We start from the raw sequence: 230,686 nt of genomic DNA on the forward strand, positions 1-230,686 counted from the left end.
CCGCCATAGCCACCGCCTCCGTCACGATCACGGTATCCACCACCGCCGCCGTAGCCGCCACCGCCGCGGTTTCCACCGCCGCCATAGCCACCACCGCCGTCACGATCGCGGAATCCACCGCCGCCGCCGTAGCCGCCATCGCGATCGCGGAATCCGCCGCCACCGCCTTCGCGGTTGCCGTAGCCACCACCGCCTTCACGGTTACCGTAGCCACCGCCGCCTTCGCGGTTGCCGCCGCCATAGCCGCCGCCACCATCGCGGTCGCGGAATCCACCGCCACCACCATAGCCGCCGCCACCATCGCGATCGCGGTAACCACCGCCGCCGCCGCTGTAGCCGCCACCGTCACGGCCGCCGCCGTAACCACCACCATTATTGTCGCGCGGACGATATCCGCCGCCGCCACCGTCCCGATCGCGTCCATAACCGCCGTCGCGGTCACGATCATTGTTGAAACGGTTTACATCTCTTTCGCCCCGGTTAAAACCGCGGTCACCATCCTTGTTAAAATCGGATTGACTGTTAAAGCCACCTTCCCGGTTTTGGTTGGGTTCTTGCTCTCTGTTGGAATCAGGAGAATACTTTCGGGGGCGTTCATTTCTCTCAAAGTTCATCTTACTTGATTAAAAACGTTTTGAAGCAATTTTTTCGACGATTTCATAAAAATGAAAGACATCTTCATAAGAGTTATACATAGGTGCCGGCGATACCCGTATGACACCGGGCTCTCTCCAGTCGACTACGATACCGGCCTCGGTCATCCGTTGATGGATCTCTTTTCCTTTTTCTTTAAAGAGCAAGGATAACTGGGCACCTCTTTCATTACAATTTTTAGGTGTAATTATTTCTAAGTCTATTCCTTTAATTTGTTCCAGGAGAAATTCGAGGTAGTTGGTTAACCTGATGCTCTTTTCCCGTAACCTGTTAATACCTGCTGCATTAAACAATTCCAGCGAAGCTTTTAACGCTACCATATTGAATACCTGGGCAGTGCTTTGCTGCCATCCTGAGGCTTCGGCTTTAGGGATAAATCCTTTTTCCATGCGGAAGCGAGTGCTTTCTTCTGTGCCCCACCAACCGCCAAACCGTGGATAGTTTTTGTCCGACGCGTGTTTTTCGTGTACAAAGGCGCCGCCAACGGCACCCGGACCTCCATTCAGATACTTATAAGAACACCATACAGCAAAGTCCACTTCCCATTCATGTAACTTTAGTGGAACATTACCAACTACGTGCGCCAGGTCAAAACCTGCTATTGCACCAACTTTATGTGCTGCAGTCGTAATCGACTGCATATCCATTAATTGACCGGTGTAATAATGTATTCCTCCCAGCAATATTAACGCAATACTAGTATTCTGTTCGTTAATAATTTGCAAAATATCCTCCGTTCTCAGGATACTTTCTCCCGTACGGGGCGAAATCTCGACAATTGTACTGTCCGGATTAAGGCCATGATGCCTCGCCTGGGTTTCCACCGCATACTGATCACTTGGGAAGGCCCCTTTTTCTACCAAGATCTTGTACCTTGTTTCGGTAGGCCTGTAGAAGCTGGTCATCATAAGGTGAAGGTTCACGGTAAGGGTATTCATAACTGATACCTCGGTTTCCTTCGCGCCTACTATATTTCCTAATGTCTTACTAAATTGTTGATGGTAGAATAACCAGGGATTTTTTGCTTTCCAATATCCCTCTACCGCTACTTGCCGCCAATCGGCCAGTTCCTGTTCTATAGCCGCCTGAACCCCTTTGGGTTGCAACCCCAGCGAATTTCCGCAAAAATAAATTGCGTCTTTTCCATTATACTGCGGGAAGAAGAACTCATTCCGAAACCCTCTCAACTCATCCTGCTCGTCTTGTTGCCTGGCGTATGCTATTGATGCTTCAAATGATTGCATATCTCTCTTAAAAATCATGTAACCGGTTTCCTATTGCCGGTGTACGCTCTTATCTTAAACTTATATGTGTGTATTATTACTCCTAACGTATTATATGGCAGGTTGGTTTTTCATCTTTTCGAATCAGGTTAACATTCGCCTGCTCCAATAAAGATAAGCTAATTATTCAATAATCAAAGCTAATTTTTATCAGTCCCCATCCAGCAGATTGCCCAGCCCGCCCAGTATGCTGCCCTCTTCTTTACGACCGCCCGGCGAACCATAAGCTAATACTCTGCTCGCCAAACGGCTGATCGGCAATGACTGTACCCATATCTTTCCGGGGCCTCTCAGCACGGCAAAGAACAACCCTTCGCCACCAAAAACCATATTCTTTACTCCTCTTACAAACTCTATGTCAAAATCGATGTTTTGTGTATAAGCCACCAAACAACCGGTATCCAACTTCAATACCTCGCCGGGGGCCAGTTCTCTTTCAACCACCATGCCACCTGCGTGCACAAAGGCCAGACCGTCACCCTCCAGCTTCTGCATAATGAAACCCTCGCCACCGAAAATACCGGTACCCAGCTTACGCTGAAACTCGATACCCACGGCCACTCCTTTAGCAGCGCAGAGAAACGCATCCTTCTGGCAAATTACCTTGTTCCCCAGCAGGGACAGGTCCATCGGAATGATTTTACCCGGATAAGGGGAAGCAAAGCTCACCTTCTTTTTGCCGTAGCCGGCATTAGTAAATGCAGTGATAAATAAACTTTCGCCCGTCAGCAGCCTTTTACCGGCGCTCATTAGCTTCCCGAAAAAGCCCTGGTTAGCCTGTGAACCGTCACCAAACATGGTTGTCATCTGGATTTCCTGGTCCATCATCATGAAACTACCACTCTCTGCGATCACGGTTTCCTGCGGATCTAATTCAATTTCAACGATTTGCATTTCTTCCCCGAAGATGCGATAATCAATTTCGTGGTTTTGCGGCATAAGGTCGGGTTTATAGATTTTTCAATTGCGAGGGGCAAGATACGTAAAAGGTAGATTTCCATTGTTACCTTTTATAAATAATAATATATGTTGTAACTGTGAGAAAGGGAAGCAATTGGTCACAAGCTACATCAACGCCCAACCTCTGGCAGTTGATGTAACTCTTAACGGGCTTGATTGAAGCCGGTTTTATGACTCTTACACCTCTGCCTGACCCACTGATGCCTCAAACCGATCAATAGCTTTAGTTAATGAAACATCTAATTTGTATATATCGTCTATTTTCCGAATCTCATGCTTCGTTTCTTTCTTATTCTCATCCATCAGACCAATATGTTTTTTACTACCGGATAGGTATAATCTGCAAATTGTCTTACGATTATTATCATCCAGCAGCACTGCGAAATAGGATTGGGCATCCCGGTAAACGATGCGCTCCCCATCAATTTTATGCCGGAGAATAGACTTAATGATATAAAACGCCTCAAGCTCCTCCGCTGTAGTCACAACCTTGGCGTCTTTAATCTCCGCAACCAGTTCACCATCACCCGTAGGGGCCGGACCCGGCGTCTCGGAGGTGAGCGCAGTTTTCAGGCGATCCGTGATAAGGTCATTAATATAATGTTGAACTGACTTCTTGGTAAGCTGGCTAAATTGATCCGTGACTTTAGCGGTGAGTACGCCGCCATAAATTTGGCGGGCAAAGTGCCGCACAAAGTTCTCCGAAGGGTTATTTAGCTCCGCGTGAATTAGTGCTCTTAATTCATTAGTGTACTTAAGCTCGCTTGCCGTGGTAACGATAGTTTCCAGATCATAATAGGCCTTGTGGAATTTTTTAAGTTCCTCTATCTGGTTGTCGCGGATATCGGTAATATTGAATGTGAAGAAAGGCTTTTCATCCATCTTATTTGGTTCTTGCAAATCTGTATAGAAACGATACTCGAAACCATTTGTCAACAAGCCGAACTTCGCATTGGTCGTATGAAAATATCTAAACAGTTGTGAGTTGAACACGTCCAGGGCATGGCGATGCCATTTGCATTCTATAAGCATAATCAGCTTCTGGTCTTTAAACACTGCGTAGTCAACCTTTTCACCTTGCTTAATTCCTAAATCGGCGACAAATTCAGGAGTAACTTCTGCAGGATTAAATACATCATACCCGAGGGCCTGAATAAAGGGCATGATGAATGCGTTTTTTGTGGCTTCTTCTGTAAGCACAGCGTCTTTGATTTTTAGCGCGCGCTCTCCTAATTGCCTAATAACATCTTTGAAGTCCATAACGGGATATTTTTACGGGATACAGGAATGGGATTAATTAATTTCTTAAAAGAAGAACAACCTACATATTTCCACTCAATTAGAAAACACAGGAAACGCTCAATTAACATCGTTTTAACATAAAAAAGCCGTCCTGAAGAATCAGGACGGCGATCTGTTAAACCTACAACTGTTACACTGTTTGCTTTATTAAAAAAAACAACTAGTTATTATACTCCACGTGCACGCCTTTGGCAGACTTTGCATGTGACTTATCTTCATTGTGCGCCTCTCCGTTAAAGAAATTGTACGGTTTCTCCGACTGATAGTTCGGATCGTGCAGTTTCTGGATGGTTGTTTTCTTGGAGAACAACTTCAGGATTAACGGGAGGAAGGGTACGTATTTCAGTCCGCGTGGCCAGCCGTACACGTCCAGGATGTCGATCACGCGTTTGTTCATATAATACATGCTCGGTACCAGGATCAGGGTAAGGAAGGTCGCGAAGATCAAACCGAACACCATGGTCCAGGCAAGCGGTCCCCAGAAGGCCACGTTATCACCCCCAAAGTAAATATGTGGGTTGCCGGTGGAGAACAGCTTGGCGAAGTCGATGTTCAAACCTACTGCCAGCGGGATCAAGCCAAGGATAGCAGCGATCGCGGTGAGTAACACCGGGGTCATACGGGTGCGGCCGGCTTCTACTACGGCTTCGTGTACCGGAGTGCCCTGCATTACGAGCAGATCGATGAACTCAACCAGTACGATACCGTTACGTACCACCAGACCAGCCAGTGCCATGATACCCACACCGGTCATTACGATGGAGATGTCCATACCAAAGGTGGAGAAACCGAGGAATACGCCGATGATACTAAAGAATACTTCCAGCAAAATCAGGAGCGCACGGCCCATTGAGTTAAACTGGATCACCATGATCATCATCATCAAACCTACTGCGCTTATAAGTGCCACCACCAGGAAGTTCATTGTTTCCATCTGGTCTTCCTGCTCACCGGTCATCTTAATGGCGATACCGTCTTGCTGACCAAATTCGTTGATGGCGGTTTGTATGTTTTGTACTACTTCGTTCGCATTGTAATCAGACAATACGTTCGAGTACAAAGTAATCACACGTTTCTGGTCGATGCGTTTGATGCCTGCGTAAGTATTGCTGTAACGAACATTCGCTACCGATGACAATGGCACCTGGCGGATCTGGCCGCCCATGTTCATATCGCGGTAAGTAATGTTCATGTTGAGCAGCATATTAATGTTGTTACGCTGATCTTCTTTGAAACGCACCATGATCGGGTAGTCATCTTCCGGATCGCGGAACTTCGACACTTCCAGGCCATACAGGGCGCTCCTTAATGCACCACCAATGGCGTAGGTAGATATGCCTTCACGGTTAGCACGCTCGCGGTCTATCTCCACGATTACTTCCGGTTTATTCGCCTGGAAGTCGCTGCGCAGTTCTTCCACACCACCAATGGCGAGCGAATCGAGGTAACGTTTTAGGCGATCGGCTGTACCCGTCAGCGTTTCAAACTCATCACCTGAAATTTCTATGTTGATCGGCTTACCTGTTGGAGGACCGCCCTGTTCTTGTTCCACGGTGATGTCTGCACCAGGAATACCTTTCACCGCTGCACGAATCTTATCTAAATATTCAACGGTAGATGCGCCGTTACGCTGGCCAAACTCTACGAATGCCACCGTTACTTTACCTTTATGCGGCTGCACGCTCTGATCCATCTGGCTGGGATCTCCCGCACCTACGGCTACGTTGGAGATGATGGATTTAACCAGTGGATTATCTTTACCCACTACCCCTACAATACGTTTTTCAACGATCCCGGTGATAGAGTCGGTGTATTGCTGATCGGTACCATTAGGCAACTCGAGGTAAGCATAAATAAAGTTCGGATCTGCCTGCGGGAAGAATACCACTTTTGGGCTACGCACCATCGTGAGTATGATACTGAACACGAGCAGGCCGAATGTCAGCAACAATATTTTCACCGGACGCCAGCCTACAAGACTCCTTTCCACCTGTCGTTTATACCAGTTTTGCACCCTTGGCCATGAATCGTGCTGGAACTTGCGGGCAACGCCGCCCAGCCAGAACCTTTCCAGCAATACGAGCAGGTACATCACCACGATAAAGTTACCTACGCCAAAGCCAATACCATAACCGATCAGCGCGGCTAACGCAAATGCGATGGAAACGATCGCGAACTTGCGGTCGAAACGCGGCTTGGGATGATTTTCACCTTCGTGGCGATCCATAAAGTCAACCGCAAATACCGGGTTGATAATATAGGCCACGACCAGCGATGCGATCAACGTCGTGATCAATGTGATCGGCAGGTATTTCATAAACTCACCGATTACGCCGGGCCAGAACAGGAGTGGCACGAATGGCGCCAATACGGTAAGCGTACCTGAGAATACCGGCAGGAATACCTCTCCGGCAGCCATCTTCGCCGCTTTCACGATACCCAGATCCTTACGCTCGTAGAAAATACGGTGTACGTTTTCAATTACCACAATCGCATCATCCACCACAATACCTAATGCCAGCAGGAACGAGAACAGCACCATCATGTTTAGCGTAATGCCCGCGATCTGCATCACGATAAACGCAATGAACATCGAGATCGGCACCGACAAGGCCACGAATATCGCGTTCACCGCACCCATGAAGAACATCAGGATCACTGTTACCAGGATAAAACCAATGATAATGGTATTGATCAGATCATGCAGGGTGATACGGGTAGAGTCTGACTGATCCGCAGTAATCGTTACTTCCAGGCCTTTGGGGAAGTAATTTTCCTCCATATCTTTTTTGATGGCCTGGATTTTATCCGATGCATCAATCAGGTTTTTACCGCTCTGTTTAATTACGTTAAGCGTGATTACGTTCTTACCATCGAGGCGTGCATAACTTTCCTGTTCTTTAAAACCATCCACCACATCTGCAATGTCCTTCAGGTATACTACAGCACCGGAAGAACCACGCACCACGATGTTCTGTATCTTGATCGGATCTTTATACTCTCCTTTTACACTAAGCGTACGTTTTTGTCCATCAAGCGTAACCTGGCCGCCTGACACAGTACGGTTCTCATTCGCAATGGCACCCGCCACGTCTTCAAAGCTGATCTTAGCCGCATCCATCTTGTATTTGTCCAGGTTAATCTGGATCTCACGATCGAGCGCACCAATGATATCTACACGGGTAATTTCGGTGAGCGCCTCTATGCGATCCTGCATTTCATCTGCATACTTTTTAAGTGATTGCAGGTCGAAGTCGCCGGACAGGTTCACGTTCATGATCGGGATCTGCGATACGTCCACCTTCATGATCTGTGGCTCCTGGTCCAGGTTGTTCGGCAAGTCGGTTTTGGCATCGTCCACCTTTTCCCGGACTTCCTGCCGGGCCGTTTCTATATCAACATCGGTGTTAAATTCGATCGTGATGATGGAGAAGTCCTGCATGGAGGTACTTTTGATCTCCTTCACGCCGGAAATGCCGCCCAGTTGTTTTTCAATGGGCTTGGTCACTAATGTTTCCATATCCTCCGGCGAAGTACCGAAGTAGGCGGTCTGGATGTAGAACTGCGGGAACACCACCTCCGGGAACTGCTCTTTCGGCAGCGCCTGGTAAGCGAAAATACCGGCCAGTGAGAGGATGATCGTGGCCACATAAATGCTGACCTTATTATCGACCGCCCAACTGGTGAGTTTAAACTCTTTATTTGAATCTTTCATAAAATCTGTTTAGAATGATGAGCTGCGCGGATGTGCTTACAGTTTGATCAGGTCGTTACTATTGAGCCCTTGGAAACCAGTGGTCACAATCTGTTCGCCGGCACTTAAACCGCTTTTGATTTCTGCTTTATCATTATAAGTCTGGCCCAGTTCCACATCTTTACGCTCGGCTACCAGTTTGCCATTGCTCTTTTTGGCAGTGATCACGTAAGGTTTACCCATGGAATACTGCAGCACGCCTACTGGCACCACTACGGCATTAGGCGCCACGTAGTCAACGATCTTCAACTGCGCGATCATGTTAGGACGAAGTGCGGCATCAGCAGCCAGTGGAATTTCTACCTTGATCGTACGGCTCAGTGGATCGATCACTTTGGAAGCGAAGCTGATTTTTGTACGGATTTCTTTATTGATATCCGGCAGCACGATTACAACAGGGTCACCTGTTTTTACTCTGCCAGCATAGCTTTCCGCTACATTGGCAACCACTTTCAGGTTGCTCGTATTCACCACGCGGAAAGAAGGAGCGCCTGGCGCCGCCTGGTCGCCCAGCTTTGCGATCACCGCGTCTACCGTACCAGAGATCGGCGATACAATGCGGTTTAGCGCCAACTGATCGTTCAGCGTAGATATCCTTTTTTCCAGGCTTTCCTTTTGGTTTTTAGCCGTGAGGTATTGCATTTCAGTACCGATCTTCTGATTCCAAAGGCGTTGCTGTTTTTCGAACGCGATGTTGGCCAGGTCGAGTTGTGTTTTTACTTCGGCAACGTTGGAACGCATCACCTGGTCGTCGATCTGTGCCAGGGTTTGACCTTTGCTTACGCGCTGGCCTTCTTTCACATAGATGTTGGTGATAACGCCGGGGCTTTTCGCACTTACATCTACGTTCTCACGTGCATCTACACTACCCTGTACGTCGATGTAATGTTCAAACAGTGTGTCCTGCACCGTGGCTACGGTTACCGTTTTCTGTTTGATGTTGGTGGTATCTTTAGTCTGTTTTTCGAGATCGGCGATTTGTTTGTCCAGGTCCGCTCTTTCTTTTTTCAGCTTTTGCAGCTTTTCTGCACTTTTATCTTCACCTCCGCCGCATGCAGCCAGTACAGCGGTAAACATCAGCAGAGAAAAATATCTTTTAATCATATCTATAGATTTTAAGGCGCGATTTTAATAGTGTTGTTCCGATTAAAGTTTTCCGTTGGCTTTGAGGTAAGCGATCTTAGCCCTGATGGCTTCGTACAATGCAGAGAAGTAATTGCTCTGCGCCGTCAGCAAATCGTTTTCCGCCGTAATCATTTCCAGGCTGGAACCAACTCCTTCCCGGTATTTGATGCGGGTACTTTCCAGTACTTCCTGCGCCAGCTGCATGTTTTTATCCTGTGCGTCCAGCGTGTACACATTGTTCTTAAAAGTGATAGCGGAAGTTTGTCTTTCGAGATCTATCGACTGGCGGATATTATCCAGGTCGGTCTCCGATTTTTTCAGGCGAAGAAAAGCCTGGTCAGTCTGGCTGCGGCGTTGGTTACCATTGAAGATCGGGACGTTTAAGTTCAGGCCCCAGGCTACATATCCATACCACATTTCACTCTTAAAATAATTAAACGTGTTCGACTGACGAGAGGCGCCGAAGTTGCCAAAAGCTGCCAGCGTGGGCAGATGCGCGAATTTATAACGTTTCAGATCGTATTCGTTGGTACGCTTTTGTGCATCCAGCAACTGATATTCGATGCGGTTCTGGTAAGAAAAGGAACCATCCTCCCCGATGTTTTTCACCTGGTTTACATCCAGTGTGTCGGTGAGCAATACCTGCTGGTTGAGCGGCATACCAATCTGGTATTTCAGCGTAGCGATCGTTACATCGATGGTATTGGCGAGTTTACGTTCTTCCGTACGGAGGTTCGTTACCTGTACGGTCAACCTGTCTACATCCAGCTTTTCCGCCAGACCGTTTTTATAGATTTCCTGTGTTTCGCCAAGCATTTTATCGAGGCGGCTGATGTTCTCTGACAGGAACTTGTGGGCTTTTTGAGCGGACAACACCTGGTAATAGCTTTGGTACACATCACTCTTCACATCTATTTCCGCCTTTACCACGCTTTTGTTAGCCAGTTCCTCGAGCGTTTTACGCGCCTGCAGGGCCACCATTACACTGGGATCGAACAGTACCTGTTGCACGTTCACTTGTCCCAACGCGTTATACTTCAAACCAAAGGCGAAAGGCACCAGTGTACCTTTTGGAATAGTGTCACTGAAGTTGGACGCGTCGATCAATTGCTTCTGGATAACCGGGTTATCCTGGAAAGTGCCGGTGGCCGAAATGTTCGGAAGCGCTAATCCGCTCACTTCCTTATTGCGGGCCAGGGCGATCAGTTCGTCCAGCTTTGCGGTTTTAATCGAGTTCCTGTTAGCGAGGGCGTAATCAATTGCCTGCTGGACGGACAGCGGTTGCACGTCTTTAGTTGCCGGCGGCTGTTGCTGCGCATAAACACCAGCCAGCGGCATCATAGCTCCCAGTAAACCGATGAGCTTCCGTTGTAGTTGCATATATCCTGTATTTATTAGGGTCTTTGTTTCCGATAAGTTTCAATCAATTCATATCCTTCTCTGGTAACCAATCCAAAAAGAAAATGTTCAAGCAACACCGTTTGCACTTTACTCATATCATACGTTTGCATAGGAAACACATCCGGTTGCACGCAAAACATCACACAGGCGGTACGGAACCGGCTAAGGATGTCGAGTTCAAGGTCCGGGCGATAAAATCCTTCGCGTATGCCACGTTGCAGGTTTTGATGGATCAGGTCGAGAATGTAAATATTACGATGGTCTTGAAAAAGTTTGAAGGCGCGCGCATGGAACTTCTGGAGGTCAAGCATGGCTACGGGGTTCATGTTCCTGAGTCGTTCGTCTATCATCTTCATCACTAAGAACAACTCTTCTACGGCGTTGGCAGCTTCCAGGCGGCCGGTATCGCATTGATCTTCCATCAATTTAAGATGGCGGCTCATTACATGCAGCACCAGGTCGTCTTTATCCGCAAAGTTCGCATACAGTGTTTTTTTCGAAATACCCATCCGGACGGAAATATCGTCCATAGTAACAGAGCGTGTGCCATACTGGCGGAACAGGTTAAAAGCAGTATCCAGGATTCTTTCTTGTACTTCCATGGGTAAGTTTTATACGCTTTGCGAACGCTGGACAAAACTATGGAAACTTTTTAAACCACAAAAGTTTCCATGGCATTTTTTTAGATTTATTTGATAACTGGAGAAGCTGGGGGAATTAATCTAATTTTGCAGCGCAAATAACGGCCGGGCACGCCGGATGAGAAAAAACCGTCGAATATCGCCAGGTTTGGCACAACACGCGAACATTTACAGCTAACTATACACAATATATTAATACCATGTCTGCTCAAACTAGCATGAAAAAGTTGTTTTCGCGCATCTTGCGCTATTTTTTCCAGGGCTTACTGATCCTGGCCCCTATCAGCATTACGGGCTTTATGTTGTATTGGGCTTTTGACAAGATAGATAATATTATACCCCGCGACCTGATCGACAGCAATTCCCCCCTGGCGTTCGTGAAATATAAAGGAGTAGGTTTTATATTGATACTGATACTCGTACTGGTAGTGGGCTACATCAGTTCCTCCTTCATTGTGGGCAGGTTAATCGATATGTTCGATCATATGATCGAGCGTACCCCCTTTATTAAATATATTTATACTTCTGTAAAAGACGTTTTTGATGCCTTCGTGGGTGAGAAGAAAAAATTTGATCATCCTGTGCTGGTGAACGTTTACGGCGAAGATGTGTGGGAAATGGGATTTATTACCCAGGAAGATATGAGCTACCTCGGGCTGGAGGGCTACCTGGCCGTATACGTGCCGCATGCCTATGCGATTACCGGTAAAGTATTTATGGTGCGAAAGGAAAAAGTACGCCCGCTGGAGAACATGTCGCCCGGCGATGCGATGAAGTTTGCCGTATCAGGTGGGGTGACGGCGATTACAGAACATGGTGGTCACGATTCACATAAAAATGCGGCGCACTAGCCGCTCCATCATTATCACTGATAGTATTTTGCCTATTTTTTAAACAAGTCGGTGTATATACAACCAACAAAAGTTTCATGTAAATTGATTTGGTTGACAGTGTACTAACGCATTAACTTAGCCTCAGGCCTTCCATTAACAGGCTATCAACAATGTTAACCCGTTTCCTTTACGCCATTGTATGCGTGTGCATACTACTGTTGACCAGTGCCTGGGGCTTTTTCGGACATGAAAAGATTAACCGGCATGCAGTATTCTCCCTTCCACCGGAGATGATCGTGTTTTACAAGCAGCATCTTACCTATCTGGTCACACATTCCACTGATCCGGACAAGCGTCGGTATATGTTGCCGGAGGAGGGGCCAAGGCATTATATTGACCTTGATCATTACGATCGCCGGTACTGGGACAGCCTGGCCGTGCCCTGGCCGAGGGCCGTGGAGCGGTTTGGGGAAGATAGCTTGTCGCGCCACGGCGTGCTGCCCTGGCATTTCGAGACCATGCTCCACCGCCTGACGGGCGCCTTTCTCGCGCGGGACCAGGCGCGGATACTTAAGCTATCGGCCGAACTGGGCCACTACGTAGCCGATGCGCATGTGCCCTTGCATACCAGCTCCAATCACAACGGCCAGTTTACCGGGCAGCATGGCATCCATGGCTTGTGGGAATCGCGCATTCCGGAACTGGTAGCGGAAACGGATTTTGACTTTTGGGTGGGACAGGCCACCTACATCCGCGAGCCCCGCGCCTTCATATGGCGCATCATCAGGGAAAGTGCCGCCGCCGTAGACACCGTGCTGGGCGAGGAAAAGCGGCTCAGCGAAGCCTGGCCGCGGGATGCCCGGTATGCCTACGAGAACCGGAAGGGCCTGTTGGTACGAAATTACGCGAGTGAATACACGAAAACATATAATAAAAAGATGGGCAACATGGTAGAACGGCGGATGCGGTCGTCTATGCTCGCGGTCGCCAGCTGCTGGTATACCGCATGGGCGAATGCGGGCCAGCCCCCTTTGCAAACCATTAACAGTAGCGGATCTTCAGAAAACGAGGAGAAAGAGGCGGCCTTGCTGGACCGGCTATTCCGCCAGGGCAAAATATTTGGGAGGGAGCACTAAGAATTATGAAAAGTTGCGCTATCTTTGTCACTCTATCTTTTTAACCTGTCCTCAGCCACCATCCTACCGGTAACCATACCGTTATTTATTTTACCAAATTCCTTCGAAAAACCATGAACGTGGAAAATACAAACAACGTATTCAATCTAGATCGCAACATGAAGGTGCACAACTTTAACGCTGGTCCTTCGGTATTACCTAATGAGGTTCTATACAAAGCCAGTAAAGCATTGATCGACTTTGAGGGGACAGGAATGTCTATCCTGGAGATCGGCCATCGAACGGAACATTTCACAGCTGTGATGGAGGAAGCCCGTTCCCTGGTAAGAAGCCTGATGCAACTGGAGGACGACTTCGAGGTATTGTTCCTGCATGGTGGCGCAAGCACCCAGTTCATGCAAGTTCCTATGAACCTGCTTGAAAGTGGCGAAACCGCTTCTTATGTAGATACCGGCGTGTGGTCTAACAAGGGCATCAAAGAAGCCAAACTTTTTGGTTACGTAGATGTTTCAGGCAGCTCGAAGGACAACAACTACAACTTTATCCCCAAACAGTTCACGGTTCCTCCCCAGGCCCGTTACCTCCACATTACGACCAACAATACCATATATGGCACGCAATGGTCCAGCATCCCGGAAACAGAAGTTCCCCTGGTTGCAGACATGAGCAGTGACATTCTGAGCCGCCAGATGGACTTCAACAAGTTCAGCCTGATTTATGCCGGTGTACAGAAAAACATGGGTGCCGCTGGCGCCACCATGGTGGCCGTACGCAAGAGCATACTTGGCAAGGTAACCCGTAAGATCCCGACCATCCTCGACTACCGGTTACATATCGAAAATGGTTCTATGCTGAATACCCCTCCGGTGTTCTCTGTATATATCTCTATGCTCACTTTACGCTGGTTGCGCGACCAGGGTGGCGTTGCTGCTATTGAAAAGATCAATAACAAAAAAGCAGCCCTCCTGTACGACGAAATCGATCACAACCCCTTGTTCCGTGCGAATGTACCAAACAAGGAAGATCGCAGTAAAATGAACGTAACGTTTACCATCGACAAAGCCGAGCTGGAAGAAGAGTTCCTGAAGTTCTGCAAGAAAGAAGACATCGTGGGCATTAAAGGCCATCGCCTGGCAGGCGGTTACCGTGCTTCGCTTTACAACGCTTTGCCATTGGAAAGCGTAGAAGTAATGGTAGAAGCGATGAAGTACTTCAGCCTGAAGAAAGCTTAAACCGCACTTGCAAGCAAGCTAAAGATACACCATCAGACACTTTGCACATAGTGCTCAACTTATTGGTAGTAAATAAAAATCCCCGGGGCCGCTGCTCCGGGGATTTTTGTTAGGTGGCAAGACATCATGTTTCATTCATAGAATCGGTATCAGTCAGCGAGGATCACTGCGCAATATTCATGACAGGTCAGGTATCCTCAGCGAACTTCATACGTCACTGCATAGTGTTCATTACAGGTTAGCCGCGCAAATGCATTTAATGCCAGCCCATCCTGCACTAAAGCGTCACGGCATCTTTCCCGATCACCGTCCAGTCATCACTACCGTGACCACGCGCAATCCACTTATCCATTTCAGCAGCGATGGATGGGATAACCGCCAGCGGTGCGCCGGCAGCTTGAGCCGCCTTGATGAACAAGCCTGTGTCCTTACGGGCCATATTGAGTTCCCAGGAAGGATCACTGTATGTACCCTTACTCATACGCTGCATACGGGCATGCAACATTGTGCCGGGGTTCCAGGAGTGGAATAGCGTGGAGAGATCGTCCAAAGGAACGTCCATGGCTTTAGCCAGGGAAAGCGTATCTGCCAGTCCGGCAGTGAGCGTTACCAGGAAGGCGTTCCCGAGCAGCTTCATCGCCGCGGCACGGCCTTCTTCCGGCCCAAAGTTCAATACCTTGCCGGTCATCGTTGCCAGCTGTGGCTCCAGGCGGGCAACTGTTTCCTGGTCGCCGGATACTAACATAAAGCCTGTGCTTTCAAGGGCATTAGCCGGCCCCATAAACACGGGTGCGTGCAGATAGGTAAAACCTTTTTCTTTCCAATATTTCGTTCTGGCCACTGCGCCATCCGCGGTGGTCGTCGTATGATCAATAATAACCGCGCCTGGCTCAAACCCTGCAGAAGCAGCCTCCAATACTTCCTCAACAGCTGCATCATCCTTAACTACCAGGTGCACCACATCCGCCCCGCGAACTGCATCTGCAACATCTGTAAATACCTTTGCGCCAAATGCCTCCAGTGCCGTGGCTCTGGCTGCGGTGCGGTTCCAGACCTGTACCATTTCGCCTTTTTTCAACATGGCCTTAACGAAGTTTGAGCCTAACAGGCCCATACCCAGAAATGCTTTCATCGATCATCAATTTTAGAGAATAAAGATAACCCTACTTAATCTTCCCGGATGATATATTTACGGCCAATAATGTCACATTTCTTGGTAACATTCCAGAACTTAAAGCCCGCACGGCCGGTAGCAATACTCCATATTACAGCGGTTCCGTCGTTCTTAAGCATCTTAAAATCCTGCTGGCGCCCCTCTGCTTTAACATGATGTTCACCCTCCTCGGAAGGTGACAAGTGCAGGTATCCGCTATGACTGTGAAAATCAGTGTAAGCCAGCGATTCAACAGCGGCATCGGCGATAAGCAGGAACCTTTCCGTCGTATTTACAACAAACCGATCTGCAGTGACCGTTAGCACGAACACGGGAATTTCCCTTACAGGTAACGCCATCAGGCTTATCAGCTGTTGTTGTACTTCCGCGGGAAGACCGGTAAATAAACCAAAGTTCTCGGGCTCCCTTCCCTCTGCTACATACTTGTGAAACCAGCGTTCGAGCAGCGCTGCAACTTGAGAAGGCGTTTTTTCAAATTTTTCCAAGGGGCAGGGTTTTAATGGTTAACACAATATAATAAATACCCGGCGAGTTTGAAACCATTCGCTTTTCGTAATTTACCCCCCATGTGGGAAGCCCTTTATCAGCACGTCAACAAACATGTTCACATCAGCCGCGAAGCCTTTGCGGACATAGCGTCCTATTTCGAACCGGTTGAGTTTAAGAAGAAAGCATATCTCGTGCAGGAAGGTCAGCATTGCCACCGGCAGTTTTTCGTTGTCAAAGGCTGCCTGCGCATGTATTTTTTAACAGATAACGGGAACGAACAAACTATACAATTCGCACTGGAAAACTGGTGGATGACGGATATAGATGCCTTCAACAAAGGGCGCATTGCCGCATTTTCGGTGCAGGCCCTCGAAAAAACGGAGGTAATGGCGATCGACAAGCCTTCTATGGAAGCGGTATTACTTGCCCACCCGGCCATGGAACGATATTTCAGACTGATTTACGAGCGCGCTTACACGGCTTCGCTGTTCAGGGTAAAGTACCTGGTTAATATGCCTAAAGAACAATTCTACCTCCATTTCGCCAATTCCTACCCGGAGTTCGCGCAACGCATCCCCCAAAAAATACTCGCATCTTTCCTGGGATTTACACCTGAGTACCTCAGCGAATTAAGAAAGAAACTGGCTAAAAACGGCGGCAAATCGCTTTCTTAAACCAGCTTAAGTTTTTTGGTGGCCATTAGTTTCATCTTTGTGTAGTCAATGATTAATAACAAATTCAAAAACATACACAAATGGAAAAGAGATTAAATATTCAGCATGCGCACCCTGCGGCTTACAAAGCCATGTTCGGACTGGAAGGCGCTTTGGCCAGCAGCGAGTTAACCAAAATTCAGAAAGAACTCATCAAAATAAGAGCCTCCCAGATCAATGGTTGCGCCTTTTGTATTGACATGCATACGAAAGATGCCCTGAAGTATGGCGAAACAACACAACGCATCTTCCTGCTGAATGCATGGCGGGAAACAGACTTGTTCACAGAGGAGGAGAAAGCACTGCTGGCGGTTACGGAAGAAGTTACCCTGATTCACCAACACGGCTTAACTACCGGCACTTATGAACTGGCAGGAAAGTTCTTTTCTGAAGAGGTGCTTGCACAGATCATCATGGCCATTGTAGCCATCAATGCCTGGAACAGGATCGCGATCAGCACGCAACTGCCCGTAGCAAAATAGCCACTCGTCCGGTATAGGCGCACCCATCGCCTGTACCGGATATTACCCCAAATTAAAATTCAATTAAAATCCGCCCGCAAAAAAGCCCCTGGAAATTAAAATCTGATTATATCTGCCATCGGCGCGCCTGCAAGCGCATCTACCGGTTTTAAAAGTTCCTATTTTTGGCCACGATGAAAGTAGTGATCTTTTTGATGTGCATGTGCTACCTCCTGCTTGGAGGGTATAACTACATTCATAAAGGTGACCACCCGAGCCGCTATGCCATCGCCGATAACATCGACAAATCGTTTCAACAAAAATTCAATACCCGGCAGGAACATAAGTCCACCTTAAGCGAAACCAGGCCAGCCCAAACTGACAATTACCTGGAAAACGAAAGCGTAGAGGATGAAGAAACCGGATCGAACCTTGCCCGTAAATATCGCCTGCTGGCCTGCATCTACCTGATGCTTGCTGGCTTGTTTGTGACCGCCAGTCCCCAACAACGACTTAAAGCCCACTGGCCCTTTTTCAGCCTCCTTTCTGATAAATACATCACGCAGCGCGTATTGCGCCTCTGATCCTGACGCGACTGCGCATCCCAATGCTATACCCTGCACCGTTTGCGTGCGGGCCATCCAACTGCTCAATATCCAATCACATCATGAATAGAATTGTCATGTTTACCGGCTTGCTGGCATTATTGACCCAGGTAAGCTGCGTATCAAAAAAAGAAACAAAAGAAGAAACCGGCAAATACGCCGTTACCAGCCCATTGCGGTTAGACACCTGCTTTACGAAAGAATATGTATCGCAGATCCGTTCCGTACGCAACATTGAAATACGCGCACAGGAAAAAGGCTTTCTCGAACACATTTACGTGGATGAAGGTCAGTACGTAAAGGCCGGACAATTGCTTTTCCGCATCATGCCCAAACTGTATGAAGCCGAATTGCAGAAAGCCCAGGCCGAAACAAACGCCGCGGAAATCGAATTACAAAACACCAAAGCGCTGGTAGACAAAAATGTAGTGTCGAAGAACGAACAGGCAATGGCACAGGCCAAGCTGGACCAGGCAAGAGCGGAAATGGCGCTCGCGAAACTGCATTTATCCTTTACCGAGATACGCGCCCCTTTTGATGGTACCATCGACCGCATTCCGCTGAAGCTGGGAAGCCTGATTGACGAAGGAGAGCTGCTCACCAGCCTTTCCGACAACAGCCAGATGTTTGCCTACTTCAACGTGTCTGAACCCGAATACCTCGATTATCAAACCAACATCAAAGATCGCGGTAACACGAAAGTAAACCTGCTGCTTGCCAACAATCACCCGCTTCCTTACAAAGGTGAAGTAGAAACAATTGAAAGCGAGTTTGACAGCGAGACCGGCAACATCGCCTTCCGCGCGCGTTTCCCGAACCCGGAGAAGTTATTGAGGCACGGCGAAACCGGTAAAGTACAAATGACCATGCCGTTAAAACATGCGATGATCATCCCGCAAAAAGCGACCTACGAAATCCAGGATAAGATCTACGTTTTCGTGATCGATAAAAACAATGTGGCCCGGTCGCGTAACATCACTATCACCGGCGAACTGCCGGACCTGTACGTGGTGCAGAGCGGCTTGCAGGACGGCGACAAAATATTACTCGAAGGCGTTCAAAAAGTGAAGGACGGCGATAAGATCGAGTACGAATACGAGAAACCGGAAGAAGTGATGGCGCATTTGCGACTGAAAGCGGAATAGTAGCTCAACTTTAACAGAGAAGATCCAATGTTTAATAAATTCATACAGCGGCCGGTCTTATCGATCGTGATCTCGCTCATCATCGTTTTCCTGGGGGTGCTGGCCATTATCCAGCTGCCCGTAACGCAATTCCCTTCCATCTCTCCACCGAAAGTGAACGTCACGGCCGCCTATCCCGGCGCCAACGGCGAGCTGATGGTAAAGTCGGTGCTCATTCCACTGGAACGTGCGCTCAACGGCGTACCCGGCATGAAATATATGCAGTCGGATGCCGGTAACGACGGCGAAGCCACTATACAGGTGGTGTTCAACCTTGGGACTGATCCCAACCAGGCAGCATTGAATGTGCAAAACAGGGTGGCATCCGTAGTAAACAAACTGCCACCACTGGTCGTACGCGAAGGTGTAAAAGTAAGCCGCGAGGAATCGAACATGCTCATGTACATTAACCTGTACAGCACCGATCCGAATGCGGACCAGAAGTTCCTGTTCAACTTTGCAGATATCAACATCCTGCCTGAATTAAAAAGGGTGGACGGCGTTGGTTATGCCGACATTCTCGGCAACCGCGAATATGCCATGCGCATCTGGCTGAAGCCTGACAGGATGCTCGCTTACAAGATTTCCGCAGAGGAAGTTATGGCAGCACTCAGCTCACAAAGCCTCGAAGCCTCTCCGGGTAAAACCGGCGAAAGCTCCGGTAAAAGGTCGCAGGCATTCGAATATGTACTGAAGTACACTGGCCGTTTTACCACTAAAGACGGATATGAGGACGTGATCCTGCGCTCCAGCCCGAACGGTGAGATTTTACGACTGAAGGACGTAGCAGAAGTCGAGTTCGGCAGTTCGATGTACGACATTTACTCTAACCTGAATGGCAAACCATCTGCAGCGATCGTGTTGAAACAGTCGTACGGCAGTAATGCCAGCCAGGTGATCGAGAATGTAAAGGCACGTATGAAAGAGATCAAGGGCACGTCCTTTCCTAAAGGGATGAATTACGAGATCAGTTATGACGTATCGAAGTTCCTGGATGCTTCTATCGAAAAGGTGTTACACACGCTGTTGGAAGCATTTATCCTCGTAGGGCTTGTCGTATTCCTGTTCCTCGGCGACTGGCGATCAACGCTCATCCCTGCGATGGCGGTACCTGTATCACTCGTTGGTACGTTCTTTTTCATGCAATACTTCGGCATCACTCTTAACCTTATTACGTTATTTGCGCTGGTACTGGCGATTGGGGTGGTCGTAGATGATGCGATCGTGGTGATAGAAGCCGTGCATGCCAAAATGGAAGAAGAACATCTATCTGTGCTAAAAGCCACGCAACGGGCCATGCACGAGATCAGCGGGGCCATTATTGCCATTACATTTCTGATGGCGGCTGTGTTTATTCCCGTGGCGTTCATGTCCGGACCGGTGGGCATGTTTTACAGGCAGTTCGCAATTACTATGGCCACAGCGATCATCCTGTCGGGCATTGTGGCATTAACGCTAACGCCTGCACTTTGCGCCATGATCCTGAAAAATAATCATGGTAAAAAGAAGAAGAAATCGCCGGTTGATAAGTTCCTCGACGCGTTTAACAACCTGTTTAACCGTACGGCTAATCGTTACGAAGGCTTACTCGGCAGGATCGTTAACCGCAGATTAGTGACCTTTCTGATATTGGTAGCGTTTTGCGCCGGCACCTGGTCCCTGCATGGCCAAGTGCCATCCGGTTTTATCCCGAATGAAGACCAGGGCATGTTTTACGCAATCATCCAAACACCTCCGGGTTCTTCACTTGAACGCACAAACGAAGTAGCAGAAAAGCTTCAGAAAATCGCGGAAAGTATTGACGGTATTCAGTCTGTTTCCGCACTGGCGGGTTACGAAATCCTTACAGAAGGTACCGGTGCGAATTCAGGCACCTGTCTCATCAACCTTAAAAACTGGAGCGATCGAAAACATTCGGTGCAGGAGATTATGGACGAACTCGAAGAAAAAGCGAAGGATATTACCGGCGCTACCATCGAGTACTTCCTGCCACCTGCTGTGCCAGGATACGGCGCTGCCGGTGGTTTTGAGCTGCGGCTGCTCGACAAAGCCGGTTCCGGCGACTATAAAAAAATGGAGACGGTGAGCAAAGAATTTGTAGCCGAGCTACGTAAACACAAAGAACTCACTTCGCTGTTCAGCTTCTACAGCGCCAGCTTTCCGCAATATATGCTGCGCGTGGACAATGACATCGCGCAACAGAAAGGCGTGAGCATTGAGAATGCGATGAACACGTTGTCTACGCTCGTAGGTAGTAACTATGAGATCAGTTTTATCAAATTCGACAGACAATATAAAGTGATCATACAAGCTGCAGCGCAGTACAGATCTTCTCCGGAGGATATACTTAAGCTGTATGTGAAAAACGACAAGGACGAAATGGTGCCCTTCTCCACTTTTATGAAGATGGACAAAGTGTATGGCCTGTCAGAAATCACGCGCTACAACATGTACAACGCATCTGAGATCAGCGGATCTGCCGCTCCCGGCTACAGCTCCGGCGAGGCGATCCGGGTGATCAACGAAGTGGCCGCAAAAACATTACCGAGAGGCTTCGGCATCGACTGGGCAGGTATTTCCAAGGATGAAGTGGCGCAGGGCAACCAGGCAATCTACATCTTCCTGATTTGTTTAGGTTTTGTTTACCTGATACTGGCTGCCCAATACGAAAGCTTCATTCTGCCGTTGGCCGTTATCTTGTCATTACCGACTGGTATTTTCGGCGCATTCCTTCTGTTGAAGCTGATGGGATTAGAGAATAACATTTATGCACAGGTAGCGATGGTGATGTTGATAGGCTTACTGGGTAAAAATGCAGTATTGATCGTGGAATTTGCCGTACAGAAGCACCGCGAAGGCTTCAGCGTATACCAGGCTGCCATGGCTGGATCGCGCGTAAGGTTTCGCCCCATCCTGATGACCTCCTTCGCATTTATCGCCGGTTTGATACCGTTGGTATTTGCAAGCGGTCCGGGTGCATTGGGCAACCGCACCATTGGCACGGCGGCTGCGGGCGGCATGTTATTCGGTACCGTGTTCGGCGTACTCATCATCCCCGGACTGTATTACATTTTCGGGAAAATCGCGGAGCGCCACCGGCTGACCAAAATAGAAGTAGAAGATCCCTTAACAGAAGAAATCGATCACCATGTTTAGATTGAAAACATATACCTGCGCCGGACTGCTCGGTATTTGCCTGGCAGCCACCAGCTGCAGGGTGCCGGCGGTGGATGCACGAACGGAAGACAAGTCTGCCCCGGACACGTTTGCGGGCAGCGGAGACACCAGCAACATCGCCAGTATCCAATGGCGCCAGTTCTTTACAGATAGAGATCTCGCCAACCTTATCGACACCGCACTGGTACATAACCAGGAGTTGCAGATCACCCTGCAGGAAATCGTAATATCGCGGAACGAAGTACGCTTAAAAAAGCCGCTATCCTGCCTGGCGTAGGCGTTAAAGTGGGTGCAGGCGTAGAAAAAGCAGGCCGGTACACCAGCCAGGGTGCAGGCGACGCCACTACCGAAATAAAACCCGGCAAAGAAATGCCTGACCCGTTGGGAGACTTTGCCGTAGCGGCTTACGCCAATTGGGAAGTAGATATCTGGAAGAAACTGCGCAACTCGAAAAAGGCAGCCATTACCCGCTACTTATCCACCGTAGAGGGCAGAAACTTCGTGCTCACCAACCTCGTAGCGGAGATTGCCAACTCATACTACGAGCTGCTCGCACTGGACAACCAACTCGCCATCGTAAAGCAGAACATTGCTTTGCAGAAGAACGCGCTGGAAGTAGTGAAAGTACAGAAAGAAGCCACCAGGGTTACGGAGCTGGCCGTACAGAAGTTCCAGGCGGAAGTGTTGAAATCACAAAGCCTGGAATACGACATCCTGCAGCAAATTAAAGAAACTGAAAATCGCATCAACCTGTTGATCGGCCGGTACCCGCAGCCTATTGTCCGCAGCACCGCCGCCTTCCTGGAAGTGCTGCCGTCTATGGTGCAGGCTGGCGTTCCTTCGCAACTGTTGGTAAATCGCCCTGATATTAAACAGGCCGAACTCGAACTGGCAGCAGCCAAACTGGACGTGAAGGTGGCCCGTGCAGAGTTTTATCCATCCTTCGGCATTTCGGCGGGCGTGGGCTTGCAGGCGTTTAATCCGACGTATTTGGTAAAACTTCCGGAGTCATTGTTGTATTCATTGGCAGCCGACCTTGCCGGTCCATTGATCAACCGCAACGCAATACAAGCTGAATTTGCGAGCGCTAATGCGAGACAGGTTCAATCGTTATACAACTACGAGCGCACCATCCTGAATGCCGTGCTGGAAGTATCCACGCAGCTGTCTAACATCGACAACCTGGCTCACAGTTATGAATTAAAATCGCAGCAGGTAGATGCATTGACAAAGTCGATCGACATCTCGAACGATTTGTTCAAAAACGCGCGGGCCGATTACTTAGAAGTATTAATGACCCAGCGGGATGCGCTGGAAGCAAAGCTGGAATTGATAGAAACGAAAAAAGCGCAGTTAAATGCGTTAGTGAATGTGTATAGAGATTTAGGCGGAGGTTGGAAGTAGATTGGATGAGGGGCTGATCAGAAATAAAATGAAGGCTTTGAGAATCGCTTAAACGATGACATGTCTCCATAAGGCACCCGAATAAATTAGGGCTGACCAATACTTTTTGGTCAGCCCCTTTGTTTATTTTGATTCCGATAATTCCTTCATAATCTTCAGCGCTTCATCCCACGGCCCCGAATGCCCGTCTATATATTTCTTCTGCAATGGCCCTGCTTCAATTGTGAGTTGATTTACGCCATCCGCTCCCTTCTCCAACGAGAATCGCTCCGAATAACCAAGATCAATCGCTTGCGGATCTTCCTCGATCATATCCACCTGCAGGTATTGTTGTACCCTATGCTCTTTCACCACACCCTTAGCCCCAATGCTGCCATCTACATCCGTCCAGGTGACGTTAGCACCAGGCTCCCATGTGGTTTCAGTAAAAGCACCACCTCCAAACGCCTTGCCCCATTGGTCATTCGGGTGAAGTACGATATCCCATATCACTTCCGGGTTTGCATTGATGGAAATGGATTTTCGAATCGTTTCTGCCTCCACGAACTTGAGAAGCGACTCACCGAGAATGTAATTCCAACCTTCCGTGAAACTTTCCACTGCGAAGTTAGGATGATCCTTCGGGAAGCTATCCAGCCCCTCGTGCCGCAATTGCACCCGCGTTTTGTCTGCGCCTTCTTCGAATAGCTCGAAAGTCACCACGGAATAGCCGTCATTATGTTCAGGGTAAGTCCAGCTATGACGCAACTTATTGGGCGCATTCACTTCGAGTACCTCACACTCATGCAGGTATTGCTCCTTTTCATCGCCGCCGGTAAAATGGAAGCGATGCCCTTTTTCCAGGTTGAAGTCTTCGATGTCGAAGTACCACGCTTTCATCTGATCCTTGTTGGTAAGCGCTTCCCATACGCGGTTGATGGGGGCTTTGTAGGTACGTTCTACGATCAATGGTGTTGAGGTCATATGGATTCTAGTGTTTTTATTGTGTCAAGATTGCTATAAGATCCTCAGCAGCAAAAATCCTACCCGTTTATCGAAATATAGAAGATTTTGCCTGCTGTGCTGTCTACACAAGTAATTATCCCGTAGTGGTGCTAGGATAAGCATATTAGAAAAAAACAGCCTCATTAAGTTCTGGATAACGCATCTGACGGTAATCGAGCATAATTTTTCTTGTATCCTCGGCGAAATCAGGGGTACTTTTGAGATATTTATTAAAAGGCAGCTTCAGATCTTCAGAGAAGAATTCGGCGATAGTGGAATATCGCAAGCGTAGAGGTTGGCTTAAATTTGCATACTCCATTGAAAACCACTTTTTGTTCTTCTTGATGAATTTCACAAGCTTCTCTTTGAAGCCAGTTGTCAGCGATCTTTTTTAAAGCTTAACAAAGTCTAAAAATATATACTTGGCCAAAACGCGAAAAAATACATACTTTTGGCTGAGTATAATTATAGTGCTATGTTAGTAGGGCGAATACAAGAGCAGGCTATTTTAGCTGAAAAGCTTAGTTCTGGTGAGGCAGAACTAATTGCTATATATGGAAGGCGAAGAGTAGGAAAAACCTTTCTTATTCGAACCTACTTTAAGGATAAAATCGCCTTCGAATTAACTGGTGTTCACGAGGCAGCCTTTCGGCACCAGTTATTAAATTTCGGTTTTGCACTACAGTCGGCAATGAAGGCCAAATTGCCAGTAGCAACACCAGAAAACTGGATACAAGCATTTCAGATGCTCAGCCAATTTCTTAATGAACTGCCTGTAAAGAAGCCCGCGGTAATATTTTTTGATGAATTCCCATGGCTTCATACCCAAAAATCAGGCTTCCTTCAAGCATTTGAGCATTGGTGGAACAGCTACGCATCAAAAAAAACAAATATCAAAGTCGTTATTTGTGGCTCTGCCGCATCGTGGATGATTGATCATGTAATTAATAATAAAGGAGGACTGCATAACCGGGTAACCCAAAAAATTCGCTTGCTCCCATTCTCTTTATCAGAAACAATGACCTACTTGTCAACTAGGGGTATTAAACTTAACCACTATTTGACGCTGCAACTGTACATGGCAATTGGAGGCATACCACAATATCTAAAGGGCATCCACAAAGGCGAGAGCGTGGCGCAAGCAATTGACAGATTGTGTTTCACTAAGGATGGCATGCTCAAAGGTGAATTTAAGAATCTTTACCAATCCTTATTTAAGAACTCGCATCATCACGAGCATATCATACGAGCGCTCGCTAAGAAAGGGAAAGGATTAACCCGGAACGAAATTATTACAGAATGTAACCTTAGCTCAGGAGGAACAGCGACAAAAATTTTAAAGGAACTGGAGGAGTCGGGGTTTATTTCGTCGTACATTCCTTTTAATAAAACTGAAAAAGAAAGCCTATTCAAATTGACAGACGAATACTCATTATTTTATCTGAAGTATATTGAGCATGCAAAGTCGAGCGGAGCGGGCACCTGGCTGCAGCAGTCAACGACGTCATCATACAGCACCTGGAGTGGACTTGCGTTCGAATCAATCTGTCAAAAACACGTTTTGCAGATTAAAAAGGCATTAGGCATTGAGAAAGTACTTACAAACGTTTCGAGCTGGCGTCATAGTCCCTCCGGTGGTGTGAAAGGAACGCAGATCGACTTATTAATAGATCGCCAAGACAAAGTGATTAACTTGTGTGAGGTAAAATTTTGCCAGACAGAATTTACTATCGATAAAAAGTATGCTGAAGAATTAACGAACAAGGTTCTTATATTTAAATCTGCTAATAAAATCAGAAGTTCGATCTTCCCAACAATGATTACCACATATGGTGTGAAAAACAATGACTATTATCGAAACATCGTTCAAAGCCAAATAATAATGGATGATTTATTTAGATAACAAATCTAAATATACTGTATACGATCTTCAACGCAATGCCTTTAACTAATCTAAATCACTGGCCACACTATCTAACCGTCACTACCAAAAAGACGCAGCCAATACAGTCCGTCCGAAAACGTGACAAATAATGTCTTAGAAGTCCCCCTGTGACTTGTTGTTATTTGCCTGCACCGAGTTAGTGGCAAATCATAAAAAAAACGGGAAAGGCATCCACCTTTCCCGCTTCGTAGCCCCGCCAAGAATCGAACTTGGATCTAAAGTTTAGGAAACTTCTATTCTATCCATTGAACTACGGGGCCAATATTATTGGGAGTGCAAATTTACACGTTTTCGTGGGAAAACCTAAATTAATTCAGGAATAGATCTGCTCGATCTCGTCGGCATACTTGTCGGAGATCACCCTGCGCTTCAATTTCAACGTGGGAGTCAGTTCGCCGCCGGCAACGGTCCATTCCTGTGGCAGCAGGCGGAATTTCTTTACCTGGTCAATGTGGTTGAAGAACTGGTTGTATTTGTCTACAGCCTGCTTGAACAGCTCTACCACGGGATGATATTTGATCACCTGCTCGTGACTGCCGAACTCCAGTCCCTGGCGGCGGCACCAGTCTTCGAGGTTCTTGAAGTTGGGAACGATGAGAGCGGCAGTAAACTTACGGTCAGCTCCTACGACCATGATCTGCTCGATGTAGGGACTTTCCTTGAATTTGTTCTCTACGGGTTGCGGGGCTACGAACTTGCCGCCGCTGGTTTTGAACATTTCTTTTTTGCGGTCGGTGATCTTCAGGAAACGCCCGTCCACCAACGTGCCAATGTCGCCGGTGTGGAACCAGCCATCGTGGATGGCTTCGGCGGTAAGGTCGGGACGGTTGTAATACCCGATGGTCACATTTGGGCCTTTACACAGGATTTCGCCATCAGGAGCGATTTGTACCTGTATATCGGTAATGAGCGGCCCAACGGTGCCGAACATCCTGTCCGCAGCTTCGAAGCGGTTCACGGCGATTACGGGTGATGTTTCGGTGAGACCGTAACCTTCCAGGATGGGCATGCCGGCAGCGGTAAATATCCTCAGGAGCCGTACCTGGCAGGCAGCGGCACCTGTTACAATACATTTAATATTGCCACCAAGGGCTTCGCGCCATTTGCTGAAGACAAGGCGGTTGGCAATGGCGAGTTGCAACCTGTACCAGAACGACAGCGGACGATTGAGTTCATACTCCTTGCCCAGGTTTACGGCCCAAAAGAACAGCGCACGTTTGATGCCACGAAGCTCCAGTCCTTTTGCCATGATTTTTTCATACACTTTTTCCAGCAGCCGCGGCACGGTGGTAAAGATGCCCGGCTTCACTTCGCGGAGGTTATCGGCGATGGTTTCCATACTTTCGGCGTAATAGATAGATACGCCGGCGGTGAGGTATACATATGACACCATCCGTTCGAAAATGTGATTAAGCGGCAAAAAACTCAGGGCACGGGCTTCCGGCGAAACGGGGAGGTAAGGAATACAGGCCAGTACATTGCTTAACACGTTGCGATGGGTGAGCATCACGCCCTTAGGCGTGCCCGTAGTGCCGGAAGTATAAATGATGGTCAATAGGTGATCGGGGGTAATGCCTTTACTGATAGCCTCCACGCTGGCCAGGGTTTCCGGTGTTGCCATAGCGGGAAGTTCCGACCAATGGCGGGCACCTTCTTCCCGATCGTAGGTGAATATTTCGCGCAGTTGCGGCAGTTCGCTGCGGATCAGCCGCACCTTTTCGAGCATATGACGGTCACTCACAAATACCGCCTGCGCACCGGAATCATGCAATACGAATTGAAGCTCGGATTCACTGATGGTCGGGTAGATCGGGGCGAGTACTGCGCCGGACTGCTGACAGGCAAGGTCGGTAAGCAGCCATTCGGGACGATTGGGCGAAAGCACCGCGATCTTCACCTGGTTATTTTCTCCGCCAAGGCCGAGGCTTAGCAATCCCGCCGCGAAATGGCGGGTGATGTCTACTACTTCCTGCGTACTGTAATGTTTCCAGGTACCGTCGTCTTTGCGGGCCAGCATATCTGTTTTAGGATAGCGGGCCAGTTGGTACGCCATAACGTCGAATAATCTCGAGGGCTGCTGCATTTGGTATATGATTGCGTGAAAGGGACTGCCCTAAGGCTAGTACCCACGCCGTTGCTGCTCTTCCTTCAGCTTTTCGTACTCATTTACGGCATCGCCGAAAGGATCGCGGTGGTAGGCGTTAAAATAGGCGAAGGCCAAACCAATTCCCCAACCGAGGCAAGGCCATATGGGCCACGGTGTACCGGATTTATCATTATCTGTAACGAACCATAACACCCACAAAAAACCATTGATCACGAGGTAGCTGATCAGATGTGATTTAAAGCCGGCCCGGTTGCGGGCAATACGCCAAAGGCGCTCGTCTTTTTGCTGCGTTGTTTCCATGAAATACAGGTTTAATTAAGTTTAAGAGGCTTAACTAAATATAAGGTATTTCTCACGGAAACGAAAGCCTATCTTTTTGCTTTGATATTCAGCCGGATGTTCACCATCGAATTGATCAGTTTATCCTGCAATGATTGGTCAGCACGATAGGTAATGCCCCATTGGGTGCGGTCGATGTTGAAGTTTGCTTCTGCATTTACTTCTGCAGCGCTCACCACGATCTTGGCCGGAAAGCTGATATTCTTAGTGCTGTCTTTCAAGGTGAGGTTACCCTTTACAAGATGGGTAGCGTCTTTCAGCAACACTTCCTTATCCTGCGCACCGGCGTGAAAACTGCTGATCTCTGTGATCACGAATTTCGCGGTGGGATATTTTTCCACATCAAAGAAGTTGGGGCCGTTGAGTTCTGCCTCCAGTTTTTTCTTCATGCCCGAATCCTTTACCAGGTCGAGGTTTTGAAGGGTTTTCATATCGATTTCGAGGCTGCCTGCAGTTACCGCGCTATCATTCGCATGCACGCTGCCGGCAGAGAACTTGAACACGCCTTTATGCTCGCCGGTAGGCTTGGTGCCTATCCAGGTAAGCAGGCTGGCGTCTTTATCTAATTGGTATTCGTGCCCCTGAGGTTCTGCCTGTACGGCCTGTGGCTCGGTCACCTGGGCCTTATCGGCCTTGGGTGCCTGCTGGCAGGATGCGGTGAACAGGGCGACAGTTGTAGTTAAAAGTGTAAGCTGTTTAAACATGGATACACGTTTATGGTGAAGAAATACAAGATCACAAAAGCGAAAAACAGGCCAAAAGCGAACCACCGCTGAAGAGTGCGACGCAACGGCGGCTGCTGGAAGTTGACGTCGATGGGCTCATGAAACTAATCATCGCCTGCGGCTGCCCTGCTGAAACGATGCAACGGCACTCACGAAACGAATCACTGGCTATGGCTTCCCATCTGACACGACGCAGCGGCACTCATGAAACCGATCACTGGCCCGTGCCCCAGCTGAAACGACGCAACGGCGACAATGCGACGGCGCTCCCATTGCGCCGCCGCCCAGATCAAATCACATTATGACACCTGCACCCGGTTGCCTACCCATACAAAACGCCTTAACACAAACTCGGGGTTCGTGAAACTCGCGTTGCCAGCGGGATTGCCGCCCGTTACATGAAAATCGGAGAACGCCGCGTGCTGGTTCACCCAAATAAACCCGGTAAAGTTGAACGATACGGGGGTGAACACGCTGTTCATCTCCTCCGCGATCTCCGCCTGCACGGCGGGATCTGTAGTGTAGGCCGCGCAAGTGATGGCGCCGTGTTTGCGGGCCATCTCCCGGGCAAGCCGAATGCTTTCCGCCGTATCTTTCGTACGCACCAGCAGGATGATCGGCCCGAACAGTTCGCGGCCGTAAACCTCCTGTGCATCGGCGGTAGTTTCGAGAATAGTCGGTGAGCAGGTGCGGGCTTTCGCAAACTCTTCATTTGTTACAGGCGCCCCACCCAGTAACACTTCCGCGCCCAGCGAACGTGCATCCAGCGCGCGATTGAAGGTAACGTCGCTTTGCAGCGCACCCAGGGTACCTGCACCCATCTTAGGATTGGAAACGAGGGCAGCAACTGCATCACGCACTTTGTTAGCTACTTCGTCGTATATGCGTTCAGGTATGAAAAAGTTTTGCGGCGCCGTACACATCTGGCCGGAGTAAAGGCTTACTGAGAAGGCCAGGTTTTGCGCCACGGCATCCATATCCTTCGCCGAATCGATGATCACGGAGTTAACGCCGGCCTTTTCGGTAAACACGGTTTTACCGGGCAGCTGCTCTACATAATTACCAAATGCAGAACCGCCGGTGTAATCGATCAGCGCCACGTCCGGATGCTCGCAAAGGGCCTTTGTATTCAAATGTTCGCTGGTATCGGCTGCCAGCTGGCACAACAGCGGATCCTGCCCATTCGCTTTCAATACTTGCTGAATGGCCGCCACCACGATCGCAATCGGCAGTACGGCCCTCGGATGCGGCTTTACCAGTACGGGATTGCCGGTAACGAGGTCGGCATAAATGCCGGGCAACGAGTTCCATACAGGGAAGGTGGAACAGCCAATCACAAGGCCCACGCCTTTCGGGATGGCCTTAAATTGTTTGTCCAGCACAATGCTCGACTTACCCATCGGCTTTTCCCAGGTAAGCTGCTCCGGGTAACGTTGCAGCTCGCGATATCCCATCGCAATGGCTTCCAGCGCGCGATCGTTTGCGTGCGGACCACTCGCCTGAAAGCTCATCATAAAGCTTTGGCCGGTCGTGTGCATAGTCGCATAGGCGATCTCGAAAAAATGTTGTTTGATGGCTTCGAGCGACTCCGTAAGGATAGCGGCACGTTCTGTAACAGGCAGCTTCGCCCAGGCCTTTGCGGCAGACTGCGCCGCCATTACCAGTGCATCCGGCGGAATGATCGGATAACTGATGGCCAGCGGCTCCATGGTGTAAGGCGACACTTCCTCACCCTGCCAGTTGTCAGTATCCTGCAACAGGCGGTCAAAGGGACGGCCTAACATGGCTTTAAAGGCCACTTCGCCCGACTGGGGCGCCTCTTCTCCGTAGGCCTTGGGATGCTCGGGGTATTGCGCGTAAAAGGTGCGGTCATGGCTGGCTTTTACCGCGTTGTCTAACATGTTTTGGTGTTTTGCAAAAAGCATATTCATTCGTGGATTTTATAGTAATGCGGGTATAACAACTAAGTTAGGCAATAAATGCAAGTAAAACACAACAGCCGGGTGTTACCCCGGCTGCTGCTATATCAAACATTCCCAGATCTTTATTTGCCCATTCCGAGCTTGCTGGCATCGGTATAAAATTCGTCGCCGCGCAGCTTTAACGGATTGTTACGTTGGTATTGCGCAAACGCGTCGTACTCTTGTTTATGGCTGCTGGTCCAGGCTTTGTAATCCGACTGGTTGCTTACCGGGCCGAATATCCATTGGTTATAGGCCTCAAACAGTCCTTCCCGCAGCAGTTTACGCTGGAAGTCGAACAGGGCGTACGGGTATTTCAGGCTGTAAAAGTTATACCAGTCCAGCAGAAAACGGGTACGTAACATTACCAGACCTTCCGGCTCAATGCCCGTCATCACCACACTTACGTGTTTGGCCATGGTTTTACGAAATGCCGTCGCAAAATCCAGGTCGCTTTTTTCGTCTTTTTTCTTGCTGGATTTAGACGGAACATCTTCCGGGATGTTGTTAAAGATCGCCGGATCGTCGAATAGTTTTTTATACGAATCCACCAACAGGTTACGCACTTCGGCGGTACGGGTGGTGTAACTTTCGAGGTTCACGAAGGTTTCGCCGTAAAGGATGGTCCAGGTAGGATCTTTAGCGTAGTAGAGGGAAGTGGCGGCGTGATAATAGTTACCGGGAAAGTTAGGGTCCATTTCAATTCCCTTTACCCAATGTTTAATCGCCATGTCCACATTCTTCAGGTTCATGAGCAGCTCGCCAAAATCGTTGTACAACTCGCCGCTTTTCGGAAACTTCTTCAATCCTTTCTTATAAATCTTTTCTGCCCCGCCAAAGTCGCCGCGCGCCTGGTAAATATTACCGGCGATCTGGTATACCTGTGCATCCGCATCTTTCTTATCCAATAAGGGATCCACTATGCCCTTGCCGCGATTAAAATCGTTGCGCAGGTAATAGGCGAAGGCCAGGTCTTTACGCAAAGCGTAGTTGTCCGGCTCCTGTTGAATGGCCTGGTTCAATACAAGTACCGCATTGGCGTAGTCGCCGCTGCGCATGAAATTCCTGGCGGTATTATGCAGTTCTGTCGCGTCCTGGGCGCTTGCCTGCGTAAAGGGAAGCGCGCCGGCGATGATCAATATCCATATTCTTACTGCCTTTTGCCACTGCATGTGCTAATAACGTTTTGGTAAAATTAACTAAAAAAATACAGGTGGGATAGGACGGTAACGGCGGAAAAGCAAACGCTTCCCCGCCGTTAAGATAGGAATTTATCTGTTTCAGATGGTATGTGTAAGCAGACCGTCTCTCAGTTTAGGTTCAAACCAGGTACTTTTAGGCGGCATTACGTTACCGCTGTCGGCGATATCGAACAGTTGCTGGATGGTTACCGGGTACAAGGCAAAGGCTGCCGCCATTTCGCCGCTGTCTACCCTTTTCACCAGTTCCTCCAACCCGCGGATGCCGCCTACGAAGTCAATCCGTTTGTCGGTGCGGGGGTCTTTGATGCCGAGCAGTTTATCCAGCACATTATTTTGAAGGATCGTCACATCCAGGATGCCGATCGGGTCGGTCGTATAGGTACCTTCCCGCGCTACCAGCCGGTACCAGGTTTTATCCAGGTACATGCTGAACTCGTGCAACATCGATGGCTTTTGGGGATGATGCCCCACTTCTTCCACTAGAAAATCATACTCCAGCTGCGAGATCAGTTGTTCTTTGCTGAGGCCATTCAGGTCTTTCACCAGGCGGTTGTAGTCTAATATCGCGAGCTGACTGGCCGGGAAGATGGTGGTCAGAAAATGATCGCCGATACCTTTTGCTTTATGCACCAACGCCGCTGATGCCGCCCGATGGTGACCGTCGGCGATGTAGGTATGGGGCACTTTCTCCGCGAAAAGGCGGGTAATATCGTTCACAGCAGTAGCGTCGTCCACCACCCAAATGGTGTGTGTGATGCCGTCTGCCGCGGTAAAGTCGTAAACGGGATCGTGCTGGTTTACCCAATGGTCTACCAGCGCATTCACCTCGGGCACGTCCTGGTACGCCAGGAACACGTTACCCGTCTGCGCGCGGGTAGCCGTGATGTGGTCAATGCGGTCCTTCTCCTTTTCGGGGCGGGTAAACTCGTGCTTTTTAATGATGCCGTTATCGTAATCCGCTATGGATGACACGCACACCAACCCTGTTTGGGCGCGGCCGTCCATTACAAGCCTGTAAATGTAGTAGCAGGGCGCCGGGTCCTGGAACAACGTACCATCGTTTTGCAGGCGCTGCAGGTTTTCGGCAGCCTTTTCATAAACCACCGGGCTGTGTACATCGGTGGCCTCCGGCAAATCGATTTCTGATTTAGAAACATGGTAAAACGAACGGGTATTGCCGGCCGCCTCATTTCCGGCCTCGCTTGAACTAAGCACGTCGTAGGGGCGCGACGCAACATCTTTTGCCAGTGACGGCTGGGGGCGCAAAGCGCGGAATGGTTTAATTACTGCCATATTTTGTCGTTTCTGGTGAAGTGCTATAAAAATAACATAAATGATGCCCGCTTGCTTTTAAAAAGTTGGGAACCAGCAACATTTCTCTCTTCAGCCCCCGTTGTGTCACTCTCTTGTACGGCAGTTTCGCTTATCGGCAGCAGCTTCCCCTTTCCGTCATGGCGAACAAAGTGAAGCCATCTTGGTGTGCGGTCTTCGTACAAGTAGTTCATGGCTGCCGACCTATTGCCGCGAAGACTAACGCGGAGGTTCGCTTCCTTTCAGTCGCGATGACGGTGGAGCGATAAGGTGAGGCCGGCCGTGCCGCCAGGCATCCGGGCATCATCCCCTAAAGAACCCTGTACTATCCTTCGAGGATAGTTCGTTCATCCTTCGTTCATCCTTCGTATATGGTTCGTATATGGTTCGTATAAATACGAACAATGAACGAAGGATAAGCGAAGGATATGCGAAGGACATACGAAGGATGCATAAAGGATCTCGCAACGATCTACGAAGGATGCATGTAAAAAACAAACCCTGTCCGCAGCCGAAGCCGCGGACAGGGTAATTTTATATGGATCAGGTGGTTATATCGCGCGCTCCCACTCGAGGTATTCCAGCTCGCCGGTCCAGAAGCTGCCATCGTCCATTGCGCGTTTGTCGGTTTTGCGTAACCAGGTTTTCAGCTTTTGCAGCTCGGCGTCGGTGTAGCGGCGGCCGCCGTTTTCGGCAGCCATAAAATCCTGGTAGTGCATAAGGCAGCGGGCGAAATGTAAGATGGAGGCGTTAATGAACACGCGCTCGAAGCTTTGATCGTGATCCAGGTAAACGATCTCGTTCTTTTTGGCCAGGTCGATGCACACCGGTGCACCCGAACCGTTGGTACCGATCATCAGGTAGTTGTCCAACTCCTTTTCACTGGTACCCAATACTTCATTTACGGTGGAAATGCGCTTGTCGACAAACTTTTCGAAGGCCAGGCAAGGCTGGCAATCCGCCGGCAAACCACAATCGGTAAGAAAGTGAACAGTCTCGGCCGACAAACCCGGACGGGCAAGCTCGGCGTCGCTGAAGGCATGGATGGTCTCTGTATAGGATTTCCAAAGGTTTTTGCTCAATTGCATAGGTACGGTCACATTAAACTTAACCTAAATATAATAATTAATTAACAACTAACATCATTATAGTCCGGCGAAGCAGAGCAATCCATTAAGAATCAATGAGAAAAATTTTAAGGCCCTATTCTACCCCTCTCGCTGTCATTTTTAGCGTATACAATGATTCACTGGCGGTTATCACCAAAATATCACGCTTTTTGCCACCGAAGCAAACGTTGCCCACCCAGCGGGAGGGCACGGGAATGTTCATCAGTTTTTGTCCGTCCCGGTTGAAAACGGTAACGCCATTGCCGGCGAGGTACAGGTTGCCTGCCTTGTCGAGCGTCATGCCGTCGGTGGAATTGCTGGCGAACAGGGTTTTATCCGCCAGTTTACCTTTGCCGGCAATGCGGTAGCGGTATATTTTACCGGCGCGAATGTCGGACACGTATAACCATTTACCGTCGGGAGTGCCTACCAGTCCGTTCGGCTGTTGCAGGGTATCGAGTGGGATGGCTTGTTTTTGGCCTTTGGGCAGGTAATACACCATTTGAGCGCCCAGCTCGGGCGACTTACGGGTCCAGTAGTCGCGCTGGTAGTAAGGATCGCTGAAGTAAATACCGCCGCTGGCATCTATCCACAAGTCGTTCGGGCCATTGTGTTTTTTTCCGGCGTAATCGCTCATCAGCACCGTCACTTTTTTGCCCGGGGTAATAGACCATAACTCATTATGTTCGTCGGAGCAGGATACAAGGTTTCCCTTCTTATCGAAATAGAGCCCGTTGGCGCGGCCGGTCTTTTCCATAAAGAGCGACAACTGCCCGTCCGTACCGTATTTCCAGATCTGATCGTTGGGCTGGTCTGTAAAAAACACTTCTCCTTTCCGGTTAACGGCCGGCCCTTCGGTGAATTTAAACCGGGAAGATACTTTTTGCAGCACTGCGCCCGGTGCTACGAGGGAAGTGGTGTCTTGTGCGGACAGGCGGCCCGTCCACCCCAATATCAACAACAAACAGCAAACGTGGAATTGGCTCATCGACATCATGGTAAGCATTTCCGGAAAGATAGTAAAAGAACATGTTTACTACAATGCCTGCACCATCTTCTGCCCCTGCTTGCGAAATACCGTAGGACTGGCGCCCGCCTGCTTACGGAAAAACTTGTTCAGGTGGCTTTCATCCGTAAAGCCAAGTTCGTCCGCTATTTCCACGATGCGCATGTCACTGTGTAAAAGCCTTGCCTGTATGAGCTTTACGCGATAGTTTGTAATGTATTGCTGCATCGTCTCGCTGGTATGTTTCTTAAAATACCTGCCGAGGTAATTGTCTGATATGCCGAAATGTTTGCTCACGGCTTCTGCACGAATCTTTTCAGGATAATAAATATTGTTCTGGATATAGTTCAGAATATCGAGCGCTTTTTCGTCGGTGTTGGCTGTCACCTGTCGCGGCATATAACGGGCAATGTTGCGGGCTACGATCACGATAAGTGTATTCACGAGTTGCCGTACGACTTCTTTATTGTAAAGGTCCGGCTGCTGCTGTTCGCGTGCAATAGCGGCTACGATGGCCTGCACCAGCAACTTGTCGGTTTGATGTTTTAGTATGCAACCCGGTTCATGATTGGCATTTTGCAAAATATACTCGAGGCGTTGAATGTCGTCCGCGCCGAATGCGCCGGACTTGAGATAGATATCGTTGAAGCGCAGGAAGAAGAATTCCGTCGTCATTTCCACATCAAAAGAGTGACAATCGTCGGGGATGAGCAGCATCATGTGCCCCGGCCGGTACGAAAACCTGTTCTTGTTCACACACTGCACACCCGTACCCGAAATCACGTACACCAGCTCAAAAAACAGGTGCTGATGGCCGCCTTTGGGGCATTCATCTACCGTTTTATACACCACCTCAAAAGGCTCATAAATACTTTCGCGCTTCATACACTAAATGTAATAAACTTATGCTTTGCTAAAATGACACTTTTTCAAATATCCGTTGCACCTGTCTTATTTCGTCAGCTGGCGTACGCCACCGGCGATAGGCCGTGCTTTGATACCGGTATTTCGTAATTTGCGGCCAGCTATGGAACAATACCGATTATCGAAACAAGGCATTCGTACACTTACCGGCAAAAGCCTGCGAAAGTCGCTGGTGATTACCCTGTTCGCTCTTTCCGCGTTGATCGTCATGGGGCCGCTGAACGTAACTACCGGTGCGCTTACGGTTACGCCTATGTGGTATGTGGTGCCTGTACTATTTGGTTTAATGCTGTACGGCATGTTGCGGAATGACAGGCGGCTGCGCGAAGTGCTGCAACAATACACGATTTCACTTACGGGACAGTCCATTACCCGTGAGCAGGGACGCATGCCCGCACTGGAAATACCGCTATCAGACATCACGGCCATTTACCAAAAGCCGGACGGGCTATTGATCGTGGCGGGCCGCACCACGGCAGATCTGATTGTGTTAATGCCGGAGCTGGAAAACTTTGGAGAACTGGAAGCGAAGATGAAGGCGATACGTTCTTTTTCCACCGTAGAGAAAGACAACCTGCTGCAGCGTTACCCAATACAAGTAGTGCTGGCAGCATTGACGGTTATCATTACTTTTTATCTTTCTCAAAACAAAGTGGTACAGTACGTTGCGGGAATCCCTTTGATAGCTGCTGCAGCCTGGGGGATCTGGCAGTTATTTAAAGCGCGTAATACACAACATGCCTTACGCCGCTCAGGCTGGGCATTAATGGTTATACTGCTTTGCCTGATTTTTTCTATACTACTGCGGCTGGTGCGATAATCTCGTCCGGCAGCACGCTCGCCTCAAAGCCATGGTCCTGTAACAGGGAGATCAGCGGCTGCGGAGGAATGTGTGCCGAGGCGCACTTCACACGCAGGATGCGATCGCAATCTTCCAGGTCGAAGTTGGCCGTGTAATGGGCATACCGGGCATGAATGCATCCCAGCAGCATGGCAGCCTGTACTTCATCGTGCACATTGGTTTTAAAAACTTCTACCATAATCATCAATTTGCTGGTTGCAGGTTATTCACGGGGTAACAGTGGTACAAACTTACGGTGAAGATCCGACATGTAAAATGGTCGTATACGACAATCAACGGGGGCAATTCTGACAGAGGGCTGTCTCAAAAGTAATACACCCGTTCTTATTCGGGTACCTGACGGAACGATTTTTCGTTTACGCGATTCATGACCATCCAACTACTTTTGATACAGCCCCTTGCGTTTAAACAGCTATCAATTCTTTGTTATACTTGTTACGATACGCGAGCGGCGACAACCCGGTTATCTTCCGGAAAGTGGTGCGAAACGCCTTTACGTCGGAATAGCCTACATCATACATAATCTCGTTAATATTCTTACGACTGGTTTCAAAGCTCTTTTTCGCAGCTTCTATCTTTACCCGCTGGATATATTCCGTTACCGTGTTACAGGTGGCCTTCTTAAACCGTCGCTCAAAACTGCGGCGGCCAATCGCAAGCATATCTGCCAGGTGATCTACCGTAATACGTTCTTCAAAGTTTTTCTCAATATATTCCTGCGCCTTTTTTACTTCCTCATCATCATGTGCCTTTTGTCCTTCAAACATGATAAACGGCGACTGACTGTTACGATCGATGTCTATCATGAAAGCTTTGGATGCCAGGATCGCCATTTCGCGGCCCGCATACTTTTCCACCAGGTACATCAGCAGGTTCAGGTATGAATAAGCGCCGCCGCTGGTGTATATACCATCTTCAGCTGTCATAATCTTATCATCTACCAATACTACATCCGGGAACATCGCACGAAACTCGTTGGCGAGCTTCCAGTGGGTAGCGCATTGTTTACCATTTACCAGTCCTGTGGAGGCCAGGAAGAAGGCCCCTACGCAAAAGCTGGCGATTTCCGCACCACCGCGGTACTGGTCGATTATCCAGGGAACAAATTCCTGGTTTTGCTCCAGCGCCTGTTGCAGCTCGCCGTGCATGGCGGGAATGACGACCAGGTCCGTTTTCTTGATGTCGCTGATGAGTACATCGGGGTGAATCACGTACAGCCCGTTACGTTGGCTTTCCTCGGGCGCCAGGCCCACCAGTTGTACCTTGAACAGGGGTTCTCTGCCCATTGCTTTCATAAAACCGTTTACTTCACCAAATATCTGGTGCGTTCCGTCGATGTTGGGGAGACTGCAATGGCCGCGTGGAATGATGATGGAGATATGTTTCATATCCTAAAAATAGAAAAAATATTTGTCGCAAACACCGCCTCTTATTGGCGCATACGCACCCCGGCCCGCAAGCCCTGCCAACGTACATTTGTATGGGATGTGAACTTAAAAAACGATGTATGAGAAGGATCATTTACCAGGCCACCGTGTCGCTGGACGGCTTTTTTGAGGGGCCCGGGCACGAGCTGGACTGGCATATTGTGGACGAGCAATTTAACAAGTGTGCGGTACAGTTGCTGAATAGCGTTGACACGCTCATTTTCGGCCGCGTGACCTACGAGCTGATGGCAGGCTACTGGCCTACCTGGCACTCACAGCACAGCGACGCTACGGTAGCGCACAAAATGAATAACCTGCAGAAGCTCGTGTTTTCGAACAGCCTGCAAAGCGTGGATTGGAAAAACGCAGTACTCGTGCGTGAGTCTGCGGCGGAGATATTACAGCGACTTAAAAGCCTGCCCGGTGGCGACATGGCTATACTTGGCAGCTCCCAACTGGCCGCCAGCCTTCTTTCCCATCACCTGATAGATGAATTTCGCCTGACCTTATCCCCGGTGGTGCTGGGTAAAGGCAACACTTTGTTCAATGGCCTCCTCGAACAGTACAAGCTCACGCTTACCCGGGCACGTATGTTCCGTTCTGGCAATGTCTTGCTTACTTACCGGCCGGCTGACAAACCCCACCAGTTAACGCTCAGGTATTCGGCGGCAGCACGCCGGAACGCCTAGTTCACCCGAACATCCGCCGGGTTATCCCGATCTTCCAGCGTGATGAGCAGGTCCTGCACCATTTGGGCGCCTAAATTTACCAGTTGCTTTCGGGCCCAGGGCTCCAGTTTACGCAGTGCACGTTCAACCGCAATACGGTTCTGCATCGTAGCAGCCATCTCCCCATCCCGCACCGCGTCAATGGATATGGTGTAGTGGTGCCTGCGGTCTTCCCGCTCCAGTACCCGGCGCAACAAACGCAGCTCGGTTAGCAGGGCATGAAAATAATTATCTTGTAACTGAAGGGTGATGGGATCCTTTGCGGCCAGATTGGACATGTTGATGCCCACTTTCGTATCTTCGAGGTTATGCATAAGCACTTGATAATAATCTGAGTAGATGGGCTAAATGGAGGCGATGCAATGATAAGATAATTTCCGCCAGGATCATTAAAAACGAGGGCAGTTAACAAACGCACAACACAGGAGGCGTTAACGCTACAGTATGCTTTGGCATACTATTCGTGTCATGGAATCTAAACGCTAATCTTATGAACAATTTCTGGAGAGCCCTTATTGCAGGTTATGGCGCTAAAAAATTAGGCGGCGGTTGCTTCGGCACCATCATCGTTTTTGTGATCATATACATGGCGCTTGGCCACTGCAACTGATCTACCCTACTTTTTCGAAAGGATAATGCCCCTTGATGTGCCTGTTAAGGAATCGACCCTTAGAGGTAGCCCTGCGCATGGACTCATAGACCCCGGGCGGCACATCGTGGTAATCGTACACCATTCCCGACACATAAACGACTCTAAGTGTAAGTGATGCGGGATCATATTTCATGGATGCAATGACTGTAGACGGCATGACCATATATTTTCCGGGATAGGTACCCGAAAAATAATGCCAGCTACTTCCTCGGCAATTGCGACAGCAGTGCAGCAGCAGCGCCGTCTACAGCCGATGCGCCATAACCTGTTACCAGTACGCCACGTTTACCGTCTTTGGTTTCCAGTGCGTACACGGCTGCTTCGTCGGAAGGGTCGCTGTTGCCCTCATAACGAAATACATCTACGATGGCGATGTCATTGATATCGATTTTGCTGTTGCCGTTCACAATACAGGCGTCCTCGATGTTAAAATCAATGGTAAAGCCCTGCTGCCGGAGGGCGTTGATAGCATTTACCACGGTATCATAATGTAACGGTTGTTCCATAAGACTTCATCTTTTTATTGCACGAAATTAACGCCGGCAGTGGCATAAATGTTTAAAATCTTTTGGATCAAACCACTATTCTGTTGGTGAAATGCTCACTGCCTGCAACAAAAAAGGCCGCCTGAACATGCAGTGTTGGCGCCCCTTTTACATTTATAAATCCTGATGAAAGTACTGCTGAAAACAGGTTGCGACGCTGACAAAACGATCGCAACCTGGTCCTTTTTTTATATGGAGTGGTTATAGTTTAATAGAGATGACTTACATTTGTTACTCAAAGTTACTAACGAGAGTAATAAAAAGTAACTATCAACCTAAAAAACTGGTAACCTGCTGGTAACTAATGGCTATGACAAACGACACCTTTAAAATGGATAAATGCCCGATGACCCGTACTATGGCCATCCTGGGCTCGAAATGGAAACCGGTTATCATTTACACCGTGAACAAAAAACACTTGCGTTTCGGCCAACTGGCTGCGCAAATGCCGCTCATCTCCCGAAAGGTACTTACTGACCAGCTGAAAGAGTTAGAAGAAGACGGCATCCTGCTGCGCGAAGCCTATAACGAACTGCCGCCGCGGGTAGAGTATTCGCTTACCGAGAAAGGACTCGCCCTGCTGCCCATCCTCCAGCAGATGTGTGAATGGAACAGGCAGTTTGAAAAACACGGAGAAGAATGTACGGCACGTTAAGGCTTATACGGGATCTTCACCAGTATTTCGATCGACCGCTCCTGCGCTGCGGTAATATCGAACGTACCGCCATGCAAACGGGCTACATAAGCCATCAGGTAACTAATGCCTTGCTCAGGCGATGAACTGGCCAGGGAAAACTTCTCCTGGTCGCCGGTTTTAATAGAAGAAGAAACGAAGTGATTGACGGATGCGGCGGTATACTCGCCTTTTATCTCGAAATAAGTATCCTCAAAATTGAATGTGAGTACCGGCTCCTGCCCGGACGCCGCATTTTTTTCCATGCGGAAAAGAATGTTTAACACCAGCTGTTTCAACAATGCTTCGTCCACCAGCATATCGGCCGGTTCGCGGTTTACATTAAACACAACATCTACGTTAAACAGCGCCTGGTAACGCTCATCGAGGAAAAGACCTTTCAGCAGGCGAACAATGCCTCCTGGTACCTTTCTCGGGTTCAGCGAATTATTGAGGATGTGCTGAATGATCTTTACGTTTTGCAACTGGTACTCCAGTTCCACCACCTGCATTTTGATAGCACCGGCCTGCCGGTTAATCTTCTCTGAAGCTGGCAAACGTTCCTTACCGGTATTGTCCGCATACAACTCGATCAGTTCAACGCTGGACAAAATACTACTCAGTATAGACCTTAATTCGTGGAATACATCTTCAATAAGTCGTTTGTTATTATCAGGAAGATGAAGCCCCCCCATGGTAGATTTCATTTATATGCCCCTTGTTTCTGTTAAACAAAATATGGTTAGGTCCCCGCCGTGCGGGATAGAATGCGCTTTAACACTAATCTAATCAAAATTGCGCATTTTATTTTTGACGTTCCTTACTCAAAACAGTATAATTCTAACCTAATTTGGGGGGATATCTACTTTTTGTTACTTATAACAGGTGGTTCTTCAGTCCACTGGCAGCCAACAGCGCCGACACAGCGGCATCCCGCGGAGAAGATAATACATCCACATGCCGCTGGTGATGAATATCAGTACCAACAAAAGTTACCAGCTTTTCCTCCAGCAATTGCGTAGCTACTTTCTGAATCGATCTGCCATAGTGGCCTTTCAGCGACAACAGGTTTACCTGCAGGTGAATGCCTGTCTCATGTAATTCGCGGTATACATCGAAGTCGTCATGCAGGTACCGGAAACGCTCCGGATGGGCCAGTATGGGCTCGTAGCCGGCCATCTTCAGGTTGAAAAATATCTCGCGGTAGTTGAATGGCATCGATACGAACGAGAATTCGGTCAGCAGGTATTTATTACTGATCTTCAACAGCGGTTCCCCGTCTGCCAGCAAGCCTTCGAAGTAATCGTCCAGCATGTATTCTGCAGCAGCTTCGAGTTCCACCTTTATACCCTCCTGCTCCAGCCGTGCGCGCAGTTTATCGAGCGCGGGCAGAATAGTATCTGCGTGATTATGATACAGGCCGGATATGATATGTGGGGTAGTAACGATTTTCGTATAGCCGGCATCGCTAAGCTGGCGAACGAGCGCCACGGCTTCGTCCAGGGTTTGCACCCCATCGTCCAGACCAGCCAGCAGATGAGAGTGCATATCGGTTTTAATCAGATCAGAAAGCATTTTTTTCGCCTTTAATAGTGTTGGCCACAGTGAGGAAAATAATTTTCAGGTCGAGATACACTGACCAGTTTTCCATGTACCAGATGTCATATTCTACGCGCCTGCGTAATTGTAAATTGTCGGTAATTTCCCCACGGTAGCCGTTTACCTGCGCCCAGCCGGTGATGCCAGGTTTCAGGAAGTGACGCACCATGTATTGTTGTATAATGGCAGAATATTCTTCGGTATGCCTTAACATGTGCGGGCGTGGACCAACGATAGACATATCACCCAGCAACACATTGATAAACTGCGGCATTTCATCGAGGTTCGTTTTACGCAGGATCCGGCCGATCTTCGTAAACCGGCTGTCATTGCGGGTCGCCTGTTTACTGTTTGCCTCGTTGTTTACCCGCATGCTTCGCAGTTTCAGGCATTTAAATTCCCGGTTGTTACGACCTGTACGGTTCTGCATGAAAAACACCGGTCCGCGGGACTCCAGCTTGATCAGCAACGCCAGGATCGGGATCAGCCAGCTGAGGATGAAGATGCATACGAACGAACTGAATACAATATCGAATAAACGCTTGCGAATACGGTTGGCGATGTCGTCCAGCGGCTCGGAGCGGAGCGATATAATCGGGATGTTGTTATAATAATCCACGTAAATCTGCCGGTTCACAAACATCTTAAAGTCAGGAACAAAACGGAAGTGGATAAAATGCTGCTCCGCTTCATATGCCAGCTGATACAAGTATGGAAACTGCTCGGGCGACAAAGTGGAATAGATCTCGCGGATGTTATTGTCCTTTGCGTAAGGCACACAGTCTTCCAAACCGCCTATCACTGGGTAATAAGAAAGTTCCTGTACGTTTCCTTCTTCCTCAAAATACCCCTCGAACTTGATATTACTTTTACCCTCAATCAGGTTATTGGCGAGACGTTTCGACATTTCATTGTACCCGAGTATCACCATCTTCTTCTCGACCCCTTTCCTGTTAATGATGTGATTCGTTACAAAAAAGAAGAGCAAACGATCTACAACAACCGCTACCATAAACAGTCCCAGGTACATCATCACAAAAAACCGGGAGTAGAGGTAGTGGGAGATAAAGATGAAGAACATGAGTACCATGAAGTACAGCACCAGGGCCTTCAGCGTTTTGCGCGCCATTTTTTCATACGAAAGCTGGGCATTAGTGGTGTATACACCTGTAGTAAACAAAGCAATGATCCAACCCGCATTCGATACGAGCAGGAAAGCTTCAGCACCTTCGTGCAAAGCGAGGTCGTATTGGCGCAGCCCGAAGCCAGCCATAAAAAAGATGGCATTCAGCCAAATGAAATCCAGCACAATGATCTGGATAATGGAGATTTTGAGATAACGGTCCAACATATACTTATTGTTGACAATTCACAACTGTTTCTTCGTATCGCGCCATTACACGGCGGATAGAAAGATGTTCCTCTGCGTACGCTCTTGCATTTTGCCTGATCTGCTCATGGCTTTCCCGCAGGGCGCGGCGTACACCTTCTGTAAGCGCCTGCGGGTTTTCGGCATCTACCAGCAGACCCATATCGTATTTCTTTACGAGGGTATGCAGGCCAGAGCCTTCGTTGGCGGTGATGAGGGACAGGCCGCCCACCGCCAGTATTGTCGTCAGTTTAGAAGGCATTACCAGGTCGCTGGCATTTGCCTTTTGTATCACCAGGTGCAGATCGGCCATGTTAAGAAACTGGTTAAACGTTTCAAATGGCTGAAGGGGGAAGAACAATACGTTAGTCAATCCTCTCTGCTGCACCATTTGCTGTAACTTCTCCTTGTAGGGTCCGGAACCGCACAGTACAAACTTTACTTCCTTTAATACAGCTGCCGTTTCCAGTATGCTTTCGAGCCCTTGCTTTTCGCCCATGGCGCCGGAATACAACACCACCTTATCCTCTGGCTGAAAACCGTATGCCCGTTTCAGTTCGCCTCTCTCTTCGATGGGATGGAACAGGTCGATGTCGGCCCAGTTAGGGAAGTACACCACGTCTTTATTCACCTTTTCAGCGATGCGGCTGATCATGCCATCGGAAATACTGCTCACATAATCTGCCTGCTTCAGGATGTATTTTTCTACACCCAGCAGGGTATTGATCATCTTTTTCGACTTGATCATATTCAGATCGCGGGCGGCCTCGATCTGCAAATCCTGGATGTGGTAGTGGAAGCGTGCGCGGCGCAGCTTCTTGTAAAGCACGCCCAGCAAACCCAGGTGGAAGGCGGGCACCACGGAAATTACCACATCGTATTTTTTACCCGGCAGCAACTGCATCAACTTAAAAAAAGCGGATACCGCAAAGGAAAAATCGAGCATCATACGCTTTTTGCCTGACGGTTGCCCGGGTACGTATTGCGGACAGCGATACACCTTAAGTCTGCCACCGTTACCTGAATCGTCCACATTTACCAGCTCTTTTTTGTACCAGGACTTACCACGATCATATGGCTCCTGCACCTTCCATTGCGGGTAGTACGGGTAGGAGGTGATTACTGTACAGTCATAGCCGCTGCGGGCCAGCCAGGTCATCATCTCCCCATTATATTTACCGATGCCCGTAGGCTCGGGTGAAAAGTTGCCTCCAATGAGCAATAGTCTCTTTTTCATCTGCTTCGTTTTAGCCTTTCATCGTACGTGTTCTTACAAAGGCTGCGGGGTTACCCGCGTAAATGCTCCATGGTTCTAAATCCTTGCTGGCAATAGATCCTACGGTGAGTATCGCATGTGAGCGAACCGTAACACCCGGGCACACCACCGATTTAGCTCCCACCCAGGCGCCGTCTTCCAGCGTAATTTTACCAAGGCGGTAAGGAAAGTCGAACTTCGTGTAGTCGTGGTTGCCTGTAAGCAACAATGCCTCCTGCGAAATGCATACGTTGTCGCCGATATACACATCTTCCAGGTTATCGATCCACACCGACTCGCCGATCCAGCAGTGTTTACCAATGACGAGCCGCCATGGGTTTTTAATACGGACTTTCGTTTTGATCACCAGGCCTTCGCCCACCTTAGCCCCGAAGAGCTTTAGCAGGAAGGATTTGAACTTGTAAGGCCATGGCAATGCGCTATTAAAAATGCCGTAGTTGATAAAATACCAGGCCAACACCTTCCATTTGGGGCCAGCTTTATAGGTCCCCGTATTGAAGGCGGAAAGATCTGTCGCAGCCGGGGTTGCCGGGCGCGCTATTTTATCGTATGTGGCAGTAGCTGTTTGCATATTTATCTCTTATAAAGCAATATTGTAATCCTGCTTCAGCAGTTCGACTACCTTTTCGCGACGTTTATCACCTGCCAGTTTCACTTCAAATTCTTTCACGTTCACGTCAACGAGCAAACGGTACCAATAGCCCTGCATAAAGTGGAACACAAAGCCGTGGTAGCCATCCAGGAAGCCGAATCGTAGTACGTAACGGTACATAAAGTACAGAAATGCGCGACCGCCCGGAGGGATAGTTGCGTACACCTTTTCCTTCAGAAAACGTTTCCGTTTTGCCTGCGAAGTTTCGCTCTGCAGCAGGCGCGAATCGTTTTCAATAAAGCGGTATTTCACGTTTAACAAGTCCACCATCTCGCGGATGGCGTAGTTGTTATGTTTGTTCACCCACCAGTGGATGGAGTTAAGGTTATAATCTACCAGGTGCTCGCGGAACATCATGGTATCACCGTCGGACAATACGATATGCTCATCCATCCAGCGCTGCTCTATAGCACCTTTACCATTGCGCCAGATGCGCAGCAGCGTGTGCGGATAAAAGCCGCCGTAACGAATCCACTTACCTTTGAACAGCACCTTACGGCGGATGTAAATGCCGGTGATATTGTCCGGTATGGTCGCTTCGTTAATTTCCCTGATCAGTTCCGGCTCCAGGTATTCGTCTGCATCCATGCGCATTACCCACGGTGCCGTGATACCACAATTATCCAACCCCCACTGGAACTGTTTTGCGTAGCTCACCCAGGGATTGTGAAACACTTTGGCACCGAACCGCTGCGCGATCTCCAGGGTATCGTCTTTGGAACCGGCATCCACGATGTAGATCTCGTCAGTGATCAGGCGCAGACTTTCCAGGCAGCGACCGATGTGCTTCGATTCATTAAGCGTAAGAATGATTACTGCCGGTTTCATACTGCTTGTTTATTGGTACTGTTACGGTACATATTGATATAATCTTCCGCCAGGCGCGCTTCGTCGAAATCATACCGGATAATACCGGCAGAAGCATCCGAAATACGGCGGCGTTCTGTATGATCGTTGTACACCTGCGTAAGGTTCTTTCTCACTTCCTCCACGTCGATGCTGGTTACCCAACCAAGTTTTTTCTCATTCACATACTTGGAAAGGCCTACGTTGTTGCTCACCAGCACGGGCGTTCCCACCGCCAGCGATTCGATCACCACGATGGCGAAATTTTCGTTGTGAGAGGTTAATGCGAACAGGTCGGACTCCGCGAGGAAAACGTATTTCTCTTCATTGTTCTTCCATCCTACCCACTCTACATTTGCTTCCATTTTATTTTGCTGGATAATCTGTTTGAGCGATTCAACATAATCATCCTCACCAGCCCCCGCAATGCGCAGCTTGTAAGGAAATTTTACGCCTGCCAGCGCGTGCAGCAAAATATCCAGCCCCTTTTTGGGATCAACCCGGGAAAGAAAACTGATGTTAAACACCTCGTTCTCGCGGCGGCTGTATTGCTTTTCAGGCAGTGCAACGAGGTTATGTATAAGGTCGGCCTTCCAGTCGCCATGTATGCGCAGGCTTTCCTCATGCTCCATGGGTGAGGAGATATGCAGGTGGGTTTTGCCCAGTAACTTCTTTCCTACGGACTGATGCAGCAGCCGTTTTTTGAGGCTGTTCTTGCTGGTAAATACCCAGTCGCACAGCATGCCATGTGGTGACAATACCGGCTTAATGCCACGCAGGTTACAGATCCAGGAGGCACCAAGAATCAAAAAGTTCCACCAGGAGTGGATGTGTACGGCATCGTATTGCGAAGCCGTGGCCCAGGTGTGCTTCCACAGGGCTGGCGACACGTGAGTATGATCTTTCGTGATACGTTTAAAGTAAACTACGCTTACACCATCTACATTCACCGGTTCACCCACAGGCACTTCCAGCTCCGTTTTGCCGTTGGCGGTAGTCGTGTAAACGGTCACCTCATGCCCGATCCGCACCAGTCGTTCCGCCAGGCGCGCAATCGTCACTACGGGACCACCGTAGATGTATGCAGGCTTGTAAGACGGAACTATGAATAATATCTTCATTTTTATCTGTTTAAAACTTCGTGCCTTTGTAAGTCATTTTTTTATAGATGCCACCTACATTCACCAGCTTTGCGTAAAACTCATACACCGGCCACAAGGCACCGGAGCGTTTCAGGTCCAACTCCTGCATCACACGACCATGCTCTACGATCATTTTGTCCGTTACAGACACAGAGAATGATGCACCGTGCAGGCGATACTCTCCCAACGGTTTCGGGATGTAAGCCTTTTTCACAGATGGGTTCAGGCAGATGGTGAGCAGGAACTTAGAATCAGCTACGTATTTCAGCGAACTGTCGAAACCACCTGTTTTCAGGTACATGTCACGGGTCCAGAAGGAGCTTTGCTGCGCGAAAGGCACCCGGCAAATCTCCTTGATCGCTTTGTGCCCAAAGTTTACGCCCTTATACATAAAAATCACATCACCTTGTTCATTGATGTAATTCACGTCACCAAATACGAGGTCACATTTCTCTGTTTCAAACTTCTGCACGACCATCTCCAGCGTATACGGCAGCAGGCGGTCGTCGGAGTTAATGTAACACATGTAATCGCCAGTCGCCTGTTCACAGCCTTTACGCAGAGCATCGTACATCCCTTTATCTTTTTCGGAGATGAGGATGTGCGGCTTCATTTTATGGGCCTTCACTACCTCCAGCGTATTGTCGGTAGACGCGCCGTCCACCACAATCAACTGGATGTTTTTATAACTCTGGTTATAGATACTGTCCAGCGTTTCGGCGATGTATAATGCGCCGTTGTATACCGGAACGATGATGGATACTGTTTTTGACATACTCACTGGTTTCTGAATTTTTTAATGACCGCCGGGTTTCCTGCTACGATCGCATATTCCGGAACGTCTTTTGTCACAACGGCGCCGGCTGCTAAAATGGAATGTGCGCCTACGTTGATGCCGGGCAGAATAATCACCCGCGTACCAATCCACACGTCATCACCAATCACAACTGGCTTACGCACTGTTGCGCCCTGTTCGCGCATCGGGATATCGGTACGCGCAAAGTTGTGCCCACCGGAAAGGATCGTTACTTCCGGACCGAACATTACGTCGTTACCAATTACGGTGTCGTTACCGATCCAGCAGTTTTCATTGATGCCTACATAATCGCCTACTTCTACCTTTGCGCCGCTGCCGAAACGTACGTTGCGGCTGATCTTCATCTCCTTTCCGCTGCGCAAAAAAATCTTACGCGCCAGGAAGCTGCGGAAGGGTTGTGCGATCACACCCAGGGGGCGTGGCGGGTCAGGCAGCCAGTTGGCGAGGCTGTAATAGAGATACAGGCAAACAGCCCGTCCCAGCGAAATTTTGCTGCGCTTCATGAAGAACAGCGGATTGTCGCGGTACACTTTAACACGACCGGTCTTGTCACGCTTTTCTTCAAACAGTGGTTCGGCGATCATAAACTTCTTTATTAAGTGATAATTTTACTTCTTCTGCTTTTTCATACATCCGGCTAAATACACGCTCAATAGTTTCATCGTCAGATAAACTATAATTGTGGATGCTTCCGAGTTGCTGCACCAGCTGGTCTCTTACCACCTTCTTTACCAGGAACTCCACGTTCACCATATCCGCAGTGAGGTTCTTTACCCAACTGTTTACTTTGGATTTTCGATACAGCTTGATGTGCGTCGTGTCTGTCTGCACCTGTCCGATCGAGTGCAGCCAGTCCATCCATTTAAATTCGGAAACACCGCTACCTTCTGTGTAAGGTGTGGTTAACACAAAGCGGCTCCAGGGTACACGCAGGATGTCGGCGATGATAGCGCCATGCATTGCTTCGGTAATAACAAACTCGGAAGCGGCAATTTCTTTCAACGTTTCTGCTATTCCATTTTCTGCGGAAGGCGAAATGTAATGGTAGCCGAGCTTGTTACAAATCGCCTGCCAGTTAAAGAATTCCAGCGATTTAAAATAGGGGATCACACTTACTTTATATTTCTTCGGTGTGTTCACATACTCGCTGTAATCTTCCATCAGACCCAGCGCGTACGCAGCGTCTGCTATATAGTCGTGTTGATTATTAAAGTAGCTGGCAGAGAAAGGGCCTCTTAAAAACTTAACATCCCAGGAGGGATCAAATTTAAATGCCTGGTAAGCCGGGCGCACGCCTGTTCCAAAAACGATCTTACGTTTCTGTCCAAGATCTTTAAAGAGTGGGGAATCTTTACACAAAATAGATCCGATGCCTACAAATGCATCCCCGTTTGCCTGCGCAGCCCCAAAGAATTTAGGCCACAGCCAGGCATTGAGGTCGTCCCCAAAATTCCCTTTCGCATCTTTATAATAAATGTAGTTCATATCAATACCCGGTTTTTATAGGATCAGGAAGTTGCGGTACGGGCAGTTCCTCGTACGCTTCATCTTCGTCATAAATAAAGTCATAGTAAGAGCTTAGCAGAATGGCCCCCGTGGCCGGAATACTAAAGCGTAATTGCTGAAACGGCGAAAACATGAACGCCCATACCAGGCCGATCGTGAGTATCACAATAACCGGGTAAATGGCCGCATGCTGCGCATTTCGTATCAGATGGAAGCCCATCTTCAATAGATAGATGAGAATTAATAACACAGCTACGAAACCGCCGATACCGCAGTTAATCCAGGCACCTAACAAAATAGAGTGACTCGGAATCAGGTAATCGGCATCTGCCACTTTATTCGGGTTAAACTCCTCGTCATGGAACATCAGCAGTATCTGGTAATACTTAAGCGTTTTATCTGTAGCCCATGAACCGTGTCCGAAATAAGGTTGATCATTGATCGCGGTAACGGCAGCGAAGGTTTCGCCACGCCCGGTCATCAACAACTGCAGCGGATTGTAAGGATTCTCTACGCGCGACATTTGTGTACGTGCGTGTTCACCACCAATGTTTCCACTCAGCACCCCATCTACATAAAAAATGTATGCCACCTGGAACATCACCAGCGCCACGAGGCCGAACAGCACTACTTTCGCGCGGGTAATCTCTATCTTCCTGTTAAAGAAATAGATGATAATTGCGGAAAGGAAAAACACTACGCCGGTGGAACGGGAGTCGAAAGCGAGGCAGGTAAGACTGTAGCCGAGCAATACGCCCATCACCGCCTTCATGTTGTTGCGCCTGTAGAAGTAGGCCGACAGCAAATACACGGCAGATGAAAGGATCGGCACCATCTTAAACTTGAAGTAAGTCATATCCGAATCCACAATATCATCTGTATAAAAAATGTTCTTCACCATGATGAGGAAGAAGTAGAACAGGATATCATTATATCCCCTCAACACCTTGAACAACACGATAAACGACAGTATGCAAATGATAATGGAGGCCCATCCACGTAGGTAGTTGGCCGAGGAGTTGTGTACAATAAACAAGTCTGTAAAGACCTGGAAGCCCAACAACAGTAAGAGCGCAAATATTATTTTCCGGAGATAAGGGTACGTGAAAAAATCGTTCTTGTCGAACATGAACGGCGTGGCCATCACCACCAACACCTCGCTCAGGCGCATTTGCCCGATGAGCGACACGTTGACAGTGCTGAGTAATGTATAAAGTGCTATTTTAACTCTGTTCCACATACTAATGAATGGTATAGGCGATTACCTCGCTGATGCGTTTTTTATTTACCGCCGCGCTGTACTCCTTCATAAAATCTTCTTTGAGGGCATTTCCTTTTTGCTCACTGCCGTTGAACGTATGCAGGGCCTGTTTAAACTCGGCCGCGGTATCCGCCACGATAAAATTATTACTGAGCACCCCTTCCACTCCGCGGGAGGTGCTGATGATCGGTGTATTGAGCGCCATGGCCTCCAGGCATTTCAAGCGCGTGCCACTGCCATGCAGCAGGGGAATAATTACTCCCTCGGCCATCGCGATATATTGTTTTACATCCGGCACTTTGCCGGTAGCGCTTACATTCTTCCAGTTATCTTGTCCGGTTACGCTGCGCAGGGCTTCTTTCGAATCGCGGCCGACCAGCAGCAATTCATATCTTTCAGCCAGGGCATCATCCCACACTTCCTGCAAGAACCAACGCAAGCCCTCGCGATTCATGTACATGGCAAAATTTGCTGACATCACCAATAGCCTGGACCTCCGCGGACCAGATGCAATATATTCGCGCTCGTCCAGGAAGTTGGGAACTACGAATACTTTATCACGCGAAATAAATCGCTGGTGATAATCTTTATCGTGATCGCTCACTACCAATACTGCTGCCGCCTTTTTGAAGAAGCTGCGTTCGTGCAGGCGTTCGAGGCTTACCAGCTGGAACTTGCGCAATTTTTTGAGCAGGTTTTGCGCCGGTAATTGTTTGGAGATTTCGGGCTGCGCGTTGTGCGTACCCAGTATCACTTTTATATTCCTTGCCGTGAAGAAGTCGATGTAATGGCCTACATAACCATAGTCCAGCACGGCGATATCGATACGCGTATACCCGCAGATCTGTTTGAAGAGTGCGAGTACGTGCGGTGATTTCTTAAAGTAATGGCTGCCCGTCACCCTTTCTTCGAGCGTCAGCGGCTCGTCGGGGTGCGTGTAGTAAGTAACATTTTCGAGCGGGTAAGCGGCGAGGTCGGCCTGCTCTTCGTTGCGAATAACAGCAAACACACGATGCCCCAGCTCCGACAACGCCTTCAGCAGGTAATAGCTACGCAGCTTTTCCCCACCATTTTGTGGGAAGGGAGATATATGTGTAAAGAACAGGATGTTCATAAAAAGGTCTATTCATTTAAAATTTCCGGCCAGCCATTACGAGGGCGAAGCGCGGGTTGATTTTTGTGAGGGCCTTTACAATAACGGCTTTTAGTTTTTCAAGTTCGTAGGCAGTAAGCCCGAGGTAGCGCATGAACAGTGTGATGGAAATTACACTGACAACGCAAGTGAGCATCAATCGCAGCCAGCCTTCCGGCAACAGGAGTAAAGTGAGCGCGGAGATACAGGCGGCCAGGAAAACTGGCACTACTGCACTCACCACCACTTTTTGAAAATATTCCTCTACCTGCAAACCTATCAGTCGCCTGCCGGCCATCATGCGGTACGCACAGGTCACCACTTCTACCAAAGCAGCCGCCACCAGCACCGATTGTGGCGGTAGGCCCAGCCATAAGAGCAAGTAAGCAATCGGCAGGTTCATCATCAGTAAAATACTTACCGTTACCTGGTAAGCACCGATGCGGCCTACAGACTGCACACCTACCTGTATGCCCTGCGACAACTGGTTTACCAGCGTAGCCAGCAAAATCAGCCGACAGAACACCACGGTGTAAGTCGGCACGTCTTTAAGCCACTGTTGCAGGATAAAAGGCATTTCAATAATGGCGGGGATGGCAAAAAAGGCGAGGAGGGAAAAGGAGAACTTACTGGCGATCATGGCAAGCCGCAACATTCTTTCACGGTCTCCTCTCCCTTCGCTTTTAATAATCTGCGGATTAAGCGATTGGAGCATTGTTACAGAAAAGAAGCTCAGTTGAGCATTCACCTGGTTGGCTATACCGTAAGCGGCATTTACCACAGTGCCGAAAAATACGTTCAGGATCATAGCGATGCCCTGGTTACGTGCTACGACGCTTACCGCGCCAAACATGTTCCAGCCGCCATAGCCGAACATCTCTTTCAGTAAACTTTTACTAAAGTATTTTTTGATGCGGATACGGGTTTCCTCATATCGCGCGATGCAGTAAAACCGCTTGATCAACAACATCGCCACGGTTATACCGGCCGAAAAGCCAGCGAATAGCACCAGCTTGTCAGAAGCTGCATATTGCAGGTATACCGCGATGCCTAACTTTAACAGAGATTCCAGTATACCGGTAATCGCCACCAGCATCATGTTCTCCCGCGCATTGATCACGGCATCGTACGGTACAGAAATCACGGTAAAAAAGGCGCTCGCGACCATCAGGTGATAAATCACTTTAGCGGCCTGCAGCCTGTCCGGCGGAATGTTCAACACATGATCGAACATATAGATGCCCACTAATTCAAAGAGCGTTACCAGTATAAGGCCCAGTACGAAATGCAGCAACACCGAAGAGTTAAATACCTTCTTCAGTTGTTCCGTATCTCCACCACCAAGACTATAACTCATATACCGTTGGGTAGAAAGGGTCATAGCCATGTTCACAAAAGAGAGCATCGCAATTACACCGCTGATGAGGTTGAAGAGACCAAAATCGTTCGCCCCCAGCGCGTTGAGTACCAGCCGGGTGGAGTATAATGAGATCACGATGGTGATCAGCATTTTCCCGTATAAGGTACCGGTATTGATGACTACTCTGTTAGCTGCCTGCACGGTTTATCTTTTTGTCGTTAAGTCGTCTGCTGTTCGTCAAAGTTGATGGCAGCCGGCTAACACCGGCTGCCTGTTATATCTTATCCTATTAAATGTTCGAATTGCGCCACTTCTTTCTTACGGAATACCTCTACGTCTGCCGCTACCATTTCTTTCACCAGTGCAGGCAGGTCATATTTGGGTTCCCAGTCCAGTTTCTTTTTCGCTTTAGAAGGATCGCCGATCAACAGCTCTACTTCGGTCGGACGGAAGTAATGAGGATCTACCGCTACTACTTCTTTACCGATCGGCAGAACGAAGTCTTTGTTACGGCAAGCGGTTACTACGGCAGTTTCGTTCACACCTTCGCCGATGAAAGCCAGTTCCACACCTACTTCATCGAACGCCATGCGTACAAAGTCGCGAACAGGCGTGGTAATACCGGTAGCGATGACGAAGTCTTCCGGTTTTTCCTGTTGCAGGATGCGCCACATTGCTTCTACATAATCTTTCGCGTGCCCCCAGTCGCGGCGGGCGTCCAGGTTACCGAGGTATAACTTTTCCTGCAGGCCGAGTACGATAGCGGCTACCGCACGGGTGATCTTACGGGTTACGAAAGTTTCACCACGCAGTGGGCTTTCGTGGTTAAACAGGATGCCGTTGCAAGCGAACATGCCGTAAGCTTCGCGGTAGTTCACCGTAATCCAGTAAGCGTATAGCTTAGCTACAGCATATGGGCTGCGGGGATAGAACGGCGTAGTTTCGCGCTGGGGCACTTCCTGCACCAGGCCGTACAGCTCAGATGTGCTGGCCTGGTAGATGCGGGTTTTCTTTTCCATCTTCAGGATGCGCAGGGCTTCCAGCAAACGGAGCGTACCAATACCGTCGGCGTTGGCAGTATATTCAGGGGTATCGAAGCTTACGTGTACGTGGCTCATCGCAGCGAGGTTATAAATCTCGTCGGGCTGCGTTTCCTGGATGATGCGGATCAGGTTTGTACTATCGGTCATATCGCCGTAATGCAGTTTAAACCTTACGTTCGCATCGTGCGGGTCCTGGTACAGGTGATCGATCCTTTCTGTATTGATAAGCGATGCGCGGCGTTTGATACCGTGCACCATGTAACCTTTTTCGAGTAAAAGTTCAGCGAGATAAGCGCCGTCCTGTCCGTTCACACCGGTAATTAAAGCAACTTTCATGGGTGTCTGTGTTTTTATTGTTTGTGTTGGATGGTTAAAATGTAGCTAATGGGAAATGAGCCTTTTTAAGAAAGTGAGCATAAGCAAGTGCTACGCCTTTAGGCAGGTTGGTCGTATGTTTCCAACCCAGGCTATGCAGTTTGCTTACGTCCATCAGTTTGCGGGGCGTACCGTCTGGCTTGGAACTGTCAAACACGATTTCCCCTTCGTAGTGTGTTACTTCTTTTACCAGTTCTGCCAGTTCTTTGATGCTGAGGTCTTCACCGGTTCCGATGTTTACCAGTTCTTTCTCATCATAGTGCATCATCAGGAATACGCAGGCGTCGGCCAGGTCATCGGCATACAGGAATTCGCGCTTAGGCGTGCCAGTGCCCCATACCGTTACAGAGGGTTTACCTTCTGCTTTCGCTTCATGAAACTTGCGGATGAGTGCAGGCAGTACATGCGAGTTTTCGGGGTGATAGTTATCACCAATGCCATACAGGTTGGTAGGCATTACACTGATGAAGTTGCAGCCGTACTGGTCGCGGAACGATTCGCACATTTTAATGCCTGCGATTTTCGCGATGGCATAAGGTTCGTTCGTTGCTTCCAGCGGGCCGGTCAGCAGACTATCCTCACGAAGCGGTTGTGCTGCCAGTCGCGGATAAATGCAGGAGCTGCCCAGGAACATCAGTTTCGTTACGCCATACTTCCAGGCGGCGTAAATGATGTTGGCTTCCATCATGAGGTTATCATAGATAAACTCTGCGCGGTAAGTGTTGTTCGCATGAATGCCGCCTACTTTGGCAGCCGCGAGGAACACATAAGCCGGGCGTTCGGTTTCGAAAAACTCGTTTACGGCGGCCTGGTTGCGCAGGTCCAGTTCGGAGGAGCTGCGGGTTACGATATTGGTGTACCCCAATGCATCCAGTCTTCTGCAAATAGCGCCTCCCACCATACCGCGGTGGCCTGCTACATAAATCTTGTCGTTCAGCTTCATTTTTATCTATGCTTATTATGAATTTGAAAAGAGATTATCTACCACGTCCATCTGGCTGTCGGAGAAGGCCAGTTCTGCGCTTGGCAGGGTGGCGATCATATGGAAGCCCAGGCTATGCAGGGTAGCTTTTACTTTACGCTTGCTTACTTCTACCAAACGGCGCTGGCGTAAGGCCGGCACGTCAGTAACTTCATTGCGGCGGATCGGGAATTGTTCCAGCTGAACCGTTTTGAACTCATCGAGGAAACGTTTCATCATATCCACTTCGTGATCGGTGATCACAGCCGGCTTACCCAGCCAGTATACGAAGTTTACTACCCCTTCTGTTTGACGCACGGTGTTGATCAGGCGCTCGGGGATGCGCACAAATACATAAGATTTGAACAGCGGCTCCTGTACAATTTTCTTCCTGTCGCTCCACTGGCTCTCCACTTCATTCATCGGGCAATAGCTCTCTATTTGCTTACGTGCAAGCAGGGTCGCCACTTTCTTTTCACACCTCGATTTGGTATAAAGTGCATACCAGGCATGTGGTTCGTGATGCATACGGCTTCTGTTTTTATGGTTATTCAATCAACGGGGTAATCAAAACGTGGCATCTATAAGGCGGGAGGCACGTTATACGTGCAGGTTTTTCAATAAAGCAAATTCTTTTGTCTAAGCTTTTCGGGTATGGCTTCGCCCCTTCAGTCACATACACATATGTGGCCGATCATTTTAAAACTTGAAATCTTTTATTTACAGATTAAAAATGCCTTTGATGAAACTCTTCGACTTACTACCCTTCTTTCGTTTCACTTCTTCCGTGTAACCGTATCCGTATCCATAGGTATGGCCCTGAACACTATTCAGTTTCACACCGTTGAACACGAGGTTCAGTTTACCCAGCTCCTTGTTTTTGTACAGCTCGTCGATTTTGTTCAGGTACAGCCTTGGCGTAACCTGGTGACGTGTTACATACAGCGTGGCATCCGCGAACGGCGCCAGCAGGCGGGCATCAGACACCAGGCCAACAGGCGCGGTATCGATAATTACATAATCGAACATTGTCTTCAGATGGCGCAGCAACTCTTCCAGCCTGCCGTTCAGGATCAACTCCGTCGGATTAGGCGGAATAACGCCTGCTGGCAGAATGTACAGATTCTCGTTACCTTCCACCTGTTTCAGCATATCTGAAATATTAGTACGCCCCACCAGGTAATTTGTAATACCCGGCTCGCGTGATATTTTCATCATCTTACTGATCATCGGTTTGCGCAGGTCAAACTCCAGCAGCACAACCTTTTTGCGGATCAGCGACAAACTTACCGCGAGGTTCACGGAGATAAAACTCTTACCTTCTCCCGAGATGGAAGACGTTACCAGCAAGGTTTTGTTATCTCCATTAAGACCGATGTAAGAAAGTGAAGTACGCAGTGTACGGAATTGTTCCGCTACCAGGCTGCGACGTCCATCTGCAATTACGACTGCATCGTTGCTCTCATCATACAAAATCTCGGCCACGATCGGCGCTGACGTAACTTTTTCTATATCGGAACGCGACATAATCTCGCGGTTCAGCATATCTTTTATGGTAATTACTCCAATCACCAATACCACACCTGCTGCGAGCGCCATAGCAATTACCATCATCCTGCGCGGGCTAAACGGACCTGAATCTGCTTCTGCAGCATCTACGATACGATTGTCGGATACTGCGGCCGAGTAGGCCAGGGCGGTTTCTTCTCTCTTTTGTAAAAGGAAAGTGTATATCGCTGACTTAATTTCTTTATCGCGGCTTACTTCTACCAACGCTCTTTCTTTGCTCGGCACTGTACGCAATATACCCATGAACCTGGCGTTGTCGGCCTGCAGCTTTTGACGGCTGGCGGTCAGGTTTTCGCGGAGACTGTGCAGGTTTTCCAGGATGCTCGGTGTCATCTTTTCTACCTGACGGTTCAACGCAGCCAGTTTCGGGCTGTTCTCTCCCGTCGTCTTTCTCAGCGATTCAATTTCCATTTCGGTTTGATAGAGTTTGCTAAGCAACTCCATCATCACCGGATCGGATAGTCCGAGGGTAGCAGGCACAATGCTTTGTCCGCCACTTTTACCGGTTACATGCCTTTCGATTGCGTCCAATACTGATAATTGCATGGACGATTCACTCAGCATGCGATCGTTTTCCTGCACACTTTCGAGGAATATTTTGCTTTGTTCCCCGATATCAACGATGCCTGAAGAAGCTTTGAACTCCTCCACTTTACCTTCCACCGCGCTTAACTCTTTCGATACAATGTCGAGTCGTTTGGTAACGAACTCCATCGTGCTGGCGGCGAGTTTATTCTTGTCTTTGATAGATGCAGCGGTGTAGACCTTCATCAATTCGTTCAGGATATCTTCACCGCGGTTAGGCACCACATCTGTATATTCAAGATTGATAACAGTGGCCATTTTGGAGATAGGCGTTACTTTCAGCTTCGTCAGCAACTCCTGCGTCATCTGCCTTTCGTTCACGATGCGAACATGATACATCTTACTATCTTCCACACCCGGCTTGGCAGTGATCTTCATCCTGCCCCAGGGAGTAACTACTGTATCGTTCAATGGATAAGCCTTACCTGCGAGTACGGCCTTGTTTTGATTCGCCAGCAGCTGTAATGTTACCTTTTCAGGAATTTCAGACATAATCCTGCTGGGCTCCAGGAACTGAAGTTTGACAGGCGTATAATCGTAAGCAGGTATGTTGCGGATCTGGCCTTCTTCGTAGATGTCGCCGTAAAGGTTCAGGTTTTGAATTACTTCGCGTGCTAGCGTACGGGAGGTCAGTATCTCGATCTCGTTTTCGATATTTTTCTTTGAACCAAAAAGGTCCATTTCTGCCAGGATGCTCGATTCGCCGAGATCTTTTGAATCATCCTTTACTAACAAGGTAGATGAGATGCGATACACTGGGGTTGCATACCGTAAGTACAGCAGTGCAGCTCCTACGGACAATCCTGCCACGATGAGGAACAGCGGCCAATAGGCGAGATAACGGTAGCGAATGAGTGCTACCAGGTCCACCTTATCTTCGGGCTGTGACGGTTTATGTGCGTTAACTTTTTGCATGGGATGTCCTATCCATTAATTATGGTGCTAAAAATATGGTTTCCAATTTCCTAATTCGATGGCTGTTTACTGTGCCTGGCTAATCTATAATAACCTGTCTATAACAATTACGAGCAGCGACAATCCGCTCATTACGATCGGCAGTACCTGCCTGCTTCGATCGGCGCTTGCTACTTTTGATTTATTGGGTTCCACATATACGATATCATTCGACTGGAGATAATAATAAGGGGAAGAAAAAATACTGGCATCATTAAGATTAAGACGCTTTACTACTTGCTTCCCGCCGGTTTCACGAATAACGAGTACATTCTCTTTTTTACCGTATATCGTGATATCGCCGGCCATACCAAGAGCCTCCAGGATAGTAATCTTCTCGTTTGTTACATTCACTACTGTTGGTTTAGCTACTTCACCGAGCAATGTAACCCTGTAGTTAACAAAACGGATACTTACAACAGGGTCTACTAAAAGCTTTTTGTCTGTCAGTTCCTTTTTAAGATAATCCGTCAGTTGCTTCTTTGTTAACCCTTCTGCTTTTACCTGTCCTAACATCGGGTATTGTATAAAACCCTGCTGATCTACCAGGAAGCCCGCTGCGGGGGTAGAAGCTGTAACGCCTACTGCCTGTATTCCCGAAGCACCAGATGAATTGGGCACATTATAAATAATGGTCTCCTCTGGATTGGCACTGTTTACATTGATCTGAAGAATGTCGTTCTTTTGAATCACCGGCTGAAAGTCGCTGTAGGCGGTCTTTAGCGCAGTGTCGTTCAGATTGTTGAAGTAAACAGCGTTTTTGGTGCTTACGCAGGATGAAAAGATCAATAGCGTTAATAAAATCGTAATTCCGGTCTTGAGGCTGGATTCCTTCGTCCTTCGCATCTTAGTTTGTTATTTAAATTCTCTTTCACGTTGGCCATTCGTTCACGTTACAATATTAGTTCAAAGTGTCAATTTCAAATATTACTTACTACAGTATAAATACAACTTTAGAGGTAGATGGCATTACTCATTGTAGTAGGTCGCCTACAGAACATATTTTATGCCAGCTATGTATACATTAGTAATAACTGAGCAACTGAGAAGCAGCACCATGGCAGATGTAAAGAGGTTATTAGACCAGATGCGGGAGATAAGTTCCGATTTTGAGGTAACGTTCAACTTCTGGTAAACTTTCTTCAAATGTTGATTAATAGTAAACACGGTAACGAAAAGTTTGTCCGCCATTTCCTTATATGAGTAGCCTTCTTTCAACAAAGTGAGTAATTCATACTCACGTTTCGTCAGCTTATCCTTCACACTTTCAAGCGGATCTTTATTAATATGATTAATCAGCAGATGGGCCGCTTTGGGGGAAAGCGTACCACCCTGGTTCACTGCGTCGAGTATGGAATGATAGATCTCCATGAGGCGACTGGTCTTAATAATATAACCACTGGCGCCTTTCATGATAGATTCTATTACGTATTCTTTATCATCGTGACCGCTAAGTACAATGATCTTTGCATCGGGGAAACGTTGTTTCAGCTCCTGCATGCCCTCTATACCTGACTCACCGGGGAGCGAGATGTCGAGCAATATCACTTTCACTTCTGGATCTTTATAGGGCAGTTCCCGGAACTCCTCCATCGATCTGCAGGAGAACACAACACGACATTCCTGGAAATCTTCCAGAAACTCTTTATAGTTGTTCAACTGAAAATGATTGTCTTCTATTATCCCAATATTGATCATAAAAACGGTTAACGCGTTTGCTGTTCTCTCAATTTCGATTGGTTACTGTTTTGACTCTTCAACAAAAATAAGTCCAATTTTTGCGAGCTATATACTAGAAATACGGTTTTATTGACGAATAACTAAATAATGTTCAATACGACATCTCTTATAATCAACGGGTTGCTAAATCAAAAAATGAATAATATAAAATATTATGTGTTATATCCGGGCAATAAATACCACAGTCCGACTGTTTTTAGATATCTTCACGGTTCATACATCGATGCACCGCCGAAAAGGTCAGGATACCATATCTGTAAACATGTCTTAGCTATCCCTGCTTGGAAAACCATTAATTGAAAATGAAACCTGATAACCAAGTAAAGGTGAGTGGCTTGCTAAGCGCTATCAAAGAGCCGGCATTACTCATTGACCCAAATACACAGATCGTCGTAAAGGCCAACGAGCCCGCAACCGCAGTGCTGGTAAGCGATGTGTCGGGAGCTATCGAACAAGTACCATTCGTCCATTTATATAATGAAGCGCTGTTTTCGTCCACCACCGCCATCATTTTAAATGGAAGGCGCAATGATGTTGATATCAAACTCGACTTTCGGCTCAGCACCATTAAAACGACAGAAGGGGAATTTATTTTAGCGATCGGCAGGGAGATAGAAAGTGAACAATCACTAAACGAAAAGGTACGCTTGCTCGAAAGAGAAAAGACTACGCAAGAGCTTCGCGCCAACTTCGTATCGCTGACATCCCACGAGCTGCGTACGCCTATTACTGCTATCTCATCCTCCCTAGAACTGCTGGAAAGCAGACTGGAAAAGGACTACGCGCTGGACGGATTTTATCACCAGCACATTGCGCGCATATCGACCGAGCTGTTTAATGTAACTACACTGCTCGACGAAATGCTTACGATCAGCAACATCGTGTCAGATAAATATAAAGTAGTGAAAAGCGCGGTGAATGCAGAAGATGTCGTAACTTACTTAAGCGAACAGTATTTTTCGGACAGGAAAGACGGTCGCAGCCTGAAGGTTAAATGTAGTGGCACCCCGAGAAATATTTTTGTAGATAAGAACCAGCTGTCTAAGATCCTTACTAATCTCATCAGCAACGCCTTTAAATTTTCCACTGAGGGCAACCCCTCTGTAAAACTGAATTACCAGGAGAAACAACTGGTCATAAAAGTGCGCGACACGGGAATTGGAATACCCCCCAAGGACCTGCCGAACCTTTTTTCCGCTTTCTATCGCGCCAGCAATGCCGTAAACATTGAGGGCTCGGGGCTTGGACTGGTGATCGTTAAAACATTCGTAGACTGTAACGACGGCACCATCAGCGTAGAAAGTGAAAATGAAAAAGGGACCACTTTTACGATTGGATTCAATTATTCGGAATGAACTAAAGGTTAACCAACATGACACACACCATACTACTGATAGAAGACAATTTAGGCATTTCAGCAAACATGAAAAGCCTGCTCGAATTACACGAATACGATGTACTTACGGCCCACAATGGTGCCGACGGCGCCTCCATAGCAAAAGCGCAACGCCCCGATCTCGTGATCAGCGACATCTACATGCCCTCCTGCGATGGCTACGAATTACTGGACATGTTTCTTGAAGATGAAGAGATGCGTGACATTCCGGTGATCATGGTAAGTGGTCGTGCCGAAATGAGCGACGCCGACCTGGCCATCAGCAAAGGCGCAGCAGGTTACATGACCAAACCGTTTATGTTTAAAAGTCTGCATGCCACCATCCGTAAAGTGCTGGATGCACGACATGAACCGGTAGCATAACTATCTGCCCGCGCGGATAAGCCACTGCACACCCAGCATAAATCCTGCATTGTCGGTAATTTCTCCAAAGTCAAAAGCTGCGGAGGCGTTTACGGACAGGCCTTCTACCGGCGTTTGATACGTTACTTCCTGCAGAGTATACCACTGCGTCATCGTAGGAGATAACAGCTGGTTATTGTACGTACCATAATTCTTCGTGAAAGATATTTTCGTTTGTGCGCTGATGTTATCCCCGAACGCATACGCTCCCGCCAGGTGAAATCCGACAATACGATTATTGATGATGTTCCATCCTTTACCGCTGATATCATCTTTATGATCGTTCCAGTCGAAAGGCGTAACATTCTCAAAATATTTACTACCGCGTGTGCGGTTAATAAATAACGGTGTGCCGACAATGCGGCTTTGATATTCCCAGCCCGTGAGGTAAATCCCATTGTTGTAATAACTCTCGCGTACATTCAGCGGGTAAAAATCGTTCATTTGTTTGGTATGCATGAACTCCGCCGTCAGTCTTTTTAAAATACTTCCTTCGTTCTTATTGACGTACATAACACCGATCAATCGGTCGATGTTACGGATGTCGATGCCCTGGCCGGTTTCGAAAGGAGTTTGGTTGTATAAGCGTACGAGCATCTGCTCATCTTCCCAATCAATACCACCTTCTACCACCCCGCGGTGGTCACCCGGACGATTAGGCAGAATGCTGTCGCTGTTTACTGTACCATCGTCGCCCTGCTTCACAATGACCACATTGAGGTAATCTTTGAAAGAGCTTTTAATAGTTGGAAGATCCGGCCGGTTACCGCCCCACACCGCGTAATGCTGTACACCGCCCCAAACTTTCAACCGGTTCTTCCCGATACGCATGTAAAAATTTTTCTCATGCAGATAGGCATCTTTGATATATTGGTCGCGGCCCATCCAGCCATGACTAAACTGACCTTTGAATTGTAATAATCCTTTGGTGAACGGAATGTCGAGGTATTGACCAATAGCGATGCTCAATTTGGGAATGGGTACTGCGTTGCCGCTAACACCTAACGAGCCGCTGGATAACGTTCTGTCCATTTCGCCAATCACTTCTTCATAGCGACCGGCCCTGAACTCGAGCATACGCCATCCTGCTTTGAGATAGGCCTCCTCCAGCAATACATCTTTGAAATGATTGTTGTTATAGAGACTTGCGCCATAATTAATATAGAAATCCTCGTTCCATTCATGCTTATTCATGAGACGAATGAAAGTGGAGGCGTCCGTTTTTCTATCGGTGATGGTACCGAACTTATTTGCACCGAGCCACAACGGCTGGTAATCCTGCGAAGCAGTGGTAACGTTCGTACCTACACGAATTTGCAATGAATCCGAGAACTGTGCTTTGGTGCTAATGGTAAATAATAAAACGACTATTGTTACTAAGGGCTGCTTCATACGATTGTGGAAGTATACGGATGCAAGATTAGGCTTATCTGCCGTATTGCAGCATTACTTAAATAAGTACAAAAGTGCGCAGATTGATGATATTCAATACTGAATAAAGGGAGCAAGGCCATCTTAAAAAGTAAAGGCCCGGTGTAAACCAGGCCCGTGCATACTTTTATCAACCATTATAAATATCATTCAGGGGTCATCCAAACCAGGCGGGCTACGCGACGGTTACCATCATCGATCTTTACCGTTACATAGATGTTACGGACCGCGTCGTAGGCCGATATCGAAAACATCGCGATATTATTTACATAGATATTGTTTTTGCCAGGCGCATCCAGCACTACGCTGCGATCGGGCATTATGTCGTTTCCAAGGGCGTAGTAAAATGCGTCGCAATGCGCCACATCGCTGATCACACTCAGTTTACCGGTTTTAGCTTTCTCCGTGTTCTCATGCGAATCATTCAGCAGGATGTAAGGTTTGCTTCCACCCTCTACATAGGAAAAAGTCTTATAAGTATCTGCCGAAGTGATCATTTGCGCTGCACTGCCACGGCTGGCGTGACTGAATTCGCGCATCCTTACGCCAGGCAGGTAGTGTTTTTTGGGAATAAAATAACTGCTCGTTTCCCGGCCCGATTTATCAAACATCACTACGGCGATATTGCCCGCATTGGTGTTGGCCTTCATCATACCGTTCTGCCGTTGCACACTCAAATCCTCCAACTCTTCCCAAACGAGCGAGAACGAGCCGTCGCGGTTGATGAACAAATCTTGCGGCACCCCTTCGTACGAACGCTTTTTACCGAACAACTCCATGCTTTTTTCGCTGGCCTTTTCCGGAAACACCAGCTTTGCACTATCGGCAGCCTGCATATCCGCGCCGGCCATACCCAGGTAAGTAAACCGCTCACGTTTGTTAGCGCCCGCCGCCACCACAATGTATTGAGCAGTAACCGGGTTATACTTCATAATAACGCCTTCCGCTTCCAGGTTGACCGGGAACTTCAGTGGATGCACAGCCAGTGCTGTGTTGCCCTTCGCCATCGTAGCCATTACCAGTTCGCGATCTTTCGATTCACCGCGGGAAGCACGACCGAGTAATATAACTTTATCACTTCCGTTCACCACCATATCCCAATAACCAAATTCGCGGAAGCTGCTGTCAGTCGTATTAAAGAACGCCCTGTTCAACTCCTGGTGCGCCGCACTATAGTGCATCACTTCCATTTGTTGCATACGCTCCGCCGCATTGGGATCTATTTTCACGATGGCATAATCGCCCGTTCGCGGATCGTTTTCGATGAAGAAGTCGAGCCGCCCCGTGTTAGTCAGCAGACCGTTGCGGAACTGGGTGGTGGTAAGTTTATTTAAGGTGAGTAACTTCTCGTCACGCTCCACCTGGGCAGTGGCGCCGTTAATAATGAGGCGATGCAATACCGGGGCCTTATCTTCTATTTCGCTTACCAGCAGCGTAGCGTTGCCATTGCTCTCGAATACCGCATCTATACTGCCCCTCTCAAGTTTACCATAACTCGCCGTAACCGATTGTTGCTGCAGCAGTTTGTGCGCGGCATCATACAAATGAATATCAATGCCACCTTCCAGCGAAAACTGCAGGTACATGGTATTGCCGCCCTTAAACTGGAGGATGCGTGCAAATCCCTGCTCGGGCTCCTTAAAATCGGCGCCTTCCGCTATCGTGGTAAACTGGGCATGGGTGGTAAACCGCACGCAGAGCAGCATGCAAAAGATCAGGGTCCTTTTCATTCCGGTTCTCATAGGTATTTAGGATAGTTCAAAGATATATATTTTAATTAATATATATCAAAGATATTTTTTCAGTAGGTTTGGTGGATGGTAAAGAATGTGCTAAACGCGGAACATTACATATGGGGAGGGCTATGCGATGGCTGGCACCTGTTGCAGCACGACGACTTAAGTGTCATCCAGGAAAGGATGCCGCCCGGCACCACAGAGCAACTGCATCTGCATGAAAAAAGCCGGCAGGTATTTTACATATTGTCGGGCTCCGCGCAAATGGAAATGGAGGGGACACCTTTTACTCTCCGGACAGGAGATAGCATCAGCGTAGCGCCCGGACAGGCACATAAGATCAGCAATAATGGGGCGGAAGATGTACACTTCCTGGTGATATCGTCGCCTAAATCCCACGGCGACCGGATCAATCTATAATTAAAAAACACTTCCACACCGCTCTTGCGAACCGGCGTGGAAGTGCAATTCTTCACGAACAGGTGCGGTGTTACCGCAGCCCTGATGTTCAGTCATCTTCCTCTTCGTCGTCGTCGTCAGACTCCAACCAATCCATGTACTCATAGTACCATTCCTCCAGCTTCTCGATAAGCTCCTGCTTTCCTTCCGGGTTATCTTTGAAGAACGCCTCTACGTCATCGATCTCGGATACGATATCAATGTAAGCGGTTTCCTCATCTTCTTCAACGCGTTTCGCGAAAAAGCGGGGTTTTTCGGTATGAAAGATATACTCGTTATCCGGATCGTTGATCGGATCGTCCGCGATCATAAACTTTGGTAAGTTAGTCATGGTTTGATCTGTTTAACAGTTTTCACAAAAATAGGAATTATGACTATCAAAAATGATGCAAGCGTTGGTTTGACCCATCGTTACGCGAAAACAGGCAAGGGCGGCAATGTACCGAAATAAGGAAAACATCTACCGATGAAATTGTCTATTTCTGTACAACTTTGTCTTATCAAACCAATACAACATGAAAGCAATCACCTTAACAACCCCTGGCGGGATAGAAAACCTTGTCACCATTGAATTACCTATCCCTGCTATTCAACCAGATGAAGTATTAGTGCAGGTAGTATCCCTTAGCATTAACCCGGTTGACGTAAAAACGAGAAAAGGCAAAGGCATGTACGGCAGCCTGCAACAGCACCAGCCACTGGTATTAGGCTGGGATATTTCTGGAGTGATTACCGCCACCGGCACGAACGTACATAACTTTAAAACAGGAGATGCGGTGTTCGGCATGGTGAACTTCCCCGGGCACGGACAGGCCTATGCGGAATATGTAGCCGTTCCTGCCAACCAGCTGGCACTGAAACCTGCCAACATATCCCACGAGGAAGCGGCGGCTGCTACACTGGCGGCACTTACAGCATATCAGGCCCTGGTTACGCATGCAAACATCAAACAGGGCGATAGGATACTGATTCATGCGGCGGCCGGCGGCGTTGGGCACTACGCCGTTCAAATTGCGAAACACCTGGGCGCCCATGTAACCGGCACCGCCTCTGCGGCGAACCGTGACTTCTTATTATCATTAGGTGCCGATGCGCACATCGATTATCAAAACCAGGACTTTACCAAAGAATTACGCGATATCGATTATGTACTGGAATCGCTCGGCGGCGATATGATCGACCGGTCGTTGGAAGTAATTCGCCCGGGTGGGTCTATCAACTCGATCCCCTCCGGGCTGCCGGAGGACATTACGGCCAAAGCAGCGGCGAAAAACATACATGCTTACCGGACGATGGTGTACAGCAGCGGCGAACATATGGAGGTGCTGGCCGACTGGCTGGAGAAAGGCATTATTAAATCTACGGTATCCCAAACCTTTGGCTTTGCCGACATTCCGCAGGCACACCTGCAGATAGAAACAGGAAAAACGAGGGGCAAGGTCATCGTGAATGTGTAAATACAAGGGGCTGATCAAAAATATTGGTCAGCCCAAATTTATCCGACTCCCTGATGAATTGATTTTTCGTTACGTGATTCTCATGACCGTCCGACTACTTTTGATACAGCCCTAATTTATTCGACTATCTGATGGAGACATGTAATCGTTTCTCAAAGCCTTCATTTTATCTTTTGGTCACCCGTTTTTATTAATCTATCATTAACTGCGTAACAGCCGCCGCGTCGCGCGCCCATGCAAGGTTGTATACTTCGTCCGCCACTGCTTCTGCTGCCGCAGACAACTGCTGGGACTGCGCCTTTACAGTTAGTAATGCGCCGATGCTCATCTTACCTTCCAGGCGGCGCAACATGGTTTTAACCATATTAAGATCGATGTTGCGGCCAAGCTGTCCACCGAACTGCAATTCAAGCCATACTACTTCGCGGGCCTGTACATCCAGCATACCGAATACAAGGCCTTTCGTAAGATCGCTGGTGACACGCACCTGGTGCTGCACACATGATGGATCGTAGGCTACACCGGTAGTTTCGGAAATCTTCATTGGATGCGCGCTGTTCATCCAGCCTACTACCACGTTCGGTGTGAGCGCACCTGCGCTGTACGCATTCGAAGTAAACACAACGTACTGCGCACCTGCCGTATGCAAGGCATCGATGTTCAGTTCGATGTATTCTGCGGTGCCCACTTGTTCGGGAATAGAGCGGATATCGCCGCTGTGGTTACAACCGGTTGTGACCAACTGGTAGTAGGAACAGGTTTCTATTTTATCGTCGTATGCTACTACGGCAGTAAGGTCCATATCCATATGCTGTGCAGGTAAACCCGCGCCCCAGTGCATAAACAGGCGAAGGGCATTGCCTTCTACCGCGAAGCGTGTTCCCATTAATGCGGCCGGTAAATCCTGCACTGTTTCGGCGCGATCACCAATGGCGAGCGGCATTTTAAACAAAGCAGGATCAATATACACCGTGCGTGATTTGTTTGGCTCCGTGGCGTAACGGCGTCCCATTTCTGCCAGGCACATATCGGCCACGGCGTCTTTCATTCGCGTTAACTGCTCATCGGTGTATTTGCTAATGAACTGGTTAGGGCCTACTTGTTTATTTACACCACCCAATGGTTTTACCACACGTGGTGACGTGCTGAAATACTGGTCCGCATACATGGCCAGTGTTACCAGCAACCTTGCCGGCACCTTCGATGCAATTTCGCCGAAAGCCTTCAACGCATCATCACTGTTAAACCATAACATATTTGCAAACAGCGAACGGGCAAACATGCCAGGGCGTTGCTTCAGTAAATCGAACGTTGCTGCACTGTCCTGTCCGGAACGGAGTGCGTCCACCTGGCCCTGCCACACTTCATATTGCTCTTTCCCAAACATATCCATGAGCGCCCCTAAGCGACCAAATTGTGCACGTTTACCATATTCGATCAGGCGAAGGGCACGGATAAAACGCACCCACATTGCCCGTTTGGGATGCATCGCTTCACACATCTGGGCAATATCCATGGACAGGCCATTCATCCATTTCGCCACCCGCAGGCATTCACTCCGGCTATACTTAAGGCGCAAAGCGGCACGGGCCTCTGCTTCCAGCTGCTGCTTACGATCTGCCGGCGCCCACATATGTCCACCATTACGTTTATGCCGCGCTGTCAACACCTTTGGCTGCATGATTTGCGCTTTACCGGTCTGTTTAAACCAGAGGTAACGCATCACATCTACGGGCGTGCGAAATAACGTTTGCGCCTTATCTTCTTCACCAGCGGCTACATAAGCATCGATCACCAACATCAGGGTTTCTTTCATCGCGATGTCTGCCTGCGGCAACGGCAGGTGTGCGAGCAATGTGCGCAAACTTTCCTGCTGCGTGGCGTCCAGCGCAGTACGGGAAGTAAGCAGGCTTTTTAAAGTGGCGGACAAATGTTTGTCCGTCCACAGCTCGAGTATTTTAGGCTGACTCCCTTCCCCTGCAAGCGAGATGCCTGCTACTTCGAAGGGCGTACCACAAAACGGGCAGCCGTTGTAACGCGCCACCGGAAAGGTACCATCGGGAATGAGGTGACCGCAAGACAGCAGCACACCGGGCACTTCGCGGGCACCGATAAAGTTGACGAACGCGGTAACGATATGATCGACCGCATTTTCGCCGGTGGGCATATCCCAGCCTTTTACCAGTGGTGCCCAGTTATGATTAGCGCCGGTTATCTCTTTAAGTGTTTCAAACAATTGCTGATGAAATGCCTGGTCTGTTTGCTGCAATGCGTGCAGCAACGGCTCCGAAATACCCAATCCTAAGCGGGAAAGGTTGGCGGCGAGGCTGGCAGTATCGGGTGTAATCGCATGTTTGGCAGTCATAACGGCTGCGTTGGGGACATACGCGGCCTGGTAGCGAAGTGCTACTTGTAATAATTGTTTCATGTAGATGTTTTAAAGTTCCCGGTAATTGTACGACTGTTCAGAAGAAGTAAGCCGCACCTGACCGCAAAAATTTAATTCGAAAAGCAGGCTGGGCTCGAACCAGCAACCCTCAGGTCCCATGAGAAGTAGGTTTTGTTTGACCGCTCGCCGGTAATTGCGAAACCAATATCTGATGCTCTATCCATTGAGCTACTGCTTTTTCCGTCTCCTGGCGATGATTGTTCTGGTGGTTTAGATCAGAAGTAACCAAAACCTGACCGTCGTTCGACATCACAAATATGCATACACGACGACGCAGCTCATCTGCGTAGTTGAAATTTTATTTAAAATATTTTGACTATGACTGATTATCACATATTTAGCTGTATAGTAAGGTGGCATGCAGCTAAAACTACGCAGATCAATTGCGCAGTTTTTCTATCTTTAATATATGTCAGTTAATAAACTTGCCCTTATCCGTTATAAAACCATTGATGAATGCCTGCGCAAACGCCATCGCAAATGGACGTTAGATCAGCTGATGGAAAAAGTAGCCGAGGTGTTGTACGAATACGAAGGCATTACCTCGGGCATCAGCAAACGTACCATACAGGCCGATATCCAGTTGATGCGTAGTGATAAACTTGGGTACAATGCGCCTATCATTGTAAAGGATAAAAAATATTACACCTACGAGGACGAGCAGTATAGCATTACGAAAGCACCCATCAACGACTCCGACATCGACAAAATGAAAGAGATCGTAGGCTTGTTAAAGCAGCTGAACGGCTTTAGCTATTTTGAGGAGATGAGTGAAATGATCGCCCGGCTGGAAAACAACCTCCACAAAAGCACACATCACACGAGCTATATCCAATTTGAACACAACCACCTGCTAAAGGGGATTGCGCATATCACGCAGCTGCACCAGGCCATCCTGGGCAAACAGGTATTGCTGGTAGAATATAAATCCTTTCGTGCCAGTCATCCGCAGCACCTTATCGTTTATCCGTATCTGTTAAAGGAATACCGAAATCGCTGGTTCCTTATCGGCAGAATAAAAGGAAATCAAAGCCTGGCCACCCTTGCGCTGGACCGCATCATCAGCTTCCAGGACCTGCCGCGGGAGGCGTATGTTTCGCATGACGGCGCGCCGCTGGACACGTATTATAATGATGTACTGGGTGTCACAAAAACGGAGAAAGACAAGGCGCAAAACGTCACTATCAAAGTAGACGACCAACAGGCCCCGTACGTAAAAACCAAGCCGCTACACCATTCGCAAGTAGTGGTTAAGGAAGATGCGCGGCACCTGGTGATACAATTAACGGTTGTGATCAACTTCGAGCTGGAGCGGGAATTATTGGGCTTCGGGGAATGCGTGCAAGTGCTGGCGCCCCGCTCCCTGGCACAACGGATCAAAAGGCGGCTATCGGCAGCGGCGGCGCAATATGTGCCGGATTCAAAACCGGAATAACCAGGTTCAAGACCGGCGGTTTTGTTTACCCGATGGCGCAATATGTGCCGGATTCAAAACCGGAATAACCAGGTTCAAGACCGGCGGTTTTGTTTACCCGATGGCGCAATATGTGCCGGATTCAAAACCGGAGTAACCAGGTTCAAGACCGGCGGTTTTGTTTACCGGCGGCGCAACATCTTTACAGAAAAACGAAATATTTATGAAGAAACGCCTCCTTGCCCTGCTACTCATCCTGCATACACTTTCGTCAGTAGCCCAACAACCCTTTAACATCGAAGGTACGATCAGCGATTCGCTGAACGGACAGCACTTATACCTATATAGCATCGACTATTCCAACCTTAATAAACCTATCCGCGATTCGGTCGTCATCGCGGGCGGGCGATTCCATTTTTCAGGGCAGCTTGTTACGCCTGCGGTACTTGTATCAATCTACCTGAAAAATTCGCGCGTGTTTTTTGACCAATTTTTTGTACAGGCTAGGCAGATGCAGGTTAACATTACCCAAGGTCCATCCGGCCGGCCGATTGCGCAGGTGGAGAACAGTCCGGCTACCCGGCAATACCGGGAATGGAAAGAACAGGCGTCACAACCTTTCGTGCAAAAATACCCGATCATGATGAAAATAGACAGCTTACGAAAAGCCGGAGCGAATGCGCAACTTATCCGCACAGAAGAGGAACGGCTGCCTGCGATTCAGGCCGCGCAGAAGCAGGCGCAATACCAATACGTTCGGCAACATTCCAAGGAATACATGGCACTTTACGCGTTGCGTTACTTCCTCACAGGTGATGACAATCCGTACGATACCTTGCAGCCACTTTACCAGCAGCTGTCACCCGAATTAAAATTATTGACAGAAGCCCGGGCGTTTGAAAAGGAGTTGGCAGCCATGAACGCGATATCTGTCGGCAAGCCTGCGCCCTTGTTTAGCGCCACCGCACCTGACGGTACAACAGTAAGCCTGGCAACATTTAAGGGCCGGTATGTGTTGCTAGACTTCTGGGCATCCTGGTGCGGCCCTTGCCTGCAACAAGCGCCCGGATTGAAAGCGGCCTATGAAAAATACCGTTCTAAAGGATTAGCGATCGTTGGCATTTCGCTGGATGACAACCGCGACAAATGGATAGCCGCCATTCAACAACATGAACTGAACTGGCCGCACTTGTCGGAATTGAAAGGCTTTAAAGGCACCATCTCCGCAGCGTATAGTGTTTCTGCCATCCCCACCACCTTTTTGCTGGATAAGAACGGAATCATACTTGCCATTGACCCACACCTGTCATCCCTGGAAACCTTTCTGAAATAACATGAGCACAAAACATCGACTTCTATTGTTGACGGGCTGCCTGTTCTGCCTGGGCGCTACCGGTCAACGTAAAACACGCCCGACGGCGGCAACGTATATCAGCCTGGGCACAACGCAGCTTTCCTTTCAAACCGATTACTCGACGTTGGAGGCTACGCACCATGCGAATGAGTTCCGTCTCCATGTATATACCGGCGACGTTCTTATACAGGCGATCAATCTCGACAGCCTGATAGTTGGTCCACAAGGCGGACAATTTATGAAACTTGCCACGCGGTCTGCATTCGGACAGCTGCAGGCGCGGTTATTCAAAAACGATAGCCTGCTGCAGGACTGGGCGCCATTATCTGCACTTCCCGCTTACATAGATTCTAATACCATGTATAAGTACAATCGGGGTGAACCTGGGCGTGGCCGCCAGTTAGCTAACATCAAGCTTGACAATAGCGACAGCCTGTTACTGGAGCTACGAAATAACAGCGGCGCCAGCCTGTTACGGGTCACGATCACAAAAGGAGCATGGGATACGCAACCGTTTATACAAAGTATGTCCATAGCGCCTCCGGGGGCAGACTTATATGCATCCCGAAACAGTGTGACAAAACGGTTTTATAAATCAAAAGAAAACACCTTTTACCAGGGCTGGCCTGGCGATGGATTAACACTACATCACCAGGTAATGGTGCCTGGCGTATCGCTCAGCCTCCTTTTCAGGCAGCGGGGAGTGCGTGGTGACTCCATTTTCGAATACCGTTTATGGCGCAATGATACCCATCGCGGCTGGCAACGAAGTGACGAGATCATACACACCGATCCACTGGAAGCCGGCACGTCATATATCCTGGAAGTACGCTTTGCCGATCAGCCGACGCGACGTTCTATATACAGTTTTAAGGTTCCGGCAGCCTGGTATCAAACGTGGTGGGTGAGGGCGCTGGCCGCCTTGTTGCTGGCCACGCTACTACTGCTTATTTTCGGCTGGATGCGTCTCCGGCTGATGCGGCGCAAAGCCGAGCGCTACCGCCTGGAAACACAGGCGCTCTACGCGCAGATGAATCCTCACTTTCTTTTTAACGCTCTGAGCACCATACAAGGACTGATGAATGACGGGCAAACCACCAAAGCCAATCATTATCTTACTGGCTTTGCATCCTTACTAAGGGGCACGATACAAATGGGCAACCGCACTACCGTTCCACTCGTGACGGAGCTTAAAAACCTGGAACATTACATTCGGCTGGAACAGATGCGATTTAACTTTAACTATATATACACTATCGACGAAACGATTCCCACTAACGACCTGGAGGTACCACCGCTGCTAGCTCAACCACTGATCGAGAATGCCGTTAAACATGGACTGGCGGCCAGGCGCGAGGATGGGTTGCTTGTCATCCACATCTATCGGAAAAAAAACGATTTTCTGATGAGCATTCACGATAATGGGGAAGGCTTTGACGCGCAGGCGGCCACCGGTGGTTATGGATTGCGATTAACACGCGAACGCATCTCCCTATTTAACAAACAGTCGCAGTCTCAGCAACTGTTGCTTACATTTACTTCCGGCGAAACCGGCACAACCATGATCATTCGTTATAAAAACTGGCTACATGATTAGGACATTGATCATTGATGATGAACCCATCAACATCATTAACCTGCAACGCCTGCTGCAGGCTTACTGCCCAAACGTGCAGGTCATAAAAACCGCCACCAGCGCCGATGAAGGTGCCGCTTCCATCCGGGAACACCAGCCAGACCTGGTATTACTGGACATCCAGATGCCTGGAAAGAGCGGGCTGGACATGCTTCGTTCCTTACCCGCGCACGGATTTGAATTGATCATGGTGACGGCCTACGACCATTATGGTATACAGGCCGTGAAGTTTTCCGCCATCGACTATTTATTAAAACCGGTGGATACGGATGAATTGCAGGCTGCAATTGATAAAGTCGCGGAGCGCCTGGCGCAAAAACAACAGCACGAGCGACTAAACAACCTGTTGAACATGTTGCATGCACCACGACAGGAGGAACACCGGCTGGCGTTACCTTCCCTTAAGGAAACAAGGTTTGTGTATACACGGGAAATCATCCGCTGTGAAAGTAGTAACAGCTACACCACCTTCCACCTCGATTCGGGGGGAAAGATCGTGGTGGCAGTATCTATCTATGAATATGAGGAAATGCTTAGCCCCTACGGATTCATCCGCTGCCATCAGTCACACCTGGTAAACAGGCGCTACGTAAAAAGCCTCGTGAAAGAATCTGGCGGCTACCTACTATTGACAGATGGCAGCCAAATACCTGTATCCAGGCAAAAGAAAGATGCGGTAAAAAACGCGTTGCTGTAATTATCTCGGTTTCGCGCGTTCGTACTGTACCGGCCAGGCAACATCCTCTCCCAGTTTCCGCGCAGCATGTAAAGGAAAGTACGGATCACGCAGTAATTCACGCGCCATCAGGATGAGATCGGCCGTACCGTTGACGAGCAGTTCTTCCGCCTGATGGGCCGTGGTAATTAATCCCACCGCACCCGTAAGCATGCCTGTCTCTTTACGAATACGCGCAGCAAAAGGGGCCTGGTAAGCTGGCCCTAATGGGATTTTCACACCGGGCACAAGTCCACCGGTGGACACATCGATAAGATCTACTCCCACCGTTTTCAGCACCTCCACCAGCTGCACCGATTCATCCGCGTTCCAGCCCCCATCTGCCCAGTCGGTGGCAGAGATGCGTACGAATAAAGGCAACTCCCGCGGCCACTCTGTATGCACCGCCTGAATCACTTCGAGCAATAAGCGGATACGATTTTCGAAGCTACCGCCGTACTCGTCGGTGCGCTTGTTACTTAGTGGAGAAAGAAATTGATGTAAAAGGTAACCATGTGCGGCGTGCAGCTCTATCACCTTAAAACCGGCCTTCAATACCCTGCGGGCAGCCGTCTTAAAGTCGTTTACTACTTTTTGAATACCAGCGGCATCCAACGCCAGCGGCGGCACATCCGAAGGATTAAACGCTACCGCTGATGGAGCTACAGGCAACCAACCGCCATCCATCGGGCTCACAACTTTCCCACCCTTCCATGCGGACGCCACACTCGCCTTACGGCCTGCATGTGCGAGTTGCACACCAGCCACCGCACCCTGCGCTTCCAGGAAAGTGTTGATCTCTGCCAGCTTTTCGATATGCTCATCTTTCCAAATGCCGAGATCGTCCGGCGAGATGCGCCCTTCCGGCGATACTGCAGCCGCCTCCGTGATAATAAGTCCGGCCCCACCTACCGCACGGCTCCCCAGGTGTACGAGGTGCCACTGATTGGCAAACCCATCTTCGGAAGAATACTCGCACATTGGCGATACGGTAATGCGGTTACGAAAGGTGACAGATTTTATGGTAAGTGGTGAGAAGAGCTGCGACATGGTCTTTTAGTTTTCGCAGCAAATATCGTACAAAATGGCTAACGTGATCAATTTGCTAAGGCTGCCCGTCCCTTATTGCGCCACGCCAGCAACAGGCAAAGTAATACGCCAATGAAAGCCAGTCCGGCGCCTACATATTCCGGCGAGGTATAGCCATAGCCAGCGGCAATAGGCAGCCCGCCCAGGTAAGCACCCAGCGCATTACCCATATTAGCGCTTGCCTGCAACGATGCTGAGGCCAGCATTTCCGAACCCTTCGCCGCGTTGATCATCAGCATTTGCATAGGAGCAATAACAGCAAATGCAAGGGCGCCTGTGATGAAGGTCATACCAATGGCTGCAGGCTGATAAGGTGTAACGAACGAAACAATGACCAGCGATACGATCATCGCCATCAATAATAAACCTGTCGTTAGTAATGGAGAGAATCTATCCGCAAGGCGGCCACCAAGGAAGTTACCAACGGCCATGCCTATACCGGCAATAATCATGATGATGGGAACAAACCCTTCGGCGAAGCCGCCAACTTTGGTCATCAGTGGTGCGATGTAACTGATCCAGGCGAATAGGCCGCCGGTGCCGATCGCGGACACACCGATAATAATCCAGGGTTCGGGATTGCCGAATGCTTTCATGCTTTCGAGGAAACTGCCGTTGGAAGTGGCAGGAACCTCGGGCATCCAGCGTTTGATGCTGCCCGCTGCGCAAAGCGCCAGCAAACCTACAATCCCAAACGAAATACGCCAGCTCAGGTGGTGACCAATGGCGGTACCGATCGGCACAGCGACAATATTGGCGATGGTAAGCCCGGCGAACATGACGGCTACGGAACGTGCCTCGCGGCCCGGGTCGGACAGGCGGCTGGCTACTACGGCACCGATGCCGAAAAAGGCACCATGTGGTAAGCCTGAAAACAAACGGGCCACCAGTAACAATTCGTAGTTAGGTGCCAGGGCGAATGCTGTATTAAATACTGCGAACAGCAACATGAGCATGATCAATACTTTCCGGGGAGGATAGTTAGCCGCAAAACCCACCATCAACGGGGCGCCAATCACTACCCCAAGTGCATAGGCCGAAATAAGGTGCCCGGCCTCGGGGATAGAAATGCTTAATGTACGGGACACATCGGGCAGTACACCCATCATCAGAAATTCTGCCATTCCAATACTTAAACCGCCAAGGGTAAGGGTGAGCAGGCTCTTTTTAACCATGTTCGCTAGTCCTGTTTTATTTGAGCCCGCAAGTTACCACAATTTGAGCCGCACAGGTAGTACAATTGTAACATTTGATGGGATGAAGCAGTGGCGATGTTTACACATGGTAAACAGCTGCCCGCGCAAGAATAGCCGGTGTAAACTACGCACAAAAAAAAGCCACTGCTGATAAAATCAAACAGTGGCTCTATTGGAAGTATTAATTAACGGATTATAAACCCAGCGCCTTCATCATTTCGTCGGCTACGAGTTGATTCCCTTTCTCATTCAAGTGCACACGATCGGTGGTCAAGATGCCTTTCGCTTCATTGTTCGTATTGTTCTTCACCTCATAATCGACAAATGCCTTACGCAGGTCGATCAGTTGTACGCCGTTGTTACCTGCAATCTTGCGGATGGTTTTTGAATATTGATTGAGATCGCCATCCTGCGGATTGGAGAAGTCGTTCATTTCACCGATTACAGAAGGGGTGCAGATGTATACTTTGATATTTTGTGCCTGCAGTTTTTTGATGAGGGCGTTATAGAATTTCTCGAATTTATCCAGGTCGGTACCGGTACCGGAGGAGCTTTTATGCCATACGTCATTGATGCCAACGTACACTACTACCACGTCCGGCTTCTTAGCCAGTACATCGTCTTCCATCCTCAGGTAAAGATCATACACTTTATTGCCACCGATGCCTGCACCCACCAGCTCGTAATTATCTGCAGTTTTCTTTTCAGTAAGTGATTTCTGGATGAGGGAAATATAGCCGGCAGGACTTACACCCGCCTGCGTAATAGAATCGCCGAAAAACACGATCCGCTGCTTTTTCCTCAATGTCATAGACATACTTGCGATTACAACCAATAGCAGTGCGAACTGCGTTAATATTTTTTTCATGAGTGGATATTTTTGTCCGCTAATTTAATCTACGAATAATCTCTATGCAAGCCCGGGTGTTGTTATATGGACTTTTCCAGGCATCTACCTTGTCTTTACCTGCTATGGGCGAATAATCTTCATTCACACCGAACCACCATTCTCCCTGCTGACTATCGCGGATGTGTTTGCGGGTAAATTCCCAGCTTGCGTAGGAGGCTTTCAGGTATTTATCGCGACCGCTTACCTGCCAGGCATTCAAAAAGCCGATCATCGCTTCTGCCTGAGGCCAGTATTGCTTTTCGTTTTCCTGGCGATCTTGTTCGGGATGATACCCATAACTTAGTCCATCGTCATCATCCAAGCCTTCGCCAGCCGCGTCTGCAAGGCTTATCGCCCATTCTTTCGCTTTATTGATCCACTTTTCTTCGCTAATGACGGTTGCCGCCTGTTCCAGCAGCCAGGCTGCGTTCATATCATAACCGTATACTACGAGCGACGCCTGGGATTGCCAACTGGCATCAAAAGATGTTTCCAGGTGACCACTTTCATGATCGATGATGTGACGGTCAAATACATCCAGCAGGTCCTCGATGCGCTCTTTTACCATCGGCTCCGGCAACACCTGGTACAAGCTGGTATATGCCTCCAGGATATGCAGCTGATCTTCCGTCACTTTGGAACTGCCGTCGTTCATCGCAGACCAGTCTTCATTGAAAGTTGCTGTGTAACCAAGCCGCTCCCGGTCAAACGCATGCTGCTCGACCAGGTTAAACAACCGTGCGGCTTGTTCCAGTGCGGCATGAAGACCTGTAGCCTTGTAATACTCGGCCATGGCATGCAGACAAGCTGCCTGTCCCATTACCCGCTTATCCCCGCTGGCCTTATTGCCCGCGGCGTCGACGGTCCAATATGCACCACCAAACTCCGCATCTATGAAATGCTCGGTAATGTAAGCAAAGGCCCTGTCTGCAATGGTCAGGTAGTCCGGCGTTCCGGTAAGGTTGTAGGCAGCAGTAAAAGCCCACAGGATGCGGGCATTCAGCACGACTCCTTTATCTGCCGCCGGATCAGGCACATTATCATTATTCACTTTCCCAAAAAAACCGCCGCGTTCCTGGTCTACCGCGTATTGCATCCAATAAGCAAGAATACTGTCTAATTCCTGCTCCATTTCCTGTTTATATAGGGAAGTGTCTACCATATGTTACTGTTTACAACCGGAATTTACGTAAATAACGGTTATATAGCGCGGTGGCCTACACGTCCATTTTCGCTGGCGGTTTGTAACAGTTCCATATTTCTACCAATAATGCCACTAAGTGTTTTTACAGATGCGCCGGATGTAAAGCCATCCTGCTCTGTATTCACCACGTAATCTACCAGCTGATCTATGCTGCTCGTCGCCACATGCATCCGCGTATCGGAAGAAGCATAATAAATCAGCACCCGGCCATCTTCCTCCGCGATCCAGCCGTTGGCAAACACGACGTTGCTTACATCACCGATGCGCTCCTCGCCTTCGGGCGCAAGGAAATAACCCGCCGGCTTGTGCGTCACTTTCGTAAGGTCCTGCAGGTCAGTCATGAAGAGGTATAACACGTATCGGAGCCCCGCTGCAGTATTACGCACCCCGTGCGCCAGGTGAAGCCAGCCTTTAGGCGTTTTGATAGGTGCGGGCCCCTGACCATTTTTGGCTTCGTAGACGGTATGGTATTTTTTCGGGTCGATGACTTTTTCTTCCAGCACTTCTGCATGCTCTATTGAATCGGACAGTCCAAAGCCGATACCTCCGCCACTGCCGGCATCGATGAAGCCATCCTGGGGGCGGGTATAGAACGCGTATTTGCCGTTTACAAACTCCGGGTGCAGCACAACGTTACGTTGCTGGGGAGACTTTGTTTTAAGATCGGGCAGGCGCTCCCAGTTTTTCAGATCTTTACTTCGAATAATGCCGCATTGTGCAATGGCGGCAGATTGATCGTATGCGGGCGCCGACGTATCTTTTCTTTCGGTGCAGAAAAGGCCGTAAATCCAGCCGTCCTCGTGCTGCGTGAGGCGCACATCGTACACATTTACATCCGGCTCACCCGACTGACCTACGTTGATCGGGTAGTCCCAGAAACGAAAATTATCTATCCCATTCGGACTTTCAGCAATTGCGAAAAAAGATTTTCTGTCTACACTTTCCACTCTCACCATCAATAAATATTTGCCTTCCCATTTGATGGCACCGGCGTTAAAGGCAGCATTAATGCCAAAACGTTCCATCAAAAAGGGATTAGTTTGTTCATCGAGATCGTACCGCCAAAAAACCGGGGCATGTGCGGCTGTAACTACGGGGTATTTGTAACGGGTGTACACCCCGTTGTGCTGCGCCAGCGGCTCATTACGCCGTGTAACCAGTGCTTCATATTGCTTCTTCAGACTCGTCAGCCGCTGTTCAAATTGGTGCTTCATCGTCACAATTTTTATAAGTTGTTGTTAGTGCTCCTCTAGTTTGTTCCACCATGTTCTTTTCAATACCAGCAGTACCACCGCCAGTATAGCGATCGTAATCACCAGCGGTAATTTCATCCAGAGGATGACGTACATCGGCAAAATGGTAAGACATAACTGCCCCACGATGCCCAATGACACGTTGAACATGTTGAGCTTAAAGTTTTTATTTCCCTCAAATGCCGGATCATCCGCCTGTACCAGCGCATGCACCGGCTTCCAGAAGCCCCAGGGGCGAACGGTTTTGTAAAAATCTTTCAGCACATTGATCTCGGTGGCCGGTGCGGCATAGGTGCCGATAATCGACCCCGCCAATGACAACAGGAAGAGTAACGGCCAGTAATATAGATCCAGTCCGTGAATGATGCCGAATGACTTCAATATCGCCAACGCAATGGCCGGCACAATGCCCGACAACATTCCCCAAAAGAAGCCACTTGCGTTAAAGCGCCACCAATACCATTTGAGCATGTTTGCAGCGACGTACCCGCCGTACAGGCCACTAACGATCCATTGCAGCACGGTATTCACATCTTTCACAAATAAACCCAAAATCACACCCAGAGTTACTACCGCCAGACCGGCCGTGTAATTCATGGTAATTACCTTTTTGGTGGATGCGTGAGGATTTACATATTTCAGGTAAATGTCGTTCACGATATAAGCCTGTGCAGCGTTCAGCGTACCGGAAAAAGTGCCCATGAAAGCACCCAGCAAGCCTGTCAACACTAAGCCCAGCAGCCCTACAGGTATAAATGCGTTTACAGATGCCGGCAATATTCGTTCAAAATCTGTTCCCCTGGCGGTTTGTAGTTCACCGCTGATTTGGGGATAATATAATAAGGCGAGTATCGTAAGCCCCATCACCATCGAATAGCGGACCGGCAGCAGGATGATGGACACAAAGCCGCTCATCTTACTTGCCTCCTGCGGGGATCGGGTGCTTAATATTTTCTGCATGTCGTAATTGGGCGCGGGGCCGGCCAGGCTGGCAAACACACCTTTGAACAACATCATCATAAAAAAGATTCCGAATAGCGAAAATCCATCTTCATCGATCTTTTTGTTCGCATCGTTCACAATGCCCGTCCAATCCATATCCAGCCGGGCACCGAAGAATGGGTCCAGCCAACCGTTTGGTACATTCGGGGCCGGGCCGCTGTGCAGTTTTATCATCGCAATAACAGCGATGCTGATACAGGCGGCGATCATAATGCAATACTTGATCACATCACCCAATACAATACTGTGCATACCGCCCAAGATGGAGTAGAACATGGCGAAGAGCGTAAATACGATCCCATAAAAATGAGGTGCGTACCCGGGCGCAATCGTAAATGGAATGTAGGGTTGCACCATCTCCCATGGAATAAAGATCTGCATGAACTTACCCAGCCCAACAAAACCATAGGCCATGAAGCCCAGGCAGCTAAGCAATGCAAACGTCACCACGATGTTATGCGACAACCGCACTCCTTTACCAGCAGCACCAAAACGGCCAGCGAGCCATTCGGCGCCGGTAGTGGCATTGGAGCGCCGTAACCAGCGTGACAAAAACATCATCAAAAACACCTGGTTAAATACCGGCCAAAGCCAGGGTATCCAAATGCTTTTAAGTCCATAAACGAAGCACAGGCTCACCATCCACATGGTGCCTGAAATATCGAACATGTCGGACGCATCGCTCAAACCCAACATGTACCAGGGCAGGGACTTACCGCCCATCAGGTAATTCTCCTTGTTTTGTCTTGCCTTTTTCCGCATCACCCAGCCGATAATCACCATGGTAGTGAGATAGGTAAGGATGATCATGACGTCTAACGCCTGTAGTTTCATATATTAATTACCACCAGTTTCTTTCCGAAGATACCCCTGGACCGGGATTTACATTCTCAAAGTCAGCTACGCCCGGGTGAAGGCAAAAGCTTTACATGCTCAGGCTATACAAACAAGTTCGCACATTCGTTTCCACACATGGATTACACTCAATTCATAACGTCCTGGTAATGCAGTCAAATGTATATCCACTATCTTATCTATTCAAATACTTTTTTATCCCTTTGAGATGATTTTTCAACTTATTCAGCCGACCATATTATACAAAATCAATACAGCATTGAATCGCAGGCAGATTTTACTGTCATTCAAAATATGGTACTTATTTTACAAAGCTTTACTTATTTTTGATTCCATATTTAGTAAAAAAGACCGTCGTATATGAAAAGTAAATTGATGAGAGAGATTACCCCGCTCACGCAAAGCGATTGCTTTACCATCTTCTCCAGGGTTAAATCTACTTTCGATTTCCCTTTACATTATCACGACGAGTTCGAATTAAACCTGATACAGAATGGCAAAGGCGCCAAACGTGTAATCGGTGATCACATCGAGGAAATTGACGACTGGGAACTTGTGCTTGTCGGCCCTAACATACAGCACGCCTGGTTTACACACAAATGCGATAATCCCGAGATAAGGGAAGTAACGCTGCAGTTCCATAAAGATTTGTTCGACGATAAACTACTCCGGCGCAATCAGCTGAGTTTTATGCGCACGATGTTCGAGAAGTCACTGCGTGGTATTCTCTTCTCGAAAGAAACTATTCAGCAACTGGCCCCGCGAATTATCGATCTGCAACAGAAACACGGGTTCGATTCCATCCTTGAGCTGATGTCGATCCTGCACGACTTATCCATTTCCCGCAACATCCGCGTACTGTCGGATGCGTCGTTCAACAATCAGGAACAGTTTTCGTACAACAGCCGGCGGGTGGAAAAAACGTTGGAATACATCAACCAAAACTTCGATAAGGCGATTACGCTTGGAGAAGTGGCCAAGCTATCCAACATGAGCGAAGTATCGTTCAGCCGCTTCTTTAAACAGCGTACCGGTAATACTTTCATCGACAGTGTAAATGAGATCAGGCTGGGGCACGCATCGCGCATGCTGATCGACACCACGCAGACTATTGCCGAGGTAGCCTACCATTGCGGGTTTAACAACATCTCGAACTTTAACCGCATTTTCCGCAAGAAGAAGGGATGTACACCAAAGGAGTTTCGCGAAAACTTTTCCGGCACAAGGACCTTCATATAAAAAGGGCGCCGCACTACGACGCCCCATATCAAACAGGATTCTCTCTTACCTTATTAAAAAGCCAGCACCATCGTATGGCCCGAGCGTGCTTTGCTTAAATGTTTCACCACCACGTCGGTGATTTGACGGCGCAAGACGGGTTTTACAATATACTCATCCGCCCCCAGCGCCAGCATCGTTTCCTGCTCTTCTAGTAAGGCGTTGGACGATAAAGCGATAATCGGCACGCGATTAAATTGCGGCAGACTACGCAGGATGCGGGTCGTTTCCTTTCCATCCATTACGGGCATTGCCATATCCAGGATGATCAGGTCGGGCACCTTAGCGGTAGCTGCAGATATACCTTCCAGGCCATTGGCGCAAGTGGTTATTTCCAATCCTAACGGCAGCAGGAAGCGCTCGAGGATCATACAGTTCATTTGTTCGTCTTCGATAAGCAACACTTTTTTACCTGCCAGCGACGGACGTAATTCCTCATTGCCGGTCTGCACATCTTCACAAACCTGCAACGGCATCCGCACCCGAAACACCGACCCCACGCCCGTTACACTTTCCACACTTAACGTACCGCCCAACTGCTCGGCGTACCGACGCGTAAGCACCAGCCCTAAACCCGAACCCTTATGATCAGACGATAGCCCCAATTGCGCAAACGGCTTAAACAACAAGTCGCGTTTTTCCGGCGGAATGCCCGGGCCACTATCATGCACCGCAATCGACAGGACACCCTCTTGTGCGTCTACTGTCAGCAACACCGCGTGTCCGCGCGGCGTTACTTTGATCGCATTCGATAACAGGTTATTCAGAATGCGCGTTAACCTCGACTGGTCCAGCATAATACACTCCGGCAACACACCGTTGTTTTGCACGTCGAGTCGCACACCGCTCATATTGGCGATGTTACTGTACGTGTGCGTCAACGGCTGCAGCCAACGCTTCAGCGAAACCGGCTCGGCATGCAATTCATCGCCTTGCCCCGCTTCTATCTTCGAAACCTCCAGCACATTGGTAAGCATACCACGCAGGTCGTGGCTGTTGCAATAAATATCTTCAATAATCTGCCTGGCACCGTCGGGCATTTGTACTTCCCGCGTTTCCTGCAGTAATATGTCACTTAAACCGATAATCGCATTAATGTAGTTACGCGTTTCGTGGCTGGTTTCGCTGAGGTAACGCGACTTTTCATAACTCGCTTTTTCCAGCGCCGCGGTCCGCTCTTTTACCTGCGACTCCAGTTCTGCATTATAGCGTTCGAGCCAGGTATTTTGCCATTCCACTTCTTTTTGAAGCTGATCGTTACTGCGGCAATGAAAAGCGATGGCCAGTACACACAAGGCAAATACGACCGACATGATCAGCCAGCGAAAGAGATGCTGCGTGTCGGCAGGCAGGGCCAGCGGTTGCAGCAGGCCGGTACTATAATTTACCTCCAGCAATACCACACAGGCGACGGGCAGCAGCGAACAGGCGAGGATCATTTTAAGGTCCTGCACCTTGAACGACAACATGGCTACACAAATAGAGAACACGGCAAACAATTGCACTTCGGCCAGACTGCCGAACATTATGCCATAATACAGGATGATGCCCGAGAACAACACCTGTAGTCCCACCTTGGCAGCCATGTATAGACCGCTCTTGTTCAATAATATAATGGAAAAGAAAAATGGACTGAATAAAAGCGCGGGGTACAAAATACCCGCTTCACCGGAAAGTGCATAAAATAGTATACCATACAACACGACCAGCGCGCCGCAAAGGAAGCTGATGAAGTTTACGATACGTACTCTTTTCGCTTCGTATTTATCTAATCCGGGATGTATGCCTGATGCCAGCAGCTGTGTTAACATATCTGGGGAATTACGTGAAACAGAAATCGAAGGTTTTTCTCTTCGGGTTAAGGATACTGGTCTGCTTTCAGCCAGGGTGATCGGTCGTTTTTGTCTTTGTTCGGGTTTTCTGAATTAGTTCCTGTTTTAAACTAGGTTCGTCCGGGCTAAAATTAAGAGATTGGGTGTTCTGTTTATTGTTCGTCTAAAGTTAATGAATTTTTATCAGGTTCTTCAAATACACCTTCATATACGGTAAAATTTAACCTGCGGATTTCACGATTCAAACTCATTGCAAGCCATAGTGAAGGATTTGAGCGCTAAAGGAACAGGCTGCTGCGAACCGATAGCAGGAGGAAAGGAAATGTTAATGCCTTGTTACTAAGAAACTGCTGCACGACGACTTCCGGCCTTACTGTTGTTATGGGACTGAGGGCATAGGCCGAGCGATACTCGAAAATATCATTTGTTCCGGAAGCCGCGGTGCAGCAGCAGGGCGGCGAAAATAGCCTGCCACCCATTCATTTACAAGCAAAATACGATATGCTAATGGTCACTCATACCACATAAACATGTGTGAACTGGCTATTATGGCTAATTTTGCTTATTCTTACCCATGCTTTTCACCAGGCTATCCACTATATCTCTACTTATCATGCTGTGTTTTACCGCCGGAAAAGCACAGCAATCGTACGTGTATACACATTACACAGTGGAAGACGGGTTGCGCAACAACCAGGTAATTTCTTTACTCAGCGACAGTCGCGGATACATGTGGCTCGGCACCGCCAACGGCCTGCAACGCTACGATGGCGTCAGCTTCCGGTTCGTGGACATGCCGTTCAGCAATCCTTCTATTGCCCGCGAAACCGTGCAATGCATGTACGAGGACAAATCCCGCAAAACGCTCTGGTTCGTGCTGCATAGCGGCGTGGTGGCGTTCGATTACGGGGCCAACAAGTATCATTACTATAAAATTCAACACGGCCACCGCGAAGGCAGCGTGCAGATCAGCAGCATCCAGCGCGACAAGCATGGCTACCTGTGGACCGTAAGCACACAGGATAACGCCTACATCTTCGACGAGAAAAAACAGGCGTTTGTACTCTACACGCGGTTTTTACCCGAAGCTCCTGGTAAAATCGTGTGTGTGCTGGAGGATGGTGACGATTACCTGTTTGGCACCACGACTGGCATTTGCCGCCTGGATTATAAAAAACGTACGTACTATCATAAAGAACATAACCCGAACAGCCTGCCCTACCTGGACGTGCCACAGTTTAACCAGGCCGTTAACAATATGTACCTTACGCGGCAGGGCATCCTGTTCGTTAATATTTGGCCGTACGGCTCCGCCGCGCCGTTCCTTTATACATTCGATACCCGGCGTAACCAACTGCACGAGTTTACAGACTTTAACGTCGGCGGCCTTCGTAAGACGTTCGAAGATAGTTACGGCAAAACCTGGGTAGCGGGCGATCGCATCTGCCTCTTCGACAGTACCGGCCAGCTGCAGGAGGAAATTGTGCAGGACCGTAGTACGCGGTTTGGCCTGGACTGCTCTCAGCTTTACGCCATCACCCCGGATAATATGCACAACATCTGGCTCGGCACCAACAATGGCGTATTTATCTTCAATAAAGAAAAGCAAAAGTTTCATACTGCCCACTTTCCGCCGATCGACAACTTTGTGCGACCCAACTTTGAGCCGACGGATATATTACAAACCTCGCCCGACAAAGTATACGTTAGTTCCTGGGGGCAGGGATTACTGGTGTACGACAGCACACTTACACACCTCATAAAAGCCTACCGCCACCCTAACGATGCATTCTTCAATCTTGGCTGGAACCTGCTGCGCGATCGGGAAGGCAACATCTGGATGGCGGCGCAACACGGCCGGTACGCAATATTGAATCCTAAGACGGGGAGCATAAAATACGAGCGGTCGGACACGTTCGACAATCGCACCATCCGTTGCATGACGATGGATACGGCGGGAAACATCTGGATGGGCACACAACGCGGCCTGGTGGTGAAATGGGATGTAAAACAACGGCAATTCACCCGCTACCAGGACAGCCTGTACCACACCAACCAGCCTTTATGGGGGCACATTATGGACCTGGAGGCCGATCATCTTGGCAACATTTACATCGGCACCGGCGCTTATGGTTTACTGCAGATGGATGCCGCTACCGGGCGCATTAAAAAACGGTATGGCAAAGACGAACCTGAAAACCGGTTGCCAGGCAACGGCATTCACAACATACAGGTAATGGGCGATACGCTGGTACTGGGCACGATGGAAGGCATCGCGCTCATCAATACCCGAACGGGCCATATCACTACGTTTACCGAAAAGGACGGGCTGCCCGTCAACATGATAACCAACGTCCAGCTGATTAACCGCAACCTGTTTTTTACTACCAACTTCAACCTGGGTAAGATCAACCTCGATAACCGAAAACTGGTGAACTACGGTCGCAAATACGGTATCGTGGAAGAAGCTTTTGAACAAACCGCCAATCACCGTCTAATGAACGGCCGCATCGTGGTCGGATCGGTGAAAAGCCTCATCAGCTTTGACCCAGATCAGCTTGAGGACCCGCAGCCGCCGCCGGATGTGCGCATCACATCCCTGCAACTAGGCGAACGGCTCCTCAATGCCGATTCGATACTACTGGAGAGTGATTTACTGCGCTTGTCATATAAGGAAGGGCCGCTCACCATTGGTTATAATGCCATGGCTTACCTGGACCAGGATAACATCACGTATTATTATCAACTGGAAGGTGTAGACCCACAGCCGGTAGTAGCAGGCACCCGCGTGCTAGTCAATTATGCTAACCTGCCGAGCGGCCGCCATACGTTTAAGGTGTGGTGCGAAAACGGGGAAGGATTAGCCTCCGCACATGTAACTACCTTTATGTTACAGGTGGCCAGTCCATATTACCGCCAGTGGTGGTTTTTTATGTTGATACTGATGCTGATCGCCGGACTGGCCTATCTCGGCTACCGCATCCGCATTAACCGGCTTATTGCCACCGAACAGGTGCGCCGCCGCATTGCCCGCGACCTGCACGATGATATGGGATCGACGCTTACTTCGATCAATATAATGACCACCATGGCCAAACGCAACGTGCGGCAGGACAATCAGAAAACGGAAGATTTCCTGTTGAAGATAGGCGAAAGCACCACCCGCATGATGGAGTCGATGGACGATATCGTTTGGTCGATTAATCCGAATAACGACAACATGCCTATCATCCTGGCGCGCATGCGCGAGTTCACGACCAGCATGTTCGAGGCAAGAGAAATCGGATTTACGTTTCATGCAGATGAAGCCGTCCAACATCTGAAACTCACGCTGGAAAGCCGGCACGACTTCTTTATGATCTTTAAAGAAGCGATCAACAATATTGCAAAGCACGCCCAGGCCACTCATGTCGACATTATTATCGACTATAAAAAGAAAACGTTGATCATGCAGGTGAAGGACAACGGGCATGGTTTTAAACCAGGCAGCAACAGTGATGGGGACGGACTATTCAACATGCAGCGAAGAGCCCAGCGCATGCGCGGCAGCCTGGAAATTGCATCGGCGCCGGGTAGCGGCACACGCATTTGTTTGCGCTTTCCCACTACATAAGTATGTGATTGAATAACCGGCTGGCAGCTATTACCTTTATCAAAAATTGTGATATGATAAGAATCGTGTTGTACGAAGACAATACCAAACTACGCGAAAACCTCACCTTACTGATCGATGGCTCGGCCGACTTCGAAGTGTGCGGCGCCTTTAAAAACTGCGACCGTATACTCGGCGAAGTAGCCGAATTGTTACCCGACGTAATCCTGATGGACATTGACATGCCCGGCACCAATGGTATTGAGGGCCTTAAACTTGTACGCGCCCAATACCCGCATCTGCCGGTACTGATGCTTACGGTATTTGATGATGACAAAAACGTATTCGAGTGCATCAAAGCAGGCGCAGATGGTTATCTCCTTAAGAAAACCACCCCCGAAAAACTTTTGGAACACCTGCGCGAAGTATACAACGGCGGCGCGCCCATGACCTCCTCGGTAGCCAGGCAGGTATTGGAATTATTCGCCAGGCAGCCCACCGGCGAAAGGCGTGAGCTGTATAACCTTACCGAAAGGGAAAGAGAAGTATTGCAGTTATTGGTAAACGGCTATAGTTATAAGATGATCGCTGCGGAAATCTTTATCTCGATTGATACCGTGCGTTCGCACATTAAAAAGATCTACGAAAAACTACACGTCAATTCCAAGTCCGAAGCCGTGGCCAAAGCATTTAAGGATAAGTTGATCTGAGATGGTGCAATTTCTCCTTAAAAAGCCGCAGGTACTCCTTTTTCAGCGAGCCGCTGAGAAACGATTTCTCTACCCAGTCAGCCACTTCATATTCCTTATCCGTCATTGATGCAATAATCGTTTCCGCCCGGCCTGCTGTTAATCCAAGCCTCCTCGCAAAATTGACGAACTCCGCCTGCCCGCAAGCTTTAAACTTTTGGTAATAGGAAGATTTATGCACCCCTTCGTACAGCTCCATCGCCATATCCTTACTGCCAGCATCGAGCAGGCGGGTGCAGGACAAACCATAGGCGGGCGTGAGTGCATAGTCGCCATGTTCGGTACGTTTGATAGAAAAAGAACGAGGGCCCCCGCTACCGTTGGATACCAGGTAATTAAAGAGTATACGTTTAAAGAAGATAGCCAATGCCGGACCATATGCAGCAATATGTTTTTTGATAAGCGCCCCCATATCCTCATACGTTTGCGGCACCCCTTTCACTTGTTTTTCGCGCAGCTGGTAAAAGTCTTCCTGCTGATAACTGACAAACTCCGGATCAATATCAAAGCGTCTTAACAGCAATCCCTGCACGTCGTCCTGGTAATAAATGATGGCATTCTTCACCGTGTCGATGTCGAACACATTGGCGGCGATCTGCAGCGTAAGGTGCTCGTTCTCCGTTATGGCCTGCGCATGTTGTGCAGCCGATGCCGGAGGCATCTTAAGCAGGAAGAGCCCTTTAATACCTTCGCGGGTGAGCGTTAGCTCATCGTCTTCGAGCATGAGCGAATACTTCGGCTGTGAGCCAGGTATAGCCATCCGCAGCGCCTGCCGCTCGAACCAGTAAGCATCTTCCCCCTGGGGCGATTTAAACGTGAGCACCGGCGGCACCTTAATGCCATCAAATAATTTACGGCGACAATCACTACAATATGTAATTCGCTTTTGTGGCTTGTAGCAGCCAGGACAAGCACCTACCATTCTCTCACCGTTATTGCCCCGATGGTGTCTGTGCCCGCGGTGCGGATTAATAAAAGGAAGTCATCTTTCGGATCGATGTTCAGCGTTTCCTGCTGCCAGCGCCGGTTGTCGCCTTCGGCCAATAGTCCTGCGAAAAACGGGAATAGTTCATTGGCCTGATGATCACGCCTGGTTTTGGGCAGCGTGAGGCTGATAGATGGTGCTGAGGGATCGTTAAAGTAAGGCAGGTCGTAGGAGAAAGTGTATTCCTCGTTGTTGGTTTTTGTTAATGCGCCCGCCAGTTTTTCGTTTAAGTAAACTGCCGCTTCTGTCATGGTTTATATACTTTGCTTCACGCGGACGATCATTTCCAGACCAAGTGCATCAAATACACTGATCAATGTATGAAATGAAGGGTTGCCCTGGCCAACTTCCAACAGGTACACCGTTCTGCCCGCCACATCGCCCATTTCTGCCAGTTGTTCTCTTTCGAGGCCAAAACTTTCTCTTCGTTTTCTTACGAGGTCGCCAATTTCGCGCAAGTCCATTTTCGTGAATTATTGCGGCGAAAATAACGCTGTCAATTAGCAGTAAATTTTGCTATTCGGGTCTATTATAGAGCAAATTGATTATGGAATTATTGATATGAAAACAATTCAGTCATACTACATCCATACAGTATTGAATTTGAGTTACTTTTTGTTATTGAGATAAATTTTCTCATTATCAATTAAATTAACATCAAATTGACATGAACGACACTCATATTGATTGTTCTAATTTCGTTTAGCCATGTTAGTTTTGGATCACTAAACTCTCAACAAACATGGAAAGTAAATTCATCTTCCACGAAGGACGCCGGCTGGCCCGGCTGCTCGCCGACAAAGAACTGTCGTTCTACCGCTTTTTTACCGATGCGGACATCGCCCCTGAAAACATGCATCGCTACCTGGACAGGTTTACCTTCGGTGAACTTACCCGGCAAAAATTCCTGCACGGTTTACAGATGACGCCAGCGGAATTTTACGGGCGGCCCTGCCAGCCTCCGCCGCCGTTTTGCCCATGGAGCGGATGCCGTTGACAGGAGTGACTTTCATAAATTTTTGCCAATAAGGCGGATTCACGAAGTGGATGAGCATCGCTTCCACCGTCATCGCGATTGAAAGGAAGCGAACATCCGCTCGAGTCTTCGCGACAGTAAGGTTGGCAGCCGCGAAGACGCACACGAAAATGGCTTCACTTTGTTCGCCATGACGGAAAGGGAAGCCGCTTCGCCGAAAAGCGAAACTGCCGTACAAGGGTGTGACACAACGGCGGCTGAAAAAAGTTCAAAAGCTGGCTACATGATTAATAACTGCCAGAAACGACTCCGCCAATATTGAAGACAGGCAGCCATACGTCATTTTCAAATGTATAAACTTCACGTTTTCATTAACATTATACGCATAAACGAAGATACTAAACCACTTTGGCCGTATATTTGTTATTTAACTGTGGACTAATCAATTAACAACAACGATTATTTTATGAAGAAGATCCTCCATGCAATCATGGTTACGGGCCTGATGGCCGTCGTGTTCAGCGCCTGCAAATCCAGTAAGTCAGCGCAGGGCCCCACGGCTAAAAGTGAGAAGAAGAATATTAAGGGCACCTGGGTGTTGAACAACGTATCCTTCGAGGGCGTTCCTAAAACCGCCAGGGTGACCACGGTGTTTAACAACATTCCGTACAAATGCCTGGAAGGTAGTGTATGGACACTGCCAAACGCCACTGCGAACGGTTCGTACGCCATCACCTCCAGCGAAACCGGCTGCTCGCCCGTGACGCAGAACATCGTATGGTCTACCTACGACCGCGACGGCATCGTGTACTTCCAGTTTAAAGAGCTGCTGAGCGGCGTAAAAGCGAAAAACACCGCCGACGGCTACCGGGTAGAACTGACCACCGCAGGCGATAACGCTATGACCTGGCGCGCACCAGTGACCATCGACGGCACCACCGCCTACATCGTGTACTCTTTGAGCCGCAGATAAGGCTTTTGAACAATATCTCATCCGGCATACGGCAGCAAAACCGCTGCCCGTATGCCGGATTTGTATTTCCGGGATAATTCGCGCATTTGCTTATCTTTGCCCACCTATTGAGGATTTAGCAAAATGAAAGCATTTAACTTATTTATCAGATACCGTTTCCCGCTCGGGATCGTGTTATTGTTAGCGGGTGTTGCACTGGGCATCACTTTCGGCTGGTGGGAAGCCTCCATCGTACTGCTGTTAGGCCTGGTGTGTATCGTTACGCACTTCCTGTTTGGCCCGATGAGGCTGGTGCAGGAAGCCATGGAAGCCGGCGACGTAGACGGCGCCATGTCGCTCATGAACCAAATCAAATTCCCGAAACTGCTCTACAAACCCATCCGCTCGGCTTACTTCTTTATGCAGTCCAACATGGCGATGTACAGCCAGGACCTGGATAAAGCAGAACATACGATCAAACAAAGTATTAAATCCGGCAGCCCGATGAAAGAGTTCGAGGGCATGCAATACTTTCAGCTGGGCAGCATCGCTTTCCAGAAGAATGATATTAAGACTGCGGACATGAACCTGAAAAGGGCCATGAAACTGGGTTTGCCTGATAAAGAAAACTCCGCGGGCGCCTTACTCATGCTGTGTTCTATCGCCATGACGCGCCGCGACTTTAAATCGGCTAAAGAGTACTTTCGTCGTGCGAAAGCGATGAAACCTACTACAGAGCAGCTGGTAGCGCAGATCAAACAGATGGACAAACATATTTCCCGCATGCCTGGTTGATACCGGTACTACGGCACACAAAAAAGGCTGACACCTGCGTGTCAGCCTTTTTTTATTACATTTTGGCCAGGGCCTGTTCGAGATCTTTGATAAGATAACCGGCATCTTCCAAACCGATATACAGTCGCACCATCCGGTGCCTGGGCTCATCGGCCCTGAAGTCCGCCACGTTCATTGACGCGCAGGCCGGAAAGGCCAGCGACTCGTGCCCGCCCCAGGATACGGCCATAAGGAAATGCTGCAGGGAATCGCAGAAACGTTCCACCTGGTCGATTGTCGTGGCTTTTAACTGGATAGTTACCAAACCACCCGCGCCCTGCATCTGGCGTTGGGCCAGTTCGTATTGCGGGAAGTCAGGGTCCATCGGATAAATTACCTTTTCGATAACGGGCTGCTGCTTCAACCAATCCACGATGGTTTTGGTTGTTTCGGTAATGCGTTGCAGCCGGATAGGCAATGTACGCAGTCCGCGCAGAAGCAGCCAGGCGCTGAAAGGAGATACGCCGCTGCCGATGTTCATGTACTCGGAGGCAAATATTTTGCTGATCATATCGGTGGAGCCGGTAAGTACACCTGCTACCGTATCGCTATGACCGCTGATATATTTTGTGGCTGATTGCAGGCTGAGATCGATGCCGAGTTTAATGGGTTGCTGGTACAACGGGCTGCAATAGCTGTTATCCATAATGGTAACGAGGTGGTGACTTTTAGCCAGTGCTACAACGGCCTCGATATCCTGCAGTTCATACGTAAAAGAGTTGGGCGACTCCAGGTAAATAAGTCGGGTGTTGGGCTGAATGGCGGCCGCAAAGTTGGCCGTATTGGTACCGTCGACATACGTAGTGGAAACGCCGAAGCGTGGCAGGATGACGTCGAACATACGGGCGGCCCAACTGTACGGGTCGCGCACTGACACGATGTGGTCGCCTTGTTTTACCTGTGACAGTACAGCGGCGAAGATAGCCGCGGCACCGCTGCCGAAAACGAGGGCTGCTTCTGCGCCGTCAAGGGCGGCCAGCTTTTTTTGCAGGATAGTGAGTGTGGGGTTGTTACCGCGAGAATAGAGGAAGCCTTTGTATTCATCCAGCATCAGCTCGCGCATTTCGCTCACCTTATCGAAAGCAAAATTGCTGCTCTGTACGATTGGCGGCGCAACGGCGTTAAAATACTGCTCTCTGTCTTCTCCCAGTTCATTCAAAATAAAGGATACGTCCATTTCGACAAGTTGTTTTTAGTTTCTTTCAAGCCCATTTTACAAACATATAGCGTTTCTCCGTTTCCGGCGTCATGGAATTTACCAAATACTGATACTTATGCGCCTTTGCGGTTTACCCGCTTCATCAGCAGGTACAACGGCAATCCGGCTACAAACAGGCTCAGTCCGATAGAGGCTGCTTTCCAATCCTGGATAAATATGTTTACTGTAACGAACAGGTATACTACCACAAACAGTAGCGTGAGGTAGGGATATAATTTCATTTTATAAATACCAGTACCATCGAGGTGCCGGGTTTTCTTCCGGAGGATAAACAGGCTAGCCGCCGCGGAGGCCAGTCCGATCGTATCGAACAACATCACATAGTTGAGGATCTTATCAAACGTGCCTACAAAAAACAGCACGAGCAAAATGACCGCTACAAACACCGACAGTGCCACTTCCTGTACCTGCGTTTTACTGTTCACCCGCTTCAGCACCGGCGGCAGTATACCATCTTCCGCCATCGCGTAATACATGCGTGGATTGGAGATCAGGTTTACGTTCGCGTAGCCCAGTACGGAAATGAAAAGCAATAGCGAGATCGTTTTAAAGCCGTACGGACCAAAGAAAGCTTCCGCCATACGGGCCGCCAGCGCATTGGTGTGCTGCAATTGTTCAAACCCGATTACTTTATAATAAGCGTAGTTGATGGTGAGATACAATACTACGATGATCGCGAAACCATAAAACACACCGCGCGGCATATTACGACCGGGATCTTTTACATCAGAACCGAAGTTGATCGTTTGCTGGTAACCGCCGAACGTAAAAAACACTGGCACCAGCGCCGCGCCAAAGATATAGAGCCAGTTTTTAGGCTCCCTACTTTCCACCACCGCATTGGCATTCGACGGGTTGCCGCCGGAGAACACCGCGAGGCAAAGCAGCACCATCATCAATATTTTTAAGATCGTGAGTACATTTAAACTAGTAGCGCTCAGGCGAATGCCGAGCATATTGATCCCATATAAGACCAGTACCGCCACCACGCCGATGAGTTTATGCCCTGCGCCGTTCTGTAACGAATCGGGTAACAGCACCGGGCTGATATACTCTGCACCAATAAGGCATACCGCCGCTACAGATGCAGCGTTGGAGATGAGCAGCATCCAATTGATCATAAACCCATAAGCCGGGTGGTAACAATGTGACAACACCTTGTAAAAGCCGCCGGCTACCGGGTAGCGTGAGCCGATCTCCGCATAGGTAAGTGCACCACAGATGCTCACAATCCCCCCAATGATCCAGATAGCAAAAAACACCCTCGGGTCGTTCGTTTCGCGCGCCACGTTCACTGGTGTGCGAAAGATGCCCATGCCTATGACCAGGCTTACCACGATCATTGTAAGGTCAAAAATGCCCAGCTTTGGTTTAATGCTCATGCGTACAAGATAGTAAATGAAATTGTTGAATGTGACCACCCGGGCGGATTTTAAGGGAAAATCCACTTTTTTATGTACGTTTGCGCCTGAATACGGTTGTCTGTAATGGACATTAATAGGGAATCCGGTGCGAATCCGGAGCTATCCCCGTAGCTGTAATCCTGCTCCGGCTTTATGCCGGAACGTTTTCCGGGACTCGATTTTCTCCATTTACCACTGTCTCACATGAGGCGGGAAGGCCCTCCCGGGAAGCAGGAAAGCCAGAAGACCTGCCGCGTTTCAAATTTTCTTATCAGCGCTTTCGGGTGAAAAGCCGGGAATATGTATATACCATACTGGTATGCCCTTATTCTGTCTGTTCATTTTTCGAGAGCATAGTTTTAACATCAACCGACTATGCAAAAGAAGTTTTACGCATTTCTGTCGGGCGGGTTGCTGCTATTAATGCAGGGCGCCGCCGCACAAGACACAACACAAACCAACTTGTTGAACACCGTGGTGGTAACGGCCACCAAGTTCGCCAAGAAACAGGGCGAAACCGGCAAAGTGGTTACCGTTATTTCCCGCGAACAAATCGACCGCAGCCGCGGTAAAAGCGTGGCTCAACTGCTGAACGAGCAGGTAGGCATGGTGATCGCCGGTGCTAACTCCAACCCCGGTAAAAACAAAGAGATTTACTTCCGGGGCGCTACCACCAATTACACCACCATCCTGATCGACGGTATTCCGATTAACGATGCATCTGGGCTCACGGGCAGCAACATTGACCTGCGCTTCATCCCAACCGACCAGATCGAGCGCATTGAAATTCTGCGTGGCACACAAAGCACCATGTACGGTGCCGATGCGATTGCAGGCGTGATCAACGTAATTACCCGCAAGGGCGGCGACAAAGCCGTGAGCGTGAGCGGCGACCTTAACTGGGGTAGCAATCGTACCGTGAAAGGTACAGTAGGCGCTAACGGCCGTACCGAAAACATCGACTACAACCTGAGCTTCACCCACCTGGAAACAGATGGTATTTCCGAAGCGGAGGACACCCTCAACACCGGCAAGTTCGACCGCGACGGCTATAAGCAGGATGCATTTATGGCCAATATCGGCATACACGCCAGCGAAAAACTGACACTGCGCCCGTTCCTCATGTATTCTAAATTCAAGAGCGATTACGATGGCGGTTCCTTTACCGACGGCGGCAACAAAACCAACTCCGAGTTCCTGCATACGGGCATCAGCGGTGTATACACCCTCGATAAAGGTATGATCCAGGCGAACTACGGCTTCCAGAAAGTGAACCGTGCGGAAACAAGCTCCTTTGGTGTTTCGAATTACGACGGCCGCAACTGGATTGGCGATATCTTTGGCAACTACAATGTGACCGACTGGATGCAGGTACTGGCAGGCGTAGAGTTACGTAAATCACAACTGCTGGATACTTCGCTCTCCACCCCTAACCCGGATATGCATAACACCAGTCCTTACGCAGCACTCTTCTTCCGTAACCTGGGCGGCTTTAACCTGGAGCTGGGCGGCCGCTACACGCTGCACAATACCTACGGCAACAACTTCACCTATACCATCAACCCATCTTACCTGATCGCGGAGAAAGTGAAAGTATTTGCGACGTTGGCGACAGGCTTTAAGGCACCAACACTCACTAACCTGTACGGCCAATGGGGATCTAACCCCAACCTGGAGCCGGAAGAAGCGAGGACCTACGAAGGTGGTGCCGAAGTATCTGTATGGAACAACAAACTGGACCTGCGCGGTGTGGTGTTTAAAAGGGATATTAAGAACGTCATCTTTTATAATAACCTGGGCGAGTACGTCAACCTGAACGAGCAGAACGACAAAGGCTTTGAACTGGAGGCCACGGTTAAACCAGCGAAGTCTTTACAGATCAATGCTTATTATGCTTTCGTAGAAGGCAGCACTAACACGGTTTCCAGCACCGGTAAAGACTCTTTGTACTCCGATGTACTCGCACGCCGTCCGAAACACAGCGGTGGCATCAATATAGGTTACGAGATTTGTCCGCACCTGTTCATCAGCTCCAACGTGCGCTTTAATGGCGAGAAGAACGACCTTCGTTTCGACCCCGTTACTTACGCTTCCTCACCGGTGATGGTAAAGGAATTTACCCTGTGGGACATGTACGTGGAGTACCGTTATTCAAAAAAAGGACGTTTATACGCGAATTTTAATAATATTACAGACACGAAATACAATGAAATTTACGGGTACGGCACACTTGGCTTCAACGTGATGGCCGGCATCTCGTTTAACTTTTAAAAACACAGGCACCGATGTCACTAAAACAACTTCAGCCCCGCTTCATAGTACTACTGGCCTTTATACTGGCAGTAGGCGTGCTGCGGACCGCTACCGCCGGACAAATCACCGCGATCTCCAACTTCTCTCCCGTAGGAGCGATGGCCTTATTTGGCGGTGCTTACTTTTCAGAAAAGTGGAAATCATACGTGTTTCCCCTGCTTACGCTGTTCATCAGCGATGTACTGATCATGAAGATTTTTTTTAGTGACCTCAGTACCGGCCTGCTGTACGATGGCTGGATATGGAACTACCTTGCCGTAGCCGCCATGGTATTATGCGGACAGCTGCTCATCCGTAAAGTGAGCATCAGCAACCTGCTGATTGCCGGTATTGTGAGCGCTGTGGCCCATTGGCTGATCAGCGACCTCGGTATGTGGATGAGCAGCCTGAGTATTTACAGCCATGACTTTAATGGATTGCTGGAATGCTACATTGCCGCTATTCCTTTTATGAAGAATATGATGATCGCCAACCTCGTGTACGGCGCGATCATGTTCTTTGGATTTGAATACACCAAAGCCAGGTACCCGGTACTGGCCCAGGCTTAATATCATCTCAACTGCGCAATGCACCTCGTTTGCATTGCGCAGTTTCTTTTTAAAACCCTGCTATCATGATCGCTTCCTCCTTCCTCCCCGCCGCTACGCAAATGATATACGATATGGGCCTGCAACACCTGCTGCAGGGCATCACGTTCGAATGCCCGCCTGCGGCGCTGGCGGAAAAGGAGCGCGTGGTGCGCTGTGTGCTGGAAGGCAATAACTACAGCAGCGAAGAGATAGACCGTATATTCTCCGCCTCCAAAGCGCAGGGGAAGAGCTTATATTATGTGGATGAGGAATTGCTGGGACGTATAGCCCCCGATGTGATCTTTACGCAGGATGTGTGTGAAGTGTGCCAGATCGACACCCGCTGCACCCAGCAGGCCATCAGTATGTTGCCCAAACAGCCGCAGCTGGTGCCACTGAGTCCCAATAACCTCAATGATGTATTTAAGTGTGCAGTCGACATCGCCACCGCGTTAGGACAGGAAGAAGCGGCCTATCAACACCTGGCTGCCCTGCAGCAACGGCTGGATGCGGTTACCGACACATTGCGCCAGCATCGCTCCCCGTTACGCCGCGTAATGATCATGGAATGGATGGCGCCTATCTATAACTGCGGGCACTGGATACCTTACCAGGTTGCCTATGCCGGTGGTGTAGACATGCTTAGCAACCCGGCCGGCGACTCGATCGTAACGCCCTGGGAAAAGATCCAGCGATATGACCCGGAAGTACTGGTGATTGCGCCTTGTGGTTTTTTGACAGACAGGAGCGCCAATGAATTGTCTTTACTGACCAGCCTCCCCGGCTGGAACGATCTGCAGGCCGTTCGAAATGGCGAAACTTACCTGGCAGACTATGATCTGTTTACCCAGCCAAGCGCCAGCACCCTGGTAGATGGTGTGGAGCTGCTGGCTAAGTTATTTCACCCGAATATCTTTACCATGCCGGCACACTTGCAGCACAAGTGGGCTACGCTGGAGCCGGCGATGGCTATTTCTCAAAATCCTGGAAGAAGTAAATAACGAGGATCACCGCATCGCCCGGCCCAACATTGGTAGGCTTGTGTGGCAGGCGGCCGTCGAAGAACAGGGAATCTCCCTCCTCCATCGCGTACGTCTCATTATTGATGAGATATTCTACCGTGCCTTTTACCACGTATTTATATTCATACGCATCCGTCTTAACCAGCGCCGGACGTTTCGCACCTTCCTTCAATTCCAGTAGCACGATGTCGACCGTACTGTCTTTCAGGTTGCGCGTCAGCACACGGTTATAGAAAAAGCCTTTGGCGTCTTCCTTCTGAAAGGGAGCATAGTCCTTTTTCTTGATCAGGATTACCTTTGGCGTGTTTTTCTGCTGGTGGATGTCGTTGAAAAACTCGTTCATATCCAGGCTAAGCGCGCGGATAATATTTACCAGTACCAGCAGTGACGGTACGGTACGGTTGTTTTCAATCTGGGAAATCAATCCCTTGCTAACGTCGGCTTTATCGGCCAGCTCCTGTACGGTAATGCCTTTTGCCTTACGTTTTTCCTTTATCTTGGTGCTGATCTGAATGATTATGTCTTCCTGCATGGGATGTTTTTGCTCACAAAGGTTTAAATTAATAACAAATTAGATATTTTCGCGCAAACCGGGGCCTCAGCTGCTAAATTACAGCGCACCGGCCACATCTTGACAAAAATACTTACCCTATGTTTAGTTTCGACCAAATCTTTACGATCAGCTTCACTTTATTTGCGGTGATCGATATCCTGGGCTCCGTTCCTATCCTGATATCGTTGCGGGAAAAGATCGGGGAGATCAGCGCTGCCAAGGCCACCCTGGCTTCCGGCGTATTGATGGTACTGTTCCTGATGGTGGGCGAGCCTTTCCTGAGGCTGATGAGCGTAGACGTGCAGTCGTTCGCGGTTGCCGGTTCCATCGTGATCTTCGTGATAGGCCTGGAAATGATACTGGGGATTGAGTTTTTCAAGAGTGATAACGATACAAAGACGGGCAGCCTGGTGCCTATCGCCTTCCCGCTGATAGCCGGTTCCGGCACCCTTACTACGATCATGTCGCTGAAAGCTGACTTCAACGACTCCAACATTTTTGCCGGCATCTTCATTAACCTGGTGATCATTTACGTGGTGCTTCGCTCCCTCAGTTTTATAGAACGCATCCTCGGCAAAGCCGGCCTGATGGTAATCCGCAAGTTCTTTGGGGTGATTTTGCTGGCCATCGCCGTAAAAATCTTTAAAAGCAACATCGGGAACATCTAAAATTCTAATTAAAAACTTAGCTTTGCACTCCCCTGTGGGGAACCGGTCTCGTAGTACAATGGATAGGACGAGGGTCTCCGAAGCCCTAGATGCAGGTTCGATTCCTGCCGAGACCACAAACAAAAAAGGGATGCACCCGGCATCCCTTTTTCTTTATAACAACATCTTTCTACATCGCCCCGGCAGTCATAACTGCTCCCACGATCGCAGCAATGATCGCTAACACATAGAAACATAAGATAACGATCGTAAACACCCCTACGAACTTAAAGCAGGACTTCAGGTTGCCAACGGATTGATTAAAGTTGTTCTGGTCAATACTGTGCAATGCCTTTTGCATTTTGCCCGCAAAAAGGAACAGGAAGTAGCAAGGGAAGAACCAGATAACACCGATGCCCACATACATGCCGGTCATTACACCGCCGAAAGCACGGGTGGCAGAACTGTCTATGCCTCCCATAGCTGCGCCGTAGCTGGCCATCATTACAGACCTCATAAAAAAGGCGCCAACAATCATGAGGGCACTCAGTACAAATCCAACAACAGCCAGGAACTTGGCCCAACGGGCGGCCTGACCCAGGTAGGACGCGGATTCTGCATCTACGCGCAGCTCGAACAAATCTTGATTAATCATCGGGTTAAAGGTTTTGGATAAAATTATACAAAATTTCTATTTGTTTCACTTTCTGAGTGTGTAGATTATTGGTGTCTTCACACAAAAACGGCGACGCATCACACGCCGCCGTTCAATATGAGGGCAGGATAGATTATTTCTGTAACACCATCACTCCATTCATGAGGAAGGTGCTACCGCCATCGGCGACGATGTTGTACACGGCTTGCGTGCCGCCGGCTTTCTCGGTTTTACGCACCACGGTGAACTTACGGTATTCGCCGGTCTGCTCGTCCCGGCACAGCACCTCTTCATCCACACCGACGTCGCCGATCTTCTTACGACCAGCCGCAGTGGTCATGGGATGGTTGGGCGTGGCCTCCAGCAGGCGGACGGAGAGTTGTACTTCCTTTGCACTGGCGGTTTCTTTCTCGTTGGCGGACAACAGCAACAACTGTGTGATCGCATAGTTTTTCGCCTCATGGGTGGTAAGTTCCTTTACGGTGACGGTGGTTGCGCCGTTCGTTGCTGGGTCTACGGTGACGATACGGTCGCCGGGCCTGACATCGCGCAACAGTTTCTGCGATCCGTCTGCCATGGCTACCTGTTGGGTGCCGGGGAAACAGATGTCACTGCCGTAGGTGCCGGATTCGTCTTTCAGGTCTTTGCCCTGGTGCTGGGCTTTATACAGCTGAAAACTGCATTCCTTGGAAAGGATGTAAGAGAGTTTCAGCACATAATTTTTTTCTTCCTTATCGATCGCGTGTATGTCTTCGAAATACTTGTTCCAGACTTTTGCATCGGCGGTAAAGTTGGGGATGAGCGCAGTATACAGTTTGCCTTTTTCGTTGGTGTAAAAGATGATGGTACCCAGGTCTTGCATCCCTTCTTTTAACAACAGCTTGTATATATCCACCCGCTTTTTAAGTCCGTCGTCGCCGGTGATGTAGTAGGGTTTACGCAGCTCATAGCGGTCAAGTACATACGTATTTTCAAACTTGGCGTACGTGTCATTGTCGAGGTCTTTAACGGTAAACTTCTTCGCCTTTTCATATTCTTCCATCGTAACGGGACGGGCGGCTTTGTCCTGCGCGGCGATTGACAACGCACTACTTACTAACAAACACAGTAATACTAGTTTTCTCATCAACATAACATTTAAGATATTTCTTTAAAAGCAGCAGCAAAGGCTTCCATTTCATCCATCCGGCCGATGCTTACGCGGCACCATTCTTTTCCGCCAAACTTCCAGGGGCGCACGCCTACTCCACGTTTCATCATCTCCTGTACAAAGCGTTCGCTATCCATCTTAACGGGGAACATCACGAAATTTGCTACAGACGGAATGTAAGAATAGCCTTCTGCTGTGAGGGTTTTATATAAAAAGGCCTTGCTCTCGTTGGTTTTGGCCAGCGCGCCGGAAAGGAACTCCTTATCCTGGTAGGCCGCCGTGGCTGCATGTATCGCCGGACCAGAAATCGAAAACATTCCCGGTGTGAGGACCTCTAACTTCTTTACGGTTTCAGGCAGTGCGATCATATAACCTACGCGTAAACCCGCAAAACCATACAACTTCGAAAACGTGCGTGCTACGATAATGTTCTGCCCTTTCTTCACCGCGGCGATCATGGTAGCGGCGGCGGGATCGGGCATGTAGTCGATGTATGCTTCATCTACCATCACCATTGTCTTTTTAGATACCCGTTCGCAGAACGACTGCAATTTGGCAATATCTACTGCGGTGGCAGTGGGATTGTTGGGATTGCAGATGTACACAAGTTTCGTATTGGCATCGACGGCCTTTTCCATCGCGTCCAGGTCGAGTTTGTAGTCGGCGGTCAGCGGTACTTTTTTACAGGTGGCACCGAAACGTTCTGCCTGTTCGGGCAAATCGTCGTAGGTAGGATCGCCCGTAACCAGGTTGCCGCCTTCTCTGCAAAATGCAATAGCCGCCGCCATCAGCAAGGGCGATGAACCGGAGGAGAACAGCAGCATATCTTTTTGTATGCCTTCGTGCGCCAGTACTTTTTGTACGAGCGTATCGAAGTGCATAAATGCGTATTGGTAAGAAGTAGAGAGATGATCGATGATTGCCTTGCGCGCCTTTTCGGACGGACCAAAAGGGTTCTCGTTCGCGAACAACCGGGCTTTCAGCTCGGGCGGCGCCAGTCGCGCAAACTCCGCATCGCTTAACTGCCGGTTGGGATTACTCGTCCTTACAGGCGCAGCAAAACTCCCGAAGGACGACAGGAAAGGCAAGCCTCCTGTAACAATTGCGCCTGTCCGCAGCCAGTCGCGCCGGTTCATTAACGTAGGCATAAAATAGATTTATGGTTGATAAATAATCGTTCGTTTATGGTGCCATCACCCTTGCATGAATATCTGCCACTGTTTTACGGGCCGACTCAAAAGCCCCGGCCATCCAGGCATTCAGATACGTCATATGTTCGCCGGCGAAATATACTTGCTTGTCCGGCTGCTGTAATGCAGCGTAGGCCGATTTACGGGCAGCTCCTGTGTACAGCGCCCATCCGCCTAAACTGTGTTCCGTTTTGTGCCAGCACACAGAAAAACCAGTCTCAAACTCCTGCGCATATTGCGGATGAATGAGGCGACCTTTGTCCAGCGCCATTTGTTGCCGCTGTGCAAAATCGAGGTCACCGGTGCGTTTGGCGCGTTCATTGAAATTATAAGCCCCGATCAGGATGCCCTTTTTGCCGAGATAGTCGTAAGATGGATAAAATATTTGTGCCAGTTCGTTGTTCGTGTGGGTGATGCCCCCGTAAATCTGCTCGTCTTCTTCCCAGAAGCGTCGTTTAAACTGCAACCCGATTTTGCAGGTTTGCATATAAGGTACCGTGTCTATCGCCCGGCTTACATCCGAAGAAAAATTGTGGTCGATATTACTGAGCACGGGCAGCGGTATTGTACAAATGCAAAGATCGGCCTTTAGTTGTTTCGCGCCGTCTTTATCTTTATAATTCACCGTCACACCTTCCGGCTGGTTATGAATGGCTGTTACCTCACATCCGAAACGTATCTGCCTGCCCACTTTCTTTTCCAATGCTTTCACGATCACGTCCATCCCGCCAATGGCCTGAAACATCGTCATCTGCAGCTCATACGCATATTCTGCCACGTTGTAAAAGTCCGGGTCCATTAACCCCGATGCAATAATGTCGGCCAGTTTATGCGGTTGATCGGCGATACGCCCCGATTTACTTCCAGCACCGGGATGTTCAATAAACCCGCGCCGGTCGGATGCTTTGTAAAGCTTATCCACGTCCAGCCCGCCTTCCGCCCGTAAAAACTCGATGATCTTTTGTGTGTCTTCCTTTGTAAGCGCCGCATCCAGCTGATGCTGATCGATCGCCTTGGCCAGCATTTCGGCCGTATATCCGCGCACATCGTTATGTATCTCGCGCACGCGCACTTTTTTGTTGCTGAGCGCCCCTTTTCCTTCTGCAAAGTAATAAGCCGCCTCGTTAATGTTGTTATACACCTGCAACGGCACTCCCAGTTCCTTACAATAATGTAGCGTAAGCTCATGATGATGCGGAATACGCGAAGGCCCCGCATTGAAGTATTGCCCTTCATCGAAGGCAGCCGTTTGCACCGGCGCCCCGCTCTCCTTGTTAATAGCACCTTTGCGTACCGTAAAACATCGGCCACCAGCGCGACTACGGGCTTCCAGTATAGTACATTGATACCCCAGCTTACCTAATTCGTAAGCCGCCGTCATGCCAGCCAGACCCGCACCCAGTATCAATACATGTTTACCGGCAGCATCTCCATCCAGGTCAAATGCATACGCCGGTGCAGGCCTGAGCATGCCCAGGGCCATCATGGCAGGGTAAGTGGCAAGGGCGGAGGTACCATTGCGCAGGAACGCTCGTCTGGATATAGGCATTTAGATGAATGTTTACTGACCCTTTAAAAATAATCGATTTTTTGGTTGCTATACCAACTATTGATCGAATAGTTAAAAAATGGATATGATTGGCGAGTATTTGGCAACCACCTTCTGCCTCTTTATTAAGCCCCCGTTGTGTCACTCCCTTGTACGCCATCGCCCTACTCACCAAAGTGCGAGCAGCTTCCTGCTAACCCGCTGAAAAGTTGCCAGATCCTATACGCATCCTTCGTTCATCCTTCGTATATGGTTCGTATATCGTTCGTATATGCTTCGTTCACGTACGAATCATTTACCTAGTATCAACGAAGGACTAAAGTAGTATCTACCTAGGATGCGGCAAGGAACTTTAAACGATGTAAAAAGGATGCAGCATGGCCGCGCGAACGCTACACAAGCGTTCGCTGCGTCGCGCTGAAGTGGATGGGAACGGCGATTAGCTTTGCACAAGCAGGCACCTCATTCGACATAACGAAGAAGCGTCAGCTTCGCGGACGGCGAGCTTCGACACCGGGCAACTTACCGGCAAGGATGACTTCAAGAAGAGGAAGGTTGTTCTGCCGTTGAAGTGAGTGACACAACGGCGGTTGGGACGAGCGGGGATGCTCGTCCCATTAAAATTTTATTGCAGGCGGTCTACGACTTCCCGCTTCACTTTAAGGACGGTGCCGTGGCGGATGCCTTTGGGCATAGACAGGCGGTCGCTTTCGTCTTTCCAGTTAACGAGGTCGGTGGAGGTGACTACGCCATATTTGTGCTGGGTGTACTTGTCGAAATACACCATCCAGGTATTGCCGATCTTGATGGCGGTAGGGCCTTCTGCCCAATAATTGCCGGTAATGGGTGTGGTGGGCTTGCCGTAGCCGCTGGTGAGCTTATTGCTGGTTACCAGGTACAGCTTCTTTTGCGGTACGGGCTTCACGGTTTCGTCCTTCAGGAACATGAGGTAACGTTTACCGTCGGGCTGAATGGTGGCGTCGATCACATTGAAGCCCTGGTCGTACAGGAGCTGGGCTTTGGTGTAGGTTTTAAAATCCTTCGTCGTCACGTAATACATGCGATGGTTGTTATCGCCGAGTGTATCGGTGGCGGGGAAGCGGCCGGGAATCGTAGTGGCCCAGTAAATCACGTATTGCTTCTTTTTGGCATCGTAGGTGATTTCAGGCGCCCAGCAATTGCTGGCATTTTCGTGCGCCATCACCGGTACGTTCTGTTGCCCGGACCAATGTACCAGGTCTTTCGAAGAGGCATACCCAATGGTTTTTTCATGCCAGCTTACAGTCCATACCATGTGGAACAGGCCATCCGGCCCCTGAATAATACAGGGATCGCGCATCAGTTTATCCTTGCCGGCGGTGGGCTTTAAGAAGGAGCTGTCGCCGCGCAGTGACTTCCAGTTATAACCATCTTCGCTCCAGGCCAGGTGCAGGCCATCTTCGCCGTTGCCTTTGAAGTAAGAGAACAGTAACACATCTTTCTGCTGGGCGAAAGTAGCGCCGGCAAAAAGCATCCATAAAACACTCATTAATAGTTTCCGCATAATCATTCTATTTTCCAGGTATCAATCTAATAATGTAACTGTAGCTGTACGTTTTGTCGAGCAGGCGGTATTGCCTGTGCGGCAAAGCGCCCCAGCTGTCGTCGCCCCCAAGTCCGCGCTGCTTCAGGTCTACATGAAGGTACACTTCCTTCCGGGGTTTAATATCGGTCCAGTGTTGCTGTTTCTTTGTAAGCCCCGGATCGAGATCTTCGGCCATGTGGTGAAGGGCAGAGAAGCCCAGTGGCTGCAGCCCTTCCACAGACAAGCCAGTGCCGGTATTGTCTGTCAGCGTTAACCAGCGAACATCTGTTTTATAGCCATTCTCCTGTGGACGAATGTAATTCTCCGTACCCTGGTTGCTTACGCTGTCATTATAAATTCCCAGGAACGATGCGGTGTTACGATCGCTGTAGTTCTCCCAGGGGCCACGACCATAGTACGACAATTTTTTGTAGGCGGGCGGCAGTTGCATCCGCATACCGAAGCGTGGTAACTCGGGCAGCTCGCGGCCCGTCATATCGATGGCCGCAGTGACTTTTACGGCGCCATCGTTCTGCACGAGGTACTCCAGGGTGTACGGTACGCCAATGCCTGTCAGTTCATAATCCACTTTTACTTTTACGCCTTCGCTGTTCTGCTCACCGATCGTTACGTTCTTCACTTTACGGTTAACGTGCGCCGTGCGCCAAATGCCGAGGTTCGACTCCATACCGTTACCAAAGTCGTTGTCGGTAGGGGCGCGCCAGAAGTAAGGTTCCGGCAGCTGGTCGAGTATACGTTTACCTTTAAGGCCATAGCGGCTCAAACGGCCGGACGCTACGTCAAACTCGCCGGTGATGTCGCCCGCAGTAAAGGTTACTTTCCTGTTATCGCGCGCAACTTTCAGTGCGCCGCCTTTGTCAGACTTCGTTTCAAAGTAACGGTCTTTGCCGACGATGAACTGCTCGTTCGCTATTTCGTAACCGGCTGGCAACAAGCGATCAGCTGCTTTCGTATAGGCAGAAAGGTTAAGACGATATTCCACGCCCGGCGCGTCGGTGATGTAACTACGCAGGTCTACCGGTACGCTGGCATATGCACCCGGAGCGGCCTTGATCGCAAACTCGGTTTCTTTTACCAGCTCGCCGTTTTTGTACAAGGCCCATTTATAGGTAAACTGATCTGCATTGGTAAACGCGTAATGGTTGTATATCTGTACCAGGTTTTTATCCAGAGAAGCATCAGAGAAGCGCAGGTTCTGATACACCTTTTTCACCTCCTTCAATGCAGGATGCGGTACACGGTCCGACCCGATAAGGCCGTCGGAGCAGGAGTTTTCGTCATTCTGTAAATGATAAGCGCCGAAGTCGCCACCATACGCCCAGTAGTAGCGCCCACCGGCTGTTTCGGTTTTAATGCCCTGGTCCACCCAATCCCATATAAAACCACCCTGCATATGCGGACTACTGCGAATAATATCGAAGTATGCCTGGAAGTTGCCGGTGCTATTACCCATGGAGTGCGCATATTCGCACATGATGTACGGGCGTTTTTTATCGGTGGCTTTCGCATAGTCTTCCATGTTGCGGATGCGCGGGTACATGGGGCATACGATATCTGTATCCCAATCTTCGCCTGCCTGCTCAAACTGCACCGGGCGGCTCTTATCGCGCTCCTTCAGCCATTTGTACATATCATGAAAAACGGGGCCGTTGCCACATTCGTTGCCCATACTCCAAATAATGATGGAGGCGTGGTTCTTATCCCGTTCGAACATGCGTTTAATACGATCTACATGCGCCGGCGCCCACAGTGGCAGGTAAGCAGGGTGCTTCGACTTATCGAACCAGGCCTGGAATTCGGCGCCCATACCATGGGTTTCTATATTGGCTTCATCTACCAGGTAAATACCGTATTCATCGCACAGCTTGTACCAGTACGGATCGTTCGGGTAGTGGCTGTTACGAACGGCGTTGATGTTGTGCTGCTTCATCAGCTGAATGTCTTTCAGCATGAGGGCGCGGCTGGGTACGTGGCCGTTAATTTCATCATGCTCGTGGCGGTTCGTGCCGTGTACGGCCATTGGTACGCCGTTCAGTAATAATTGAGCGTTCCTGATTTCCACTTTGCGGAAGCCGACCTTTTGTTGCAGCATGCCGAGCGAGCGGCCGTTATCGCCGGTAAGCGACAGCTGTAAATCATACAGGTAAGGCGACTCGCTGCTCCAGCGTTTTACGTTTTTCACGTTCGCATCAAAGTGAATGCGATAGCTGGTATCACCGTTCACGGTTACACTGCGTTGTGCGGCGAATACTTTGCTACTGCCGTCTTTCAGTTGCACCTGTAACGTAGCGTTCTTCAGATCAGCACCTGCGAACTTACGCAGGTCTACATCCAGGCTGAGCGTACCATTACGGTAGCTGTTGTCGAGGCCTGCACGCACGAAATAATCCCAGATAGTAAGCTTGGGCTGGGCATACAGGAACACATCGCGTTCGATGCCGCTGAAGCGCCAGAAGTCCTGGTCTTCCAGGTAACTGCCATCGTGCCAGCGAAACACTTGCACGGCCAGCAGGTTTTCACCGGCTTTCAGGTATTTGGTGATGTTAAATTCCGCTTCTGTTTTTGATGCTTTGCTCATCCCAACACGCTGTCCGTTCACATACACGAACGCACAGCCGGTGATGGAGCCGAAGTGAATCAACACTTCCTTATCGTGCCAGTTGGCCGGTACCGTAAACGTTTTGCGATACGTACCCACCGGGTTGTTATCGCCTACGAATGGCGGATTACGCGGGAACATATAAGTGATGTTGGTAAACACCGGCAATCCGAAACCCTGCAACTCCCAGTTAGAAGGCACTTGTATGTCCTTCCACTCGTTGGCGTCCAGGTCGGGACGGTAAAACTCGGTAGGACGGGCAGAGGCTTTGTCAGCGTACCAGAACTTCCACTTACCGTTCAGGGATTGGTAGTAGGACGAGCGGCTGTAATCTTCGGAAGAAATTTCGCTGGCATTGTCGAACAACATAAAGCCTGCGCGCGGCTGCTCTTTGTTGATCTCGTACAGGGCCGGATTTTCCCACTCCTGCTGCTGTGCGGCCACGACGTTGGTGGCCAGCAAGGCAGCTATTAAAAAAGGTTTCATCATTATCTGTGCTGTTACTTGATCGGTACCGTGATCACTGTAAAGGAAGAAGGCGCCAGTGTGTTTTTCCAGCCTTTCGCCTGCGTTTTAGCCGTGCTGCTGACAGGATACACCTCTTTCGGTTTTTCCAGCGTATTGTAGCTGTACAGGTCCGACGCGACCAGTGTTTCCACCTTCGTGTCTTTATTGGCAGCTATGCCGGCCACATCCAGCGTAATATTTTTAGTTTGGGAAGATATGTTTACCAGTTTGATATAGGCCACCTTCGCCTTTTTATCCAGCACGGCGCTGGCGTACAAGCTATCCTGCCCCGTCAGGAATTTACCGTTAGCGGTGATAGGCAGTACATTAGTACCGGCGTAATTCGCATATGCTTTCTGCACATAGTAGTTAGGTGTGGCCACGGTCTGCAGATTATCGAACCAGATGAGGTCCGGGCGCCATTGCCAGGCTTCCACGTGCGCGAACAGCGGTGCGTAAGAACACATGTGTACTACGTCTGCATTACGCTCCAGCCCCGTCATAAAGGCGGCTTCGGCCAGGGCGCTCAGCCAGGTATTACGTGATTCGGCTTGTGGCTGTTCTTTCGCGTGTGCAGCATATTCACCGGCAAACACTTTCGGGCCCTTACGGTCGTAGTTGTCGTAACGGGCAGCGTTCTGGAAAAACCACTCCGGCGGACGGTAGTAATGTTCGTCGATCAGCGGCGCGTTAAGTTTCTTCAGTTCCTTCCAGGCAAAGTCAAACTCCTTCCCGCTTGCACCGGGGCCAGAGCCGGATACCAGTACGATTTCCGGATGTTTCTTCTCCAATACTTCTGCAAACAATTTATAACGATCGATGTATTGTACATCCCACTGCTCGTTACCAATGCCGAGGTATTTCAGGTTAAAGGGAGCCGGATGGCCCATGTCTGCACGCAGTTTACCCCATTTGGTAGCCGTGCTGCCATTCGCAAATTCGATCAGGTCCAGCGCGTCCTGGATGTAGGGATCCAGTTCATCGAGCGCTACTACTTCACCGGTATTGTATTGACAAGCCATACCGCAGTTGAGGATGGGCAATGCGGTGGAACCTAAATCTTCTGCCAGCTGAAAATATTCGAAGAAGCCCAGGCCGAACGTCTGGAAGTAATCCGGCGCGTTGCGGTGGGAGAACTCGGTATTCCAGCGGTTGATGATCAATTCTCTTTCTTCCGGTTTACCAACAGTTTTTTTCCACTGATAACGGTTGCTTAAGTCGCGGCCTTCCACGATACAACCGCCGGGGAAGCGGATGAAGCCAGGTTTCAGTTCCGCCAGTTTCTCCACTAAATCTTTTCTCAAACCACCGGGGCGGCCTTTCCAGGTATCTTTCGGGAACAGGGATATCATATCCGCCTCCACCGTTCCATTTCCTTCAAAGTATACTTCCAGCTTCGCTTTGGCTTCGGTTTTAGTAGCCGTTAAGGAAGCGGTATGTTTATTCCATTCGCCGTTTAGTCCGCCCAGGGTCGTCTCCCCCAGTTTTTCACCGGCAGGACTTACCAGTACGATACGCAGTTTCACGTTACCGCTGGCCTGGCGCGCCCACAGTGAAAAATCATAGGCAGCGCCCTGCTTTACACCCATGCCGCGGAAGCCTTCGTTAGACAGGCCGTACTGACCGTCTACCGTAATGCTCGCATAACGTGGGTTAGCAGGATTAGCGGTTTTGTGATTATTGATCAGTGTTTTCCCTTTCAGGCCTTCGCGCTTCACTTCTTTCCAGGCCATCATTGGTACGCTAAATTCGAAGGAGCGGTTCTTCACCATTTCTGCATAAAGGCCACCATCTGCGGCGAAGTTGATGTCTTCGAAAAAGATGCCCCACATCGTGGGCTGTATCGCAACACCAGGTTTATTCGCCTGCACCGTGATGGTTTGTGCATTTGCGCCTGCCATGGCCTGTGTAACTAAGAGCAGCGACAATCCTGCTTTGTGGAGAAGATTCATAAGTACCAGTTCTCTTATTGTTAGTTGATAAAGTTTTACTGCTCACGTTTCCAGATATACGTCCGGCGCTGGTAGCAGCTGCCGCGAACACGTGGAATAAAGGAACGAATCTAATAATAATTGTTAAATTAACACTTAATTATCTATCGCTAAAATACTTTTAATCGTTCCGCCTGCGTAGCAGTAATTTAACCTTTACTTACCGTATATTAACCCATTGATCAGTGGTAATACAAAAGGGCGCACCGGAAACCGGCGCGCCCGTCACATATAAAAACTGAGTGGTTAATAGTTCAGGTTCTGGCTAATGCCAGCCACCAAAACATCATTGTTCGGAATCGGTAAAACTTCATGTTTATTTGGGGTGAAGCCAAGTGTGCCCAGCATAGCGGCAGCACGGCCCCAGCGTACAAGATCTACATAACGATGGCCTTCAAACGCCAGCTCCAGCTGCCTTTCCAGCACAATAGCCTCGAACAGCGCGGTGCCACTTGCGGTTACTTCACCCAGACCGGCACGCAGCCTGACTTTCTTCAATTCTGCACGGGCACGGCCTTCATCGCCTGCGCGGTAATAAGCTTCGGCTGCCATGAGTAACACGTCGGCATAACGTACGAGCCGCCAGTTGGTACCGTAGTTCAGTTCGGACACAGCACCTCCTGCACCATTGGTTTGTCCCTGGTAGGAGCCGTACTTCCGCTGCAGGAAGCCCTCAAAGTCCCAGCTGGTAGGGCTGGTCCAGTCGCCACCGGCTGCCTGCAACTCGCCGATGGACATTACAGTGTTCTGCCTGCGCTTCACATCACCAGCAGCTACATAGGCATTGTACAACGCAGGTTTGGGCAGGTTAAAGCCCCAGCCTGCGATCAGCGAATCGCCGGGAGCTTTTTTATAATAATCGGCGCGGGGACCCATCAGCTGTATATGAATGTTACTTTCCAGCGCGCGGCCGTTATCCCAGGGAAAGTTACCCCAGTCGTACGGCACGTTGGACACGTAGTTCACTTCGAACAACGATTCGATGCCGAATTCGCCTGCCAGTGAGAACACGCGACCAAAATCAGGCTCCAGGTCAAACTGTGTCGACTTGATTACCAGGTCGAACTGTGCGGCAGCCGGCCCCCATTTCTCCTGGTATAGCAGCGCCTTGCCAAGGATCGCCTGGGCGGCACCTTTAGAAATCCGGAATTTATCGCCTGCACTGTATTCACTTTTCAAAGGCAGATCGGGGATCGCTTCGGTCAGGTCTTTTTCGATTTGTGCATACACATCTGCCTTGGGCGTTCTTGGCGTATTACGAAAATCGCTTAGCGAGATGGCTTTGGTGACGATGGGCACATCTCCCCAAAGACTCACCAGTTCTAAGTAGTTATAAGCGCGAATGGCTTTTGCTTCTGCGATCAGCCTTTTACGCAACGTATTCTCGGGTTTTACATTATTGATCACGAGGTTGGCGCGTGCGATCGTGTAGTAACACATACGCCAGGCACCAAACACGGCCTCGTTCTGCGAGTCGAAGGTAAAATCGTCGAGCGCCTGGTAGCCGGGTTGGTCGCCAGGGCCATTGCCACCGGCATTACTTTCATCCGAAGGAAATGTTTTTACCAGCGTAAGGCTCGACCAGCCAAAGTTATAGTGCGCGGAAAGGAAGTCGTACACCGCAGTGGTGGCCTGTAAAGCATCTGCATCCGTTTTATAAAACCCGTCAATAGGTAGCCGCCCAGGAATTTCCTGGTCAAGGAAACTCTTGGAGCAGCTACCAGTCAGCATGAACGTGGATGCACTAAAGAAGGCTATTTTAAGAATCGAATTTTTCATGATAACGTGTTTTGCTGTTTAGAAACTCACATTCAAACCAAACATCAGCTTACGGGGAATAGGATATACACCGCGGTCGATCCCAAGACTGTTATTGTTGTTACTGCCTGCTTCAGGGTCCATACCGGGGTAGTCGGTAAAGGTGAAGAAGTCGTCGAGCGACACATACACTCTTGCACGGGTAATGCTGGCGCGGCTCAACAACGTTTTAGGCAGTGAATAACCCAGTTGCAGCTGGCGGATGCGGGTGTAAGATCCATCGAAGATCATCTTATCAGAGTTGTACGCATACTCGCTGTTCGTATTCGCGGCAAACCAGGTATTGGTGCTGCCGGCGCCTGTCCAGCGGTCGTTATAGAAAAACACGGGTTTATTTGCAGTAGGCCTGTCCACACGATTGAAGCCCATAAAAATATCGTTGCCACTCTGCCCCTGTAAAAACATCAGGAAGTCGAAGCCTTTGTACGAAAGGTTAATGCGGCCGCCGTAGATCAGCTTTGGATGCGGGCTGCCTATCTCGGTATGGTCTGCATTGGAAATGCTTTTATCGCCATTTACATCTACTACGATAGGATCACCTGGTTTGGGATTATAACCGGTAATACCCGTGGTGGCGAGGTATTTCGTGATCTCTGCCTGGTCCTGGAAGATACCGTCTGTTTTATAACCGCGGAAGTACCATACGGGATAACCCACTTCGAAGAACGTGGCCGTGTAGCCGGTACCGAGGCCGGTGCCGAACAGGCGTTGTACGAATGGGTTCAGGTAAGTTACTTCGTTGTTCAATGTGGCGAGGTTACCGCCGATTTCCCACTTAAACTCGCGGTCGTCGTTACGGTAATTCAGGTCGATTTCGATACCCTGGTTGCGTACGTCACCGCTATTTACGAAGGGCAGCGCAAAACCAGCAAAGCCTGGCGCCGTACCCGGTGAAATCAGATCTTTGGTGGTTTTATTGTAGTAGTCTACCGATAAGTTTACCTTATTACTGAACATCGCCACATCAAAGCCTACATCGATGTGATTACTTTCTTCCCACTTCAGCTGCGGGTTGGCAATGTTAGCCGCTTCCGCACCTACGAGAAAAGCGCCGTTCGCATCCGCATAACGTAATCCCTGCGCGGTAATCACCGACGCCCACTGGCCAATACCTACATTCGACAGGCTACCATTCACACCCCAGCTGGCGCGCAGCTTCAGGTAATCCATAAACGATACCGAATTTTTAAAGAACGGTTCGTTGGAGATCACCCAGCCTGCAGACACAGAAGGGAATGTGCCCCATTGATTATCCGGCGGCAAAACAGAACCACCATCGCGGCGCACGGTCACGTTCAGCAGGTATTTATCGTCGTAATCGTAAATAATACGACCGTAGTAAGAAAGTAATTGCCTGTACGTTTGCAGCCCTGCGATACGGTCAACGTCATCCGGTGTAAAATCGCTGTAAGCAAATTTATCTTCCTCTGCAAACATGCCCGAGGAGCTGCCGTTCAAACGATTATACCCCATCTTCATAGCTGACATACCCGCGAGCACCGTCAGGTTGTTTTTACCGAAGGTTTTGGTATAGTTGGCGAAGTTCTCCCACTGCCAGGTAAACCAGCTTTCGTTGTTGTCCGTTACACTGGCTATGGTATTTAATCTTTCGGAGGAATACCAGAACGTAGGCGCCCAGGAGTGATTACGTTGAAAGGCAGCATCGATACCGAAGCGGCTCGTCAGTTTCAGCCCTTTGATCGGCTCCAACTCAGCGAACACGTTACCTACGATCTTACTTTGTTTCGTTTCCTGGTTGGTGTTATGTATTTGCGCGATCGGGTTGGATATCTCGCCCTTTACGAAATTGGAGATGCCATAATAGTTACCCTGGTTGTCGCGGCTGAGTGGATTGTTTGCACTCAGGGCAGACTGTGCATGTGCAGGTAGCGTGCCGGAATAAATCACCGGCGTGATCGGGTCCATGAGGATGGCGTTATTGATGACTGCGCCAAACTCGGAATCTTCCGTTACACCCCTTCTTTTAAAGTGAGAAAAAGAGAAGCGGTTACCTACGTTCAGCCAGGGTTTTACTTTATAATCGGTGTTGATGCGCAGCGTGTACCGATCGAATTTCGCTTTGCTGCCGCCGACTACGCCATCCTGCGAAAAGATAGTACCGCCGATGAGGTAAGACGATTTATCCGTACCGCCGCTGAGGTTTAACGCATAACGTTGCAGCGGGGCCGTTTCAAATATTTCGTTCAGCCAGTCAGTACCTTTTACACCCGCAATATCTGCTGGCGTAGGACGGTTAGCTGTGTTGGATTCATTCAGGTAAGTAGCGTATTGTTCCACGTTCATCAGCTTCATCGGGTTTTTCACCGACTGCTGACCGTATTGCATAGAGAAGTTGATTTCGCTGGATCCGGCTTTACCCGTTTTAGTGGTGATGATCACGACGCCGTTCGCGCCTTCTGCTCCGTAGATCGCTGCAGACGCACCGTCTTTCAACACCTCTACGCTTGCTATTTCAGACGGATCGAGATACTCGATACCACCGGCGCGCACTCCATCGATGATGTACAGCGGTTCGGCGGAACCATTGGATCCTGTTCCTCGTACCCTTACGCGCATGCTGCTACCGGGAGAACCGGAGGCTGGCAATACCGTTACACCCGGCGTACGGCCCTGTAATGCCTGTTCTATACGGCTGCTGGACACCGTCGCGATCTGCTCGGCCCTTACGGACGAGATGGCACCGGTTACCAGGCTCTTTTTTTGTGCGCCATACCCTACCACCACGATCTCGTTCAGGGCTTTATTGCTGGCGTCCAGCTGAATATTCAGCGTGGTGGGGCCGGTCACCAGCACTTCCTTTGCGTCGTAACCAATGAGGGAGAACACGAGGGTTTTGCCTACCGGCACTTCCAGGCTGAACGTACCATCTGATTTTACTTGTGTACCCCGGTTTTCACCTTTGATGAGTACATTGGCGCCGGGTAGTCCGTCGTTACCGGCGGCATCATTTACGGTACCGCTTACACGAACCGGGCGTACAGTGTCGGCCACCTGGTTAAACGATGATCCGGTGCCGCCCTTAGGGACAGACATCAGCAGCAGGATATCATCCTTCTTGTCCTTTTGCGACGGATTGCTGGAGGCCCCGCCGCGAACAGGTGCATCAACCGGTGCCGGCACGATTGCATACGTATTCGGCTGCACGATTTGTGCGTCGAGCCCCAGCGGGGCGAGCAGCGCACGCAGCATTTCATCTACGGCACGGTAACGCGAGGGATCGAACTCTATTTTAACGTCGGGTAATTTTTTGGCTTCGTAGAGCAAGTCTACTTTGTATGTTTTGTGGATTTCTTTTAACAGGGTAACGAGTGTCTTTTTAGACTTACCGCCTTGTTTTACAGATTGGTTCGTCCGGTTGTAGGCCAGGTCTTGCGGAAAGGCCGCGTACGACGAATAGCTGATTGCCGCCAATGCCGTAATGAACAAGCCTTGCCTGCAAAACAAAATTCGCTTTTTCATGATGTGGAATTGTTTAAAAGCGTTAAATATTTTCTCTTCTCCGATTTTAGTTGATATCAGCCATGTGTTGTTGTTGGTTACTTATGGGCGGATACTCTTTATCCGCCCATTTTTCGATTTAGATCCGTTTGCCAAGGATGCTAATAAGCGTGTCGTTTAACAGGTTGAATAATAATGGTGCGTTGGGATGTTCTCATAAACAAAGCTATAAGCGTAATAACTTATAAGCAGATCTAGTTTTTCGGTTTAAATATTAATTGCTTATCCTTTTTCTCGATATTGATGTTCATTGTAATCGAAAGTGCCTTTGCGAACTGGTCGATGTCGTCGGCCGAAAGGTCGCCGCTGATATCGCGGCTACGCAGCGATTCATCTGCTATCACTACCTCATAACCAAACCTGGTGCGTATCAGCGTGGTAATATCTTCCAGCGTCGTATTATCGAAATGGTACCGGTGATTACGCCAATCCGCTATCTGTTCCACATTGGTAAATACCCTCCGGAAATCCTTCTTCTGCGTGATCTGCACCTCATCGCCCGGACTCATTACGTACGCGTCGGGCCGTTCTTTACCGGTGAGTTGTACTTTACCTTCTGCCAGTGACACCGTGGTTTTTTGTTCCAGGATGTTTACGTTAAACCGCGTACCTAATACTTCTACATTTATATTATCTGTATGTACGATAAATTTAGCATTTCCGCTGCCCGGCTTTTTCGTGATTTCGAAGTACGCCTCTCCTTTCAGCCATACGGAGCGAGCTTCACTTGAGTTCCAGGCGGCTGGTACGCTAAGGGTGGAGTTAGCGTTGAGGAATACGATGGAGCTATCCGGCAGCACTACCCTTTTAATTTCGCCGTAGGCGGTGGTGATATCGTTGGTACGTGCGCAGTAAACCTGCCGACCGATGTACCAACCGGCCCCGATTACTAACAAAAAGGACATCACTGCGGCCACCCGGCGCAACTTCCGCCGCCTGTCGGCAGCGGCCATTTCGTTTGCTATACCCGCCTCCACCTGCTCCCAATTCTCCCGGGTCATTTCCCCCGGCACCGGCCTTTGCCGGAACCGGAAGGGCATTGATCCATCCTTCCCTGGCACCGAACGCTCGTCCATATCTTGCGTGCTTTTGTAAGTAAGACACCGGATTAAATAGCCGGATACTCCTTTTTTGAAGAAATTTTAGAAAAATATTTTGGCAGCCAGCCAAACCGGCCCCAGTAGCGGAAGGTGCGACACCAGCTCGCGCAGCTGCTTCAGTGCTTTTTGCATGAGGTTGAGCACGGACTGATAGTTAATATCCATCACGCCCGCTATTTCATCGTAGGAAAGTTCTTCGTAATAATAGAGGTAGATGATCTCTTTTTGCCGTTTGGGCAGTTCGTTGAGGTAACGCGCGATTTTTGCTTTGAGGTCTTGTTGCTGCTCAGCGGTAATGATAATATCTTCCGTGGAAAATTCGATGTCTGGCTCGGAGGGCGGCAATATTTGCAGGCGCCGCAGGCTACGCAGCTGGTTCAACGTTTGCCGGCGCAGGGCGGTGAGCCAAAAAGCCCGCACATTTTGCAGCATGCCTATCCGCTCTTTCTTAAACCATATCTTGATAAAAAGCTCCTGTACCACATCATTTGCCAGCGCCTCGTCGTTAAGCATAGCAAAGGCATACCGGTACAATACCGGGTGCAGCAGTTCATGAACGTGAGAATAAGCCAGTGTATCTCCGCCCAGCACCGCCTCCCACCAAATGCGTAAGTTGTCGTCTGTACTCCGGATTTCTGACATGATTTAGGCCAAAGCTAACAAAACATTATCCTGTAAAATAAGCAATAGAAATGATTTTTAAAGCAGCTTGGGGTGGACGGAAAAAAGAAGGCCGGGAACTGCTAGCGTCCCCGGCCAAAGGTGTAAAAAATACCGTTTATTCTGTTTTCAGACTTTTGACCGGATCGGAGAAGGCGGTGCTTAATGCGCGTCCACCTACGGTAATCCAGGCGATGAGTACAGACGTCAGGATGGCGATTGCAAACACGCCCACACCCATCGGCGCTCTATAGGCAAAATCCTGCTGCCACGACTGCATAAAGTACCAGGCAATGGGTGCGGAAATCAGGAAAGCGATGCCCGTAAGCACCGTGAACTCGCGGGAGAAGAGGTAAAGAATATTCGCCACCGAAGCACCTAACACTTTACGAATGCCCATTTCCTTCTTGCGCTGCACGGCCATGAACGACACCAGCCCGTACAGTCCCAGGCAGGAAATGAAGATGGCGATACCGGCAAAGATTTCGTACACGGTTGCCAGTTGTTGCTCCTCCCGGTAAAAGCTGGCCACTTTATCGTCGAGGAACTGGTAACTATAACTGTAATCGGGATAAGCGGCGTTCCAGTACTTTTCGATGGCATCCATGGCCGGTTTCACATTTGCGACTGACAGACGGATATTCAACACCCGGTACTGCCGCATGGCTGACGACATCAAAATAGGATCGATATGATTGTGTAAGGAACTGCTGTGAAAATCTTTGATCACTCCCACGACCGGTAAATTCATCTGCCCCCACAGATCGATGCGTTTACCGATGATCTCGGAAGGATGTTTTAAACCCAGTTTACGCACTAACGACTCATTCACAATAAACTCGCGCACCGTATCGGAGGCCGATGAGTAATTATGACCGGCTACAAAATCAATATTGTACACTTTAAAGAAGTCACCATCCGCCCATTTGATCGTGGTGGGCCAGTCGGTACCTTCGGAGCGGTTATCGTACCGGAAGCCCGACCACCAGTGGCCATAGTCCGACGGCGTGACGGAGCTGGCACTGACCATCGATATACCGGGCTGCTGCAGCAACTGTTGCCGTAACACCGCGATGCGCGAACGACTGGCACTGTCTGGCGGTATAGGTACGTTCACGACTGATTCTTTGTTATAACCGATGGGCGTATTGCGGAAGTAATCCATTTGGTTCAACACCACGAGCGTGCCGATAATGAGCATTTGTGCGATCACGAATTGGAAAACGACGAGTGCACGGCGTAAGGACAGGCCGCCGATCGTTTTGGCGGTAATCCTGTTCTTCAACGCCATTACCGGGTTAAAGCCCGATAGTACAATGGCCGGATAAAAACCAGATAATAAGGTTACGACGCCGGTGAGCAACACCAGGAAGAGCAACAGCGGCCAGATCTTCGCATCGCCCAGGTTCACCCTTGACTCCAGCAGTACATTGATGAAGGGCAGCACGATAAACGCGATGATCGCACCGATGACTACTGCCGATACGGTGATCAGCAGCATTTCACTCATAAACTGGATCACCAGTTGGCGACGGGTGCTGCCGAGCGTTTTGCGCACCCCGATCTCGCAGGAGCGGCTTACCGCCTGGGCGGTGGCAAGATTGATGAAATTCACGCAGGCAGTAATCAGCAGGAAGGTGCCGATCAATATTAACGTCAGGCGGCTTTGCCGACTTACGACGGTGCCGCTCAGGTTATCGTACCGGTCGTCGAAGTGTACTTCGCTCATCGGTTGCAGCAGCGGCGTACGTTTCGAGTCGCTCATATGCCGTTTTACGAGTTCGCGCATTTCACGGCGCACTAAGTCGTGCGATACACCCGGGCGTAAACGCACATATAGATTAGATCCGCTGGAAATACTGATCCAATCGTCGAATCCGCCAAAGTAAGTATTGCGGTGGCGGAAAGCCATCTGGATATTAAAGTCGGTATTAGCCGGTGGATTTTCGATGATGGCAGCTACTTTACAGTCCTGGCGATTGCGGTAGCGAAAACTTTTACCCAGCGCGTTTTGCCAGGAGCCGTACATGCGTTCCGCGGTCGCACGGCTTAAGATCGCATTGTTCGGATCTGTCAGTACCATTTTATCGCCCGCCAGGAACTTGAAGCCCGTCATGCTGAAAAAGTCCGGATCGACAAAAAACACATTGTCTTGCGAAAACTTCTTTGGGTCGCCTTTACCGTCATTAACCAGGATCTGGTCGCCGCTGGTGGTGGCGACGCCGCTTACATATTCGAACTGCGCCAATTCGTTCTTGAAAGCTTCCGGCATGGGGAGTGAAATGGCATCGTTGAGGTTCGGGCCGTTGGTACCGGTATCTGCGACGACTACCCGGTACAGGCGGCCGACCTCCGGATGAAAGGTATCGAAACTCAGGTGGAATTGCAGTACCAGGAAGATGAGCACACAGGCGGCAATGCCCGTGGCCAGGCCCGCGATATTGATGATCGCGTAACTTTTATTACGCTTCAGGTTACGAAAAGCGATCTTTAAATAGTTCCTGAACATGTGGTTTTAGGTTTGGGTAAGCATCAGGAAGCATCCCGCGTACCAAAATCAATCTCTATGGTTATCAATATATTTAAATATTGTCAGATAGATGCACATGTGCGAAATCGAACATTGCCCGTCCGCTATTGTTCCGGCTTATCTAGTTCTTTGCCGCGGGTTGCTGCAAGGCATTGCCGTCGTATTGTGAAGATAAAAAAAGGGGCCGTGTTACCACAGCCCCTTCGTTGTTATTTAGCGTCTTTCAAGTACTTCGTTAGCCATTGGTCCATCTCCCACAACATATGCAAAATGCTTTCCTTCGCGGCGTAGCCGTGGCTTTCCTGCGGCAGGAACACCAGGCGGGCGATGCCGCCATTACCTTTGATCGCGTTGTACAGCCTTTCGCTCTGTACCGGGAACGTGCCGGAGTTATTATCCGCCTCGCCGTGAATCATGAGTAAAGGTTCTTTGATTTTATCTGCATAGGAGAAAGGTGACATTTTATAGTACACCTCCGGCGCCTGCCAGTACGTGCGCTGCTCGTTCTGAAAACCGAATGGCGTAAGTGTACGGTTGTATGCGCCACTGCGCGCGATACCGGCCTTAAAGATATCGGTATGCGCCATGAGGTTCGCTGTCATAAACGCGCCGTAAGAGTGACCACCTACAGCCAGCCTGTTTTTGTCGCCCACACCCATCGATGTGATTTTTTCTGCGGCGGCTTCGGCGTTCATCACTACCTGTTCAATAAAGTTATCATTCGGCTCCCGGTTGCCCTCGCCTACGATCGGCATTTCGGTAGCGTCCATTACAGCGAAGCCCTGCGTTACCCAGAAGATGGCGGAACCATAACCCACGCGCGTGAAGCGGTATTGCGAACCACGCACCTGGGCGGCATCGCTGGCACTCTTATATTCACGCGGATAAGCCCACATCAATACCGGCAAACGCCCATCCTTTGCGGGATCGTAACCTTTGGGCAGGTAGAGCATTGCGGTAAGGTCAACGCCGTCTTTACGTTTGTATTTCAGTAGTTGTTTCTGTACACCGAGCAGCTGTGGCTGAGGATGCGTAAAGGATGTAAGCTGCGTTGATTTTTTCCTTTTGATATCGCGCAGGAAGTAGTTCGCGGGGTCTTCTACAGACTCGCGGCTGGTGATGACGAGCAGTTTAGCCGGATCGATGATTTCTACCGGCGTTTCGTAGTAAGGAGCTGCACTGCGCCAGAGGATGTTTTGCTTACGCGTTTCCAGGTTAAAGGAAGCAATGAAAGGCATGTCGCCTTGTGGCGATGCACCTTCGGAAGTCATCAGTAATTCTTTCGCGGGAGAGATGTACAACACATTCGTACCGAAGCTGCTCTTCACCGTTACCGGGTCTCCGGGATCGTTGTAGCGATCATTATCGGAACGATCGATGAGTACGACAGGCTCCTTCGCCAGGTTGGACGGATCGATCTTACTTACTTTTGTTTTCTGCAGACTGCGCATCCCTTCGGATAGCAATGCCAGTTGGGCATTACCCCATTGTAAGCCCCGATAACGCATGGTAGTACGCGCGAGTGATACCGCTTCGCCGGTGAATGGGGCTGTCAGCATTTTCACTTCATCTCTCACCGCAATTTTTCTACGCGGATCGCCGCCATCTAATGCCTGTACCCAAACCACCGTCGCTGCCACATCTGCGCGCCAGTTAAAGCTGCGCGGAAAACTAACCGTCGCATCAAAACCCGTCGGCCTGATTTCGTCCAATGGATTTTCTGCCAGCGTTTTTACCTTTTCGCCGGATATTTTGATGATCTCGATCGTTGTCGGGAAACGTTCTGCCGGCACCAGGTAAGAGTAAGGTTTACGCAGCCGGTTCACGAGCAGGTATTGTTTATCCGGCGAAGGCCTTACGGAAGTATACACCGCAGCAGGCGCGATGACTTTCTCGCTGCCATTGCCTACAACCACCAATTCCGTCTGGAAGTAATAATCGAACAGTTTTTCGTCATACGGATTCTTGAGCAAATCCTGGTAAGTGGCGGCCGGGGCGGCTTTACCTTTTGTTTCCTGTACGGTAGGCCCTTCTGCCGCCAACGGTTTTTCGGGCGCAGCACCCATATTTACTGGCACGGCCTGTACCAGTATGGCATCGTCGCTTAACCAGGCGATTGGATTACCGATCGTTGTATTGATCTTACGCCGGCTCACTTGTGTTGCAGTTTTAGCAGCTACATCCGCCTTCCATAACGTGATGCCATTTGTACCTGTCACCAGGAACGCGAAGTATTTGCCCGACGGTGACCAGCTGATAGCTCCGATGCGGGCATCTGCAGGCAGGCCGGTTACGGGTGATTGCTTTTTCGTATTTGGATCGGTAATCGTAATGTTCGTATAATAACTGCTGCGGCTTTGCCCGAAGGTAGCAGGATTGATACGTTGCCCGGCGAGGCGATATTCCGGCTGCGACAACTCTTCTATGGTCGGGTAGGTGCTGCGGCCGAGCAACAGCATCACCGTACCTTTATCGTTAAAACTCACAGCTGGTGTGGCAGGCGCCATGGCCAGATCGTAAATCGCCGCGGGTGGGCGTTGGTATTTCAGCTCGTCCTGCGCGAAAGCCTGTACGGCTACTAGCAACAGGGCGGAAAGCACTAATTTCTTCATAAACAGACTAAAAAATTGTAACGGCACAAGATAGCGAATTCGGAAAAGGGCGACAATTTATCCGGGACGGGCGGTAATAGCAGCAAGATGATGTGGGGTAGTTTAAGATGCATAGCTTTGGTACCCGAAACAGGCATACAATAAAAACGGGCTCCCCCGAAGAGGAACCCGTTATCTATGCAGCAGGCTGCCGTTACTGTTTTACAAGTCGGAGTTTAGTTTTTCCGCCATCTATCAACACATAATAGATACCACTACTCCAGTTACCAGCTTCGATGCGGGTACCATTTTCGTAGGATGCATGACGATAAACCAGCGCGCCAGCAGTGTTAAACACCTCCACCTGGTGGCCACCAGCAGATAACCCATTGATGCGGAAGTCGCCGGAAGTTGGATTCGGGGTTAGCAGTTCCAGCTGCGCACCTGCTTCAGGCGTTGGTGCTGCAAATGCCAGCCGCGATCCGGATCCAGGCGATACGGAGATACTGCTGCTATTGAATGTACGCGCCGCAGAATCTTCCAATTGCACACGATAATGGGTAAGCGCGGTAACCGTAAAGTTATCGTTGTAGCTGTACGAAGCGCCTGTTAACGTTCGACCTGCCGCGTTCTGCGTACTCACTGTCGTCCACGACCAACCGTTGGTGCTGCGTTGCAGCCGCCATTTCGAGCTTTCCTTTTCAATACTGCTCGTCCATTGCACACTCGGTTTACCACCTACAAGTACCGCTGTAAATGAACTGAGGTTCACAGGCTGCAACTGCACCGGATCAGGCAAAGCTTTTACGGCCGGACTGTAAGTTGCGCTGCCATTCGTCGTTTCCATCTTCAGGCGATAGAAGAAGGCGATAGATGGCACCAACGGATCTTTGTAAGTGTATTGCCTTGCCGTTGTGCTGTTGCCGGCTGCCGGTACAAACGCGAGTATGTCCCAGGTGACAGAATCCACACTTCGTTGTAATACAAATTTAGACGTATTGGTTTCGCTCGCGGTCGACCAGTTAAGGTAACCGTCGTCGTAGTCGCGCGTTACGGTAAAGCTCGTGAGCGCAAACGGCCCGGTCGCATAAGCCAGCAATGCCGAAGCGCTGTAGAATGCCCGGTAGCCGGTGTCTTCCATCTTCAGGCGATAATATACGTTTTGCGTGAACACGGTACTGTCGGTAAAGCTGTAACTACGCGCCGTAGTGGAATTACCCGCTGCCGCGATCGTGCGGATGCCCGTCCAGCCGGTGTTGTTCAAACTCCGTTCTACGGTGAAGCGTAAGGTGTTTTTCTCACGCGTGGTCACCCATTGTACGAACGGATAGCTGCCCACTTTGGTAACGGTCGGTCCGGTATAGGTGAACGGCTGTGCATACAGTGGGTCTGGCTGTATTTTAATACCGCCGCTGTACGTATGCACACCAGCAGTGTCTTCCATATGCAAACGATAGTACCATACCTGTTGCGGCACGTTAGTGTTCGCAAATGTGTAGTTCACCGGCACAGCGGAAGTGCCGGTCGCTGGTACGTTACCTACCGTCGTCCAGGCAGCGGAATCGGCGCTACGTTCTACGATGAAACGCAGGCTGCCGTTTTCGCTGGCGGTGGTCCAGGCGAGGTTGCGCTGGTTGTAGTCGGCGGTACCGGTAAAGGCTGTCAGCACAAACGGAATGACCAGTTTATTGAGCTTTACAGAATCGCTGTAGAAAGCACGCTGACTGGTATCTTCCATTTTAAGGCGATAGTACACATCTTCGTTCAAGATGCTGTTGTCGGTAAAGCTGTAGTTACGTAAGGTATTGCTGTTACCGGCGGCGTTCACCGTGCCCGCGGTCGTCCAGCTGGTTGTAGACAGGCGGCGTTGTACGGTAAAGCGGAGTGTATTCTTTTCTTTCGTGGTGCTCCATTGTACGTAAGGCAGGTTATTCTGTCGCGTAACGGTTGGGCCGCTATATACGAACGGCTTCGCGTACGAGGAATCTGCCTGCACTTTCACTACGTTCGAGTAGTAGCTGCCGCCAGAAAGGCCTTCCATCTTCAACTGATAGTAATAAGTCTGCAGCGTGGCCGGTTTATCGACATAAGTATAATAACGCGGCGTGGTCGAAGTACCGGCTGCGTTCACCACCGTTACAGTCGTCCAGCTAACAGAATCTGCGCTGCGCAAGAGCGAGAAACGCCAGCTGTTGTATTCCGTAAGTGTTTTCCAGCCTGCGTTAAACTGGTCCCAGTCGGCAGTTACGGAGAAGCTGTCCAGCGCGAACGGCGGCTGTGGTTTCAGCAGTTTTACTGAATCACTGAAGGTGCTGCGGCCTAAACTGTCTTGCAGGCGTAAGCGATAGAATACGTCGAAGTTGAATCGGTTATGATCGATGTAAGTATAGCTGCGTAGTGTGGACGAGCGGCCGGCGGCGTTTACCGAATCGATGGTGGCCCAACCTGCGCCGTTGTTGCGGAGGATGAAGAACTTATCCGTATACTTTTCGCGGGTGGTCTGCCAGCTCAGATTGGCGGCAGTATCGTTACCCGTCACCGCGAAGTTTTGCAGCACGAAAGGTTTCCAATAACCACTGTCAGCGTTTACGCGAATACTGTCGGTAAGGAACTGTCGGCCGCTGCTATCGCTGATGTGCAGGCGGTAGTAAAACGAACTATCCGAAGTAAGTGTATCTGTATACGTATAATTCGTTGGTACGGTAGCGTTACCCGCAGCAGGCAAATCTGCTATCTGCTTCCAGGTTGATACGGCCGTTTTTCTCTGCAGTTTGATGCGATGCAATTTTGTTTCGAAAGTGGTAGTCCAGTCGAGCTTCGCTGTATTATAGCGTGCAACGCCGGTGAAGGACGAGAGGGCATAAGGAACAGGTTGCGCATCAAACTTAACCCCACGCGTGTAGAAGATGCGGTTGCGACTGTCGCGCAGTTTGAGGCGATAATAGATAGCAGTACTCTGTGTGCTGTTATCTGCGAAGGTATAATTGCGGGTAACGATATTACTGCCGTTGGCCGCTACTACACCCACCGAATCCCAGGCCAGCGAATCGAGGCTGCGTTGTACCACGTACTGCGTCATCAGGCGTTCGCCGGTAACCGTCCAGGCGACAGACCTGCCGCTGCCGGCTGCCGTTACCGCCAGGCTTTGCAGGCGGATCGGGCCTTTACACAGTGTATCGGGAATACCTTCCGCCACCGTTCTCTCGAACATAATACGATGTGCGGCATTATTCAGGTGGATGCCATCTCCCGACGCATATGCAGAATTGATCGTACCATCGGTATTGGCGAAGGTCGTCCAGAAGTCGATGTACTTAGCGCCGAAACGCGTGGCCAGCCAGTCTCGCATATCCATCAACGGTTGCCGCGAGGCGCCCCACATCTGGTCGCGGGGCTGGGTAGACGTTACCCAAACAGCGATGTTCATGGAATCGGCTGTGGCCCAAATACGGTTAAAGTTGGCTTGTTGTTCCGCCAGGGGATAACCGGCGGAGGCATCGTTAGAGGGTAAACTGATCAGGATGGCATCCGGCGAAAACTCATTGATCGCGCGGGTGATGTTTACCGCCGGATCAGGAGCGGGGCGCGAGTCGCCCGGAATGACAGGCGGCCTGTACCAGCTGGGCTGCACGGCATACGTGTTGATACCGCCTGTAGCGATATTATACACCGCCCAGTTTGGGTGTATGGCTTCGAGGTGCCGCTTCAGCCGGCGACCAAAGGAGCTGTCGATACTCGTGGGGCCCGACCAGCCGGCGGCGGTGGACGATCCCACAATTACCAGCCTGAACCCTTTATCGGTACAAACCTGGGCAAACGTGGACGGGGCACTGAGTAATGCAAGCAGCAACAGTGCATAGAAATGTTTCATGCAAAACAATTTTGAGGCTCGATAAGAAATAATGTTTCTGGTTCGGTAGGGGTATGGGGCTAATAAGATAAAAGTACTCCGGCGAATTGCCGTTTCATATAGCATCTTCATGTGATCATCGCGAATACAGCTGCATTTCAGCCCACAAAAAAGCCCGTTCAGTCATTTTAAGACTAAACGGGCTATTCGTTATTTATACAGTAGGATTAAATCTTGATAAGGGTGATGCGGTACCTGCCTTTATTCAGCTGTATGTAGTAAATACCGGCGGGCCATGATTCGGTGTTGATCGCTTCCCCGGCGTATTGTGTGTTACGATATACCAGGACACCACGGCTGTTATATACTTCTGTATGTACGCCGGTGGCGAACCCGTGAATCTTGAAGCTGCCGGAGGCCGGGTTGGGGTAGGCATATACCTGGCCGGTGGTGGGTTGCGGATCAGTAGGGTTGCTCGTAATCAATACCACTACTTTCACTGATTCACCTGGTGTGCGGGTACCATTTACGCCTACAGCGAGCACGCGGTAATGTGCCCATACCGTATTGGCAACATATGCATCGGTGAAGCTGTACGCAAGGTCTGCCGACGATTTACCGGCGGCAGGCAAACTGTCGATGCGTGTCCAGGCGTTGCCGTCGTTGCTTCTTTCGATGACGAATCGCAGGCTGCCGTATTCGCTGGCGGTAGTCCACTTCAGGATGCTTTTTTCGCTCTCGCGGGTTACGGTGAAGTTCTTGAACACGGCGGCTTCACGGCTATCGGCGGCTAATTTTACTTCGGGACTGATAAAGGTAGCGCGATCGAACAGGTCGGTCATTACGACACGGTATGTTTGCGCAGCGGGCAGGCCTTCGGTATCGGTGAAGCTGTATGACTGACCATCCATATCGATACCGGCGGCGTTCACGGTCCCTATCTTCAGCCAGCTATTGTCCGCATTCTTTCTTTCGACATCGAACGATTTCGTACGGAACTCTTTCAGCGTAGACCAGCTGATCACCTGTGTTTCGCCTTCACGGGCACCGGTGACGGCACCGTAACGGACAGGCGTATTATAGTTGGAATCTATCCGTACGAACATTTCATTCGTAAGGGTACCGCGGCCAAATTCATCACGCACCTGCAGGCGGTAATATGTTTCCTTCTCCTTATACTCATTATCCGTAAAAGTATAATCGCCGGCGCCTTTGGCAGGCACACTATCGATGCGCGTCCAGGTATTGCCGTCCAGGCGAAGGATATTGAAACGTACGAGCCCGAACTCTTTGGTTGTGTTCCAGGCGATCACCTGTTTGTCCAGTTCACGTTTCACCGACTGGCCGCCAAAGCGAACGGGCGTCACGTAGTTAGAATCGATTTTCACCAGCGCCTCGTTGCTGCGCTCCGTTCGTTTATATTTATCTCGGAAAGTAAGACGATAGTAAATGTCTTTATGATTGTACTCCTTGTCAGTAAACGTGTACGGTTTGTCCGTCATCGAAATACCTGCAGCCGGCACCGAATCTACCCGTACCCACGCGTTGCTGTGGTTTCTTTCAATGAGAATGTCGGTGGTAAAAAATTCCTTGGTCGTCGTCCAGGTAATCACCTGCGTGCGACCATCGCGCACCCCGCTGAAGCTTCCTACGCGGAAGTAGCGATTGTAGTTCGAGTCTACCGGCATAGCAACAGCCGGGCTATTAAATACGCGGTCAAACGCATCCAGCATCACCACCCGGTATTGCACCTGCCTAGGTGTATAGGAGGTGTCTTCAAAAGTGTAATGCTTAGTAGTGTTAGACATTTCCGCGGCTTTAACCCTTCCTTCCAAAGCATTCCAGCCGCTAAAGTCTACGTTACGCTGTACTATAAACTCACTGGAATTCCATTCTTTGCTCGTGCTCCAGCTCACCGTCTGTTTGTCCAGGTTGCGCACTGCGCTTACGCTAGCATAATGTATAGGCGTCGCGAAGTTAGAGTCTGCCACTATTTTGACAACGACCGGCACCGTGAAATAGCGGTTGCGGACATCCATATATCGCAAACGATAATAAACAGCATTGGTGGTGCCGGAAATGTTGTACGTATAAGTTCGCTCATACGTCACATTTTTGTACACACCTTCGCCGCGCGCGGCTACGAGGTCAATGTTAAGGGCCGTCCAGTTTGTACCGTCATTACTACGGTCTACCGTGATGTTTCTCATATTCTTCTCTACGGAAACCTGCCATTTTATAGTTTGCCGGTTGCCCTCCTGAGTGCCGGTGAGCGAAGCCAAACGGTATGGCAGGGCAAAAAGCGTATCGGGATTCACTTCAATTATTGGCGTCAGCGTTCTCCGGCCGGCGCTGTCTTCCAGTACCAAACGATAAAACAAGGTAACCTGCGCCACATTTGGATCTATATAGCTGTATTGGACAGGTGATGTACTGTTACCCGCTGTGGCAATAGGCGTTGCGTTCACCGTTTGCCAGTTACTGAGGTCGGAACTTCTGACAACGGAGATTTGTTTTGCTTTACGTTCATATTCGGTTGTCCAGGAGAGCATGGCACTTCCCCAATCGCCATAGCCGGTAAAACTTTTCACGCGGAACGGAGCATCGCCACGCGCATATACGCCATGTGAGCCGGCAAACTGGCGGCCCAGCGAATCTATTGCACTAATGCGATACCATACATCCGCATCGTAGTAACGGTCATCGTTGATAAAGCCGCCGGTAACAACGGTATTAGTCATCACCTCCCAACTCTCGCCATTATTGATAGAACGCTCCGCCACATATGACTGGATCATTTTATTACGCGTGATGGTGTAGGGAATATTTGATGGTGCCGTGATTGTTCCGATAGCAGACCGGAAGGGATCCAGGTACAAGGGGTCCGGCAGTGCTTTTACCGCTGCAGAGAAAGTACCGCCGTTGGCCGAATCGGTGCCTGCCACCCGATACCACCTGTTCACTCCGGCAAAACTCGTATCGGTAAAGGTATAAGTATAAGGTGCGGCGGAAGGATACGTAACCACGTTTCTCCAATTAGCGGAATCTGCGCTTACCTGCAGCGTCAATTCTTTCAGGCGGCGGTGGCGAACCGTGTTCCAGTTAACCGTAGTACGGTGATAATCTATTTTGGCGATAGTGAGCGCACCCAGGGCGAAGCCTTCTCCTAAAGTGATTACATCAGAGTAGTAAGTACTGCCGTTATTATTATTCACCATGCGCAACCGGTATTGTGCGCCGCTATGCGGATTCGTATCGCGCAGGTCGTAATTGCCGTTTACCGGCACCTGTTTTTTATCGATGGCCGACCAGTTGCCCGTTGCACCGGCTGGAAATTCGAGGTGAACCGAATAAGGCGCCGTTACCGAAGCCGTAAAACGGGCAATATTACTTGCCCCTTCCGCCGCTACCTGGAAGCCCGTGATCAAAGGCTTTTCGTCCGGCGCATTCAGCACCAGCGTATCGCCATGCAACAATTTACCCGTTAAGGTGCGGCCGGCGATCACATAGGTACCACCCGTGAGCCAGGCGGTGGATTGCAGCTCGTAGGCTGATTGCCCCGACGCAATACTGTCGATAGCTTCCCAACGGCCACTCATCCATTGCAGGATGTAAGCCGATGCGATCCAGGTTTCCTTCGTCCTGTTCCAGCTCCATTTCAGGCGCTGGTTGGCCGTGGTAATAGTGGCATTATTGATAATAAATTCAGAAGAATCCTTTGCTTCCAGTACCGGAGAATAAAACACCCTGTTTTTTGCATCAGTAATCTTAAGGCGGTAATAGGGAAGCGCTTCCGTATCTGTCTGCGCGTATTCCTGCAGGTCATAGCCGTTACTGGTCGAAGGCACCTGCGCCCCTACATCCTTCCAGGCACCGCCTTCCGAACGCCCCTGCAGCTGGAAACCCGTTACATATCTTTCAGCCGTCGTTGTCCAGGATATTTTCGCCACCTCACCAAACCGAGTGGTAAACTTCGCCAGGGCAACCGGGCCTGCGCAGAGCGTGTCCAGGATATGCTCCGCGATGACACGCTGCGCCATGATGCGGTGGGCCGCGTTATTCAGGTGGATGCTATCGGCAATTGCATACTCCGGAACAATTTTACCTTCAGCCGTGGCGAACGGATCCCAGAAGTTAATGTACCGGCTGCCAAAACGGTTTGCCAGCCAGTCGCGCATCAGCATCAGGGGGGCGCGGCTCACGCCGTACATCGTGGTACGAGGCTGCGTGGAAGTGATCCATACCGGCACATGCAACGAATCAGCAGCGGCGACAATACGATTGAAGTTCGCTTGTTGTTCCGCTACCGGGATGCTTTGCGCCGCGTCATTGGACGGGAAGTTTACCACCACGGCATCAGCTTTCAGATCCTTCAGCGCGCGGGTAATATTTTTTTCAACACTTGCCACCGGCCGGCCGACTGGCGCCTTGTACCAGGACGGTTGTGCAAAGTAGGTAGTCGTTCCCGCTTCTGCGAGGTTGCGCACCATGTTGAGCGGATTATCTGCCCTGATCTGCCTTTCGAAAATCTTTACCCAGGAACTGTCGATGTGCGTAGGCCCGTGATAACCGGCGGCAGACGAGCTACCCAGGATAACGATGGTAAAGCCCTTGTCGGTACAGGTTTGGCCATAAGTTGAAAGCGCGCTGGTTAACAGCACTAACAGGAGTGTAAAAAGTTTATTCATGTATCTGCATTTAGGCCGGGCAAACAATGGTACAGGGATCGTTTGCCAGATAATTTTCGGATCAGAGTGTATTCGTAATTGCGCTATATCATCGGTAACATCGCAAACTGCGGCATCGGGTTAATGATACGAGGTCTTTTCATGGAAGTGGCTAACAATAATCGGTGTCAAAAATACACAGAAATGGCTGGGTTCCCCTAACACATTGATGTTATATGAAATGGGTAGGGGCGGACCTTACGGCCCCGCCCCCATGACTATTATACCTTAATGTAAATCCTCTTCTTATCGAGCCACCACCCCAATAACCAGAACAACCCTACATGAAACAACGCAAACAACAGCGAGCCATTCAGTTCCCCCGCCAGCGGCCTGAAAACGGTTTCGTAAAACCAGCTATAGAAGCCCTTGCCAGGTTCGGGGCGGATCAACCCGTAAATCTTTACCAATACGCCCGACATCACGAAGATGAACAATGGGTTCTTACCAAATACTTCGAAGAAATACCAACCGCGTTTCCATTGTACGATTTCTACCAGGTAGATGAAGATGGACAAAATTACAGCCGCCAGTCCTGCAGAAAGCAACACATAAGAACTGGTCCAGATCTTTTTATTGATCGGGAACCAGCTATTCCATACATAAGCCAGGGCCACGAATACCAGTCCGGCCAGTGCGAGGCGTATTACGGTACCGGTGTTTTTGCCTTTCCGCTGGATGTAATCACCGGCGAGATAACCGCAAATGACGTTTACGATGGCGGGTAATGTACTTAACAACCCTTCCGGATCAAAGGGAACGCCTTCGCCACGATACATGTGATTTTCACCGAGGATGGCCTTGTCGATGAACAGGCCTGCATTGCCTTCGAGACTATAAGGATCGCCCTGTCCGCAGGTTAGTAAAAGTCCCCAGTAGCCCAACAGCAGCAGCACGGATGCTATGATCGCACCTTTAGGTTTAAAGTAATAGATGATGAGGGCTGCCAGGCCGTAACAAAGCGCGATGCGTTGCAACACGCCCATGATACGGAGTTTGGCCAGTGACTTAAACACCAGCTCATCCCCTGACCAGGCTACGAACGGAAACCAGTTAAGCAGTAAACCGATGAGGAAAATAAGGGCCGTACGCTTAAATATTTTCGCTAGTGGGGCGTCGTACTTCTTTAGGGCGAAACTCATCGCGTTACCTACGGCGAACAGGAAGAAGGGGAATACCAGGTCGGTGGGCGTCCAGCCGTGCCATTTGGCGTGGCCAAGCGGCGCGTAGATGTGTGCCCAGCTGCCGGGGGTGTTTACCAGGATCATACAGGCGACGGTAAGTCCGCGGAAAACATCCAGGGACAGGAAACGATTAGGCGATGACGTGGGGAGGCTCATAAACGATGTTGGTTAATCGCTTAAAGCTAATAAAAAGTATGGGCTTTTTAGGTTTGCGGGCAGCAGGGTAGTCAGCTATTAACCACTCGTGCGGAGATAGCGCACGAAGATTGCTTCCTTCGTCGCAATGACGAAGGAAGTTGGCTTCATCTCCTCCGCGCCGTCATTGCGAATGAAATCAAGCAAACTTCCGCTCCAATCTCCGCACTTGCAAACATATGATGACGAAGAATCTACGCCATTTCGCTCAGCTCCAGCCAGCGCAGGCCTTTTTCATCCAGTTGCTCCATTACCACGCCGATGCGCTGTGCAGCTGCCTGCAGCTGTTCGTAGCTGAGGGAGCCGGAGGCCAGTTGCTCGTCCAGTTGCTTCTTTTCGGCTTCCAGCGCCTCCATGTCTTTTTCGAGCAGTTCCATTTCGCGCTTCTCCTTAAAAGACATTTTCTTTTTCGGTTCGGCTGCTGCCTGGGGAGCGGCCGCCGGTGTTTCGACAGGACGTTCTTCTTTCTTCGGCTCTGGCTTTTCCTGGTCCTTTTCCCACTCACGGTACTGGGTGTAGTTGCCCGGATAGTCGCGCACTTCGCCCTCGCCTTCGAATACAAAGAGGTGGTCCACCAGTTTGTCCATGAAGTAACGGTCGTGGCTCACGATGAGGATGCAACCCTGGTACGTCAGCAGGAAGTCTTCCAGGATGCTGAGCGTGGGCAGGTCCAGGTCGTTCGTCGGTTCGTCGAGCACCAGGAAATTTGGGTTGCGGAATAATATGGAAAGCAGGTGCAGGCGGCGTTTTTCACCACCGCTTAACCGCGAAATATAAGTGTATTGTTTTTCCGGCGGGAACAGGAACAGCTGCAGGAACTGCGCGGCGCTTACCTTAGAGCCATCTGCCAGCGGAAAGTTTTCAGCAATGTTTTTAACGAACTCGATCACCCGCATGTCTTCTTTTATCTTGAGACCTTCCTGCGAGTAGTTACCAAAAATGATCGTATCGCCCACATTCACCTTGCCCGAATCGGCCTGTTCATGGCCCATCAGGATATTGAGGAACGTTGATTTACCCGCGCCGTTTTTACCGACAACGCCTATACGTTCGCCCTTCTTAAACGTGTAGTCGAAGCCTTTCAGGATCACCTTTTCACCATAGGCCTTGTACACCTTTTTCAATTCGATGATCTTACCACCCAGGCGGCTCATTTTCACATTCAGCTCCAGCTGCTGCGACTCCAGGCGGGCCGTAGCACGCTCTTTCACTTCGTAGAAAGCGTCCTGGCGCGATTTAGACTTGGTGGTACGGGCCTTGGGTTGCTTACGCATCCATTCCAGCTCCTTACGGTAGGTATTACGCGCCTTTTCAACACTGGCCTTTTCCGACTCTTCGCGGGCGGCCTTTTTTTCGAGATAGTTTTCGTAATTGCCTTTATAGATATACAGCTGGCGGTTATCCAGCTCCATGATTTCGTTACAAACGCTGTCGAGGAAGTAGCGGTCGTGGGTAACGAGCAGCAGCGTCACATTTTCCTGGTCGAGGTAGTTTTCCAGCCACTCGATCATGCTCACGTCCAGGTGGTTCGTGGGCTCGTCCATGATCAGCAGCGTATGTTTATGTTCGAAACCGATGTCTATCAACACCTTTGCCAGTGCTACGCGTTTTTGCTGCCCACCGGAAAGCGTACCGATTTCCTGGTCGAGGTGATGAATATTCAGTTTGCCGAGGATCTGTTTCACCTTGGAATCGAAGTGCCAGGCGCCCATTTCGTCCATTTTGGCGATAGCGGCCGTCAGCGCGTCCGGATCGGGTTCGGCGCCTTCATCGGTAAGCAGTTCGTATTCGCGGATGGCGTTAAGGATCGGGTGACTGTGATCGAATATGTTTTCGAGCACCGATTTTTTAAGGTCAAAGCCATGGTTTTGTTCGAGCATTACGACTGTTACGTCCTTATGTATCCACACCTTGCCTGCATCGGGCACTTCTTTACCGCACAGGATGCGTAGCAACGTGGATTTGCCCGTTCCGTTAAGGGCTACGAGGGCAATCTTATCACCTTCTTCAATATGGAAAGAAATGTCTTCGAATAGAGGCGCTTCTCCGTAGGACTTGGTGAGTCCTTCTACAGTAACATAATGCATTCGGCGAAGTTACACATATCCGGGAAAAAGCAGTAACAGGAGATACGGGCTCATGTATTTGGCAGTTTATTAACATAAAAACCGGCCTTCACTTATAAGAAATTCAAATATTATATCGTATATTCATAATAGAAAAAGAACTATCCGGACGACCAGGCACAGCTATTACAGGACTTGCAGACACAATGCTGACTTAAATTTCTCTTTTAATATATCGACTTTACAAATTAAACACGTGTATACTCCCCAGGTGATATTGACAAGCCGTGGAGGGTAAAGGGGGATGCACATTGCAGTTCCGTTTGATGCGGAACGGTGGGCCCGGCCTTTATCCATATGCGGTTTCTTTTGTTTGTCTCCCCTGATTAGTAGATATAAAGCCCCGGCAAACGCCGGGGCTTTTGTTTTGGCCTAAGCCGAACTTCGTGGCCCCCAGCTGGCAAGCTTGCAGGGTACCATCGCGTTGGATTAAGGGCCTGAACAGATTTTACGCCGGTGAGGGCGGTTTGCGTGCATCGGCGGGATCGATTCCGGGAGCCGATGCGAATGGTCCGGTGCTTATGCGCTTTCCTCAGCACGTTTCATAAAGCCGGGCTGGCAAGCTCGCTGGCGTTATGGGCGGGTGCGTCGGATATGCCGTTTTTGCGACGGAACGTCACGTTTCAGAATGGAATCTCCGGTTGGTGCCGGTAAGTTGCTGACAGTTGGTTAGGAAGTTAAATAATCTTGTTTTTGTTTCACTGTTTAGCCTTCTCTCCGGCTGGTAGTGAGCCAGCGGAACGCGGCAAAGAATGCCGTAACTGTAGTCATGGCTAAAAGATGACTTACAAAGTTGTACATAGCTCTCGGTTTAAAAATAATAATGCTCGTAACGTAAATGTGCCTCGATATTTTAAAGTTACTAAAATTTAGTGTCAGGTGAACACCTCTTTTGGGGGATTATTTTGGGTAGCTATTTTAGGGGCACTGCGGATTAACGGGCAACCTAGCGGATGAGGCAGGTAACGGAGATGACACATTCGTGTTAATGCGACTGCATCGTGGCTGCATAAAAAAAGTCCGCCCGTTTGGGGCGGACTTCTATATCTTAAAAGTCGTAGTAGAATTGCCTGAAGGTCGTGCGGAGCCCGAACTGGAAGATGAGCTCCTTGTTGATAAACAAACTGTTCGTTTCCTGGCGGTGCGTTAATGAAGCTTCCAGGCGGAGGTTATACTTTGGATTGAGCACATACGCCAGCGACCCGGTGGCGTAAATCAGGTCAGTTTTGAGCCCCTGGCCAATCGTGTTGCCGTATTCGGACAATCTCAGTTCATAAGATTTGAAAATATCCTGTCCATAACTAACATCATTATTTCGATCGAGCCCATAGTTGGAATAATTGACCTGGGCACGGGCAAACCAACGCTTATGTCCATAAGATGCGATACCTATAAACTCATTAAAATTAGCACCAAGAGGATGGGCCAATGATTGGTTATAGTGAGCATAGTTGCCTTGGGTGTTACGGAATGAATAAGTGTATGGACGGGCAGCATTAAATTCTCCCTGTAAGTCTAAACCATCGACCTTGAAGAGGTCGAAAGCTTTGAGACCCAGTTGGGTTGCCCACTTATTGCCCCACCATCCTTCACCATTGAACATCTCCTTAATCCGAAACTCGTCAAGGACAACTTGTCCATAAGCTGTTACCTTTGGCCACAATTTGTATTTCGCGGTCATGCCCATCATTGCATTATCGGATGATCCTACCGAGTGCTCGGCAGGCCGTAAGAAAATTACGGGATTAATATATGACCAGTCAAATCCTCGTTTACGGCCCGCAGAATCGGCATCCGGCCAAATTACGGCATCGAACAGGCCGATGGAGAGTCTCTTATTAACGTTCCAGTCGAGATAATGAAAAACGCCCCACTTTTTGAGATAGCCAATGTCTTCATAAGCTTGTCCGAATGTAAGACTCTTCAAATCCATAAACTGCGCCCACATCGACGTATACTGCACATTTCCTAGGTTTGCCGTTACTTTCAGATATGGATAGCTAAAATTGATATCAGAGAGTATCATTGAACGATAGCCATCTCCAATAAAATTAGTTCCATAACCTAATGTTAAATCCAGGTGTCTACTTGGCGAATACTGCATTAATGCATTTACGTAAGCGTAGTCGTAATATTTCCCATCGCCTCCCTTAGGCTCACCCTGCCCTGGTATAACGCGGTGTTTCAACCAAAAGCTGTCAATGTAGGCAGGCATTTTCGCCTGGTTCTCATAAAAAGAGCTTTCAAAATAAAACTTACGACCGATGTTCCCCTGTACGTGGGCACCTCTCGTGTTCGTCCATACCGTCTTACCGTTCCCCGCATTACTTCTGCCCACATTGAAATCGCCAATCAAATCAGCAAACACATTGAAGTCATCCTGCCTTATCTCTACCAAATGCTCCAGGAAAAGCTTCCGGTACAACCATTTTCTCTCCGAACGTTCGGTTAATGTATCTTCCCGTAAAATATTGCCCAAAGACGTATGCCGGTTGACAGAATCCAGGTAAAGTGCGCGGATATCTCTGTAATTATACATACTGATAGACGGCAGTGTGCCCTGAGCAAAGCCAGACACTACTATCAACAAAACAGCCGCTGTCAAAAAGAATGACTTCATAATATTGGATTTAACGAACCTGCACTCGGACTACATGTATCATGCACGTTATAATTAATTCGTGCTCTGGCGGATGGACGAAATCGTTCGCCGCAGGCCCTCTTCTAAACTATAAGGTGTTATAAATCCTGTGCTCTTTACCTTACCGGCATCAAATTGCGTGGTTGCACAGAATTTCTTTACACGGATGCTGCTAATGGCATACTTCTTACCGCTTACCTTTGATAAAATATCAAATGCAAGCCCCCCGCAATAGCCAACGAAATAGGGAACTTTCAATACTTTCCCTTTTTTACCCAGCTGGCCATACACAACGTCAACCAGCTCTTTGGTAGACAAGTCAGGTTTGTCTGCATAATTATACAGCTCGTAGCCTGGTCTTACTTCAACCAACAATTTCTCCATGAATGCGACAATGTTTTCAACATAGGCCATAGACTTTTTGTTTTCGCCACTTCCAATCATCATGAATTTGTTGGAAACTATCTGCTGAAGAAGGTTATATACGTTTCCTTTATTTCCCTCCCCGAATACTACGGTCGGACGTATGATCCGAAGGCTTTTTTCTCCGGGTCTTTTTGTGCCCAGGCTCTTAATACTTCTTCTGCCTGCCATTTGCTTTTTCCGTAATGGTTAAACGGATCTGCCGGCATGCTCTCGTTCGGGTTGGTCTTATTCAGACCGTAGATAGCCACGGTACTGGTAAACACGATGTTGGATATCCCTAAACTATCCATCACATCCAGCACATTTTGCGTGCCTTCGACATTTACATCGTAATAAAGTCTAGTCGGCGTTACGTCGTCGCGATGTTCCGCAGCTAATAGTACCACAACATCGCTGGCTACCATTGCCTTTGTAAGCTCTTCTCGTGAACATACATTCGCCAGGAGCGTAATTTCGGGCACCGTCCGGGACTGCGCCTTGTCAATGTTTGTTACTTCGTGTTTTGAAGTCATCAATCTCCTTATCAAAGCTGTTCCGATAAAGCCGGATCCCCCGATGATAGTAATCTTCATAATTCAATTTTAATATAAGCTCAAATATATCAACATAACATCAATCAGCGCTATTAAGCCCACTACTTTCTCAGCACTGTTTTATATATGACTTGCAGAAGTCCTTTGGGAAGCATCCTGACTAGGGCTCTGCTTACGGCATTTTTGTAAAACTCTGTTGCGCTCAGAAAGCCTTCGTTTCGCATTAAGCGGAAAAACTCGATATCCTTCCGTATATAGGCCATTCCACGCCGGCGTCCCACCATATCGTTGCCGATACGGGCATGTACTAAAACCTCCTGTATATTATGTAGTATAGCACCGGCTTTCATCATTTTGTACCACAGATGATAGTCTTCCAACATACGGTTATGCCAGTAACTTCCTGCAGCCAATGCCACTTTCTTTCTAAAAAAAACAGTCATGTGGTTCATTGGATTCCTCTTCTTCATATACCGGCAAATATCCTGATGGTACTCTGGCACCCGGCGCTCCCTTCCTATATCGCCCGGTTCTGCCCCAAATTCGCTGATAAACGCCCCTAAAATATCTACCTTCGGATGGTCCTGCAGGAATTTCACCTGCTTTTCAAACCGCTCCGGTATAGCCAGATCATCGGAATCCATCCGGGCCACCCACTCGTTACGGCATGCGCGCAACCCGGTATCCATGGCTACACCCATTCCCATATTCCGTTCTAACCTGACAACCGTGAAAAGCCTTTCGTGTTCAGTAGTATATTTTTCTATGACTTCATCAAGCTGGTCGGTCAACGGCCCATCTGCAACGATCAGTATTTCCTCTGGAAGTACCGTCTGGAAAAGCATTGAATCAACTGCTGAAGAAAAAAAGCGGGGTTTTCCTTATGGTACACCGGTATCAAAACTGAGAACTTCATACTGATTGTTATAAGTTGTTAACGGTCAAAACATCTACGAATTTAATCTCTTGCTCCAGCGGACTGAATTTTGAGAGCTGATCGGGAATGTGGGCAATATATCGCTCCCTGTTTGTAATCAGCTCGTACATACCGTCGGCGATAGCATCCGGACTATCAACGTTTTCACAAATGACGCCAGCCTGGCCAACGACTTCCGGCAACGAGGAGCTATTGGCTACGATGGATGGTTTGCTGAAATACATCCCCTCCAGCGGCGGGATCCCGAAACCTTCATACTTACTCAGGTATACAATTCCGGAGCACTCCTTGATGAACCGTTCCTTTTCTGGATCAGGCAGATAATCTGTAAAAACTATCTTGTCATTCATGGACAGCTTTTCGGCCGCGGCAAAGATACCGTCATAATTCCAGCCCTTTTTACCTATAATGATATACCTGAAATGGGGCAGGTTATATTTTTCTATAAGCCGTTTGAAGCCTTTCATTGAGTTTTCTAGGTTTTTCCCGGGCTCAATCGTGCAGATCGTAACAAGCGTTGGGAGGCATGATTGCTCCGCCTGAAAACGAGTAGCGGGTAAAAAATTGTACACTACCTTAACCTTTTTTGAAGGGATGCCGGTGAGAAACAATATATCCTTTTTCGAATGCTCCGAAACTGTGATTACCATATCTGAAAGCCGCGACGCCCACTTTGATATAGCCCGTACATATATTCCCCTTAACCGACCGTATTTCTCCCGGATGAAGAAAGGGATCATGTCGTGTACAGTACATACGTACTTCACCTTTCTTCCGATGACCACCGCCAACAAAGGCATCACGGGCGTCGGCGCATAATAGGAGCCCTTTTTCCCGACAAATAAAAACGGCATAACCAATTGCTCATACAATATGCGCATCAGAAAGCTATTCATCTTCTTCACGGGCCTGAGGATAATCCTCTTATCGTCTGGAATAGAAAAAACAGTTCTTACATCCAGCTGATCGTTGCAAAATATGTGAACTTCATCAAATTTCGGGAACAGGCGTTCCTCGTAATTTATTTGTTCAAATAAACGCTTCATGAAATACCCCGCACCAGCAATTTGACGTGAGCTAAAATTTAGTAAGTTAATGTACAACGTCATGATTTGCTTTGGGTTTAAAACAGAAACTAACTAAATATTGTATAGCCAGGTAGATAACTGTTAATGGTGCAATGCCGAAGTAGTAAAGAATAAGCGAGGCGTTGTTCTTACCCGATTTCAGAAAAATCTGGTAAGTGTATTTTCTGAGAAATCCTGTAAAAAATCCTATGATAATGACACTATAAAAACCGAAATCCGCATAGATTGTACCTAATCCAAATGAAGGCATATAATTCGCGGCTGCCTCATCCGGTAAGAAATCATAGTTCAGAATGGCAAATCCGAATGCGACCGGTTTGCCCGGCCACACCAACCGGGGAATGTACTTGTACCATGAGGAAACGTAAATTTCCCCATGATAAAGCTCAGCTCTTGGCTTCGACAATTCGTCCAGCAGAAAAGACTGCTTCTCATAGATATCGAAGTAACGGATAGCGGCCAGAAAAGGGTTTTCGAAATAGGTGCGGGACTGCATGAAATGGTAGCCGATAAATAACAAAAAGATCGGCACTGCCCATATCAACATCTTCTGAAACTTTATCCCTCTATATTCCTCGAAGAAAATGGCAAAAAATAACAGGAGGTTGAAAATTGCGAACTTGTTACCCGAAAACACTAGCAAGAACATCAACCCGATCGTAAAAGGGGTAAATTTCCGCTTATGAGCAAGCAATAGCATGATACTGAGGAAAAGAAACGTTTTGCCCAAGTCATATAACGAAGCGAATTGACTGAACACCACAGTCTCATAATAACATCTGATGCCTCCCAGGGTAAGTCCGCATGCGAACAGAATTGGTAACGTGGGAGCAATAAATACACCTGCCGTCGCCAGATCTACTCCGGCCACACGCGAGGGACTATTAATAGACGCCAGTGAAAAAGATTTCAGATTCGTCATCGTACCCGCAAACAATGCTGTCACATAGGCAATGATAACCCAGTCTGACTTCACATTATCTTCAGATTCGGGGAATACGCCCACCATAATAAGTTGCGGAACGATCAGAAAAAGCAATGGGAAGTGCGCCTCGAAGAAGAATGGGTTCATCAGAACGCCAAACTTCCTGACAGATAAGAATATCAGAAACAAGACATATAGAAAAGCAAAAATCAGCATATTTATTCTTATATGTGCAAGAGTTTCTCAACTGCACTTAACTCAGCTTTGAACCGGTCTTCCCAGCTCCATATTTTTTCTGACCGGGTTGTTTCGAGATTAGCTTTTAACCTTACCTGCTCACTTTCGTTTTTTAATACGGCTACCACATCGACTGCAATGGTTTCGACCTCAGTTTGCTGCAGGTCTTTGGCATCATCTATATCATATATAAGCCCGTTGTAATTGTGTTGTATCCAATTGCCTGTACCGCCATTATTTAACGTCACGATCAGCTTGTTTGCCTGGATGGCCTCAATAAGCGGGTTTCCTACATTCGACCCTTCATACATAGAAATGAATACGTCCGCAGCACCAAGAATGTGTTTAACCTCTGATTGGTTAACGGCACCTAAAAAAGTAACGCTCGAGCTTATTCCCAAAGATTCGGCCAACATTTCAAATTCCGTCCGCTTAGCACCTTCCCCTACAATCACGTAGTGCGCGTCAATAAGTCCTAATTGCATGGTGGCATGTGCAAAAGTTCGTAAACACCGGTCAACACGCTTATGATCATCCAACCGGCTGACAGATATCCATACATGGGCCACGGCATCTAACCCCAGCGACTTCCTGTATTCCAGGCTTTTAGCGGGGTCAGCGGGCGTTTGGTCCACGCCGTTCACCAGGAACCTGAGGTTATTCAGATGTTTGGAAGATAACTGGCGTAACACCCAATCTCCCTCTGTACCGTCGTTGGTCATGATACACAGGTCCGAACTTGTTCTTAACCCGTAAAAGGTTTCCGCGTTTGTTACCTTACGTTGCCAGTATCCTCTTCGCAGCCATTCCCTGACAAAAACAACGCCCTGGAAGCGAGCAATTACACGTGACTTACCAGATAACCGGAATACTTTTAACAACCTTGCTGCCAAAAAACCTGGCATCTCGTAACCATAAAGCACGTCCACCTTATTACCGGCGAGATATCTTCGGCCTTTTAGAAAAAGCATGATGATCGCAAGGTAACGGCGCAGGCGCACTAAGACTGCTACGAGCACTTTGTTATTAAGCTTGTTAAGCAAATTGGTGCCGGGAATCTCGAATCGCCGAACATCTACTCCTTCCGGAACGATCGGGTCTTCATAGTAGTAATTCCCTTTGTTAGAGCTATCCCTGGCCACTATGTAAATCACCTTCCACCCCGCCTTTACATATGCCTCCGGCGTTTTTCTGATAACCTGGATCGACTTAGCCTTAAAATCATCTCCGGACAAAAACAACACGCTGTTAACTGGTGACATCATTACGCGTTTTTTTTGCCTTTCAGCTTTCTCCAGATATTGAAAATCCATTCGTCCGATGCGTAATCAAGATGTTGCTTCGGAGGCGCCGCCATCATGGCCCCGAACTCTTCCTCGGAAAAACCGAGTTTCTTGAGTACGTATTGCCTGTCGTTCTTCAACTGTATCGGATCGTAAATATCTTTTGCTAATTCTTGCAGAGCCTCGTCGCGGGTGATCTCACCATTGCGGATCTGGGCAGATAAGTGCACTTTACGCTTATCGAACTTGAATTTCGTGGGCAAGATATAAGCCTGGTAAAACTTCGTAAATACAGACTCATAGTGTTTTCCACCGTAGTATTCCCAGCCAAACTCTCTTTTCAGCGCTTCCATGGCATCTACCTTACTGTAATTCACACCGTTCAGGATCTCAATGTAAGTACCGCCCAAACCAAATAACTTACTCAATTGAAACTTCACAGAGTTCATCGTCGGGAAGTTTTTAATCTTCTTTGTTCCGAACTTACTTTGAATATCCCTGATATTCGTTAAATCCTGCTTCCTCCAAATCCATTTCAACGGCATCCCGTGCTCCGTTACATAGTTACTTCCAGACAAAATATATTTCAGCTTATATTTTTTTCTAAGCTGAAACATAGTTGCCATGATAGCATGGTCGGTTAACATTTCAATGTCTACCACTCCCGCCTTGAAAAAAGATCTTTGCAAGTCTTTGAACTCCGGCCAGTCAATAACATAGGTTGCCAGGTCATAATTGCACTTCTGTACAATTTTTTTGATATTCGATACCGCAATCTCGGAGTTCCAGCCATTATCGAAATGCACACAGAGTGCTTTCAAACCAAGTTTATGCGCTAACAACGCCACATAGGAGCTATCAACACCGCCGCTCAATCCGATCACGCAATCATATTTATTAGCATCGCTATGCACCATCTGCTTGATCTTCGCAAGATTCTCCTGCTCCTGTTCGGCAGTAAACTTCATTTTGGGAAGAACGATCGCAGCTTCCAAACAATAATTACATACTCCCTGCGCATCAAAACGGATATCAGGATCCGTGGTATCCATGACGCATTTGGTGCATTGCTGTTGTGTATTTTGCATAAGTCTAGTTACTTATTAATTTCGTTTAATTCTGATGATGAGGGATAAGATATGAGAACGGCGCGGTGCGGCCCCTGGTATACAAAGAGGCTTCCCGCCGCTGCCGCAGAAGCCCCCGATTTTATTGCTTTTTTGAAATCCATCACAGTGGATGCGCCACCGCAGGCGATCAATGGCACGCTCACCTGTTCGCTCACCCTGGTGATCAAGTCAAAATCATAACCAGCATAGGTGCCATCGCGGTCAACGACATTCAAAAATATTTCCCCGACACCCGCGTCTTCGAGGCGTTTTGCGTGCGCCAGCACATCTGTGCCTGTCACCTTTCCTTTAACATGATCGTAAACCAGTTGTTTACCCCACATATTTTTCTTTACATCAATCGCACCAACTATTGTTGAACTTCCGAATCTCGCACTGGCCTGCTCAACCAACTGTACACTTTCCAGCGCCTTATGATTAATAACAACCTTTTCGATCCCGATCCTGAGTATCCTTTCTATATGCTGCAAAGAATTAATGCCGCCGCCGTAGCAGAGTGGCATAAAACACTCAGTAGACAAGTCCTCGAGCATGCTCCAATCAGGGTCGGTGTTCTTTTTGGAAGCATCTATATCGAGAAAAATAAGTTCATCTACTTCTTTTTCGTTGAATATTTTCACCGCATTTATCGGGTCTCCCACGTAGCTCCCCTTATCGAACTTTTGTGTTTTCACTAAACCTCCCTCTCTCAATAGCAGACACGGGATGATTCTTGCACGTAGCATTTGCTTAATATTTTGTCATAAAATTCCTCAGCAACTCCATTCCGAATTTATGGCTCTTCTCGGGATGAAATTGCACGCCCAAAATGTTCTCTTTCTCGAACGCTGAAGCAAAAGGCCCTGCATACGCAGTCTCCAGCAATGTATCCCCCGGATCGTTCGGCTTCACATAATACGAGTGAACGAAGTAAAACCTGCGGTCGGTATAAGCTCCCTCTAACAATTTAGATTCCTTCACTTTCGTTACCGCATTCCACCCCATGTGCGGAATCTTGAGGCCGGGCTGTGAAGGAAAGCGAACAACGTGCGCATCTATCCAGCCGAGACCACTCAGTTCACCCTCTTCACTCGCTTTGGTCATCAATTGCATACCAAGGCAAATACCTAAAACAGGAACCTTTTCAACCAGCGCCTTATGGTTTAGGATGGGCAACCACCCCCGCTCATTAAGATGTTTCATCCCGGAATCAAATGCGCCCACCCCCGGAAGAATGATACGGGAGGCTTTCTCCAGTTCTTCCGGCGTATCAACAATAACAGATTCATGCTGAATCCTGCTGAGCATATTCCTGATCGAGCCAAGATTTCCTAGTCCGTAATTGACAATAGCGATCATTTTTCCTTATATAAGTTAAGCCATTGAGAATGCCGAATACCCCAACTCGACAAATTATAAATCTTTTCAGCGTTTGCTGCTGCACTGCTTTTAAATGTTTCATAATTCTCAAAGCAGTCCGTAAGCAGTTGCGCCAGTTTATCTTCATCGAAATACCAGAATTTGGCCCCGATATTAAGAAAGGTGTCGTATGGCAACCAACTGCCGGCAAACAAAATACTCCCGCAAAAGATATGCTCCTGCAGTGATGCGGACAACGCGTCTGTTTTTTGTGCGTTTATTACTACATCCGATGCGATCCTGATGTAGCATACTTCCTCATCCGTAAGGAAGTAATCAAATATTTTAAAACCAATTGTTCCTGCGTTTAACGCCTGCTCAATCGATGCTTTATATTCCGCTGAACCACCGTAACCAAAAGGAAATGCCAGAAAAATCCTTCCTTTAATACTTGCCGGGAGTTTTTCCAGGTTCTTTATGATATACAAATGTTGCTGTTCCTCGCGCGCATTATATCCGCAAGTGATCACGATCCTATCCGGTGGCATGCCCAGCGCCACTTTAGCGTTATCTGCAGTTAACCTTGCCTTCATTTCTTTAAGTGTATCAAGCTTTTTGATACCAAACCCGACCAATAGAATCTTATTGGCATAGCTTCCATAATACTCGTTGAAATGCGTGATCATCTGCGGATTGGTGATAGCAATGGCATCCACTTCATCAAAAAGCGGCCTTAACCGCTCCCTTACACCGTTATCCGCACGGTAAAAGTCTGATCCCCATATCACGACAGACAGCCCACGGGCCAGTCTCCGGAAATCTTCAAGGAAAAAATTGTAATAAGACAGTGCATAGTGTATGCCAATATGCCCGTACCTTACTTTTATTCCCGACAGGTAATACCTGTAGAAAAATACACGCAGCAGTGTGCCGACCTTCGGAACCGCGAATATTTTTTTCAGAAATTTAAGCCTGGTATGCTCCGTTTTCGACCCGGAGGGAATATGGACAGTGTACATGTTGATCATATCCAATATTTCCACCTCATAGCCAAGCGCATATAACTCCCGGCATAGTTCATCTACGAACGGAAAAGAATCCTTATGATTTGTAACTATGGCTATTTTCATGACCCTGCGCCTCCTAAGAATTTATTTTTCATCCAACCAACCAGATATATAAAATGTGTTCTATATAAAAGCAGCAATAAAACAATACTTATTGCATGACATGCCCACAAGGTCAGCGCTGTAAATATACCAAAAGTTGCAACATAGGCATTTAGTATCACCACTACCAGCGCAATGAGGGTGGTTTTCATATCAAAGCCGACCTGCAGTAGTCTTTCGCTCAGGTAAGTCCTGGTCAGGAAAAACAGGATATATGACACGCCGGTGGATAACGCGGCTCCTTGGGCCCCGAATGCGGGGACGAGCCACACGTTTAATAAAATATTTGAAACCGCTGCTACACTCGTTATAATTAAGTGGAGATAGCTCTTGTTCTTAAAATTGATGGCCCCTACGGTTATCTCAGAAAGTGTATACATAATTGGCATCAATACGAGGAAAGGCATAACCGTGGCTGCAATGCGGTAATCGCTGGCAAAAAACAGAATGATAATATCTTTAAAAGCGATCGTGAGCAATCCGCAGATAAACAGTATTAAGCTCATGCAACTGAATGCCCTTCTGAATAACCGTGTATTATCGGCAGATTGGCTTTCATATGCTTCGTAGGCGACGGGCGTCCAAAAGTTGGAAAAACCGACCTGCAAAATTGTTAGTATCGCAACAATACGGTATCCGGCAGAAAATATCCCGATTTCGTGGAAGTCTGTGTATTTCTTTAACGCCAGTTTGTCAACCCCTTCGAACAGCCACCCTACTATAAACGCAGGCACGAAGGGAAGGCCAAAAGCCAAGAGCCCCCGCACCTTGCTCCAATCTACTGCTGCTTTCGTAAGCCACATCTTCTTTTGCCACGCCAGTCCAATAATGCTGCCAACCAGCAAGGATACCCCTGTGCCATATAGTATCGCGTAGAAACTATGATCAGCGAGCAAACAGTAGATGTAAACCGTGAGTACGTTTGTAATCGCTACAGCTACCTTTATCACCGAAAACATGCCCGCAGCCTTGCTCATCCGAAAATACAAAGAGGCAAATCGTTCAATAATACCCACAAATAAAGTGATTGCCAGTATCACGACAATATGCCACTCCTCCGTATTAATCAAGAACCGGCTTATCTCCCGCCAGCAAAGCAGTGCGCCGGCAGCGACCACGACGTAACATAATAGTACGGGCGTGAGTACGTTCCAAAGAAGTTCATGTGGTTTATCACGATAACTCTTGTCGTAAAATCGCCGAACGTACGACTGGTCTACACCGAGCGTTACTATCTGGATCAGAAAGTTAAACGCTAAGGTAAACATGGAAGCTTTGCCAAACTCGTCGGGAACAATTAATGCAGATATCAGTGGTGTAGACAAAAATGCAATGCCCGCTGCCAGCCAGTTCCCGATCGAGAATTTTACAAAAAGTTTAAGCAAGCTGCCCACATTCATACTAAATGGCCGGATTAATGTTTATTACTTTTTGATATTCTTTCCATTCCCCAATGTCGCTCCACGACTTCTCACTCACCGGGAATACGCCGACCCTGCCGCCTCTTTTCATTATTTTTTCGATCAGATGGGTAATATGGAAAAATTCGTTCTCTGGTATTTCCTGTAAAAGATGATGCTCCAGGATATACAGTCCGCAGTTAATCATGAACGGCAGTTGTGGCTTTTCCTTAATGTCGATAAGCTGGCCGTCTTCCCCACTCTCCACTGTGCCATATGGAATGCTGTAGTTCTTTACAGAAGCTACTAAAGTTAATTCGTTATTTTTCTCTTTGTGATATTCGTAAATCTCGGAATAGTCCTGGTCGATTATAATATCGCAGTTAGACACAAAGAAGGTTGAAAACAGTCTTTCTTTCAGCAGATGTAAACTTCCAGCGGTGCCGTATGGTTTGTCTTCTTTGAAGTATTCGATGTTTACGCCATGCTCCACGCTGTCCATATAAAACTTAATCATCTCCGCTTTATAATTCACAGACAGGTAAAAATCCTGGCAGCCTATTTTTTTGAAGCTGTCGATGATTACCTCCAGCATACTCTTATCCCCAATGGGAATCAACGGCTTTGGGATAATATTGGTTAATGGCCGCATACGGGTGCCATAACCGCCCGCCATAATAACGACCGGAACATGCAGGTCTTTTCTTTTGGCAGGAGGAGGTGCATTGAGTAAGTCTTCGTAGAAGTAAACACGCTTTAGTTCCTGGTTGGCACCTACGACCGGCATAAACTCCAACCTCATCGAAATCATCTTTTGCTTGATTTCTTCGGTTGAAGTATTTTCATCAGCTATGATGTAGTTGTCGCGCATAACGGTGGCAACGTGCGTATCCAGCGGAAAGTTTTTGATGATCGCACGTTGGATATCTCCGATAGATATTAATCCTATATACCGGTCTGCGTCCATAATGACCAGCAACTTGTGCGACACATCGTCCATTCGCACCAACGATGCCAACAGGGAAGTTTCAGGCGAAATAGTTATCGTCTTGATTTTAGTATTCATAGATTTAACTATTGTTTGTACCGGGAAATATCTTTACGATGTACTCCTTGCCCTGATATGTAAACCACAACGGGTGTTGCTCATTATCCGCGATCCGGAGATGATTAAACTGTTCCCGGATCGACTTATCGATATCTAACATATCGTCGGCTTTACGGCGACGCGGGAAAACAGTTTCTTCGCCCGATTGTGCGGTACCTGTATCTTGCGGATCGAAGTTCTCTATGTAAGAAAGGCTCATTTCGATGATCTTGTTGCCGAGCTTACGACGCATCTCGTCATAAAGCTCCGTTCCTTCGAGCACAAGCATGTCTTTCATGTAGTATGGTCCGGCATCGAGGCCTTCGACTGCTTCGAACAATGTAAGTGGAATTTCATTCATCCCGGCAAAGACCTGCCACTGCAGGGGAGAAAATCCCTTGCCACGCGGGAGATCGCTCGCATGTATAACGATGTTGTGGCTGTTCCGGTCCAGGTAGCCTTGTGATATGATCCTTCTGCAACTTAGTAAAAAGCATACATCACCCTGATCAATATCGTCCTTATCAAAGACATATTTCACATCATGCCCCTTTGCGGCAAGTGACGCTTTAAGCTGGTGCCCATATTCAATGAACCAGCTTACCAGATCATCAGTTAGAATGGTTATTTTCACCTAAGATGTCCTTTAGTGTTGATACAATAAACCCTACCTCCTCGTTAGTAAGTGAACTATACATGGGAAGTGTGATTTCGTTATCTGTCACATACTCGGTAGCAGGCAATTCGTGCCTGTCACTTTTATAGATGGAGAACCGGTGTGCGGCAGGATAGTGAACACTGGTTTGTATTCCTCTTGCATGCAAGGCATTCCGTACTTCGTCACGTTTCGTGGCGTCACTGTTTTTGAGTACGATCGGAAATATGTAGTTAGATACAAATTCCGGTGTGTTCGCGAAAGGTACGAATACGCCTTCTACATCTGCGAACGCCTGCTCATAAGCCTTCCTAACGGCAACCCGCTGTTCCAGATCGCCGGGAAGTTTTTTCAGCTGTTCTATGCCTAAAGCAGCGAGAATATCATTCATACGGTAATTATAGCCGAAGTCTACCACATCATACGTGGTGGCATGCCCACTTGCACGTTGGTAAGACATCGTTGTCATACCATGCGAGCGCAGTAACCTGGCCCTGTCTGCATACTCGTCATTGTTGGTAACGAGCATTCCGCCTTCGCCGGTGCTGATGTTTTTATTCGAGAAAAAGCTGAAACATCCGACATCTCCTATGGTACCGAGTTTTTTTCCGTGGTAAACAGACAATGGTCCGTGGCAAGCATCTTCAATTACTCTGAGGTCGTGCTTTTTCGCGATCGCCATAATACGGTCCATATCGCAGGGGAAGCCCGCAAAATGCACTACCAGTATAGCACGCGTTTTTTCAGTTATCAGACTTTCTATCTTACCTGCATCGATATTCATATCCTCAGGCCCCGCGATATCGCAAAAAACAGGCACCGCATCCACATAACGGATCGCGTTGATAGACGCCACGAACGTCATAGACGGGCAGATAACCTCATCACCGGCACCAACGCCGGTAAGTTTAAATGCGAGGTGTAACGCCGTTGTACAGTTCGACAGGGAAACAGCATGTTTTACCTGGAGAGCGGCAGAAAACTGTTTTTCAAATTCCGCACAACGGGGTCCAGTGCTTATCCATTTGGAGCGAATTGTATCCATTACTGCCTTTTCTTCGGCCTCGTCGAAATTCAGTTTAAATAGCGGTATCTTAAATTCCATTTTCTAAATGTTGTAGATGTTAGCCTTATAGTGTGCCAGATTTCCGGGCTTCCGGAACCATTCAACCGTTTCCGCCAGACTGCGTTCGAACGTGTATTGAACATCCCAGTTAGTATATTTTTTTATCTTCTCATTTGAACCAAACAGCCTGAACACTTCCGACTTTTCCGGCCTGATGCGCGATGCATCGGCAACAATCCGCGCCTCAGGATTAATCTGTGAGATCAATATTTCCGCCACCGCCTTTACCGTAATCTCGGATTGGGTGGCGATGTTACAGTCATGCCCAATGAGTTCTTCCGATTTCGCAATCTCCACGAACCCGTTCACGGTATCGCGAACATACAACAAGTCGCGGGTAGGTGTGATATCGCCGAGTTTAATCTCGGTTATACCGTTCAATAACTGGGTGATGATGGTGGGAATTACGGCTCTTGCAGACTGTCGTGGACCAAAAGTATTGAACGGCCGCACGATCGTCAGGGGAAGATCGAAACTCCGGTAAAAAGACTCCGCAATACAATCGGCCCCGATCTTAGACGCCGAGTATGGAGATTGTGGCTGACGCGGATGCTTTTCATCGATCGGCACATACTGCGCGGTGCCATACACCTCTGAAGTAGATGTTACGAGCACTCTCGAAATGCCGAGGTCCTTTGCAGCCTGAATGACGTTAAGCGTGCCTTTAACGTTAGTATCGATATAAGAATCTGGCGAGTGATAACTGAATGGAATGGCGATCAGTGCTGCGAGATGGAAAACGATATCGATGTCCTTCATCGCGGTACGTACACCGTTCGGATCACGGATGTCGCCGGCAAAGATTTCGATGTTATTCAATTGCTCTGGCGACAACGTATCCAGCCAGCCCCAAGTGTTAAAAGAGTTGTAGTATACAAAAGCCTTAACAGAGGCTCCTTCGCTGATCAACTTTTCAACAAGATGGCTTCCGATAAATCCGTCTGCGCCGGTTACAAGTACCTTTTTATTTCTTAACTCCATTTAAGGCATATATTTTTTCGATGATATCAACTACTTTCAATCCTTCTAATGCGTTAGTGGTGATGGTCGCACGGTTTTTCAATACATCCACCACGTTATCGATCACATAGTGGTGATTCTGAGCAGAGCCCTTATACGCGCCATAGTCATTACCGGGATTAGTAGCCTGCAGTGTCGGCATCACATAATCTTTAACATGGCAATGCTCCACCTCGTTCATATACTGACCTCCGATTTTCACTGATCCATTCTCCGCGATTACGGTCATACTGCTTTCCAGGTTTTTATTCCAGACAGACGTAGAGAAATTCAAACATCCAACGCCACCGTTTACAAAGTCGAAGCTCACGATGCCGGAATCTTCAAAATCTGTAAGGCTGGCGTGGTTGAAGTCCCGGAAGCGCCCCTGGATATTTTCTATATCACCAAAGAGCCAGTACAGGATATCGATGAAGTGTGAAAACTGCGTGTATAAGGTACCGCCGTCCAGGTCAAGCCTCCCATGCCAGCTATCGGGTTTATAGTAACGCTCATCCCTGTTCCAGTAACAATTCAGCTGCACCATGTATATCTTGCCCAGCTTGCCGGATTCGATCAGTTCTTTGATCCAGACAGAGGGGGAGAATACCGGTTCTGCATAACGGCAAAAACGTGTTTGTGCACGTTCAGCGCTTTGTATATAACTTTTTCCGCGTCATTTTTTGTAAGCGCCATCGGCTTCTCTATCACAATGTGTTTGCGTGCCTCCAGGCATTCCAGTGCGTGCTGCGCATGGAATCCGTTTGGTGTCGCAATATTAACCACATCAACAGCTAAGCCCGATTTTAATAGTTCTTCTATTGAATTGAAGATCGGCACATTAAATTGATCAACACCAAGTAGCGCTTTGTCTTTTGTATCAACTACAGCTACCAGTTCAGCCTCATCGTTGCGTTGAATCATTTCGGCATGTCTTTTACCGATATGCCCGCAACCAATCACCGCAAATTTTATTTTTTGATCAGATGACGTCATGATGTTAGTTAGTTTTTTTACGTACTGAATTGTTTTCGATTATGTATTCATCCCCATTTTCCGGACAAGTTGCTCGTCCCTCCTGGTTAAATGTCAGCCGGTGTCCGAACTCACTCATCCATCCAATTTGTTTGGAGGGATTTCCTACCACCAACGCATAGGCTGCAACGTCCTTAACTACTACCGCGCCGGCGCCGATAAAAGCATAGTCACCAATATCGTGACCGCATACGATCGTAGCATTTGCTCCAATGGTAGCACCCTTACCTACATGCGTTTTAGCATATTGCCCCCGCCGGTTAACAGCACTCCTGGGGTTTGTAACATTCGTGAATACACAGGAAGGCCCTAAAAAAACATCGTCTGCGCATGTAACACCTGTATAGATCGATACATTGTTTTGCACTTTAACGTTATTGCCCAGCACAACCTGAGGAGATACCACGACGTTTTGACCGATGTTACAATTCTCGCCTATAACAGCGCCGGTCATGATGTGAGAAAAATGCCAGACTTTCGTGCCAGCCCCGATAACAGCTCCCTCATCAATAGCTGCTGTTTCATGCGCAAAATATGTAGCCATGTTTTTTTAGTTACCTTGAAAAAATTCAATCACGCTCTGTTGAATATGCTCCAACTGCTCCTGGGAAAGTTCCGTGTGCATCGGCAACGATAACACACTTTCGCAAAGCTCCTTGGTTACATTCAGCTCGCCGGCAATCCTGCTCTTGCCTTTGAAAGCTTCCTGCTCGTTCAACGGCAATGGGTAGTATATCATGGACGGTATACCTTTGTCCTGAAGATAATCCTGCAGCGCCTGCCTCCGTTCGGCCGGCACCTTTAAAGTATACTGGTGAAATACATGTGTTGAGCGCGGGTTCCTTGCGGGAATCACAAGCCCGGGCACATTCCGGAAAGCATTGTCGTAGAAATCTGCTGCGTGCCTTCGCTTCTCGCAATACTCATCCAGATGTTCAAGTTTTATATCGAGAATTGCCGCCTGTAAGGTATCTAGCCGGGAATTGATGCCGATGTATTTATGTACGTATTTACGCTCCTGACCATGATTAGCGATCATGCTTAGTTTAGCCGCCAGCTCCTCATTGTTGGTATACACGGCACCACCGTCTCCGAAACAACCGAGATTTTTAGAAGGGAAAAATGACGTACACCCGATATCACCTATCGTACCTGCTTTACCATTATATTCACACCCGCTGTATTCAGCGCCTATGGCTTGCGCCGTATCTTCTATCACATATATATTATGCTTGCGGGCAAGGGCCATGATAGCATCCATGTCCACACACTGGCCGAATAAGTGTACGGGCACTACAGCTCTCGTTTTCTCTGTAATTGCCTGTTCAATAAGATCAGCGGTCAGATTGAAGGTGTGCGGATCTACGTCTACCATAACGGGTGTAAGCCCCAGCAGACAAATCACTTCGGCAGTAGCTACATATGTGAAGGAGGGTACAATGACTTCGCTGCCAGGCTCCAGATCAAGTGCCATAAACGCGATCTGTAACGCATCCGTTCCATTCGCACAGGTAATTACTTTTTTTACTGACAAGTAGTTCTGGAGATTGATGGCGAACTTTTTAACTTCAGGACCATTGATAAAATTTGCTTCGTCCATGCAACGAATCACCGCTGCATCAACGCGGTCTTTGATATGAGCATACTGCCTTTGCAGGTCAACCATTCGGATCGGTTCCATATTCATTATTGTTAAAGTCTGCCGTCTACCAGCGATCTGTCAAGAAATGATTTTGTATCAAAAATAACGGTCGAATGCCCATTTCTCAGTTCTTTGAAATCGATCTGCAGAAATTCGTTGTGTGCGACTGCCAGTATCAACGCGTCATAATAGCCATCTATTCGATCCCTCAACTTAATGCCGTACTCTTCTTCCACTAACTTATGATCTGCGTGAGGATCATAAACATCTACCTGCATACCGAACTGGCTTAACTCCCTGTAAATGTCTACAACTTTCGAGTTACGTATATCCGGACAATTCTCCTTAAAGGTAACGCCCAGGATAAGCGCCCTGGCATCACCTATTTTGAGGCCCTTTTTGATCATTAGCTTCACCACTTTGTTGGCTACGAACATGCCCATGTTATCGTTCACGCGCCTTCCGGAAAGGATTACCTGCGGATGATAACCCAGCGATTCTGCCTTATGCGCCAGGTAATACGGATCAACGCCGATGCAATGTCCACCCACTAAACCGGGCTTGTATTTCAGGAAATTCCATTTAGTTCCTGCCGCTTCAATTACATCTGACGTATCAATTCCGATGCGATCGAAAATGAGGGCCAGTTCATTCACGAAGCTGATATTAACATCGCGCTGCGCATTTTCAATGGCTTTAGACGCCTCTGCAACTTTTATATTTGCCGCCCTGAACGTACCCGCATCGATGATGCTTTTATAAAGATGATCCACCAGCTCTGCAATCTCTGGAGTAGATCCGGAGGTAACCTTTCTGATCTTTGTAAGCGTGTTCACTTTATCTCCAGGGTTGATCCGCTCAGGCGAATAACCGCAGAAGAAATCGATATTGTACCGCAGCCCGGAAGAGGCTTCCAGTACCGGTACACAATCTTCCTCGGTACAACCTGGATATACTGTCGATTCATAGATTACAATGTCATCCTTTTTCAGCACCTTCCCGAGCATCTCCGATGCGCCTAACAGCGGCTTCAAATTCGGCGCCTTGAATTGATCGATAGGCGTGGGGACCGTTACAATAAAAATATTGCAATCCCGGATGTCTTCCAATGTGCAGGAAAAGCTGAGTCCTATACCACTACCGCTTTTATGAAGCGACATAGCAGAATTTAAACCTTCCAGGTCAGCCTCTTTCGTATGATCTTCTCCTTCCCGTAATTCACCAATCCTTTTCTCGTCTATATCATACCCTACTACCGCATACTTTTTGCCAAATTCAACTGCTAGGGGCAAGCCGACATAACCAAGCCCGATAATCGCTATTTTGTAGTTCTTATTCATTGCGAATAAATATTTCTTTTGAAAAGGATTTTGATTAGCGCATAATACTTTTGTACAACCGCACGATCGACAGCAGTATTACGATCATGACACCTCCAAGCACTCCCCCCAGCACAATTCCCTTTAACGGTCCAAACCGTGAAATTTTAAGTGGCAATATCGGTGTATCGATAATCTGTATCAGGGGTGTTTCCTGGGCCATCGTCATCTTCGCGATCTCAAGGTTTTTCGTCACCTCCGCGTACAGGATCGTCAGCATTTGTTTGTCGCGAGTGTTCAGTTCCGTACCTACCATGGCAATACTTCTTGCCGGGTTAAGGTTAAGGTCTACCGACATCGCAGCAGATCTCGTTTTACTGTTCAGCAGTGTTTCGATGGAATCGACTGTTGCCTGTAACTTGGTGATGTTCGTCCGGGAACGTCTGGTTTTTGTTTCAAGATAAAAGCCCGTAGCTTCCTTCACGAGTACTTCTATAAACATCTTGGAGAACGCTTCACTTTCACTGGTGCAGGTTACCGCCACAAAACTGGCCTTCCTGTCCGGCTTTTCAATTGTAAGGTTCTTGTTGACGATATTTTGATGAAAGATGTTCAGAACACTATCCTGCTGCAGTGAAAACTGCTTTCTGGGCAGATCGGCAGGAAAGGAGAGTTTTGCAAGGGCACCTTTTTTCTTCCAGCGTTCCCTGTACTTGTATACGTCGATGTAGAGGTCAGCCAATGTTTGTTCGCGCCCGTTGTAACTAATGGGGAAAAGTAACGTCTTTTCGATTAGCAATCTGGACTTTAAGTATTCGGTGATGTTGTCGCCGCCCAGTAATCCCGCACCTGCAGCAGCTCCCAGATCGATCCCGAACTGGCTTGCCACACCGGCGTAAGCGCCTAACGGATTACCCTTATTATCCTCCAGCACAAATGTCAATTCGGCACTATATTGCGGTGACTTACTATCTGCGTAAAAAAATCCGAGCACTGCCCCAAGGACTGCGATAATAAGTATAAACAGCCACTTGCTGAGCAGGAACCTGATCCACCCAATCAGTTTAAGCAATATCTCTTTGGGGGACACTTCGTTTTCCTGGTACTTGATAGGATCGGCTTTAGCGTTATCCATGGAAATAGGTTTTGTCTTAATTTTTCAACGCTTATTTAATTCTATCTAATATCGTGATAATCACCAATGCGAGCGATGCCAGCCCGGTACTTAATCCTACCACTTCACTTCCGGAAAGTCCTCGTCCTTCTTTCTTTGTAGGTATATATATTTCAGCTCCCGGTTTAACTTTCGGATAGCTGTTGAAAAACAATACGCGTTTTGTGCTTTTTACTTCTCCGTTAGCATAAACAACATAACTTTTACGCTTCAGGCCTGAACTGGTAAACCCTCCCGCGCCACGCACGTAGTCTCTGAAAGAAAAATTCTTATCGAAACGTACTTTTTTAGGGAAATAGATTTCGCCAAAAAGCTGTACAGTCTGCAGGCGTTTGGGAATCCGGATAATATCGCCCTCTTCGAGGAGGAGATCGTATTTAGATCCCGGGGAAGCGAGTATTTTATCCATTTGTATTCCTAAGAGTTGTTCTTTCTTAGCGATCGTGTTTTCAAGTTTTGAAACGGCTGTGGTATCTGCCTGAGAATTATAAAAAATATCCAGTTTGCTGCTCAGTAACAAACTATCGCCTTCGTTCACAAATGTCTTTCTTAACAACACGGCGCCCTCCGGATAAGCCCCAGCACGTAGTCCGCCTGCACGACGCAGCACATCCGATATTCTTTCCGTTTTTGAATTGATCGTATACAGTCCTGGATACAATACTTCCCCGTCGAGGTATACATTGCCTTGTTCATTGTAAATAGGGGAACGGCGGATTGTCACTTCATCAAACGGCTGTAGAACAAAGCCGGCTGCATCCGTGCGTAAATCTGATGTAATGTCAAATTGCCGGATGATCGCCAGCGCCGTATCACTTCCGCTATAAGTAGCGTTCCGGACACGCCGCGATATTTCCACATGCTGCAAAGATGCCGCATCCCGCAGGCCGCCAGCCAGCAAGATCAGGTCTTCGAGGTGCATACTGTCCGCATATGGAAAATAGCCCCCCTTGTTTACTTCACCCGAAATTTTTACCTGGTAAGATTCGCGTAAGTCTGCTTTATTGAAAATAAATACGCTGTCTTCACGCTGCAATGCATGGGCCTGCGCGCCATTCAACACCTTTTCTACATCAAAAGCAACGTAGGCGGGTGAGCGGTCGAATTGCAGGCGGCGGATCAAGCCCCGATTCAATGCCGCTTCTTCGCGAACGCCATCTGCTTTCCTGATCAGATCGGCCAGCGTCATCCCTTGCGTAAGGGCGTAATCACCCGGGTGATGAACGGCACCGGAAATAGTTACGCGATTCGTATAGGTATTTAAGATAGAGTCTACATAAAAGCGGTCGCCGGATTTCAGTTTAAAACTCCCGATCTCCGATGCGGGTACGGTCAGCACCTCGCGCTCCTTATTATTAATACGTTGTACACTGATGTTGTCGCGGTAGGCGATATCGGTATAACCTCCGGCAAAGTCGAGGATAGACTGTAGCGTTTCTCCTTCTTTCGCCTCAAAGATGGCCGGGCGTTTTACCTGGCCTGCCAGCTCTACACGGGTAGAGTAAGGATTAACGCGAACGATGTCCTGGTCACGCAATACCACGTTATTGCTCATATCTCCGCTGGAAAGAAAACTGTATAAGTCGAAAGTGGCGACCACTTTCCCATCACGTATCACCTGGATGTTTCGGAACGACCCGTTTTCAGTCGGCCCTCCGGAAACGTACAGCGCATTGGCCACGGAGGCCAGCGAAGGCAGGGTGTAAGTAGCCGGGGCGCTCACTTCGCCGATCAATAATACTTTGATAGACCGAATGTTACCCAGCGAAATGCTCACGAATGTGTTGCCGGAACGTATACCGCTATATATAGTAGACAGTTGTTTCGTAATGCGCTCCTTTGCTTCGTCCATTGAAAGGCCATTAACGTACACCGGTCCCAGGTTCGGGATACGGATGTAGCCTTCCGGCGTTACTTTCAGGCGGTGCTGCACTTCGGAGTAACCATAAACGTCAATCATTATTTCATCGCCGGTTGCCAGTTGGTAGTTGCCTGGGGTGGCCATGCGAAGGTTAGGTTCGAATGACAGGTTTTTATTACTAAACAATTCCGCGCCGAATATACGACGGCGGCGTTGCTGCGCCTGGAGTTCCGCCTGGGTCATCGGCTCGGCGCGGGAGTCAGTTTCTTCATCGACGGTACGCGTATCCGCCCTTTGGCCGGCCGCATTATCGCCGTTGCCACTGGCAGTCAATTCTTTATCAAGATTCAAAGCCACGATGCGCTGTTTCAGCTTCTGCACCTCAGAGGCGGGGATGCCTTTCTGCTGGGCATAGCTGTCGGTTTGGTCAAGCGACATCTTATTTTTTTTCATCTCCGCCACAACCTGCCGCACCTGGTCGTCACTGAGGTTTTCGACTTTCATCTGCTTCATCGCTTCAGACGACATAGTGGGTACCTGGGCGTTGGCACACAGGGTAACAAGCACGAACAATTGAAGCAACAAAAGTTTTTTTATCATAAGACGTTATAACTTCTCGAATTGGATAAACACATTTCCGCCCCAATTTTGGGAATTGGGGTGTAAAAACGCAGGCAAATTTATTAAAAATAGCACATAAAAGACAGTGGATTGAAAATCAATATAAAACAATCGTCAGAGATTGGCAGAGGCCGCATTACATATGCTAATAAACAAAATATCAGACTATCGGCCCGTTGCCGCACAAAATTTGGGTAACTGAGGGCGCAACAATCAGGTAATGGTACTGGCAACGTCTCCCTTCCCAGCCCCCGTTGTGTCACTCACTTGTACGTTCACCTCCCTATTCCCCTGGTACAAACCATGCCATTTCTTGTCTTAATCGAAACTCACCCGAACTTTCCTATAGCGGTTTACGTAAATGATAGGGACGATCGTGCTGTTACATCTTCTTTAATCTTAATTCGTATCGTTTAAAACTTAAACAACTTAACAAAACACCTACTTGCAAGAGTAGTACAATTGTACTTTTTAGTTGTCATTTTTACAGTTGATTATTAGCGTTTTAACGACCCTTTGCATCTTTGTGTGATGCAAAAAAAGCGCGTTGATTTGTTGGGTGGAATGCCTTTTTTTGTTTAAATTAGTATTGTAACCATTTAAACACTATCTATATGTCATCCGCTGAATTTAACACCCTATTACTCAGCAATGCTGATTTCCTTAAACCATTCGCCATCACGCTTACCAAGGATGCGGAATCAGCAAAGGATCTCTACCAGGAAACAATGTTCCGGGCAATTTCCAACCAGGAAAAATACCTTGCCGGAACCAATATCAGGGCCTGGCTGTATACGATCATGAGGAACATCTTCATCAACAACTACCGGCGAAAATCAAAACAACATCTTTGCTTCGACAACTCCGGTAACGAGTTTCTCCTCAATTCGCACCAGGCTATTATCGGTAATCACGCCGAATCCGGACTACGGGTAAAAGATATCCAGATGGCAGTGCATCATCTTCCTAACATCTTTAAAAAACCTTTTTTACTTTTCCTTGACGGGTTCAAATATTTCGAGATTGCCGACATGCTTAACGAACCCCTGGGAACAATCAAAAGCCGGATCCACTTCGCGCGGAAAATGTTGAAAGCACAAGTCGCACACCACTAGCACCCAAACAACGAATCGATTTTTTCGCAACCTCAAGTCATTAACCCATTTATATCGTCTAAGCACTTTTTACCCAACTGTCGTTCTAACATCAAACCTCCAAACAAACCGCTGCCAGTTAGCAGTGCGGTGCTTTTCGTATGCCATTGCAGGAAATACGCTGAACTTAGTTTACTTTTATAGCTGACCATCGTAAAAGACGCCCAAATTTCCGTCTATGTTAAGCAACGCCATTTCCGCCTCCGTGATCCTCGTCGATGAACATGATGAACCTACCGGTATCATGGAAAAACTCGAAGCACACGAAAAAGGTTTGTTACACCGCGCCTTCTCCGTTTTCGTTTTCAACAACGAAGGACATATGCTCCTGCAACAACGGGCCGATGGCAAGTATCACTCTCCCGGACTGTGGACCAACACCTGCTGCAGCCATCCGTCGCCAGGCGAAAGCACCATGGCCGCGGCACATCGCCGGCTAAAGGAGGAAATGGGCTTCGATTGCGGCCTGGAAGAAGCTTTCCACTTTACTTACCGCGCTACGTTCGACAATGGCCTCATCGAGCACGAGTTCGACCATGTATTTATCGGCCACTTCAACGGCGAGATCACCCCGAACCCGGAGGAAGTAGGCAGTTACCGCTACCTACCCCTGGCGGATATACGTCGGTGGGTGGCGGATAAACCATCGGAGTTTACGCCCTGGTTTAAGATCGCACTACCGGAAGTGGAGGCGTACCTGGAGGGCAGGTATCCGGCGTAAGCGCCTTGAGCGCCGTTTCCGGCTTGAATTGTTGAATATCGATTGGGCTGAGCAACCGCCTATTGAGACGCCTCCGTGGGAAGACTCACTTCGTCTGCAATCCCTCATAACTTCTTCTGTTACAACACTTATTAACATCTCCCACGACCCATTTTCGGTATATTCCGTTTCATTATAAACCGAATACACACTATGGGAAATATGACTTCTATCATCAAGTTCTCCGGCAGAATGGGGAACGTGATCAGCTATCGCGTCAAGGGGGAGCAGCGCGTACGCTCCGTACCGGAGTACGTACACCAGACGCCTGCCACGAAAAGGGCGGCGAAAGATTTTGGTACCGCATCGAGCCATGCGGCGGTATTGCGCAACGGGATCGTGAAAGACATCGTTACGTACCACGACGATACATTTGCCAACCGCCTGAACAAGGCGATGGTGGCTATTGTAAAAGCAGATGCACAACGTCAGGCCGGCCGCCGGCAGGTAACGCTGCCTAACCTCCGCGCGCTTGAAGGAATGCAGATCAACCAGCACCGCAGCATCAGCTGTAGCTATTCAGCGCAACGTACTTACAATGGCAACATCGAGGTAACGGTCACGCAGCCACGCAAACAGTTCCACGCCAAAACAAACCTCCTGCAATTCCGCGCTGTAGCCGTGTTCTTCGATTTTGCACAGGGCACTTCGCAAACGATCAGCAGCGAAACGGTAACACTCAGCGATCAGCAAACGCCGGATGCATTCTGCCTCACCATTCCGTCCTCTCACAGTGGCCCTTGCATGATTATACTGGAAGCCATTTACTGCAAACTGGAAAATGGCGTGCCGTACAAAATGGGCAACCGGAAGTTCAATGCCATGGACATCATCGCGATATTGCCACCAACTAAAGAAACGGCTACAAAGCCTGCTACGCCGCCGGCTGAAAATGAAAAGATGCAGCACACGAAACGCACGGCGAAACGCCAGGCGTACCTTCCACCGGGTTAGTTTCGGCTGAACGCCAGGCGAACCTTCCACCGGGTTAGTTTTGGCTGAACGCCAGGCGCACCTTCCACCACGCTAGCTTCACCTACGTTGATATCGGCTGCTTACCGGACGAGCAGCCCGCCCCCTCATGCCCCTATCTTTCCCCAACGCCCCTGCACGACTGATTAATCCACCGCATTCACATCCCATGTCTCCCCAACCTGCCCTTCCTGCATAAAAGACCACGCACTTCTACCCAAAAATTCAACTTTTGCCCAATTTTGGACTACTCCATGTCACCTCCGGGACAAGTCAACTTCATCTCCGGGTCAAGTCCACATTCTATAGTGGGATATTGGCCGGTTATCCCGATGTAACAGTTATATTAATGCACTATCAAGCCGTTTTATCCAGTGAAAATGCGTTGTCAGTTATAGGACCATGGGCGCAAACATGTGCCGCTGCGTATCTTTCATTAAGCAGATAGCAGCTGTAACAAGATGCGCATGTGGGAAACGCCATTGCAGCACATAAAAAAGGCCGCCTGAATACAGACAGCCTTTCTCTACTTACACCCACAACATTTTATTCCCCATCCGCCATCCGCACGATCGTCGGCTGGAAACGGGCGAGCACTTCCACCAAATCGGTTTGGGCACTCATTACTTCATTAATATTCTTATACGCCATCGGCGCCTCGTCCAGACCGCCACCAATCAGCGTTACGCCATGGTCACGTAACATCTTATCCATCGCATGACGGGTAATCGACTGCGTAGCTGCCGTCCGCGACATCGCTCTGCCTGCACCATGCGATGCAGAATCCAGCGAAGCAGCTTCACCACGACCACGTACGATGTAACCCGGCGCCGTCATCGATCCGGGGATGATACCCATTACACCTTTACCGGCCGGGGTAGCACCTTTACGGTGTACGATCATCTCTTTGCCCTCATGGGTTTCTTTCCACGCGAAGTTATGATGGTTCTCCACCCGCGCCAGCACTTCTGCACCCATCGCTTTTACCAGTCGCTCGTGGATCAGGTGGTGACAGGCGGAGGCGTAATCACCTGCCAGGTTCATCGACAGCCAGTATTCCTGTCCGGCCTCAGAGTTTAAATCTAACCACGCCAGGTGTTGCACTTCTTTCGGGAGCGGACAAAGTTCTTTTGCCAGCCGCGTATAATGCCCTGCTACCTGCGCGCCAAGGCCACGGGAGCCGGAGTGACTTAATATCGCAGTGTATTCACCCGGCATTAGTCCCCATTCGTTTTGCGCGTCCTGGATATGCACCACACCCCATTCCACGAAGTGGTTGCCCGAGCCGGAAGTACCTAATTGTCCTACAGCTTTATCATGCAGGAACTTCAACAGCGGCAGCTCTTCGAACTCTTTACGTTCTAGTACCTCTGCATCGGGTGTATGCTTCCAGGCTGCGCCGGCACCGAACTTGGTATGATCGGTCAGCACCTTCACGTATTTGTTGTATTCTGCCTGCTGTGATTTCACAGGCAGGTCAAGAATGCTCAAACACATCCTGCACCCAATATCAACGCCTACGCCGTAAGGAATGACTGCATTCCCGGTAGCTAATACACCACCGATCGGCAATCCGTACCCGTGATGCGCATCCGGCATCAAGGCACCGGCTACGGCTACAGGCAGTCGTACGGCCTGTTCCATCTGCCGGATGGCGGAAGGATCTATAAATTCAGCGCCGTATACGGCATACTTAATCCCGTTATCCCTCAGGGCGCGTGCTTCCTGTTCCTGCTTCTCCACCAGTCGTTCAGCGATCTTACCCAGTACTTCGTCGTTTACATAATCTTGCGGCGAGGCCAGTACTTTCGATAATACGGCGAGCGCATCTTCCTGTGAATGATGTTTATAATGTAATTCCATTACACCGATCGCGATGCTGATGACAGGGCTTTCGGGGTAACCTATGTTCCGGAGGTCTTTACCTCTCAGTTTTAATTTTGCCATTCGTTTGTTGTTGTAACGTACCGGCACAAATACAGGGCCGGCATCTTCAATGTTGTCTGTTTTAATTCAGGGAAATGCATGAGAGCGGCGGGGGACGGGCAACAAAAAGGTCCGGCTCATGATGGCCGGACCAGATCATTTTTATTCGTTCACTACTGTTACATAGTAACGGGAATAACCTGCCCGGACCCGCGTGGATCAAGATTGCGTCTGCCTGAATCTATGCTGTTCCGGAGCATTGTTATCAATTTAAAAGTTTAGAAAATAAAGCATACACGGGCGGCTGAATTGCAATACAACCCATGCATAGCTGTTTAGGATGCAAGCGCTTCCGTTTCCTCATACTGCAATTCCAGTTTCTGCATCTGGCGGATGTGGCGTTGGATATGCTTTGTGAGGAAATATATGTACTGGTAAACATCCAGTTTACCGAGATTATTTACGCTCATATTGATGCTTACCAGGCGGCCTTCGCCGTTTTTAAGCAGGGACAGGTTGTACACGCACTGTGCATACTGTTGTTTCAGCAGCGCCCTTACTTCGGACATCGCCTGCAGGCCGGTGGGCTCCATATGTTCGGGCCGTACCCATTGGAAGGTACCATCGCTGATCACATCGATCTCTCGAAACTTATCTTCATAGTTGGGCGGTGGCATCACGATCAGGCCATTTACACGGCGGTCCAGTGCGCGACGGGTGCTTTTGTTAATAATCAGGAGCAAAAAGTAGTTGGCTAAACTAATGTGCTCCAGTACTTCCCTGGCGTTCCAGTGGTCTAACGTGGGTTTGAAGTGCAGCAGGGAGTGATCTTTATCGAACCATTGGTCGATTTCCCTAAAGTTTTCTACCAGGGCCTCTCTTACAAGTTGTACTACATTTCTCATGGGCTCAAGTTTTGGGGGCAAGCCACTTCTCAAATAATTAAAAGTGCGTACCGGTTAATATAAATTACTGTTCCATCCTATGTTTCAGCTGGCCTCTAAAAGAAAAAACCCGGCCAACTTTATCAGCGGACCGGGTATTTTATCATTATAAACAATTTGTTTATACTATAACATACCTCTCCCGCCTGGTTTTATAAGCAAAAACCTGCTTACACATCTTTCGACATGCACTCTGCGACAGCGTAATAATCATCTTCTCTTTCATCATCACTTATAAAGAAAAAGGTCCCGCGTTTCCTGCGGGACCTTCTTGTTATATCTTAAAGTAAGTTTGTATTATTTACCTTTATAACATGCCCGCATTTCTACCGCCAGCTTCATTTGCTTGCGGGAAATAACCTGCTTCATATATTGACAATTGTGTAACACTTCTTTTTGCTCTATTCTATTTAACTCTACAACAAAGATATATTGATTTTTTTACTCTGCATAATTTTCCAGGTAAAAAAATTATTAATTCAAAAAAATTACTAAACATCTTTAGAACTGAACAGGTTACGCTTTCTTCAGCAGTAACTTTGCATCCTGGAAAGCCAGCGCCGCATCGATCACTTTCACCAAATCGCCCCACTGTGCTGCCTTTTCGAAGGCATGCTTATACGTTTTTTTGATATTAAGTGTCAGCTTCCCGCCGTTTACCGCCCCGTTCACCACGAAGGAAGCGGCGTCCGTATCCACGTTTTGCTGCAGTTTATCGAGCCCCTCCACCGTGTAACCGGCCGGGATTTGTATATCTATACTATACTCGAACGACCTGGCGAAGGGCATGTATACATCCACTTTACGATCGCGCTGCGATGGTTTAAGGGTCAGCTGGCCGCCGATGAGTTTACCGGCATCGAGGATGTAATTGTTACCGGCACGTTTCACCAGACCTTCCAATGAGAAGCGGGTGGTGTATACAAAGTCGGGCTTTGCATGCTGTAACCCCATCTTCGTAATACCAAACTTGCTTACTTCTTTAGGCTCCACATCAAAAGTGCCTTTTATTTCTCCCTTGAAGATGTCTTTCCAGTCTTTACGCGCCTTCGCAAATGCATTCGCGTACTCTTCCGCCAGCGACTTGTTACGGCGACTGTCTGCAAATTCCTCCATGAACGACGTTTTCACGCCCATGTTCTTCCGTTCTTCCTCGTAATATTCTTCGAACAGCAGCAGCGATTGCTGGTCGTCGTGTTTAAGATGACCTTTCACCGTAGTAGTGCGGTCGATATTGAGCAGTTGCATATTATCATCCAGGCTGATGCTCATTTTTTCCAGTTTCGCATTTTCCGCAGGTGTGGTCTGGGGCAGATCTACCTGGTCGGCAAACCCATCTTCCCTGCGCACTTTGGCGCCCTCTACCACGTACGCATGCTGGCCTTCGAATTCGGACGCGATGTACGACGCGTTGGTGAACATGCCTTCCACACTGATGAACAGGGGATCCTTCTCCCTCGTTTTCAACATCCATTCGTAGTCGCCGGGGAGCATCACTTCGTCCTGGTCAGGACCGTACTTGGAAGTTACCAGTACGAAGTCGGTAGGAATATCATTCTTTACGAGGATGTAATTCAGGTACAACAAAAAGCGGCGTTGGTTGAGGGTGCTGTAGTTACGGCCCTGGCCCACCAATATCTTATCGCCTGCATTCACACGGTACAGTGCCAGGTAGCGAATCGCATAGTAGGCAAAAGTAACGATGTCGCGGTCGGTGGCGTCGCGGTTGGCTTTTTTGTAGTTCGCGATCAGCTCTTTGGTATCACCCAGGAACGGAACGGTCGCATAACTGGTGCCGGAGCGGCTGCCGAGTACGTGTTTAGTTGCCGCTTCACGGGTACGGAAGGTGGCCGGATTTTTCATCACCGTGCCTTTGGTAGGGCCGCCCAATGAAGGATCGTTGATCTCTACGAGGTTCATGCGGATCAGCGGCACCTGGCGTATGGGCGACATCCACAGGCTCATGGGCAGCGCGGGGATGTTGCGTACGAGCATGTCCAGTTCCACGGTGCCATCGGCATATTTCCTTTTAAACTCCGGCGCGCCGTTGCTGGAGCGATATTGCGTCACGAAACGATCGGCCACTTCGGTGTGAATGGAGTACGACAGGATAGGCTTATCATCCCCCAGCACGAACGTTTCCGGCAGGAAGGTCTGGTAACCTTCCAGCACCTGTTCCATACACACGAAGTAATCGATAATATCGCCTACCTGCAGATCAGAGATAGCCAGCTTACGCTGCTTGTCTGTTTTATCGTCGGTAGTGGCCACGGCATCGTCGGCGTTCACGTATTTAACAGCGCCATCAGGTTTGATGATGCGCACGCCCAGCACACGGGTTTCCGTAACGGGATACGACATCAGGGAGCGGCTGAATTGCTGGTAGTTGAACTCGGAGTATTCTTCCAGCGCAGCCTTGTCATTGATCTTCACCATTTCACGCACGATGCGGGTGTACTCCCGTTTACGTTTGCGGCCGGAGGCGCTGATGTCGATGTGCCTGGCCATCACTACGCCCGACTCTTTGTTCATGCTGTCGGGCACGGTGCGGTTCTTGAAGGCGGGCAGCGACCAGCCCCATACTTCGGCGCGTATTTCTTCGGCGCGTTCTTTATACTTTGCGTCCTGCCGGCTTTGTGCATGTACCGCGGCGGCACAGAAAACTACGAGCATAGCTGCCAGGAGAGAGTATCTTATCTTCATGAGAAAGGATTTATGAGCTTTGGTCATGGAAGTTGAGCGCTGCGGCGATGACCATCAGCGTTTCCATGCAGCGGCTATTTTTTTGTAAACGAGATTTGCTGGAGATAGTTTTTGGCAAGCAGTTTTACATCGTCGTTCCATTGACCAAAAGCAGTTTTGGGCAGATGGGTATTTTTGATGATCAGCTCCTTGCGGTACAAGATCTTGTTGGCCTTCACCTCATAACTCACCGAGAAGTCGTAGTTATCGCGCGACACCTTCATGCCTTTAGGCAGTTCACTTACCTTTAATTCATCGGGCAGCTGTAATTCCGTTTCATGAACCAGCTTACGTTTGAAGCTGAATAGCAGGTCGGTTTTACGTTTCGTCGTATCGATGTTAAGGTCATTCATTTCTTTGCGGAAGTCGAGTTCGAGGTACAGATCATTGCCAAAACCCGTGATGGCGTTTTTGTACTGCACATCATACTTCATGGTTAAATCGTTATTCCAGTCGTGGAGGCTGGACGTTTGCAGGTTATTGATCGCACATTGGGTTTTACCTTCTGACAGGTAGCTTTGCAATGCGTCCTGCAGTTTTTCTTTTTTAATGCCGTGGATCTGTGTAAGCAGGAACTCTGTACTTTCGCCGGTGTAGCGGTGTTCTGTAATACCGGCAAGATCATTACCGTCGATGCGCAGCACGCGTTTTTCATACTCGGCGTTCTGCTCGCTAGTGGCCAGGGGAATACGTTCGATAAAGTACTTATCACCATCTTCCACCATCACCTGGCGGCCCTGGATGCGTTCTGCGTATTTGTTAAAACCGATGTAGCTTTCTGTTGCGTCGAGGAAGTACAATTTTCCTTCATGCTTCACGCCGCAGATCATGTGGTTGTCTACGGAGAGTGAGGGGATGGAGTAATCGTAAGCGATGTGGTTTGTGCCGATCCAGCAGAGGCGGGCATCATAGCCGAGAGACTTCAGCAATTCCTTGGTGAGGTTCGCCATGCCTTTACAGTCGCCATACTTCTTTTGCAACACCTCCTGCGCCTTTGCCGGCCTGAAACCCGCGATGCCATCTTCGAAAGCGATGTAGCGGATGTTTTCCTGCACCCAGTTATACACCGCTTTGATCTTATCGATATCCGTGCTTGCGTTCTTCGTGATCGACTGCGCCAGTGGCTTGATGGTGGTAGCGTCGTTGCCGATCGTCTGCACAAGGCTGTGGTACCAGGCGTACAGGTCGTCTACGGAATTGAAGAAGTTGACGCGGCCAGTTTTAGGTGCTGCATATTTGCTGCAAACGAGCAGGTGCGGGTAAATGTAAGACGGCCCCCGCGACATGGACTCGTCTGCCCGGGCAGGCAGATTGGTCATGGTGTAAACGTATATGTCTGCGTCGGTCTTTTTATCATATTCGACGGTCTTCTTTACCTGAAAGCCCGCGAAGTTCATCTCTTTTATGTCGACATGCATCCAGCGTGGCACGGCGAAAGCGATCTCTTTCAGGTCCTGGTAGTACCCTTCGTGAAAGTACACCGAGGTAAGGTAGCGTGGATCATGCGTGGTGCGCACGAGGTCGAAGTAGCTTTCGGTGCCTTTCTTTTCGAGCGGCAATACGAAGGTGGCGACGTGCATGTCGGAGAAGAAGAAGTCTTCCACTTCGTAGTAGCGGTACTCCGGCTTGATGTATTTCGCCTTTTCGTTATTAACGTAGATACGGATATCGTCGATGGTGCTTTTATCGTCGTAGAACTCGGCCACGCGTACGGCGCCGCGGTATTCATTGCAGCGGTATACCGTGTGGGCGTTCTCGCGCACTTTAACGGGATTGTCTTTATCACCTGTAATAAACTCGTAGCGCTGTTTCATTTCACGGATGGTGATGTTACGGTCATCGTCATCCTGGGCACAAAGGTGTAGGGGAAACATGGCGATGCAGGCGAACATCCACCATTTCCTCAGGCAGTTGGGATAAGTGTTCATACAATTACGGGTTGCAGCTTATGACAAGCCGTAATAAAGGTAGTAATTAATACAAAATTAAAAAACTACATAGTAGATAAAATATTTATGGGACCGGAACCGCCGGGCGGGGGCATGGCAGTGCCGCGCCGGGGTAGGCATGGCAGTGCGGCGCCGGGGTGGGCATGGCAGGCACACGATCACCCGCAGGGCTGCGAAGCGGAAATCCAGCCGGTAACATCGGGCGCCGCGCGTAGCGGCTTCTCATATCGCCCTAAAACAACTTCAGCTGCACCTGCGGCCGCTCAAACAGCGACGTATTAAACTCGAACTTCTCCAGGTTCAGCCCCAGCTTCTTGGTATGTATCCTGAACTGCTGGTGGATCATTTCAGAGATGTTACCGCTCCCTTTCATCCTGCGCCCCCATTCGCTGTCGTTCACATGACCGCCGTGAAGGCTTTCCACCATGTGCCATACTTTGTCGGCCCGGTCGGGAAAGTTTTTATATAACCAGTCGTTGAAGATCAGCTTTACGGCATCGTTCAGACGCGCTACGGTGTAGCCCGCATACTTCGCGCCGTTCTGTGCGGCCATCTCCAGGATTTGCGGCATTTCATGATCATTGAGGCCGGGGATCAGTGGAGCGGTCATCACCCCGACAGGGATGCCCAAATCGCTGAGATCTTTTACTACCTTCAGGCGTTGCAGACCGGTGGCGGTACGCGGCTCCATCTTCTGCCGGAGGTCCTCCTGCAGGGTGGTCACCGACACGAACACACAAACCAGGTTATGTTCGGCCATCTGCTGCAGGATGTATTTATCACGCAATACCAAAGCATTCTTCGTGATAATACCCACTGGCTGTTTATAGTCCAGGGCTATCTGAAGTAACTGGCGGGTGATCCACATTTTACGCTCCAGCGGCTGGTAACAGTCTGTATTGCCGGAAAGCGAGAGGGGTTTGCACACCCAGTTCTTGTTATCGAGAAACTTTTTGAGCAGCTCCGGCGCATTCTTCTTCACCACGATCTTACGCTCGAAGTCCAGCCCGGCGCTGAAGCCCCAGTATTGGTGCGAGTTACGGGCATAGCAATAAATGCATCCATGTTCACATCCCTGGTAGGGATTCATCGAATACCACATCCCTACGTCCGGACTATCCACCTTGTTCACCAGTGTTTTTGCATGCTCTTCGAAGATTTGCGTAGGCACGTCGGCCTGCCACCACTCGTCGATACCCTCAGCATGCTCCTGGGCGTACTCCCCCTTCAGGAAGCGGTTCTTCGGATTAATCTGCGCGCCTCTTCCTTTATAATAGGGGTTTTCGGAAGGACTATCATTAAAAGGCAAGGTCATCTTACTGCTAACAATTTTAGTAAAAATACTAAATTTATTAGTCACGCAAAATAATTTTTCTCCTTAAATGATTTCCATCTGCTGCATGAGGAAAGTAGCATTCTTGTTACGCGCGATGCCTTCACGCATCCGGTAATCGAAGTGCAGGTCGCCGTTCTCTAAGCTGCTTTCGAAACAACAGTTGCGGATGTAGCCTGGATGCTGTGCTTCCAGCGCCCCCAGTTCCAAATCATGGGTCGCGATCATGCCCAGGCAATTGTATTGCAGGAAGTGTTTGATCAACCTTATAGAGCCGGTCAGCTTGTCCTCAGAGTTGGTTCCTTTCAGAATTTCATCGAGGATAATAAAAGCGCGTTCGCCGGTTTTCAGCACGCGGATGATATGTTGCAGGCGCAACAACTCCGCCTGGAAATAAGAAGTATGCCGTGCGATAGAATCCTTAATACGCATCGACGTCATGATCCGGCACGGACTGCAATTAAAGGTGGTTGCACAAACGGGCGCTCCCTGCGTGGCCAGCAACAGGTTCACACCAACGCTGCGCAGGAAGGTACTTTTGCCGGACATATTAGATCCCGTAATGATCAGGAATTGCGCGCCCTCGCCCATTTTCACGTCATTCGTTACACATTCGGCCGCCGGTATCAACGGGTGACCAATAGCGGTGCCGGACACGGTTACGGGGCTATCTTCCACATGCGGGTAAATGTAGTTCGGGTGGTTATACGCAAAGGTGGCAAAGCTGTTCCGCACTTCCAGTTTTGCAATCACATCCAGCCAGTCGGGCACACGTGTTTTGTAACGCTCCTTCCAACGCTCCATGGCAAAGGCACAGTGGAGATCGTACAGGAAAAGCAGGTTCACGAAAACGGCTACGAGGATGTTAAGGCGCTGATCGAGTAAGTTGCCCGTCTTCGCCAGTTGCCTCAGTGCCAGGTCGGCCTCCTCCGCGGTGGTTTTATATTGTTTTAGTTGTGCAGACTGCCACGGGGACTCTCTCACTTGCTGCAACATGTTCGCAAACTTATGTAGGATGCGCTCTTTGTTACCAAGGTGTGTATACATCTCGTTCACCTTTTTTACAGCGCTGCCAATCATCAAACCATTTATGATTAATAGCAGTGACGAAGGCAGGTAACTACCCGTAATGCCGTAATACACGAACGACGCGATCAACAATACCGGCAACAAATAACTGGCGATGCGCAGCCCCGTTTTACCGGCAAACTGCAAAGGCATATCGAACCACTTACGCAACGCAGCCACATCGTCCTCCTTCTCCTGCGCCATAATCGCCTGTGCTGCATACAGCTGGCGGAAGTCGAGTTGCGGGGCCAGTTCTTTCACTGCTGCCTGCAACTGGTGTACGCTTTCCACGCTGTTGGATGATCGTTTCAGCGCATCCGCCAATGCTCGTTTGCCCATGAGCGTGCCGGTGCGGTTAATATGCTGAAACACGGACGAAGGGCCGAACACGTCGAGGTCACCTGCGAAGTCGTGTTGCTCGTCCTGGAACTCCGCACCGTCCGGAAAGGTGGCTACGTGTTTGGTCGCCAGCAATAATTCTTTTTCGTTGAGATCGAGCAGGGTTTTGGACAACAACAACTTATCCTGTGTGCGTTGGTAACGAACGAGTGAGAAGATAAATAGTACGACGAGGCCGAGGATGACGAGCAGCCATATCCCGTTAAAATCATGATGCACATACTCATAACCTGCCGTAATCATCAACAGGAAACACAGTAGCCGCCCCCAGCTCAGCAACCTTAGCTGTCCTTCGAATTGTTTGATCTGCTGGCCGAAATGTTGTGTCTTTTGCTGGTAAGTATGTGCCGGGTTCATGTTGTTTGTAAACTGGTGATGCGGCAAATTAAGGGAATCGCGCCAGTGCGGCAAATGCGACGCGCAAATAGTTGGTTCACAAAAAAGCCACCGGCCCAATCGGCACCGGTGGCACATACCAAATCCTAATACAAATTACTTACTGTTAGTTCACGATATTCCGGCTATCGATATCTTTCCCATATTTCTCTTTGGCAGCCCTGGCGGCGCCGGATACGAGGCGTATTAATTCGTAGGCAGAAACAGGCCTGTCCTTATACACCCCCACCGTTTCATCGGTCTGAACAGGATAGTATAACGCCCGGCCGCCCGGATTAGTAGCAATAAACGCCAACTGGAGCCCCGGCACCGTCACCAGTCCAAAGGCTTGCCCCTGGCTAAGCTTCCGCGCATTGTCCAGGACCTTTGCATGCCCCTGGTCGAAGCCGGCAATCTGCCAACGTTCGCTCATACCGGCAATCTTAACCGTCGATTTGATAGCGCCGCCTACCGCCAGCGGGTACACCAGTTCCTGCTGACTGGTTTCCTCATAACGGCTTAGGGGATTGAGAGAGTCGCCTGCCACGCTGCTATCAGCGGCCAGCAATTTGTCGAAGCTGAGTACCTGCAACTTTACGGGTTCTTCAGCTTTCGCTTCTTTGGCTTCAGCGACGGAGGCAAAGCCAAAGGTTTTAACGGTGGCATCTGTCACCTGCTGCAGGTCGCGCAGCGCCACTTCTACTGCTTTCTGCGGAGAGTTCATCACCACGCTGGTATCATTTGCGCCGCCGTTACCACCGGAGGAACCGGCCGTACAGGCCATCATCCAAAGGGAGAGGGCCGCCGGCAGCAGGGTGTATATCTTTTGATAATGTTTCATGATCGTTTCTTTTTAGGGTTTAACGGAATTTAAAATCAAACATCGTTCTCCAATGGTCCGAGCTGCCGGAATTACTGTACTCCTGGTACGTAATAGACCTGTCAGTACCCTCGCACGGCGCCCATGGATCTCTTAAAAAGAGATAGTTGGAACTCCCGATCGTGGCATAGCCATATATCACCAATACGTGTCCTACACCGCCCGTTTTAGGACCATAAGCATAAGCCAGCGGCTGTTTGCGGCAGTAGATGTATTTGGTAATGCTATCCCAGGGCAGCGGCGCGGTAGACTCCCGGAAGTTAAAGCCACTTTCAGAGAACATCGTCCAGCCGGGAGAATCGCAGGCAGCGTTTTTCGGACAGTTGCCTGTACAGCAATCCGTTCGTCCGAAACGTTGGTTGGCCAGGTCGCACTGCTGCACACCGTGGCCTAGAAAAGTGGTGATCATTTGTGTAGTAGCGGCCCAACACCAGTTATTCGTTTGCTGCGAAATGAGCGGAACCGGTTGGGACCCTACATTGGCCGGCTTACAACAAGCCGACAGGTAAAGGCAAAGGCCCAGTAGCATGGAGGCCTGCCAATGAAACTGCATGTTTTTCATTGAGGTTACTTTTGAAGTTAACAGATAAAACGTGGTTATGCAACTCGACGACCTTATAAAGTTAAGCTGTTATTCAATAGCATGCGCAAAGCGCGTTATGACATGGAATTTGGGTAGAGACGATCGCGCTATAAAACATCATTGCGAATAAAATGAAGCAAACCACCGCATGATTCTACACGAAGTTGGCTTCATTTCATTCGCAATGTCGAAGAAAATTGATATGTCTACATATTCCTCCTATACTGCCCACCCACTTCATACAAAGCGTGCGTGATCTGCCCGAGGGTACAGTACTTCACAGTTTCCATCAGTTCCGCAAACAGGTTTTCATTACGAATAGCCGCCTGCTGCAATTGCTTCAGCATGGCTGCACTTTTATCTTCATGACGTTGTTTGAAGGTTTCAACAGCCTGTATCTGGTATTGTTTTTCTTCATTTGTTGAACGGATCACTTCTGCCGGGATCACGGTGGGAGAGCCATTCTTGTTCAGAAAAGTATTCACGCCGATGATCGGGTATTCGCCGGTGTGTTTCAGCGATTCATAGTACAGGCTTTCTTCCTGGATCTTGTTACGCTGGTACATCCGCTCCATCGCACCCAATACGCCGCCACGATCGGTAATGCGATTGAACTCCATCATCACGGCCTCTTCCACCAGGTCAGTGAGTTCTTCGAGGAAGAAGCTGCCCTGGTTCGGGTTCTCGTTTTTAGCAGTACCCAATTCGCGGTTGATGATCAACTGGATGGCCATCGCTCGACGTACACTTTCTTCTGTAGGCGTGGTAATCGCCTCGTCGTACGCGTTCGTGTGCAGGGAATTACAGTTATCGTAGATCGCGTACAGCGCCTGCAGCGTGGTACGAATATCATTAAAGTCGATCTCCTGCGCGTGCAGACTACGACCGGAAGTTTGAATGTGGTATTTCAGCTTCTGCGAACGATCGTTGCCTTTGTATTTCTGTTTGATGGCTTTTGCCCAGATGCGACGTGCTACACGACCGATCACCGCATATTCAGGGTCCATGCCGTTGCTGAAAAAGAAGGACAGGTTCGGTGCAAAATCATCGATATGCATGCCGCGGCTCAGGTAGTACTCTACGTAAGTAAAGCCGTTCGCCAGCGTGAACGCCAGCTGGGTAATCGGGTTGGCACCCGCTTCCGCGATATGGTAACCGGAGATACTTACAGAATAGAAGTTCCTTACTTTCTCACTGATGAAAAACTCCTGCACATCCCCCATTAATTTCAGGGCGAACTCAGTGGAGAAGATGCAGGTGTTTTGCGCCTGGTCTTCTTTCAATATATCCGCCTGCACGGTACCACGAACGGTGCTCAGTGCATGCGCTTTTATCTTTGCATAGACTTCCGGCTCGAGTACATCGCTGCCTGAAACGCCGAGCAGCGCGAGCCCGAGGCCGCTGTTGCCATGCGGCAAATCGCCGTTGTACGAAGGCAACGGATGGTCGTTAAATCGTTGCTGAATGGTGGCGCGTACTTTATCCTGCAGCCCTTCTTTCTCAATATATAACTCACACTGCTGATCGATTGCGGCATTCATAAAGAATGCCAGCAGGATCGGGGCCGGACCATTGATCGTCATCGAAACAGATGTTTTCGGATCGCAGAGATCGAAGCCGCTGTATAGTTTTTTGGCATCATCCACGGTAGCAATGCTTACGCCAGAGTTGCCGATCTTACCATAAATATCCGGCCTTTCAGCAGGATCTTCACCATAGAGTGTTACACTATCAAACGCGGTAGACAACCGTTTTGCCGGCTGTTCTACCGATACATAGTGGAAACGTTTGTTCGTACGCTCCGGACCACCTTCGCCGGCAAACATACGGGTAGGATCTTCACCTTCCCGCTTCAGCGGAAATACGCCTGCAGCATAAGGAAACTCACCGGGCAGGTTTTCGGTCAGCTGCCAGCGCAGGATATCACCCCAGTCACTAAACTTCGGCAGGCTTAATTTCGGGATGCGCGATTGCGACAAACTGCTACTGAACAGGGGCAGCTTTATCACCTTATCCCTCACCTGGAAGGCGTAATGATCGGCAGTATATTTTTTTACGAGCTCATCCCAACCGGTGATGAGTGCTTTACACTCCGGGGCCAGTTGTTGTTGCAGATGTTCGCTTACTTCTTTTAGCGCCGCATTATCTTTAAAAGCATCCATGGCCAATACGCCGGCGGTTTTATACCACTGGCTGGCAATGGCGCTCTGTTCTTTCACCCACTTGCCGTAATCCCCGATCGTACTTACGATTTCGGCCAGGTAACGCACCCGTGAAGGTGGAATGATCGCATCTTCCAGGTTGCCGCTGCTGCCGCCTTGTTTATGTTCGCTGCCAAAGCTGATACCGACCTTCTCTTCCACCACCTTCATTAAGGTATCGAACAGGATGTTACAGCCGGTATTGTTAAACTTGGAAGCAATCGTACCCACGATCGGCAACTCTTCGTCTTTAGCGCTCCACAGGCCGTGGTTGCGCTTATATTGTTTACGCACGTCGTGCAGGGCATCGAGCGCGCCGGCTTTATCAAATTTATTGATGGTGATCACATCCGCATAATCGAGCATGTTGATCTTTTCCAGCTGGGAAGCGGCGCCGTATTCGGGCGTCATCACGTATAAAGAAAGATCGCAGTAATCGATGATCGCCGTATCGCTCTGGCCAATACCGGAGGTTTCGAGGATAATAAAATCGAACCCTGCCAGTTTACAGATATCGATCGCTTCCTGGATGTGTTCACTGATCGCCTTATCGCTTTCGCGGGTGGCCAGGGAGCGCATGTAGGCACGGGGATGGTGAATACTGTTCATGCGGATACGGTCGCCCAGCAGAGCGCCGCCCGTCTTTTTCTTGGAGGGATCGACAGAGATGACTGCAATGGTCTTATCATCATAATGATATAAAAACCGGCGCACCAGCTCGTCGGTCACGCTGCTTTTACCGGCACCGCCTGTACCGGTAATACCCAACACCGCCACGGGGTGCGCACGCTCCTCTTCTTCTTCCAGTCCGGCCGCCGCCATTTTCTTTTGTAATTGCGGCACTGGCTGACCGTTTTCCGCCTGTGTAATAGCACGGGCAATCAGCGGCGCATCGGCCACTTCTATTTTACGGGCAATCGCCGGCAACGGAAAGTCACACTGGCGAATAAGGTCTTCGATCATCCCTTCCAACCCCATGTTACGCCCGTCGTCCGGAGAGTAGATGCGTGAAATGCCGTAAGCATGCATCTCTTCAATCTCCACCGGCAAAATGGTGCCACCACCACCGCCAAATATCTTGATATGACCACAGCCTTTCTGCTGTAACAGGTCATACATGTACTTAAAAAACTCGACGTGACCGCCCTGGTAGGAGGTTACTGCAATACCCTGCGCATCTTCCTGGATGGCGCAGTCAACGATTTCGGCGGCCGCACGGTTATGGCCCAGGTGAATCACTTCTGCACCTTTCGACTGCATAATGCGGCGCATGATATTAATGGCCGCATCGTGCCCGTCGAACAGAGAAGCGGCTGTAACAATACGTACGTTGTTGATTGGTGTATACATAATAACGTGTTTGCGGAAAGCTGCATGGGCAGCGCAAGATTGCAAGTTACGAAAATAAGGGCCAGGGGGGCCACAAATGCAAACAGGTCGCAGATTTAGAATTGATTAAAGCAAGCGTTATTGTCGTTGGATAAATATTAAACATTCACGCGCATCGCTGAATGGGCACAAAGAAAAATCCCCTGCGTCGATAAAAGCGCAGGGGATTCATACAAATAGAAAGCTGTAATGATTAATTAGTGAAACTAAAGTTCACAACGTGGAATTTACAATCAGTTAAATAAAGTGGAATTTATAAAAGCAAAACGGTTGATATAAAATCTTGTCTGAATACGCTATATGATAACGTTCCTTTAAGCTATTTAAATTTTGGTTACTTGAATGTCTCTCTGGTCTCTGCTGGTCGAAAATATACTTACTTTCTTTGGTTGCGTATATTTAACACAATCTTAATTCTTTTTTCCTTATAAACAAACTTTTATTTCAATAATTACTGAAAATTCTATAAAAATCATCAGACCTGATACTTTCATCACATACCTTATAACGCCGCTTCACCAATACAGTAAAGCATTTCAGCAAGAAAAAGGAAGCAAAACCGGGCTTGTTGAGAAGTTAAAAAAATATCAGGCCAAAAATGACATTTTTAGCGTTTTTCGTTCACCCGGACTAAACGAAGGGGGCCTTTTAGGGGTGTTTTGATTACACTTATTAAAAACCAAGGGTCTTTTTTGTCCGGAGGTCATACTTGCCTGCATCAAACTTATACAGCCGTGCCGGACGGTGCGGAACGCTGTCTTCCTCCTCATTTAAGTCGACAAGTATATCCATATTAAAGAACTTTTTGCGGAAGTTGCGACGGTCGAGTTTCACGTCCAGAATGGTTTCGTAGAGGTGTTGTAAGGTACGCAGGGAAAACTTTTCGGGCAGCAGATCGATGCCGATGGGACCGTCGATTACTTTGTGCTGCAGCCGGCGGTAACAGGTGTCGAGCATTTCTTTGTGATATGGCAACAGGTTCGGCAATCGCTTGAGGGAATGCCATCGCAAAGTGCCTTTAAACGGTGCCTGCGCGGCGTTCACCAGACTGTAATAAGCGACGGAAACAAGGCTGCCTACCGGGTGCCGGTGCACGGTACCAAATGCGTGTACCTGCTCCAGCTCCAGACCACTAAAGGCGGCGTGCGGGGCTAATACGCGCCAGGCAGCTGAGGATAACGTTTCTTCGGGCTGCACGGTATCGCCGGGCAACATCCAGCACCCCTGGTGTTCGGGTTCCAATGATGGTAGCAATAATACTTTCAGCGTTTCGTCCTCCCAGCCAAAAATCACACAGTCTACGGAAACCGCCATTTTAAAGTGCTCTCGTGCATCCCCGGTGGAGGGATTCGCTGCGGTGTATGTGTTCATAATCGTGGAATGTTCAACGGATATCGTATCCGGGGCAATAACAATAACTAACAAAAGATAATCAATTTTCGACAGATGGCATGGGCCATATTTTACACTTATCCGGCAGCGTACGTCTTTCCCGGCGGAAGCAAACTCGCGTACACTGCTTTTAAACGATGAAGGTACAGGTGATTTATTATTTACCGGCGTACACCTTTCTGCCTCCGATATACGTGGCGACCACGCGTGTTGTAAGTATGTCCGTTACGGGCATTTTCATCAAATCACGATCGAGCAGGATGAAGTCTGCCAGCTTACCCGGCTCCAGACTGCCTTTCTCTTTTTCTTCAAATGCCGCCCTTGCTGCCCATATGGTCATGCCCCTTAATGCCCGCTCACGCGACAACGCATTTTCCGCCTGGAAGCCGCCCTCCGGGTAACCTTTCGCATCTACTCTACCCACCGCCGCTAAAAAGGTTTTTAACGGGCTAATATCCTCCACAGGAAAGTCGGTACCGAGGGGCAGCCAGCCATTTTGTTCGAGCAATTGCCTGTACGCATAAGCCGTTTTCACCCGCTGATGCCCCAGCCTGCTGGCAGCCCAATACATATCGGAAGTAGCATGCGTCGGCTGTACGGAAGGCACGACACTATACTCGCCAAACAGGTGAAAGTCGGCACTGTCTACCACCTGCGCATGTTCGATACGCCAGCGCTTATCGTTCTTTCCTTTTAAAGCGGATGCGTAAATATTCAATATTTCCCGGGTGGCAGAGTCGCCTATTGCATGTGTACACATTTGTAAAGCGGTGCCGGCCATCTCCTGTGCTTTTGCCGCGAAGTAGGATTTGTCTTTCAGCAGAAAGCCTTTCCAGCCGGCCTTATCTGCATATTCGTGTAACAAACAGGCACCACGGGAACCGAGCGCGCCGTCTGCATAAAATTTCATACCACCTATGTTGATACGATCCTTCTTATATGGACCATGTTGCTTCAGCCACTGCCAGTTGGTTTCATTGTCGCTGAGCATGACGTATACGCGCATCTGAACGCTGCCGCTGCGTTGCAGGGTGTCGAGCAATAAGGCTTCTTTCAATTCCAGCCCGCAATCGGATACACTTGTAAGTCCTACCGCAAAACATTGCTGCTCGGCTGCGCGCCAACTCTTTTCATATTGCGCCGGGGAGGGTGATGGTATTTTGGAGGATACGAGATCTACGGCATTATCGATGAGTATACCGGTGAGGCGGCCGTTGCTCGTCTCCACCATGCCGCCGGTCAATATTTGGCCCGCTTTTACGCCCGCTGCATCCAAAGCTGCCTGGTTCACCACGGCCGCGTGACCATCCACCCGCGCGAGGAATACCGGTGTGTTGGGGAAGGCACTGTCCAATTGCGACTTGTCGGGGAAACTTTTTACGTCCCAGTCGTTCTGGTCCCAGCCGCGGCCGAGTATCCATGGTTGCGGATTGGCGGCGGCGAAGGCCTTTACTTTGTTTACCACTTCCTGCCAGCTGCCCGTCCCGGCCAGCGCTACCTGTTGCAGTCCGAGGCCGTAGCCGGTAAAATGAGCGTGCGCGTCAATAAAACCGGGGTATATAACCTTGCCGTCAGCATCGATCCGTTCGGCATAGGCGTATTGGTCCTGTAGGGCATCGTTGCTGCCTACGGCCAATATGTGACCGTTCCTGATGGCCATGGCCTGTGCTACAGTGAACGAGTCGTTTACCGTGTAAATAACGGCGTTGTAGAGGAGCAGGTCTGCGGGCGGCTTTGACTTACAGGCGGCCAGCAACGAAAGCAGCAGTATAACGGAACGGTATTTCATATCAATAAATTCGGGCGATAATTGTTGTAAAGTTTAAATTTACGCCACAGATCTTAAGTATGTACACGAAAGAAACGGAAAGAACTTTAACGCAAGTAGCTAAAGAGCTGCTTAGCCTGTTGCCGGAAGAGGGCATGATAAATGAGAGCGCTACCGACACGGTGGAAGCGCTGCGTCGCGTGATCCGCTATAACGACTACCGTTATTACATACAGGACGACCCGGTGTTGTCCGACTTTGAATATGATCAATTGTTCGCCTGGCTCAAGAAGCTTGAAAAAACATACCCGGACCTGATGACGCCCGACTCGCCTACCGCACGTGTGGCGCAGGGCCTTTCGAAAAACTTCCCTTCGGTGCAACACCTCGTACCGATGTTAAGTCTCGAAAACTCTTACAATGAAGATGACCTCACGGACTGGGACCGCAAAACCCGCGAGCTGACAGGCTTGCCGGAAATTGAATACTGCATAGAACCCAAGTTCGATGGCGCCAGTATTTCCCTCATTTACGAAAACGATCTGCTCACACGCGGCGCTACCCGCGGCGATGGTGTAGCGGGTGACGATATCACTACGAACATCCGCCAGATAAGAACGATCCCGTTGTCGGCACCGTTTTCGCATTACGGCATACAGCAGATCGAGATCCGTGGCGAGGTGCTCATCAACAAAAACACGTTTAAGAAATTCAATGATCAGCGCATGGCCGACAACCTGCCGCCGCTGGCCAATCCGCGCAACGCCGCATCGGGCTCATTGCGCATGGTCGATCCGAAAGAGGTGGCCAAACGCGGACTGGAAGCGTTCCTGTATCATATGAGTTACCACGTGATGCTGGACGGACAAACGGAACCAGCCCCGTTGCAATCACATAGTGGCACGTTAGATCTGCTGTATGAATTAGGCTTCCGGAGCCCGGCGAAAGAGAAGACGGTAGTGAAAGGTATTAAGGCGGTGATTGATTATGTACACAATTTCGAAGCCCGCCGCGACGATCTGCCATATGAGATCGACGGCATGGTGATCAAAGTAAATAACTACGATTTACAAGACCGCCTCGGCATGACCACCCATCACCCACGCTGGGCCATGGCGTTTAAATTTAAAGCACGCCAGGCGACAAGCAAACTGCGGAACGTAGAGTTCCAGGTAGGCCGTACCGGCTCCATTACACCAGTCGCGAAAATCGATCCGGTGCCGATTGGCGGCGTAATGGTAGGTTCCATTTCGCTCTTTAATGAAGACGTGATCCGCGAGAAGGATTTGAAGATAGGCGACACCGTACTGGTAGAACGCGCCGGCGACGTGATCCCGTACATTGTTAAATCAATGGCCGATTTGCGTGATGGTTCGGAGAAAGATATCATCTTCCCTAAAACCTGCCCGGTTTGTGATCACGAATTATTTAAGCCGGAAGGTGAAAGTGTATGGCGCTGCAACAACATCAACTGCGAAGCGCAGGTAGTGGAAAGGATCATTCACTTCGTCAGCAAAGATGCGATGGACATCCGCAGCTTTGGCGAAAGCAACGTGCGTAAGTTTTACGGCCTCGGCATCCTCAAAGATGTACCGGGTATTTATGAAATGGACTTTACTGAGATCGCGAAGCAGGGCGGGTTTGGAGCAAAGTCTATCACCAATCTTACCACCGCTATTGAGCACTCCAAAACGCAACCGTTACACCGTTTGATCTTCGGCCTCGGCATTCGTTACGTTGGAGAAACGACGGCTAAAACGCTGGCGCATGCCGTGAAGGAGCTTACGGAGTTAAAAGATTTTACAGAAGAACAACTGCTCGCGTTAGAAGATATCGGTCCGAAAGTAGCAGGTTCCATCCGCCAGTTCTTTAGTGATGAAGGCAACGTACAAATGCTCGAACGCTTACGGGCGTTGGGTGTGAACCTGCAGAACACCCAAGGCAGCCTATCTGCCGAAGGCACCCTGAGCGGACAAACATTTTTGTTCACGGGCACCCTGTCCAAACTAAAACGCAGCGATGCAGAATCCATCGTAGAACAACACGGCGGCAAACTACTCAGCGGCGTAAGCAGCAAACTTAACTACCTGGTAGTGGGTGAAGATGCCGGCAGCAAACTGGAAAAGGCAAAGAAGATCAACACCATCAAAATATTAACGGAAGACGATTTCATTAAACTGGTAGAAAACTGATGCAGTTAAGCGACGAACATTATATGCAACAGGCGCTTAGAGAGGCACGCCTGGCAGGAGAAGAAGGAGAAGTGCCCATCGGCGCGGTAGTAGTCATGAACGGACAAATTATCGGGCGCGGGCACAACCAGGTGGAAACGCTGAACGATTGCACCGCTCATGCCGAAATGATTGCCCTTACGGCGGCGTTCAACACCCTCGGAAGCAAGTACATCATGGATGCTACGATCTACGTAACGCTGGAGCCTTGCGTGATGTGCTCAGGTGCGTTGTACTGGAGTAAGATCGGGCGCGTGGTATACGGCGCGCAGGATGAAAAGAACGGCTACCGGCGGGTAACAGGGGCCACATCGCCCTTTCACCCCAAAACAAAAATCGAACACGGACTGTTTGCGGAAGAGTGCCTTCAACTTGTAAAGGACTTCTTCGCAGCAAGAAGATAAATGAAAAGGACCGGCATGCTGCCGGTCCTTTTCATTTATGCATGTTGTTTGCTATCCATCAGTTTGTTCAGACTCATTAACTGCTTCATGGTATGGTCCATACCTTCGGAGGAACCATCCAGGAAGATCACGTTACCTTTCGAGTTTTCGGAGAAGTGTTTGATTGCTTCCGTCCACATCGAGAAGAGAATAACAGAGGTATCGAGGTTGGCCTGCTGCATTTCTTTTGCAGCCATGGTCATACCCTTGGCCACCTCCTCGCGGAACAGTGCCACACCCTGGCCGCGCAGTTGTGCCGCCTGGCGTTCTGCTTCCGCCGCGATCTTGATCGCATTACCATCTGCTTCTGCTGCTTTTGTTTTCGTGATCAGTAAAGCCTGACCTTCATTCTCGGCTGCCGCCTTCAGGTTGTTGGAGGCCACCACCTGCGCCATGGAGCGCATAATGGCATCGTCGAAGGTGATGTCGTTCATCTGCAAATCCTGCAGGTGAAAACCCCACTCTTCTAATATCTGGTCAATTTGTTGCTTAACGTGTTCGGTAATATCGCGGCGCAGTCCCAATACTTCGGATTGTTTTTTAGTGGCTACAAATCCGCGGATAGATCCTTCGATCGTGCGCACGAGCGCCTGCATAAAGCTACGCTCGTCCATGAACTTAAAGGCCACGTTTTTAATCGTTTCTTCCTGCTGATTTAATACGGAATACAGCAACATGGCCTTAAAATACACATTCGCCTGGTCTACCGTAATAGCCTGGAACTCCAGCTCCACAGAGCGGTTCTGGATAGAAATGCGTTTGAATACCTTTTCGATGATGGGGATTTTGAAGTTAAGCCCCGGAAAAAGTATCCTGTTGTACTTTCCGAAGATAGTCGTAACGCCGATGCTGCCCTGCTGCACCGTCACGAACGAGGTAAACAGGATCAGGACCAGCAGGACGATAATGCCGGGCAATAAGTAGCTACTCATAGTTATGCATTGATTTTAATTACAACATAAATGTAATATAAAATCTATAACTACAACAAAATTGGAAAATCGGGGTAGAGCGAGGGGGATCAAATCAAACACTCGGTTGCCAGGGGCCGGACTTCAAACAAGTTTGTTGGGTTAACAAACAATGAATGAAAGTCCGGTCTATTTAATGGCAAAGCAGCACCATGATGCTACTGTATCTTTTGGCATTTTCTTAAGTATATGAATGCATCGTCCAACTCAATTTGTTTCAATTGATAGGCCAGACGGGTTTTCAGATCCTCTGTTTCTTCCTTGATTTTTTTATACTGGTCTTTTAAGGCCTCATATCGTGAAATAATCTCTTCGGGCGTAGCTGTGTCGTTGAGATCCAGGATAAAATAGGCTTTTTCGTCGGTTATCATAGTGATAAGTAAGTTATTACTAAGCTATCCAAAATGAACTCCTCATAATCTGCTACTAAATTACTCGAGAATATAACGCGAGGAAATACCCAAGCTTGGGTATTTTTCAGGGTTTTATGTTAAAGAAATTATAAATAACATACCTTCCTAAATCTAGTAGCAGTAAGCGTTTCAGGAGTCTATTTTCAAAATAACTAATACAAAAAATATTGATTAAGGGGCAATTGGGATACTATTGAATACCGGTTTGTTTTGCCAGGGCCACCAACTCCGAGGTGTTTCTAACTTTCAGTTTGAGTCTGATATTTTTGCGATGTGTCTCCACTGTATAGCGGCTGAGGGTCAGCTTTTCCGCTATCTCTTTGTTATTAAATCCTTGTGCTGCTAATGTAAATATAACCTTTTCCCTTGCTGTTAATTTATTAAGTATGTCTTCGTTACGCCGCCGTAATACTTCGCGTAAAGCCTCGCTGATCTGGCTGCCTGTATCGATCGCGATAGAGATATCGAGGAACGCGCAGATCACGTCTACCACGTTTCCCTGCTCATCAAAGGTGTATGGGCAACCAAGCCCCACTACCCAAAACCAATAATCGGAATCCCTGCGCTTTACCCGCAGTACGCCGCCAAACATGTTCTTTTTTTCGCGGAACGACTGGCTCGATTCGGCCGTTACCATTCTGTCGTCGGGGTGAATGACCAGAGGGAAAAAAGCACTGCCGAGAGACTGCATTTCTTCAAGGCTGTACCCAATGGTATCTTCCAAAGTTTTATTACACCATGTAACGGATTGCTGGTCGATGTTGGAAATGTAAACCATCGCAGGCATCTGCTGAACAATGGATTGTAGTTGCTGTAACTGGCTGCCTGATCGAGCATTCTCCGATATCATCGCATCTGGAGAATCGCGGTGGCCTGTGCCCTGGTCCTGCATATTTTATCTTTTAAACAAACAATAGTGAAACTAACGGTTCATACTATACGAAAACGAATATAGCGAAAAGTGCGTTAACCGTTGTAACACTTATATGTAAATATAACACTAATGTAATGCGAAGCTTACCTCACTTAAATCGGTACAGGGCCCTCATCTTTCATTCAAATTTCGGTCAGTTAACAGAGGGGTTACGCTTACTAATATACTACAAAAAAACTTATAATGGGTTAAATAAGCACAAGAATCTGCGAACAAACCTTTTGTCATTTATCCCATTAGGTACTAAATTTGATAACTTTTTAGATCACAAACGACTATTATTTAACCAATAAAAATAGGATCATGGCATTTACACTCCCAAGCTTACCGTATGCTTCCGATGCGCTGGAGCCGCATTTTGATAAACAAACCATGGAAATTCACCATGGCAAGCACCACCAGGCTTATGTAGATAATCTGAATAAAGCGATTGCAGGTACCGAAAACGAGAATAAATCACTGGAAGAGCTGGTAGCCAGCGCTGGTAAAATCAGCCCTGCTGTACGTAACAACGGCGGCGGTCACTGGAACCACAGCTTCTTCTGGACCAGCCTCGCACCAAATGCAGGCGGCGCTCCTACAGGTGCGCTCGGCGAAGCGATTAACAGCGCTTTCGGTTCTTTCGACGCCTTTAAAGAGAAATTCAACCAGGCTGGTATCACCCGCTTCGGTTCGGGCTGGGCATGGCTGCTGGTAAAAGACGGCAAGCTGGAAATTAGCTCTACACCTAACCAGGACAATCCACTGATGGACGTTGCCGAAGTGAAAGGCACGCCACTGCTGGGTGTTGACGTATGGGAACACGCTTACTACCTGAAGTATCAGAACCGTCGTGCAGATTACCTGAACGCGTTCTGGAGCCTCGTAAAATGGGAAGAAGTAGCGAAACGTTTCGATGCTGCTAAATAAGCCTCATCTTACTCAACATAGAAAGGGAGAAGCAAATGCTTCTCCCTTTCTATGTTTACAGTTCTTTGATCTTTATATTCTTTAACCAGATCTCGCTACCGTGATCCTGCAAGGCGATGTGTCCTTTCTTCGCCATGCCGTAACCTTTAGCATCTTTCCACTTACCGGTCGCTTTGGCTTTGTTCCAGGCATCACTCCACATTTCTGTTTCGGCTGTTTTTTGCCCGTTCAGCCAATGCTCTACGTGACCGTTGTTCACGATAATCTTAGTATGGTTCCATTCGCCGATGGGCTTCGCTGCCATCACTAACGGTGGGTTCATCGCATAGTTCGCACCAGTCTTCTGCCAGTCTTCCAGCTTTTCAGGGAAGTTATTGTCGTCGATAATCTGGTACTCCGGACCGCTCAGGTACGGCGCATCAAATTCTTCGGTCACCAGGTAAAGGATGCCGCTATTGCCCTGCGGCGCCAGCTTCCAGTCTGCTGTGAACTCAAAGTTGCCATACTCGCCGGTAGTGATCAGATCACCACGAAGATCGCTTTTATCGGTCGTGCTGCCTTTACAATGGAGGATACCGCTATCCGCCGACCAGGTGTTGGAGGTACGGTCTTTGTACACGCGCCAGCCGTCCAGCGAGGTGCCGTTGAACAACAACTTCCAGCCATCGGCGGTTTCCTGGCTGCTGAGGGTGTTATCTGCTGCTACAGTCGCAGTGGTATCGTTGGTTGTCACGGTAACGGAGTCTTTTGTATGTTGATTGCCGGCGTTACCGCATGACATAGCGGCGAGTGCCAGGCTGGCGATCATTAATTTCTGCATGGAGAATCGGTTTTACTTGTTTACGGTTTTCAGGTTTTTCGGGTCCCAGTGAATGATCTTGTTGGAGAAGTAGCTATCGTTACACAACAGCGCAGGTGCTGCGGCACGGTAACCGAACAAGGCGTCTTCTGCAACTTTACCACCGGTACGCATGGCGTTAAACAGGTTGTAGAAGTGATCGAAGTGGGCACCTTTGTAACCTTCTTCTGCGGCGTATTCCAGCTTCTCTGGATCGAGCATATGTTTACGTTCGTATACATACTGTTTGCCGTTTTGCTGGCTTTGTTTGGTTTGCAGCAACGGATCATCTGCAGCAGCATAGTTCTTGTTCCGCAGCAGGGTCACTTTATCCCACTCTACGGTCATTGATCCTTCGCTACCCACCATACGCAGGTAGTTGGTGCCACCGGTACCGTCTACGAAGTTTACGCGCAGCGACAGGTTAAAGGCAGGATGTACATTGGTTTCAGGATAGTCGAACATGCCGAGCATTACATCCGGTACTTCACGCCCATCTTTCCAGTAACGCAGCCCGCCGGTTGCCATTACCTTATCCGGACCAATAGAACCAGTTACCAGGTGCAGGCTGGAGAACAGGTGTACGAACAAGTCGCCGGAAACGCCGGTACCATAATCGCGGTAATTACGCCAGCGGAAGAAGCGCAGCGGATCGAAAGCACGTTTCTTTGTATTAGAGAGATAAGTATCCCAGCCTACTGTTTTTTCAGATGCATCGGCCGGAATAGGATACTGCCAGGCACCGAATGGCGACATCCTGGCCCAGAAGCCTTCTGCGTAGTTCAGCTGCCCGATCGCACCGTCCTTCAGCAATTGGCGCGCCTTTTCGTTACCGAGGGAGCTAACACCCTGGCTACCTACCTGGAACACTACTTTATTTTTATGCTGCGCTTCCACAACTGCCGGACCTTCACTAATGTCATGCACCATCGGCTTTTCGCAATACACCGATTTGCCTGCATTCATCGCCGCCACAGAAATGTCTTTATGCCAGTGATCGGGCGTTGCGATAATCACCGCATCAATGTCTTTACGCTGCAATATTTCGCGGTAGTCGCGGGTGGTGAAGATGTCGCTGCCGTACTTCTTTTTAGCGTCGGCAAGGCGGCCATCGTAGAGGTCACAGGCGGCTACCAGCTTAACGCCGGGCACCGTGATCGCTGTATTCGCATCTGCCGTCCCCATACCGCCGGCACCGATCAGCGCGATCTGGATATTGTCGTTAGGACTGTAATGTCCCTTTTCGCGGGCGAGCTGCACGAGGTTGCGCTGCCTGTCCGCAGCGGTAATAATGTTAGGCAGTAACGTGGCGCCCACCATTCCCTTGGCTACTTTGGTGATAAAGCCGCGGCGGGACTTTCCTCCGGAGTTCATAGACATAATTCGTAAACTTTTGCTGTTAATAATTACATGACGTAGGGTTCAATTTACCGCAAACGTTCTGGAAATCATAATTTATTACGTGCGGCGGGCGGGGTTACCCCCAAATAAAAAGCCCTGCACCACCAGGTGCAAGGCTTCACTATCATTGTATCGATCTTATTTCTTTGCTACTACCAGCAAGGCCTGGTACTTCGTTGGCTGCTGTAATACAGACACTGCCTCCAGCACATCATTGTCCCAGGCGAGCCCTGTTTCGATGCGGCCTTTCTGAAGGTAATGCCGGTTCATTATTTCTTCTTCCAGCAACTGGCGGATCTCTGTTTTATGTTTCAGGAGATCTTGTTTTTTATCGTGTTTCATTTTGGCCTGCAACGCGTCAAACTCTTTCGATACGGCTTCGTAGTATTGCTCCCTACGGGCAGTTGCGCTAAAGGCCTCCAACGCTTCTTCACTGCGGGTTTTGTAGCTATAGTCTTTACCATCCAGGTAACGCACGAAGTCGTCAAACTCCGCTTCACTTAACCGGAATTCGCCGATAGCAGGTGATTTAGGATGCGCGTAAACATACTGTGTTACATAATCGAAAATGTATTGTTTACGCAGCAGCGTGATGGCCACCTGGCTCAATATAGTCGGTTCTGTTTTATCATCGGGTTCGATACCGCCGCCATCTTTTACCGGGCGGCCGGCTACGGTGGCAAAGCTTTTGCGCAGGCTATCCGGTACTGATTCTGCTTCACCGTCCTCATTGCGATGCGAGTAGTCGATGGCCTGGATGCAACGGCCGCTGGGCGTGTAATACTTCGCAGTGGTCACTTTCAGCTTAGCATTATAAGGCAGCGGACGGGTAGTTTGCACAAGCCCCTTGCCGAAAGAACGCTGACCGATTACCACGCCACGGTCCAGGTCCTGCACAGCGCCGGCCACGATTTCGGCCGCGGAGGCGGAAGTGCGGCTGGTGAGTACCACGAGCGGCACTTGCACATCTACAGGCTGTTGCAGGGTTTTATATTCGCGGTCCCAGCTTTTTACTTTGCCTTTGGTGCTGACGATCAGTTTATTTTTATCGATAAAGATGTTGGATACGACTACCGCTTCTTCCAGCAGTCCGCCGGGGTTGCCGCGCAGGTCGAGGATCACACCTTTGAGCGTCGGATTAGTGGCCTTCAGTTTTTCAAATGCTTCCTGTACGAGGCGGCCGCTGTTTTCGGTAAACTGCGTCATCCTTATATACCCCACATCGTTCTTCACAATGCCGGAGAAGCTTACCGGCCGCACCGCAATCTCTTCCCGCTGGATCTTTACCGTTTTTTCCGATTTATTGAGCGGGTGACGTACGGTCATGGTCATGGGCGTACCAGGTGCGCCTTTCAGTACACGGCTAATGTCTTCCTGCTGCCAGCCTTTCACACTTTTACCATCGAGCGAAAGAATGATGTCGCCCGCACGGATGCCCGCGCGATGCATGGGGCTTCCTTCGTACACGTCGGTGATAGCGGTGGAGTCGCCACGGGTGAAGATAGATACGCCTACGCCGCCATATTTGCCGGTAGCCATAAACTTCAGATCGTCCAGGTTGTCTTCGGAAACAAAGTCCGTATAAGGGTCGGTTTCTTCCAACATCGCTTCTATGCCCCTTTGCATGAGTTTATCGGCCGGCAGGTCGTCTACGTAGTACGTATTCAGCTCCCGGTAAAAAGCGGCGAAAATATCCAGGTTCTTCGCGATCTGGAAGTATTTATCATTGTCAGAGAACGCCGTTATGCCCAGGCTGAGCAGGAGCAGAGATATGGCGATAAGCTTATTACGCTTCCTCATAGGTTCGTTTTATGCTAATTAGTTCAAAATCAAGGAACGGGATCATAACCGTGGCCACCCCAGGGGTTGCAGGAGATGATGCGGCGGGCGGTGAGATACGATCCTTTCAGTAATCCGTATTTGCGGAACGCTTCCAGGCCGTATTGGGAGCAAGTTGGCGTGTACCGGCATTTACTACTTCCTAATAACGGGGAAATACACCATTGGTATATTTTGATAAGAAAAATAAACGGATAGCTCAGCCAAATCAAAAATCGCCTCATTGAACAGATCGTTTGTTGGTGACAGGTGAAAACTACTTTGTTTCCCCCGATAATTCTTTCTGCAAACGATTTAAAATTACCGAAAATTTATGGCGCAGGGTGGGGAAGTCGGCTATTTTTTTATCAGTATAGATAAAAAATACGGCCAGTTGCTGGCCTTCGCCGAGGGCGTCATAGAGTTCCTGCTTTTGCAGGCGCCAGCATTCGCGACCAAGACGTTTAATACGATTACGGTCGGTGGCGTGGGGAAAGTTGCGGCCAGACGCAGTGAAGCCTGCCTGTACGGGAAACTTCTCCGTAGGCAGTTTAGCAGGCATGTAGATTACACGGTATGGAAAAACAGAAAACGCTTTTCCGTTTCGAAAAAGCGTTTCAATCAGTTTCCTGCTCTTTAACCTTTCTTCCTTGTTAAAAGAATAAGTCTTTATGATACAGTAGTATTTATCTCAAATAGATTACTTCAGCTTGCGCTCGTCAGAAACAGTCAGTTTCTTTCTACCTTTAGCCCTGCGGGAAGCCAATACTTTACGGCCGTTAGCAGTTTCCATTCTCTTTCTGAAACCGTGAACGCTCTTTCTGCGTCTGTTATGCGGTTGAAAAGTACGTTTCATCTTGATTTTTTTGTTTTTTCCTGTACTAATTAACCCATCCACCCGGACAGGCTACTATAACCCCGTTTTAAAACGGAAGGCAAAGGTAGCAGAAATTATTCGAAATATCAAAGCCCTTTGCCTTAAAAAAAGAAAAAAGGGAAACGGACGGGTCCGTCTCCCTTTTCAATCCTGTGAAGGACCAATTATTTGATACCCAGTTTGGTTTTCACCAGTGCCAGGATGTCGTCGCCGGTTGGGGTAACGAGCAGTGTGCCCTGGTAAGTGTCAATTACGTAGGTATAACCTTTCTCTTTTGCTACGTCTTCGATTGCTTTTTTAGCTTTATCGATAACGGGTTTCATCAGCTGCGCCTGTTTAGCTTCGATCTGCTGTGAAGCGCTCTGCTGGAAAGCCTGGATATTACGCTGCATGTCCTGCAGTTGTTTCTGCTTGATTTCGATCATATTCGGGCTCATGGTACCGTTACCTGCTTTGGCGTCCAGATCTTTAGCCTGGGCCTGCAGCTCGTCCTGCATGGCTTTAAAGTCCCTGTCAAGGGTATCTGCAAAAGCCTGAATTTTAGTTTGAGCAGTTTTGGCATCTGGCATAGCCTCTACCAATACTTGTGAGTTGATGTGTGCTACTTTAGACTGAGCACTTGCGTTTACGCTGAACAGACCTGCTACTGCTACGGCCAGGATCACTATGTATTTCTTCATGGTATAAAGTTTATGAGTATAGGGTGATTATTTAATTCCAAGTTTCGTTTTTACGGTGGCCATCAGGTCATCCGCAGCTGGAGCTACCAGCAAAAGGCCTTCTGAGTTATCGAACACGTAGCCATAACCTTTTTCTTTTGCTACTTCTTCGATCGCCTTTTTGGCTTTGTCGAGAACTGGTTTTAATAATTCCTGTTTTTTAGTGTTGATTTTCTGATCGGCGCCTGCGTTGAATTCCTGGATTCTCTGCTGAGTCGCCTGAATTTCTTTGATCTTCGCCTGCTTCACAGCCTCAGCCAGTTTAGCGCTGGTCGAGTCGAAAAGCTGCATTTGTTTAGTGTACTCATCCACCAACGCACGCTGGTCTTTTTCCAGCCCGGCAGCAAATTGTTCCAGTTGCTCCGATGCGGTTTTAGCTTCCGGCATCAGCTGCAGCAACTCCGACGCATTGATATGCGCAATTTTGCCTTGCGCCGATGCTTTTACGCTAACCATAGCGGAAAACGCAACGAGAGCAACAATTACGTACTTCTTCATGATGTTCACTTAAGTTGTTGTTTTAGATAAAAATTGGTTTATAAGGCTACTTTTTAACGCCGAGGGCTTTCAATATATCCTCACTTTTGTCCAGTTTCGGATCGGAGAAGATTACGGTAATACCACCAGATTTGTCCAGTACAAAGTCGTACATACGGCTGGCAGCCATTTTTTGTACAGCGTTGTAAATACGGTCCTGGATCGGCTTTACCAGCTCTTCACGCTTTTTAAAGAGGTCGCCCTCATAACCGAAACGTTTCTTCTGCAGTTCCTTCGCGTCTTTCTCCCGGGCCACTATTTCATCTTCCCTTTTGCGTTTCAGCTCCTCTGTCAGCATCACCTGCTCGGCCTGGTAAGATTTGTACATCTTATCTACCTCCTGGAATTTCGCATCGATCTCCTTTTGCCATTGGTCTGCAACGGCATCCAGTTTAGTTTGCGCTTCCTTGTAATCAGGTACGCTTTCGAGGATATATTTTGTATCGATCACACAGTAACGCTGCGCCTGCGCCGCTATTACAGTGGTCATTAATATAGCTGCTGTGATAAAGAGTTTTTTCATTTTATGCGATTTGTGGGTCGAAATTGCAAATACCATGCCCTAAGCCGATTGTCCTCCATTCTCTACACCAATGGCCCGGATTCGCAATATATAATAATTTGAAAAATTCAGCATTCCCTTTTTCGTCCATCTCTGTTACTCCGGTTCGAAGCCGAGCATGAAGGTGAACTTAGCCGCATCTTTCAATCCACCGCCCGGTCTTAACCTGTCAAGACCAATACCGTAGTCGAAACCTAACAGGCCGAACATCGGCAGGTAGAAGCGTGCACCCAAACCAACTGATCTGCGCAAACGGAACGGGTTGTATTCTTTAAAGTCACGATAACCGTTGGCTGCCTCGATAAAGGCCAGACCAAAGATGGTCGAGCTCGGGTTCAGGCTGAACGGGTAACGAACCTCCATCACATATTTGTTGAAGATGGTGAAGCCCTGGTAGCCGGCAGGCTGCCCGCTTTCCGGGTTCAGTTTCGGGTTGGAAGTGTAATATAACGGATAACCACGCTGCGAAATGATATCGCGGTCATATACGGCAAAGTTACTCAAACCATCACCACCCAATTCAAAACGTCCGAATGGCGAAAGTGTTGTGCGATCATTGTAGCTGCCGATGTAACCAAACTTGGTCGCCACTTTCAGTACCAGTGATTTATTGTCGCTACCGGTCGGCTTGGTCAACGGAACATACCATTCCGCGTTCAAACGATATTTCTGGTACTCGATAAATTTAAACTGATCTTTAACAGGTTCGTTCTTGTAATTCCTGTCCTGGTTAAACAAGGAGTAAGGAGGCGTGAACTGACCGAATACCATGAAGCTGGAACCGCTACGCGGGAAGATCTGCTGATCCACAGAAGAACGTGCCAGTGTTAAACGGAAGCTCAGGTTATTAGAGATACCGCTATCGAAACCGGAAATGTTAAAGTAGTTGAAGTCTTTCAGTTTGTAACGCTGATAGTTCAGTGAGTACATCAGGGAGAAATAGTCATCCGGCCATTTCAGCTGTTTACCCAAAGAGATGGAACCGCCCAGTACGCGGAAGTAAGCGCCGGGGTTGCTAACGGTCTGACCATAGTACTCGGCATATGCGTTCGGGTTCTGGAAGGTGCTGTAGAAACTTACAGAGAACGGGTTACGTTTTTTACCGCCTAACCATGGTTCTGTGAAAGAAAAGTTATAAGAACGGTACGCCTTACCATTGGAAGAGATACGTACAGACAGTTTTTGTCCGTCGCCGCTCGGCAAAGGGTCCCAGGTTTCTTTCTTAAAGATGTTTTTAATAGAGAAGTTGTTGAACGTTACACCGAGGGTACCGGTCAAACCGATATAACCGCCCCAGCCAGCAGACAGCTCCAACTGATCGTTCGCTCTTTCGACAACGGTGTAGTCGATGTCAACTGTACCATGGTTGGCGTCCGGCACCGGGTTGATACCGATTTTCTCCGGGTCGAAGAAACCGAGGTTGGAAATCTCACGCTGTGAACGGATCAGGTTAGCACGGCTGAAGTCGTCGCCGGGGAAGGTACGTAACTCGCGGATCACTACGTGGTCGTTGGTTTTTTCGTTACCTGCCAGGGTGATCGCGCTGATCGTTGCTTTTGGTCCTTCTCTCATACGGATCTCGTAGTCGATGGTGTCGCCACGAATACCGATTTCCACCGGGTCGATCTGGAAGAACAGGTAACCGAAGTCCATATAATAACCGGTGATGTCGCCGCCTTCCGGGCTCATTTGCTTACCGAGGCGTTTTTCCAGCAGTTCCAGGTTATAGATATCTCCTTTTTTGATACCGAGTATGCGTGACAATACGGAGTCGCTGTACACGGAGTTACCTTTATAGGTGATGTTACCGAAGTAGTATTTTTTACCCTCTTCCACCTGGATGTCGATGTTGAGGTTATTGCGGTACGATGGATAAGTGGTATCGCGCACGATCACCGCATCGCGGAAGCCCTGAGAGTTGTAGTACGCTACCAGCTTCTCTTTATCCTCAAAATATTTTCCGTCGTTGAACTTGGCGTTGGCAAATACGTGAAAGCGGAAGTATGGGTCCAGCGCTTCCAGTGTTTTGGTGGCAGAGAGGAAACCCATTTCTTTCCAGTAATCAGGTTTTACCTCGTTGCTGTCAACATAAACAGTTTTATCGTCCGGGTGCAGGGTGAAGCGGCTCATCTCCTTGGTACCCTTCATTTTTTTCTTCAGCTTGTTATCGGCGATGTTATCGTTACCAACGATGTGGATGTTGTTAACGCGAACTTTATTGCCTTTGGACACGTGGAAGATTACCTTGGCGCTGTTTTGCAGGCGCGCGTCCGGCACTTCTTCAACACGGGTGGTGATATTGCGGAAACCTTTTTCGGCGTAGTAAGCACGGATCTGGCTAACGGCATTCTGCTTGAGGGCTTCGGTTACCACCTGGCTTTTGCGAAGGCCTATTTTGGTTACCAGTTCGTCCTTTTCAGATTTTTTGATGCCTTTGAAATCGAAATCGCTCATACGGGGTTTTTCCGTGAGTTCGATTTCGAGCCAGATCTTGTTTCCTTCTATTTTGGTGATGTAGATAGCGATGTTGGAAAAGAAGCGCTGAGACCACAGCGTAGAAATTGTTTTGGAGAAGTGGTCGCCCGGGAGGATCACTTTATCGCCCACGTTAAGTCCAGACAGCGAGATCAGCAGCTGTTTGTCGAGGAACTGGGTACCGGAAACGGCAATGTCGGCTATCTCGTACTGTTGGGGGTTATCCAGGTCAAGAGGCACCGCTTCAGGCCTTTTTACCGGGATCGTATCTTTCTGCTGGGCAGACACACTCATCCCGGCACTGCAACATAACACGAGGGCCAGTAAGCTCTTAGGAAACAATTTCTTCATTCTGCTGTATTTGATCGCTTGTTTTGCCAAAACGACGTTCTCTGGTTTGAAAATTTAAGATGGCTTCGTATAGGTTCTCTTTTCTGAAGTCAGGCCAGCGCGTATTGGTGAAATACAGTTCTGCATAAGCCAACTGGTAAAGTAAGAAGTTACTGATACGGCATTCTCCACTAGTCCTTATCATTAATTCCGGGTCCGGGATTTTCGCGGTGCACAGGTATTGTTCCCAGACCTCTGGTGTTACGTCCTCTGGTTTTAACTTGCCATCGCGGGTATCCTGCGCGATGTTGCGTGCGGCCCGTACAATTTCCCAACGGGCGCTGTAACTCAACGCCATTACCAGGTTCAAACCGGTATTGGCCGCTGTGATGCTCATAGCTTCCTCCATCTCCTGGCGGGCATTGCCGGGTAGCATTTCCATATCCCCGATTACATGTAACCGGATGTTATTTTTGGAAAGGGTGGCTACTTCCTTACGGATGGTATTCACAAGCAGTTCCATAATGCCATTCACCTCATACATGGGACGGTCCCAGTTCTCAGTAGAAAAAGCATACAGGGTCAGATACCCAACCCCTAATTCGGCACAGGCTTCTACGATGTTCCGCACACTTTCCACTCCTTCGTGATGCCCATACAACCTGTCCTGACCGCGTTCTTTTGCCCAACGGCCGTTGCCGTCCATAATTACGGCAATGTGACGCGGCAGTCGCTGCAGGTCTAATTGATCCTTCAAACTCATGTATGTAGGCGTGTTAATACAGATTTACTAAAAGTGTGCAAAGATACAAAAATACCCTTATGTCGCTACCCGCCAAGAGAGGGGGTGTGTTTTAACGTAGTTTTAACGGACGAGGAGATATAAGTTAAAAATTATCCACCTGCGTAAAGCGCAAATGCACAATGGACGGGCTTATCAGAATCTGCATTTATAAGAAGTAAAGAGGATGCCAAACGTTATTTCAATCGTAGCAAAATGGTCCCGGTCACGACTGTTCCCACGCTGCCTGCCCGCTACACCGATCGTTTCCCCAACGGCTGCAGAACGGTCTTGTAAGATAGCTGCCATCGACGGCTGGCCGGCAGGGTTTAACGCGAAGTTTTCGACGCCTATGTAGGTGGTACTTACGTCGTCGAGGTAGTCGGTGCCGGTAAAGCGGTACAACACCTCCACCCCCAGGTTCAGGCGGTGATTGATGCTGTATTTAACACCGCCGCCAATGAGCCATGCATAGGAAAAAAGGCCATATGGCTTCCTGTCCGGATAGGCGGCCATGCCCTGCCCCTCGGTGTGCATGGGTTGCAAAAAGTATTTGTTACCCTGGTACAGGGCGTAAGGATTGTAGTGGAACATGGAAATGCCGCCTGTAAAGTAAGGTGTAAAGCGGTACTCCTCGCTGCCGGGCTCGAATCGGAAGAAGTTGAAGTCGCCCTGGGCACCCAGTTCAAATATATCGGAGTTAAAGCTCAGATTACGGCTCCTTTGAAAATCGTTGGTGTTGTATACGTCGGAGTAGCCCAGCTGCGCGTACCGGAAGTGTAGCCTTGCACCTACGTAATCGTTGAAGTATTTACGGTAATACACTCCCACCGTGGGTTTGGTAGCGTTAAGCGCGTAGCGGGTATTAAGATCGCCAAAGTAATGGGCGCCACCAGCAGTAAAGCCAAGTTCGCCGGTGTACTGCAATTCCTGCTGTGCACTGGCGGTACTGCCGGTAAGGCAGAATAAGGTAATTCCGAGCCCAAAGGCCTTTAAACACTGCAAATAGTTGATTGGATGACGCATAAACAAGACTAAAAACGTAAAATAAGGCTTTTTGGTATTCCGCAAAGCCGCGCTTACTTCCCGCGATTACGGGTATCGATACCCCAAAGCAGTTTGTTACGCAGGGTGTGCAGGAAGTTGGCCTCGTTAAGCCGCAACAGCTTCAGCGAAAAACTTTCTTTCTTCACCGCGAGCTGCACCCGGTTGTCTATAATCTCCATACGCGAATCGAGGGTGCAGATAAACTGGTCGCTCCGGCCTTCTATCTCGAAAGAAAGCACCTGGTCATCTGGTATCACGAGGGGTCTCACATTCAGGTTGTGCGGGGCTACGGGGGTGATTACAAAATTGCTCGCCTCGGGAAATACGATCGGGCCACCGCAACTAAGTGAATAACCGGTAGATCCTGTTGGCGTAGCCACAATAAGGCCATCGGCCCAATAAGTGTTCAAAAACTCGCCGTTGAGGTACGTATGCACCTTCACCATGGCGGATGTATCTTTCTTATGGATCGTAAACTCATTGAGGGCGTAAGGCACATCGCCGAACAAGGGTATGCTGGCATCAAGGTGAATGAGGCTCCGCTCGTCTACCACGTAATTGCGGGCTACCAGCGATTTTACGAGGTGATGAATGTCCTCCCGGCCGGCGTTGGCTAAAAAGCCGAGGCGGCCGAAGTTTACGCCCAGTACGGGAATATCTTTATCACGCACGAAGGTAACCGTGTCCAGCAGGGTGCCGTCGCCGCCCAAACTGATCAGGAATTCTATTTTAGCGGTGAGCCCGGCGCCGTCGGAAAAGGTTTCCACGTGGCGGTTGAGTTGCACATGTTGGTGCAACTCTTTGTAGAAAGGCTCATAAATGACAGGCGTAATCTCCTGACGCAGCAATTCATCCAGCAAAAGCCTGATGTCGTCTATGTCGTCTTCATTAAATCCCCTGCTGTAAATAGCAATTTGCATGCGCTGAAATAGTTGACGTTAACGGTTACATGTCCAACTTAGCGTGTAAAAATAGTCCTTTTTCGCCTAACTGGTTAAGGCTGTATTCGAACCGGATCGCCGTATCGTAGAAAGACACGATCTCCAGCCCCACTCCGCCGCTGTATAACATGCGGTTGTTCAAAAAGCCGTCGCCGGGGTACTTACTGTAGGTATAACCCGCATCGACATACGTTTTTGCGAAGATGCGCAGCGGCACCTGGCTAAACTTACGCGGCACCAGGGGCACCCGGAAGCTTGTATTGAGCAGCTGCTGCCGCAAAGTGGATTTAAAGATCGCAAAACTGGTGCCGTCTACCACATAGTATTCGTATCCCCTTAAATAATCATCGCCATAGCCCATGGCCTTTTGCGCCACATAAGGCTGCTCGTCCGACAACTTTGCCTGCGCCCGTATACCCAATGCACCAAAGGTTTTAGGCGCCAGCTGCCAGTACCTCGCACCGCGAAACCGTATGCGCACGTTATTGATATCGTCCAGGGGCGCGATGCCCGTCTTCTCTAATTCCGCCTGTACCGACACACCTTTCAACGGGAACTGCCAGCTGTCGGCCTTCACGTACGAAACGCGGTACAACAGGTTGAGGTAGCGGGCGCGGGTGCGGCCACCTCCGTAGTATTGCGGGTTACGAATAGCTACCGAATCGTGCACACTATCGTCGTTATACGTGAGGAATGCCTGGTGGCGGGTATTGATCGCCCGGCGGTAGGTATAACTGACGCCGGCCGAAAAGTTGCGGCGCAGAAATTCATCGCGGGTGTAGAAGTGTTGTTTGTTCAACGCGGTACTGTCGTTTACCTCCCGGTTACGGCTATAGGAAAATGAAAATCCAATGCCGTGACGATAACGCTTATCCACATAAGGCAGATCGTACGACAACACGACGCGTTGCGTGTAACCGGCCTGTATGTCCGCTTTGATTTCGTCGTTACGACCGGTCAGGTTATCCTTTAACACCTTAACGCCGAGGTTTACACGATCGATGCTGCCCTTTTGTTCTACCAGCCACTGGTTGAAGTTACGGTCGGCCAGCTTAAAGATGGGAAAGGCAAAGGTGTACCAGCGCTCCCACACTTCAAATTCGATGTCAGCTTCGTTACCTGTCCAGTTTTTTACGTTGGAGGTAACGTTGAGGAACAGGGAAGTATTAAGCAACTGTTTACGTCTTGTTTCGAGGGTGGCGGATAATTCTTTTAGTTTGATCGTGTCGCCCGGTACGGTACCAAGCTCGCGTAAGATAACGGAGGTGCGTGTTTTTTTGTTACCGGTGATAATGATGTGGCGGATAACGATGTATCCTTCATCGCTCACTACCTGCATGGGTTGTACGGCTTGCGCTTTACAGGGCAGTACAGCCGCCGTGTACAGGCAGAGCAGGAGAATGTGAAGGTATTTGTACATGCTTAATACTGGCGACTACATGCTCAGGTAGGTCATGAGCAGTTCGTAATTTTTCTTCACCAGGTCTTCTTCCAGCTCTTCGCTGAAAGTGTATTTGATAATATAGTTGAAGCGCTCGAAAGTAGCCACTAATCCCTGTAAGTCCTGCCGGTTGGTTTTAAGCAGCACTTCCAGTTTACCGGTAGCGGGATTGGTGATAATGTTAACTGCCAGTAATGTAACGTCGTTAGACTCCGCGATGCGGGCGATTTCGGAAAGGCTGTAGTCGCGCGGACCAACTTCCAGCACCACGAGGCCGCCGGGTTCCTTTACACCGTTGTACATGGCCAGTACGGCCAGCAGATTATCTTTTGTAATAACGCCCAGGTATTCATTGTCGCGGGTAACGACCGGCAGGGCCGAGAGTTTGAAGTCGTAAAAAAGTTTCAGCGCTTCATAGAAGTGAGCGCCTTCCATCACCGCTGGTTTAAACTGCGCTACCTGTGCAGCCTCCAGCAGCAGGTCCGGATCTTCCCAGTCCATAATATCATCCTCCTCCACTAACCCAACGTATTTGGCATCCGTTACCATGGGCAGTTGCGTCAGATGATATTCGTTCATCAGTCGCAATGCTTTGGCTCCGGTATCCATCGGGTGCAACACCGGAATTACAGATGATATAAGTTCCTGGGCCAGCATAATGTTCATTTGGATTGTACTGCAATAATAACAAAGAATATTCCAAACGCAGAAACTACGTGTAAAAATTACAACATCCGGCACGAAATGGCATAGCAGTCATATGCGCAGGAAGTGAACATAGGTATAATGTTCCTGCGAAGAGATAACGGCTGAAACGGCGCGCTTATTATTTAAGCTTAGCGAGGAAGGCTCCCAGGATGGCGTTAAATTCTGCCGGTTGCTCCATCATCGGTGCGTGGCCGCATTTATCAACAAAGTGCAGTTCTGAGTTCGGGATCAGCTTTTTGAACTCTTCACCCACCATTGGCGGCGTGATCGTATCGTTCTGGCCCCAGATCAGGCAGGTAGGCACGGTAATGTCCATCAGCTCGTCTCCAAGGTTGTGGCGGATGGCCGATTTCGCCAGGGCAATAATCTTAATTACTTTCAGGCGGTTGTTCACGATATCGAAAACCTCGTCTACCAGCTCTTTAGTAGCGATGGCCGGATCGTAGAAGGTGAGCTCTGTTTTCTTCTTGATGTATTCGTAATCGCCTCTTTTCGGATAAGTTTCGCCCATGCCGTTCTCGAACAGGCCGGAGCTGCCGGTGAGGATGAGTGATTTTACGTTCTCCTGGTGCTTCAGGATATACACCAGCGCAATGTGACCGCCCAGGGAGTTACCCAGGAGGTGGATATTTTGATAATTACGGGTTTCCAGGAATTTATGCACATACTTGGCCAGCCCGCCTACAGAGGTATCGAGAATATTGAGGTCCCACAGCGGCAGCAAGGGCACAACCACCTTATGGGTTTTTCTGAAATGCTCCACCAGGTCCATGAAATTACTTAGTGCGCCAAACAGCCCATGCAGTAATATCAACGGTTCTCCTTCACCTTCCTCCACGAATTTAAACTTACCCTCTGTTTTGATTTCGTAATTCATCGCCTAAGCTTAAAAGTCAATTTTGCGCTAAAATAATTCTTTTTCTTAATTCAAATAATCTTTGAAGCGAGCAATCTACGCAATTCGGAGCCTCCACCGGACCCAAAAGCCCCTTCTTTCGAAGCTATTTACCGGCTGCATGCGTGGCGGCGTTTTCAAAGAAAGCTTCCAGGTCACTGAAAATATCCCGGAAAAACGGCAATACCGTCCCAATATGCTTTACCACCCAGGGGCCAATCTTCTCTATATAAGGATATACTGCCGATTGCAGCTTTGTTTCAGGACTCAGCCAGTATAACTGGTTGGCGATCCATAACATTACGCTGTAAATTATAATAAATATTGTACTGTAAAGCAATATCCCGCCCAGTTTATTTACCCAGCCGAGCAACACCAGCTCCACCATCTTTTCGAGAAGGTTGGCGCCAAGCCGGATAAGCAGCACTACGCCCAGGAACAGGAGAACGAAGGACAGTACGGGCAACCAGCGGGTATTCATGCCGGCATGTTCCTGCAGGTACACGGACAGGGTGGATGACAGCTTTAACGCTGCCGCCAGCCCGATCATGCAGGCTACAAACGAAAATACCGCCACGATGAGCCCGCGGGTAAATCCCCTGTATATGGCAAATACCAGGATAATGGCGAAAATGATGTCTATTGCCATGGCTTACTTTGCCAGCAATTCTTTTACCAGTGCGGAAATGACTTTACCGTCGGCTTTACCGGCCAGCTGTTTGGTAGCCACGCCCATCACTTTGCCCATGTCGCCGGGGCCGGCAGCGCCTACCTGGGCAATGATACCCGTGAGTACCGTGCGGATTTCAGCTTCCTCCATTTGTTTAGGCAGGTAACGTTCGATGACGAGCAGCTCCTCTTCTTCTTTGGCGGCCAGGTCTTCCCGGTTTTGCTGACGGAAAATATCGAGGGAGTCTTTTCTTTGCTTGGCAAGTTTCTGCAGCAGCTTCGACTCTTCTGCTTCGGAGATGTCGCCATTGGCGCCTTCGGCGGTTTTAGCTACGAGGATAGCGGCTTTGATGGCGCGCAGGCTGCGCAGGTCTACTTCATTCCTGGCCAGCATGGCTGCTTTTATAGCGTCGTTTATAGTTTGTTCTAACGGCATAATGGTTTGTTTAAGCTACGTTCGGTTAACCGGGTCTCTTTGAAAGGTACCTGTAAGATGCGATATTTTTTACTATCGCTTTTCCTCCTCCTTCAGTTTTTCCTCGAACTTTTTATAGAAGCTCTGGGCGAAAGCGCGCAGGTCGTTGCTCATATCATGATAAGGCGTGGCACGCTGGAAGGTGTCGGCCATGGTCATGAACGTCTGGAAAAAGAAGTCCGCCATCTCGTCTACCATCATCTGTTTGGTCCACAGGTCGATGCGCAGTGCGGTTTTCTCTTCTCCGTCCCAAAAAGCCAGCATCATCGCTTTGGCTTTATTCATTCGTTCGGCGGTATTGTCTGTGGCATCCCACTCAATTTTCTCTGGCACTTTTTGATCATCCAAGCCAACATGTATCTGGATGGTAGAAGTTTTACTCATCTTGGTCGTAATTTTGAACGGCAAAAATAGCGTTAATTGTTGATCACTGGCGTTTCTGGCAACATGAGTTCCCACACGGCGGCTGAAAACCTTTGCCAGCCTGCCTCTGCGGCCGTTGGCGGAATTTGGGACAGCAACCGGTTACGTAACATCTCGTCTTTGTAAAGCGCACCCATTTTCTCCGCCAGCTCGTCGATGTTACCCGTCTCGGCGTACAACGCAGCTTCGCCCCCCGCTTCCTGACCGGTACCGCCGGCCAAAGCCACTACGGGCACCTGGGCCACCTGGGCCGCCAGTACCGGCAGCGCCACGCCCTCCTGCGTAGCCACGTGCACTACGGCATAAGCCGAGGCGATCAACCGGGCCAGCCGGTGCGAGGTCGCATCCTTTACCCACACTACATCGTCGCGGTAACGATAGCTGGCCAGCGAATCTGCCAGCTGTGCACCTGCGCGGGTAGCGCGGCCTGCGATGACGAGCTTCAGGTTACTGTGCAGGCGGCCTTTCAGTTTGGAGAAGGCTTTTAGCAAGGGCAGTATGTTATTATCGGGATGAAAGGAGCCCACTGCTGCGAAGTACTCCACACCGCCCGTCAGCTCGCGTTTAAACTCCTCGCGTTCCTCCCATTCAACCGGGCGAATTGCCGAAATAGACCCGGGAGCGAGGGTATGCACGCGGTCTTCCAACCCGGGATGTTTGTCCAGCACCTGCTGTTTCATCCAGTTAGAGAGGGTGATGACGCCCCGGTAGTTACCAATATATTTTTCGGCGTCTTTTGAGCGGAGGGGAGCTGCCTGGTGCATCAACACCAGCCAGGTAGGAACGCCGGCGCGGGTGGGCAGCACATCGTCGATCACCAGCGCAAGGTCGGCCTCGTACTTTTTCACCAGCGAAGGCCAGGTATAGTTTCGCCACCACCATTGCCCCATCGCACCGGTGCCGGCCACCTTCTCCACAACGGTAGCATTAGCCGGCAAAGGCAGTTTCTTCTGCCATGCACTGTCTACCACCAGGAAGAATTGCACCTCCGGGTGCTGACCGCACAGGGCATACAGGAAATCCCAATACACATGACCGGTATCGGCGGGACTATCCACCAGTAACCAGGAAGCCTGAATGATTATACGCATAATGGTTGCAAACCTAAGGAAAAATGAAGGTGCCGCCAACGCCCCCTACTCCCCAAAAACAAAAATCCCCCCGCCAGCCGGCAGGGGGACTTCCTATACAAAATACGGCAAGTATTAACTTTTGTTGAACACGACGAATTCGATTTCCTTTTTGTTGCTGGGCTTCGATTCGGAAGTAATGATCACCTTAACGGTTACTTCATTTTTGCTCGGCAGGTTAATCACACTCGTTTCGGTGGTAGCGGCGCTGCTTACGATCGCATCGTTCTGCGTCAACGGCGTATTGCTGAATTTCACGGTCGCCTGCATGCCAATACGCACACCCTTAGCGGGCATTTTACTCGTTACTTTCACCTGGAAGGGGAACGTTGCCGCCTGGGCCGGATTGGTAGTAGGTGGCAGTACCACATTTACCAATTCAACTTTCAGATCTTCTTCATTAGGCTGAGGCTCGCCACCGCCGCCGCCTTTGCTGGACTTTTTGCAAGCGGTAAATGCCAGGGTGAACACACAAAGTGCGGCAATAAGGTAAGGTTGAAGTCGCATATTTTCAGTTAGTATATTACTCTAAAATTAGAATATTTATTAATAAATAAAAACTAAATCGGCTGCAAGCTACGCTATTTTCCCTTTCACGTCCATGGCATCGCGCAGCCCGTTACCTAACAGATTGAACGCCAATACCAATATCATTATTGCCACGCCCGGGGCCAGGGCCAGCAAAGGGTTATGGGTAATGATAAAATTGTAGTTTTCTTTGATCATCAGCCCCCAGGAAGGCTGCGGCGGCTGTACGCCCACGCCGAGGAAACTTAAACCGGCTTCCACCACGATGGCGGTAGCGAAGTTACTGGCGGCCACCACCATTACAGGGCCGAGGATATTAGGCAGGATGTGGCGGACAATAGTGCGGAAATGACTGTACCCCAACGCCCTTGTGGCCTCCACGAACTGCAGCTCGCGGATGCTGAGCACCTGCCCGCGGATGATGCGCGCCACGCTCACCCACATGGTTAATCCCACGGCGATAAACACTTGCCAGAAGCCTTTGCCCAGGGCCAGGGTGATGGCAAATACGAGCAACAGGGTAGGTACCGACCAGATCACGTTGATCAGCCACATGATCACTTCGTCGGTTACACCGCGAAAATACCCCGCTACGGCGCCCAGCAAAATGCCGATAGACAACGATATCAATACGGCGATACTGCCTACGCTCAGGCTTACCCGAATGCCTACCAGCAACCGGCTAAGGATGTCGCGGCCGAACTTATCGGTACCCAGCCAGTAAGTGCGGGTAATGACGCGGGGCTCCGTGATATACCGCTCCTCGGCGGTGGTGGCTTCATCTACATACTTTTGAATGATCACCGTATCGCCAGCCACGCGGTAGCTGCGCAGTGGCACAAAGACGTAAGCAGATTCCTGCCCGTTCGTTAGCCGGCTAAAAAAACCGCGTCGTGCGACAGGCTGCTGCTTCGGTACGGCCAGCATCTGCACACTGAACCCCGGCTTCTGACCACTTACCTCCAGCACCATTTCGTTGGCGTACGGCGAATGGTCGGGGGCGAGCAGGTAGGCGAATATGCCGGTGAGGATCGCCAAACCGATAACCACCAGGCCGCCGATGGCGCCTTTGTTGCGTTTTAACCTGCGCCAGGCCTGCTGCGAAAAAGAGGTGGTTGCGGACATAGTTTGCAAGTTTACTTAATGCAGCGCAAACTTTCATATTTTTTGACTTCCTGCGCCCCGGGTGCTGTGACCAAACGAACTTTCGTGTGATATAGCAAACGCATCTATCTGACCGTCAAAACTTTTTACATTAGATCAACAAATAACGGCGTTGCCTATACGGTCAAGCGACTGTAAAGCATTTTATAAACATCACTGCAAACATAGCGCAGTAGCCGATTTACCACACTGTATCATTAGGGCGGCACACAAAAATTGTATGTGTTATTCTCACTAAATGGCCTAAATTAATATTCAGACACAGCCCAGTTTAGAGAACATCAATTGCATCATCGTGACCAGTTAAAAAGACGCGCTTAAGACACCGTTTTCATATTTGTAAAAAAAGGACAATAATGACACGCTTCAACTAAAAGAGCATGAGACACAGCCCATGCTGTTAGCACTATGTAACAGCATTGCTTAAGACACAGATCCAGCTTTAGTAACCATCTAACAAATCACACATGATGCACTTTAACTAAAGGGCCGCCATGCCTTTTAGCCATTGGTAAATCATACAAGCTTAAGACACAATGCCCACTTTTTATATCGAAAAGGGACAATGACCTTTTTGTGCAATTTTTAATTCGTTAACCATTAAAATTAATGCTATGCCCGTAATTCAATTACCGCAGATCTACTGCCCGTTTCCCTCTGCCATCAACCGTTTTGCCGACCAGGCCGACGCGCACGATACGCAATGGGTCCAGCAATTCGGATTGGTACAAACCGAAAAGGCGAAGGAACGTTTCAGAAGAGCGAAGTTTGCAGCCCTGTCATCGAGAGCATTTCCCACAGCAGGCCGTAAAGAACTATTTATTGCAGCAGAATTTAACACCTGGCTTTTCTTATTGGACGACAAAAACGATGAGTCCATGTTCGGCAAAATGGATTTCCTCGACATGATCCATTCCGCCGTGATGGCCATTTTGGACAACCGCATGGTAATCGCCCCAAAAGAAGTGACTGCACTTACCGAAAGCTTTGCCGACCTGTGGTCGAGAATGAAAAAGATCAGCACCCCGTCCTGGCAACGCCGCTTCGTACAAAGTATGCAGGATTACCTCGACGCCTGCATCTGGGAGGCCGGCAACCGCATTCGCCACGAAAGCCCGTCCGTAAAAGACTACATCGAAAAACGTCCTTACACGGGCGCACTTTTCGCCGACCTTGAGCTGATCGAGATCGTAGAAAAGATTTACCTGCCCGAACGCGTGTACGCACACGAAACGGTGAAGCAACTATCACTCGCCTGCAACAACGTAGTGTGTTGGGCGAACGACATCTTCTCGTTCGATAAAGAAAGACGTCATGGGGATGTACATAACCTGGTGCTGGTACTGAAGGAAGAACGCGGCCTGTCACTCTCCGAGGCGCTGGATGAAACAGCGCGTATGCACGATGCGGAAATAGAAAGGTTCATCACGCTCTCCAACAACCTCCCTTATTTCTCAGAAATCATCAACCAGGAGTTAGAAAGATATGTGGCGATCCTGCGCGCATGGATGCGCGCTAACATGGACTGGAGTTTTTCGGACACGGCCCGTTACCAGGTGCACGTAACCGAATCTGCTACCGGTAAATGGACGTTCTCAGAAAAGATCTAACCCCAAAAACGGCCGGTGGTTGCGGATGCACAAAACGTAGCTGCCGGCCTATCATTTAACGGTCCGTCCCTTCCATTTGTAAGAACCGAACTTACCCAGCCAGCCGGCTGCGATTACATACAGGATATGAAACGGCTGCCCCGGAATGAAAGAGGGAAGTAAAGATTGTTTATCGAAGAAACGCGCTACCGGCGAAAGGAACAGCAGCTCCACCACTACTTTGTACGCCATCAGCCACAATAACCACCACCACAGGAACGGGTTAAAAATGGCTGCCACCGCCAGTACGACGAGCGCCACATTCCAGAAGTACACCAATGCAAGTACACGCGTAATACGTTTGTCCTCGTACTTATCGGCCTTCGACGACCAACGGATGCGCTGGTTCATGAAGTCGGAAAAATCATCTACCGGTAACGTACGTACGATCGCTTCTTTACTTTTGATGTACACGACGCCATCGGGATAAGCGTGATAGATTTTGTACATCAGCAGCATATCATCCCCCGAAGCAATCATATCAATCCCCATAAAACCACCTACTTCAAAGAAGGCATTTTTCTCGTAAGCGAGATTAGCGCCATTACACATGGTACCGCTCTTCAGGTAGGCCATAGCCCCGGTAATACCCTGCATGGTCATAAAATCGAGCGACTGGCAATGTTTGAAAAAGTTATTCTCCTTATAGAAACTAACTGGTGCGGCAATAAACTTCGGGCGGGATGTTTCGTAACAACGCACGAACGTTTCGATCCACTTTTCTTCCATCACACAATCCGCATCGGTGGTCATGATCAGGTCGCCGGTGGCTTGTTCGATGGCCAGTTCAATCGCTTTCTTTTTGTAAGAGTTGAGGCGTTGCGCTTTATCGAGATGATCGGAAAGCCGCAATAGTTTTACGTTTGTTGCGGGGAAATTTAATACGACATCCGCCGTGCCGTCTTCTGAAAAATCATCTATGACAATGACTTCAAAAAGATGGGCGGGATAGGTTTGCCGTGTAAGCGCATCCAGCAATGGCGGCAGGTTCCCGGCTTCATCACGCGCGGGGATGATCACGGATACTTTCGTGGTGCCGGGAGTGGTGTGTGCCTGCGGATTAAATATGGCGAGCTGTTTCCAGCCGTAAAAGTAAGTGAGCATTAAAACACCGTACAACACTGCCAGGGCCAGTATGGTGATGAGTAGCGCGTTCATCATTCAGTCGAAATATTATTTTTTATTATGGCGCCCAGCGTTTCAGATAGTAACTGGTGTCCTTTGTTTAAAACTATGATTTTGCAGGGGAAGGTGCCGTCGGAAAACCGGTAGCCTAACACGGGCGGTATAACCCGGTCGTATTTCCCGAACATCATTAACGTGGGAATATGATGTTTCGCGAGCAGTACCTTACATCTCTTTCTGGAAGGCATCATTCTTCGCAATGCCGTCCATACGGTATACACCAGTTCCCGCTTCTCCAGTTTATCCATACTGTGAAAAGCAAATTTGTACACACTTTGATTGATCATCCCCAATCTGTTCGTGAGGGTGAGCAGGCGGAAGAAAAATGCAGGATGATAAGTGGTGTGCTTAAAGATTCGGTTGCCCCAGCGCGTTTGCGTCACAAACATGTGCCAGGGATTGTTTTTGAGCCCGTCCGGCGCGATCAGTACCAGGTGGTTAATTTGTCCGGCCATCCTTTCTATGATGCATAACGCAAGTCGTCCACCCATACTATAACCCAGTAAAGAGAATTTTTGTTTGCCCTGGTGTTGTAATATTTTTTGGAAGATGTTGATAAGATCCTCTTTTTCGAACGTGCGCTGCTCCTGCCACACCGTTTCGCCATGAAAAGGCATGTTGAGCGCAAGCAGGGTAAACTGATCGCCCAGGCTGCTTTGCAGGCATTCGAAATGGGCGGCATTTTCGCCAAAACCATGCAGACAGATAAGCAGCTCCGGGCCGTTGCCGTAGGTAACCGCATGAAACTTACTGTGTCCGTATGGTATGAAAAATGAAGACATTGTTAAAATGAGATCGCAATTTTAAACAACTTTTGCCATTTGGTACAATCTAAGTAAATTAGAAGAAGACAAAAATTAAGCACGATGGATACCGCGGTTACCAACAAAGCAGCTTTAAAAGGCGCCGAATTTATTGTTAAAGAAAGCATTCCACAGGACGTTTTTATCCCAGAAGATTTTTCGGAAGAACAACAGATGATCAAAGAGATGGCCGAACAGTTTGTGGCTAAAGAAGTTACACCTGTACTCGACCGCCTCGATAAACTGGAAGAAGGCCTGATGCCATCGTTGCTCGATAAAGCCGGCGAACAAGGACTATTAGGCGCAGCCTTTCCGGAGGAACTGGGTGGACTGGGCAAAGATTTTGTTACCGCCACCCTCATCAACGAAGCACTGGGTGCCGGCCATTCGTTTTCGGTAGCCATGGCTGCCCATACCGGCATCGGCTCCTTACCCATCCTATACTTTGGTACCGACGCACAAAAACAAAAATACATTCCCAAACTGGCCAGCGGCGAAATGAAAGGCGCCTACGCACTTACGGAGCCCAACTCCGGCTCCGACGCCCTGAGCGCCAAAACCACCGCAAAGCTATCGGCCGACGGTAAATACTACCTCCTGAACGGACAAAAATGCTGGATCACCAATTCCGGTTTCGCGGACGTGTTTACCGTGTTTGCCAAAATCGACGGTGATAAATTTACCGGTTTTATTGTTGATAAAGATACGCCGGGCTTTACGCTGGGTGCTGAAGAACATAAGATGGGCATTAAAGGCTCCTCTACCCGCCAGATTTATTTCCAGGACGCACAGGTGCCCGTGGAAAATGTACTCGGCGAAATCGGTAAGGGCCACCTCATCGCATTTAACATCCTGAATATCGGCCGCCTGAAACTCTGCGCCGCCGCACTGGGTGGTACCAAACAAAGCATCTCCATCTCCGTACAATACGCGGCTACCCGCGAACAGTTCAAGCAACCGATCGCCAACTTCGGCGCCATCAAGCACAAACTGGGAGAAATGGCCATCCGCACCTGGGCATGTGAGGCCGCATTGTATCGTACAGCGCAACTCATCGACCAGAAAGAGCATGAACTACTGGAAGCAGGCAAACCCTTTAACGAGGCACTGCTTGGCGCTGCGGAGGAATATGCCGTGGAGTGCGCCATGCTGAAAGTAAACGGCTCAGAGGTGCTCGACTTCGTGGTGGACGAAGGTGTGCAGATTCATGGAGGTAACGGCTTCAGCGACGAGTATGTGATTTCAAAAGCGTACCGCGATAGCCGCATCAACCGTATATTCGAAGGCACCAACGAAATCAATCGCCTGCTCACACTCGACATGACCCTGAAGCGCGCCATGAAAGGCAAGATCGACCTGATGACGCCGGCCATGAACGTGATGAAGGAGCTGATGAGCATTCCCGACTTCGGCAGCGACGACGAAAGCGCCTTTGCCAAAGAACTGAAACTGATCGGCAGCTTTAAGAAAGCGATTCTGCTGGCCGCGGGCGCTGCTGCGCAAAAGCTCGCCATGAAACTGGAGAGCGAACAGGAAATACTGATGAACATTGCGGATATGGCCATCGAGACCTTCGTGGCCGAAAGTGCCCTGTTACGCCTCATCAAACTGCAGGAGCAGAAAGGCGCGGATGCTGTTGCCCTGCAAACCGATATGGTACGCACCTACCTGTACGATGCGGCAGAACGCATTCATAAATCCGGCAAAGATGCGATTAATGGTTTTGCAGAAGGGGATGAGCAAAGAATGATGCTGCTGGGCATAAAACGCTTTACCAAAGCAGAACCGTTCAACACAAAAGAAGCCCGCCGCCGCATAGCGGATAAACTGCTGGCAGACAATAAGTACGCCTTCTAACTGGTCAACAACAATACAAAGAAGAAGCGTTGCGCAGGTATTTGGCGCAACGCTTCGCTATTTCATAACTAGTTCCCGCTCAAGTATTAATCATTGTAAAACACAGCGCACCCGGTTATTTTTAGACCTCCTAGAACGACATGCACATGATGAAAACGACAGGTTGCCTGCTGTTACTCGCCTTTTCCGCCGCGCAGGCCAGTGCGCAGGCTTTTATACGGATGACGCAACCCGGCAGGGAGCAAAACGCCGTCACTACTGCCCGCCAATACCTCGTAGGCAGCACTTGCAAAGGTTGCAGCCTTACATTGAACGATACCATGGCCATCGTATACGGCACCGGCGCCTTTGCGCTGCCCGTAAATCTTTCGCCCGGCCTCAATACCTACCGGTTAAAGGCCACCAGCACCGAAGGGAAGAGCGTGGAAAAGACGATCAACTTCAACTATAACGTACCGGAAACACCGTTGCCGGTCAGCACGTTCAATATCACCGACATTACTACCTATCCCGAAGGCAACCTGGTGTTGCAATCGGGCGATGCCATCCGCCTGCGGGTAAAAGCTTTGCCGGGATGTATCGCCAAAGTAGGCGAAACGTTGCTGTACGAGCAGCCGCAGGCAATGCCCGGCACTTACCAGGGCACCTACATCGTGAAACCGAACGATCCGCTCATTACCGGCACCGGGTTGCGGGTTACGCTTCGTAAAGACAACCAGGAAACCAGCCGTATTACCGGCAGCACGTTCTCCATGGCATCTTCCATCCCGCTGGTGGTAAAAACCGTGGGCAGCATGCCGTACCTGGAGTTCGGGCTGGGAGAGGATCGCCTGGGTGGCGCGCGTATGACTATCCTGGACACCGCCGTGTTGCTGAACGTAACCGGTAAGGTGGGCGGCGATTACCGCGTACAACTGGCCAACAACGTAACGGCCTATATTCCGTCCGGTCAAACGGCGTTGATGCCGCCGGGTACTTTTCCGCCCACCTCCCTGACCAGCAGCTGGCGGGTTTGGGGGGATGACAAGTACGACTATGTGAGCGTAGGCCTCTCCGCCAAACTGCCGTACCGTACGAAGCAGGAAATTAATCCCGCCCGTATTGTATTAGACATATTTGGTGCCACCGCCAATACCAACTGGATATCGCAGCTGCAAAGCGTGAAGGAGATTAAAAACGCCTATTACGAGCAGGTGTCCGACGATATTTTCCGGGTGACGATCGACCTGGTACACGCGCAGCATTGGGGGTATAACGTGTATTACAACGGCAACAACCTGGTGGTACGCGTGAAGCGCCAGCCCGCCACACCTTCCATCAAAGGTTTAACCATTACGGTGGATGCTGGGCATGGCGGCAGTAATCCCGGTGCAATGGGGCCTACGGGCGCCACCGAAAAAGACCTGACCTTACTGATCGCCCGCGAGTTGCAGGACCAGCTGGTGGACGAAGGGGCGAAAGTGATCATGACGCGTATGACCGATTCCTATGTGGACAATACCTATCGCATTACCTCTAACCGCGCCAAGGACCCGGACCTGTTGGTGAGCATACACCTGAATTCGGCAGGCAACCCGATCGACATCAGCGGTACCAGTACCTTTTACAAACACATCGGCTTCCGGCCGTTGAGCCTGGCTATTTATAAGCGGATGCTGGAGCTCGGATTGAAGGAATACGGGAATGTGGGCAATTTTAACTTTGCTTTAAACGTGCCTACCGAATACCCCAACGTGCTCGTGGAAACCCTGTTCCTGAGTAACCCGTCTGACGAGGCGCTGGTGCTGGACCCTGGCTTCCGGAAGCAGATGGCGGCCAAGATCGTGTTGGGCATCAAGGACTTCCTGGCAGGGGCGATAAAATAATCGCCCGGCCTCCGCAGTGGCGCACTATAGCAATGAAAGCGGCTAACTAAATCCTACCATTCTAGTAGATTAATAGTATATTTGCGTATTCCGGTGATTGAGCCGGTTTTTGATTAATTTACGCGCGAAAAATCATCTTTATGAGCGAGTTGGTGAAGGAATTCAATGACTATCGGGAGAAAATGAACGAGGTAATACTCGGCAAGCAGAATAAAGTGATTAACCGCCTCTTCAACCTGGACACAAACACCTATGCAGAAGGCGCGTTAAGCACTAAAGTAAAGGAAATGCTCGGGCTGGTAGCTTCGATGGTATTGCGATGCGACGACTGTATCAAATATCACCTTGGCAAAGCGCATGAGCAGGGCGTAACTACAGAAGAGATGTACGAGATCTTTGCAGTAGCCAATATAGTGGGTGGTACCATCGTTATACCCCACACCAGGCGTGCAGCGGAGTATTGGGAGGAGTTACAGGGCGCCAACTAAAGTATTGCGATAACCAGGCAGCAGCACTATATTTGTCATCTTTTTCCGGGGCTACGAGCCTCACTTCTTACGACCATCTCAATTATCGCCTGTAATAACGGGTATATCTGCTATGCACTGCTTCCGATTGTGACGCGGGAATTAGTAACTTTGTTTCAAATCTATTCATAAACAAGATAAAATGTCAACAGCAACTGTCACTCCGCAACCGTTAACGGCCAAGGATTTTGCTACGGACCAGGAAGTACGCTGGTGCCCGGGCTGCGGGGACTATTCCATATTAAAACAGGTTCAGACCATTATGCCCGGACTGGGTATTCCTAAGGAGAACATTGTGATTGTTTCCGGTATCGGCTGTTCTTCCCGTTTCCCCTACTACATGAATACTTACGGCATGCACTCGATCCACGGTCGCGCTACAGCGATCGCCTCCGGATTGAAAGCTGCCCGCCCCGAACTGAGCGTTTGGATCGTTACCGGCGACGGCGACGGCCTGTCTATCGGTGGCAACCACACTATACACCTGCTGCGCCGCAACTTCGACGTAAACGTAATGCTGTTTAACAACCAGATTTACGGTTTAACGAAAGGCCAGTACTCTCCCACTTCGGAAACCAATAAGGTAACCAAGTCGACCCCGTTCGGCAGTATCGACCATCCGTTTAACCCGCTGGCGCTTGCCCTGGGTGCGGATGCAACCTTTATAGCCCGCAGTATGGACCGCGATCCCAAACACCTGCAGGAACTGCTGAAACGCAGCCATGCACACAAGGGCGCTTCCTTCCTGGAAATTTACCAGAACTGTAACATCTTTAACGATGGTGCATTCGAGATCTTCACCGAAAAAGGCAGCAAACCGCAGGAGACCATCTTCGTAGAACAGGGTCAGCCCCTGATTTTCGGCGCCGCCAAAGACAAGGGTATTAAACTCGATGGCCTCCGTCCGGTGGTAGTAGACCTGAACGACGGCGTTCACACCGCCGCCGACCTGTGGATTCACGACGAACACGACTTCTACAAGGCCCAGATACTCACCCGCATGTTCGACGATCCGCGTATCGAAGGCCACCTGCCACGTCCGTTCGGCGTGTTTTACCAGGCCTTCCGTCCGACGTATGAGGACATCATGGGTGCCCAGCTCGAAGAAGCCTTCGCTAAACGCGGCAACGGCGACCTCGACAAATTGCTCGCAGGCAACGAAACCTGGACGATCAAATAGTCTTTAAGATATTCTTATAGAAGAGACCGGCCAACTGGCCGGTCTTTTTGCGTAATAGCAAGCCATTGCGACATCCTTATAGAAGGGGCTGTCTCAAAAGTAGTTTGATGGCCATGAGAAACGCATAAACGAAAAATCTCTCCATCAGGTGCCCGAATAAAAACGGGTCAAAGCTACTTTTGATACAGCCCCTTTGGGCTTTCTAGCAAACCATTTTACTCAACGCTCCTTTTGCCGCGATTTCGCATCTCCATCGCCCGCAGATTCTACGAACATCGTTCAACCATCCTTGCCGCATCCTTCGTTCATCCTTCGTATATGGTTCGTATATCCTTCGTATAAGGTTCGTATAGATACGATGCATTAACCTACTATTAACGAACAATCAACGAAGGATATACGTTGTATGCAGCAAGGTTCCCCGAAGGATCCAGCAATCATTTCCGAATAAACTAAAACACGTTATGGCAGTTTCTACCAATCTTTTATTGATGGCACTATCAGGGTCGATAGGCGACCTGATGACGATTAAAAACTACGGGAACAAGGTGGTGATGTGTAAGAAGGTGAAGAAGCGGGAAAAGAAGGCCACCCCTAAGCAGGAAGCCAACCAGCTTAACTTTAAAGAGGCCTCCGGCGTGGTGAAGCTGCGTTATGCCGACCTGGAGCAACGGGAGGCTGCGCGGCTGCGGTTGAAGTTACCGTATGGCATTTCACTATTTCGTGCAATGCTGAGTGAGTATTACAAGGAGATGGAAAATGGCGGTGAATAAACTGCCGGGGCGGTAAGAGAAAGCTGAAGGGAGTGACACAACGGCGGCTGAGTAAAGGACCAGCCGCCGGCGGCCTAGTGCGTTGCCAGGCTCACATCGAACGCCACCTTGTACAGGAGGGCCAGGCCGAAAATGATCATACACACGCCGGAGACGCGGTTGAGCCACAGCACAGTGGTAAGCGTGAGTTTATGGCGAATTTTGTCGGCCACAAAGACCTTGAGGATATCGAAAGAGAGTACCATGGCGAGGGCCACGGTATACATGACCCAGCGGTGGCCAACGGGCGTGGCAGTGTTGGCGATGCAGATGGGCAGCCAGAACAGGATAACGCCGGGGTTGAGGGTATTCATGAGGAACCCGGCAGTCCAGATTTTGGCGTAGTCGCTGGTACGGAACATTTCAGGGCGCTCGTCGCCGGTAACGATCTTTACTTTTTTGAACAGGAGGCCGTAGAGGCCCATGCCTACGAGTAAAATGCCGCCGCCGATGCCGATGTAACGGTTGTATGCTTCCAGCCCGGTAATAAAGGAGGTGGCGATATTGCCGGCGGCAACAAACACAATGTCGCTCATACTTACGCCCAGGGCGAAGCTGATACCGGCTTTAAAACCGTTGTTGATACTGTATTTGATGATGGCAAAGATGACCGGTCCTACAGACACCGATAACACCAGCCCTAATCCTAAACCCTGAATGATGGCTGTAAGCATGTGGAATAAGCCGCAGTTTTACATTTTATGTTTCACACCGTCCACGAACTTTTCCCAGTCCTTCAGCTTATCGCCTTTAAGTACCCGGGGGAATTTGTTCATCGCGCCCTCCTTGCCTTTATAGCGCAGATAGTCGATGAAGACATCGTTCGGCATGATTTCCACAAATATTTCTTTCAGCGCGGCAGTTCTTTCCACCGCGTAATCGTCGTTTACTTCGCTGAGCGTCTGATCGATGATCTCCCGGATCTTCGCGGGATCGGCATCGGCAGCGTCAGTACCAATATACCAGCGGTGTGCGAACAGGTTTTCGTAGCTAAAGCCTGCTACGGTGAACTCGCGGATGGTGATGCCCATCTTTTTCTGCACTGTATCGATCGCCTTGTTCATGTTATCGACGCTCATATGTTCGCCGCAAAGGCTGAGGAACTGTTTGGTGCGGCCCACGATCACGATTTCGTGTTCCTTTACGGAAGTGAACTTCACCACGTCGCCGATGATATACCGCCACGCGCCCGCACAGGTGCTGAGCATCACCGCATATTCCTGGTCTTCCACCACCTCGTGCACCATATAGGATTTCGGGTTAGGTTTTACCTCACCGTCTGCATCGAAGTTTTCCTCGTTGAAGGGGATAAATTCGTAGAAGATACCAGCGTTCAGCACCAGTTTAATGCCTTTGGTACCCGGGCGCGCCTGGAAACCGAAGGAACCCTCGGAGGCCATATACGTTTCGATGAACGTGATCGGCTTGCCGAGCAGTTTCTGGAAGCTGTCGCGATAAGGCTCGAAAGACACGCCGCCATGGATATAGATGGCGAGGTTCGGCCAGATCTCGTGTATGTGTTTTACGTTATGATACTTGATAATTTCTTCGAGTACGATCTGTACCCAGGCCGGTACGCCGCACACCGTACCCACATCCCACTTGGGGGCGTTGCGTACGATGAGTTTGATACGTTGTTCCCAATTTGGTTTCTTGGAGATCTTACCGCCGGGTTTGTAGAACCTGCGGAACCACTTAGGGATGTTTTTAGCCTGGATGCCGCTCATATCGCCTTCGTAGTAGTCGCCTTTCTCGAACAGGGAGGTAGTACCGCCGAGCATGAGAATACCTTTTTCGAAGGATTTGGGAGGTACATTGAAGTTAGCCATGGAATACAGCTGCTTCACACCTACCTTTTTCACCGTTTTGAGCATGGCCCGGGTTACGGGGATATGTTTACTGGCCGATTCGGACGTACCGGAGCTGAGGGCGAAATATTTGATCTTTTCGGGCCAGCTTACGTTGGGAACGCCTTCGAGGCACTTATGCCACCATTCGGCATGCATCTTATTGTAGTTGTGTACGGGTATGCGGCCACGGTACTGGGCTACCCAGTTCGGGCTGTCCAGGATGTCCTGGAAACGGTAGTGTTCACCGAACTGTGTGTGCTTGGCTTTCTCCATCAGTCGGTGAAGGGTCTGCATCTGGTACTGGCGGGGAGTTCCCAGTTTAAAGGTGAACTGCTTGCGTATTCTGAGTGAACGTGATATTAGATTACCAATAATGGCCATTAACTTTCCTCTTATGTTTGAAATGCAAATTTATACCATTTATCACCTCTGGCAATGACCTTTTCGTAATAAGCCGCGAGGCAGGATTTTTCCAAAATCCCATTACCTTTGCTGCATGTTAAAAGCAACGTTACTCAAAGCTACACAAGCCGGTGCAAAAGTTTTAAAGGAATATTTTAACGGTACGTTCGAAATTTCCAGCAAAAGTACGGCCAACGATCTGGTGACCGAGGCCGACAAAAAAGCAGAAGCAGCCATCCTGGCGGCTATCCGCGAAGATTACCCCGACCATTACATCCTGAGCGAGGAAACGGGTGAGATCTACTCCGATTCCACCATCAAATGGATCATCGACCCGATTGACGGAACGGTGAACTTTGCGCACAACATCCCGCTCTGTTGCGTGTCTATTGGTGTGGAACAAGACGGTGAAATGATACTGGGCGCGGTATACAACCCGATCATCAACGAGTTCTTTTTCGCCCAGAAAGGTTTTGGGGCGACACTGAACGACCAGAAGATATCTGTATCGAAGAAAACCGATATGTCGAAAGCCTGCCTGGTAACGGGTTTCCCTTATAACTGGGAAGAAATGCCAAACGACCCCATGCAGGTGTTTGAACGTTTTGTGAAACAAGGTCTGCCGGTACGCCGCCTGGGCTCCGCCGCCATCGACCTGTGCTGGGTAGCAGCCGGACGATTCGACGGGTTCTGGGAGCACAACCTCAATTCGTGGGACAGTGCTGCGGGTGCGCTCATTGTACAGGAGGCGGGTGGAAAAGTGACCGACTTCGAAGGCAAACCTTACAGATCGAGCCAGCGCAAGGTGTTAGCCACTAACGGCCACATCCATGCGGAACTGCTGAACGTGATCAACAACGGGTAACACCGTTTTAACATACACCAACTGCCGGCCGCAGCAAAAGTTGCGACCACACTGACCATGGAAGAAAGAACTGAAATAGAATCGCTGGGCGAGTTTGGCCTCATAGACCACCTCACCCGCAACATAGAAATTCACAACGCCAGCACCATCCTCGGGGTGGGCGACGACGCCGCTGTGATCGACCACTTCGGCAAACAAACGGTGATCAGCACGGATGTACTGGTAGAAAACATTCACTTCGACCTGATGTATACGCCGCTGAAACACCTGGGTTATAAATCGGTGGTGGTAAATCTCTCCGACATCTGCGCCATGAATGCCACCCCTACCCACGTTACGGTAAGCATCGCCTTCTCCAACCGCTTTTCCCTGGAAGCGCTGGACGAGTTTTACGAAGGCGTGTATGCTGCGTGCGAGCGTTACAAAGTAGACCTGGTGGGTGGCGATACTAGCTCCTCGCAGAAAGGTTTCTTCATCAGCGTTACAGCGGTAGGTGAAGTTGCGCCGGACAAGTTCGTGAAACGCTCCACCGCCCAAAAAGGCGACCTGGTTTGCGTAACCGGCGACCTCGGTGCCGCCTACCTCGGCCTCACGATCCTGGAAAGAGAGAAAAAATCTTCCTCGAAAACCCGAAGGTGCAGCCCGACCTGGAGAACCAGACGTACATTATCGGCCGCCAGCTGAAGCCGGAAGCGCGTCTCGACATCATCCAATACCTTGCAGAAAAAGAAGTAACACCTACCGCCATGATGGACGTAAGCGACGGCCTCAGCTCGGAGTTACTGCACATCTGCAAACAGAGCGGCCTGGGCGCGGTGATCTACGAAGAAAAGCTGCCCATTCACAGCGACAGCAAAATGATGGGCATGCAGTTCGGTTTGGATCCGACCGCCTGTGCGCTGAGCGGCGGCGAAGATTACGAGCTGCTGTTCACCATTAAACAGGAAGATTACGATAAGCTGACCTTATCTGAAGAGATCAGTGTGATCGGGTATATGCAGGAGGCAGATAAGGGGGTACATATCATCACCCGTGGCGGTAATCAACATGCGATTACGGCACAGGGGTGGAACGCGTTTAAATAGATGTTTTGATAGATATAAGAATGGCCGGTGGTGACACCGGCCATTCTTGTTTTGTGGAGTTTGTGGAGAATGTATATCACTTCGGCACCATCAACACCGCATCCGCAGCCACACCGCCATCCGCACCATCCGCAGTGATCTCGATATAATTACTTTGTCCTTTCGCGAAAGCAAACGCACCTACCTCTACCCACTCACCGGACGTTTGTCCTTCCACGCGCACCGCACTACGATCGATCGCGCCCTTTTTAAGGCCGGCTTTACCATTCACGATGTAGTTCGTCATGCTGGCGCTTTTATCCATTTTGGGATAGTAGATGAATACTTTATAGTCGCCGGCTTTAGGCACATTAGGGATGAACTTCACGCTGCCTTTACCGGTCGTATTCAACAGGATGTCCGGGCCGTAAGCGCCGTAGGGATGCGCGGAGGTCCAGTCGCCCGACACTTTGACATTGTCTTTGTTATCAATAAAAATATCAGCCCGGGAACCGTCGGACAGCGGGTTTTGTTCGATGCTGCGGCGGATAGCGGCGGCATCTACCTGCTGTACGGGAATTTTACGGTCGATGGACTGGCAGGCGGCGAGTGTAGATGCCTGGGCCAGGCACATGAAAACGGGTTCCATACGGATAGAGCCGTAAGCGATGTGTGTGGCGGAGAGGCATACCGGAACGAGCAGGTTGCTACACTCCTGTTGTTGTGGCACCAGCGAGCGATAAGAAATAGGGTAAGGAGGGAAACCACCTTCTTCCACATTGCCTTCGTTCTTCACCATCTTCTTTCCATTTTTGGTGATGACGATGCGCTGCGTGTTGTGCGAGTCCATTGTATAAGCGGCCATGCCTACGCCATCGGTTACGGGTTCTTTGCCTACGCAGTTATCCTGCTTCATCACGTACGCGCCACGCATACGGCGGGCTTCGCGGATGTAGAGTTGCGGCGACCAGCCACCGTTATCGGTGTATTCATCTTTCGGATACCCGAAACGGCTCATGTCTTTCCGCATACTTTCCGGCACGCGTTCATCACTGGTGAAGAAGTACAGGAGACCTTTTGTATAATCTTCATGTGCTTTGATGATCTCGGCGCGTTTGGCGTAATCAGCTTCCGGGTAGTCGTAGTTCATACCGATCATATCGGTGCTAAAACCATTGCGGTTGTTGATGTCCGTTTTTTTATTCGGCATGCCGCTGATGATGAAGTAGTCGTTGATGTTACGGCGCTTCGGTTGTGCTACGATCAGCCTGGCCAGCAGGTCGTAACGCGAAGCGTCGTAGTTAGCAGGTTGTGTAATGGGAATACGGTTGGCAGGATCAGTGGTAAGACAGATGCGATAATTGTACGCCTGCACTTTTTTATCACCCGAGCCAGTAGCCGCCAACGGCTCCGGGCTAATGCCCCATAACAGGCCGCTGGTGCTGTCACCGAGTACTTTGTAAGGATCGACGTGATCGGGTATCTGGTGACCATCCATCAGTTGTACACCGTTAAACGTTTCGCCGTACTCGCTGTTGGCTTCGCGGCCTACGGTGTAGGATACGCCTGCACGGGCCATCAGATCGCCTTCGTAGGTGCAGTCGATAAATACTTTACCGGCAATGACTTTGTTCGCGCCGCTTGCATCTTCTACCGTAATACTTTTAATTGTGCCATTTACTTTATCTGCTTTCAGGATGCGATGCCCGTACCATACAGGTACTTTACCCCGCTTGATGTAATCATTAAAAACTGCTTCCGCCGTATGTGGTTCAAATATCCATTGCTCCAGTTTACCGTACACTTTTCCTAATCTCCGATAGAAGTCGAGCCCCAGGCCGCGCACGGCATACTTGTTACCGATATCAGTATAACCCAAGCCACCGGAACTGAGGCCGCCCAGGTGTTTACCGGGTTCGATGAGTAATACGCTCTTACCCTGCATCTTCGCGGTATACGCGGCAATTACGCCAGCAGAGGAACCGCCATACACAATGATATCCGCCTTATGGTCCTGTGCGTTCGCCTGCGCGGTAATGCCCAAACACAGGAACGCTGCTACAAATCTTCTCATGCTAAAAGTCTTTTAAGGTTAGCCGGGTAACTGGTGCCTTCTACACCGCCGCCGCCGTTTGTAATACTATCACCAAAGCAAACAATTTTGGAAGTGGGTAGTTGATGATAGGTGATATAATCATAAACCGATACGCCGATCAGCCGGTAGCCATCCGCCGTAGGGTGTACACCATCGGTTTTGTTGCTGTTGGCCTCGTTCATTATCAGGCTGCTTTTATCTTTCCCGATGTTGCCTACCCGATCGAAGATATGCCCCAGGTCGAGCAGCGAAGTTTTGTATTGCTTCGCCAGCCCGCGAATGGTATCGTTCACCGCGGCGCGACGCGCGGCCGGGCCTTCAGCACCATAGTGTTCCTTCTTGTGGCGGGTGAACAGGTAGTCTTCGATATAAGGCAGGATAGTCATCAGCACCACTTTACTTTTCGTGGCCTTGATCGCCTCGATAATGCTGGCCATGTTCTGCCTGTATTGCGGCAGCGGGATGTACTTCATGCTGTTCATGTCGTTGGTACCGCACATCAGCACAGTAAGCGAAGGCCGGTGGTCCAGGCAGTCCTTTTGCATGCGTTTGAGCAGATCGGCGGTGTTATTACCACCGACGCCGGCATTGATCACTTCCGCACCTGCGGGCGGCCGCGCCTGCACTTCGGGCAACGGCAGGGTAAGCGCAGCCGCGCTCAGCAATGACGTGGATAAAAACTTCTTCGTTGCACTTTGTATCAGCGTTAAAAGTTAACAGTAGCCCGCACGGCCGTAAACGTGTCGATGGCCGCGGGCGATGGCTTATACAAAGTATGATATTCGAGGGTATTATTCAAGGGTATTACATCTAACAGTGTAGTCTTTTCCGTGGTCGGCACAAACCGGGTATTATCGGTACCGTCCGGATTTTTATAGTACAACCGCACGCCCACCGCCCGGGGATCGGCATCCAGCCAGTCGAGTTTTAAGGTGTTGTTTATTTTCGCCTTACTTTTTACCAGGCGGTTCAGCAACGTACTTTCATAAAAATCGCCGTATACATCGCCGTTAATTTCTGTTTTGATGGATATGTCACCGCGGCTATTGTAGTTGTATACCGTAAACGTGTACGGACCTTCCACCATATTATCCAGCATAAGGCGGATGGTATCTACGCCATTGGTGCGTTTCACTAAAACGTCGGTCGAATCTTTGCGACGGTTCCAGTACACGCGTGCTTTGGTAATGGTAGCGTCGGTGGTGAGCAGCCAGGTAAGCTGCACCCGCTCGCGGCCGGGATATACTTTGAGAGAGTCTGCCTTACCGGCGTAGATGATCTCTCCGCCGGGTGCAAAGTCCTTATACTTTTCGTCTGTTTTTTCGCAGGCGATAGCAGTTGCCATCAATGCCAGTGCGAGATATGTAAAGGCTTTCATTGTTTCTTTTTAGATAGATGAACTATTGTATTTCACCGTACAGGGTAGCTTCGGCCATCCACATGTAATCTGAGTTACCCCAGGTTTGCAATATTCTCAGGCGGATGTACCTGACGGCCGGAATGTCCAGCGGCATCTTAAATTCACGTCCGGCCTGCGCAGCCAGTATATCATCATTGCTCTGCGTGCCGATCGGCAAACCCGATGGTTTAATTACTTCGCAGTCAGACAATTTCGTCCAACTGGTAAGGCTGCCATCAGCAGAGGGTTCGTTGGTACCCCATATTTCGAACAGGCGTGGATCGCCGGCAGCATAGAGCAGGTTCTGTTCGTCGATCGCACCACGCGGAATAAACTGGAAGCGGCTCAGTTTCGCCTTTACGCCCAGGTCGAAGGTGATCATGTGCGGCACACCCGATCCGTTGGCGGTACGCAACCAAGATAGCAGGGTAGCACTACCCCCGGTAATCACATTGTTCCACAGCGTACTCATTTGCATATTACCGTGCAGGTTCGCATCACCTGCCAATTTCATTGCCCTGAAGAGGCTCTTGTTCAGCATCTGTTCGTGCATGGGCGTCAGCTGTTTCCATGACGTATCGGAGAGGTTCGTCCAGCGATCGCGTACATATACACCAAACCAGCGGGGCTTCGCATCAAATCCGCGGGCGGAAAAGGTGCCTTTCTTCTGGCTGGTGTAATACATATCTGCAGGTACTACCGCACCCAGACTGTCTTTCGTGAGTACACCAATTACCACGTTTGCGGAATCCTCGTTCAGGAACGATACAGAGATGCCGCCAAAGTCCGCATCGAAGTGAAGCGACGCAAACGTCTTTTTCACCGGCGGCTGCAGCGGTTTTACTTTTACGGCTACCGGTGCAGATTTCACCTCCGATCTGCTCACGGAATAAAGCTTCACGGTACGTTCAGTCGTATCACCAAAGCCTTCGAGCGTGAGGGTATTATTGTAGTAAGTAGCGATCGCCTCCATCTTTTTACCCGGGCGAATTTCATATTCCGCCTTCACGTAAAAGAGGTTCGGATCTTTGGGAAGCGCGTACGTAAGTTCCACCTTACCCGCGAAGCCAACTGCTTTCACATCGCTCACCAGTTGTGGCGCATCGCCGCCTTCGTTCAGCGGCTCCAGCGTTTCTTCCTTGCAGGCAAAGAGGAAAGCAGCAAACAGTATCAGCCAGTATTTTGATTGCATCTTGCTATAATTAAAGTTGAAAGATTACCAGCCCGGGGTTTGCACCAGCTGGTTGTTCACGATCAGGTCATTCTCCATAATGGGCCACAGGTAGTCGCGTTTGCGGAACGTCTGGTTGTAGAGTAACCTTGGCTGATAATATTCATCAGCCGTTTTACCAGTATAGTTCCAGCCGCGCACGGGTTCGTTCATCACATACTCGGCCTCCTTCCAGCGGCGCAAATCCCAGAAGCGAGCGCCTTCAAACGCCATTTCGATCAACCTTTCCTGGTGAATGATTTTCCTCATACCGGGCTTTGTCGTGTAAGCAGTTGGGTTAGAGGAGAACTGCGTCCAGGATTCTTCCACGGACTTCAGCCCTGCACGTGCGCGCACTTCATTGATCCACTTCCAGGTTTCCGCGCCGGGACCTGCACTTTCGTTTAACGCTTCCGCGTAAAGCAAGTACAGATCGGCCAGGCGGATTACAGGCCAGGGATATGATTGTATCGTTAGCTCTGTAGCACTTGATATAGTAGCCGGGTTCACCAGCTTTTTAGGCCAGTAGCCAGTCATGGAATACGCCCATGCGTGGTTGTTGGATACCTGGCCCAGCTTGGCTTCTACGTAAACATTATCGGAGTCGGAAAAGCGGCTGCTGCCGTACCAGCGACTGGCATCAAAACCAAGATCGGCATAGTAACGAATCTCACGGTCGAAGTTGAGATTAGCCGTGATGTAATTCGGCTTCAGCATCAACCGCTCGTTATTGGTAGCGGTGCGCTGTGCATAACGGTTGTTATAATCCCAGGTTACATCTTCGTTGATAGGCACGCCGTTCTTTGTATAAAATTGCTCAACGATCTTAAACGGCACGCCGAACGTGGACCATGCGCCATTCTGCTTATCGCTGGTATAGAGTTTCGGAATAGCTTCCTGCTGAAGGCCGCCTGCGCGGCTATTGGTGCTGGCCCATACTATTTCGGAGTTCCACTTCAGACACACTGCATTCCGTATGCTCATTTCCGTTACCGTACGATCCGACACTTTAAAAGGAATGAACGCCGGATTTTGATAGTAAAGTTTTAAACCGACAGCGTGACACTGTTCTATCGCTATGCGGCATGCTTCCGCTGCTCTTTCCCATTTCTTCGGATCTACTGAGGTTGAGAAGAGATGCTCGCCTTTTTTGTTCACCACATCTGCATAATCGCTGTTGCCGTTAAAGAGCGGGCTGGC

At 49.2% G+C, this 230,686-nt stretch carries 193 protein-coding genes, 3 tRNA genes, 1 pseudogene and 1 riboswitch (2 of these 198 running past the window's edge); of the genes and pseudogenes, 48 read left to right on the forward strand and 149 right to left on the reverse strand.

The genetic code is table 11. The features are described 5' to 3' along the window. The 8 genes from MKQ68_RS19680 to MKQ68_RS19715 all read right to left on the reverse strand — a co-directional run. Window positions 1–614, reverse strand: partial view of a 2'-5' RNA ligase family protein gene (locus tag MKQ68_RS19680; protein ID WP_264280592.1) — the 5' portion only. It extends 787 nt beyond the left edge of the window; the window shows 614 of its 1,401 coding nt (coding positions 1–614); it begins with the start codon at window positions 612–614; its stop codon lies off the left edge, out of view. Window positions 615–623: 9 nt separating this feature from the next. Continuing rightward, window positions 624–1,916: a kynureninase gene (gene kynU / locus MKQ68_RS19685; RefSeq protein WP_264280593.1), complete on the reverse strand. Its 1,293-nt coding sequence runs from the start codon at window positions 1,914–1,916 to the stop codon at window positions 624–626. Between the two features lie 171 nt (window positions 1,917–2,087). Beyond that, window positions 2,088–2,876, reverse strand: a complete 789-nt coding sequence (locus MKQ68_RS19690) for a TIGR00266 family protein (RefSeq protein ID WP_264280594.1) — start codon at window positions 2,874–2,876, stop codon at window positions 2,088–2,090. Window positions 2,877–3,074: 198 nt separating this feature from the next. Further along, window positions 3,075–4,157 carry a type I restriction endonuclease gene (locus MKQ68_RS19695; protein ID WP_264280595.1) on the reverse strand — a complete coding sequence of 361 codons (1,083 nt, stop codon included), beginning with the start codon at window positions 4,155–4,157 and terminating at the stop codon, window positions 3,075–3,077. Window positions 4,158–4,359: 202 nt separating this feature from the next. Continuing rightward, window positions 4,360–7,914 carry an efflux RND transporter permease subunit gene (locus tag MKQ68_RS19700; protein ID WP_264280596.1) on the reverse strand — a complete coding sequence of 1,185 codons (3,555 nt, stop codon included), beginning with the start codon at window positions 7,912–7,914 and terminating at the stop codon, window positions 4,360–4,362. A 36-nt stretch (window positions 7,915–7,950) separates the two neighbouring features. Next, window positions 7,951–9,057 carry an efflux RND transporter periplasmic adaptor subunit gene (locus MKQ68_RS19705; RefSeq protein WP_264280597.1) on the reverse strand — a complete coding sequence of 369 codons (1,107 nt, stop codon included), beginning with the start codon at window positions 9,055–9,057 and terminating at the stop codon, window positions 7,951–7,953. A 42-nt stretch (window positions 9,058–9,099) separates the two neighbouring features. After that, window positions 9,100–10,458, reverse strand: a complete 1,359-nt coding sequence (locus tag MKQ68_RS19710) for a TolC family protein (RefSeq protein ID WP_264280598.1) — start codon at window positions 10,456–10,458, stop codon at window positions 9,100–9,102. Between the two features lie 14 nt (window positions 10,459–10,472). Next, window positions 10,473–11,081 (reverse strand): TetR/AcrR family transcriptional regulator, encoded by a 609-nt coding sequence (locus tag MKQ68_RS19715; protein WP_264280599.1) that lies wholly within the window; start codon window positions 11,079–11,081, stop codon window positions 10,473–10,475. A 257-nt stretch (window positions 11,082–11,338) separates the two neighbouring features. Between MKQ68_RS19715 and MKQ68_RS19720 the strand changes: the two genes are divergently transcribed. The 3 genes from MKQ68_RS19720 to serC all read left to right on the forward strand — a co-directional run bounded on the left by MKQ68_RS19720 (window position 11,339) and on the right by serC (window position 14,321). Then, window positions 11,339–11,971 (forward strand): DUF502 domain-containing protein, encoded by a 633-nt coding sequence (locus tag MKQ68_RS19720; protein ID WP_264280600.1) that lies wholly within the window; start codon window positions 11,339–11,341, stop codon window positions 11,969–11,971. A gap of 152 nt (window positions 11,972–12,123) precedes the next feature. Next, window positions 12,124–13,089, forward strand: a complete 966-nt coding sequence (locus tag MKQ68_RS19725; protein WP_264280601.1) for a zinc dependent phospholipase C family protein — start codon at window positions 12,124–12,126, stop codon at window positions 13,087–13,089. A gap of 119 nt (window positions 13,090–13,208) precedes the next feature. Continuing rightward, window positions 13,209–14,321 (forward strand): 3-phosphoserine/phosphohydroxythreonine transaminase, encoded by a 1,113-nt coding sequence (gene serC, locus MKQ68_RS19730; protein WP_264280602.1) that lies wholly within the window; start codon window positions 13,209–13,211, stop codon window positions 14,319–14,321. A gap of 277 nt (window positions 14,322–14,598) precedes the next feature. On the opposite strand, the gene MKQ68_RS19735 is transcribed toward serC, so the two are convergent. Then, window positions 14,599–15,453, reverse strand: a complete 855-nt coding sequence (locus MKQ68_RS19735) for an NAD(P)-dependent oxidoreductase (protein ID WP_264280603.1) — start codon at window positions 15,451–15,453, stop codon at window positions 14,599–14,601. Window positions 15,454–15,488: 35 nt separating this feature from the next. After that, window positions 15,489–15,980 (reverse strand): hypothetical protein, encoded by a 492-nt coding sequence (locus MKQ68_RS19740; protein ID WP_244842533.1) that lies wholly within the window; start codon window positions 15,978–15,980, stop codon window positions 15,489–15,491. A gap of 81 nt (window positions 15,981–16,061) precedes the next feature. Here MKQ68_RS19740 and MKQ68_RS19745 point away from each other — a divergent pair, with 81 nt between their 5' ends. The 7 genes from MKQ68_RS19745 (at window position 16,062) to MKQ68_RS19775 (ending at window position 23,528) form a co-directional block, all read left to right on the forward strand. Further along, window positions 16,062–16,658 carry a Crp/Fnr family transcriptional regulator gene (locus tag MKQ68_RS19745; RefSeq protein ID WP_264280604.1) on the forward strand — a complete coding sequence of 199 codons (597 nt, stop codon included), beginning with the start codon at window positions 16,062–16,064 and terminating at the stop codon, window positions 16,656–16,658. 80 nt (window positions 16,659–16,738) lie between these two features. Next, the gene (locus tag MKQ68_RS19750; protein ID WP_244842535.1) at window positions 16,739–17,179 is read left to right on the forward strand and encodes a carboxymuconolactone decarboxylase family protein; all 441 of its coding nucleotides are present in this window, start codon (window positions 16,739–16,741) and stop codon (window positions 17,177–17,179) included. Window positions 17,180–17,343: 164 nt separating this feature from the next. After that, window positions 17,344–17,742 (forward strand): hypothetical protein, encoded by a 399-nt coding sequence (locus MKQ68_RS19755; protein ID WP_244842536.1) that lies wholly within the window; start codon window positions 17,344–17,346, stop codon window positions 17,740–17,742. 83 nt (window positions 17,743–17,825) lie between these two features. Next, window positions 17,826–18,908, forward strand: coding sequence for an efflux RND transporter periplasmic adaptor subunit (locus tag MKQ68_RS19760; protein WP_244842537.1), 1,083 nt, complete (start codon window positions 17,826–17,828; stop codon window positions 18,906–18,908). Window positions 18,909–18,935: 27 nt separating this feature from the next. Further along, window positions 18,936–22,103 (forward strand): efflux RND transporter permease subunit, encoded by a 3,168-nt coding sequence (locus MKQ68_RS19765; protein WP_264280605.1) that lies wholly within the window; start codon window positions 18,936–18,938, stop codon window positions 22,101–22,103. Then, window positions 22,096–22,401 carry a hypothetical protein gene (locus MKQ68_RS19770; RefSeq protein ID WP_264280606.1) on the forward strand — a complete coding sequence of 102 codons (306 nt, stop codon included), beginning with the start codon at window positions 22,096–22,098 and terminating at the stop codon, window positions 22,399–22,401. Before MKQ68_RS19765 ends, MKQ68_RS19770 begins: the two co-directional genes overlap by 8 nt. 8 nt (window positions 22,402–22,409) lie before the next feature. Then, window positions 22,410–23,528, forward strand: a complete 1,119-nt coding sequence (locus MKQ68_RS19775; protein ID WP_264280607.1) for a TolC family protein — start codon at window positions 22,410–22,412, stop codon at window positions 23,526–23,528. A 123-nt stretch (window positions 23,529–23,651) separates the two neighbouring features. Here the strand turns inward: MKQ68_RS19775 and MKQ68_RS19780 are convergent, their stop codons facing one another. Next, a complete protein-coding gene (locus MKQ68_RS19780; RefSeq protein ID WP_264280608.1) occupies window positions 23,652–24,491 on the reverse strand; it encodes an SRPBCC family protein in 840 nt (279 codons plus the stop codon). A gap of 472 nt (window positions 24,492–24,963) precedes the next feature. Here MKQ68_RS19780 and MKQ68_RS19785 point away from each other — a divergent pair, with 472 nt between their 5' ends. Next, entirely contained in the window at window positions 24,964–26,415 is a 1,452-nt protein-coding gene (locus MKQ68_RS19785) for an ATP-binding protein (protein WP_264280609.1), read from the forward strand. A 230-nt stretch (window positions 26,416–26,645) separates the two neighbouring features. On the opposite strand, the gene MKQ68_RS19790 is transcribed toward MKQ68_RS19785, so the two are convergent. The 10 genes from MKQ68_RS19790 to MKQ68_RS19835 all read right to left on the reverse strand — a co-directional run bounded on the left by MKQ68_RS19790 (window position 26,646) and on the right by MKQ68_RS19835 (window position 37,102). Next, window positions 26,646–26,717, reverse strand: a tRNA-Arg gene (locus MKQ68_RS19790). 53 nt (window positions 26,718–26,770) lie between these two features. Beyond that, on the reverse strand, window positions 26,771–28,510 hold the full coding sequence (locus MKQ68_RS19795; RefSeq protein ID WP_264280610.1) for an AMP-dependent synthetase/ligase: 1,740 nt from the start codon (window positions 28,508–28,510) through the stop codon (window positions 26,771–26,773). 66 nt (window positions 28,511–28,576) lie between these two features. Next, window positions 28,577–28,864, reverse strand: a complete 288-nt coding sequence (locus tag MKQ68_RS19800; RefSeq protein WP_264280611.1) for a 2TM domain-containing protein — start codon at window positions 28,862–28,864, stop codon at window positions 28,577–28,579. Between the two features lie 68 nt (window positions 28,865–28,932). Continuing rightward, window positions 28,933–29,607 (reverse strand): YceI family protein, encoded by a 675-nt coding sequence (locus MKQ68_RS19805; RefSeq protein ID WP_264280612.1) that lies wholly within the window; start codon window positions 29,605–29,607, stop codon window positions 28,933–28,935. Window positions 29,608–29,927: 320 nt separating this feature from the next. Further along, complete coding sequence (paaN, locus tag MKQ68_RS19810) at window positions 29,928–31,529, reverse strand: phenylacetic acid degradation protein PaaN (RefSeq protein WP_264280613.1); 1,602 nt, start codon at window positions 31,527–31,529, stop codon at window positions 29,928–29,930. A 143-nt stretch (window positions 31,530–31,672) separates the two neighbouring features. Beyond that, window positions 31,673–32,761: a tetratricopeptide repeat protein gene (locus tag MKQ68_RS19815; RefSeq protein WP_264280614.1), complete on the reverse strand. Its 1,089-nt coding sequence runs from the start codon at window positions 32,759–32,761 to the stop codon at window positions 31,673–31,675. Between the two features lie 108 nt (window positions 32,762–32,869). Beyond that, complete coding sequence (locus MKQ68_RS19820) at window positions 32,870–34,084, reverse strand: DUF1015 domain-containing protein (protein WP_264280615.1); 1,215 nt, start codon at window positions 34,082–34,084, stop codon at window positions 32,870–32,872. Window positions 34,085–34,653: 569 nt separating this feature from the next. Beyond that, on the reverse strand, window positions 34,654–35,190 hold the full coding sequence (locus MKQ68_RS19825; protein ID WP_264280616.1) for an SUKH-4 family immunity protein: 537 nt from the start codon (window positions 35,188–35,190) through the stop codon (window positions 34,654–34,656). A 115-nt stretch (window positions 35,191–35,305) separates the two neighbouring features. Beyond that, on the reverse strand, window positions 35,306–36,199 hold the full coding sequence (locus MKQ68_RS19830) for an SMP-30/gluconolactonase/LRE family protein (protein ID WP_244842567.1): 894 nt from the start codon (window positions 36,197–36,199) through the stop codon (window positions 35,306–35,308). A 48-nt stretch (window positions 36,200–36,247) separates the two neighbouring features. After that, on the reverse strand, window positions 36,248–37,102 hold the full coding sequence (locus MKQ68_RS19835) for an AraC family transcriptional regulator (RefSeq protein ID WP_264280617.1): 855 nt from the start codon (window positions 37,100–37,102) through the stop codon (window positions 36,248–36,250). A gap of 142 nt (window positions 37,103–37,244) precedes the next feature. Here MKQ68_RS19835 and MKQ68_RS19840 point away from each other — a divergent pair, with 142 nt between their 5' ends. Then, window positions 37,245–37,961, forward strand: coding sequence for a hypothetical protein (locus tag MKQ68_RS19840; RefSeq protein ID WP_264280618.1), 717 nt, complete (start codon window positions 37,245–37,247; stop codon window positions 37,959–37,961). On the opposite strand, the gene MKQ68_RS19845 is transcribed toward MKQ68_RS19840, so the two are convergent. Next, the gene (locus MKQ68_RS19845; protein ID WP_264280619.1) at window positions 37,936–38,181 is read right to left on the reverse strand and encodes a hypothetical protein; all 246 of its coding nucleotides are present in this window, start codon (window positions 38,179–38,181) and stop codon (window positions 37,936–37,938) included. The two genes, MKQ68_RS19840 and MKQ68_RS19845, sit on opposite strands and share 26 nt — an antisense overlap. A 226-nt stretch (window positions 38,182–38,407) precedes the next feature. After that, window positions 38,408–39,391 (reverse strand): GlxA family transcriptional regulator, encoded by a 984-nt coding sequence (locus MKQ68_RS19850; protein ID WP_264280620.1) that lies wholly within the window; start codon window positions 39,389–39,391, stop codon window positions 38,408–38,410. A gap of 119 nt (window positions 39,392–39,510) precedes the next feature. Here MKQ68_RS19850 and MKQ68_RS19855 point away from each other — a divergent pair, with 119 nt between their 5' ends. Next, window positions 39,511–40,119 carry a dihydrofolate reductase family protein gene (locus MKQ68_RS19855; RefSeq protein ID WP_264280621.1) on the forward strand — a complete coding sequence of 203 codons (609 nt, stop codon included), beginning with the start codon at window positions 39,511–39,513 and terminating at the stop codon, window positions 40,117–40,119. Here the strand turns inward: MKQ68_RS19855 and MKQ68_RS19860 are convergent. The 3 genes from MKQ68_RS19860 to MKQ68_RS19870 all read right to left on the reverse strand — a co-directional run bounded on the left by MKQ68_RS19860 (window position 40,116) and on the right by MKQ68_RS19870 (window position 41,316). After that, window positions 40,116–40,472: a hypothetical protein gene (locus tag MKQ68_RS19860; RefSeq protein WP_244842576.1), complete on the reverse strand. Its 357-nt coding sequence runs from the start codon at window positions 40,470–40,472 to the stop codon at window positions 40,116–40,118. The genes MKQ68_RS19855 and MKQ68_RS19860 overlap by 4 nt on opposite strands. Before the next feature lie 297 nt (window positions 40,473–40,769). Then, the gene (locus MKQ68_RS19865) at window positions 40,770–40,973 is read right to left on the reverse strand and encodes a KTSC domain-containing protein (protein ID WP_349773792.1); all 204 of its coding nucleotides are present in this window, start codon (window positions 40,971–40,973) and stop codon (window positions 40,770–40,772) included. Between the two features lie 37 nt (window positions 40,974–41,010). Further along, window positions 41,011–41,316, reverse strand: a complete 306-nt coding sequence (locus MKQ68_RS19870; RefSeq protein WP_244842578.1) for a hypothetical protein — start codon at window positions 41,314–41,316, stop codon at window positions 41,011–41,013. A 349-nt stretch (window positions 41,317–41,665) separates the two neighbouring features. On the opposite strand from MKQ68_RS19870, the gene MKQ68_RS19875 reads away from it, so the two are divergent. Continuing rightward, entirely contained in the window at window positions 41,666–42,010 is a 345-nt protein-coding gene (locus tag MKQ68_RS19875; protein WP_244842579.1) for a winged helix-turn-helix transcriptional regulator, read from the forward strand. On the opposite strand, the gene MKQ68_RS19880 is transcribed toward MKQ68_RS19875, so the two are convergent. From MKQ68_RS19880 to MKQ68_RS19970, 19 genes are all read right to left on the reverse strand, one after another. Then, window positions 42,007–42,735 carry a hypothetical protein gene (locus MKQ68_RS19880; RefSeq protein ID WP_264280622.1) on the reverse strand — a complete coding sequence of 243 codons (729 nt, stop codon included), beginning with the start codon at window positions 42,733–42,735 and terminating at the stop codon, window positions 42,007–42,009. The two genes, MKQ68_RS19875 and MKQ68_RS19880, sit on opposite strands and share 4 nt — an antisense overlap. Window positions 42,736–42,904: 169 nt before the next feature. Further along, a complete protein-coding gene (locus MKQ68_RS19885) occupies window positions 42,905–43,576 on the reverse strand; it encodes a tyrosine-protein phosphatase (protein ID WP_244842581.1) in 672 nt (223 codons plus the stop codon). A 16-nt stretch (window positions 43,577–43,592) separates the two neighbouring features. Further along, window positions 43,593–44,978, reverse strand: coding sequence for an undecaprenyl-phosphate glucose phosphotransferase (locus tag MKQ68_RS19890; protein WP_264280623.1), 1,386 nt, complete (start codon window positions 44,976–44,978; stop codon window positions 43,593–43,595). A 4-nt stretch (window positions 44,979–44,982) separates the two neighbouring features. Beyond that, window positions 44,983–46,233 carry a WcaI family glycosyltransferase gene (locus tag MKQ68_RS19895; protein WP_264280624.1) on the reverse strand — a complete coding sequence of 417 codons (1,251 nt, stop codon included), beginning with the start codon at window positions 46,231–46,233 and terminating at the stop codon, window positions 44,983–44,985. A 10-nt stretch (window positions 46,234–46,243) separates the two neighbouring features. Beyond that, window positions 46,244–46,843 (reverse strand): WcaF family extracellular polysaccharide biosynthesis acetyltransferase, encoded by a 600-nt coding sequence (locus tag MKQ68_RS19900; protein ID WP_244842586.1) that lies wholly within the window; start codon window positions 46,841–46,843, stop codon window positions 46,244–46,246. 9 nt (window positions 46,844–46,852) lie between these two features. Continuing rightward, window positions 46,853–47,752 carry a glycosyltransferase family 2 protein gene (locus MKQ68_RS19905; protein WP_264280625.1) on the reverse strand — a complete coding sequence of 300 codons (900 nt, stop codon included), beginning with the start codon at window positions 47,750–47,752 and terminating at the stop codon, window positions 46,853–46,855. After that, window positions 47,749–48,891, reverse strand: a complete 1,143-nt coding sequence (locus MKQ68_RS19910) for an XrtY-associated glycosyltransferase XYAG1 (protein ID WP_264280626.1) — start codon at window positions 48,889–48,891, stop codon at window positions 47,749–47,751. The genes MKQ68_RS19905 and MKQ68_RS19910 overlap by 4 nt, the downstream gene beginning before the upstream one ends. 10 nt (window positions 48,892–48,901) lie before the next feature. Further along, window positions 48,902–49,687, reverse strand: a complete 786-nt coding sequence (locus MKQ68_RS19915) for a glycosyltransferase family 2 protein (protein ID WP_264280627.1) — start codon at window positions 49,685–49,687, stop codon at window positions 48,902–48,904. Between the two features lie 2 nt (window positions 49,688–49,689). After that, entirely contained in the window at window positions 49,690–50,313 is a 624-nt protein-coding gene (locus MKQ68_RS19920; RefSeq protein ID WP_264280628.1) for an acyltransferase, read from the reverse strand. Beyond that, window positions 50,291–51,214, reverse strand: a complete 924-nt coding sequence (locus tag MKQ68_RS19925) for a polysaccharide pyruvyl transferase family protein (protein WP_264280629.1) — start codon at window positions 51,212–51,214, stop codon at window positions 50,291–50,293. The genes MKQ68_RS19920 and MKQ68_RS19925 overlap by 23 nt, the downstream gene beginning before the upstream one ends. A 1-nt stretch (window position 51,215) precedes the next feature. Further along, window positions 51,216–52,475 (reverse strand): hypothetical protein, encoded by a 1,260-nt coding sequence (locus MKQ68_RS19930; RefSeq protein WP_264280630.1) that lies wholly within the window; start codon window positions 52,473–52,475, stop codon window positions 51,216–51,218. Window position 52,476: 1 nt separating this feature from the next. Next, window positions 52,477–53,610, reverse strand: a complete 1,134-nt coding sequence (locus MKQ68_RS19935) for a glycosyltransferase family 4 protein (protein WP_264280631.1) — start codon at window positions 53,608–53,610, stop codon at window positions 52,477–52,479. A 16-nt stretch (window positions 53,611–53,626) separates the two neighbouring features. Next, window positions 53,627–55,189, reverse strand: a complete 1,563-nt coding sequence (locus MKQ68_RS19940) for an MATE family efflux transporter (RefSeq protein WP_264280632.1) — start codon at window positions 55,187–55,189, stop codon at window positions 53,627–53,629. An 80-nt stretch (window positions 55,190–55,269) separates the two neighbouring features. After that, on the reverse strand, window positions 55,270–56,367 hold the full coding sequence (gmd, locus tag MKQ68_RS19945) for a GDP-mannose 4,6-dehydratase (protein WP_264280633.1): 1,098 nt from the start codon (window positions 56,365–56,367) through the stop codon (window positions 55,270–55,272). Between the two features lie 34 nt (window positions 56,368–56,401). Continuing rightward, on the reverse strand, window positions 56,402–57,349 hold the full coding sequence (fcl, locus tag MKQ68_RS19950) for a GDP-L-fucose synthase (protein ID WP_264280634.1): 948 nt from the start codon (window positions 57,347–57,349) through the stop codon (window positions 56,402–56,404). 15 nt (window positions 57,350–57,364) lie between these two features. After that, window positions 57,365–57,895: a UpxY family transcription antiterminator gene (locus MKQ68_RS19955; RefSeq protein WP_244842612.1), complete on the reverse strand. Its 531-nt coding sequence runs from the start codon at window positions 57,893–57,895 to the stop codon at window positions 57,365–57,367. Window positions 57,896–58,087: 192 nt separating this feature from the next. Then, complete coding sequence (locus tag MKQ68_RS19960; RefSeq protein ID WP_264280635.1) at window positions 58,088–60,436, reverse strand: GumC family protein; 2,349 nt, start codon at window positions 60,434–60,436, stop codon at window positions 58,088–58,090. 84 nt (window positions 60,437–60,520) lie between these two features. Beyond that, window positions 60,521–61,321, reverse strand: coding sequence for a polysaccharide biosynthesis/export family protein (locus MKQ68_RS19965; RefSeq protein WP_264280636.1), 801 nt, complete (start codon window positions 61,319–61,321; stop codon window positions 60,521–60,523). Between the two features lie 144 nt (window positions 61,322–61,465). Then, window positions 61,466–62,173: a response regulator transcription factor gene (locus tag MKQ68_RS19970; RefSeq protein ID WP_244842619.1), complete on the reverse strand. Its 708-nt coding sequence runs from the start codon at window positions 62,171–62,173 to the stop codon at window positions 61,466–61,468. Window positions 62,174–62,517: 344 nt separating this feature from the next. Here MKQ68_RS19970 and MKQ68_RS19975 point away from each other — a divergent pair, with 344 nt between their 5' ends. Further along, window positions 62,518–63,570 (forward strand): sensor histidine kinase, encoded by a 1,053-nt coding sequence (locus MKQ68_RS19975; protein WP_264280637.1) that lies wholly within the window; start codon window positions 62,518–62,520, stop codon window positions 63,568–63,570. A gap of 17 nt (window positions 63,571–63,587) precedes the next feature. Further along, the gene (locus MKQ68_RS19980; protein WP_264280638.1) at window positions 63,588–63,974 is read left to right on the forward strand and encodes a response regulator; all 387 of its coding nucleotides are present in this window, start codon (window positions 63,588–63,590) and stop codon (window positions 63,972–63,974) included. On the opposite strand, the gene MKQ68_RS19985 is transcribed toward MKQ68_RS19980, so the two are convergent. Together MKQ68_RS19985 and MKQ68_RS19990 are read right to left on the reverse strand one after the other, a co-directional pair. Continuing rightward, entirely contained in the window at window positions 63,975–65,405 is a 1,431-nt protein-coding gene (locus tag MKQ68_RS19985) for a capsule assembly Wzi family protein (RefSeq protein ID WP_264280639.1), read from the reverse strand. It lies immediately after the preceding gene. A 185-nt stretch (window positions 65,406–65,590) separates the two neighbouring features. Further along, window positions 65,591–67,174, reverse strand: coding sequence for a hypothetical protein (locus MKQ68_RS19990; RefSeq protein ID WP_264280640.1), 1,584 nt, complete (start codon window positions 67,172–67,174; stop codon window positions 65,591–65,593). 87 nt (window positions 67,175–67,261) lie between these two features. On the opposite strand from MKQ68_RS19990, the gene MKQ68_RS19995 reads away from it, so the two are divergent. Further along, window positions 67,262–67,600 (forward strand): cupin domain-containing protein, encoded by a 339-nt coding sequence (locus tag MKQ68_RS19995; RefSeq protein WP_264280641.1) that lies wholly within the window; start codon window positions 67,262–67,264, stop codon window positions 67,598–67,600. A gap of 88 nt (window positions 67,601–67,688) precedes the next feature. Here MKQ68_RS19995 and MKQ68_RS20000 read toward each other — a convergent pair whose 3' ends face one another. Further along, entirely contained in the window at window positions 67,689–67,970 is a 282-nt protein-coding gene (locus MKQ68_RS20000; protein ID WP_264280642.1) for a hypothetical protein, read from the reverse strand. Window positions 67,971–68,154: 184 nt separating this feature from the next. Here MKQ68_RS20000 and MKQ68_RS20005 point away from each other — a divergent pair, with 184 nt between their 5' ends. Then, window positions 68,155–69,096, forward strand: coding sequence for an NADP-dependent oxidoreductase (locus tag MKQ68_RS20005; protein WP_244842632.1), 942 nt, complete (start codon window positions 68,155–68,157; stop codon window positions 69,094–69,096). Window positions 69,097–69,286: 190 nt separating this feature from the next. Here the strand turns inward: MKQ68_RS20005 and MKQ68_RS20010 are convergent, their stop codons facing one another. Further along, a complete protein-coding gene (locus MKQ68_RS20010; protein ID WP_264280643.1) occupies window positions 69,287–71,524 on the reverse strand; it encodes an RING finger protein in 2,238 nt (745 codons plus the stop codon). Window positions 71,525–71,603: 79 nt separating this feature from the next. Continuing rightward, window positions 71,604–71,723, reverse strand: a tRNA-OTHER gene (locus MKQ68_RS20015). 231 nt (window positions 71,724–71,954) lie between these two features. Here MKQ68_RS20015 and MKQ68_RS20020 point away from each other — a divergent pair. The 4 genes from MKQ68_RS20020 to MKQ68_RS20035 all read left to right on the forward strand — a co-directional run bounded on the left by MKQ68_RS20020 (window position 71,955) and on the right by MKQ68_RS20035 (window position 76,646). Beyond that, complete coding sequence (locus MKQ68_RS20020; RefSeq protein WP_264280644.1) at window positions 71,955–72,980, forward strand: helix-turn-helix transcriptional regulator; 1,026 nt, start codon at window positions 71,955–71,957, stop codon at window positions 72,978–72,980. 202 nt (window positions 72,981–73,182) lie between these two features. Beyond that, on the forward strand, window positions 73,183–74,292 hold the full coding sequence (locus tag MKQ68_RS20025; protein WP_264280645.1) for a TlpA disulfide reductase family protein: 1,110 nt from the start codon (window positions 73,183–73,185) through the stop codon (window positions 74,290–74,292). A gap of 1 nt (window position 74,293) precedes the next feature. Next, complete coding sequence (locus tag MKQ68_RS20030) at window positions 74,294–75,910, forward strand: sensor histidine kinase (protein WP_264280646.1); 1,617 nt, start codon at window positions 74,294–74,296, stop codon at window positions 75,908–75,910. Beyond that, window positions 75,903–76,646: a LytR/AlgR family response regulator transcription factor gene (locus MKQ68_RS20035; protein WP_264280647.1), complete on the forward strand. Its 744-nt coding sequence runs from the start codon at window positions 75,903–75,905 to the stop codon at window positions 76,644–76,646. Before MKQ68_RS20030 ends, MKQ68_RS20035 begins: the two co-directional genes overlap by 8 nt. Here the strand turns inward: MKQ68_RS20035 and MKQ68_RS20040 are convergent, their stop codons facing one another. The 6 genes from MKQ68_RS20040 to MKQ68_RS20065 all read right to left on the reverse strand — a co-directional run bounded on the left by MKQ68_RS20040 (window position 76,647) and on the right by MKQ68_RS20065 (window position 84,131). Continuing rightward, a complete protein-coding gene (locus MKQ68_RS20040; RefSeq protein ID WP_264280648.1) occupies window positions 76,647–77,714 on the reverse strand; it encodes an NADH:flavin oxidoreductase/NADH oxidase in 1,068 nt (355 codons plus the stop codon). Window positions 77,715–77,761: 47 nt separating this feature from the next. Further along, a complete protein-coding gene (locus MKQ68_RS20045) occupies window positions 77,762–78,928 on the reverse strand; it encodes an MFS transporter (RefSeq protein WP_264280649.1) in 1,167 nt (388 codons plus the stop codon). 214 nt (window positions 78,929–79,142) lie between these two features. Then, window positions 79,143–79,817: an SGNH/GDSL hydrolase family protein gene (locus MKQ68_RS20050; protein WP_264280650.1), complete on the reverse strand. Its 675-nt coding sequence runs from the start codon at window positions 79,815–79,817 to the stop codon at window positions 79,143–79,145. A 19-nt stretch (window positions 79,818–79,836) separates the two neighbouring features. After that, entirely contained in the window at window positions 79,837–81,000 is a 1,164-nt protein-coding gene (locus MKQ68_RS20055) for an AGE family epimerase/isomerase (RefSeq protein ID WP_264280651.1), read from the reverse strand. A gap of 38 nt (window positions 81,001–81,038) precedes the next feature. Beyond that, window positions 81,039–82,256: a glycoside hydrolase family 130 protein gene (locus tag MKQ68_RS20060; protein ID WP_264280652.1), complete on the reverse strand. Its 1,218-nt coding sequence runs from the start codon at window positions 82,254–82,256 to the stop codon at window positions 81,039–81,041. A 24-nt stretch (window positions 82,257–82,280) separates the two neighbouring features. Then, window positions 82,281–84,131 (reverse strand): sodium:solute symporter family protein, encoded by a 1,851-nt coding sequence (locus MKQ68_RS20065; protein ID WP_264280653.1) that lies wholly within the window; start codon window positions 84,129–84,131, stop codon window positions 82,281–82,283. A gap of 381 nt (window positions 84,132–84,512) precedes the next feature. On the opposite strand from MKQ68_RS20065, the gene MKQ68_RS20070 reads away from it, so the two are divergent. Beyond that, entirely contained in the window at window positions 84,513–85,391 is an 879-nt protein-coding gene (locus tag MKQ68_RS20070; protein ID WP_264280654.1) for a helix-turn-helix domain-containing protein, read from the forward strand. 53 nt (window positions 85,392–85,444) lie between these two features. Here the strand turns inward: MKQ68_RS20070 and MKQ68_RS20075 are convergent, their stop codons facing one another. Next, window positions 85,445–87,241: an ATP-binding response regulator gene (locus tag MKQ68_RS20075; RefSeq protein WP_264280655.1), complete on the reverse strand. Its 1,797-nt coding sequence runs from the start codon at window positions 87,239–87,241 to the stop codon at window positions 85,445–85,447. A 634-nt stretch (window positions 87,242–87,875) separates the two neighbouring features. On the opposite strand from MKQ68_RS20075, the gene MKQ68_RS20080 reads away from it, so the two are divergent. Next, a complete protein-coding gene (locus MKQ68_RS20080; RefSeq protein ID WP_264280656.1) occupies window positions 87,876–90,875 on the forward strand; it encodes a sensor histidine kinase in 3,000 nt (999 codons plus the stop codon). A 53-nt stretch (window positions 90,876–90,928) separates the two neighbouring features. After that, window positions 90,929–91,564, forward strand: a complete 636-nt coding sequence (locus MKQ68_RS20085; protein WP_264280657.1) for a response regulator — start codon at window positions 90,929–90,931, stop codon at window positions 91,562–91,564. Here the strand turns inward: MKQ68_RS20085 and MKQ68_RS20090 are convergent. From MKQ68_RS20090 to MKQ68_RS20100, 3 genes are all read right to left on the reverse strand, one after another. Then, entirely contained in the window at window positions 91,545–92,426 is an 882-nt protein-coding gene (locus MKQ68_RS20090) for a HipA domain-containing protein (RefSeq protein ID WP_264280658.1), read from the reverse strand. The genes MKQ68_RS20085 and MKQ68_RS20090 overlap by 20 nt on opposite strands. 92 nt (window positions 92,427–92,518) lie before the next feature. Next, entirely contained in the window at window positions 92,519–92,839 is a 321-nt protein-coding gene (locus MKQ68_RS20095; protein ID WP_264280659.1) for a HipA N-terminal domain-containing protein, read from the reverse strand. Window positions 92,840–92,842: 3 nt separating this feature from the next. Further along, on the reverse strand, window positions 92,843–93,052 hold the full coding sequence (locus tag MKQ68_RS20100; protein WP_244842665.1) for a helix-turn-helix domain-containing protein: 210 nt from the start codon (window positions 93,050–93,052) through the stop codon (window positions 92,843–92,845). 278 nt (window positions 93,053–93,330) lie between these two features. Here MKQ68_RS20100 and MKQ68_RS20105 point away from each other — a divergent pair, with 278 nt between their 5' ends. The 3 genes from MKQ68_RS20105 (at window position 93,331) to MKQ68_RS20115 (ending at window position 95,311) form a co-directional block, all read left to right on the forward strand. Further along, window positions 93,331–93,585 (forward strand): hypothetical protein, encoded by a 255-nt coding sequence (locus MKQ68_RS20105; RefSeq protein ID WP_264280660.1) that lies wholly within the window; start codon window positions 93,331–93,333, stop codon window positions 93,583–93,585. A 445-nt stretch (window positions 93,586–94,030) separates the two neighbouring features. Further along, window positions 94,031–94,537 (forward strand): hypothetical protein, encoded by a 507-nt coding sequence (locus MKQ68_RS20110; RefSeq protein WP_264280661.1) that lies wholly within the window; start codon window positions 94,031–94,033, stop codon window positions 94,535–94,537. A 123-nt stretch (window positions 94,538–94,660) separates the two neighbouring features. After that, complete coding sequence (locus MKQ68_RS20115) at window positions 94,661–95,311, forward strand: tetratricopeptide repeat protein (protein ID WP_264280662.1); 651 nt, start codon at window positions 94,661–94,663, stop codon at window positions 95,309–95,311. A gap of 55 nt (window positions 95,312–95,366) precedes the next feature. Here MKQ68_RS20115 and MKQ68_RS20120 read toward each other — a convergent pair whose 3' ends face one another. Continuing rightward, entirely contained in the window at window positions 95,367–96,527 is a 1,161-nt protein-coding gene (locus MKQ68_RS20120; RefSeq protein WP_264280663.1) for a trans-sulfuration enzyme family protein, read from the reverse strand. 95 nt (window positions 96,528–96,622) lie between these two features. After that, a complete protein-coding gene (locus tag MKQ68_RS20125) occupies window positions 96,623–97,951 on the reverse strand; it encodes an APC family permease (protein ID WP_264280664.1) in 1,329 nt (442 codons plus the stop codon). A 76-nt stretch (window positions 97,952–98,027) separates the two neighbouring features. Then, window positions 98,028–98,242: riboswitch (cobalamin riboswitch) on the forward strand. Between the two features lie 105 nt (window positions 98,243–98,347). Between MKQ68_RS20125 and MKQ68_RS20130 the strand changes: the two genes are divergently transcribed. The 3 genes from MKQ68_RS20130 to MKQ68_RS20140 all read left to right on the forward strand — a co-directional run bounded on the left by MKQ68_RS20130 (window position 98,348) and on the right by MKQ68_RS20140 (window position 101,855). Further along, window positions 98,348–100,243: a TonB-dependent receptor plug domain-containing protein gene (locus MKQ68_RS20130; RefSeq protein WP_264280665.1), complete on the forward strand. Its 1,896-nt coding sequence runs from the start codon at window positions 98,348–98,350 to the stop codon at window positions 100,241–100,243. Window positions 100,244–100,257: 14 nt separating this feature from the next. Continuing rightward, on the forward strand, window positions 100,258–100,833 hold the full coding sequence (locus MKQ68_RS20135; RefSeq protein WP_244842674.1) for a DUF6580 family putative transport protein: 576 nt from the start codon (window positions 100,258–100,260) through the stop codon (window positions 100,831–100,833). A gap of 65 nt (window positions 100,834–100,898) precedes the next feature. After that, window positions 100,899–101,855, forward strand: coding sequence for an ABC transporter substrate-binding protein (locus MKQ68_RS20140; protein ID WP_264280666.1), 957 nt, complete (start codon window positions 100,899–100,901; stop codon window positions 101,853–101,855). On the opposite strand, the gene MKQ68_RS20145 is transcribed toward MKQ68_RS20140, so the two are convergent. Continuing rightward, complete coding sequence (locus MKQ68_RS20145; protein WP_264280667.1) at window positions 101,824–102,408, reverse strand: helix-turn-helix domain-containing protein; 585 nt, start codon at window positions 102,406–102,408, stop codon at window positions 101,824–101,826. The genes MKQ68_RS20140 and MKQ68_RS20145 overlap by 32 nt on opposite strands. Window positions 102,409–102,527: 119 nt before the next feature. Here MKQ68_RS20145 and MKQ68_RS20150 point away from each other — a divergent pair, with 119 nt between their 5' ends. Together MKQ68_RS20150 and MKQ68_RS20155 are read left to right on the forward strand one after the other, a co-directional pair. After that, the gene (locus tag MKQ68_RS20150) at window positions 102,528–103,097 is read left to right on the forward strand and encodes a MarC family protein (RefSeq protein ID WP_264280668.1); all 570 of its coding nucleotides are present in this window, start codon (window positions 102,528–102,530) and stop codon (window positions 103,095–103,097) included. 44 nt (window positions 103,098–103,141) lie between these two features. Further along, window positions 103,142–103,213: transfer RNA gene (locus MKQ68_RS20155), tRNA-Arg, on the forward strand. Between the two features lie 53 nt (window positions 103,214–103,266). Here the strand turns inward: MKQ68_RS20155 and MKQ68_RS20160 are convergent. From MKQ68_RS20160 to MKQ68_RS20350, 41 genes and pseudogenes are all read right to left on the reverse strand, one after another. Continuing rightward, window positions 103,267–103,731: a hypothetical protein gene (locus MKQ68_RS20160; RefSeq protein ID WP_264280669.1), complete on the reverse strand. Its 465-nt coding sequence runs from the start codon at window positions 103,729–103,731 to the stop codon at window positions 103,267–103,269. A 133-nt stretch (window positions 103,732–103,864) separates the two neighbouring features. Beyond that, window positions 103,865–104,857, reverse strand: a complete 993-nt coding sequence (locus MKQ68_RS20165) for a Hint domain-containing protein (protein ID WP_264280670.1) — start codon at window positions 104,855–104,857, stop codon at window positions 103,865–103,867. An 11-nt stretch (window positions 104,858–104,868) separates the two neighbouring features. After that, window positions 104,869–106,029, reverse strand: coding sequence for a pyridoxal phosphate-dependent aminotransferase (locus MKQ68_RS20170; protein WP_264280671.1), 1,161 nt, complete (start codon window positions 106,027–106,029; stop codon window positions 104,869–104,871). Between the two features lie 34 nt (window positions 106,030–106,063). After that, complete coding sequence (locus tag MKQ68_RS20175) at window positions 106,064–107,620, reverse strand: flavin monoamine oxidase family protein (protein ID WP_264280672.1); 1,557 nt, start codon at window positions 107,618–107,620, stop codon at window positions 106,064–106,066. A gap of 625 nt (window positions 107,621–108,245) precedes the next feature. Beyond that, window positions 108,246–109,163: a glycoside hydrolase family 43 protein gene (locus MKQ68_RS20180; protein WP_264280673.1), complete on the reverse strand. Its 918-nt coding sequence runs from the start codon at window positions 109,161–109,163 to the stop codon at window positions 108,246–108,248. 7 nt (window positions 109,164–109,170) lie between these two features. After that, window positions 109,171–112,293, reverse strand: coding sequence for a beta-galactosidase, LacZ type (lacZ, locus tag MKQ68_RS20185; RefSeq protein WP_264280674.1), 3,123 nt, complete (start codon window positions 112,291–112,293; stop codon window positions 109,171–109,173). A gap of 11 nt (window positions 112,294–112,304) precedes the next feature. Further along, window positions 112,305–114,263, reverse strand: coding sequence for an alpha-L-arabinofuranosidase C-terminal domain-containing protein (locus tag MKQ68_RS20190; RefSeq protein WP_264280675.1), 1,959 nt, complete (start codon window positions 114,261–114,263; stop codon window positions 112,305–112,307). Window positions 114,264–114,548: 285 nt separating this feature from the next. Next, a complete protein-coding gene (locus MKQ68_RS20195) occupies window positions 114,549–116,081 on the reverse strand; it encodes a RagB/SusD family nutrient uptake outer membrane protein (protein WP_264280676.1) in 1,533 nt (510 codons plus the stop codon). Between the two features lie 18 nt (window positions 116,082–116,099). Further along, complete coding sequence (locus tag MKQ68_RS20200) at window positions 116,100–119,600, reverse strand: SusC/RagA family TonB-linked outer membrane protein (protein ID WP_264280677.1); 3,501 nt, start codon at window positions 119,598–119,600, stop codon at window positions 116,100–116,102. A gap of 233 nt (window positions 119,601–119,833) precedes the next feature. Further along, window positions 119,834–120,715, reverse strand: a complete 882-nt coding sequence (locus MKQ68_RS20205; RefSeq protein WP_264280678.1) for a FecR family protein — start codon at window positions 120,713–120,715, stop codon at window positions 119,834–119,836. A gap of 66 nt (window positions 120,716–120,781) precedes the next feature. Further along, window positions 120,782–121,381, reverse strand: coding sequence for an RNA polymerase sigma factor (locus MKQ68_RS20210; RefSeq protein ID WP_264280679.1), 600 nt, complete (start codon window positions 121,379–121,381; stop codon window positions 120,782–120,784). A 136-nt stretch (window positions 121,382–121,517) separates the two neighbouring features. Beyond that, the gene (locus MKQ68_RS20215) at window positions 121,518–123,908 is read right to left on the reverse strand and encodes an ABC transporter permease (protein ID WP_264280680.1); all 2,391 of its coding nucleotides are present in this window, start codon (window positions 123,906–123,908) and stop codon (window positions 121,518–121,520) included. 230 nt (window positions 123,909–124,138) lie between these two features. Then, a complete protein-coding gene (locus MKQ68_RS20220; protein ID WP_264280681.1) occupies window positions 124,139–126,541 on the reverse strand; it encodes a S9 family peptidase in 2,403 nt (800 codons plus the stop codon). Window positions 126,542–126,734: 193 nt separating this feature from the next. Further along, entirely contained in the window at window positions 126,735–130,391 is a 3,657-nt protein-coding gene (locus MKQ68_RS20225) for an SGNH/GDSL hydrolase family protein (RefSeq protein ID WP_264280682.1), read from the reverse strand. A 206-nt stretch (window positions 130,392–130,597) separates the two neighbouring features. Beyond that, window positions 130,598–135,058: a GDSL-type esterase/lipase family protein gene (locus MKQ68_RS20230; RefSeq protein ID WP_264280683.1), complete on the reverse strand. Its 4,461-nt coding sequence runs from the start codon at window positions 135,056–135,058 to the stop codon at window positions 130,598–130,600. Window positions 135,059–135,318: 260 nt separating this feature from the next. Continuing rightward, window positions 135,319–136,437, reverse strand: coding sequence for an acyltransferase family protein (locus MKQ68_RS20235; protein ID WP_264280684.1), 1,119 nt, complete (start codon window positions 136,435–136,437; stop codon window positions 135,319–135,321). 233 nt (window positions 136,438–136,670) lie between these two features. Beyond that, on the reverse strand, window positions 136,671–138,563 hold the full coding sequence (locus MKQ68_RS20240) for an ABC-F family ATP-binding cassette domain-containing protein (RefSeq protein WP_264280685.1): 1,893 nt from the start codon (window positions 138,561–138,563) through the stop codon (window positions 136,671–136,673). A 1,087-nt stretch (window positions 138,564–139,650) separates the two neighbouring features. Then, a complete protein-coding gene (locus MKQ68_RS20245) occupies window positions 139,651–141,222 on the reverse strand; it encodes a hypothetical protein (protein WP_264280686.1) in 1,572 nt (523 codons plus the stop codon). Between the two features lie 54 nt (window positions 141,223–141,276). Then, a complete protein-coding gene (locus tag MKQ68_RS25800) occupies window positions 141,277–141,657 on the reverse strand; it encodes a Rossmann-fold NAD(P)-binding domain-containing protein (protein WP_285892319.1) in 381 nt (126 codons plus the stop codon). Between the two features lie 33 nt (window positions 141,658–141,690). Continuing rightward, window positions 141,691–141,810 (reverse strand): annotated as a pseudogene (locus MKQ68_RS25980) (hypothetical protein); the annotation flags it as partial. Beyond that, entirely contained in the window at window positions 141,756–142,241 is a 486-nt protein-coding gene (locus tag MKQ68_RS25805; RefSeq protein ID WP_285892320.1) for an NAD-dependent epimerase/dehydratase family protein, read from the reverse strand. The pseudogene MKQ68_RS25980 and the gene MKQ68_RS25805, both read right to left, overlap by 55 nt. Before the next feature lie 62 nt (window positions 142,242–142,303). Next, a complete protein-coding gene (locus MKQ68_RS20255; RefSeq protein WP_244844758.1) occupies window positions 142,304–143,047 on the reverse strand; it encodes a glycosyltransferase in 744 nt (247 codons plus the stop codon). A 79-nt stretch (window positions 143,048–143,126) separates the two neighbouring features. After that, a complete protein-coding gene (locus tag MKQ68_RS20260; RefSeq protein ID WP_264280687.1) occupies window positions 143,127–144,248 on the reverse strand; it encodes a glycosyltransferase family 4 protein in 1,122 nt (373 codons plus the stop codon). Beyond that, the gene (locus MKQ68_RS20265) at window positions 144,232–145,368 is read right to left on the reverse strand and encodes a hypothetical protein (protein WP_264280688.1); all 1,137 of its coding nucleotides are present in this window, start codon (window positions 145,366–145,368) and stop codon (window positions 144,232–144,234) included. Before MKQ68_RS20265 ends, MKQ68_RS20260 begins: the two co-directional genes overlap by 17 nt. An 8-nt stretch (window positions 145,369–145,376) precedes the next feature. After that, complete coding sequence (locus MKQ68_RS20270; protein ID WP_264280689.1) at window positions 145,377–146,654, reverse strand: glycosyltransferase family 4 protein; 1,278 nt, start codon at window positions 146,652–146,654, stop codon at window positions 145,377–145,379. Then, window positions 146,654–147,760 carry an N-acetyl sugar amidotransferase gene (locus MKQ68_RS20275; protein ID WP_264280690.1) on the reverse strand — a complete coding sequence of 369 codons (1,107 nt, stop codon included), beginning with the start codon at window positions 147,758–147,760 and terminating at the stop codon, window positions 146,654–146,656. The genes MKQ68_RS20270 and MKQ68_RS20275 overlap by 1 nt, the downstream gene beginning before the upstream one ends. A gap of 8 nt (window positions 147,761–147,768) precedes the next feature. Then, window positions 147,769–148,527: an AglZ/HisF2 family acetamidino modification protein gene (locus MKQ68_RS20280; protein ID WP_264280691.1), complete on the reverse strand. Its 759-nt coding sequence runs from the start codon at window positions 148,525–148,527 to the stop codon at window positions 147,769–147,771. Between the two features lie 4 nt (window positions 148,528–148,531). Continuing rightward, window positions 148,532–149,140: an imidazole glycerol phosphate synthase subunit HisH gene (gene hisH / locus MKQ68_RS20285; protein ID WP_264280692.1), complete on the reverse strand. Its 609-nt coding sequence runs from the start codon at window positions 149,138–149,140 to the stop codon at window positions 148,532–148,534. Next, window positions 149,137–149,826, reverse strand: coding sequence for a hypothetical protein (locus MKQ68_RS20290; RefSeq protein ID WP_264280693.1), 690 nt, complete (start codon window positions 149,824–149,826; stop codon window positions 149,137–149,139). The genes hisH and MKQ68_RS20290 overlap by 4 nt, the downstream gene beginning before the upstream one ends. Before the next feature lie 440 nt (window positions 149,827–150,266). Further along, window positions 150,267–151,709, reverse strand: a complete 1,443-nt coding sequence (locus MKQ68_RS20295; protein ID WP_244844777.1) for a lipopolysaccharide biosynthesis protein — start codon at window positions 151,707–151,709, stop codon at window positions 150,267–150,269. Window position 151,710: 1 nt separating this feature from the next. Further along, window positions 151,711–152,775 carry a nucleotidyltransferase family protein gene (locus tag MKQ68_RS20300; RefSeq protein WP_264280694.1) on the reverse strand — a complete coding sequence of 355 codons (1,065 nt, stop codon included), beginning with the start codon at window positions 152,773–152,775 and terminating at the stop codon, window positions 151,711–151,713. Between the two features lie 4 nt (window positions 152,776–152,779). Next, the gene (locus tag MKQ68_RS20305) at window positions 152,780–153,337 is read right to left on the reverse strand and encodes a formyltransferase family protein (protein WP_264280695.1); all 558 of its coding nucleotides are present in this window, start codon (window positions 153,335–153,337) and stop codon (window positions 152,780–152,782) included. Window positions 153,338–153,407: 70 nt separating this feature from the next. Next, window positions 153,408–154,556 carry a DegT/DnrJ/EryC1/StrS family aminotransferase gene (locus MKQ68_RS20310; protein ID WP_264280696.1) on the reverse strand — a complete coding sequence of 383 codons (1,149 nt, stop codon included), beginning with the start codon at window positions 154,554–154,556 and terminating at the stop codon, window positions 153,408–153,410. Window positions 154,557–154,559: 3 nt separating this feature from the next. Continuing rightward, entirely contained in the window at window positions 154,560–155,558 is a 999-nt protein-coding gene (locus MKQ68_RS20315; protein WP_264280697.1) for an NAD-dependent 4,6-dehydratase LegB, read from the reverse strand. Next, window positions 155,542–156,123 (reverse strand): Gfo/Idh/MocA family protein, encoded by a 582-nt coding sequence (locus tag MKQ68_RS20320; protein WP_264280698.1) that lies wholly within the window; start codon window positions 156,121–156,123, stop codon window positions 155,542–155,544. The genes MKQ68_RS20315 and MKQ68_RS20320 overlap by 17 nt, the downstream gene beginning before the upstream one ends. Window positions 156,124–156,152: 29 nt before the next feature. Then, window positions 156,153–156,572, reverse strand: a complete 420-nt coding sequence (locus tag MKQ68_RS20325; RefSeq protein WP_244844787.1) for a Gfo/Idh/MocA family protein — start codon at window positions 156,570–156,572, stop codon at window positions 156,153–156,155. A 4-nt stretch (window positions 156,573–156,576) separates the two neighbouring features. Next, window positions 156,577–157,155 (reverse strand): acyltransferase, encoded by a 579-nt coding sequence (locus MKQ68_RS20330; RefSeq protein WP_264280699.1) that lies wholly within the window; start codon window positions 157,153–157,155, stop codon window positions 156,577–156,579. A 6-nt stretch (window positions 157,156–157,161) separates the two neighbouring features. Further along, a complete protein-coding gene (locus tag MKQ68_RS20335; RefSeq protein WP_264280700.1) occupies window positions 157,162–158,292 on the reverse strand; it encodes a DegT/DnrJ/EryC1/StrS family aminotransferase in 1,131 nt (376 codons plus the stop codon). 11 nt (window positions 158,293–158,303) lie between these two features. After that, a complete protein-coding gene (locus tag MKQ68_RS20340; protein WP_244844796.1) occupies window positions 158,304–159,593 on the reverse strand; it encodes a nucleotide sugar dehydrogenase in 1,290 nt (429 codons plus the stop codon). A 34-nt stretch (window positions 159,594–159,627) separates the two neighbouring features. Then, the gene (locus MKQ68_RS20345) at window positions 159,628–160,707 is read right to left on the reverse strand and encodes a Wzz/FepE/Etk N-terminal domain-containing protein (RefSeq protein ID WP_264280701.1); all 1,080 of its coding nucleotides are present in this window, start codon (window positions 160,705–160,707) and stop codon (window positions 159,628–159,630) included. 31 nt (window positions 160,708–160,738) lie between these two features. Further along, entirely contained in the window at window positions 160,739–163,207 is a 2,469-nt protein-coding gene (locus MKQ68_RS20350; protein WP_264280702.1) for an SLBB domain-containing protein, read from the reverse strand. 635 nt (window positions 163,208–163,842) lie between these two features. On the opposite strand from MKQ68_RS20350, the gene MKQ68_RS20355 reads away from it, so the two are divergent. The 3 genes from MKQ68_RS20355 to MKQ68_RS20365 all read left to right on the forward strand — a co-directional run bounded on the left by MKQ68_RS20355 (window position 163,843) and on the right by MKQ68_RS20365 (window position 166,096). Further along, a complete protein-coding gene (locus tag MKQ68_RS20355) occupies window positions 163,843–164,343 on the forward strand; it encodes an RNA polymerase sigma factor (RefSeq protein WP_264280703.1) in 501 nt (166 codons plus the stop codon). 217 nt (window positions 164,344–164,560) lie between these two features. Beyond that, window positions 164,561–165,103, forward strand: a complete 543-nt coding sequence (idi, locus tag MKQ68_RS20360) for an isopentenyl-diphosphate Delta-isomerase (RefSeq protein ID WP_244844814.1) — start codon at window positions 164,561–164,563, stop codon at window positions 165,101–165,103. A gap of 192 nt (window positions 165,104–165,295) precedes the next feature. After that, window positions 165,296–166,096, forward strand: coding sequence for a hypothetical protein (locus tag MKQ68_RS20365; RefSeq protein ID WP_244844820.1), 801 nt, complete (start codon window positions 165,296–165,298; stop codon window positions 166,094–166,096). 564 nt (window positions 166,097–166,660) lie between these two features. Here the strand turns inward: MKQ68_RS20365 and MKQ68_RS20370 are convergent. From MKQ68_RS20370 to MKQ68_RS20420, 11 genes are all read right to left on the reverse strand, one after another. Further along, complete coding sequence (locus tag MKQ68_RS20370; RefSeq protein ID WP_264280704.1) at window positions 166,661–168,061, reverse strand: RtcB family protein; 1,401 nt, start codon at window positions 168,059–168,061, stop codon at window positions 166,661–166,663. A gap of 314 nt (window positions 168,062–168,375) precedes the next feature. Continuing rightward, on the reverse strand, window positions 168,376–168,945 hold the full coding sequence (locus MKQ68_RS20375; protein ID WP_244844825.1) for a DinB family protein: 570 nt from the start codon (window positions 168,943–168,945) through the stop codon (window positions 168,376–168,378). A 555-nt stretch (window positions 168,946–169,500) separates the two neighbouring features. Next, a complete protein-coding gene (locus MKQ68_RS20380) occupies window positions 169,501–171,687 on the reverse strand; it encodes a DUF3857 domain-containing protein (protein ID WP_264280705.1) in 2,187 nt (728 codons plus the stop codon). A 74-nt stretch (window positions 171,688–171,761) separates the two neighbouring features. Then, window positions 171,762–173,654 (reverse strand): transglutaminase-like domain-containing protein, encoded by a 1,893-nt coding sequence (locus tag MKQ68_RS20385; RefSeq protein ID WP_264280706.1) that lies wholly within the window; start codon window positions 173,652–173,654, stop codon window positions 171,762–171,764. A 253-nt stretch (window positions 173,655–173,907) separates the two neighbouring features. Continuing rightward, window positions 173,908–174,990: a PA0069 family radical SAM protein gene (locus MKQ68_RS20390; RefSeq protein WP_264280707.1), complete on the reverse strand. Its 1,083-nt coding sequence runs from the start codon at window positions 174,988–174,990 to the stop codon at window positions 173,908–173,910. A 63-nt stretch (window positions 174,991–175,053) separates the two neighbouring features. Then, window positions 175,054–176,832, reverse strand: a complete 1,779-nt coding sequence (locus tag MKQ68_RS20395) for a MutS-related protein (protein ID WP_264280708.1) — start codon at window positions 176,830–176,832, stop codon at window positions 175,054–175,056. Between the two features lie 145 nt (window positions 176,833–176,977). Continuing rightward, window positions 176,978–177,691 carry a hypothetical protein gene (locus MKQ68_RS20400; protein ID WP_264280709.1) on the reverse strand — a complete coding sequence of 238 codons (714 nt, stop codon included), beginning with the start codon at window positions 177,689–177,691 and terminating at the stop codon, window positions 176,978–176,980. A gap of 19 nt (window positions 177,692–177,710) precedes the next feature. Further along, on the reverse strand, window positions 177,711–178,292 hold the full coding sequence (locus MKQ68_RS20405) for a C39 family peptidase (RefSeq protein WP_264280710.1): 582 nt from the start codon (window positions 178,290–178,292) through the stop codon (window positions 177,711–177,713). Between the two features lie 227 nt (window positions 178,293–178,519). Then, window positions 178,520–181,864 carry a methylmalonyl-CoA mutase family protein gene (locus MKQ68_RS20410; protein ID WP_264280711.1) on the reverse strand — a complete coding sequence of 1,115 codons (3,345 nt, stop codon included), beginning with the start codon at window positions 181,862–181,864 and terminating at the stop codon, window positions 178,520–178,522. A gap of 711 nt (window positions 181,865–182,575) precedes the next feature. Further along, complete coding sequence (locus tag MKQ68_RS20415; RefSeq protein ID WP_264280712.1) at window positions 182,576–183,274, reverse strand: NUDIX hydrolase; 699 nt, start codon at window positions 183,272–183,274, stop codon at window positions 182,576–182,578. 178 nt (window positions 183,275–183,452) lie between these two features. Next, entirely contained in the window at window positions 183,453–185,084 is a 1,632-nt protein-coding gene (locus MKQ68_RS20420) for an amidohydrolase (RefSeq protein WP_264280713.1), read from the reverse strand. 59 nt (window positions 185,085–185,143) lie between these two features. On the opposite strand from MKQ68_RS20420, the gene ligA reads away from it, so the two are divergent. After that, window positions 185,144–187,255 carry an NAD-dependent DNA ligase LigA gene (gene ligA / locus MKQ68_RS20425; RefSeq protein ID WP_264280714.1) on the forward strand — a complete coding sequence of 704 codons (2,112 nt, stop codon included), beginning with the start codon at window positions 185,144–185,146 and terminating at the stop codon, window positions 187,253–187,255. Continuing rightward, window positions 187,255–187,698 carry a nucleoside deaminase gene (locus MKQ68_RS20430; protein WP_255861732.1) on the forward strand — a complete coding sequence of 148 codons (444 nt, stop codon included), beginning with the start codon at window positions 187,255–187,257 and terminating at the stop codon, window positions 187,696–187,698. The genes ligA and MKQ68_RS20430 overlap by 1 nt, the downstream gene beginning before the upstream one ends. 35 nt (window positions 187,699–187,733) lie before the next feature. Here the strand turns inward: MKQ68_RS20430 and MKQ68_RS20435 are convergent, their stop codons facing one another. From MKQ68_RS20435 to MKQ68_RS20445, 3 genes are all read right to left on the reverse strand, one after another. Beyond that, window positions 187,734–188,669 (reverse strand): SPFH domain-containing protein, encoded by a 936-nt coding sequence (locus MKQ68_RS20435; RefSeq protein WP_264280715.1) that lies wholly within the window; start codon window positions 188,667–188,669, stop codon window positions 187,734–187,736. A 197-nt stretch (window positions 188,670–188,866) separates the two neighbouring features. Then, window positions 188,867–189,079: a hypothetical protein gene (locus tag MKQ68_RS20440; RefSeq protein ID WP_264280716.1), complete on the reverse strand. Its 213-nt coding sequence runs from the start codon at window positions 189,077–189,079 to the stop codon at window positions 188,867–188,869. Window positions 189,080–189,311: 232 nt separating this feature from the next. Further along, window positions 189,312–190,013 (reverse strand): LuxR C-terminal-related transcriptional regulator, encoded by a 702-nt coding sequence (locus tag MKQ68_RS20445; protein ID WP_264280717.1) that lies wholly within the window; start codon window positions 190,011–190,013, stop codon window positions 189,312–189,314. Window positions 190,014–190,358: 345 nt separating this feature from the next. Here MKQ68_RS20445 and MKQ68_RS20450 point away from each other — a divergent pair, with 345 nt between their 5' ends. After that, a complete protein-coding gene (locus MKQ68_RS20450; protein ID WP_244844891.1) occupies window positions 190,359–190,964 on the forward strand; it encodes a superoxide dismutase in 606 nt (201 codons plus the stop codon). Window positions 190,965–191,019: 55 nt separating this feature from the next. Here MKQ68_RS20450 and MKQ68_RS20455 read toward each other — a convergent pair whose 3' ends face one another. The 22 genes from MKQ68_RS20455 to MKQ68_RS20560 all read right to left on the reverse strand — a co-directional run bounded on the left by MKQ68_RS20455 (window position 191,020) and on the right by MKQ68_RS20560 (window position 210,684). After that, on the reverse strand, window positions 191,020–191,784 hold the full coding sequence (locus MKQ68_RS20455; protein ID WP_264280718.1) for a 3-keto-disaccharide hydrolase: 765 nt from the start codon (window positions 191,782–191,784) through the stop codon (window positions 191,020–191,022). 12 nt (window positions 191,785–191,796) lie between these two features. Continuing rightward, window positions 191,797–193,182, reverse strand: coding sequence for a Gfo/Idh/MocA family protein (locus tag MKQ68_RS20460; protein WP_264280719.1), 1,386 nt, complete (start codon window positions 193,180–193,182; stop codon window positions 191,797–191,799). A 159-nt stretch (window positions 193,183–193,341) separates the two neighbouring features. Further along, complete coding sequence (locus MKQ68_RS20465; protein ID WP_244844902.1) at window positions 193,342–195,003, reverse strand: S41 family peptidase; 1,662 nt, start codon at window positions 195,001–195,003, stop codon at window positions 193,342–193,344. A 29-nt stretch (window positions 195,004–195,032) separates the two neighbouring features. After that, entirely contained in the window at window positions 195,033–195,266 is a 234-nt protein-coding gene (gene yidD, locus MKQ68_RS20470; protein WP_244844904.1) for a membrane protein insertion efficiency factor YidD, read from the reverse strand. A 32-nt stretch (window positions 195,267–195,298) separates the two neighbouring features. After that, the gene (locus tag MKQ68_RS20475) at window positions 195,299–195,697 is read right to left on the reverse strand and encodes a ribonuclease P protein component (RefSeq protein WP_349773826.1); all 399 of its coding nucleotides are present in this window, start codon (window positions 195,695–195,697) and stop codon (window positions 195,299–195,301) included. Between the two features lie 24 nt (window positions 195,698–195,721). After that, the gene (gene rpmH / locus MKQ68_RS20480; RefSeq protein ID WP_012788729.1) at window positions 195,722–195,877 is read right to left on the reverse strand and encodes a 50S ribosomal protein L34; all 156 of its coding nucleotides are present in this window, start codon (window positions 195,875–195,877) and stop codon (window positions 195,722–195,724) included. Between the two features lie 185 nt (window positions 195,878–196,062). Further along, complete coding sequence (locus MKQ68_RS20485) at window positions 196,063–196,578, reverse strand: OmpH/Skp family outer membrane protein (RefSeq protein WP_264280720.1); 516 nt, start codon at window positions 196,576–196,578, stop codon at window positions 196,063–196,065. A 27-nt stretch (window positions 196,579–196,605) separates the two neighbouring features. Next, window positions 196,606–197,115, reverse strand: a complete 510-nt coding sequence (locus MKQ68_RS20490) for an OmpH/Skp family outer membrane protein (protein WP_264280721.1) — start codon at window positions 197,113–197,115, stop codon at window positions 196,606–196,608. Window positions 197,116–197,161: 46 nt separating this feature from the next. After that, window positions 197,162–197,677, reverse strand: coding sequence for an OmpH/Skp family outer membrane protein (locus MKQ68_RS20495; protein ID WP_264280722.1), 516 nt, complete (start codon window positions 197,675–197,677; stop codon window positions 197,162–197,164). A 135-nt stretch (window positions 197,678–197,812) separates the two neighbouring features. Next, window positions 197,813–200,542: a BamA/OMP85 family outer membrane protein gene (locus tag MKQ68_RS20500; RefSeq protein WP_264280723.1), complete on the reverse strand. Its 2,730-nt coding sequence runs from the start codon at window positions 200,540–200,542 to the stop codon at window positions 197,813–197,815. After that, a complete protein-coding gene (gene uppS / locus MKQ68_RS20505) occupies window positions 200,523–201,284 on the reverse strand; it encodes an undecaprenyl pyrophosphate synthase (RefSeq protein ID WP_264280724.1) in 762 nt (253 codons plus the stop codon). The genes MKQ68_RS20500 and uppS overlap by 20 nt, the downstream gene beginning before the upstream one ends. 174 nt (window positions 201,285–201,458) lie before the next feature. Then, window positions 201,459–202,328 carry a type IX secretion system protein PorG gene (porG, locus tag MKQ68_RS20510; protein WP_264280725.1) on the reverse strand — a complete coding sequence of 290 codons (870 nt, stop codon included), beginning with the start codon at window positions 202,326–202,328 and terminating at the stop codon, window positions 201,459–201,461. Between the two features lie 53 nt (window positions 202,329–202,381). After that, a complete protein-coding gene (locus MKQ68_RS20515; protein ID WP_264280726.1) occupies window positions 202,382–203,269 on the reverse strand; it encodes an NAD kinase in 888 nt (295 codons plus the stop codon). Window positions 203,270–203,294: 25 nt separating this feature from the next. Then, entirely contained in the window at window positions 203,295–204,710 is a 1,416-nt protein-coding gene (locus MKQ68_RS20520) for a BamA/TamA family outer membrane protein (protein WP_264280727.1), read from the reverse strand. 15 nt (window positions 204,711–204,725) lie between these two features. Next, window positions 204,726–205,388, reverse strand: coding sequence for a CBS domain-containing protein (locus MKQ68_RS20525; RefSeq protein ID WP_264280728.1), 663 nt, complete (start codon window positions 205,386–205,388; stop codon window positions 204,726–204,728). A gap of 169 nt (window positions 205,389–205,557) precedes the next feature. Then, the gene (locus MKQ68_RS20530) at window positions 205,558–206,316 is read right to left on the reverse strand and encodes an alpha/beta fold hydrolase (RefSeq protein WP_264280729.1); all 759 of its coding nucleotides are present in this window, start codon (window positions 206,314–206,316) and stop codon (window positions 205,558–205,560) included. 124 nt (window positions 206,317–206,440) lie between these two features. Continuing rightward, a complete protein-coding gene (locus tag MKQ68_RS20535) occupies window positions 206,441–206,983 on the reverse strand; it encodes a CvpA family protein (RefSeq protein WP_264280730.1) in 543 nt (180 codons plus the stop codon). Between the two features lie 3 nt (window positions 206,984–206,986). Further along, window positions 206,987–207,439, reverse strand: a complete 453-nt coding sequence (locus MKQ68_RS20540; protein WP_244844950.1) for a GatB/YqeY domain-containing protein — start codon at window positions 207,437–207,439, stop codon at window positions 206,987–206,989. Window positions 207,440–207,511: 72 nt separating this feature from the next. Continuing rightward, window positions 207,512–207,862: a gliding motility protein GldC gene (gene gldC / locus MKQ68_RS20545; RefSeq protein ID WP_264280731.1), complete on the reverse strand. Its 351-nt coding sequence runs from the start codon at window positions 207,860–207,862 to the stop codon at window positions 207,512–207,514. 32 nt (window positions 207,863–207,894) lie between these two features. Beyond that, on the reverse strand, window positions 207,895–208,992 hold the full coding sequence (locus MKQ68_RS20550) for a glycosyltransferase (RefSeq protein WP_264280732.1): 1,098 nt from the start codon (window positions 208,990–208,992) through the stop codon (window positions 207,895–207,897). Window positions 208,993–209,106: 114 nt separating this feature from the next. Further along, window positions 209,107–209,538, reverse strand: coding sequence for a hypothetical protein (locus MKQ68_RS20555; RefSeq protein ID WP_264280733.1), 432 nt, complete (start codon window positions 209,536–209,538; stop codon window positions 209,107–209,109). Window positions 209,539–209,607: 69 nt separating this feature from the next. After that, window positions 209,608–210,684, reverse strand: a complete 1,077-nt coding sequence (locus tag MKQ68_RS20560; protein ID WP_244844964.1) for an ABC transporter permease — start codon at window positions 210,682–210,684, stop codon at window positions 209,608–209,610. Between the two features lie 653 nt (window positions 210,685–211,337). On the opposite strand from MKQ68_RS20560, the gene MKQ68_RS20565 reads away from it, so the two are divergent. Then, the gene (locus MKQ68_RS20565; RefSeq protein WP_264280734.1) at window positions 211,338–212,333 is read left to right on the forward strand and encodes a terpene synthase family protein; all 996 of its coding nucleotides are present in this window, start codon (window positions 211,338–211,340) and stop codon (window positions 212,331–212,333) included. A gap of 51 nt (window positions 212,334–212,384) precedes the next feature. On the opposite strand, the gene MKQ68_RS20570 is transcribed toward MKQ68_RS20565, so the two are convergent. Together MKQ68_RS20570 and MKQ68_RS20575 are read right to left on the reverse strand one after the other, a co-directional pair. Further along, window positions 212,385–213,533 carry a glycosyltransferase gene (locus MKQ68_RS20570; RefSeq protein WP_264280735.1) on the reverse strand — a complete coding sequence of 383 codons (1,149 nt, stop codon included), beginning with the start codon at window positions 213,531–213,533 and terminating at the stop codon, window positions 212,385–212,387. Then, complete coding sequence (locus MKQ68_RS20575; protein ID WP_264280736.1) at window positions 213,530–214,339, reverse strand: alpha/beta fold hydrolase; 810 nt, start codon at window positions 214,337–214,339, stop codon at window positions 213,530–213,532. Before MKQ68_RS20575 ends, MKQ68_RS20570 begins: the two co-directional genes overlap by 4 nt. Before the next feature lie 84 nt (window positions 214,340–214,423). On the opposite strand from MKQ68_RS20575, the gene MKQ68_RS20580 reads away from it, so the two are divergent. The 5 genes from MKQ68_RS20580 to MKQ68_RS20600 all read left to right on the forward strand — a co-directional run bounded on the left by MKQ68_RS20580 (window position 214,424) and on the right by MKQ68_RS20600 (window position 220,562). Then, on the forward strand, window positions 214,424–216,217 hold the full coding sequence (locus tag MKQ68_RS20580; protein WP_264280737.1) for an acyl-CoA dehydrogenase FadE: 1,794 nt from the start codon (window positions 214,424–214,426) through the stop codon (window positions 216,215–216,217). 146 nt (window positions 216,218–216,363) lie between these two features. Further along, entirely contained in the window at window positions 216,364–218,082 is a 1,719-nt protein-coding gene (locus MKQ68_RS20585; protein ID WP_264280738.1) for an N-acetylmuramoyl-L-alanine amidase, read from the forward strand. A 140-nt stretch (window positions 218,083–218,222) separates the two neighbouring features. Further along, window positions 218,223–218,570 carry a carboxymuconolactone decarboxylase family protein gene (locus tag MKQ68_RS20590; protein ID WP_248075271.1) on the forward strand — a complete coding sequence of 116 codons (348 nt, stop codon included), beginning with the start codon at window positions 218,223–218,225 and terminating at the stop codon, window positions 218,568–218,570. A 181-nt stretch (window positions 218,571–218,751) separates the two neighbouring features. Continuing rightward, a complete protein-coding gene (locus tag MKQ68_RS20595; RefSeq protein WP_264280739.1) occupies window positions 218,752–219,789 on the forward strand; it encodes a 2-oxoacid:ferredoxin oxidoreductase subunit beta in 1,038 nt (345 codons plus the stop codon). Window positions 219,790–220,253: 464 nt separating this feature from the next. Continuing rightward, entirely contained in the window at window positions 220,254–220,562 is a 309-nt protein-coding gene (locus MKQ68_RS20600) for a hypothetical protein (RefSeq protein WP_264280740.1), read from the forward strand. Between the two features lie 74 nt (window positions 220,563–220,636). Here MKQ68_RS20600 and MKQ68_RS20605 read toward each other — a convergent pair whose 3' ends face one another. Together MKQ68_RS20605 and MKQ68_RS20610 are read right to left on the reverse strand one after the other, a co-directional pair. Then, window positions 220,637–221,275 carry a LysE family translocator gene (locus MKQ68_RS20605; RefSeq protein WP_264280741.1) on the reverse strand — a complete coding sequence of 213 codons (639 nt, stop codon included), beginning with the start codon at window positions 221,273–221,275 and terminating at the stop codon, window positions 220,637–220,639. Between the two features lie 18 nt (window positions 221,276–221,293). After that, window positions 221,294–222,832: a GH3 family acyl-acid amido synthetase gene (locus tag MKQ68_RS20610; protein WP_490715593.1), complete on the reverse strand. Its 1,539-nt coding sequence runs from the start codon at window positions 222,830–222,832 to the stop codon at window positions 221,294–221,296. Between the two features lie 115 nt (window positions 222,833–222,947). Between MKQ68_RS20610 and MKQ68_RS20615 the strand changes: the two genes are divergently transcribed. Genes MKQ68_RS20615 through MKQ68_RS20625 form a run of 3 tightly spaced genes read left to right on the forward strand, consistent with a single transcriptional unit; the run spans window position 222,948 to window position 224,803 of the window. After that, window positions 222,948–223,718 (forward strand): inositol monophosphatase family protein, encoded by a 771-nt coding sequence (locus MKQ68_RS20615; RefSeq protein WP_264280743.1) that lies wholly within the window; start codon window positions 222,948–222,950, stop codon window positions 223,716–223,718. 57 nt (window positions 223,719–223,775) lie between these two features. Next, window positions 223,776–224,402 (forward strand): thiamine-phosphate kinase, encoded by a 627-nt coding sequence (gene thiL, locus MKQ68_RS20620; protein ID WP_264280744.1) that lies wholly within the window; start codon window positions 223,776–223,778, stop codon window positions 224,400–224,402. Further along, window positions 224,354–224,803, forward strand: coding sequence for a thiamine-phosphate kinase (locus tag MKQ68_RS20625; protein ID WP_264280745.1), 450 nt, complete (start codon window positions 224,354–224,356; stop codon window positions 224,801–224,803). The genes thiL and MKQ68_RS20625 overlap by 49 nt, the downstream gene beginning before the upstream one ends. A 76-nt stretch (window positions 224,804–224,879) precedes the next feature. On the opposite strand, the gene MKQ68_RS20630 is transcribed toward MKQ68_RS20625, so the two are convergent. The 5 genes in view from MKQ68_RS20630 to MKQ68_RS20650 are tightly spaced (at most 41 nt apart) and all read right to left on the reverse strand, a layout consistent with a single transcriptional unit that may run on beyond the window. Next, complete coding sequence (locus MKQ68_RS20630) at window positions 224,880–226,856, reverse strand: FAD-dependent oxidoreductase (RefSeq protein ID WP_264280746.1); 1,977 nt, start codon at window positions 226,854–226,856, stop codon at window positions 224,880–224,882. Beyond that, complete coding sequence (locus tag MKQ68_RS20635; RefSeq protein WP_264280747.1) at window positions 226,853–227,542, reverse strand: SGNH/GDSL hydrolase family protein; 690 nt, start codon at window positions 227,540–227,542, stop codon at window positions 226,853–226,855. Before MKQ68_RS20635 ends, MKQ68_RS20630 begins: the two co-directional genes overlap by 4 nt. Before the next feature lie 41 nt (window positions 227,543–227,583). Beyond that, window positions 227,584–228,255, reverse strand: a complete 672-nt coding sequence (locus MKQ68_RS20640) for a DUF4998 domain-containing protein (RefSeq protein WP_264280748.1) — start codon at window positions 228,253–228,255, stop codon at window positions 227,584–227,586. Window positions 228,256–228,277: 22 nt separating this feature from the next. Further along, the gene (locus MKQ68_RS20645) at window positions 228,278–229,468 is read right to left on the reverse strand and encodes a DUF5000 domain-containing lipoprotein (protein WP_264280749.1); all 1,191 of its coding nucleotides are present in this window, start codon (window positions 229,466–229,468) and stop codon (window positions 228,278–228,280) included. 24 nt (window positions 229,469–229,492) lie between these two features. Further along, window positions 229,493–230,686: the 3' portion of a RagB/SusD family nutrient uptake outer membrane protein gene (locus MKQ68_RS20650; protein ID WP_264280750.1), read on the reverse strand. The gene runs 711 nt beyond the window's last position; the window shows 1,194 of its 1,905 coding nt (coding positions 712–1,905); its start codon lies off the right edge, out of view; it ends in the stop codon at window positions 229,493–229,495.

The organism is Chitinophaga horti (genome assembly GCF_022867795.2).
GTDB lineage: Bacteria > Bacteroidota > Bacteroidia > Chitinophagales > Chitinophagaceae > Chitinophaga > Chitinophaga horti.

Excerpts from the sequence above, each read along its gene's own strand:
- MKQ68_RS20435 (WP_264280715.1), bottom strand. The coding sequence starts at position 188,669 with ATGAGTAGCTACTTATTGCCCGGCATTATCGTCCTGCTGGTCCTGATC.
- MKQ68_RS19895 (WP_264280624.1), bottom strand. The coding sequence starts at position 46,233 with ATGAAAAAGAGACTATTGCTCATTGGAGGCAACTTTTCACCCGAGCCT.
- MKQ68_RS20050 (WP_264280650.1), bottom strand. The coding sequence starts at position 79,817 with ATGAAAAAAATATTAACGCAGTTCGCACTGCTATTGGTTGTAATCGCA.
- MKQ68_RS20040 (WP_264280648.1), bottom strand. The coding sequence starts at position 77,714 with ATGTCGCAGCTCTTCTCACCACTTACCATAAAATCTGTCACCTTTCGT.
- MKQ68_RS20390 (WP_264280707.1), bottom strand. The coding sequence starts at position 174,990 with ATGACCTTGCCTTTTAATGATAGTCCTTCCGAAAACCCCTATTATAAA.
- MKQ68_RS19690 (WP_264280594.1), bottom strand. The coding sequence starts at position 2,876 with ATGCCGCAAAACCACGAAATTGATTATCGCATCTTCGGGGAAGAAATG.
- MKQ68_RS20495 (WP_264280722.1), bottom strand. The coding sequence starts at position 197,677 with ATGAAAAAACTCTTTATCACAGCAGCTATATTAATGACCACTGTAATA.
- MKQ68_RS20195 (WP_264280676.1), bottom strand. The coding sequence starts at position 116,081 with ATGAAAAATTCGATTCTTAAAATAGCCTTCTTTAGTGCATCCACGTTC.
- MKQ68_RS20415 (WP_264280712.1), bottom strand. The coding sequence starts at position 183,274 with ATGAACACATACACCGCAGCGAATCCCTCCACCGGGGATGCACGAGAG.
- gldC (WP_264280731.1), bottom strand. The coding sequence starts at position 207,862 with ATGAGTAAAACTTCTACCATCCAGATACATGTTGGCTTGGATGATCAA.
- MKQ68_RS20240 (WP_264280685.1), bottom strand. The coding sequence starts at position 138,563 with ATGCATTATGTTACTGTAGAAGGACTCACCAAGTCCTACGGAGAAGCG.
- MKQ68_RS19800 (WP_264280611.1), bottom strand. The coding sequence starts at position 28,864 with ATGGAAACAACGCAGCAAAAAGACGAGCGCCTTTGGCGTATTGCCCGC.
- MKQ68_RS19725 (WP_264280601.1), top strand. The coding sequence starts at position 12,124 with ATGTTAACCCGTTTCCTTTACGCCATTGTATGCGTGTGCATACTACTG.
- MKQ68_RS19750 (WP_244842535.1), top strand. The coding sequence starts at position 16,739 with ATGGAAAAGAGATTAAATATTCAGCATGCGCACCCTGCGGCTTACAAA.
- uppS (WP_264280724.1), bottom strand. The coding sequence starts at position 201,284 with ATGAGTTTGAAGGATCAATTAGACCTGCAGCGACTGCCGCGTCACATT.
- MKQ68_RS20485 (WP_264280720.1), bottom strand. The coding sequence starts at position 196,578 with ATGAAGAAATACATAGTGATCCTGGCCGTAGCAGTAGCAGGTCTGTTC.
- MKQ68_RS20330 (WP_264280699.1), bottom strand. The coding sequence starts at position 157,155 with ATGGCTACATATTTTGCGCATGAAACAGCAGCTATTGATGAGGGAGCT.
- MKQ68_RS20550 (WP_264280732.1), bottom strand. The coding sequence starts at position 208,992 with ATGCGTATAATCATTCAGGCTTCCTGGTTACTGGTGGATAGTCCCGCC.
- MKQ68_RS19935 (WP_264280631.1), bottom strand. The coding sequence starts at position 53,610 with ATGAACATCCTGTTCTTTACACATATATCTCCCTTCCCACAAAATGGT.
- MKQ68_RS20525 (WP_264280728.1), bottom strand. The coding sequence starts at position 205,388 with ATGCTGGCCCAGGAACTTATATCATCTGTAATTCCGGTGTTGCACCCG.
- MKQ68_RS20580 (WP_264280737.1), top strand. The coding sequence starts at position 214,424 with ATGGATACCGCGGTTACCAACAAAGCAGCTTTAAAAGGCGCCGAATTT.
- MKQ68_RS19745 (WP_264280604.1), top strand. The coding sequence starts at position 16,062 with ATGTGGGAAGCCCTTTATCAGCACGTCAACAAACATGTTCACATCAGC.
- MKQ68_RS20590 (WP_248075271.1), top strand. The coding sequence starts at position 218,223 with ATGAGCGAGTTGGTGAAGGAATTCAATGACTATCGGGAGAAAATGAAC.
- MKQ68_RS19855 (WP_264280621.1), top strand. The coding sequence starts at position 39,511 with ATGAGAAGGATCATTTACCAGGCCACCGTGTCGCTGGACGGCTTTTTT.
- ligA (WP_264280714.1), top strand. The coding sequence starts at position 185,144 with ATGTACACGAAAGAAACGGAAAGAACTTTAACGCAAGTAGCTAAAGAG.
- MKQ68_RS20315 (WP_264280697.1), bottom strand. The coding sequence starts at position 155,558 with ATGGAGTTAAGAAATAAAAAGGTACTTGTAACCGGCGCAGACGGATTT.
- MKQ68_RS19860 (WP_244842576.1), bottom strand. The coding sequence starts at position 40,472 with ATGCATAACCTCGAAGATACGAAAGTGGGCATCAACATGTCCAATCTG.
- MKQ68_RS20340 (WP_244844796.1), bottom strand. The coding sequence starts at position 159,593 with ATGAATAAGAACTACAAAATAGCGATTATCGGGCTTGGTTATGTCGGC.
- gmd (WP_264280633.1), bottom strand. The coding sequence starts at position 56,367 with ATGAAAGTTGCTTTAATTACCGGTGTGAACGGACAGGACGGCGCTTAT.
- MKQ68_RS20615 (WP_264280743.1), top strand. The coding sequence starts at position 222,948 with ATGTTAAAAGCAACGTTACTCAAAGCTACACAAGCCGGTGCAAAAGTT.
- MKQ68_RS20540 (WP_244844950.1), bottom strand. The coding sequence starts at position 207,439 with ATGCCGTTAGAACAAACTATAAACGACGCTATAAAAGCAGCCATGCTG.
- MKQ68_RS20295 (WP_244844777.1), bottom strand. The coding sequence starts at position 151,709 with ATGAATGTGGGCAGCTTGCTTAAACTTTTTGTAAAATTCTCGATCGGG.
- rpmH (WP_012788729.1), bottom strand. The coding sequence starts at position 195,877 with ATGAAACGTACTTTTCAACCGCATAACAGACGCAGAAAGAGCGTTCAC.
- MKQ68_RS20100 (WP_244842665.1), bottom strand. The coding sequence starts at position 93,052 with ATGGACTTGCGCGAAATTGGCGACCTCGTAAGAAAACGAAGAGAAAGT.
- MKQ68_RS20385 (WP_264280706.1), bottom strand. The coding sequence starts at position 173,654 with ATGAACACTTATCCCAACTGCCTGAGGAAATGGTGGATGTTCGCCTGC.
- MKQ68_RS20530 (WP_264280729.1), bottom strand. The coding sequence starts at position 206,316 with ATGAATTACGAAATCAAAACAGAGGGTAAGTTTAAATTCGTGGAGGAA.
- MKQ68_RS19920 (WP_264280628.1), bottom strand. The coding sequence starts at position 50,313 with ATGATCGCCGAACCACTGTTTGAAGAAAAGCGTGACAAGACCGGTCGT.
- MKQ68_RS20520 (WP_264280727.1), bottom strand. The coding sequence starts at position 204,710 with ATGTACAAATACCTTCACATTCTCCTGCTCTGCCTGTACACGGCGGCT.
- MKQ68_RS19975 (WP_264280637.1), top strand. The coding sequence starts at position 62,518 with ATGAAACCTGATAACCAAGTAAAGGTGAGTGGCTTGCTAAGCGCTATC.
- MKQ68_RS19960 (WP_264280635.1), bottom strand. The coding sequence starts at position 60,436 with ATGCAAAAAGTTAACGCACATAAACCGTCACAGCCCGAAGATAAGGTG.
- MKQ68_RS19905 (WP_264280625.1), bottom strand. The coding sequence starts at position 47,752 with ATGAAACCGGCAGTAATCATTCTTACGCTTAATGAATCGAAGCACATC.
- MKQ68_RS20410 (WP_264280711.1), bottom strand. The coding sequence starts at position 181,864 with ATGTATACACCAATCAACAACGTACGTATTGTTACAGCCGCTTCTCTG.
- MKQ68_RS20190 (WP_264280675.1), bottom strand. The coding sequence starts at position 114,263 with ATGAATCTTCTCCACAAAGCAGGATTGTCGCTGCTCTTAGTTACACAG.
- MKQ68_RS20110 (WP_264280661.1), top strand. The coding sequence starts at position 94,031 with ATGAAGAAGATCCTCCATGCAATCATGGTTACGGGCCTGATGGCCGTC.
- MKQ68_RS19885 (WP_244842581.1), bottom strand. The coding sequence starts at position 43,576 with ATGCACTCTCATCTGCTGGCTGGTCTGGACGATGGGGTGCAAACCCTG.
- MKQ68_RS20515 (WP_264280726.1), bottom strand. The coding sequence starts at position 203,269 with ATGCAAATTGCTATTTACAGCAGGGGATTTAATGAAGACGACATAGAC.
- MKQ68_RS20595 (WP_264280739.1), top strand. The coding sequence starts at position 218,752 with ATGTCAACAGCAACTGTCACTCCGCAACCGTTAACGGCCAAGGATTTT.
- MKQ68_RS20220 (WP_264280681.1), bottom strand. The coding sequence starts at position 126,541 with ATGAAGAAATTAGTGCTTTCCGCCCTGTTGCTAGTAGCCGTACAGGCT.
- MKQ68_RS20395 (WP_264280708.1), bottom strand. The coding sequence starts at position 176,832 with ATGAACCCGGCACATACTTACCAGCAAAAGACACAACATTTCGGCCAG.
- porG (WP_264280725.1), bottom strand. The coding sequence starts at position 202,328 with ATGCGTCATCCAATCAACTATTTGCAGTGTTTAAAGGCCTTTGGGCTC.
- MKQ68_RS20455 (WP_264280718.1), bottom strand. The coding sequence starts at position 191,784 with ATGCAGAAATTAATGATCGCCAGCCTGGCACTCGCCGCTATGTCATGC.
- MKQ68_RS20560 (WP_244844964.1), bottom strand. The coding sequence starts at position 210,684 with ATGTCCGCAACCACCTCTTTTTCGCAGCAGGCCTGGCGCAGGTTAAAA.
- MKQ68_RS20225 (WP_264280682.1), bottom strand. The coding sequence starts at position 130,391 with ATGAAACATTTCTATGCACTGTTGCTGCTTGCATTACTCAGTGCCCCG.
- MKQ68_RS19760 (WP_244842537.1), top strand. The coding sequence starts at position 17,826 with ATGAATAGAATTGTCATGTTTACCGGCTTGCTGGCATTATTGACCCAG.
- MKQ68_RS20535 (WP_264280730.1), bottom strand. The coding sequence starts at position 206,983 with ATGGCAATAGACATCATTTTCGCCATTATCCTGGTATTTGCCATATAC.
- MKQ68_RS19830 (WP_244842567.1), bottom strand. The coding sequence starts at position 36,199 with ATGAGCCAATTCCACGTTTGCTGTTTGTTGTTGATATTGGGGTGGACG.
- MKQ68_RS19915 (WP_264280627.1), bottom strand. The coding sequence starts at position 49,687 with ATGTCAAAAACAGTATCCATCATCGTTCCGGTATACAACGGCGCATTA.
- hisH (WP_264280692.1), bottom strand. The coding sequence starts at position 149,140 with ATGATCGCTATTGTCAATTACGGACTAGGAAATCTTGGCTCGATCAGG.
- MKQ68_RS20605 (WP_264280741.1), bottom strand. The coding sequence starts at position 221,275 with ATGCTTACAGCCATCATTCAGGGTTTAGGATTAGGGCTGGTGTTATCG.
- MKQ68_RS19965 (WP_264280636.1), bottom strand. The coding sequence starts at position 61,321 with ATGCGAAGGACGAAGGAATCCAGCCTCAAGACCGGAATTACGATTTTA.
- MKQ68_RS19710 (WP_264280598.1), bottom strand. The coding sequence starts at position 10,458 with ATGCAACTACAACGGAAGCTCATCGGTTTACTGGGAGCTATGATGCCG.
- MKQ68_RS20335 (WP_264280700.1), bottom strand. The coding sequence starts at position 158,292 with ATGGAACCGATCCGAATGGTTGACCTGCAAAGGCAGTATGCTCATATC.
- MKQ68_RS19840 (WP_264280618.1), top strand. The coding sequence starts at position 37,245 with ATGGAACAATACCGATTATCGAAACAAGGCATTCGTACACTTACCGGC.
- MKQ68_RS20125 (WP_264280664.1), bottom strand. The coding sequence starts at position 97,951 with ATGAGCATTAAACCAAAGCTGGGCATTTTTGACCTTACAATGATCGTG.
- MKQ68_RS20130 (WP_264280665.1), top strand. The coding sequence starts at position 98,348 with ATGCAAAAGAAGTTTTACGCATTTCTGTCGGGCGGGTTGCTGCTATTA.
- MKQ68_RS20035 (WP_264280647.1), top strand. The coding sequence starts at position 75,903 with ATGATTAGGACATTGATCATTGATGATGAACCCATCAACATCATTAAC.
- MKQ68_RS20350 (WP_264280702.1), bottom strand. The coding sequence starts at position 163,207 with ATGATAAAAAAACTTTTGTTGCTTCAATTGTTCGTGCTTGTTACCCTG.
- paaN (WP_264280613.1), bottom strand. The coding sequence starts at position 31,529 with ATGTTAGACAACGCGGTAAAAGCCAGCCATGACCGCACCTTTTACGCG.
- MKQ68_RS20260 (WP_264280687.1), bottom strand. The coding sequence starts at position 144,248 with ATGACGTTGTACATTAACTTACTAAATTTTAGCTCACGTCAAATTGCT.
- MKQ68_RS19835 (WP_264280617.1), bottom strand. The coding sequence starts at position 37,102 with ATGAAGCGCGAAAGTATTTATGAGCCTTTTGAGGTGGTGTATAAAACG.
- MKQ68_RS25805 (WP_285892320.1), bottom strand. The coding sequence starts at position 142,241 with ATGAAGATTACTATCATCGGGGGATCCGGCTTTATCGGAACAGCTTTG.
- MKQ68_RS20420 (WP_264280713.1), bottom strand. The coding sequence starts at position 185,084 with ATGAAATACCGTTCCGTTATACTGCTGCTTTCGTTGCTGGCCGCCTGT.
- MKQ68_RS20440 (WP_264280716.1), bottom strand. The coding sequence starts at position 189,079 with ATGATAACCGACGAAAAAGCCTATTTTATCCTGGATCTCAACGACACA.
- MKQ68_RS19870 (WP_244842578.1), bottom strand. The coding sequence starts at position 41,316 with ATGGAACAACCGTTACATTATGATACCGTGGTAAATGCTATCAACGCC.
- MKQ68_RS20020 (WP_264280644.1), top strand. The coding sequence starts at position 71,955 with ATGTCAGTTAATAAACTTGCCCTTATCCGTTATAAAACCATTGATGAA.
- MKQ68_RS19910 (WP_264280626.1), bottom strand. The coding sequence starts at position 48,891 with ATGAAGATATTATTCATAGTTCCGTCTTACAAGCCTGCATACATCTAC.
- MKQ68_RS20600 (WP_264280740.1), top strand. The coding sequence starts at position 220,254 with ATGGCAGTTTCTACCAATCTTTTATTGATGGCACTATCAGGGTCGATA.
- MKQ68_RS20370 (WP_264280704.1), bottom strand. The coding sequence starts at position 168,061 with ATGGCAAAATTAAAACTGAGAGGTAAAGACCTCCGGAACATAGGTTAC.
- MKQ68_RS19930 (WP_264280630.1), bottom strand. The coding sequence starts at position 52,475 with ATGTGGAACAGAGTTAAAATAGCACTTTATACATTACTCAGCACTGTC.
- MKQ68_RS20170 (WP_264280671.1), bottom strand. The coding sequence starts at position 106,029 with ATGCCTACGTTAATGAACCGGCGCGACTGGCTGCGGACAGGCGCAATT.
- MKQ68_RS20320 (WP_264280698.1), bottom strand. The coding sequence starts at position 156,123 with ATGGTGCAGCTGAATTGTTACTGGAACAGGGATGAGCGTTACTATAAA.
- fcl (WP_264280634.1), bottom strand. The coding sequence starts at position 57,349 with ATGAAGCTGAACGACAAGATTTATGTAGCAGGCCACCGCGGTATGGTG.
- MKQ68_RS20160 (WP_264280669.1), bottom strand. The coding sequence starts at position 103,731 with ATGATTAATCAAGATTTGTTCGAGCTGCGCGTAGATGCAGAATCCGCG.
- MKQ68_RS19780 (WP_264280608.1), bottom strand. The coding sequence starts at position 24,491 with ATGACCTCAACACCATTGATCGTAGAACGTACCTACAAAGCCCCCATC.
- MKQ68_RS19845 (WP_264280619.1), bottom strand. The coding sequence starts at position 38,181 with ATGGTAGAAGTTTTTAAAACCAATGTGCACGATGAAGTACAGGCTGCC.
- MKQ68_RS20145 (WP_264280667.1), bottom strand. The coding sequence starts at position 102,408 with ATGCAGGAAGACATAATCATTCAGATCAGCACCAAGATAAAGGAAAAA.
- MKQ68_RS20205 (WP_264280678.1), bottom strand. The coding sequence starts at position 120,715 with ATGGACGAGCGTTCGGTGCCAGGGAAGGATGGATCAATGCCCTTCCGG.
- MKQ68_RS20450 (WP_244844891.1), top strand. The coding sequence starts at position 190,359 with ATGGCATTTACACTCCCAAGCTTACCGTATGCTTCCGATGCGCTGGAG.
- MKQ68_RS19700 (WP_264280596.1), bottom strand. The coding sequence starts at position 7,914 with ATGAAAGATTCAAATAAAGAGTTTAAACTCACCAGTTGGGCGGTCGAT.
- MKQ68_RS20500 (WP_264280723.1), bottom strand. The coding sequence starts at position 200,542 with ATGAAGAAATTGTTTCCTAAGAGCTTACTGGCCCTCGTGTTATGTTGC.
- MKQ68_RS25800 (WP_285892319.1), bottom strand. The coding sequence starts at position 141,657 with ATGGCCTATGTTGAAAACATTGTCGCATTCATGGAGAAATTGTTGGTT.
- MKQ68_RS19705 (WP_264280597.1), bottom strand. The coding sequence starts at position 9,057 with ATGATTAAAAGATATTTTTCTCTGCTGATGTTTACCGCTGTACTGGCT.
- MKQ68_RS19815 (WP_264280614.1), bottom strand. The coding sequence starts at position 32,761 with ATGCAGTGGCAAAAGGCAGTAAGAATATGGATATTGATCATCGCCGGC.
- MKQ68_RS20065 (WP_264280653.1), bottom strand. The coding sequence starts at position 84,131 with ATGAAACTACAGGCGTTAGACGTCATGATCATCCTTACCTATCTCACT.
- MKQ68_RS20640 (WP_264280748.1), bottom strand. The coding sequence starts at position 228,255 with ATGAAAGCCTTTACATATCTCGCACTGGCATTGATGGCAACTGCTATC.
- yidD (WP_244844904.1), bottom strand. The coding sequence starts at position 195,266 with ATGAGGCGATTTTTGATTTGGCTGAGCTATCCGTTTATTTTTCTTATC.
- MKQ68_RS19995 (WP_264280641.1), top strand. The coding sequence starts at position 67,262 with ATGGTAAAGAATGTGCTAAACGCGGAACATTACATATGGGGAGGGCTA.
- MKQ68_RS20030 (WP_264280646.1), top strand. The coding sequence starts at position 74,294 with ATGAGCACAAAACATCGACTTCTATTGTTGACGGGCTGCCTGTTCTGC.
- MKQ68_RS20465 (WP_244844902.1), bottom strand. The coding sequence starts at position 195,003 with ATGAGGAAGCGTAATAAGCTTATCGCCATATCTCTGCTCCTGCTCAGC.
- thiL (WP_264280744.1), top strand. The coding sequence starts at position 223,776 with ATGGAAGAAAGAACTGAAATAGAATCGCTGGGCGAGTTTGGCCTCATA.
- MKQ68_RS19900 (WP_244842586.1), bottom strand. The coding sequence starts at position 46,843 with ATGCAAACAGCTACTGCCACATACGATAAAATAGCGCGCCCGGCAACC.
- MKQ68_RS20255 (WP_244844758.1), bottom strand. The coding sequence starts at position 143,047 with ATGCTTTTCCAGACGGTACTTCCAGAGGAAATACTGATCGTTGCAGAT.
- MKQ68_RS20025 (WP_264280645.1), top strand. The coding sequence starts at position 73,183 with ATGAAGAAACGCCTCCTTGCCCTGCTACTCATCCTGCATACACTTTCG.
- MKQ68_RS20400 (WP_264280709.1), bottom strand. The coding sequence starts at position 177,691 with ATGAAACATTATCAAAAGATATACACCCTGCTGCCGGCGGCCCTCTCC.
- MKQ68_RS19875 (WP_244842579.1), top strand. The coding sequence starts at position 41,666 with ATGACAAACGACACCTTTAAAATGGATAAATGCCCGATGACCCGTACT.
- MKQ68_RS20180 (WP_264280673.1), bottom strand. The coding sequence starts at position 109,163 with ATGCGGAAACTATTAATGAGTGTTTTATGGATGCTTTTTGCCGGCGCT.
- MKQ68_RS19970 (WP_244842619.1), bottom strand. The coding sequence starts at position 62,173 with ATGATCAATATTGGGATAATAGAAGACAATCATTTTCAGTTGAACAAC.
- MKQ68_RS20085 (WP_264280657.1), top strand. The coding sequence starts at position 90,929 with ATGATAAGAATCGTGTTGTACGAAGACAATACCAAACTACGCGAAAAC.
- MKQ68_RS20375 (WP_244844825.1), bottom strand. The coding sequence starts at position 168,945 with ATGAGAAATGTAGTACAACTTGTAAGAGAGGCCCTGGTAGAAAACTTT.
- MKQ68_RS20150 (WP_264280668.1), top strand. The coding sequence starts at position 102,528 with ATGTTTAGTTTCGACCAAATCTTTACGATCAGCTTCACTTTATTTGCG.
- MKQ68_RS19925 (WP_264280629.1), bottom strand. The coding sequence starts at position 51,214 with ATGAACTACATTTATTATAAAGATGCGAAAGGGAATTTTGGGGACGAC.
- MKQ68_RS20445 (WP_264280717.1), bottom strand. The coding sequence starts at position 190,013 with ATGCAGGACCAGGGCACAGGCCACCGCGATTCTCCAGATGCGATGATA.
- MKQ68_RS20290 (WP_264280693.1), bottom strand. The coding sequence starts at position 149,826 with ATGATCACGCATTTCAACGAGTATTATGGAAGCTATGCCAATAAGATT.
- MKQ68_RS20270 (WP_264280689.1), bottom strand. The coding sequence starts at position 146,654 with ATGATGTCACCAGTTAACAGCGTGTTGTTTTTGTCCGGAGATGATTTT.
- MKQ68_RS20310 (WP_264280696.1), bottom strand. The coding sequence starts at position 154,556 with ATGGAATTTAAGATACCGCTATTTAAACTGAATTTCGACGAGGCCGAA.
- MKQ68_RS19770 (WP_264280606.1), top strand. The coding sequence starts at position 22,096 with ATGTTTAGATTGAAAACATATACCTGCGCCGGACTGCTCGGTATTTGC.
- MKQ68_RS20000 (WP_264280642.1), bottom strand. The coding sequence starts at position 67,970 with ATGACTAACTTACCAAAGTTTATGATCGCGGACGATCCGATCAACGAT.
- MKQ68_RS19880 (WP_264280622.1), bottom strand. The coding sequence starts at position 42,735 with ATGAAATCTACCATGGGGGGGCTTCATCTTCCTGATAATAACAAACGA.
- MKQ68_RS20345 (WP_264280701.1), bottom strand. The coding sequence starts at position 160,707 with ATGGATAACGCTAAAGCCGATCCTATCAAGTACCAGGAAAACGAAGTG.
- MKQ68_RS19735 (WP_264280603.1), bottom strand. The coding sequence starts at position 15,453 with ATGAAAGCATTTCTGGGTATGGGCCTGTTAGGCTCAAACTTCGTTAAG.
- MKQ68_RS20245 (WP_264280686.1), bottom strand. The coding sequence starts at position 141,222 with ATGAAGTCATTCTTTTTGACAGCGGCTGTTTTGTTGATAGTAGTGTCT.
- MKQ68_RS20105 (WP_264280660.1), top strand. The coding sequence starts at position 93,331 with ATGGAAAGTAAATTCATCTTCCACGAAGGACGCCGGCTGGCCCGGCTG.
- MKQ68_RS20140 (WP_264280666.1), top strand. The coding sequence starts at position 100,899 with ATGATCGCTTCCTCCTTCCTCCCCGCCGCTACGCAAATGATATACGAT.
- MKQ68_RS20325 (WP_244844787.1), bottom strand. The coding sequence starts at position 156,572 with ATGACGTCATCTGATCAAAAAATAAAATTTGCGGTGATTGGTTGCGGG.
- MKQ68_RS20175 (WP_264280672.1), bottom strand. The coding sequence starts at position 107,620 with ATGCCTATATCCAGACGAGCGTTCCTGCGCAATGGTACCTCCGCCCTT.
- MKQ68_RS20280 (WP_264280691.1), bottom strand. The coding sequence starts at position 148,527 with ATGCTACGTGCAAGAATCATCCCGTGTCTGCTATTGAGAGAGGGAGGT.
- MKQ68_RS20010 (WP_264280643.1), bottom strand. The coding sequence starts at position 71,524 with ATGAAACAATTATTACAAGTAGCACTTCGCTACCAGGCCGCGTATGTC.
- MKQ68_RS20565 (WP_264280734.1), top strand. The coding sequence starts at position 211,338 with ATGCCCGTAATTCAATTACCGCAGATCTACTGCCCGTTTCCCTCTGCC.
- MKQ68_RS20165 (WP_264280670.1), bottom strand. The coding sequence starts at position 104,857 with ATGAGAAAACTAGTATTACTGTGTTTGTTAGTAAGTAGTGCGTTGTCA.
- MKQ68_RS20610 (WP_490715593.1), bottom strand. The coding sequence starts at position 222,832 with ATGGCCATTATTGGTAATCTAATATCACGTTCACTCAGAATACGCAAG.
- MKQ68_RS20235 (WP_264280684.1), bottom strand. The coding sequence starts at position 136,437 with ATGAGCCTCCCCACGTCATCGCCTAATCGTTTCCTGTCCCTGGATGTT.
- MKQ68_RS19985 (WP_264280639.1), bottom strand. The coding sequence starts at position 65,405 with ATGAAGCAGCCCTTAGTAACAATAGTCGTTTTATTATTTACCATTAGC.
- MKQ68_RS20005 (WP_244842632.1), top strand. The coding sequence starts at position 68,155 with ATGAAAGCAATCACCTTAACAACCCCTGGCGGGATAGAAAACCTTGTC.
- MKQ68_RS19805 (WP_264280612.1), bottom strand. The coding sequence starts at position 29,607 with ATGTTTAAACAGCTTACACTTTTAACTACAACTGTCGCCCTGTTCACC.
- MKQ68_RS19795 (WP_264280610.1), bottom strand. The coding sequence starts at position 28,510 with ATGGCGTACCAACTGGCCCGCTATCCTAAAACAGATATGCTGGCCCGC.
- MKQ68_RS20570 (WP_264280735.1), bottom strand. The coding sequence starts at position 213,533 with ATGATGAACGCGCTACTCATCACCATACTGGCCCTGGCAGTGTTGTAC.
- MKQ68_RS20060 (WP_264280652.1), bottom strand. The coding sequence starts at position 82,256 with ATGAAGCACCAATTTGAACAGCGGCTGACGAGTCTGAAGAAGCAATAT.
- MKQ68_RS19695 (WP_264280595.1), bottom strand. The coding sequence starts at position 4,157 with ATGGACTTCAAAGATGTTATTAGGCAATTAGGAGAGCGCGCGCTAAAA.
- MKQ68_RS20575 (WP_264280736.1), bottom strand. The coding sequence starts at position 214,339 with ATGTCTTCATTTTTCATACCATACGGACACAGTAAGTTTCATGCGGTT.
- MKQ68_RS19990 (WP_264280640.1), bottom strand. The coding sequence starts at position 67,174 with ATGAAAAGGACCCTGATCTTTTGCATGCTGCTCTGCGTGCGGTTTACC.
- MKQ68_RS20055 (WP_264280651.1), bottom strand. The coding sequence starts at position 81,000 with ATGGTAGACACTTCCCTATATAAACAGGAAATGGAGCAGGAATTAGAC.
- MKQ68_RS20265 (WP_264280688.1), bottom strand. The coding sequence starts at position 145,368 with ATGCTGATTTTTGCTTTTCTATATGTCTTGTTTCTGATATTCTTATCT.
- MKQ68_RS20115 (WP_264280662.1), top strand. The coding sequence starts at position 94,661 with ATGAAAGCATTTAACTTATTTATCAGATACCGTTTCCCGCTCGGGATC.
- MKQ68_RS20380 (WP_264280705.1), bottom strand. The coding sequence starts at position 171,687 with ATGAAGATAAGATACTCTCTCCTGGCAGCTATGCTCGTAGTTTTCTGT.
- MKQ68_RS20355 (WP_264280703.1), top strand. The coding sequence starts at position 163,843 with ATGTCATCCGCTGAATTTAACACCCTATTACTCAGCAATGCTGATTTC.
- MKQ68_RS20365 (WP_244844820.1), top strand. The coding sequence starts at position 165,296 with ATGGGAAATATGACTTCTATCATCAAGTTCTCCGGCAGAATGGGGAAC.
- MKQ68_RS19820 (WP_264280615.1), bottom strand. The coding sequence starts at position 34,084 with ATGGCAGTAATTAAACCATTCCGCGCTTTGCGCCCCCAGCCGTCACTG.
- MKQ68_RS20630 (WP_264280746.1), bottom strand. The coding sequence starts at position 226,856 with ATGAGAAGATTTGTAGCAGCGTTCCTGTGTTTGGGCATTACCGCGCAG.
- MKQ68_RS19765 (WP_264280605.1), top strand. The coding sequence starts at position 18,936 with ATGTTTAATAAATTCATACAGCGGCCGGTCTTATCGATCGTGATCTCG.
- MKQ68_RS20135 (WP_244842674.1), top strand. The coding sequence starts at position 100,258 with ATGTCACTAAAACAACTTCAGCCCCGCTTCATAGTACTACTGGCCTTT.
- MKQ68_RS20405 (WP_264280710.1), bottom strand. The coding sequence starts at position 178,292 with ATGAAAAACATGCAGTTTCATTGGCAGGCCTCCATGCTACTGGGCCTT.
- MKQ68_RS19980 (WP_264280638.1), top strand. The coding sequence starts at position 63,588 with ATGACACACACCATACTACTGATAGAAGACAATTTAGGCATTTCAGCA.
- MKQ68_RS19850 (WP_264280620.1), bottom strand. The coding sequence starts at position 39,391 with ATGAAACATATCTCCATCATCATTCCACGCGGCCATTGCAGTCTCCCC.
- MKQ68_RS20120 (WP_264280663.1), bottom strand. The coding sequence starts at position 96,527 with ATGGACGTATCCTTTATTTTGAATGAACTGGGAGAAGACAGAGAGCAG.
- MKQ68_RS20460 (WP_264280719.1), bottom strand. The coding sequence starts at position 193,182 with ATGTCTATGAACTCCGGAGGAAAGTCCCGCCGCGGCTTTATCACCAAA.
- MKQ68_RS19865 (WP_349773792.1), bottom strand. The coding sequence starts at position 40,973 with ATGGTCATGCCGTCTACAGTCATTGCATCCATGAAATATGATCCCGCA.
- MKQ68_RS20095 (WP_264280659.1), bottom strand. The coding sequence starts at position 92,839 with ATGACAGAAGCGGCAGTTTACTTAAACGAAAAACTGGCGGGCGCATTA.
- MKQ68_RS20430 (WP_255861732.1), top strand. The coding sequence starts at position 187,255 with ATGCAGTTAAGCGACGAACATTATATGCAACAGGCGCTTAGAGAGGCA.
- MKQ68_RS20080 (WP_264280656.1), top strand. The coding sequence starts at position 87,876 with ATGCTGTGTTTTACCGCCGGAAAAGCACAGCAATCGTACGTGTATACA.
- MKQ68_RS20200 (WP_264280677.1), bottom strand. The coding sequence starts at position 119,600 with ATGAAAAAGCGAATTTTGTTTTGCAGGCAAGGCTTGTTCATTACGGCA.
- MKQ68_RS20645 (WP_264280749.1), bottom strand. The coding sequence starts at position 229,468 with ATGCAATCAAAATACTGGCTGATACTGTTTGCTGCTTTCCTCTTTGCC.
- MKQ68_RS20555 (WP_264280733.1), bottom strand. The coding sequence starts at position 209,538 with ATGCGACTTCAACCTTACCTTATTGCCGCACTTTGTGTGTTCACCCTG.
- MKQ68_RS20215 (WP_264280680.1), bottom strand. The coding sequence starts at position 123,908 with ATGTTCAGGAACTATTTAAAGATCGCTTTTCGTAACCTGAAGCGTAAT.
- MKQ68_RS20045 (WP_264280649.1), bottom strand. The coding sequence starts at position 78,928 with ATGGTTAAAAAGAGCCTGCTCACCCTTACCCTTGGCGGTTTAAGTATT.
- MKQ68_RS19955 (WP_244842612.1), bottom strand. The coding sequence starts at position 57,895 with ATGCATCACGAACCACATGCCTGGTATGCACTTTATACCAAATCGAGG.
- MKQ68_RS20075 (WP_264280655.1), bottom strand. The coding sequence starts at position 87,241 with ATGTTAACACAGCTGCTGGCATCAGGCATACATCCCGGATTAGATAAA.
- MKQ68_RS20210 (WP_264280679.1), bottom strand. The coding sequence starts at position 121,381 with ATGTCAGAAATCCGGAGTACAGACGACAACTTACGCATTTGGTGGGAG.
- idi (WP_244844814.1), top strand. The coding sequence starts at position 164,561 with ATGTTAAGCAACGCCATTTCCGCCTCCGTGATCCTCGTCGATGAACAT.
- MKQ68_RS19715 (WP_264280599.1), bottom strand. The coding sequence starts at position 11,081 with ATGGAAGTACAAGAAAGAATCCTGGATACTGCTTTTAACCTGTTCCGC.
- MKQ68_RS20300 (WP_264280694.1), bottom strand. The coding sequence starts at position 152,775 with ATGAATACTAAAATCAAGACGATAACTATTTCGCCTGAAACTTCCCTG.
- MKQ68_RS20275 (WP_264280690.1), bottom strand. The coding sequence starts at position 147,760 with ATGCAAAATACACAACAGCAATGCACCAAATGCGTCATGGATACCACG.
- MKQ68_RS20230 (WP_264280683.1), bottom strand. The coding sequence starts at position 135,058 with ATGAATAAACTTTTTACACTCCTGTTAGTGCTGTTAACCAGCGCGCTT.
- MKQ68_RS20490 (WP_264280721.1), bottom strand. The coding sequence starts at position 197,115 with ATGAAGAAGTACGTAATTGTTGCTCTCGTTGCGTTTTCCGCTATGGTT.
- kynU (WP_264280593.1), bottom strand. The coding sequence starts at position 1,916 with ATGATTTTTAAGAGAGATATGCAATCATTTGAAGCATCAATAGCATAC.
- MKQ68_RS19825 (WP_264280616.1), bottom strand. The coding sequence starts at position 35,190 with ATGCAATTGAGCAAAAACCTTTGGAAATCCTATACAGAGACCATCCAT.
- lacZ (WP_264280674.1), bottom strand. The coding sequence starts at position 112,293 with ATGATGAAACCTTTTTTAATAGCTGCCTTGCTGGCCACCAACGTCGTG.
- MKQ68_RS19720 (WP_264280600.1), top strand. The coding sequence starts at position 11,339 with ATGAAAAAGTTGTTTTCGCGCATCTTGCGCTATTTTTTCCAGGGCTTA.
- MKQ68_RS20585 (WP_264280738.1), top strand. The coding sequence starts at position 216,364 with ATGATGAAAACGACAGGTTGCCTGCTGTTACTCGCCTTTTCCGCCGCG.
- MKQ68_RS19890 (WP_264280623.1), bottom strand. The coding sequence starts at position 44,978 with ATGTTGGACCGTTATCTCAAAATCTCCATTATCCAGATCATTGTGCTG.
- MKQ68_RS20070 (WP_264280654.1), top strand. The coding sequence starts at position 84,513 with ATGAAAAGTAAATTGATGAGAGAGATTACCCCGCTCACGCAAAGCGAT.